At 61.7% G+C, this 230,686-nt stretch carries 201 protein-coding genes, 2 tRNA genes and 10 pseudogenes (1 of these 213 only partly in view); 105 read left to right on the forward strand and 108 right to left on the reverse strand.

Annotated features, from left to right (window positions below; genetic code table 11):
• Window positions 1-308 precede the first annotated feature (308 nt).
• The 3 genes from Mame_RS07870 to Mame_RS07880 form a co-directional block, all read right to left on the reverse strand.
• The gene (locus Mame_RS07870) at window positions 309-1,358 is read right to left on the reverse strand and encodes a substrate-binding domain-containing protein (RefSeq protein WP_018067257.1); all 1,050 of its coding nucleotides are present in this window, start codon (window positions 1,356-1,358) and stop codon (window positions 309-311) included.
• 131 nt (window positions 1,359-1,489) lie between these two features.
• The gene (locus tag Mame_RS07875) at window positions 1,490-2,563 is read right to left on the reverse strand and encodes an ABC transporter permease (protein ID WP_018067256.1); all 1,074 of its coding nucleotides are present in this window, start codon (window positions 2,561-2,563) and stop codon (window positions 1,490-1,492) included.
• A complete protein-coding gene (locus Mame_RS07880; RefSeq protein ID WP_018067255.1) occupies window positions 2,560-4,074 on the reverse strand; it encodes a sugar ABC transporter ATP-binding protein in 1,515 nt (504 codons plus the stop codon). The genes Mame_RS07875 and Mame_RS07880 overlap by 4 nt, the downstream gene beginning before the upstream one ends.
• A gap of 173 nt (window positions 4,075-4,247) precedes the next feature.
• Between Mame_RS07880 and mtnK the strand changes: the two genes are divergently transcribed.
• The 7 genes from mtnK to Mame_RS07915 all read left to right on the forward strand — a co-directional run bounded on the left by mtnK (window position 4,248) and on the right by Mame_RS07915 (window position 12,839).
• On the forward strand, window positions 4,248-5,516 hold the full coding sequence (gene mtnK, locus Mame_RS07885; protein ID WP_018067254.1) for an S-methyl-5-thioribose kinase: 1,269 nt from the start codon (window positions 4,248-4,250) through the stop codon (window positions 5,514-5,516).
• Entirely contained in the window at window positions 5,513-6,607 is a 1,095-nt protein-coding gene (gene mtnA / locus Mame_RS07890) for an S-methyl-5-thioribose-1-phosphate isomerase (RefSeq protein ID WP_018067253.1), read from the forward strand. Before mtnK ends, mtnA begins: the two co-directional genes overlap by 4 nt.
• A gap of 3 nt (window positions 6,608-6,610) precedes the next feature.
• Window positions 6,611-7,546: a transketolase gene (locus Mame_RS07895; RefSeq protein ID WP_018067252.1), complete on the forward strand. Its 936-nt coding sequence runs from the start codon at window positions 6,611-6,613 to the stop codon at window positions 7,544-7,546.
• Window positions 7,547-7,548: 2 nt separating this feature from the next.
• Window positions 7,549-8,550, forward strand: coding sequence for a transketolase family protein (locus Mame_RS07900; RefSeq protein WP_018067251.1), 1,002 nt, complete (start codon window positions 7,549-7,551; stop codon window positions 8,548-8,550).
• Window positions 8,550-9,665, forward strand: coding sequence for a RuBisCO large subunit C-terminal-like domain-containing protein (locus Mame_RS07905; protein ID WP_018067250.1), 1,116 nt, complete (start codon window positions 8,550-8,552; stop codon window positions 9,663-9,665). The genes Mame_RS07900 and Mame_RS07905 overlap by 1 nt, the downstream gene beginning before the upstream one ends.
• 109 nt (window positions 9,666-9,774) lie before the next feature.
• Entirely contained in the window at window positions 9,775-10,722 is a 948-nt protein-coding gene (locus Mame_RS07910) for a sugar-binding transcriptional regulator (protein ID WP_018067249.1), read from the forward strand.
• 62 nt (window positions 10,723-10,784) lie between these two features.
• A complete protein-coding gene (locus Mame_RS07915; protein WP_018067248.1) occupies window positions 10,785-12,839 on the forward strand; it encodes a bifunctional aldolase/short-chain dehydrogenase in 2,055 nt (684 codons plus the stop codon).
• Window positions 12,840-13,409: 570 nt separating this feature from the next.
• Here the strand turns inward: Mame_RS07915 and Mame_RS07920 are convergent.
• Both Mame_RS07920 and Mame_RS07925 read right to left on the reverse strand, forming a co-directional pair.
• A complete protein-coding gene (locus Mame_RS07920; RefSeq protein WP_018067247.1) occupies window positions 13,410-14,567 on the reverse strand; it encodes an iron-containing alcohol dehydrogenase in 1,158 nt (385 codons plus the stop codon).
• A gap of 49 nt (window positions 14,568-14,616) precedes the next feature.
• Window positions 14,617-15,285, reverse strand: coding sequence for a TetR/AcrR family transcriptional regulator (locus tag Mame_RS07925; RefSeq protein ID WP_235726877.1), 669 nt, complete (start codon window positions 15,283-15,285; stop codon window positions 14,617-14,619).
• A 168-nt stretch (window positions 15,286-15,453) separates the two neighbouring features.
• On the opposite strand from Mame_RS07925, the gene Mame_RS07930 reads away from it, so the two are divergent.
• The 4 genes from Mame_RS07930 to Mame_RS07945 all read left to right on the forward strand — a co-directional run bounded on the left by Mame_RS07930 (window position 15,454) and on the right by Mame_RS07945 (window position 18,557).
• Window positions 15,454-15,897, forward strand: a complete 444-nt coding sequence (locus Mame_RS07930) for a MaoC family dehydratase (RefSeq protein ID WP_018067245.1) — start codon at window positions 15,454-15,456, stop codon at window positions 15,895-15,897.
• 62 nt (window positions 15,898-15,959) lie between these two features.
• Complete coding sequence (locus Mame_RS07935) at window positions 15,960-16,877, forward strand: SDR family NAD(P)-dependent oxidoreductase (RefSeq protein ID WP_018067244.1); 918 nt, start codon at window positions 15,960-15,962, stop codon at window positions 16,875-16,877.
• A gap of 4 nt (window positions 16,878-16,881) precedes the next feature.
• Window positions 16,882-17,358: an acyl-CoA thioesterase gene (locus tag Mame_RS07940; protein WP_018067243.1), complete on the forward strand. Its 477-nt coding sequence runs from the start codon at window positions 16,882-16,884 to the stop codon at window positions 17,356-17,358.
• A complete protein-coding gene (locus Mame_RS07945) occupies window positions 17,355-18,557 on the forward strand; it encodes an acetyl-CoA C-acyltransferase (RefSeq protein WP_018067242.1) in 1,203 nt (400 codons plus the stop codon). The genes Mame_RS07940 and Mame_RS07945 overlap by 4 nt, the downstream gene beginning before the upstream one ends.
• 120 nt (window positions 18,558-18,677) lie before the next feature.
• Here the strand turns inward: Mame_RS07945 and Mame_RS07950 are convergent, their stop codons facing one another.
• From Mame_RS07950 to Mame_RS07980, 7 genes are all read right to left on the reverse strand, one after another.
• Entirely contained in the window at window positions 18,678-19,151 is a 474-nt protein-coding gene (locus tag Mame_RS07950; protein WP_018067241.1) for a thioesterase family protein, read from the reverse strand.
• Complete coding sequence (locus Mame_RS07955) at window positions 19,148-20,122, reverse strand: branched-chain amino acid ABC transporter permease (protein ID WP_018067240.1); 975 nt, start codon at window positions 20,120-20,122, stop codon at window positions 19,148-19,150. The genes Mame_RS07950 and Mame_RS07955 overlap by 4 nt, the downstream gene beginning before the upstream one ends.
• Before the next feature lies 1 nt (window position 20,123).
• Window positions 20,124-21,011: a branched-chain amino acid ABC transporter permease gene (locus Mame_RS07960; protein WP_026173901.1), complete on the reverse strand. Its 888-nt coding sequence runs from the start codon at window positions 21,009-21,011 to the stop codon at window positions 20,124-20,126.
• Between the two features lies 1 nt (window position 21,012).
• On the reverse strand, window positions 21,013-21,756 hold the full coding sequence (locus Mame_RS07965; protein WP_018067238.1) for an ABC transporter ATP-binding protein: 744 nt from the start codon (window positions 21,754-21,756) through the stop codon (window positions 21,013-21,015).
• Window positions 21,749-22,543, reverse strand: a complete 795-nt coding sequence (locus Mame_RS07970; protein ID WP_210162293.1) for an ABC transporter ATP-binding protein — start codon at window positions 22,541-22,543, stop codon at window positions 21,749-21,751. Before Mame_RS07970 ends, Mame_RS07965 begins: the two co-directional genes overlap by 8 nt.
• 9 nt (window positions 22,544-22,552) lie before the next feature.
• The gene (locus tag Mame_RS07975) at window positions 22,553-23,758 is read right to left on the reverse strand and encodes an ABC transporter substrate-binding protein (RefSeq protein WP_018067236.1); all 1,206 of its coding nucleotides are present in this window, start codon (window positions 23,756-23,758) and stop codon (window positions 22,553-22,555) included.
• A 72-nt stretch (window positions 23,759-23,830) separates the two neighbouring features.
• Window positions 23,831-24,568, reverse strand: a complete 738-nt coding sequence (locus Mame_RS07980; protein ID WP_033411133.1) for an enoyl-CoA hydratase/isomerase family protein — start codon at window positions 24,566-24,568, stop codon at window positions 23,831-23,833.
• Window positions 24,569-24,715: 147 nt separating this feature from the next.
• Between Mame_RS07980 and Mame_RS07985 the strand changes: the two genes are divergently transcribed.
• Window positions 24,716-26,359 (forward strand): AMP-binding protein, encoded by a 1,644-nt coding sequence (locus tag Mame_RS07985; RefSeq protein WP_018067234.1) that lies wholly within the window; start codon window positions 24,716-24,718, stop codon window positions 26,357-26,359.
• Window positions 26,360-26,579: 220 nt separating this feature from the next.
• On the opposite strand, the pseudogene Mame_RS07990 reads toward Mame_RS07985, so the two are convergent.
• Together Mame_RS07990 and Mame_RS27125 are read right to left on the reverse strand one after the other, a co-directional pair.
• Window positions 26,580-27,296: pseudogene (locus Mame_RS07990) on the reverse strand (autotransporter outer membrane beta-barrel domain-containing protein); the annotation flags it as partial.
• A 66-nt stretch (window positions 27,297-27,362) separates the two neighbouring features.
• Window positions 27,363-28,055, reverse strand: a complete 693-nt coding sequence (locus Mame_RS27125; RefSeq protein ID WP_018067232.1) for a hypothetical protein — start codon at window positions 28,053-28,055, stop codon at window positions 27,363-27,365.
• 11 nt (window positions 28,056-28,066) lie between these two features.
• On the opposite strand from Mame_RS27125, the gene Mame_RS08000 reads away from it, so the two are divergent.
• The 11 genes from Mame_RS08000 (at window position 28,067) to Mame_RS08050 (ending at window position 42,425) form a co-directional block, all read left to right on the forward strand.
• Window positions 28,067-30,106: a sensor histidine kinase gene (locus Mame_RS08000; RefSeq protein WP_018067231.1), complete on the forward strand. Its 2,040-nt coding sequence runs from the start codon at window positions 28,067-28,069 to the stop codon at window positions 30,104-30,106.
• Window positions 30,103-30,753 carry a response regulator transcription factor gene (locus tag Mame_RS08005; RefSeq protein ID WP_018067230.1) on the forward strand — a complete coding sequence of 217 codons (651 nt, stop codon included), beginning with the start codon at window positions 30,103-30,105 and terminating at the stop codon, window positions 30,751-30,753. The genes Mame_RS08000 and Mame_RS08005 overlap by 4 nt, the downstream gene beginning before the upstream one ends.
• 331 nt (window positions 30,754-31,084) lie before the next feature.
• Window positions 31,085-32,098, forward strand: coding sequence for a substrate-binding domain-containing protein (locus Mame_RS08010; RefSeq protein ID WP_026173898.1), 1,014 nt, complete (start codon window positions 31,085-31,087; stop codon window positions 32,096-32,098).
• A gap of 83 nt (window positions 32,099-32,181) precedes the next feature.
• On the forward strand, window positions 32,182-33,702 hold the full coding sequence (locus Mame_RS08015; RefSeq protein WP_018067228.1) for a sugar ABC transporter ATP-binding protein: 1,521 nt from the start codon (window positions 32,182-32,184) through the stop codon (window positions 33,700-33,702).
• 23 nt (window positions 33,703-33,725) lie between these two features.
• Window positions 33,726-34,712 (forward strand): ABC transporter permease, encoded by a 987-nt coding sequence (locus Mame_RS08020; protein ID WP_051085175.1) that lies wholly within the window; start codon window positions 33,726-33,728, stop codon window positions 34,710-34,712.
• 14 nt (window positions 34,713-34,726) lie between these two features.
• Window positions 34,727-35,707 carry a sugar-binding transcriptional regulator gene (locus tag Mame_RS08025; RefSeq protein ID WP_018067226.1) on the forward strand — a complete coding sequence of 327 codons (981 nt, stop codon included), beginning with the start codon at window positions 34,727-34,729 and terminating at the stop codon, window positions 35,705-35,707.
• Complete coding sequence (locus tag Mame_RS08030; RefSeq protein WP_018067225.1) at window positions 35,697-36,692, forward strand: aldo/keto reductase; 996 nt, start codon at window positions 35,697-35,699, stop codon at window positions 36,690-36,692. The genes Mame_RS08025 and Mame_RS08030 overlap by 11 nt, the downstream gene beginning before the upstream one ends.
• Before the next feature lie 58 nt (window positions 36,693-36,750).
• Window positions 36,751-38,496 carry a glycerol-3-phosphate dehydrogenase/oxidase gene (locus tag Mame_RS08035; protein WP_018067224.1) on the forward strand — a complete coding sequence of 582 codons (1,746 nt, stop codon included), beginning with the start codon at window positions 36,751-36,753 and terminating at the stop codon, window positions 38,494-38,496.
• Window positions 38,469-39,311 (forward strand): class I fructose-bisphosphate aldolase, encoded by an 843-nt coding sequence (locus Mame_RS08040; RefSeq protein WP_018067223.1) that lies wholly within the window; start codon window positions 38,469-38,471, stop codon window positions 39,309-39,311. The genes Mame_RS08035 and Mame_RS08040 overlap by 28 nt, the downstream gene beginning before the upstream one ends.
• Window positions 39,304-40,821: an FGGY-family carbohydrate kinase gene (locus Mame_RS08045; protein WP_018067222.1), complete on the forward strand. Its 1,518-nt coding sequence runs from the start codon at window positions 39,304-39,306 to the stop codon at window positions 40,819-40,821. Before Mame_RS08040 ends, Mame_RS08045 begins: the two co-directional genes overlap by 8 nt.
• A complete protein-coding gene (locus Mame_RS08050; protein ID WP_018067221.1) occupies window positions 40,818-42,425 on the forward strand; it encodes a GMC family oxidoreductase in 1,608 nt (535 codons plus the stop codon). Before Mame_RS08045 ends, Mame_RS08050 begins: the two co-directional genes overlap by 4 nt.
• Before the next feature lie 385 nt (window positions 42,426-42,810).
• Here Mame_RS08050 and Mame_RS08055 read toward each other — a convergent pair.
• A pseudogene (locus Mame_RS08055) lies at window positions 42,811-43,271 on the reverse strand (IS6 family transposase); the annotation flags it as partial.
• 225 nt (window positions 43,272-43,496) lie between these two features.
• Between Mame_RS08055 and Mame_RS08060 the strand changes: the two are divergent.
• The 7 genes and pseudogenes from Mame_RS08060 to Mame_RS08090 all read left to right on the forward strand — a co-directional run bounded on the left by Mame_RS08060 (window position 43,497) and on the right by Mame_RS08090 (window position 57,327).
• On the forward strand, window positions 43,497-44,306 hold the full coding sequence (locus Mame_RS08060; protein WP_018067635.1) for a tetratricopeptide repeat protein: 810 nt from the start codon (window positions 43,497-43,499) through the stop codon (window positions 44,304-44,306).
• Entirely contained in the window at window positions 44,273-44,818 is a 546-nt protein-coding gene (locus tag Mame_RS08065; RefSeq protein WP_210162305.1) for an invasion associated locus B family protein, read from the forward strand. The genes Mame_RS08060 and Mame_RS08065 overlap by 34 nt, the downstream gene beginning before the upstream one ends.
• A 56-nt stretch (window positions 44,819-44,874) precedes the next feature.
• Complete coding sequence (locus Mame_RS08070; RefSeq protein ID WP_162141103.1) at window positions 44,875-45,627, forward strand: tetratricopeptide repeat protein; 753 nt, start codon at window positions 44,875-44,877, stop codon at window positions 45,625-45,627.
• Between the two features lie 4 nt (window positions 45,628-45,631).
• A complete protein-coding gene (locus Mame_RS08075) occupies window positions 45,632-47,347 on the forward strand; it encodes a ShlB/FhaC/HecB family hemolysin secretion/activation protein (RefSeq protein WP_018067638.1) in 1,716 nt (571 codons plus the stop codon).
• A gap of 39 nt (window positions 47,348-47,386) precedes the next feature.
• Window positions 47,387-55,915, forward strand: a complete 8,529-nt coding sequence (locus Mame_RS08080) for a two-partner secretion domain-containing protein (RefSeq protein WP_162141104.1) — start codon at window positions 47,387-47,389, stop codon at window positions 55,913-55,915.
• Window position 55,916: 1 nt separating this feature from the next.
• Entirely contained in the window at window positions 55,917-56,387 is a 471-nt protein-coding gene (locus Mame_RS08085; protein ID WP_018067640.1) for a hypothetical protein, read from the forward strand.
• Window positions 56,388-56,518: 131 nt separating this feature from the next.
• Window positions 56,519-57,327 (forward strand): annotated as a pseudogene (locus Mame_RS08090) (IS5 family transposase).
• On the opposite strand, the pseudogene Mame_RS08095 reads toward Mame_RS08090, so the two are convergent.
• The 7 genes and pseudogenes from Mame_RS08095 to Mame_RS08125 all read right to left on the reverse strand — a co-directional run.
• Window positions 57,318-57,437: pseudogene (locus tag Mame_RS08095) on the reverse strand (transposase); the annotation flags it as partial. The pseudogenes Mame_RS08090 and Mame_RS08095 sit on opposite strands and share 10 nt — an antisense overlap.
• A gap of 45 nt (window positions 57,438-57,482) precedes the next feature.
• Window positions 57,483-58,991 (reverse strand): carboxypeptidase M32, encoded by a 1,509-nt coding sequence (locus Mame_RS08100; protein WP_018067642.1) that lies wholly within the window; start codon window positions 58,989-58,991, stop codon window positions 57,483-57,485.
• Window positions 58,988-60,019 carry an ABC transporter ATP-binding protein gene (locus Mame_RS08105; protein WP_018067643.1) on the reverse strand — a complete coding sequence of 344 codons (1,032 nt, stop codon included), beginning with the start codon at window positions 60,017-60,019 and terminating at the stop codon, window positions 58,988-58,990. Before Mame_RS08105 ends, Mame_RS08100 begins: the two co-directional genes overlap by 4 nt.
• A complete protein-coding gene (locus Mame_RS08110) occupies window positions 60,016-60,981 on the reverse strand; it encodes an ABC transporter ATP-binding protein (protein WP_018067644.1) in 966 nt (321 codons plus the stop codon). The genes Mame_RS08105 and Mame_RS08110 overlap by 4 nt, the downstream gene beginning before the upstream one ends.
• A complete protein-coding gene (locus Mame_RS08115; RefSeq protein WP_018067645.1) occupies window positions 60,978-61,883 on the reverse strand; it encodes an ABC transporter permease in 906 nt (301 codons plus the stop codon). The genes Mame_RS08110 and Mame_RS08115 overlap by 4 nt, the downstream gene beginning before the upstream one ends.
• A complete protein-coding gene (locus tag Mame_RS08120) occupies window positions 61,883-62,857 on the reverse strand; it encodes an ABC transporter permease (protein ID WP_018067646.1) in 975 nt (324 codons plus the stop codon). The genes Mame_RS08115 and Mame_RS08120 overlap by 1 nt, the downstream gene beginning before the upstream one ends.
• 173 nt (window positions 62,858-63,030) lie before the next feature.
• Entirely contained in the window at window positions 63,031-64,602 is a 1,572-nt protein-coding gene (locus Mame_RS08125) for an ABC transporter substrate-binding protein (RefSeq protein ID WP_018067647.1), read from the reverse strand.
• A 153-nt stretch (window positions 64,603-64,755) separates the two neighbouring features.
• On the opposite strand from Mame_RS08125, the gene Mame_RS08130 reads away from it, so the two are divergent.
• The 7 genes from Mame_RS08130 to Mame_RS08160 all read left to right on the forward strand — a co-directional run bounded on the left by Mame_RS08130 (window position 64,756) and on the right by Mame_RS08160 (window position 71,068).
• Window positions 64,756-65,781 carry a GntR family transcriptional regulator gene (locus Mame_RS08130; protein WP_018067648.1) on the forward strand — a complete coding sequence of 342 codons (1,026 nt, stop codon included), beginning with the start codon at window positions 64,756-64,758 and terminating at the stop codon, window positions 65,779-65,781.
• Window positions 65,753-66,454: a creatininase family protein gene (locus Mame_RS08135; RefSeq protein WP_018067649.1), complete on the forward strand. Its 702-nt coding sequence runs from the start codon at window positions 65,753-65,755 to the stop codon at window positions 66,452-66,454. Before Mame_RS08130 ends, Mame_RS08135 begins: the two co-directional genes overlap by 29 nt.
• Window positions 66,451-67,470 (forward strand): ketopantoate reductase family protein, encoded by a 1,020-nt coding sequence (locus tag Mame_RS08140; protein ID WP_155122055.1) that lies wholly within the window; start codon window positions 66,451-66,453, stop codon window positions 67,468-67,470. Before Mame_RS08135 ends, Mame_RS08140 begins: the two co-directional genes overlap by 4 nt.
• Window positions 67,461-68,213, forward strand: coding sequence for an SDR family NAD(P)-dependent oxidoreductase (locus Mame_RS08145; protein ID WP_018067651.1), 753 nt, complete (start codon window positions 67,461-67,463; stop codon window positions 68,211-68,213). The genes Mame_RS08140 and Mame_RS08145 overlap by 10 nt, the downstream gene beginning before the upstream one ends.
• Window positions 68,210-69,103, forward strand: a complete 894-nt coding sequence (locus Mame_RS08150; RefSeq protein WP_018067652.1) for a polysaccharide deacetylase family protein — start codon at window positions 68,210-68,212, stop codon at window positions 69,101-69,103. Before Mame_RS08145 ends, Mame_RS08150 begins: the two co-directional genes overlap by 4 nt.
• A gap of 3 nt (window positions 69,104-69,106) precedes the next feature.
• Window positions 69,107-70,030 (forward strand): isoaspartyl peptidase/L-asparaginase family protein, encoded by a 924-nt coding sequence (locus tag Mame_RS08155; protein WP_018067653.1) that lies wholly within the window; start codon window positions 69,107-69,109, stop codon window positions 70,028-70,030.
• Between the two features lie 89 nt (window positions 70,031-70,119).
• Window positions 70,120-71,068, forward strand: a protein-coding gene (locus tag Mame_RS08160; RefSeq protein ID WP_155122056.1) for an IS630 family transposase whose coding sequence is annotated in 2 segments (ribosomal slippage) — window positions 70,120-70,455 and window positions 70,457-71,068 — 948 coding nt in all. Because the reading frame shifts where the segments join, the coding sequence is not laid out codon by codon here.
• Between the two features lie 692 nt (window positions 71,069-71,760).
• Here the strand turns inward: Mame_RS08160 and Mame_RS08170 are convergent.
• Entirely contained in the window at window positions 71,761-72,282 is a 522-nt protein-coding gene (locus tag Mame_RS08170) for a DUF6653 family protein (RefSeq protein ID WP_018067869.1), read from the reverse strand.
• Complete coding sequence (locus tag Mame_RS08175) at window positions 72,279-72,839, reverse strand: phosphatase PAP2 family protein (RefSeq protein WP_018067868.1); 561 nt, start codon at window positions 72,837-72,839, stop codon at window positions 72,279-72,281. Before Mame_RS08175 ends, Mame_RS08170 begins: the two co-directional genes overlap by 4 nt.
• 268 nt (window positions 72,840-73,107) lie before the next feature.
• On the opposite strand from Mame_RS08175, the gene Mame_RS08180 reads away from it, so the two are divergent.
• Complete coding sequence (locus tag Mame_RS08180; protein WP_018067867.1) at window positions 73,108-74,295, forward strand: helix-turn-helix domain-containing protein; 1,188 nt, start codon at window positions 73,108-73,110, stop codon at window positions 74,293-74,295.
• Here the strand turns inward: Mame_RS08180 and Mame_RS27260 are convergent.
• The 5 genes and pseudogenes from Mame_RS27260 to Mame_RS08205 form a co-directional block, all read right to left on the reverse strand.
• Window positions 74,292-75,000: pseudogene (locus Mame_RS27260) on the reverse strand (IS5 family transposase). The gene Mame_RS08180 and the pseudogene Mame_RS27260 overlap by 4 nt on opposite strands.
• Before the next feature lie 15 nt (window positions 75,001-75,015).
• Window positions 75,016-75,420: a type II toxin-antitoxin system VapC family toxin gene (locus Mame_RS08190; RefSeq protein WP_018066224.1), complete on the reverse strand. Its 405-nt coding sequence runs from the start codon at window positions 75,418-75,420 to the stop codon at window positions 75,016-75,018.
• Window positions 75,417-75,671 carry an antitoxin gene (locus Mame_RS08195; protein WP_018066223.1) on the reverse strand — a complete coding sequence of 85 codons (255 nt, stop codon included), beginning with the start codon at window positions 75,669-75,671 and terminating at the stop codon, window positions 75,417-75,419. Before Mame_RS08195 ends, Mame_RS08190 begins: the two co-directional genes overlap by 4 nt.
• A gap of 426 nt (window positions 75,672-76,097) precedes the next feature.
• Entirely contained in the window at window positions 76,098-76,712 is a 615-nt protein-coding gene (locus Mame_RS08200; protein ID WP_018066222.1) for a class I SAM-dependent methyltransferase, read from the reverse strand.
• A gap of 12 nt (window positions 76,713-76,724) precedes the next feature.
• Window positions 76,725-77,642: an NAD(P)/FAD-dependent oxidoreductase gene (locus tag Mame_RS08205; RefSeq protein ID WP_018066221.1), complete on the reverse strand. Its 918-nt coding sequence runs from the start codon at window positions 77,640-77,642 to the stop codon at window positions 76,725-76,727.
• A gap of 134 nt (window positions 77,643-77,776) precedes the next feature.
• Between Mame_RS08205 and Mame_RS08210 the strand changes: the two genes are divergently transcribed.
• Window positions 77,777-78,265, forward strand: coding sequence for an RrF2 family transcriptional regulator (locus tag Mame_RS08210; RefSeq protein WP_018066220.1), 489 nt, complete (start codon window positions 77,777-77,779; stop codon window positions 78,263-78,265).
• 54 nt (window positions 78,266-78,319) lie between these two features.
• Here Mame_RS08210 and Mame_RS08215 read toward each other — a convergent pair whose 3' ends face one another.
• A complete protein-coding gene (locus Mame_RS08215) occupies window positions 78,320-80,212 on the reverse strand; it encodes a PhoX family protein (RefSeq protein ID WP_018066219.1) in 1,893 nt (630 codons plus the stop codon).
• Window positions 80,213-80,624: 412 nt separating this feature from the next.
• Complete coding sequence (locus tag Mame_RS08220; protein ID WP_018066218.1) at window positions 80,625-81,620, reverse strand: hypothetical protein; 996 nt, start codon at window positions 81,618-81,620, stop codon at window positions 80,625-80,627.
• A gap of 404 nt (window positions 81,621-82,024) precedes the next feature.
• Here Mame_RS08220 and Mame_RS08225 point away from each other — a divergent pair, with 404 nt between their 5' ends.
• Window positions 82,025-82,945, forward strand: a complete 921-nt coding sequence (locus Mame_RS08225; RefSeq protein ID WP_026173716.1) for a LysR family transcriptional regulator — start codon at window positions 82,025-82,027, stop codon at window positions 82,943-82,945.
• A 55-nt stretch (window positions 82,946-83,000) separates the two neighbouring features.
• Here Mame_RS08225 and Mame_RS08230 read toward each other — a convergent pair whose 3' ends face one another.
• From Mame_RS08230 to pdxR, 3 genes are all read right to left on the reverse strand, one after another.
• Entirely contained in the window at window positions 83,001-83,570 is a 570-nt protein-coding gene (locus tag Mame_RS08230; protein ID WP_018066216.1) for a YbhB/YbcL family Raf kinase inhibitor-like protein, read from the reverse strand.
• Window positions 83,567-84,061 (reverse strand): cupin domain-containing protein, encoded by a 495-nt coding sequence (locus Mame_RS08235; RefSeq protein ID WP_018066215.1) that lies wholly within the window; start codon window positions 84,059-84,061, stop codon window positions 83,567-83,569. The genes Mame_RS08230 and Mame_RS08235 overlap by 4 nt, the downstream gene beginning before the upstream one ends.
• Before the next feature lie 175 nt (window positions 84,062-84,236).
• Window positions 84,237-85,661: a MocR-like pyridoxine biosynthesis transcription factor PdxR gene (gene pdxR / locus Mame_RS08240; RefSeq protein WP_018066214.1), complete on the reverse strand. Its 1,425-nt coding sequence runs from the start codon at window positions 85,659-85,661 to the stop codon at window positions 84,237-84,239.
• Window positions 85,662-85,749: 88 nt separating this feature from the next.
• On the opposite strand from pdxR, the gene Mame_RS08245 reads away from it, so the two are divergent.
• The 3 genes from Mame_RS08245 to pdxY are packed head-to-tail and all read left to right on the forward strand — an operon-like array spanning window position 85,750 to window position 87,967.
• Window positions 85,750-86,448 carry a glutamine amidotransferase gene (locus tag Mame_RS08245; protein WP_018066213.1) on the forward strand — a complete coding sequence of 233 codons (699 nt, stop codon included), beginning with the start codon at window positions 85,750-85,752 and terminating at the stop codon, window positions 86,446-86,448.
• Complete coding sequence (locus Mame_RS08250) at window positions 86,445-87,125, forward strand: MOSC domain-containing protein (protein WP_026173714.1); 681 nt, start codon at window positions 86,445-86,447, stop codon at window positions 87,123-87,125. The genes Mame_RS08245 and Mame_RS08250 overlap by 4 nt, the downstream gene beginning before the upstream one ends.
• Window positions 87,122-87,967 (forward strand): pyridoxal kinase, encoded by an 846-nt coding sequence (gene pdxY / locus Mame_RS08255; RefSeq protein ID WP_018066211.1) that lies wholly within the window; start codon window positions 87,122-87,124, stop codon window positions 87,965-87,967. Before Mame_RS08250 ends, pdxY begins: the two co-directional genes overlap by 4 nt.
• Window positions 87,968-88,343: 376 nt before the next feature.
• On the opposite strand, the pseudogene Mame_RS27265 reads toward pdxY, so the two are convergent.
• From Mame_RS27265 to Mame_RS08295, 8 genes and pseudogenes are all read right to left on the reverse strand, one after another.
• Window positions 88,344-88,559: pseudogene (locus tag Mame_RS27265) on the reverse strand (transposase); the annotation flags it as partial.
• A 104-nt stretch (window positions 88,560-88,663) separates the two neighbouring features.
• Entirely contained in the window at window positions 88,664-89,542 is an 879-nt protein-coding gene (locus Mame_RS08265) for an SMP-30/gluconolactonase/LRE family protein (protein WP_018066210.1), read from the reverse strand.
• A gap of 17 nt (window positions 89,543-89,559) precedes the next feature.
• Complete coding sequence (gene kce, locus Mame_RS08270; RefSeq protein WP_018066209.1) at window positions 89,560-90,486, reverse strand: 3,5-dioxohexanoate:acetyl-CoA acetone transferase; 927 nt, start codon at window positions 90,484-90,486, stop codon at window positions 89,560-89,562.
• A gap of 4 nt (window positions 90,487-90,490) precedes the next feature.
• Window positions 90,491-91,432, reverse strand: a complete 942-nt coding sequence (locus Mame_RS08275; RefSeq protein ID WP_018066208.1) for a 3-hydroxyacyl-CoA dehydrogenase — start codon at window positions 91,430-91,432, stop codon at window positions 90,491-90,493.
• Window positions 91,432-92,226, reverse strand: a complete 795-nt coding sequence (locus tag Mame_RS08280; protein WP_026173713.1) for an SDR family oxidoreductase — start codon at window positions 92,224-92,226, stop codon at window positions 91,432-91,434. Before Mame_RS08280 ends, Mame_RS08275 begins: the two co-directional genes overlap by 1 nt.
• An 11-nt stretch (window positions 92,227-92,237) precedes the next feature.
• On the reverse strand, window positions 92,238-94,295 hold the full coding sequence (locus Mame_RS08285; protein WP_018066206.1) for an ABC transporter permease: 2,058 nt from the start codon (window positions 94,293-94,295) through the stop codon (window positions 92,238-92,240).
• Window positions 94,292-95,851, reverse strand: coding sequence for a sugar ABC transporter ATP-binding protein (locus Mame_RS08290; protein WP_018066205.1), 1,560 nt, complete (start codon window positions 95,849-95,851; stop codon window positions 94,292-94,294). Before Mame_RS08290 ends, Mame_RS08285 begins: the two co-directional genes overlap by 4 nt.
• Window positions 95,852-95,914: 63 nt before the next feature.
• On the reverse strand, window positions 95,915-97,027 hold the full coding sequence (locus Mame_RS08295) for a sugar ABC transporter substrate-binding protein (protein WP_018066204.1): 1,113 nt from the start codon (window positions 97,025-97,027) through the stop codon (window positions 95,915-95,917).
• 136 nt (window positions 97,028-97,163) lie between these two features.
• On the opposite strand from Mame_RS08295, the gene Mame_RS08300 reads away from it, so the two are divergent.
• Window positions 97,164-97,856 carry a GntR family transcriptional regulator gene (locus Mame_RS08300; protein WP_018066203.1) on the forward strand — a complete coding sequence of 231 codons (693 nt, stop codon included), beginning with the start codon at window positions 97,164-97,166 and terminating at the stop codon, window positions 97,854-97,856.
• A gap of 130 nt (window positions 97,857-97,986) precedes the next feature.
• Here the strand turns inward: Mame_RS08300 and Mame_RS08305 are convergent, their stop codons facing one another.
• A complete protein-coding gene (locus Mame_RS08305) occupies window positions 97,987-98,880 on the reverse strand; it encodes a LysR substrate-binding domain-containing protein (RefSeq protein ID WP_018066202.1) in 894 nt (297 codons plus the stop codon).
• Window positions 98,881-99,014: 134 nt separating this feature from the next.
• Here Mame_RS08305 and Mame_RS08310 point away from each other — a divergent pair, with 134 nt between their 5' ends.
• The 3 genes from Mame_RS08310 (at window position 99,015) to Mame_RS08320 (ending at window position 100,894) form a co-directional block, all read left to right on the forward strand.
• Window positions 99,015-100,091, forward strand: a complete 1,077-nt coding sequence (locus Mame_RS08310; protein ID WP_018066201.1) for an NAD(P)H-dependent flavin oxidoreductase — start codon at window positions 99,015-99,017, stop codon at window positions 100,089-100,091.
• Between the two features lie 177 nt (window positions 100,092-100,268).
• Entirely contained in the window at window positions 100,269-100,496 is a 228-nt protein-coding gene (locus tag Mame_RS08315; protein ID WP_018066200.1) for an AbrB/MazE/SpoVT family DNA-binding domain-containing protein, read from the forward strand.
• Window positions 100,497-100,507: 11 nt separating this feature from the next.
• Window positions 100,508-100,894, forward strand: a complete 387-nt coding sequence (locus Mame_RS08320) for a type II toxin-antitoxin system death-on-curing family toxin (RefSeq protein ID WP_026173711.1) — start codon at window positions 100,508-100,510, stop codon at window positions 100,892-100,894.
• A 90-nt stretch (window positions 100,895-100,984) separates the two neighbouring features.
• Here the strand turns inward: Mame_RS08320 and Mame_RS08325 are convergent, their stop codons facing one another.
• Window positions 100,985-101,968 (reverse strand): tellurite resistance TerB family protein, encoded by a 984-nt coding sequence (locus Mame_RS08325; protein ID WP_210162270.1) that lies wholly within the window; start codon window positions 101,966-101,968, stop codon window positions 100,985-100,987.
• Between Mame_RS08325 and Mame_RS08330 the strand changes: the two genes are divergently transcribed.
• Entirely contained in the window at window positions 101,961-103,394 is a 1,434-nt protein-coding gene (locus Mame_RS08330) for an alkaline phosphatase D family protein (RefSeq protein ID WP_018066197.1), read from the forward strand. The genes Mame_RS08325 and Mame_RS08330 overlap by 8 nt on opposite strands.
• 222 nt (window positions 103,395-103,616) lie before the next feature.
• Here Mame_RS08330 and Mame_RS08335 read toward each other — a convergent pair whose 3' ends face one another.
• The 4 genes from Mame_RS08335 to Mame_RS08350 form a co-directional block, all read right to left on the reverse strand.
• Window positions 103,617-104,597, reverse strand: a complete 981-nt coding sequence (locus tag Mame_RS08335; RefSeq protein ID WP_018066196.1) for a zinc-binding dehydrogenase — start codon at window positions 104,595-104,597, stop codon at window positions 103,617-103,619.
• Window positions 104,594-105,208, reverse strand: coding sequence for a TetR/AcrR family transcriptional regulator (locus tag Mame_RS08340; protein ID WP_033410708.1), 615 nt, complete (start codon window positions 105,206-105,208; stop codon window positions 104,594-104,596). The genes Mame_RS08335 and Mame_RS08340 overlap by 4 nt, the downstream gene beginning before the upstream one ends.
• 294 nt (window positions 105,209-105,502) lie before the next feature.
• Window positions 105,503-107,305 carry a DEAD/DEAH box helicase gene (locus tag Mame_RS08345; RefSeq protein ID WP_018066194.1) on the reverse strand — a complete coding sequence of 601 codons (1,803 nt, stop codon included), beginning with the start codon at window positions 107,303-107,305 and terminating at the stop codon, window positions 105,503-105,505.
• A gap of 106 nt (window positions 107,306-107,411) precedes the next feature.
• Complete coding sequence (locus Mame_RS08350; protein ID WP_018066193.1) at window positions 107,412-108,644, reverse strand: aminotransferase class V-fold PLP-dependent enzyme; 1,233 nt, start codon at window positions 108,642-108,644, stop codon at window positions 107,412-107,414.
• Between the two features lie 60 nt (window positions 108,645-108,704).
• On the opposite strand from Mame_RS08350, the gene Mame_RS08355 reads away from it, so the two are divergent.
• Window positions 108,705-109,499, forward strand: a complete 795-nt coding sequence (locus Mame_RS08355) for an IclR family transcriptional regulator (RefSeq protein WP_018066192.1) — start codon at window positions 108,705-108,707, stop codon at window positions 109,497-109,499.
• Here Mame_RS08355 and Mame_RS08360 read toward each other — a convergent pair.
• From Mame_RS08360 to Mame_RS08420, 11 genes are all read right to left on the reverse strand, one after another.
• Entirely contained in the window at window positions 109,469-109,993 is a 525-nt protein-coding gene (locus tag Mame_RS08360; protein ID WP_235726847.1) for a RidA family protein, read from the reverse strand. The genes Mame_RS08355 and Mame_RS08360 overlap by 31 nt on opposite strands.
• Window positions 109,983-110,945, reverse strand: coding sequence for an ABC transporter ATP-binding protein (locus tag Mame_RS08365; RefSeq protein ID WP_018066190.1), 963 nt, complete (start codon window positions 110,943-110,945; stop codon window positions 109,983-109,985). Before Mame_RS08365 ends, Mame_RS08360 begins: the two co-directional genes overlap by 11 nt.
• Window positions 110,942-111,937 (reverse strand): ABC transporter ATP-binding protein, encoded by a 996-nt coding sequence (locus Mame_RS08370; RefSeq protein ID WP_018066189.1) that lies wholly within the window; start codon window positions 111,935-111,937, stop codon window positions 110,942-110,944. Before Mame_RS08370 ends, Mame_RS08365 begins: the two co-directional genes overlap by 4 nt.
• Complete coding sequence (locus Mame_RS08375) at window positions 111,934-113,049, reverse strand: amidohydrolase family protein (RefSeq protein ID WP_018066188.1); 1,116 nt, start codon at window positions 113,047-113,049, stop codon at window positions 111,934-111,936. Before Mame_RS08375 ends, Mame_RS08370 begins: the two co-directional genes overlap by 4 nt.
• Window positions 113,050-113,943, reverse strand: a complete 894-nt coding sequence (locus Mame_RS08380) for an ABC transporter permease (protein WP_018066187.1) — start codon at window positions 113,941-113,943, stop codon at window positions 113,050-113,052.
• A 2-nt stretch (window positions 113,944-113,945) separates the two neighbouring features.
• Window positions 113,946-114,887 carry an ABC transporter permease gene (locus tag Mame_RS08385; RefSeq protein WP_026173708.1) on the reverse strand — a complete coding sequence of 314 codons (942 nt, stop codon included), beginning with the start codon at window positions 114,885-114,887 and terminating at the stop codon, window positions 113,946-113,948.
• A gap of 134 nt (window positions 114,888-115,021) precedes the next feature.
• Complete coding sequence (locus Mame_RS08390; protein ID WP_033410705.1) at window positions 115,022-116,533, reverse strand: ABC transporter substrate-binding protein; 1,512 nt, start codon at window positions 116,531-116,533, stop codon at window positions 115,022-115,024.
• A 1,093-nt stretch (window positions 116,534-117,626) separates the two neighbouring features.
• Window positions 117,627-117,908: a hypothetical protein gene (locus Mame_RS27270; protein ID WP_235726846.1), complete on the reverse strand. Its 282-nt coding sequence runs from the start codon at window positions 117,906-117,908 to the stop codon at window positions 117,627-117,629.
• 184 nt (window positions 117,909-118,092) lie between these two features.
• Complete coding sequence (locus Mame_RS08410) at window positions 118,093-118,848, reverse strand: ABC transporter ATP-binding protein (protein ID WP_018066182.1); 756 nt, start codon at window positions 118,846-118,848, stop codon at window positions 118,093-118,095.
• Window positions 118,842-119,909: a FecCD family ABC transporter permease gene (locus Mame_RS08415; RefSeq protein WP_018066181.1), complete on the reverse strand. Its 1,068-nt coding sequence runs from the start codon at window positions 119,907-119,909 to the stop codon at window positions 118,842-118,844. The genes Mame_RS08410 and Mame_RS08415 overlap by 7 nt, the downstream gene beginning before the upstream one ends.
• Window positions 119,910-119,918: 9 nt before the next feature.
• Window positions 119,919-121,055: an ABC transporter substrate-binding protein gene (locus Mame_RS08420; protein WP_018066180.1), complete on the reverse strand. Its 1,137-nt coding sequence runs from the start codon at window positions 121,053-121,055 to the stop codon at window positions 119,919-119,921.
• 114 nt (window positions 121,056-121,169) lie between these two features.
• Here Mame_RS08420 and Mame_RS08425 point away from each other — a divergent pair, with 114 nt between their 5' ends.
• Window positions 121,170-121,958 (forward strand): class I SAM-dependent methyltransferase, encoded by a 789-nt coding sequence (locus tag Mame_RS08425; RefSeq protein WP_026173707.1) that lies wholly within the window; start codon window positions 121,170-121,172, stop codon window positions 121,956-121,958.
• 409 nt (window positions 121,959-122,367) lie between these two features.
• On the opposite strand, the gene Mame_RS08430 is transcribed toward Mame_RS08425, so the two are convergent.
• Complete coding sequence (locus Mame_RS08430) at window positions 122,368-123,543, reverse strand: TIGR03032 family protein (RefSeq protein ID WP_018066178.1); 1,176 nt, start codon at window positions 123,541-123,543, stop codon at window positions 122,368-122,370.
• A gap of 150 nt (window positions 123,544-123,693) precedes the next feature.
• Between Mame_RS08430 and Mame_RS08435 the strand changes: the two genes are divergently transcribed.
• The 5 genes and pseudogenes from Mame_RS08435 to Mame_RS08455 all read left to right on the forward strand — a co-directional run bounded on the left by Mame_RS08435 (window position 123,694) and on the right by Mame_RS08455 (window position 134,285).
• Window positions 123,694-130,581, forward strand: coding sequence for an autotransporter outer membrane beta-barrel domain-containing protein (locus Mame_RS08435; protein ID WP_155122057.1), 6,888 nt, complete (start codon window positions 123,694-123,696; stop codon window positions 130,579-130,581).
• A gap of 627 nt (window positions 130,582-131,208) precedes the next feature.
• Window positions 131,209-132,154: pseudogene (locus tag Mame_RS08440) on the forward strand (IS630 family transposase).
• 46 nt (window positions 132,155-132,200) lie between these two features.
• The gene (locus Mame_RS08445) at window positions 132,201-132,416 is read left to right on the forward strand and encodes a hypothetical protein (protein ID WP_018066174.1); all 216 of its coding nucleotides are present in this window, start codon (window positions 132,201-132,203) and stop codon (window positions 132,414-132,416) included.
• Window positions 132,417-132,580: 164 nt separating this feature from the next.
• A complete protein-coding gene (locus tag Mame_RS08450) occupies window positions 132,581-133,054 on the forward strand; it encodes a hypothetical protein (protein WP_018066173.1) in 474 nt (157 codons plus the stop codon).
• Window positions 133,047-134,285 (forward strand): HlyD family secretion protein, encoded by a 1,239-nt coding sequence (locus Mame_RS08455; RefSeq protein WP_018066172.1) that lies wholly within the window; start codon window positions 133,047-133,049, stop codon window positions 134,283-134,285. The genes Mame_RS08450 and Mame_RS08455 overlap by 8 nt, the downstream gene beginning before the upstream one ends.
• A gap of 203 nt (window positions 134,286-134,488) precedes the next feature.
• On the opposite strand, the pseudogene Mame_RS27680 reads toward Mame_RS08455, so the two are convergent.
• The 5 genes and pseudogenes from Mame_RS27680 to Mame_RS27000 all read right to left on the reverse strand — a co-directional run.
• A pseudogene (locus Mame_RS27680) lies at window positions 134,489-134,828 on the reverse strand (DDE-type integrase/transposase/recombinase); the annotation flags it as partial.
• 48 nt (window positions 134,829-134,876) lie between these two features.
• A complete protein-coding gene (locus tag Mame_RS08460) occupies window positions 134,877-135,218 on the reverse strand; it encodes a chaperone modulator CbpM (protein WP_018066171.1) in 342 nt (113 codons plus the stop codon).
• On the reverse strand, window positions 135,215-136,138 hold the full coding sequence (locus tag Mame_RS08465) for a DnaJ C-terminal domain-containing protein (RefSeq protein WP_018066170.1): 924 nt from the start codon (window positions 136,136-136,138) through the stop codon (window positions 135,215-135,217). Before Mame_RS08465 ends, Mame_RS08460 begins: the two co-directional genes overlap by 4 nt.
• A 425-nt stretch (window positions 136,139-136,563) precedes the next feature.
• Window positions 136,564-136,818: a DUF1488 family protein gene (locus Mame_RS08470; RefSeq protein ID WP_026173706.1), complete on the reverse strand. Its 255-nt coding sequence runs from the start codon at window positions 136,816-136,818 to the stop codon at window positions 136,564-136,566.
• Between the two features lie 150 nt (window positions 136,819-136,968).
• A complete protein-coding gene (locus Mame_RS27000) occupies window positions 136,969-137,115 on the reverse strand; it encodes a hypothetical protein (RefSeq protein ID WP_018066168.1) in 147 nt (48 codons plus the stop codon).
• A 558-nt stretch (window positions 137,116-137,673) separates the two neighbouring features.
• On the opposite strand from Mame_RS27000, the gene Mame_RS08475 reads away from it, so the two are divergent.
• From Mame_RS08475 to Mame_RS08490, 4 genes are all read left to right on the forward strand, one after another.
• A complete protein-coding gene (locus tag Mame_RS08475) occupies window positions 137,674-137,883 on the forward strand; it encodes a cold-shock protein (RefSeq protein WP_018066166.1) in 210 nt (69 codons plus the stop codon).
• 180 nt (window positions 137,884-138,063) lie between these two features.
• Window positions 138,064-139,089, forward strand: coding sequence for a fatty acid desaturase (locus tag Mame_RS08480; protein WP_051085143.1), 1,026 nt, complete (start codon window positions 138,064-138,066; stop codon window positions 139,087-139,089).
• A gap of 295 nt (window positions 139,090-139,384) precedes the next feature.
• A complete protein-coding gene (locus Mame_RS08485) occupies window positions 139,385-139,594 on the forward strand; it encodes a cold-shock protein (protein WP_018066164.1) in 210 nt (69 codons plus the stop codon).
• Window positions 139,595-139,730: 136 nt separating this feature from the next.
• Window positions 139,731-139,955 (forward strand): hypothetical protein, encoded by a 225-nt coding sequence (locus Mame_RS08490; protein ID WP_018066163.1) that lies wholly within the window; start codon window positions 139,731-139,733, stop codon window positions 139,953-139,955.
• A gap of 124 nt (window positions 139,956-140,079) precedes the next feature.
• Here Mame_RS08490 and Mame_RS08495 read toward each other — a convergent pair whose 3' ends face one another.
• Entirely contained in the window at window positions 140,080-143,016 is a 2,937-nt protein-coding gene (locus Mame_RS08495; protein ID WP_235726845.1) for an autotransporter outer membrane beta-barrel domain-containing protein, read from the reverse strand.
• 461 nt (window positions 143,017-143,477) lie between these two features.
• Here Mame_RS08495 and Mame_RS08500 point away from each other — a divergent pair.
• The 11 genes and pseudogenes from Mame_RS08500 to Mame_RS08550 form a co-directional block, all read left to right on the forward strand.
• Window positions 143,478-143,687, forward strand: a pseudogene (locus Mame_RS08500) (IS1595 family transposase); the annotation flags it as partial.
• 63 nt (window positions 143,688-143,750) lie between these two features.
• Window positions 143,751-144,149: a hypothetical protein gene (locus Mame_RS08505; RefSeq protein ID WP_018066160.1), complete on the forward strand. Its 399-nt coding sequence runs from the start codon at window positions 143,751-143,753 to the stop codon at window positions 144,147-144,149.
• A gap of 11 nt (window positions 144,150-144,160) precedes the next feature.
• Window positions 144,161-145,108, forward strand: a pseudogene (locus Mame_RS08510) (IS481 family transposase).
• A gap of 180 nt (window positions 145,109-145,288) precedes the next feature.
• Entirely contained in the window at window positions 145,289-146,443 is a 1,155-nt protein-coding gene (locus tag Mame_RS08515; RefSeq protein ID WP_162141092.1) for a glycosyltransferase family 4 protein, read from the forward strand.
• 189 nt (window positions 146,444-146,632) lie between these two features.
• A complete protein-coding gene (locus tag Mame_RS08520; protein ID WP_018066157.1) occupies window positions 146,633-148,006 on the forward strand; it encodes a hypothetical protein in 1,374 nt (457 codons plus the stop codon).
• 18 nt (window positions 148,007-148,024) lie between these two features.
• Window positions 148,025-149,026, forward strand: coding sequence for a sulfotransferase family protein (locus Mame_RS08525; protein ID WP_018066156.1), 1,002 nt, complete (start codon window positions 148,025-148,027; stop codon window positions 149,024-149,026).
• Window positions 149,027-149,104: 78 nt separating this feature from the next.
• The gene (locus Mame_RS08530; protein ID WP_018066155.1) at window positions 149,105-150,193 is read left to right on the forward strand and encodes a DUF1972 domain-containing protein; all 1,089 of its coding nucleotides are present in this window, start codon (window positions 149,105-149,107) and stop codon (window positions 150,191-150,193) included.
• 110 nt (window positions 150,194-150,303) lie between these two features.
• A complete protein-coding gene (locus Mame_RS08535) occupies window positions 150,304-151,113 on the forward strand; it encodes a glycosyltransferase family 2 protein (protein ID WP_018066154.1) in 810 nt (269 codons plus the stop codon).
• A 48-nt stretch (window positions 151,114-151,161) separates the two neighbouring features.
• The gene (locus Mame_RS08540) at window positions 151,162-152,592 is read left to right on the forward strand and encodes a hypothetical protein (protein WP_018066153.1); all 1,431 of its coding nucleotides are present in this window, start codon (window positions 151,162-151,164) and stop codon (window positions 152,590-152,592) included.
• Window positions 152,589-153,776 (forward strand): polysaccharide pyruvyl transferase family protein, encoded by a 1,188-nt coding sequence (locus tag Mame_RS08545; protein ID WP_018066152.1) that lies wholly within the window; start codon window positions 152,589-152,591, stop codon window positions 153,774-153,776. Before Mame_RS08540 ends, Mame_RS08545 begins: the two co-directional genes overlap by 4 nt.
• A complete protein-coding gene (locus Mame_RS08550; protein ID WP_018066151.1) occupies window positions 153,773-154,975 on the forward strand; it encodes a hypothetical protein in 1,203 nt (400 codons plus the stop codon). The genes Mame_RS08545 and Mame_RS08550 overlap by 4 nt, the downstream gene beginning before the upstream one ends.
• A gap of 78 nt (window positions 154,976-155,053) precedes the next feature.
• Here Mame_RS08550 and Mame_RS08555 read toward each other — a convergent pair whose 3' ends face one another.
• From Mame_RS08555 to Mame_RS08570, 4 genes are all read right to left on the reverse strand, one after another.
• Window positions 155,054-156,142 (reverse strand): ABC transporter ATP-binding protein, encoded by a 1,089-nt coding sequence (locus tag Mame_RS08555; RefSeq protein ID WP_018066150.1) that lies wholly within the window; start codon window positions 156,140-156,142, stop codon window positions 155,054-155,056.
• Window positions 156,143-156,153: 11 nt separating this feature from the next.
• Complete coding sequence (locus tag Mame_RS08560) at window positions 156,154-157,257, reverse strand: carbohydrate ABC transporter permease (RefSeq protein ID WP_018066149.1); 1,104 nt, start codon at window positions 157,255-157,257, stop codon at window positions 156,154-156,156.
• Window positions 157,250-158,236 carry a carbohydrate ABC transporter permease gene (locus tag Mame_RS08565; protein WP_018066148.1) on the reverse strand — a complete coding sequence of 329 codons (987 nt, stop codon included), beginning with the start codon at window positions 158,234-158,236 and terminating at the stop codon, window positions 157,250-157,252. Before Mame_RS08565 ends, Mame_RS08560 begins: the two co-directional genes overlap by 8 nt.
• Window positions 158,237-158,329: 93 nt before the next feature.
• The gene (locus Mame_RS08570; RefSeq protein ID WP_018066147.1) at window positions 158,330-159,613 is read right to left on the reverse strand and encodes an ABC transporter substrate-binding protein; all 1,284 of its coding nucleotides are present in this window, start codon (window positions 159,611-159,613) and stop codon (window positions 158,330-158,332) included.
• Between the two features lie 289 nt (window positions 159,614-159,902).
• Between Mame_RS08570 and Mame_RS08575 the strand changes: the two genes are divergently transcribed.
• The 4 genes from Mame_RS08575 (at window position 159,903) to Mame_RS08590 (ending at window position 163,250) form a co-directional block, all read left to right on the forward strand.
• A complete protein-coding gene (locus Mame_RS08575; RefSeq protein WP_018066146.1) occupies window positions 159,903-160,913 on the forward strand; it encodes a Gfo/Idh/MocA family protein in 1,011 nt (336 codons plus the stop codon).
• Between the two features lie 20 nt (window positions 160,914-160,933).
• Complete coding sequence (locus tag Mame_RS08580; RefSeq protein ID WP_018066145.1) at window positions 160,934-162,013, forward strand: Gfo/Idh/MocA family protein; 1,080 nt, start codon at window positions 160,934-160,936, stop codon at window positions 162,011-162,013.
• A gap of 89 nt (window positions 162,014-162,102) precedes the next feature.
• Window positions 162,103-162,834 carry a FadR/GntR family transcriptional regulator gene (locus tag Mame_RS08585; RefSeq protein WP_269466905.1) on the forward strand — a complete coding sequence of 244 codons (732 nt, stop codon included), beginning with the start codon at window positions 162,103-162,105 and terminating at the stop codon, window positions 162,832-162,834.
• 17 nt (window positions 162,835-162,851) lie between these two features.
• Window positions 162,852-163,250 carry a VOC family protein gene (locus tag Mame_RS08590; RefSeq protein ID WP_018066143.1) on the forward strand — a complete coding sequence of 133 codons (399 nt, stop codon included), beginning with the start codon at window positions 162,852-162,854 and terminating at the stop codon, window positions 163,248-163,250.
• Between the two features lie 330 nt (window positions 163,251-163,580).
• Here the strand turns inward: Mame_RS08590 and Mame_RS08595 are convergent, their stop codons facing one another.
• Complete coding sequence (locus Mame_RS08595) at window positions 163,581-165,122, reverse strand: acetolactate synthase large subunit (RefSeq protein ID WP_018066141.1); 1,542 nt, start codon at window positions 165,120-165,122, stop codon at window positions 163,581-163,583.
• 391 nt (window positions 165,123-165,513) lie between these two features.
• The gene (locus Mame_RS08600) at window positions 165,514-166,473 is read right to left on the reverse strand and encodes a LysR family transcriptional regulator (RefSeq protein WP_018066140.1); all 960 of its coding nucleotides are present in this window, start codon (window positions 166,471-166,473) and stop codon (window positions 165,514-165,516) included.
• A gap of 621 nt (window positions 166,474-167,094) precedes the next feature.
• Between Mame_RS08600 and Mame_RS08605 the strand changes: the two genes are divergently transcribed.
• The 5 genes from Mame_RS08605 (at window position 167,095) to Mame_RS08625 (ending at window position 171,790) form a co-directional block, all read left to right on the forward strand.
• Entirely contained in the window at window positions 167,095-168,261 is a 1,167-nt protein-coding gene (locus tag Mame_RS08605; RefSeq protein WP_155122059.1) for a UxaA family hydrolase, read from the forward strand.
• Window positions 168,258-168,557, forward strand: coding sequence for a UxaA family hydrolase (locus Mame_RS08610; protein ID WP_018066138.1), 300 nt, complete (start codon window positions 168,258-168,260; stop codon window positions 168,555-168,557). The genes Mame_RS08605 and Mame_RS08610 overlap by 4 nt, the downstream gene beginning before the upstream one ends.
• 31 nt (window positions 168,558-168,588) lie before the next feature.
• Window positions 168,589-170,094, forward strand: coding sequence for a tripartite tricarboxylate transporter permease (locus Mame_RS08615; protein ID WP_018066137.1), 1,506 nt, complete (start codon window positions 168,589-168,591; stop codon window positions 170,092-170,094).
• Window positions 170,087-170,545, forward strand: coding sequence for a tripartite tricarboxylate transporter TctB family protein (locus Mame_RS08620; protein WP_018066136.1), 459 nt, complete (start codon window positions 170,087-170,089; stop codon window positions 170,543-170,545). Before Mame_RS08615 ends, Mame_RS08620 begins: the two co-directional genes overlap by 8 nt.
• Before the next feature lie 177 nt (window positions 170,546-170,722).
• Entirely contained in the window at window positions 170,723-171,790 is a 1,068-nt protein-coding gene (locus Mame_RS08625) for a type 2 periplasmic-binding domain-containing protein (protein ID WP_018066135.1), read from the forward strand.
• A 251-nt stretch (window positions 171,791-172,041) separates the two neighbouring features.
• Here Mame_RS08625 and Mame_RS08630 read toward each other — a convergent pair.
• Both Mame_RS08630 and Mame_RS08635 read right to left on the reverse strand, forming a co-directional pair.
• A protein-coding gene (locus Mame_RS08630; RefSeq protein ID WP_155122056.1) for an IS630 family transposase occupies window positions 172,042-172,990 on the reverse strand; the annotation gives its coding sequence in 2 pieces (ribosomal slippage) (window positions 172,042-172,653 and window positions 172,655-172,990; 948 coding nt in all).
• Between the two features lie 161 nt (window positions 172,991-173,151).
• Window positions 173,152-173,367, reverse strand: a complete 216-nt coding sequence (locus Mame_RS08635) for a hypothetical protein (protein WP_079920735.1) — start codon at window positions 173,365-173,367, stop codon at window positions 173,152-173,154.
• A 90-nt stretch (window positions 173,368-173,457) separates the two neighbouring features.
• Here Mame_RS08635 and Mame_RS08640 point away from each other — a divergent pair.
• Window positions 173,458-174,647, forward strand: a protein-coding gene (locus tag Mame_RS08640; protein ID WP_155122060.1) for an IS3 family transposase whose coding sequence is annotated in 2 segments (ribosomal slippage) — window positions 173,458-173,707 and window positions 173,707-174,647 — 1,191 coding nt in all. Because the reading frame shifts where the segments join, the coding sequence is not laid out codon by codon here.
• Between the two features lie 26 nt (window positions 174,648-174,673).
• Here the strand turns inward: Mame_RS08640 and Mame_RS08645 are convergent.
• The 3 genes from Mame_RS08645 to Mame_RS08655 form a co-directional block, all read right to left on the reverse strand.
• The gene (locus tag Mame_RS08645) at window positions 174,674-175,978 is read right to left on the reverse strand and encodes a TRAP transporter large permease (protein ID WP_018067517.1); all 1,305 of its coding nucleotides are present in this window, start codon (window positions 175,976-175,978) and stop codon (window positions 174,674-174,676) included.
• 138 nt (window positions 175,979-176,116) lie between these two features.
• Window positions 176,117-176,755 carry a TRAP transporter small permease gene (locus Mame_RS08650; protein ID WP_210162301.1) on the reverse strand — a complete coding sequence of 213 codons (639 nt, stop codon included), beginning with the start codon at window positions 176,753-176,755 and terminating at the stop codon, window positions 176,117-176,119.
• Entirely contained in the window at window positions 176,715-177,707 is a 993-nt protein-coding gene (locus Mame_RS08655) for a TRAP transporter substrate-binding protein (protein WP_018067515.1), read from the reverse strand. Before Mame_RS08655 ends, Mame_RS08650 begins: the two co-directional genes overlap by 41 nt.
• Before the next feature lie 414 nt (window positions 177,708-178,121).
• Between Mame_RS08655 and Mame_RS08660 the strand changes: the two genes are divergently transcribed.
• Complete coding sequence (locus Mame_RS08660; RefSeq protein WP_018067514.1) at window positions 178,122-179,033, forward strand: LysR substrate-binding domain-containing protein; 912 nt, start codon at window positions 178,122-178,124, stop codon at window positions 179,031-179,033.
• Here Mame_RS08660 and Mame_RS08665 read toward each other — a convergent pair.
• Genes Mame_RS08665 through Mame_RS08700 form a run of 8 tightly spaced genes read right to left on the reverse strand, consistent with a single transcriptional unit; the run spans window position 179,030 to window position 185,651 of the window.
• Window positions 179,030-180,238, reverse strand: a complete 1,209-nt coding sequence (locus Mame_RS08665; RefSeq protein WP_018067513.1) for an aspartate transaminase — start codon at window positions 180,236-180,238, stop codon at window positions 179,030-179,032. The genes Mame_RS08660 and Mame_RS08665 overlap by 4 nt on opposite strands.
• A 43-nt stretch (window positions 180,239-180,281) precedes the next feature.
• Window positions 180,282-181,058 carry an SDR family oxidoreductase gene (locus tag Mame_RS08670; RefSeq protein ID WP_018067512.1) on the reverse strand — a complete coding sequence of 259 codons (777 nt, stop codon included), beginning with the start codon at window positions 181,056-181,058 and terminating at the stop codon, window positions 180,282-180,284.
• Window positions 181,059-181,096: 38 nt separating this feature from the next.
• Complete coding sequence (locus Mame_RS08675; RefSeq protein WP_018067511.1) at window positions 181,097-181,858, reverse strand: LamB/YcsF family protein; 762 nt, start codon at window positions 181,856-181,858, stop codon at window positions 181,097-181,099.
• Window positions 181,855-182,253, reverse strand: a complete 399-nt coding sequence (locus Mame_RS08680; protein ID WP_018067510.1) for a hypothetical protein — start codon at window positions 182,251-182,253, stop codon at window positions 181,855-181,857. The genes Mame_RS08675 and Mame_RS08680 overlap by 4 nt, the downstream gene beginning before the upstream one ends.
• Window positions 182,243-183,223, reverse strand: coding sequence for a 5-oxoprolinase subunit C family protein (locus Mame_RS08685; RefSeq protein ID WP_018067509.1), 981 nt, complete (start codon window positions 183,221-183,223; stop codon window positions 182,243-182,245). Before Mame_RS08685 ends, Mame_RS08680 begins: the two co-directional genes overlap by 11 nt.
• On the reverse strand, window positions 183,220-183,873 hold the full coding sequence (gene pxpB, locus Mame_RS08690; protein WP_018067508.1) for a 5-oxoprolinase subunit PxpB: 654 nt from the start codon (window positions 183,871-183,873) through the stop codon (window positions 183,220-183,222). The genes Mame_RS08685 and pxpB overlap by 4 nt, the downstream gene beginning before the upstream one ends.
• Window positions 183,866-185,236, reverse strand: a complete 1,371-nt coding sequence (locus Mame_RS08695) for an acetyl-CoA carboxylase biotin carboxylase subunit (RefSeq protein WP_018067507.1) — start codon at window positions 185,234-185,236, stop codon at window positions 183,866-183,868. Before Mame_RS08695 ends, pxpB begins: the two co-directional genes overlap by 8 nt.
• Window positions 185,229-185,651, reverse strand: coding sequence for an acetyl-CoA carboxylase biotin carboxyl carrier protein (locus Mame_RS08700; RefSeq protein ID WP_018067506.1), 423 nt, complete (start codon window positions 185,649-185,651; stop codon window positions 185,229-185,231). The genes Mame_RS08695 and Mame_RS08700 overlap by 8 nt, the downstream gene beginning before the upstream one ends.
• A gap of 222 nt (window positions 185,652-185,873) precedes the next feature.
• On the opposite strand from Mame_RS08700, the gene Mame_RS08705 reads away from it, so the two are divergent.
• The 6 genes from Mame_RS08705 to Mame_RS26650 are packed head-to-tail and all read left to right on the forward strand — an operon-like array spanning window position 185,874 to window position 190,206.
• Window positions 185,874-186,548, forward strand: a complete 675-nt coding sequence (locus tag Mame_RS08705; RefSeq protein ID WP_018067505.1) for a 4-carboxy-4-hydroxy-2-oxoadipate aldolase/oxaloacetate decarboxylase — start codon at window positions 185,874-185,876, stop codon at window positions 186,546-186,548.
• Window positions 186,549-186,585: 37 nt separating this feature from the next.
• Window positions 186,586-187,350, forward strand: coding sequence for an SDR family oxidoreductase (locus Mame_RS08710; protein WP_018067504.1), 765 nt, complete (start codon window positions 186,586-186,588; stop codon window positions 187,348-187,350).
• A complete protein-coding gene (locus tag Mame_RS08715; protein ID WP_018067503.1) occupies window positions 187,350-187,913 on the forward strand; it encodes a gluconokinase in 564 nt (187 codons plus the stop codon). The genes Mame_RS08710 and Mame_RS08715 overlap by 1 nt, the downstream gene beginning before the upstream one ends.
• 19 nt (window positions 187,914-187,932) lie before the next feature.
• Window positions 187,933-188,967, forward strand: a complete 1,035-nt coding sequence (locus Mame_RS08720; protein ID WP_018067502.1) for an L-idonate 5-dehydrogenase — start codon at window positions 187,933-187,935, stop codon at window positions 188,965-188,967.
• A gap of 57 nt (window positions 188,968-189,024) precedes the next feature.
• Window positions 189,025-189,972 carry a 2-hydroxyacid dehydrogenase gene (locus Mame_RS08725; RefSeq protein ID WP_018067501.1) on the forward strand — a complete coding sequence of 316 codons (948 nt, stop codon included), beginning with the start codon at window positions 189,025-189,027 and terminating at the stop codon, window positions 189,970-189,972.
• 27 nt (window positions 189,973-189,999) lie between these two features.
• Window positions 190,000-190,206, forward strand: a complete 207-nt coding sequence (locus tag Mame_RS26650) for a hypothetical protein (RefSeq protein WP_155122061.1) — start codon at window positions 190,000-190,002, stop codon at window positions 190,204-190,206.
• Between the two features lie 225 nt (window positions 190,207-190,431).
• Here Mame_RS26650 and Mame_RS08730 read toward each other — a convergent pair.
• Window positions 190,432-190,507: transfer RNA gene (locus tag Mame_RS08730), tRNA-Ile, on the reverse strand.
• Window positions 190,508-190,668: 161 nt separating this feature from the next.
• Here Mame_RS08730 and Mame_RS08735 point away from each other — a divergent pair.
• The 4 genes from Mame_RS08735 (at window position 190,669) to Mame_RS08750 (ending at window position 196,821) form a co-directional block, all read left to right on the forward strand.
• Window positions 190,669-191,397: an SIMPL domain-containing protein gene (locus Mame_RS08735; protein ID WP_018067500.1), complete on the forward strand. Its 729-nt coding sequence runs from the start codon at window positions 190,669-190,671 to the stop codon at window positions 191,395-191,397.
• A gap of 481 nt (window positions 191,398-191,878) precedes the next feature.
• Complete coding sequence (locus tag Mame_RS08740; RefSeq protein WP_018067499.1) at window positions 191,879-192,937, forward strand: HlyD family secretion protein; 1,059 nt, start codon at window positions 191,879-191,881, stop codon at window positions 192,935-192,937.
• Window positions 192,934-195,705, forward strand: coding sequence for a ribosome-associated ATPase/putative transporter RbbA (rbbA, locus tag Mame_RS08745; protein WP_018067498.1), 2,772 nt, complete (start codon window positions 192,934-192,936; stop codon window positions 195,703-195,705). The genes Mame_RS08740 and rbbA overlap by 4 nt, the downstream gene beginning before the upstream one ends.
• 3 nt (window positions 195,706-195,708) lie before the next feature.
• Entirely contained in the window at window positions 195,709-196,821 is a 1,113-nt protein-coding gene (locus tag Mame_RS08750; RefSeq protein WP_018067497.1) for an ABC transporter permease, read from the forward strand.
• Between the two features lie 145 nt (window positions 196,822-196,966).
• Here Mame_RS08750 and dnaJ read toward each other — a convergent pair whose 3' ends face one another.
• The 6 genes from dnaJ to Mame_RS08780 all read right to left on the reverse strand — a co-directional run bounded on the left by dnaJ (window position 196,967) and on the right by Mame_RS08780 (window position 203,116).
• Window positions 196,967-198,112: a molecular chaperone DnaJ gene (gene dnaJ, locus Mame_RS08755; protein WP_018067496.1), complete on the reverse strand. Its 1,146-nt coding sequence runs from the start codon at window positions 198,110-198,112 to the stop codon at window positions 196,967-196,969.
• 81 nt (window positions 198,113-198,193) lie between these two features.
• Window positions 198,194-200,122, reverse strand: coding sequence for a molecular chaperone DnaK (dnaK, locus tag Mame_RS08760; RefSeq protein ID WP_018067495.1), 1,929 nt, complete (start codon window positions 200,120-200,122; stop codon window positions 198,194-198,196).
• A gap of 246 nt (window positions 200,123-200,368) precedes the next feature.
• Window positions 200,369-201,481 carry an NAD(P)-dependent oxidoreductase gene (locus Mame_RS08765; RefSeq protein WP_018067494.1) on the reverse strand — a complete coding sequence of 371 codons (1,113 nt, stop codon included), beginning with the start codon at window positions 201,479-201,481 and terminating at the stop codon, window positions 200,369-200,371.
• A gap of 20 nt (window positions 201,482-201,501) precedes the next feature.
• Window positions 201,502-201,717 (reverse strand): hypothetical protein, encoded by a 216-nt coding sequence (locus Mame_RS08770; protein ID WP_018067493.1) that lies wholly within the window; start codon window positions 201,715-201,717, stop codon window positions 201,502-201,504.
• Window positions 201,710-202,402, reverse strand: coding sequence for a GNAT family N-acetyltransferase (locus Mame_RS08775; RefSeq protein WP_018067492.1), 693 nt, complete (start codon window positions 202,400-202,402; stop codon window positions 201,710-201,712). Before Mame_RS08775 ends, Mame_RS08770 begins: the two co-directional genes overlap by 8 nt.
• Window positions 202,403-202,474: 72 nt before the next feature.
• On the reverse strand, window positions 202,475-203,116 hold the full coding sequence (locus Mame_RS08780; RefSeq protein WP_018067491.1) for a 2-dehydro-3-deoxy-phosphogluconate aldolase: 642 nt from the start codon (window positions 203,114-203,116) through the stop codon (window positions 202,475-202,477).
• Between the two features lie 184 nt (window positions 203,117-203,300).
• Between Mame_RS08780 and Mame_RS08785 the strand changes: the two genes are divergently transcribed.
• The 5 genes from Mame_RS08785 to Mame_RS08805 all read left to right on the forward strand — a co-directional run bounded on the left by Mame_RS08785 (window position 203,301) and on the right by Mame_RS08805 (window position 206,853).
• Window positions 203,301-203,777, forward strand: coding sequence for a CYTH domain-containing protein (locus tag Mame_RS08785; RefSeq protein ID WP_018067490.1), 477 nt, complete (start codon window positions 203,301-203,303; stop codon window positions 203,775-203,777).
• Window position 203,778: 1 nt separating this feature from the next.
• Window positions 203,779-204,687 (forward strand): CHAD domain-containing protein, encoded by a 909-nt coding sequence (locus tag Mame_RS08790; protein WP_018067489.1) that lies wholly within the window; start codon window positions 203,779-203,781, stop codon window positions 204,685-204,687.
• Between the two features lie 79 nt (window positions 204,688-204,766).
• Window positions 204,767-205,672 carry an oxygen-dependent tRNA uridine(34) hydroxylase TrhO gene (gene trhO / locus Mame_RS08795; protein WP_018067488.1) on the forward strand — a complete coding sequence of 302 codons (906 nt, stop codon included), beginning with the start codon at window positions 204,767-204,769 and terminating at the stop codon, window positions 205,670-205,672.
• Between the two features lie 56 nt (window positions 205,673-205,728).
• Window positions 205,729-206,178 carry a hypothetical protein gene (locus tag Mame_RS08800; protein WP_155122062.1) on the forward strand — a complete coding sequence of 150 codons (450 nt, stop codon included), beginning with the start codon at window positions 205,729-205,731 and terminating at the stop codon, window positions 206,176-206,178.
• Between the two features lie 27 nt (window positions 206,179-206,205).
• The gene (locus Mame_RS08805; RefSeq protein WP_155122063.1) at window positions 206,206-206,853 is read left to right on the forward strand and encodes a hypothetical protein; all 648 of its coding nucleotides are present in this window, start codon (window positions 206,206-206,208) and stop codon (window positions 206,851-206,853) included.
• A 35-nt stretch (window positions 206,854-206,888) separates the two neighbouring features.
• Here the strand turns inward: Mame_RS08805 and Mame_RS08810 are convergent, their stop codons facing one another.
• Window positions 206,889-208,040 (reverse strand): GNAT family N-acetyltransferase, encoded by a 1,152-nt coding sequence (locus Mame_RS08810; protein WP_018067485.1) that lies wholly within the window; start codon window positions 208,038-208,040, stop codon window positions 206,889-206,891.
• Window positions 208,041-208,277: 237 nt separating this feature from the next.
• On the opposite strand from Mame_RS08810, the gene Mame_RS08815 reads away from it, so the two are divergent.
• The gene (locus Mame_RS08815) at window positions 208,278-208,673 is read left to right on the forward strand and encodes a DUF2794 domain-containing protein (protein ID WP_018067484.1); all 396 of its coding nucleotides are present in this window, start codon (window positions 208,278-208,280) and stop codon (window positions 208,671-208,673) included.
• 477 nt (window positions 208,674-209,150) lie between these two features.
• Window positions 209,151-210,086 carry an IS110 family RNA-guided transposase gene (locus Mame_RS08820; RefSeq protein WP_079920699.1) on the forward strand — a complete coding sequence of 312 codons (936 nt, stop codon included), beginning with the start codon at window positions 209,151-209,153 and terminating at the stop codon, window positions 210,084-210,086.
• Window positions 210,087-210,164: 78 nt separating this feature from the next.
• Here Mame_RS08820 and Mame_RS08825 read toward each other — a convergent pair whose 3' ends face one another.
• The 9 genes from Mame_RS08825 to obgE form a co-directional block, all read right to left on the reverse strand.
• Window positions 210,165-211,544 (reverse strand): S41 family peptidase, encoded by a 1,380-nt coding sequence (locus Mame_RS08825; RefSeq protein WP_018067787.1) that lies wholly within the window; start codon window positions 211,542-211,544, stop codon window positions 210,165-210,167.
• Window positions 211,534-212,895 (reverse strand): murein hydrolase activator EnvC family protein, encoded by a 1,362-nt coding sequence (locus Mame_RS08830; RefSeq protein WP_018067788.1) that lies wholly within the window; start codon window positions 212,893-212,895, stop codon window positions 211,534-211,536. The genes Mame_RS08825 and Mame_RS08830 overlap by 11 nt, the downstream gene beginning before the upstream one ends.
• A 101-nt stretch (window positions 212,896-212,996) precedes the next feature.
• Window positions 212,997-213,479, reverse strand: a complete 483-nt coding sequence (rlmH, locus tag Mame_RS08835) for a 23S rRNA (pseudouridine(1915)-N(3))-methyltransferase RlmH (RefSeq protein ID WP_018067789.1) — start codon at window positions 213,477-213,479, stop codon at window positions 212,997-212,999.
• A gap of 98 nt (window positions 213,480-213,577) precedes the next feature.
• Window positions 213,578-214,000, reverse strand: a complete 423-nt coding sequence (rsfS, locus tag Mame_RS08840) for a ribosome silencing factor (RefSeq protein WP_033411395.1) — start codon at window positions 213,998-214,000, stop codon at window positions 213,578-213,580.
• A 110-nt stretch (window positions 214,001-214,110) separates the two neighbouring features.
• Window positions 214,111-214,968 carry a hypothetical protein gene (locus Mame_RS08845; RefSeq protein ID WP_018067791.1) on the reverse strand — a complete coding sequence of 286 codons (858 nt, stop codon included), beginning with the start codon at window positions 214,966-214,968 and terminating at the stop codon, window positions 214,111-214,113.
• Window positions 214,965-215,552 (reverse strand): nicotinate-nucleotide adenylyltransferase, encoded by a 588-nt coding sequence (locus Mame_RS08850; RefSeq protein ID WP_018067792.1) that lies wholly within the window; start codon window positions 215,550-215,552, stop codon window positions 214,965-214,967. The genes Mame_RS08845 and Mame_RS08850 overlap by 4 nt, the downstream gene beginning before the upstream one ends.
• Window positions 215,553-215,586: 34 nt before the next feature.
• Window positions 215,587-216,861 (reverse strand): glutamate-5-semialdehyde dehydrogenase, encoded by a 1,275-nt coding sequence (locus tag Mame_RS27275; RefSeq protein WP_018067793.1) that lies wholly within the window; start codon window positions 216,859-216,861, stop codon window positions 215,587-215,589.
• A complete protein-coding gene (gene proB, locus Mame_RS08860) occupies window positions 216,854-217,999 on the reverse strand; it encodes a glutamate 5-kinase (protein WP_018067794.1) in 1,146 nt (381 codons plus the stop codon). The genes Mame_RS27275 and proB overlap by 8 nt, the downstream gene beginning before the upstream one ends.
• 1 nt (window position 218,000) lies before the next feature.
• Complete coding sequence (obgE, locus tag Mame_RS08865; RefSeq protein ID WP_018067795.1) at window positions 218,001-219,059, reverse strand: GTPase ObgE; 1,059 nt, start codon at window positions 219,057-219,059, stop codon at window positions 218,001-218,003.
• A 323-nt stretch (window positions 219,060-219,382) separates the two neighbouring features.
• On the opposite strand from obgE, the gene Mame_RS08870 reads away from it, so the two are divergent.
• Window positions 219,383-220,255, forward strand: a complete 873-nt coding sequence (locus Mame_RS08870; protein ID WP_018067796.1) for a HupA family protein — start codon at window positions 219,383-219,385, stop codon at window positions 220,253-220,255.
• A gap of 5 nt (window positions 220,256-220,260) precedes the next feature.
• Window positions 220,261-221,625: a surface lipoprotein assembly modifier gene (locus Mame_RS08875; protein WP_018067797.1), complete on the forward strand. Its 1,365-nt coding sequence runs from the start codon at window positions 220,261-220,263 to the stop codon at window positions 221,623-221,625.
• Between the two features lie 131 nt (window positions 221,626-221,756).
• Here the strand turns inward: Mame_RS08875 and Mame_RS08880 are convergent, their stop codons facing one another.
• The 4 genes from Mame_RS08880 to rplU form a co-directional block, all read right to left on the reverse strand.
• Window positions 221,757-222,311, reverse strand: coding sequence for a GNAT family N-acetyltransferase (locus Mame_RS08880; RefSeq protein ID WP_018067798.1), 555 nt, complete (start codon window positions 222,309-222,311; stop codon window positions 221,757-221,759).
• Window positions 222,308-222,946, reverse strand: coding sequence for a GNAT family N-acetyltransferase (locus Mame_RS08885; protein ID WP_026173995.1), 639 nt, complete (start codon window positions 222,944-222,946; stop codon window positions 222,308-222,310). Before Mame_RS08885 ends, Mame_RS08880 begins: the two co-directional genes overlap by 4 nt.
• Before the next feature lie 144 nt (window positions 222,947-223,090).
• Window positions 223,091-223,363, reverse strand: a complete 273-nt coding sequence (rpmA, locus tag Mame_RS08890) for a 50S ribosomal protein L27 (RefSeq protein WP_018067800.1) — start codon at window positions 223,361-223,363, stop codon at window positions 223,091-223,093.
• Between the two features lie 39 nt (window positions 223,364-223,402).
• Window positions 223,403-223,717 carry a 50S ribosomal protein L21 gene (gene rplU, locus Mame_RS08895; protein WP_018067801.1) on the reverse strand — a complete coding sequence of 105 codons (315 nt, stop codon included), beginning with the start codon at window positions 223,715-223,717 and terminating at the stop codon, window positions 223,403-223,405.
• A 457-nt stretch (window positions 223,718-224,174) separates the two neighbouring features.
• Here rplU and Mame_RS08900 point away from each other — a divergent pair.
• From Mame_RS08900 to Mame_RS08915, 4 genes are all read left to right on the forward strand, one after another.
• A tRNA-Ser gene (locus Mame_RS08900) sits at window positions 224,175-224,264 on the forward strand.
• Between the two features lie 144 nt (window positions 224,265-224,408).
• On the forward strand, window positions 224,409-225,179 hold the full coding sequence (locus tag Mame_RS08905; RefSeq protein WP_155122065.1) for a HipA family kinase: 771 nt from the start codon (window positions 224,409-224,411) through the stop codon (window positions 225,177-225,179).
• Complete coding sequence (locus Mame_RS08910; protein ID WP_018067810.1) at window positions 225,176-226,009, forward strand: DUF3037 domain-containing protein; 834 nt, start codon at window positions 225,176-225,178, stop codon at window positions 226,007-226,009. Before Mame_RS08905 ends, Mame_RS08910 begins: the two co-directional genes overlap by 4 nt.
• Window positions 226,010-226,152: 143 nt before the next feature.
• Complete coding sequence (locus Mame_RS08915; RefSeq protein WP_018067809.1) at window positions 226,153-227,145, forward strand: site-specific integrase; 993 nt, start codon at window positions 226,153-226,155, stop codon at window positions 227,143-227,145.
• A 1,604-nt stretch (window positions 227,146-228,749) separates the two neighbouring features.
• On the opposite strand, the gene Mame_RS08920 is transcribed toward Mame_RS08915, so the two are convergent.
• Window positions 228,750-229,325, reverse strand: coding sequence for a recombinase family protein (locus Mame_RS08920; protein WP_018067808.1), 576 nt, complete (start codon window positions 229,323-229,325; stop codon window positions 228,750-228,752).
• A gap of 121 nt (window positions 229,326-229,446) precedes the next feature.
• On the opposite strand from Mame_RS08920, the gene Mame_RS08925 reads away from it, so the two are divergent.
• Window positions 229,447-229,914 (forward strand): hypothetical protein, encoded by a 468-nt coding sequence (locus Mame_RS08925; RefSeq protein WP_018067807.1) that lies wholly within the window; start codon window positions 229,447-229,449, stop codon window positions 229,912-229,914.
• Between the two features lie 188 nt (window positions 229,915-230,102).
• Here the strand turns inward: Mame_RS08925 and Mame_RS08930 are convergent, their stop codons facing one another.
• Window positions 230,103-230,686, reverse strand: partial view of a DEAD/DEAH box helicase family protein gene (locus Mame_RS08930; protein ID WP_018067806.1) — the 3' portion only. The gene runs 2,842 nt beyond the window's last position; only the last 584 of its 3,426 coding nucleotides appear in the window; the start codon falls outside the window, past its right edge; the stop codon is at window positions 230,103-230,105.

Raw genomic sequence — 230,686 nt, forward strand, 5'->3', positions numbered from 1 at the left:
AGGCGCTCTGGAAAGCCATCCCCGGCTGCCGGCTCGCCGAAGTGCCGGGCGGCGCGCACAATGTTCAATGGAAAATCCGGAGATTTCAATCCAATCGTTTCGGACTTCCCGGGCAACTGAAACGACGAGTTGCGGCCGATAGCCGGGACTCAGCCTGTTGACAAAGTCCCCTTTTCCGGCAGAGAGCGTGGCAAGGTCGTGATGACCCACGAGGTTTGTCAACAAACAGAGCCCCGGCAGGTCGCCAGGGCTCGCTTCGCAGCGTTCTTCAGGCGGTGGTCGCCTGATACGCTTGGGAGAATGTCGACCTACTGCCGGTCGGGCAGGGGCATCCAGTCGGGCGTGGCGACATCGGCGTGGGCGAAGGCAGGCAGCTTTTCGCTGAGCTCCTGCATGTTCTTGATGTCGTCATCAAGAAGCACCTGCTGGGTGATCAGCGTCGGCGGCACGATAACGTTGTGGCCGGGGTCTTCGCCGGCGAGCATCATTGCCAGCGCGCGGACGGACACTTCGCCGACGACAGCCGGATTGGTGGCCGCGGTGGCGGCCCAGGCGCTGCCGGGTTCGCGCATGGCGGCGATATCGGATGTCGAGACGTCAGCCGAATATATCTTGATCGCATCCGACATGCCGGCTTCGTCGACGGCGATCTTCACGCCCTTGGCGAACTCGTCATAGGGCGCGAACATGACGGTGATGTTCGGGTTTGCCGAGAGAACCGAGCGCGCCTGGTTGGCAACCGAGTTGGCGATCGGATTGTCGAGCGTGCCGAAAGTGGCCACTTCATCGATGCCCGGATACTTCTCCTTGAACTCCTGCCAGACCTCGTCGCGGCGGTCGAGCGGCGCGATGCCGGGGACGTAGACATAGCCGGCCTTGAAGCTGTCGCCATTGTCCTCGATCGCCTGTTCCAGCGCCAGACGGGCGAGATCATGGTCCGACTGTTCGATCTGCGGAATGGCGTCGTTTTCGACGTTTACGTCGAAGGCAACCACATCAATGCCGGCATCGACGGCGCGCTGTGCGGCTTCGCGCATGCTTTCCGTCAGGCCGTGCTGGATGATGATGCCATCAACGCCGAGCGCGATCGCCTGATCCACCATGTCGGCCTGCAGGGCGGCATCCTGGCGGCTGTCGAGCACGCGAAGATTGAGGCCGAGCGCCTTCGACTGGGCTTCGACGCCAGCCAGATAGGACTGGAAGAAGTCGCCGGTCGAAAGATAGCGCACCAGCGCGATGGTGACGTCCTCCGGCTTGTCGAAGGGGGCCGGCATGTCGGCCGCCAGCGCCGGCATCGCGGCGGCGGAAAGCATTGCGCTCGCCGCCATGGTGTTGAACAGTCTGCGTGTGATTTTCATGTTGTCATTCCTCCACGTCTGAGATCCAGTTTTAAGATCGCTTGCGCCTCCTCCCGCAGTGCCCGATACCGGCGCCAGTATCGGTCCTGTCGACGGGCGGTGAACACCGCCCGTTCATGTTCAGTGCCCGGTCAATGCTTGTGCCGGGTCGACAGCGCGAAGGTGAACACCAGCGCGATCACCAGCACCGCGCCCTTGACGAAGTCCTGGGTGTAATAGGGCGCGTTCATCATCGTCAGCCCCTGAAGCAGAATGCCGACAAACAGCGCGCCGATGGCCGTGCCGAAGGCATTGGGCTTGGCAGCGCCGAGCACGGCAAAGCCGATCAGCGCCGCGGCCACCGCATCCAGCAGAAGATTGTTGCCGGAGGCGATATCGCCGCGGCCGAGACGGGCGGCCAGAAGAATGCCGCCGATCGAGGCGAACTCGGCCGAAATCACATAGGCGAGGATCTTGTAGCCGTTGACCGGCGCGCCGGCGAGCGCTGCGGCGCGCTCATTGGAGCCGACGGCATACATCATCCGGCCGAACCGGGTGAATTCCAGAAACAACCAGATCGCGATCGCCAGAACGATCAGCACCACAACCGATACCGGTACGAGATTGGGCAGGATGAAATCGAAGCGGTGGCGGCCGAGCGCCAGAAAGGCGGCGCTGAACGCGCCCTCGGCCTGCGAGCCATCCGGCAGCGTCATGCCGGTCGCAATCGACCGGCCTTCGGTCGGAATGCGCTGGAGGCCGAGAAGCAGGAACATCATGCCGAGCGTCGCCAGGAGATCGGGAACGCGACCGTAGACGATCAGAACGCCGTTGATCAGGCCTATCAACCCGCCAATGACGAGGCAGACGGCAACGGCTTCGAACGCATTGCCGCCCATGACCACCATGACGTATGAAGAGGCCATCAGCGCCGTGGTCGCCACCGAGCCGATCGAAAGGTCGAAGCCGCCGACCACCAGCGTCGCCGTGACGCCGAGCGCCAGAATGCCGGTGATCGACACCGATTGCAGGATGAAGACCGCGCTCTGCGGCGAGCCAAAACCCGGAGCGGCGATCGAAAACACCAGAACCAGCGCCAACAGCAGCGTCAGAAAGCCATAGCGGATTGCCAGCGCGCGGACATTGCCCGACTGGCGGCCGCCAGGCTTTTCGGCCGGATTCGCGGCGGTGAGCTTCTGGGCGAGGGCGTTTTCTTTGTTGGTCATTGGCTCACCATTTCCAGACGCCCGGCGATCTGGGCGAGAAGTGTATCAAGGTCGACATCGAGATTCCGGTGCTCGCCGACAATCGTGTGCTCGGACATCACCAGAATGCGGTCGGCAATCTCGAACGCCTCGTCGAGTTCGGTCAGGAACACCAGCGTGGCACGCCCGCCCGCCGATTGCCTGAGCGTCGATGCGATATCGCGGCGGGCGGCAATATCGACGCCCTGGAACGGTTCATCGAGGATCAGCAGCCGCGCGTCATGGCTCAGCCAGCGTCCGACCATCACCTTTTGCTGGTTGCCGCCGGACAGCGTCTGCATGGCATCGCGTTCCGTGCGGCAGACGACATTGAGCCCGGTGATCTGATCGCGCGCCTGCGCCTTTTCCCGCGACCGGCTCATGATCCCGAAGGAGGACAGGCGCCGCAGAAACGGCAGGCTGATGTTTTCGTAGATGTTGAAATCGGGCACGATCCCGCTGACCGCGCGATCCTTGGCCACCAGGAACACCCCGTTTGCGATGGCCGCGCCCGTGTTTTTCGGCGCGTAGCTCTTGCCCTCCAGCCTCATCTGCCCGCCATGGGGCCGGCGCGCGCCGAACAGCGTTTCCGCAAGCGCGGTCTTGCCGACGCCGACAAGGCCGGTGACCGCGACGATTTCACCCTCCCGCAGCGACAGCGAGAAAGGCTTCTTGCCGGGCGCGATCCGGAGATCCTTTGCCGAGAAAACCTCGGCCCCGCCATCACGGACATCGACATGGCCATGGCCGATGGCGCGGCCGAGCATGGCGTCGACAGCGCCCTTGTAATCGAGTTCCGGACCTTCGAACACGCCGGAGATACGGCCATCGCGCAGCGTAACGATGGTATCGGCCAGCCGGCGGATATCCGACATGCGATGCGAAATATAGAGGATCGCAACGCCATCGGCGCGCAAGCGGTCAAGTAGAGCGAACAGCCGGTCCGCCTCCGCGCTCGAAAGCGACGAGGTCGGCTCGTCGAGAATGAGAACGCGCGGCTTGTGGGCCATGGCGCGGGCAATCGCCACCATCTGGCGGTCGGCCAGCGACAGGTCGGATACCTGGGCCGACAGGTCGAGCGAGAGCCCCATGGCTTCGGCGACGACGCGGGCCTGTTTGCGGATTTTGTAAGGATTGAAGAACACCGAAGCGCCGCGCCCGGTCAGCCGGTCGAGCACAAGATTGGTCGCGACATCGAGATCGGCGGCAACGCCGTCATTGATGTTCTGATGCACGGTGACGACGCCGGCGCGGATGGCTTCCGCCGGGGTAGCGGGGGTGAAAGGCTTGCCGGCAAGCGTGATCGTGCCACTGTCGGGGCGATAGAGCCCGGTGACGGTGCGCACCAGCGTGGATTTACCAGCGCCGTTCGCTCCCATCAGCACGGTCACTTCTCCGGAGCGCAAGCGCAGATCGACGCCATCCAGCACCTGGATCGGCCCGAACGCCTTGCGCAGCCCGTCTATGCGGAACACTGCGGTCATGAAAATCATTTCCTCCCGCTACCATCCTAGAGATCAAAATCATCAAATGTCAACAGCAATGACATTTGACAGAAAATAAAAATAGCAATTGTCATTGCTGTTGACAAATGACAGAGCGCGGCGCTACCGTGTTGAAAAGCCCCGCGAGCGCATATCGTCGGGGCGCATTTGGGAGGATGTCTATGGCGCTGGAACAGGCCTTTGCGGCCCTTGAGCCTGAAACCCTGCCGTCACGGCTGGGAACGCTCGAAATCCTGACGGAAAAGCTGGGTCCGCCTTCGGGCTGGAAGGTTCGGGAGGTCGGCGACGGCAATCTGAACCTCGTCTTCATCGTCGAGGGCGGCGGCAAAAGCATGATCGTCAAGCAGGCGCTGCCCTATGTGCGGCTTGTGGGCGAAGGCTGGCCGCTGCCGCTGACCCGATCGTTCTTCGAATACAACGCCCTCATCCGCCAGGCCGACCGCGCGCCGGGAAGCGTGCCGGAAGTCTTCTATTTCGATGAGCGTCAGGCGATCATCGTTCAGGAATTCCTGAGCCCGCATATCATCCTGAGACGAGCGCTGATCGAAGGGCAGGTACTGCCACGGCTTGCCGAAGATCTCGGCCTGTTCATGGCGCGCACGCTTTTCCGCGGCTCCGACCTTTCGTTGGAGGCGGCGGCGCGCAAGAAGGACATGGCGCTGTTTGCCGGCAATGACGCGCTGTGCGACATCACCGAGGCACTGGTCTTCACCGACCCCTATTACGATGCCGAGATGAACAGCCATACGACGCCCGAACTCGACGGCATCGTGGCAAGGCTCAGGGCCGACCGCGACCTGAAGGTGACGGCGCAGGAAATGAAGCAGGCCTTCGTCACCCGCGCCGAGACCATGCTGCATGGCGACCTCCATACCGGCTCGATCATGGTCACCGAGGACGAGACGCGGGTGATCGACCCCGAATTCGCCTATTACGGCCCGATGGCCTTCGATGTCGGCATGCTGCTCGCCAACTACTGGATGAGCTTCTTCTCGCAGCGCGGCCATGAACAGAACGGCGCGCGTGGGAATGTGCGCCGCCACCTGCTGAATACAATCACGGGCACATGGACCGCTTTCCGCGACGAGTTTTCGCGGCTGTGGCGCGAGGAGCGCACCGGCATTCTGTTCCAGCGCGCGCTTTATGAGGATCAGGGTGATACGCTCGGCGCGGAACAGGCGCTGGAACGGTTCCTGCATGCGCTGTTCGAGGACATGCTGGGCTTTGCCGGGCTGGAAATCCATCGCCGTATTCTGGGCCTCGCCCATAATGCCGATTTCGAGACCATTGCGGATAGGGCTCAAAAGGCGCGTTGCGAAACCGCCGCGCTGGAATTCGGCCGCCATATCGCCGTCAACCGCCGCCATATCAGCAGCCTTGACGCACTGGAAAGACTGGCCAGCCGGCTGGAAGAGGAGAGCGCCCCATGAAGGTTGGCGATAAACACTACCGCACGATCTGGCCGCATCAGGATGGCCTTTCCGTAGAGATCATCGACCAGCGCTGGCTGCCGCATGATTTCCGTGTCGTCACCCTGTCCACGGTCGACGAGATCGCCACCGCGATCGCCGACATGTGGGTGCGCGGCGCGCCGCTGATCGGCGTGACGGCGGCCTATGGCATCGCCATCGCCATGGCGGATGATCCCACTGACGCTCATCTCAATGCGACCTGCAACAAGCTGCACGCAACGCGGCCGACGGCCATCAATCTCAAATGGGCGCTCGATGAAATGCGGCACACGCTCTCGATCGTCGCGACCGACAAGCGTGCGGAGGCGGCCTACCGCCGCGCCGCCGAAATCGCCGATGAGGATGTGGAGCTGAACCGCGCGATCGGCCGCCACGGGCTGGAGATCATCAAGGAAATCGCGGCGAAGAAGAAGCCGGGCGAACCGGTCAATATCCTCACCCATTGCAATGCCGGCTGGCTTGCCACCGTCGATTACGGCACGGCGACCGCGCCGATCTACCTGGCAATGGAGGCCGGCATTCCGGTCCACGTCTTCGTCGATGAAACCCGCCCGCGCAATCAGGGCGCGCAGCTGACCGCCTGGGAAATGGACGGCCATGGCGTGCCGCATGACCTGATCGTGGACAATGCCGGCGGCCATCTTATGCAGCATGGCGAGATCGACATGGTGATTGTGGGCACCGACCGGACCACCGCATCCGGTGATGTCTGCAACAAGATCGGCACATATCTCAAGGCGCTGGCGGCCAAGGATAACGGCGTGCCGTTCTATGTCGCGCTGCCATCGCCCACCATCGACTGGACAGTCCGTGACGGCGTCGCGGAAATCCCGATCGAGGAGCGCAACGGCGACGAGGTGAGCTTTGTGCAGGGTGAGAACTCCGCGGGCGAGATCATCTCGGTGCGCATTTCGCCAAAGGGCACGCCGGCCCGCAACCCGGCCTTCGACGTCACCCCCGCCCGCCTTGTCACCGGCCTGATCACCGAACGCGGCATCGCCGAAGCATCCGCCCCAGGCCTTGCCCGCCTCTTTGAAAAAGAAAACTAGACCATGTCCCTGACCAACGAAAAATCCACCGAGGATATCGCGCATGGTATCCGCAAGCGGGTGTTCCTGCACACGATGCGCAACAATGGCGGCTATCTGAGCCAGGCCTGTTCTGCCGCCGAAAGCCTCGCCTTTCTTTATAACGAGGCGCTTCATCTGGGCGCGCCGACGCTGCCGCCGGTTCCCAAACCCTTTGCCGGCGTGCCGTCGGCCCACAACCCGGATGCGTTTACCGGCGCAGGCTATCACGGCCCGTTCGCGCCGGACTATGACCGCTTCTTCGTCTCGCCCGCCCATTATGCGCTGGTGATCTATTCGGCGCTGATCGAGGTCGGCCGCATGGATGAGAACGCGCTCGACCATTTCAACAAGGATGGCGGCTCGGTGGAAATGATCGGGGCCGAGCACAGCCCCGGCATGGAAGTCACCACCGGTTCGCTGGCGCAGGGGCTTTCCATGGCCTCCGGGGTCGCCTTCGCCCGCAAGCGCGCCGGCGACAAGGGCAAGGTCTGGGTCTATATGTCCGACGGCGAGTTCCAGGAGGGCCAGACCTGGGAATGCCTGTCGGCCATGCGCCACCACGAAATTGACAACATCCGGGTGATCGTCGACGTCAACCGTCAGCAATGCGACGGCGCCATGTCCTCGGTTCAGGAGCTTTACGACCTGCCGGAACGGATTGCCGCCTTCGGCGCGACCTGCCGCTCGATCGACGGGCATGACCTCGACGCCATGCGCAAGGCCGCCGACAGCGCCGAGCCCGGCAAGCCGCTGGTGATCCTTGCCAATACTTCACCGTTTCAGGGCATGGACTTCCTGAAGAAACGCTTCCCGCGCCTGCATTACGTTCGCTTCAAGAGCGAAGCCGAACGCAAGGAGATGCGCGACGCGCTGGCGAAAGAGCTCGGCGTCGACATGCACGAAATCGAAGAGGCCTGATCATGGTGGACATCGTCAACAGACCCTACGCCACGGCGTTTGAAACCTTCGCCACCGCGCGGCCCGAGGTGATGTGCCTTTCGGCCGACCTCACCTCGTCCTGCGAGGTCGATGGTTTTCGCGACCGCCATCCCGACCAGTTCCTGTCCATGGGCATGGCCGAGCAGAACATGCTGTCCTTCGCCGGCGGGCTGGCGATGCAGGGCTACCGGCCCTTCATCCACACCTTCGCGGTGTTTCTCTATCGCCGTCCTTATGACCAGCTCATCAACTCGATCGCCTATTCCAACCGCAAGGTGCGGATGATGGGCTTTCTGCCCGGCATTACCACGCCTGGCGGCATCACCCATCAGGCAATCGAGGATATCGCGGTGATGCGCGCCATCCCCAACATGACGGTGCTGGAAACCGGTGACGCGACCGAAGTGGAAACCGTGCTCGAGGTCGCCGACAGCATTGACGGGCCGGTCTATGTGCGCGTGCTGCGCGGCCAGGTGCCGCGGCTGTTTGCGACCCCGTTTGCGTTCAACGAACTCCGTACGCTCAGCAAGGGCGACGATGTGCTCGTGCTAACATCCGGCGTTTGCACGGAAGAGGCGCTGCGCGCCACGGCAGCGCTTTCGGCAAAGGGCGTTGGCGTCCATCACCTCCATGCCTCAACGCTGAAGCCCTTCGACCGCGACACCTTCATCGAGGCCGCACGCGGCAAGAAGGGCGTGGTCACGCTCGAAAATCATATCATCACCGGTGGCCTCGGCACGATCGCGGCAGAGATCATCGCGGAGGAAGGGCTTGGCGTGAAGCTTCGCCGCCTCGGGCTCAACGACACCTTCGCCCATGGCGCATCCAAACCCTATCTGATGAAGAAATACGGTCTCGACGCCGGCGCTCTGGTCGCCGCGATCGAAGATGTGCTCGGCCAGAAGCTCGATATCAGCGATGATGCCTTGCAGGCGGTGCGCCTCGACGCGGTCCATTCGGCCGAAAAGGCGGAGGCGCTCTGATGGCGAACCGGTTTTCGGCGGGCTATCTGATTTCTGATGCTGACTACGAGACCGCGAAACAGCGCGCGCTCAACATCACGGTCGAGCAGACCGTCGAGATCCCGCGCGATATCGTGCCCGCCGGCTATGTCGAGGATGAAATCCTCGGCCGGCTGGAGGCGCTGGAGGCGGCGGACGGTGGCTACATCGCCGAGATATCCTACAGTCTCGACGATGTCGGCGGCGACTTCCTGCAGCTTCTGAATGTGCTGTTCGGCAATTCCTCAATCCTCTCGAAGACCCGGCTTGTCTGGATGAAGCCCTGCGACGGGCTTGAAGCGATCACCCCCGGCCCACGTTTCGGCCGTGCGGGGTTCTACGACCTGGCGGGCGTTTCCAGCGGACCGCTGTTGATGTCGGCGATCAAGCCTGTCGGTCTTTCGACGGCCGAGCTTGCGCGGCTCGCGGGCGATTTCGCGCGCGGCGGCATGGATTTCGTCAAGGACGATCACGGTCTCGTGGACCAGAAGACCGCGCCGTTTTCGGAACGGCTCGCGGCCTGCGTCGATGCAATCGGCGAGGCCAATGCGAAAACCGGATTCCGGACCCGTTTCATTCCCAACATCACGGCTGAAGGCGGCAGGACCATCGAGCGCGCCTATGAGGCGAAGGAAAAGGGCGCCGGCGGCGTCATGCTGGCGCCTGCGCTTGCCGGTTACGACATTGCGCGGCAACTGGCGGCCGATGCCGATTTCGGCCTGCCGGTGATCTCGCACCCGGCCTTTTCCGGGGCCAATGTTGTAGGCGGCGATTGCGGTTTCTCACATCGTTTCTATTTCGGAACGCTGCAGCGCCTGATGGGCGTGGACGCCACCGTTTATCCCAATTTCGGCGGCCGTTTCGGCTTTTCGCGGGACGAGTGCCTGTCGATCGTCGATGGCTGTTCCGAAGCGTTTTCAAATATCAAGCCGATTCTGCCCGCACCCGGCGGCGGCATGACCTTCGAACGCGTTCCGGAAATGAAAGCCGCCTATGGCAAGGACGTCGTCTATCTGATCGGGGGGGCGCTGATCCGTGAGCGCGCAACGCTGGCCGATGCCTGCAAACGGCTTGCCGAAGCGGTCAGGGCGACATAATCCGGAGGGCGACAGCACAGTCTTGCCCCGCTTGCGACGTGGTGACGAAACGGGCAAATTGACTTATTTCACCGGACATAAACAATGTCTAAGCAGCGACGGGACCCCAATGCTGATCCGACCGAGCGACCGCATTCTCCACAAAGCCGCCTGGCTATACTACACCCATGGCCTGCGCCAGGACGAGGTGGCGAAACAGCTCGACATATCGCGGGCCTCGGTCGCCATGTATCTGCGTCGCGCCCGCGAAATGGGCATCGTCACCATCTCCACCTCCACCGAACTGTTTACCGATGACGTTCTGGCGCGGGAGATGGAAGACGCATTGGGGCTGGACGCGGTCTGGATCGTGCCCGAGGACCGCCAGGCGCTCGACCCCGAGACCGAAATGCCGGTTGTGGCCGCGGCGGTATTCCAGGGGTTGATCGGCAAGGGCGACAAGGTGGGCGTTGCCTGGGGGCGGACGGTCTATCACATCGCCGATGCCATGCCGTTCGCCGATCTGCAGGGCGTCACCGTGATCCAGCTCTGCGGCAATCTCGGCGCGCCCTATAATTACCGTCCGGACCAGTGCACCACCGAAATCGCCCGGCGGCTGAACGCGGAGGGCATCAACTTCTACGCGCCGCTGGTGTTGAGCACCGAGGCGCTGTGCGCCCAGTTGCGCGATGAGGAGATCATTCACCAGCAGATGGCGATGATCGGCGAATGCGATCTGGTGCTCTATTCCGTCGGCGGCATTGCGCCCGACAGCCATCTGGTGAAATGCGGCGCGCTGTCGGCGGAAGCGATCGAGGCGCTTGGCGAACAGGGCGCGGCCGGCGTGATTGCCGGACAGGTGATCGACCGCGACGGCGCGATCATGGATTGCGAGCATAATCGCCGCTGCATATCCGCCGATCTCGACACGGTGCGCCAGATTCCCAAGCGGCTGATGGTGGTGCAGGAGGCCGAAAAATTCGAGGCGCTGAAGGCGGCGCTCAGGGGCGGCTTCGTGTCCCACCTCGTGGTGACACGGTCCATGGGCGAACAGCTTATGGATGCCTGGAAAGCCTGAGCACCGTCACCGGATACATATTTGTAAAGACCGGGGTCAAGCGGCCCCAGGGAGGATGACCGATGGAAAATCTCTGGAACGACGCCGCGGCGAAGGCGGCAGTTGAACGCTATAGCGCAAACGGCGTCAATGAGGACCTCGCGCTTTGCACCTACACGACCCGGCTTCTGGGCGGCGAACCGCGCCTGGTGCTCCATGGCGGCGGCAACACCTCGGTCAAGACGGAAGCGCGCGACCTCGTCGGCGAACGTTTCGACGTGCTTTGCGTCAAGGGCAGCGGGTGGGACATGGCGACCATCGAGCCGGCCGGGCTTCCGGCGGTCAAGCTCAACCCGCTGCTGAAGGCGCGGGCCTTCGACAAGCTTTCGGACGAGGACATGGTGACCCTCCAGCGCGCCAATCTGATCGATCCGGCTTCGCCCAATCCTTCCGTGGAAACCCTGCTCCACGCCTTCCTGCCGCAGAAATTCGTCAATCACACGCATTCCACAGCGGTGCTGGCAATCGTCGATCAGGCCGAAAGCCGGCGTCTGGCCGATGCCGCGTTTGGCGACCGGTTCGCCTTCGTGCCCTACATCATGCCCGGCTTTGCGCTCGCCAAGGCGTCGGCCGAGGCGTTCGAGGCAAAGCCGGACGCCGATGCCTTGATTCTCGACAAGCACGGCATCTTCACCTTCGCCGAGACGGCGAAAGAGGCCTATGACCTGATGATCGACTATGTCTCGCGCGCGGAAGACTATGTCCGGCGCGAGGGCAGACCGGCGTTTCATTCGGTCAGCTTGCCGGAGGGGCTTGCCGGGCCGGACATGATTGCGCCGATCCTGCGCGGGGCGGTGGCGATCAGACAGAAGGGCAAGCGTTTCGGGCGGGTGGTCAATGACTTCCGCACCTCGCCCGCGATCATGGACTTCGTCAACGCCGCCGAACTCGCCGATATGGCCGAACGCGGCGTCTCCACGCCGGACCTGTCGATCCGGATCAAGACCGGGCCGATGGTGCTGCCTGCCCCGCTTGCCGATGACCTCGAGGGCTTCAAAGCAGCGACGACTGCGGCGGTGGAGCGCTATGCCGAGGCCTATACCCGCTATTTCAACGAAAACAACGACCGCGACGATGTCGACCGGACCGTGCTCGACGCCATGCCGCGCCTCACCCTGGTGCCGGGTGTCGGTCTCTTCGGGCACGGGCGCAGCGCCAAGGAGGCGAAGATCGCCGCCGATCTCGGTGAGATGTGGATCGAGGCGGCGCGCGACGCGGAAATGGTGGGCCGGTTCGCGCCGGTCAGCCGCCCGGAGCTTTTCGAGCTGGAATACTGGTCGCTGGAGCAGGCCAAGCTGGCCGGCAACAAGTCGAAGCCGCTCTCCGGCCAAGTGGCGCTCGTCACCGGCGGTGGCGGCGCGATCGGCGCGGCCGTTGCCCGGAAATTTGCAGCCGAGGGCGCGCATCTCGTCGTCGCCGATCTCGATGGCGCACGGGCCAAAGAGGTGGCGCGCGAGGCCGGTAATGGCGCGATCGGCGTGGCGATGGATGTGACCGATCCTGTGTCGGTCAAGGCTGGCTTTGCGGCGGCGGTGTCACGTTTCGGCGGCGTCGATCTCGTTGTCTCTAATGCCGGCGCTGCCTTCCAGGGGCCGATCGCGACACTCGATGACGTAGTGCTGCGCAGGAGTTTCGAACTGAATTTCTTCGCCCACCAGAGCGTGGCCCAGGAGGCTGTCAGGATCATGAAGGCCCAGGGCACCGGCGGCGCGCTGTTGTTCAACGCCAGCAAGCAGGCGGTCAATCCTGGCGCCGATTTCGGCGCTTACGGGCTGGCCAAGGCCGCCACCCTGTTTCTCTCGCGCCAGTATGCGCTGGAACACGGCAAGGACGGCATCCGCTCCAACGCCGTCAATGCCGACCGCATCCGTTCCGGCCTGCTGGACGACGCCATGATTGAAAGCCGCGCCGCCGCGCGCGGCCTTTCCGTTGAGGATTATATGGGCGGCAACCTGCTGCACCGCGAAGTCACGGCCGAGGATGTGGCCCGCGCCTTCTTCGATCTCGCCTGCGCGGAAAGCACGACGGCCAACGTCACCACCGTGGACGGCGGCAATATCGCGGCCGCCTTGCGTTAGGTGCTTAGTCCGGGCATTTGTTCGACCGGATCAATGATGAAACGATCCGGTTCGTTTGTCCCTCGTTTGCTTTGAAGGCCCGGTTTGACAACCAGTTCTGACGGATGAACTGCCGGAGTGGTGTTGTCGCATTAACTTTGTCATGCAAGGAAAGGCCCGTGCACTGAGATTCTCAGGCGATGCAAGCCGCCTTTTTCTGGCATCGCCCGCTTCGAGGCGATGGCAGCGAATTGTTCGTGCGGCACGGCGGGTGGAACTGAAAATCAGTTGCGGGTAGCCGAAGGCATGGAAACGAACCGTTGCAGCGCTAGAGAATCCATGAGCGTCGAACCCTATGACCTTGCCGAGAACTCTATGCAGATTCCGCCCGATATTGAGGACCCGACGACGGCGGACTGATGAATGTATCGCAGTCTTGATAATGTATCGAGAAGGCTACGCTTCCCAGTTTCATCAAGAACGCAGTCGATGCCTTTGTTCCACTCATTCAACCAAGTCAGTCTCGCGCAAATCATTGAAAACATGCAATGTGCGGGTCCCGGTTTCAAACATAAATCGACAGATGCCGCTTCAGAAAGCCGCGCGGTAGATTGACAGCGCATCTTCCTCGCAGACCGGGCGCGGGTTGTTGACCAGAAGCCGGGTCTGGTTCATCGCGTCGGTGGCCAGTTTCGGAAGCATGTCCTCGGGAATATTCATCGCTCTGAGGTTGGGTTGCAGGCCGCAGGCGCGCGACAGTTCCGCAAGCTTCTCGCAGAAGGCCGCGGCCCGTTCCTGTCCTTCCAAAGCCGACAGTTCCGGGAAAACGAAAGGCGCGAGCTCGGCATAGGGGGCAGGGGAGGTGACAATATTGAACCGCAGGACATGCGGCAGAACCAGCGCGTTCGAGAGGCCGTGCGGGATATGAAAATGCCCGCCGAGCGGATAGGCGAGCGCATGGACCGCGGCGACCGGCGAGTTGGCGAAGGCCTGTCCGGCCAGCATCGAGCCCAGCAGCATGTCGGAGCGCGCCGCCGGGTCCGCGCCGTCTTCGACCGCCTTGAGAAGAGACCGGCCCATCAATGTCAGTGCCTGCGTCGCCAGCATGCGCGACAACGGGTTGTTATTGGGGCTCGCCGATGCGTAGGCCTCGATCGCATGAACCATGGCGTCGATGCCCGTCGCCGCGGTTATGTGCGGGGGCAGGCCATAGGTCAGGGCGGGGTCGAGCAGGGCGATATCGGGCAGAAGCACCGGCGAGACCACGCCCATCTTCTCGTTGGCGCCGGTGGTGACGATCGATATCGGCGTGACTTCCGAGCCGGTCCCGGCGGTCGTCGGTACGAGAATGAGCGGCAGGCGCGGGCCGCGCGCCTTGTCCACGCCGTAGACATCCGCCAGCGTTTCCTTGGCCGGAACCAGAAGCGCGACCAGCTTGGCGACATCCAGCGACGACCCGCCGCCAAGGCCGACAATCCCTTGCGCGTCAGCCGATCGCGCCGCGTCGACGGCTGAAAGCACCACATGCTCGGGCGGGTCGGCCTGGACATCGCCGAACAGTTCCACGGCGATGCCGCCGTCGCGCAGCAGACCCACCGCCCGGTCGACGATCCCCGTCGCCATCATGCCCGGATCGGTGACGAGCATGATACGGTCGCCGATCTGCGCGTGAACCAGGGCCGCCAGTTCGTTCAGCATATCGACCCCGAACCGGATCGATTTGGCGGTATTGAATGCAAATCTGTTCATGGTTTCCTCGAAAGTCGGTTTTCGCGCCAGCCGGTGAGGCGCGCCGGTTTCATCCGGCGATCCCGCCGATCTGCAGTTCGGTGATACGGCGCGCCATCGCGCGCTGCTGCTCGGGGCTTTCGCCGGAGCGGGGGCGGTACCAGATCGCCATCCAGTTGACCGCGCCGAGCATGCCCTTGACGGCCAACGACACATCGGCGCCTTGCCGGATGCTGCCGTCGGCCTGGCCCTGGCGGAAAGCCTCCACGAAAAGCAGTTCGAACTTGTGCCTGATATCCATCAGTTCATCGAGGCTGATGCGCTGTTCGGGGGTGGTCGCGCCTAGGCGGTGCATGTGTACGCCCTGCACGACGACCGCCTCGTAGGCGATGTTCTGCATCATGGTCAGGGCGTGCGCCTCGAGCATGCGCACAAGCTTCTCGCGACCGGTTCCGCCGGCCGACATCGCTTCATTCACCGCGTCCATCAGCCGTCTCATGCCTTCGCGGTGGACCTCGAAGAACAGATCGGTCTTGGAGCGGAAGTAATGGTAGATGCGACCCTTGGTCGCGCCGAGGCGGCGGGCGACATCGTCGATGCTGGTCCCCTGAAACCCCATTTCGGTGAAGCAGAGCGCGGCGCAATCCAGGATTTCGACCACGCTCTCGACGAGAGCGCCCGATTCTTCCTGACCTCGGGTCTTCAGCGCCCATTCGCGGTGCATGTCGTTTTTCGCCACCGGTTCCCCCTGCGGTCAATTCCCAATCTGCGTCCTTCCAGCAATAAAGCCGATATCGAACGCTCACAACAAACTTGATGTCGCGTTTGCGGTCTGGACAGTTCCGGATTCGCATACTACGGAGTATGTTGCAACAAGAAAGTCGCCGATATGCGAGGAGGTCCCAAGTTGAACGAAGCGCACGCCCCCCACCTTTCCGAATGGGTAACCGTCGACCAGCCGATGGTCGACCGATTCGCCGACGCGATTGACGACCATCAGTTCATTCATGTCGACCCGGAACGGGCGAAGACGGAGACCAGCTATGGCGGCACGATCGTGCACGGCTTCTACCTGCTTTCGATGCTGACCGCCTTTACCCGCAGCGCTCTGCCGCCGGCAAAGGCGGGCGCGGTCGAAATCAACTACGGCTTCGACAAGCTGCGCTTTCTCAGCCCTGTGCCGGTCGGCGCGCGCGTGCGCGGCAGTTTCACTCTGGAGAACGAGACCCCCAAGGCAGGTGGCGTTCTGCGCAGTTACGATGCGCGCGTCGAAATCGAAGGAGCGGAGCGCCCGGCCCTGGCAGCCAACTGGCTGGTCCTGACGGTGGGCGGGGACCAAGAGACGGATTGACCGCGCAACGCGGGCGCAAGCAACACCGGAATTATCAAGACAACCGATTTGGAGGAGATGACATGACGGTTTCATTCAAGGATCAGGTGGCGATCGTCACCGGCGCGGGGGGCGGCCTGGGCCGCTCGCACGCTCTCACCCTTGCCAGCCACGGCGCGGCCGTCGTGGTGAACGATTTCGGCGGCGCGCGCGACGGCAGCGGCGGCACGACGGAGGCCAGCGAAGCTGTGGTGCGGGAAATCACAGCGGCGGGCGGGCGGGCCATCGCCAATGCCGGCAACGTCGCCTCCGAGTCCGATATGGCGGAGATGGTCGAGCAGGCGCTTTCGGCCTTCGGTCGGGTCGACGTGCTGATCAACAATGCCGGCATCCTGCGCGACAAGTCGTTCGCGAAGATGGAAATCGAGGATTTTCGGCGCGTGGTCGAGGTACATCTGATGGGCACGACGATCGCGACCAAGGCCGTCTGGGCGCAGATGCGCGAACAGAAATACGGCCGCATTCTCGTCACCTCCTCGACCTCCGGCAGCTATGGCAATTTCGGCCAGTCCAACTACGGCGCCGCCAAGATGGGCGTGCTCGGGCTGATGAATGTGCTCCATCTCGAGGGAGCGAAATACGGCATTCACGTCAACGCCATCGTGCCTACGGCCGCCACGCGCATGACCGGCGACATGATGGACCCGGCAATGCTGGAGTTGCTCGCGCCCGATCTGGTGTCGCCCGCCGCGGTCTGGCTGGTGAGCTGTGACGCGCCCTCGCGCACCGCACTGCTTGCAGGCGCGGGCACCGTCGCCCGCCTTGCGCTGGTCGAAAGCCAGGGCGTCTGCTTCGCAGGCCAGGAATTCACGCCCGAAACCGTCGGCGACCGTTTCGAAGAGATCGCCAGTCTCGACGGGCAGATCGAGGTGATGGCCGGTCTCGATCACGTCGAGCGGATCATCGCCAATGCCCGCGCGGCATTGGCGAAGAAGGATTGAGGCGATGAGCGAACGTCTCGCGCCGCTTCCGCGCAGCGCCTATGCCTGGCACTATGATACGGCGCCGCAATGGAACGATTGCGACATCTATGGCCATGTGAACAACGTGGCCTACCTGTCCTATTTCGATACGGCGATGAATATGGCGCTCATCGAGCACGGCGCGCTCGATCTCTCCGCCGATGCCGAGGGTCCGATCGGGCTGGTGGTGCAGAACGGCACGCAGTACTTCCGGGAGATTACCTTCCCCGCGAAGCTCAGCATCGGCGCTCGCGTCGAGGCCATCGGGCGAACCAGCCTGACCTGGGGCTTTGGCCTTTTTGACCGGGCGGGCGGCGCATGTGCCGCTCGCGGGCGCGTCGTCCACGTTTATGTGGACCGCGTCACCCGACGCCCGATCCCGCTCACGCCTGAATTGCTTGCCTGCGCAGAGGCGTTGCTGCGCGATCCTGCCACCGACAACAAGGAGACCCCGTCATGAGGGAAGCCGTCATCGTTTCGACCGCCCGCACGCCGATCGGCAAGGCCTATCGCGGCGCGTTCAACGCCACCACCGCGCCCCGGCTGATCGGCCATGCCATCGAGCATGCCGTCAGCCGCGCCGGCGTCGACCCCGCGGAGATCGAGGATGTGGTCGTCGGCGCCGCCCTGCAGCAGGGCACCACCCATATGAACATCGCGCGCACGGGCCTTTTGCGCGCCGGCCTTCCGGTAACCGTTCCGGGACAGAGCGTCGACCGGCAATGCGCGTCCGGCCTGATGGCGATTGCGATCGCGGCCAAAGAGATCATATCGGATGGGATGGCGGTAACGATCGGCGGCGGCGTCGAGCAGATTTCGCTGGTGCAGACGCCCGAGATGAACACCCGTCACTGGCACGACCCCTGGCTCGGCGAGCGGCTGCCGGCAACCTATATGGCGATGATGGAAACCGCCGAAATCGTCGCGCGCCGCAATGGCGTAAGCCGCGAAGCCCAGGATGCCTATGCGTTGCAGTCGCAACAGCGCAGCGCCGCCGCCCAGGCAGCCGGCAGGTTCGATGATGAGATCGTGCCGCTCAGCACCGTCATGCAGGTCACCGACCGCGAAACCGGCGAAACCACGATGCGCGAGGTGACGCTTGAACGCGACGAGGGCAACCGGCCTTCCACGACGCTGGACGGTCTCTCAGGCCTTGCCCCGGTATTCAAGGATGGCCAGCAGGTGTCTGAAGGCGCGTTCGTGACAGCGGGCAACGCCTCGCAATTGTCCGACGGCGCCTCGGCCGCTGTCCTGATGGAGTGCGGCGAGGCGGAACGCCGGGGGCTGGCTCCGCTCGGCCTTTATCGCGGCATCGCCGTCACCGGTGTTTCGCCGGAAGAGATGGGGATCGGCCCGATATCCGCGGTCACGAAGCTTCTTGCCACCCACGATCTGAGCGTTGACGACATCGGTCTTTGGGAGCTCAACGAGGCCTTCGCCGCCCAGGTCATCCCCGCGCGCGACCGGCTCGGCATCCCGGATGAACTTATGAACGTCAATGGCGGCGCGATCTCGATCGGTCATCCTTACGGCATGTCGGGCGCGCGCATGGTCGGCCACGCCCTGATCGAGGGCAAGCGCCGCGGCGCGCGCTATGTGGTGGTCACCATGTGTGTTGGCGGTGGCATGGGTGCGGCCGGGCTTTTCGAGGTTCTTTGAGCCGGACCGCCAAATCGCAAGAAGACGGCCATCGGGTGCGGTGGCCGTCTTCTTGTTTTTAAACAGGTCGAAAGGCCTGCTCGAACCGCTGAGAAACGCCGGGCAAGCGAGGGCGAAGCCTCAACCGAGACCGGTGCGCCGGTTGAGCCAATCCGGGTAGGGGATATCCCGCTGCGCCATTTCCATCTCCTGGAGATGCGCGGCCGCGACCGGGGGAAAAGGGGCGGCCTTCGGCTTGCCGGACTTACGGGCGACATGGAGTAGCACCTGCTCGCACCAGGCCAGCCGCTCTCCGCTCTCGTCCAGCATCTCCTGATAGAGGTGCATCCGCTTGGCATCGACCGCCAGAACCCGCGTGGCGACCGTGAAGGCATCGCCCTCATGGCATTCGCGCTGATAACCGATCCGCATCTCCAGCGTATAGAGCGTGGCTTGGTTTTCGGCGCGATAGGCCTCGCCAAGGCCGATCTCCTCCATCAGCGCTGTGACGGAACGGGAAAAGGCGATGCCATAGGCGAAATCCCCCATGTGGCCGTTATAGTCGACCCAGTCCGGAAGCACGCGGAAAGCGCTCTGGAATAGTGCGTCGTTCATGATTTCCTCCTAGCAGCGAAACGGTGGTGCAGTTCGCCCACGATCCCGCGGCGGAACAGCAGGACGCAGACGATGAAGGTCGCGCCAAGCGCCGTGGTCACGGGGAAGCCGGTGGTGGCGAAGTAGTTCTGCAGGGTGACGACCAGCCCCGCACCGACGATCGGCCCGGCAATGCTGCCGATCCCGCCGAGAAGCGTCATCAGGATCACCTCGCCGGACATGTGCCAGTTCACATCCGTCAGTGTAGCGAACTGGAACAGGATCGCCTTGAGCCCGCCGGCCAGTCCGGCAAAGCCGGCCGACATGACGAAGGCGCCGAGCTTGTAACGCTGCACCGAGTAGCCGAGAGAGATCGCCCTTTGTTCGTTCTCGCGGATGGCCTGCAGGACCATACCATAGGGCGAATGCACGATCCGCCAGATCGCGAAGATGCTGGCGACGAAGACAATGGCGATGACGTAGTAGAGCACATTGCTGTCGGCGAGATCGATAACCCCGAAAAGACGCCCGCGCGAGAAACCCTGAATGCCGTCTTCGCCATGGGTGAAGGGCGCCTGCAGGCAGAAGAAGTAAAACATCTGCGCCAGCGCCAGCGTGACCATCGCAAAATAGATGCCTTGCCGGCGCACCGCCAAAAGCCCCATGATCAGGCCGAGCACAAGTGCTGCGGCGACCCCTGCGAGAATGGCAAATTCGGGGTTCACCTCCCAGACCTTCAGCGCATGCGCCGTGACATAGGCGGAACCGCCGAAGAAAGCCGCATGGCCAAAGGACAGGAGGCCGCCATAGCCAAGCAGCAGGTTGAAGGCCGATGCGAACAGCGCGAAGCACATCAGCTTCATCAGCAATACCGGATAGACCCAGAGCGGCAGCAGCATCAGCAGGGCAATGAGCGCCAGCACGACGAGCTGTTGCCGCCGGTGCGGGCGGGTGGTCTCGGCCACCGTCTCGAATTCTTCGGCTTCGATCATCTCAGTTTTCCTTTCCGAAGAGACCTGCAGGACGCAACAGCAGCACGATCGCCATGATGACGAAGATCACGATATTCGCCGCTTCGGGGTAGAACACCTTGGTCAGACCCTCGACGACGCCCAGCAGATAGCCCGTGGCGATCGCGCCAAGAATCGAGCCCATGCCGCCGACCACGACCACCGCGAAGATGATGATGATCATGTTGGAGCCCATCGTCGGGCTGACCTGGAAGATCGGAGCGGCAAGCACGCCTGCAACGCCCGCAAGCGCGCAGCCAAAGGCGTAGGTCAGGGTCAACAGCAGCGGCACGTTGACGCCGAAAGCCTGCACGAGTGTGGCATCTTCGGTCGCAGCGCGCAGATAGGAACCGATCTTGGTCTTTTCGACCAGCGCCCAGGTGCCGAAGCAGATCAGCAGCGAGGCGACCACGACCCAGCCGCGATAGATCGGCACGGTCACGAAATCGGTACGAATGACGCCCCGCATTTCGGCCGGGGACGCGAAGGGTTTGCCGGATGCGCCGTAGAAATGCTGGAACGCGCCTTCCAGAAGCAGCGCGAGGCCAAAGGTGAAGAGCAGGCCGTAGAGGTGATCGAGATCGTAGAGACGGCGGAGCATGGTGCGCTCGATCAGCGCCCCGACGAGGCCGACGAGGACGGGGGCCAGCAGCAGCGACGGCCAGTAGCCGAGACCCAGATAGTGGCCAAGCATCCAGGCGGCGAAGGCCCCGAGCATGTAGAAGGCGCCGTGAGCGAAGTTTACCACGCGCAGCAGCCCGAATATCACCGCCAGCCCGAGCGACAGCAGCGCGTAGAACGAACCGTTGATCAGGCCGATCATCACCTGCCCGGTGAGCACCACAAGCGGCACGCCAAAAATCATTGTCATGTCAAACTCCCAGTGCCTTGTTGAGCGTCTCGCGCCTGCCGGGCAGCTCGGCGACTGCAAAGCTGTCGATCATCTCGCCTTGATCCATGACGTAGAAATGATCCGCGATCCTGGCGGCGAAACGGAAATTCTGTTCGACCAGAAGGACGCTCAGCCCGTGGGCCTTGAGCGCCTTCAGCATCTCGCCGATCCGGTTCACGATCACCGGGGCCAGCCCTTCGGTCGGCTCGTCAAGCAGGATCAGGCTGACGCCGGTGCGCAAGATGCGGGCGATCGCCAGCATCTGCTGTTCGCCGCCCGAGAGCTTGGTGCCCGGGCTGTGACGGCGCTCCAGCAGGTTTGGAAACAGCGTGTAGATTTCGTCGAGCGACATTTCCTTGCCGTTGCGGGCCACGATCGGCGGCAGCATCAGGTTCTCTTCCACGCTGAGCGAGGCGAAGATGCCGCGTTCCTCGGGCACGAAGCCGATGCCGGCATGGGCGACCCGGTGCAGCGGCAGGCGCAGGATCGACCGTTGATCGAATTCGACCGTGCCGGTCCGCTTTCGCACGATACCCATCAGGCTGCGCAATGTGGTGGTCTTGCCGACGCCGTTGCGACCCAGCAGGGTCACGGTCTCGCCGGGGTAGACGTCGAGATCGACGCCATAAAGCGCCTGGCTCTCTCCGTACCAGGCTTCCAGCCCGCGCACCTTCAGTTGCTGCGGGCCGCGGGCCTCGCGGGTCTTCGCGGAAGCGTCAGTCATCGTCCTCGGTCCCCATATAGGCTTCGCGCACGCGCGGATCGGCGCTGACCGCGTCATAGTTTCCTTGCGTGAGGATTTCGCCACGCTGCAGCACGGTGATGTCGTCGCCGATATCGGCAACAACCTTGATATTGTGTTCGACCATCAGGACGGCGCAGTCGCGGGCGACATCGGCAATCAGCCGGGCCATCGTCTCGACATCCTCCTGACCCATGCCTGCAAGCGGCTCGTCGAGAAGCAGCACTTTAGGGTCGAGCGCCAGCGTGGTGGCGATCTCCAGAGCGCGTTTGCGCCCGTAAGAGAGGTCCGCCGCCCGGTGATCGGCCATATCGGCGAGGCCGACGCGTCCGAGCAGTTCCATCGCGCGGGGCCTGAGCCGCGACAGGCTGGCAAGCGACCGCCAGAACTGCACGGCAAGCCCGTTTTGCCTTTGCAGCGCCACACAGACATTGTCCACCAGCGACATGTCGCCGAAGGTGGCGGAGATCTGGAACGACCGGGCGACGCCAAGCCGCGCCACCTGCGCCGGCGCCATGCGGGTGATGTCCGTTTCGCCGACCATGATCGTCCCCGCGCTCGGCTGCAGGAACTTGGTCAGGAGGTTGAACACCGTGCTCTTGCCGGCGCCGTTCGGACCGATCAGCGCGTGGATCCGGCCGTGACGGATGTCGATATCGACATTCGTCACGGCCTGGAAGTTCCCGAAACTCTTGCTGAGACCCCGTGCCGACAATGCGGCACGGGCGCTCTCCGGCGCGGGGCGCGCCGAAATGGTAGCCATCGTCATGATGTCGCCTTACCCGTCGATGAGCGGGCAATCGCTCTGGTCAAGCGGCCGGAAAGCCTCGTCGCCCGGAATGGTGCGCAGGACCTTGTAGTAATCCCACGGACCCTCGGATTCCTCGGGTGTCTTGACCTTTACGAGGTACATGTCATGGACGACGCGGCCATCCTTGCGCAGGGAGGCATTGTGGTTGAAGAAGTCGTCGATATCCATGCCGCGCATGGTTTCCATGACCTCGGAGCCGCTCTTTGCCTGGCCCGATGCCTCGGCCGCCTTGAGGTAGTTCATCACCGACGAGTAGACACCTGCATGCACCATGGTCGGCATCTTGCCGTCCATCCTTTCGCCGAACCGTTCGGACCAGGCGCGGGTTTCGTCGTTCATGTCCCAGTAGAACGCGGTTGTCAGCGTCAGGTTCTGCGCGATGTCAAGGCCGACGCCATGGACATCGGTCAGGAACAGCAGCATGCCGGCGATATCCTGTCCGCCGGCGGTGATGCCGAACTCTTCCGCCTGTTTCAGCGCGGTCATGGTGTCGCCGGAGGAGTTGGCAAGCGCAATCACATCCGCGCCGGAGGCCTGGGCCTGCAGCAGGTAGGACGAGAAATCGGAGGTTTCGCGCGGATGCATGACCTGCCCGACAACCGTGCCGCCGGCAGCTTTGACGGCCGCGGCCGTATCGGCCTCAAGCGCATGGCCGAAGGTGTAATCGACAGTCAGGAAGAACCATGTCTTGTCGCCCTGCAGCGTCATCGCGCGGCCGGTTCCGTTGGCCAGCGCATAGGTGTCCCAGGTCCACTGGGCGGTCGACGGCGAGCAGGAAGCGCCGGTGAGCGCCGAGGAGCCCGCGGTCGAGATCAGCAGCGCCGTATCGCTCTGGCGGGTGATTTCCTGCACGGCGAGGGCCACCGAGGACGTCGGCACGTCGGCGATCGCGATCACGTTCTGCTCGTCGATCCAGCGGCGCGCCAGGGTCGAGCCGACATCCGGCTTGTTCTGGTGGTCACCGACGATGACTTCCACGTCTTCGCCCAGAAGCTTGCCGCCGAAGTCCTCGACAGCCATCTCTGCCGCGACTTGCGAGCCCTTGCCGGAAAGGTCGTAATTCATCCCCGACATGTCGGTCAGAACGCCGATCCGATAGGGCTCGGCCTGCGCTCCCGCCGCCAGCGCGACGGAGAAGGCCGACGTCAGAATGGCCTTTGTTATTACAGTCATAAATATTCTCCTCCCAATTGGCACCACTCGGGTGCATGAAAAAGCCGGGCGAACCCACGCGCCGGCCGGTGATCAGGCCCCGCCGCCGCCTTCGGCAAGCAGCTTGGCCAGCAGAAACTGGTCGCCCTCGACGCCTTCCGCCCAATTTTGGCGGGCATGGGCATCGATGGCGGATTTGGTCATGCGCAGCGACATCGGCGGTATTTCCGCGATCGCGTTCGCCCATTCCCTTGCCGCGTCCAGCGCCGCGCCGGCGGCAACCGCGCGGTCGGCGAGGCCGAGCGTCAGCGCCTCGTCGGCGCCGATCGTTTCATCGCAGCACAGAATTCTCTTGGCACGGCCCGCGCCCACGCGCTCGGTCAGAAGCGGCAGCCCGCCCCAGCCGAGCGTCATGCCGAGACGCACTTCCGGGAAGCGCAGATAGGCATCCTCGGCCATGACGCGGAAATCGGCGCAGAGCGCGAGGATCGCGCCGCCGCCGATGGCCGGCCCCTCGATCGCGGCGATGACGATCTGCGGCAGCCGCCGCCAGGCCGTGCTCATGCGCACGCCCGCATTCATCGACAGGTGGCGGGCGACGGCCGGGCCCTGCGGGTCCCACAACCGCGGGTCCTTCAGGTCCACGCCGGCGGCGAAGATTTTCGGCGTGCCGGCCAGGACGATCACCGAAACATCGGGATTGAGCGACAGCTCCCTTGCCGCCGTCTCCAGTGCGTCGATCATCGCCTGATCCAGCGCATTCGCCTTTCCGCCACGATCGAATCGCACGGTTGCAATCGCGCCTTCCACCTCAACCTTTACACTCGACATGGCGGTCATTTCCCTCGTCATTTCACCGTCGCCAAGCGACATACTACTAAGTATGTTGCACAATGAGGCACAACAATGCAATATGAAATATGAGAGGACGGAAGCCGACGCGCGTCCCGAATTTGAGTTTTTCCTGAGGAGGACAAGATGGCCCTTAAGCCACCGGGCAAGGCCCCCGAAACCGCTGCGACGGCCGATCCGGCTTTGGACAGAAAGCGCTCCGTGCTGCGCTATATCCTTGATGCGTATGCGCAAACCCAGCCAGAGGCGCCGTTCGTCCAGTTCTTGCCGGGTCCGACATGGACCTATGGCGAACTGCATCGCAGAGTGCGGCTCAGGGCGAGCGCGCTGGCGCAGGCCGGCGTCAAGCGGGGCGATCACGTGCTTTGTCTGATGGGCAACAGCCCCGACCTTTTATGCAGCTGGTTCGCGATCAACTATCTCGGCGCGGTCTATGTGCCGATCAACACCGGCGCGCGCGGTCACATGCTCGAACATATCCTCAACGATGCCGATGCGCCCGTCCTGATCGCGCAGGCCGCTCTGATCGAGCGGCTGGCGGAGGTAAACCCCGGCAAGGTTAAGACCGTGCTGGTGGTCGAGGGCGAAGCAGCCGCGATCGAGGGTTACGACATCCGGGCGCTGGTCGACCCGCAAGTCGAGGACGCGGAAGCGCTGAACCTTTCGCAACCGATCGAGCCCTGGGACCTGCATGCGATCATGTATACCTCAGGCACGACCGGCAACGCCAAGGGGGTGATGAGCACCTACGCCCAGCACTACACGATGGGGCCGGACGCCTTCGACTGCGTCGAGGCCGATGACCGCTGTATGATCTGCGGACCGATCTTTCACTGCGGTTCGACGCTTTATGTGAACGCGATGCTGGCGCGCGGCCTCTCGATCGGCATGATGCGCGAGTTCAAGACCGACACATTCTGGCAGGCCGTTCGCGAGACCGGGTCAACCTATTGCCTCCTTCTCGGCGTCATGGCCGCTTTCCTGCTCAAGGCACCGGTCAGGCCGGATGATCGCGATCATCCGCTGCGCCGCGCCTTCATTACGCCGTTCGGTGAGGATGGCCCGCTGTTTGCGGAGCGGTTCGGCATCGAGGCCTGGACCATCTACAACATGACGGAGATCGCGAGCCCCCTGCATGCGGGCCCCGGCATCAAAACCAAGGGCATCGCCGGCAGGCCGCGCCCCTGGTGCGAACTTCGGATCGTCGATGAAAACGACATGCCGCTGGGTGACGGCGCGGTGGGCGAGCTGGTCATCCGGTCGCACCGCCCCTGGGCGCTGATGGCCGGCTACTACAACAATCCCGCGGCAACCGTGGAGGCCATGCGCAATGGCTGGTTCCACACCGGCGACAGCTTCCGCAGGGATGAGGACGGCACCTATTACTTCGTTGACCGGCTCAAGGACGTCATCCGCCGGCGCGGCGAGAACATCTCGTCCTTCGCGCTGGAGAGCGAAGTGCTGAACCTGCCGGAGATCCGCGAATGCGCCGCCGTGGCCGTACCGTCCGAGTTCACCGAGGATGATGTGCTGATCGTGGTATCGCCCGCCAGCGGTCACGGCATCGATCCGGCTTCCGTCATCGAGCGGCTTGCCGGGACGCTGCCGCGCTTCATGGTGCCGCGCTACCTGCGCGTTCTCGATGATCTGCCGAAGACGGCATCGGGCAAGGTGCAAAAGCACCTGCTGCGCAAGGACGGCGTAACCGCCGACACCTGGGATCGCGAGGGCGCAGGAGCTTCTCGCGCGGTAAGACTGCCCGTGGAATGATGGCGCTTTGGCTTGGCGCCCCATCAAGACCTGATGCTGACCGGCCATTGTCAATGAGCAGAGGGACGGCAGCATATTTCGTGCTTTGCCGTCCAGCAAGCGGCGCCAACGGACCGATCCAACGAAAGGGCGGGCGCGCTACCCTGTATCACGCGCCCGCCCTCCGGGAGGATCTCCTTGTCAGGCGGCGACCCTGGCCGCCGGCGTCATATTGCTATCGTCAGAAGGTGACGCGCCAGTTGGCGGCGAGCCACGCATTCGACGATTCCCCGAGCGTGGTGACATTGCCCATCACCGACAGCGTCGAACCCGAAATGGCGACCTCGAAGCCGGCGCCGGCGCGCAGCCAGTCCTGCTGGTAGGACGGGCCCGCGAAATTGAAGCCGCTGAGGCCGATCACCTGCCCGGTCACGTTCGAGCCGTGGCTCTGAAAGCGGTGGACGCCTTCAAGCGTGCCGATCAGGTTGAATTTCTCATTGATCGGAACAGTGGTGTCGAAGCCGTAACGCAGCTCGGTGGTATCGTTGCAGAGCTTGTCGAAGGCGGCCGGGAAGGCGCCGCCGGTTTCGGTATAGCCGTTGAGGCAGGTATTGGCGAAGGCGACTTCGCCATAGGGCGAGATGTAGGGCAGGGCGTTTTCCCACTCCAGACGTCCCCTGATGCCATAGCCTTCGGTACCGGTATTGCCGACGGAACTGTCGATGACACCGCCATTGATGACGTAATTACGTGTGATGTCGGCCTCGCCCCACAGGCCCACGCCGGTGACGACGCCCCAGAGGCCGCTGACCTCGTCGCCGGCCAATAGCCCCATGGCCTCGAGTTTCACATAGCCTGCGTTGACATCGGTGCTGCCGCCAAACATCGTGTTCTGGTTGAGGCCGGTATAGCCGACAATTCCGTTGATCTGCACAGGGCCGAAATTATGGCCGAAGCCGAACTCGCCGAGCCCGAGCGTGCCATCGCGGTTGTCGTGATCGTCTCTGCCCCAGTCGCCGCTTGCCTAGGTGATCGACTTGCCGGCGGGCGCGCGCCGGTCGAGCGGGCGGGAACCGGCGCCGTTGACGATGATGCCGAGACTGTTGAGCGCTGCCGTTGCGACCGTGGCCGTGGTGCCAATGCTTGTCGCGAGCGAGGTTACGGTGATCAGACCGACGCCGCCGGCGCCACCGCCAGCTGTACTGCCGCCACCTGTGCCACCGCTGCCTGCGCTGCCGCCACCGCCCGTATTGCCGCCCGTCCCGCCGCCACCGGTGTTGCCACCCGTGCCGCCGCCGGTGTTGCCACCCGTGCCGCCGCCGGTGTTGCCGCCACCCGTGCCGCCCGTGCCGCCACCGCCGTTTGTCGGGCCGGTTCCTTCTCCGCGCGCGATGTAGACTTCGTCGTCTTTCGTCACGCCAACCACAACCGAGCCGTCTTCATTGGTTGCGTCGGCTGTCTCGGTGATCGCATTCTGGGGCATATCGGCGCCGCTTGCCGTGAGCCAGTCTTCGACAGTCAGCATGCCGCCGTCTTCCGTCCAGCGGAAACCGTTGTTGGAGGAGTAGAGCGTTCCGACTGCGACAGCCCCATTTCCGGAAAAGCCAAGGGCCGCCGACAAAGCGGATTCCGCGCCATCGAGGCCTCCCAGGGACTCGATCTCGCCATCGACCCAGCGCACGGCCTGACGAGCGTATCCCTTTTGCGATTCGCCCACGATGGCTCGGTGTGACCTTCTCCGCCGAAGACTGGTCCGCGATTGTCCGCATTGAGTCCGTGGCATCCGACGGGCCTGCCCGCATGCTGCCGCAGGGCGCGGCAGTGGCCACAATCGGCGACATGATGCCCGAGCCGGGCGACCTGATCGAGGAACCGGACGTGGCCGAGAGCTACAAGGCGCTTTCCCGCTTCTTCGAACGGCAGGCGCTATTGAGCCGGGTTATCGGCCGCGAGCTTGTCGCCATCACCACGGCGGAACCCGAGGCCTCGCAGGTTCTGGTGAAGCCTGCCGCGCATCGCCCGATCACGAGCCTGCCCGGGGTCTTCTGGGTTCAACTCCTCACCGGGCTGGCCACGCTTGTCATCGGCGCCTGGGTCTGGAGCCTGCGTCGTCACGATGCGGCCGCGTGGCTGCTGGCAGTGGCTGGTCTGTCCATCCCCGTCGCAGCTTTTCCCGCTGCCATCTATTCCTCGCGCGAACTGGCGTTGCCGGGCGCTCTTTTCCACGTTCTGACCGCCATCAACCATTTCGGAACCTTGCTCTTCGGCGTTGCCATGCTGGCGCTATTCCTGATCTATCCGCGCCGGCTGGTTTCAAACCGCGCTCTCTGGCTGTTACCGATCGTTTTCGGGGGCGTGTGGATACTCGACACCTTGCAGGTCGTTTTTCGCGGTCCGGTGGAGGCCATGCATGTGTCGATTGTCATCCTGATGGCCGCCATCATGATGAGTGCCGTCGTGCAGTATTTCTTCGGTCGCCGCGATCCTGCCGCACGCGCCGCGATCCGCTGGTTTGCCCTGTCTGTGGTGCTTTGCGCCGGCACGTTCGTTTCGGTCATTATCCTGCCAAATCTGTTCGGCGTGCGTCCCTCCATCTCGCAGGGTTATGCCTTTGTGCTTTTCGGCCTTCTGTTCGTCGGCGTCGCCGTTGGTGTGGCGCGCCATCGGCTGTTCGAGCTGGAAGGCTGGGCTTTTTCGATTCTCTCCTATTTCGGCGCGTTTGTTTTGCTGCTGCTGCTTGACGCCGCCCTGATCGTGTTCATGGCGATGGACCGGCCCGGCGCGTTTGCCGTGTCGCTGCTGGTAGTGGCGTTGGTCTATCTGCCGTTTCGCAACTGGATGGCAAGGCGGCTGATGCCGCGCGGCGAGCTTGATCGCGAGACGCTTTTCGGCCGCATCGTCGACGTGGCCCTGGCAAAGGATACGGTACAGGAAGAGCGCTGGCGACAGATCCTGAGTGAAACGTTCCAGCCGCTGCATCTGTCGGATGGCATTGCCGGGGGCGCCAATGAACCAGCTATTGAAGAGGATGGCCTGGCGCTTGCCATTCCCCGCATTGCCGGTCTCGCGCCGGTGAGACTGTCCTATGCCTATCGCGGGCGGCGTCTGTTCAGCCCGCGTGACCGGCGCTTCGCCGCCGATATCTGCGCCATGCTGGCGCATGCGATTGCCAGCCGTGATGCCCGTGAGAAGGGCGCCACGGATGAGCGCATGCGGATTGCCCGGGACATGCATGACAATATGGGCGCGCAGCTTCTGTCGGCGCTTCGCAGCGAGACCAGTGAGCGCAAGAATACGCTGATCCGCGAAACGATCTCGGACCTGCGCGACATCGTCAACAATGCCGCGCGCGGCGGCAAGACGCTGGAAGAGGTTCTGGCCGATCTCCGGATCGAGGCGCTGGAGCGGCTGGCGGCGGCCGATATCGCGCTCGACTGGCGCGACAGCAACAAGGACGGCGACACGATGCTGGCGCCGAACATCGCCTATGCGCTGCGTTCCATTCTTCGCGAGATCGTCAGCAATGCCATCCGCCATTCCGGGGCAAGCCGCATAAGGCTGCGGTTTTCGACCGAGAACGGCATCGCCCTGCTCGACGTGAGTGACAATGGCAATGGTCTTGCTCCGGGCTACGAGACCAATGGCAACGGTCTTGCCAATCTCGAGGCGCGTGTCACCGCCCTCAATGGTGCGCTGGTCATCGGCGACGCCAAACCCGGCCTGATCGTGCGCGCCCGTTTTCCCCTCTCTGAAAGCAAGACGACATGACCCGGATACTGATTGTCGAGGATCTGGCCGAGGCCAGGACATGGCTCAGCGGCATTGCGAAAGCGGCCTTTGCGGCGCCGCATGAGATCGAAGCGGTGGCGACCATGAAGGCGGGCCTGACCGCTGCGGCGGCGAATGATTATGACGTGGCGCTGATCGATCTCAGCCTGCCGGACGGCACGGGCATCGAGGTTTTGCGTGCCCTGCGCGCCCGAAGCGCCGATACGCTCTGCGTCATCACCACCGCCATGGGGGATGACGCCCACATCGTGGCCGCGCTTTCAGCCGGGGCCAATGGCTATCTCCTGAAGGAACAGCCATCGGAACTGATCATACGGCAGCTCAGCCAACTCGCCGAGGGGATTCCGGCTCTGTCGCCGGCGATCGCGCGGCGCATCATGGAGCATTTCCAGTTGACCGGACCAGCTGGCGCGCCGGAGGGCAGCCTGACCGAACGTGAACGGGAAGTCCTCGCGCTTATCAGCCGCGGCATGCGCAATGTCGATGTTTCCGAACAGCTCGGCCTCTCCGGCAATACCGTGGCGACCCACATCAAGTCGATCTATCGCAAGCTCGGCATTTCCTCGCGCGCCGAGGCTTCCTGGTATGCTGCCATGTTGGGCCTGTCGCCGGGCAAGGCGGAATAGGCGCCTCTGTTGCAAAAATCGCTTCTGACTGACGATGCCCCGGGGAGCTGCTGCCCGGGCTTTACGCCGCGTTGATACAAGCAGACGTGCAGACCGTTGGCTCTTTCGCAGGCGTTTTATATGGCCCAATGCACGCTTCGACACCTAAAGATCAGTGCGGCCTTGCAATATATTTCACTCTATAAGAAAAATATCAAAGTTTGTTGACAGCATAACCGTCGGCCGCATAACGTCCCGATGCGCAATAAATTGCGTTATGTGAGATTAATTTCGTGCGGTACCTTTCGCGTACCGATGATCTTGGATCATGGTCTTCTGGGAGGAGGAAATGATGAAACTTACTTTGGGCGGCGCGGTGACATCTCTGGCGCTTGCAGCATTCGTCTCCGGCACAGCGCCGGCTCTAGCCGATACAATCAAATGCGAGCCGGGTGAAACCTATGTCATGAATGTCATGGTTTCGGCACACCCTTACTGGGTGCCGGTCTATGAGGGCTTCAAGCAGGCGGCTGACGCATTCGGCTGTGAAACCGTCTTCTCCGGAACGCCGGATTACGACATCACCAAGCAGATCGCCTCGTTCGAGCAGGACCTGGTCAAGCAGCCGGCAGGTGTTCTGTTGCATCCGATGCAGGCCGATCCCTTTATCGGGCCGATCAACCAGGCCGTCGACAGCGGGATTGCGGTGGTGACATTTGCCGCCGACTCGCCGAACTCCAAGCGAACGTCCTACATCACCTCCGACAATCTGGCCGAAGCCAAGTTCGCGGCGGAGGAGATCGTCAGCCAGATCGGCGAAACCGGCGAATATGCGGTTCTGGAAAATCCGGGCCAATCCAACCACGATCTTCGCGTCACGGCGCTAATCTCCTACATGGAAGACAACTATCCGGACATGAAGCTGGTTGGCCGGCAGACGACCAATCAGGACAGCAATGCCGCCTACCGGGCAACGGCGTCCATTCTCCAGGCCAACCCCAATCTCGGCGCGATGTGGATCCCGGAAGCGGGTTCGGCCGAAGGTGCGGTCGCAGCGGTTAGCGAAGCCGGCGCCGACGTGCTGATCATGCATGCCGATATCACGCCGGCGACGCTTGAGCAGATCAAGGCCGGCAATATTCACATGGCGCTCAGCCCGAACCAGGGCATGCAGGGCTTTCTCGGCTTCCTGGCGACGTTCTTCGCCGTGCACAGTGACGTGTTCGATCCGTTCAACGACTACAAGGTCTCGGGCTACAACCCGTTCCAGATTCCCTTTGCCGACAACGGCTTCGCCGTCATCACCAAGGAGAACGCCGAAAGCTTCGACCTCAACGCATATATGGAAGGTCGCGACACGAACTGAGCCCTCTAACCGGGCTATCGTGAGCGGTGGCGCTGGCCGCCACCGCCCACAGCAATTTCAATCCGAGATGAAGGGCGCTCGCCATGACCGACGACGTGATCCTGAAAATTGCCAATGTGAGCAAATCCTTCGGCGCGATCCAGGCATTGAAGGGCGTGGATTTCGAGCTGCGCAGGGGCGAAATCCATGCGCTTGCCGGCGAGAACGGCGCGGGCAAGTCGACCCTGATGAACGTGATCGACGGCATCCTGCAGCCTGACAGCGGCGAGATCATCCTCGGCGGCGAGGCGGTTCGGATATCGTCTCCGGCGGTGGCCCAGGAGCTTGGCATTGGTCTGGTGCATCAGGAGATCGCATTGTGCCCCGACGTCTCGGTCGCGGAAAACATTTTCATGGCCGCCACCAATGTGAGCCGGTCGTTTCTGGTGGACTACAATGCCCTGCGCAAGAAGGCGAAGATTGTTCTCGCGGAACTTGCCGACATCGATCCCGCCACCCTGGTGCGCGATCTGTCGATCTCCAGCCAGCAACTGGTCGAGATTGCCAAGGCTCTGACGCTGGATTGCCGGGTGCTGATCCTGGACGAGCCGACCGCGGCGCTGACGGAAACCGAGGCGCAGATACTGTTTGCGATCATGCGGCGTCTCGCCGATCGCGGGATATCGATCATCTATATCTCGCACCGCATGGCTGAGATCTTCGACAATTGTGATCGTGTTTCCGTGTTTCGCGACGGCCAGTATATCGTCACCTACAATGTCGCCGATATCGAGGCGGGCGATGTGGTCAACGCCATGGTCGGACGGGTGATCGACAAGCTCTATCCGGAAAAACAGTCTGCCGCGGAGCGATCCGAAGACATTATCCTCAAGGTCGACGGGCTGAACGAGGCCCGGCGCTTCCACGATATATCCTTCGAACTGAAGAAGGGTGAAATCCTCGGTTTCGCCGGGCTGATCGGCTCCGGGCGCAGCGAGATCGTGAAGGGTATTTGCCGTCTCGAAGGGGACGTAACCGGCGAAGTATGGCTGAACGGCCAGAAGCTCGCGCTCGCCGAATATGCAGACAGCATTGCCGCCGGCATGGTCTATCTGAGCGAGGACCGCAAGGGCGACGGCGTGTTTCTCGAGATGTCGATCGCGGAGAATGTTTCGGCGCTGGACCTCGACCAGGTCTCCGGTGTCGGCGGGCTGATCAGCGGCGGAAAGGAGCGGGAACTGGCCGAGCGGCTCGGCCGCACGCTCAACCTCAAATATGGCCGTCTCGGCGATCCGGTTTCGTCGCTATCGGGCGGTAACCAGCAGAAGGTGGCGCTCGCCAAGATGCTGTCGGTCAATCCGAAGCTGATCTTTCTCGACGAGCCGACACGCGGCGTCGATGTCGGCGCCAAGTCCGAAATTCACCGCATCCTACGCGATCTGGCGCGGGCCGGCGTCGGCATCGTGGCGATCTCGTCCGAACTGCCGGAGCTGATCGGCATCTCGGACCGTATCCTTGTGGTGCGCGAGGGCCGTATCAGCGGCGAGGTCACGGGTGAAGCGATGACCGAGGAAAACATAATGCATCTGGCATCCGTGCTTGATCGTCAAGAACAGACTGCCTGAGGGAGGGGAAGGTGGACACTGCTATGGAAATGTCAGCGCCAAAGCCGGGACGCGGCGGCACAAGCCCGCTGAAGAGATTATTCAGAATGCGCGAGACCGGTCTGATCGCGATCATTCTCATTTTGTTTATCGTGATGTCCTTTGCCTCGCCCTATTTCCTGACCTGGGTGAATATGCGGGCGATGGCGATGGCCTTTGCCGTGGAGGGGATCGTGGTGGTGGGCATGACCATCCTGCTGATCTCGGGCGGCATCGATCTTTCCGTGGGCTCGGTAACGGCGCTGGCCATGGTGATCGGCGGCTGGCTTTATCTCCATGGGGTCGATCCCTGGGTCGCATCGGCGATATCGATCGCGGCCTGCGCCGGCATCGGCGCCTTCATGGGCTTTTTCGTCACGCGGGTCGGCCTGCATCACTTCATCGTGTCGCTGGCGGTAATGGTGATCGCGCGCGGCATATGCCTGCTGGCGACCGGCGGGCGTCCGCTCGGGCTCTATACCCTGCCGCCGGAGTTCAAGTTCATCGGCCAGGGCACGATCGGACCGGTGCCGCTGGTGATCGTCATCTTTCTGGTCGTCGTCGTCGCATTCGACTTCGCGCTGCGCCGGACCACGCTGTTCCGCAAGGTGTTCTATACCGGCAGCAACGAGAAGGCGGCCGCCTATTCCGGCATTCGCACCAAGCGGGTGATCTTCTCCACGACCACGCTGTGCTCGGCGCTTTGCGGCGTTGCCGGCGTCATCTACATGGCGCGCTTCGGCTCGGCCCAACCGACCTTCGGCATCGGGATGGAGCTCAACGTGATTGCCGCCGCCGTCATTGGCGGGGCAAGTCTGAGCGGTGGCTCGGGCACGATTTTCGGCGCGATCCTCGGCACGGTCCTGCTGTCCGTCGTTTCCAGTTCGCTGGCGCTGCTGGACGTATCGGTCTACTGGCAGGATATCATTCGCGGCTCGATCCTGCTCTCTGCTGTTTCGATCGATCATTACCTCCACAAAGTGCGCGGATAGAAGGGGCCTGGGATATGCTCGACCACAATCTCGATTTTGAAACTGCCCGTCAGATGCACACCGTTCTGGTGCTGCATTTCCTGGAGGGGATGAAGCAGTCGGAGATCGCGCAGCGGCTCAACCTGTCGCATTCCAAGGTCAACCGGCTGATCGCCCAGGGCCGCAGGCTCGGCATGGTCCGGATCGATATCGAGACGCCCTATCAGCGGCTGATGGAGCTTGAAGCCGCACTGGTGCAGGCGACCTCTCTCAGCTCGGCAGTCATCACGCCAACCGTGTCGGCGAATGCTGAAACCAACCTCCAGCAGGTCGGCAAGGCCGCGGCCAGCGTGATCCTCGAAAATGTCCGCGACGGCGACGTCATTGCCATTACCGGCGGCAAGGCCGTAAGCGCGACGGTCGACAACCTGGTCGCCGACCGCAGTTTCGATGTCACCGTGGTGCCGCTGACGGGCGGCGTACAGGGCAAGTTCTATACCGACGTCAACAATCTGGCCTCGAGGCTTGCCGAACGGCTCGGGGGCAGGGCGCTGATGGTGCATGCGCCGCTTTTCGCCGAAAGCCGGGCCCAATGCGAAATGCTCAAGGAAATGTCTTCCGTGCGCGAGGTGTTCGATCTGGCGCGCGCGGCCAATCTTGCGCTCACGGGCATCGGCTCAATCGAGCCGAGCGGATCGAGCTATTACGACCTCAACCCGGTTCCGGAAGAAGATCGGAAGATGATGGTCGGGCTCGGCGTCTCCGCCGAGTTCATGGCTCACCTGATCCTGGAGGGCGGAAGCCTCGCGAATTACGAACTGAATTCGCGGCTGGTCGCGGTCGCGCCTTCGGAGATATCAGGTTGCCGGACGGTGATCGGCGTCGCCTCCGGCCCGCACAAGGTGCGCCCGATCCAGACGGTTCTGAACGGAAAATACCTGGATTCGCTGATCCTGGATGAGGGGACCGTGAACGCGGTCCTTACAGAAATGGAAAGGTCTAAAAATGTCGCATGAAATGGTAAAGCGCCCGATCGGACACTCCGGCATCGAGGCCTCCGTGGTCGGTCTGGGCACCTGGGCAATCGGCGGCTGGATGTGGGGCGGCACGGACGAGGCGCGCTCGATCGAGGCCATTCACGCCGCTCTCGATGAGGGCATCACGCTGGTCGATACCGCGCCCGCCTATGGCCAGGGCCTGGCCGAAGAGATCGTCGGCAAGGCGCTTGCCGGACGGCGCGACAAGGTGGTGCTGGCGACCAAATGCGGTCTGATCTGGCATATGCAAAAGGGCAATCACTTCTTTGATTACGAGGGGCAACCCGTCCATCGCTATCTCGGCAAGGATTCGATCGTCTACGAAATCGAGCAGAGCCTGAAGCGTCTCAAGACGGATTATATCGACCACTACATCACCCACTGGCAGGATCCCACAACGCCCGTCGATGAGACGATGGAGGCGCTGGAGCAGCTGAAACGGCAAGGCAAGATCCGCTCGATCGGCGCCAGCAATACCTCGGCGGAGGATGTCGCAGCCTATCTGGCGGCGGGCGAACTCGACGCGATCCAGGAAGAATACAGCATGGTCAAACGGGATATCGAGACCACGCTGCTTCCGGTCTGCGTAGAAAACGGCGTTTCGGTGCTGAGCTACTCCTCGCTGGCGCTCGGCCTTCTGAGCGGAAAGATCGGCCCCGAGCGAACGTTCAGCGGCGATGATCAGCGCAAGGACAATCCCCGTTTCTCGCTCGAAAACCGGCGGAAGGTCGCCGCCCTGATGGGCGAGATCGCACCGATCGCCAGCGCTCACGACGCTAGTCTGGCGCAGGTGGTGATTGCATGGACGCTGGCCCAGCCGGGCATCACCTTTTCGCTGTGTGGCGCGAGAAATGCCCAACAGGCGCGCGAGAACGCCGCGGCGGGCCGGCTCAGGCTTTCCGAGGAGGAAAAGAAAACGATCAGCAGTGCCGTCGCGACCCATCTGAGCGACCTGGACGGTTAACCGACCGCAATATTGGAATTTGAGAACGCCGGAGCCCGCTCCGGCGAACGGAGCCCCTATGTCTGCGCAAAGAGCGAAAAGCTTCGAGAAACTGGCCGCAAACGGCGTCTTCGACGTCGTCGTGATCGGCGGCGGCATCAATGGTCTTGGGGTTTTCCGCGACCTGTCGCTGCAGGGGCTTCGCGTTTTGCTGGTGGAGCGCAACGATTTTTGCTCCGGCTGCAGCGCCGCTCCGTCGCGCATGATCCATGGCGGCCTTCGCTATCTGGAAAACGGCGAGTTCGACCTAGTGCGTGAATCCCTGGCCGAGCGCGACGCCCTGCTTGCCAATGCGCCGCATATGGTCCGGCCGTTGCCGACCACCATACCGATCACCTCCTATCTATCCGGCCTGTTCAATTCGGCGGCGACCCTGTTCGGCGGATCGGGCAAGCCATCGAGCCGGGGCGCGCTGCCGATCAAACTCGGCCTGACCCTCTATGACACGATCACGCGCGGGCGTAGCAGGCTGCCGAAACACACATTCCGTGGCGCCGCGGAGACCCGTCGGAAGTGGCCGGAACTCACCAACAGGCTGCGGTGCTCGGCCACCTATTACGACGCCTGGATATCCTATCCCGAACGGCTGGGTGTGGAGCTGGTGCTGGATACGGAAAGCGCCGCGCCGGCTTCGATCGCGCTCAATTACGCCGAGATCAGCCCTGAGGGCGAGGGCTACATGGTGACGGACAGGGAGAGCGGCAACAGCTACGTTCTATCCGCCCGCGTCATCGTCAACGCCTCCGGCGCCTGGCTTGACGAGGTGAACGCGCAGATCGCGCCGCGCGGGGAAGGGGGCGGGCCGCTGGTCTCCGGCACCAAGGGGTCGCACCTGATCATCGACAATGACCGGCTGCTTTCAGCGCTCAACGGTCACATGATCTACTTCGAGAACACGGACGGCCGCGTCTGCATTGTCTTTCCCTATCTGGGCAAGGTGCTTGCCGGCTCGACGGATATCAGGGTGCAGCATGCCGGCCGCACCCGCTGCGAGGATGAGGAGTTGGACTACATACTCGGCTCTCTGAAACTGGTGTTTCCCGAAATCGCCATTCACCGGAGCGAAGTGGTCTTCAGCTATAGCGGCATCCGTCCGCTGCCGGTCAGCGACCACGATTTCACGGGGCGGATCTCGCGCGACCACAAGGTGCATCGCATGGACGGACCGGTGCCGCAATTCTGCATGGTCGGCGGCAAATGGACATCGTTCAGGGCGTTTTCGGAGCAGACCGCCAATGCCGTGCTGACGGAACTCGGGCGTGAGCGGATCACGAGGACCGAGGCGCTGCCGATCGGCGGCGGGCGCGATTACCCGGAAAGACCCGAATTGCTGGTCGGCGAGCTGATGGATAGTTTCGGCATCAGCCAGGCGCGCGCGACGCATATGGCAGATGCTTACGGAACGCGAGCGCGCGCGCTGCTGACGGCCCTGGCGACCCGTACGGATGACACGCCGATCGCGGGGCTGGAGCTCACGGCGGCGGAAATCGCCTTGATCACCGCCGAAGAGCATGTCGAGCACCTGTCCGATATCATCCTGCGCCGGACGTCGCTCGCCATCACCGGCAGGATTGATCACGGCCAGATCGAGGCGATTGCGGCCGTCATGGCGCACGAGCTTGGCTGGGATGACGCCCGCAGGGCGCGCGAATGCCAGGCGGTTATCGAAGAGTTGCGGGACTATCACGGGGTTCCGCCGGAAATTCTGAAACAGAGAGCAGAGACAAGGAGCCCGCAATGCGCGCAAGCACGAAAGCCCGCATGAATCGATTGTTTACCAATGGCGGATGCCTGGATGTCGCCATCGACCACGGGGTCTGCAACGAGCCGAGCTTCCTGGTCGGCCTTGAGGACATGGCCGGCGTTGTCGACAGCCTGATCAAGGCGAAGCCCGACGCCATCCAGATGGCCTACGGCCCGGCTGACCTTTTGCAGGGCCGTCCGGAAAAGGACAAGCCGGCGCTGGTGATGCGCATCGATATGGGCAATCCCTATAATGACCAGCGCCATCGGGTGATGTGGTCGATGCTGCAGAATGCCGATGAGCCGATCATCGGCGCGCTCGAGATGGATGCCGCCTGCGTGGTGGTCAACCTGTTCATGCTGCCCGACGAGCCCGAGCTTTTCCGCCAATGCGTGGAGAACATCTCACGCGTGCGCGCGGCCTGCCACAAATACGGCATGCCGCTGATGATCGAGCCTCTGGTGATGCTGCCCAATGACGTGCGAGGCGGCTATCAGGTCGATGGCGACGCCGAAAAGATCGTGACGTTGGTGCGGCTGGCCAGCGAAATGGGCGCCGACATCATCAAGGCGGACCCGACCGAAAATCCGGAGGATTTTCATCGCGTGGTCGAGGCGGCGCGCGTGCCGGTGCTGGTGCGCGGCGGCGGTAAGGAGGATCTGAAGGCGGTGCTGGCCAAATCCGCAGCCTTGATAGCGCAGGGCGCAAAAGGCATGGTCTATGGCCGCAACATCTATCAGCATGACAATCCGAAGGCAGTGGTGGCGGCCCTGATGGCGATCATCCATGACGGCGCCGGCGGCGATGAAGCGTGGGACATCTATAATCGTGGCTGATCAGGCAAGATATCTGCTGGGGCTGGATGCCGGCAACACCGTGATCAAGGCGGTGCTGTTCGATTTCGAGGGGCGACAGATCGCCGCCCACGCCATCGATGGCGCAACCGAGACGCCCGCGCCCGGCATGGTCGAACGTTCCATCACCGAGCTTTGGGACAATGCCCGGGTCGCGATCAGGGGCTGCCTTGAGGCCGGTGGCTGTCCGCCATCCGCAATCGCCGCCATCGGCATGGCAGGGCACGGAAACGGGCTCTATCTGCTGGACAGGGACGATGAAGCACTGATCGGCATACAGTCGCTCGACACCAGGGCGGCGGCCCTTGCCGGGGAACTGGATGCGGACAAAGGCGATGCGTTGCACGCCATCTGCCTTCAGCGGCCATGGCCATCGCAAACCCCGACGCTTCTTGCATGGCTCAAGGCCAACCGTCCGGACCTTTATGCGCGGGCGGGGACGCTGCTTTTCGCCAAGGACGTCATTGGCTGGCATCTGACGGGGAAAAAAGCCAGCGAGATTTCGGATATGTCGGGCGCCGGTCTGCTTCGTTTGCCTGAGGCCGCCTATGACAGCGATCTGCTTGCGCTCTACGGTCTCGACGATGCCGAACGGCTGTTGCCGGCGCTTGTCGAGCCGACCAGCATTGTCGGGAATGTAACCGGAGCGGCGGCGGAGGCGACGGGACTTGCCGAGGGCACGCCGGTGGTCGCCGGCTATTTCGATGTGGTGGCCTCCGCGCTCGGCTCGGGCGCGGTCGGCAGCGGCGCGGCCTCGATTATCGTTGGAAGCTGGTCGATCAACCAGGTCTTTTCCGATGTGCCTGTGCGCGACGATCGTGTCTTCATGGTCTCGGCCTATGACCGCAACCGGTTTGCCAACATGGAAAACAGCGCCACATCGGCGGCCAATCTTGAATGGTATGTCAGGACTTTCGTGGAGCGCGGCGGCCATCACGACGATCCCTTCGGTTTCGTCAATGACGCCGTCGGCAGCGTGACGCCGGGGCGGGAAGACCCGATGTTTCACCCCTTTCTCTATGGCGGGCGTCTTGGCGCGCATCAGCGCGGCGGCTTTTTCGGGCTGGCCGGCTGGCATGGGGAAGGGCATCTGCTGCGCGCGCTCTACGAGGGTGTGATGTTCGAGCATCGCCGCCACATCGAAGTGCTGGCAGAGGCCGGGGTCACCTTCGACAGGGCGGCGCTTGCAGGCGGCGGCGCGCGGTCCCCGCACTGGCCGGCGATGTTCGCCGATGGGCTTGGCGTCCCGGTCACCGTGGCGCAAGCGCGCGAAACCGGAGCGCTGGGCGCTGTGATCGCCGCATCCGTCGGCGTCGGCATCCATCCCGATGAGGCGGCGGCCGTCGCCAGCATGACCCGGCCGGCCCGCACCTTCGCGCCCGATCCGCACATGCGCGCCCATTATGACAGGCGCTATGAAATATGGCGCCGGGCAATCCGGGCGATGGATCCGGTCTGGCGTGATCTGGCGGCTTCGGAGACCGATGGATGAAACTGGACGGCAGCTATGACTATATCATCGTCGGGGCGGGGACGGCGGGCTGCGTTCTCGCCAACCGGCTGACCGAGGACCCGGCCTGCCGCGTGCTGCTGCTGGAGGCCGGCGGCTCGGATAATTACCACTGGGTCCATATACCCGTCGGCTATCTCTATTGCATCGGCAACCCGCGCACCGACTGGATGATGAAGACCGCCACCGAACCGGGTCTCAACGGGCGCAGCCTGGTTTATCCGCGCGGCAAGGTGCTGGGCGGCTGCACCTCGGTCAACGGCATGATCTACATGCGCGGCCAGTCCACCGATTACGAACACTGGCGTCAGCTCGGCAATGTCGGCTGGGCATGGGATGATGTTCTGCCCTATTTCCTGAAATCCGAGGATCACCATGCGGGCGCAAGCGCGATGCATGGCAGCGGCGGCGAATGGAAAGTCGCCCGGCAGCGTGGGCGCTGGGAAATTCTGAAAGCCTTTCAGGAGGGCGCAAAGGAGTTCGGCATCATGCCGCGCCCCGATTTCAACGATGGCAGCAATGAGGGCAGCGGGTTCTTCGAGGTGAACCAGAAGAACGGCATGCGCTGGAACACGGTCAAGGGCTTCCTCCGGCCCGCCCTGAAACGGCCAAACCTGCGCCTTGTCACCCACGCCGAGACCGAACGCCTGATCATCGAGGGCCGACGGGTGGCGGGCCTCCGGTTTCATCACAAGGGCGCGACCTTCACGGCCCGTGCAAACGCTGAAGTCCTGCTTTCAGCCGGTGCGATCAACTCGCCAAAAATCCTCGAACTCTCCGGCGTTGGCGACCCGGAACGGCTCTCTGCCGTCGGACTAGACACCTGTTTCGCAAGCCGGGGCGTGGGTGAAAACCTGCAGGACCATCTGCAGATCCGCACGGTCTACAAGGTGAAGAACGCGAAGACCCTCAACACCATGGTCCACTCACTTTACGGCAAGGCGGCAATAGCGCTCGAATACGGCCTGACGCGATCGGGACCCATGTCGATGGCGCCGAGCCAGTTCGGCATGTTTACGAAATCCGATCCGTCGCTGGAAATGCCCGACCTCGAATATCACGTCCAGCCGCTTTCGACCGAACGGCTGGGGGAGCCGCTTCACGCTTTCCCCGCCATCACGGTTTCGGTCTGCAATCTCAGGCCCGAAAGCGTTGGAGCCAGCCACATAACGACTGCTGACGCCACGATACAGCCCGAAATACGGCTCAACTATCTCTCGGCGGCAAAGGACAGGGACATTGCTGTCGCCTCCATCAGGCAGGCCCGCAAGATCATGACGGCGAAGGCGCTGAAGCCTTACGCGCCAGAGGAAATCCTCCCCGGGCCGGCGGTCGAGGGCGATGACGCCCTGCTGTCGGCGGCCGGCAACATCGCAACCACGATCTTCCATCCGGTCGGAACCTGCCGCATGGGCGTTGACGCCGAGGCCGTTGTCGATCCGCAACTGCGTTTCAGGGGGCTTGATGGTCTGCGGATCATCGATGCCTCGATCATGCCCAAAATCGTGTCCGGCAATACGGCCTCGCCCGTCGTGATGATCGCCGAAAAGGCCGCAGACCTGATCAGGACCGGCTCTCGTTCTTGAATGTGAGCCGGAAGCGGCGCCTCTTGGTGCCCTGACCTTCTACGGGCCCGTTTTTGTCATCCCAAACCGGTCAAGCCCGTATTCATGTATCCGAATTGTGCGGGATCAATATCAAAATGTTGGGGTCGAAGGTTCATATCCCTTCAAGACTCTTTTATTGAACGCGCTGGCCATCGAGCTTTAGCGCCTTCTTGAAGCGCGAACCAATCGCTTTGTCTGGACGCACTTGCCGTCGCCCGCCGCGCGCGAACAAGGCCCGAAGCTCCTGCCGCGGGCTCGCTTCATGGCGTCGAATACAGGGACTGTTGGTGTTTGGGTAGGGATGATTTTACATCAGGTCCCCACCGAGCTCTTCAGCGCGCGAGCAGGACCCTGGTCTGGGCGATCCGCGCATGATTTCTCGCTTTGCCGCGCCGTAGGGTCGCAGCTTGTCCGTGATCATCACCCGCGGCGATCGGCCATGGTCCTTCAAGAGCTTTCGCATCAGGCGCTTGGCGGCCAGGGCATTTCGTCGGCTTTGAACAAGAACATCCAAGACGAAACCGTCCTGATCAACGGCGCGCCACAGCCAGTGCGTCTTGCCACGCATTGAAACAACGGCTTCATCCAGATGGCACTTGTCCCCAAGCTGACCGGACGATTTACGACGGATTGCGTTGGCAAAGGTGCGGCCGAATTTCTCCGCCCACAGCCGGACGGTTTGGTGAGAGACAATGATCCCGCGAGCAGCCAGCAAGCCCACGACCAGTCGCAGGCTCAGAGGAAACCGGAAATAGAGCCACACGGCGTGGGCAACGACTTCAGGGGGAAGCGATGGCGACGATATCGCGGATCACGGTCTGTCATGGCCTGTCATTCGCACATCAAGTGCCACATTCCGTTGACTTGACCATGCCATCTCGGGAGTTGCTTCACTGGTCGCAGGATGGTACAACCTTGGATTTGTGAACGCTCGATGAACGGGATGCCTAAATCGCGATAAAAAGTTTGTGTTTCTCGTATAAATTGAGGTTTACGACCGGCGATTAGATTGTGTAGAAGCATCATTACATCCTTTGAGAGTGGTTATTGATGATGCTGATGCGTTACCTTTTTGTGGTGAGTCTGGTCTGCGGGATAGCGGAAATAGCTCATGCAGACACCGATGGCGGAATAAAGAAGCTTGAGGCCGGTGATATCCGAGGCGCTGTCGATGCCTTTGAAAGCGCATATGAAACCGGAGATCCGGATGGTGCGTTCTATATCGGTCGTCTTTTTGAGATGGGCCTTGGTACGGATCAGGATATGCGCCGGGCCGCCGCCCTTTATGCCGTCGCATCCGAAAAGGGAAGCCTTAAGGCACAGAACAGGCTCGGCCTCATGTATCTCAATGGGACCTTTGTTCTGCAGGATTATGCCCGCGCGGCAGAATTGATTTGCCAGGCCGCCGAGGGCGGATACCCGAATGGGTTGTTCAATTGCGGGTTGCTTTATGCAGAGGGTAAGGGCGTCGATCAGGACCCGGTCAAGGCCGCGGGCTATTGGCAGGAAGCGGCCGCAGACGGTCATGTGGCAGCGATCAACTATCTGGCGATGGCCTACCGCGATGGCGAGGGCGTGGCTGCCGATCCGGAAGAAGCGTTCCGGCAGTTTTCGATAACGGCCGCGGCGGGCAATCCGCTCGGCCTGCTAGAGGTCGCGCGGGCCTATGAAGCCGGCGTCGGCGTCGAACCGGATATCGCCATGGCTTATGCTTACGCCAATCTGGCCGCTGTTCGCGGCCTCGATGAAGCGCGGCTCCTGCGCGATAGGCTGGAGACGCGCATGGACCCGCAGTCTCTCGAAACAGCGCAGGCCTTTTCCCGCACATGGAAGGCTGTTCCCATCGGTTCAGCGGGATAAGCACGATGCAGCGTTTTTTCCTGGCGACAGGCGCGGCGTGCCTGTCGCTACTCCCCAGAGTTGTTTTTTCGCAAGAGGGTAAGCCTCCTCAGGTTGAATTCTTTGGTGATTGGGAGCTGATTTGCGCCGCAGCGGACGATCATACGTGCCAGATGGCGCAGAGCGCGGCTGCGGGCGAGGGGGATCCGGTTTTCCTGCTGAGCATTGCGCCGGCGAAAGACAGGGCGACCGACTATGCGGTGGCTAGCGCGCCGCTGGGCGTCTATCTGGCGAACGGCATCGAAATCCGCATCGACGGCGGGCATCCCTTCAAGGTTCTTTATGAGGTCTGCGACCGGGAGAGCTGCCATGCGGGTTTCCGGCTTTCAGGCGCTGTCCTCTCGGCCTTCCGCAAGGGGCTCGACGCCGGTTTCCGGGTCTGGACGGCAAAGGACCGGGCGGTCGATTTCGACATGTCTCTCCGAGGCTTTTCCGCGGCTTATGCCGAATATCGCGCGAAGGTGACCGGATGAGCCGGCTTGTTGTCCTTGTTTTTGGGGTCCTCGCCCTCATCGGGGCGCCATTGGCCATGGCCGATGGGCTGGATGATGGACGCCGGGCCTTTGCCGCGGGCGATCATTCCGCTGCGCGCGGATATTTTGCGGAAGCTTTCGAGGACGGCAATGCCGAAGCCGGCTTCCTTCTGGCACGCATGCTGGAAGGCGCACTGGGCGGCGCGGCGGATGAAAAGGCCGCGCTTGCGCTTTACCGAAAGACTGCCGAGGCGTCGTTTGCGCCCGCGCTCAATCGCATGGGGCTGGTCTACTGGCGCGGCGAAGCCGGTGTTGCGCGCGACCCGCAAGCGGCGGCTGTGTTCTTTGAACATGCGGCTGTGCAGGGCGACGCCAATGCGGCGTTCAATCTGGGCAAGCTCTATCTGGACGGCGATGGCGTTGAAAAAGACCGCACCCGCGCGGCAACCCTGTTTCGCGTTGCTGCGGAGGGCGATCACGTGCTTGCGCTCAACACGCTTGGCGGCATGGCGCGTGACCATGGTCAACGCCAGCAGGAGCGGCGCTATTTCGAGCGATCGGCAGCGCTTGGCAATGCGGTCGGTCTTTTCGAGATGGCAAGGATCACGCTGCGCGACGCGACGCAGGAAACGCATGATAGCGTGCGCATCGATGCCCATGTCTATCTGAACCTTGCCGGCGCGCGCGGTCATCCCGGTGCGGGCGAGGCGTTGCAGGCGCTGACGGCGACGATGGATGCCGACGATATCGCGCGGGCGCAGGAAAAGGCCCGCAACTTCCGCGGCACGCGCGAAAGTCAGGGGGGCTGAGGCGATGCGGCAAAGGGGGACCCTTTTTCTTTCCGCCGTTCTGGCCGGCATCGCCGGTACAGACATTCCGGCATCCGCCCAGTCGTTTCCCGGGACCGATGGCGCGGCGCGGGCCATCGAGCGGGAAAACCGTGCCTTCGGCGAGTCCCAGGACGAACGGCGCATGCGGCAATCGGACCGCGCGCCGGCAAGCGGGCAACCGGAGACCACGCCGGCACAGGCATCGCCCGCGCCCGGAGGCCCCTGCTTCCGGATCAGAAGCATCATCCTGCAGGGTTTCGAAGCCTTCTCCGAAAAACCCGAAGGCTATGACAGGCTGGTGGGGACCTGCGCCACCGCCGCCGATATCGCCGGCAGCCTGAATACGATAAACGAATACTACCGCGCCGAGGGCTACATCACCACCAGAGCCTATGTGCCCGAGCAGGACGTCGCCGACGGGTCGCTGGAAATCACCATCGTGCCGGGCCGGCTGGAAGGTTATGTCTATGCCGATGGCCGTCAGGCCGACAACCGGATCCGAGCGGCCTTTCCGGGCAGTCGCGGCGATCTGCTGTCGCTGCGCGAACTCGAACAGGGTCTCGACAATATCAACGGCCCGCGTTCGGCAAGGGCGACGTTCGAACTGATCCCCGGCGAGGAGGCCGGCGGTTCCTTCGTTCAGGTCAAGCTCAAGGAGACCAAGCCCTGGTATCTCGAATTCGGCATCAACAATGACGGCTATGATTCCACCGGCGAAGCCGAAGTCGGCATCAGTTTCGGTTATGACAATCTGTTCGGCCTGAACGACCAGCTCAATATCGAAGCCAGTTCGACGCTTCTGGAAGACCGGTCGCAGAAATACGCGGATTCTTTTGCGGTGAGCTGGTCCGTGCCCTATCGCAACTGGCTGTTTTCGATCGACGGCGGCGCCAGCCCCTATTTCTTCGTGGTCCCCGGGATCAACGAATCCTATCCGCTGGAAGGCGAGTCCTACTATGTCTCGGCCGATGCCGAGCGGCTCCTGGCGCGCGGCCAGAGCTTTCGCCTTTACGGTTATGGCGGATTGAAGCTTACGCGCACGCGCACCTTTATCGACAGCTACGAAATCGAAACCCAGCGGCGGCATCTGACCATCGGCTCGCTCGGCCTGCGCGGCGATGTCCGCTATGCCGAGGACCGGATGGACTGGGAGCTCGGCATGGTCTTCGGCGTCGACGCGCTCGACGCCTATGTCTTCGACAAGAGCATTGTCGATCCGAATTTCGCGCTGATCGAGGGCGAATTCAATTACCGGCATGAATTCGGCGACAGCGGGGTTGCCTATATCGGCCAACTGGTCGGCCAGTACTCCAGCGACGTGCTGCCGGGCATCGAGCAGTTCTCGATCGGAAGCTGGTCGACGGTGCGCGGTTTCCACGACGACAGCATGTATGGCGATAGCGGCTTTTACCTGCGCAACACGGTGGAATGGAACGCCTATGAGAACGACAGCTTCTCCGTCGCGCTCAATGCCGGGCTCGATGCGGGCTATGTCGCGCCCTCGACCCTGCGCCAGTGGTCGCAAAACTATCTGGTTGGCGCCAGCCTGGGCGCCGACTTCGCCTTTGGCGATCATGTCACGGCAAGGCTCGCCGTAGGCCAGGCGCTCAGCCGGCCGGACACGAATCCCCCCAATGCCGAACCCGCCTTCGAGGCGGCAAGAACCGTGTTCTACGCGGACATGAACGTGAGATTCTGACCTGAAAGGCCGGTCTTCCGGCGCCGAGGAATGTTTGTGATGACCAAATTTCTTGCAAAAGCCCTCTCCTGGATATTGGCCGGCGTTCTTACGCTGCAGCCGGTTCTCCTTTATGCGCAGGACATTCAGGTCATCGGCCCTGACAACGGACCGCGGCCGCATCTCGACCGGGCCTATAACGGCACCCCTGTTTTGAATATCGGCACGCCGAACGGCGCCGGCGTCTCCCACGACACCTATACCCGCTTTTCGGCCGACGACCTGATCCTCAACAACTCGGCGACCAATGTCGACACGCTGCTTGGCGGCTGGATCGAGGGCAATCCGAACCTCAGGCCCGGTCGGGAAGCCGGACTTTGGATCGGCGAGGTCATTGGCGGATCGCGCACCGAACTGAACGGCATCCTGGAAGTCGGCGGCCGGAAAATGGATGTCATTCTCGCCAATGAATATGGCGTGACATGCGACGGCTGCGGCTTCATCAACACCGACCGGGCCACGCTGACCACCGGCAAGCCGATCTTTTCCGGCAATGGCGGGCTTGAAGGCTTCGATGTCCGCAAGGGCAGCGTGCTGATCGGAGCCGGTGGCCTCAATCCCGAAGACCGGCTTTCGCTCTCGGATACGGCGCGCGTCGACGTGATTTCCCGCGCCGCCGAAATCTACGGCAAGATGCGCGCCGACAGCCTGAATGTGATCGCCGGCGCCAACCGGGTCGATTACGACTGGTCATACGATCCTGAAACCGGCGAGATTCACGGCGTCACGGAGCAGGCGGGCGAGGGCGCCGCTCCGGCGCTGGCCGTCGATGTGGCCGCACTCGGCGGCATGTATGCCAATGCGATCAGCATGGTCGCGACCGAAAACGGCGTCGGCGTGCGTTTGAACGGCAAGCTGGCATCGGCCGGCAATATCGGGCTGCGGTCCGACGGCCGGCTGACGCTGGGCGCGCCGCAAGGCGGGCATGTCCCGGAAATCAAGGCGAAGAAGAAGATCCAGATCCGCAATCGCGGGCCTGTTCTTCTGGAAGGCGCGATTACATCCGAGGACGGCAATCTGATCGATATCAGAACCTCCGAAGGGGCGCTGATCTTCAACGGCGAGGCGTCGGGCGGCGCGGTGGTTCTGGAAAGCGCCGGCCTTGCCAGCATCGCCGCGGCCATCGATGCGCGCAACAGCCTGGAGATTCGCTCTCTCAATGACGGCGTTTCGGTGGCCGAAAAGGCCGTGTTGTCGGGTTCGAACGTTTCCGTGTCGGCCGCCCAGTCCGCGGAGATCAATGGCCGGATCAGCGCGACGGGCGATTTGCGGGTGGCCGCGCGTGGCGCAAGCACGGGTGTCCGGTCGGAACTCGTCGCCGAAAACATCTCCATAGGCGTTGCGGAAAGTCTCGTCCTCAATGGCAAGGCGCAGGCCGCTGACACGCTCAATCTTGCCGCCGGGCAGAAGATGTCCATGGGACCGCAATCGCTGCTGTCGGCGCGGTCACTGGCGATCGCCAGCGATACGCTTGCGCTTCAAGGCGCGCTGAAAGCCGTCCAGGATATCGGCATCGATGCCCGTCTGCTCGAGGCGACGGAGACGAGCCGGTTCGAAGCCGCAGCGCTGAATGTGACGGCTCGGGACATTGGCCTGATAAACGGCCTGGCCGATATCGGCGGTCCGGTGACCATTGTCGCCGGCCAGTTCACCTTTGGCGACGACGCGGAGATCTTTGCCCAAAGTCTCGATGTCGACAGCGTCGGCGCCGCCAAGCTTGGCGGCCGGTTCGGCATAAATGGTCCGATGACGGTCGATGCCGCAACCATCGCGGGGACCGACGCGCTGCGGCTTTCCGCCGGGTCGTTGGCGCTTGCTGCCAATGACATCGCGCTTGCAGGCGACCTGTCAGCCGACGGGCTGATGGCGATCGCCGTGGCAAGCGGCTATCTCGAAACGACGGGGTCGCTAACCGCCGGCACGCTCGATATTGCCGCCGCCGGCGACATGCGCCACAGCGGTCAGATCGACGCCGGCACGGTTACGGTCACAGCGCGCGAATATGCCGGCGCAGCGGGCTCGGAAGTCTTCGGCAACGACATCACCCTCCAGGCAGGCCGCATCGCCAATCAGGGTGTCGTCAAGGCTGAAGAGACGCTTGCCCTATCCGCCCTCTATGGGGCGCTGGTAAATGACGGCAGCCTGATCGGCGGCGATGTCTCGCTCGCCGCGGCAACCGATCTCGTCAACCGCGCGGAGATCGCCGCGGCAGGTGAAGGCGTGCTGACGGCGGGGCGGGCGTTCTTCACGGCGAACGGCTCGACCCTTTCCGGCGGCGACCTCTCCATCGATGCGGTGACGGTCGACACGCGCGGCGCGATCTCCGGTTCCGGCGCGGTCACGGTGACCGCAGGCGCGGGCGGCCTTGCCAATAGCGGCGCGTTGATCGCGGATGCGCTCTCGCTCTCCTCGACGGGCGCAATCGGTAATTCCGGTTCGATCACCGGCCGCGACACGGCGACCCTGACGGCGGGATCGGATCTGGACAACCTGAGCGGAGGGGCGGTCTACGGCGCGCAAATCGATCTTTCCGCCGAAAAGTTCGTCAATGCCGGTGTCGTTTCGGCCGATGACCTGCTGGCCGTTTCGGCGGGACCTGCCGGGCTGGTCAATGACATGACCCTGAAGGGCGGACGGGTCGAGATCGACGTTTCCGGGGGTATGGACAATAACGGCGTCGTCATGGCGCTGGACGAACTGGCGCTTGATGCCGCCGGAAATTTCGCCAATCGCGGCGTGTTGATTTCCGATGCCGACATCTCCGCGACGATCGGCGGCGGTTTCGTCAACAGTGGCAAGGTCGACGCCTTGCAGACGGTTGACATGCAGGTCGGCGGGCAATTCTCGACGGGGGCTGGCTCTCAGTTTTTTGCCGACGAGATTGATGTCGCGGCCGCCAATATAGCCAATGCCGGCGTCCTCAAGGCTTCTTCCGGCCTGACCGCGGCAGCGCTTTCCGGCGCGCTGGAAAATGACGGCAGCCTGGTCGGCGGCGATGTCGCGCTGACAGCCGCGACCGACGTCATCAACCGCGCCGAAATCGCCGCGTCTGCAACGGGGACGCTCAAAGCGGGACAAAGCCTGATCAATGCGACCGGCGCACTGATTTCCGGTACGAATTTCGACCTCTCTGGCGTCTTGGTTGAGAACCGGGGCGCGCTGGCAGCCTCCGGCAATGTCGGCATCACCGCCGGCGCCGGCGGTTTCGTCAACCACGCCACGCTGATCGGCGACAGGGTCGACATCACGTCCGCCGCCGGCATCGACAATCGTGGCACGCTGACCGGCCATTCCTACGCCGGGCTTGCCGCCGCCACCGATTTCGACAACCGCGCCGGCGCGGCGATCTATGGAAACGAGATCGCGATCGGCGGCCGGAAGACCGTCAATAATGGCATCATTGCTGCCGGTGACAGGCTGACCGCGTCTGCCAGAGACGGCGGGCTGGTCAATTACGCGACGCTCAAGGGGCAAAATCTTCGGCTGGAATCGACGAGCGATATCGGCAATGCGGGCACCGTTTCGGCTGGCCGGCAACTTGTGGCGGATGCCGCCGGCACGATCACCAATGTCGCGGCGCTGATTTCGGGCGGCGATCTGGCGCTTTACGCCGACAATATCCTCAACAACAGCGGCGTCATCTGGGCCAATGGCGATGTCACGCTCGCCGGTGACGAAGGGCTGGGCTTCGCCAGTCTCGTCAGCAACCAGACGGGCCGTATCGAGGCGTTCCAGGGCGATCTGACCATCCGGGCCGATGCGGTGGTCAACCAGGGCATTGCGCCCACCATCGCTGCAAGTCAGATCATCCGCTGGCTGGAACAGGGCGAGGCCGAGCCCACCAATCCGGTGGAGCAGATCACCAAGCTGATCGACGAGGCCTATCTCGATGGCAATGGCAACATCCTGCCCTCCTATGCCGGCGCCTATGCGGCCTTGTGGGAGGATGTGATCAATGGCGGCGGCACGCTGTCGGCTGCTGCCAGAACCATCGTCAAACCCTCGGTGACGACGCCAAGCGGAACGGCGCTGCAATCCGGTTTCGCCACCCTTTGGGAAAACATGTATTCGCGGGCCAATGCCGATGGCACGCCCGACCCGGCCGCGCTCGTCAAATCCATGGTCGATCCGGCGATCTTCGCCGCCGACGGCACGGTTCTGCCCGAACATGCCCGCGCCTATGCCGATCTCTGGCTCACGCTCGCCTCCGGCGGCACCAGCGTGAGCGACAGCGTCAAGGCCATTCTCAACCCGGAAAACGCGCTGACTGTCGAAAGCCAGACGACGGATCCGGCGACGGGCGAACTGGTCACCGTCTATTCCAACGCCCTGCTTGCGGATACGACCGACGTCTGGACGGCGATGAACGCCGGCGACGGCGCCAGCTACGACATTCTGAAAATCCTCTATCAGGACCGGTTCAACGATGACGGCACGCTCGCCGAATTCGTCGCCGGCGGCTCAATCGATATCCAGGCGAAAGACGTCTCCAACGTCTATGCCAACATGTCGGCGGGACAGAATATCGCGATTTCCGCCGACCAGGTCACCAACAAGGCGCTGGGCGCCACCCAGCTTCTCGTCGAGGTGCACAAGAAGCCCGACTGCTTCACTTGCCACGAAGGCGAGGTCGATTACTACGACACCTTCGGCGGCCGCATCGAGGCGGTCGGCAATGTCGCGATCAACGGCAATCTCGACAATATCACGATGACCACGTCGGAACTGTCGCTTCAGGACGTCATCGACGAGATGAACGCCTATCTTGCCGAGAAGCGCGCCGCCGGCGACCCGCTGATGAATGGCATTCCGGATGTCTCGGAAAAAAATCTCGAACTCCACGACAAGCGCAACGACGATTACACCGCTCCGGTTGAAGGGAATGGCGACGATATCCGCAAGGTGGAAGGCCGCGACACCGGCTCCGAAACCACGGTCGACACCGGTGCAGGCACGCCGGACGTGGATCCGCTCGACCCTGACAACTACCAGTCGGGCGCCGATCGTGACGGCGTCGATACCGGCACGGGCACGCCGGTTGTCATCCCAGTCGATCCGGGCAAATATGCCTCAAGCGCCAACACCGTCGATCGCGGCGGGCCGTCGGGTTCCGGCGGCGGGACGGGGACGCTTGCGCCATCCATTCCTGGCCTGACGCCGACCAAATCGGTCAATGAACTGCTCGCCCAGGGCATCAATACGCTGGCCGAAACCAATCCGGAATTCACCGAATTCTCCAACTTCATCACATCCAACTACATGATGGATGTCGATCGGCTGCAATACCGCGACGAGCTGATCAACCATAACAGGGAGCCCAGCGCGGAAGCCGCGCGCGCCAATGGCGGACCCTATGGCAATCCCGACCTCGATTATCTCGACCGTCCCGTCTCCGTTCCCGCGCCGGACGGCTCCGGCATGCGCACGGTCTATCCCGGCGCGTGGCAGAACTCGCTTTCCGGGGAGGGCGCGCTGATCGCCGGTGAAAACGTCACCGTTTCGGGCGGCACGATCAACACCGAAGGCCGCATTGCCGCGCGCGACAGCGTGGCGCTGACGGCCCGGACCATCAACGCCACCGGCGGCGCGATCACGGCCGAGACCGGCGAAGCCGCGCTGACGGCGCTTGGCGATATCACGCTCGACGGCACGAAGATCGACGCCAACACGCTCTCCGTGGTCGCCGGCCGCGATTTCACCGGCACGGCGGTCGATATCGATGTCGCCGACGCCGCCAGCATCTTCGCCGGCGGCAATGTGAAGATCGGCGCCAGGGAAACCGAATACCACTTCGACCGCGGCGGCGCCGGCACGCTCGACGCCGTCCAGCAGGAAACCTCGGTTCTGACGGCGGGCGGGGATCTCTCGATCATCACCTCCGGCGATCTCGAACTGGCCGGTCTTGAAGGCGTTGTCGGCGGCGATACCAACCTGTCGGCCGGCGGCGACCTGCTGTTGACCAGCGTTGCCGAAACCGCGGAAATCCATTCCGGTTCGGGCAAGAACGGCAAGGATATCACCTCCTACCGCTCGCATGTCACAAGTCTCGAAACCGGCGGCGATTTCACCGCCAATGCCGGCGGCTCGGCGCTTCTGGAAGGCACGCAGATCGATGCCGGCGGCAATGCGCAGCTGGCGGCCGGCGGCGATGTGGTTCTGGCCGCCGCCCAGGACATCTACACCTATGAGGAGCGCAAGTCGAAGAAGGGCTTCTTCTCCTCCAAAAGCTCGTCCTACACAAAGGAACAGGTCACTAACGAGGGCGTGTCGATCGCCGCCGGCGGCAATCTCGACATCATCGCCGAAAAGGGCAATCTGACGGCGGCGGGCGCGTCGCTGCAAACGGCTGACGGCGATATCAACCTCACGGCGAAAGAGGGCGATATCTATGCCGGCGCCTATGAGGATATCTTCCGCGAGGAGAGCAAGAAGAGCAAAAGCATGTTCTTCGGCCTCATCTCGTCGTCCAGCCAGTCATCCTCGATAGACCGTCGCAATACCGGCACCAGCGCGCTTTCCGATCTCGACCTTTCGCTGGTCTCCGGCGGCGATACCGCGCTTGTGGGTGCTGCCCTTGAAGCGGGCGGGGCGATCAATATCACCACCGGCGGGGATTTCTCCGTTCAGGCGGCGATAGACAGCCAGCGCCGCGACTTCTTCTCCACCAATACCGGCCTCGTTCTGATGACGACGGTGCAGGAGAACAGCTATGTCGAAACGGCTGTTCTGTCGCGGCTTCTGGCCGGGCAGGGCCTGAACCTCGATATCGGCGGCAATGCATACCTGACGCTTTACGATCAGGCCGGCGTCGATGCGCCATTGCCGCAAGACCTCTACCCGGAAGAGCTTCTGGCGCTCGAAGGCCTGCAGCTCTTGAGCCAGGACCTCGCCAACGAATATTTCTACGACGAGACGGTCGCCCTTTCACCGGCCTTCAAGGCGCTGGTGAGTATTGCAATTGCAGCGGTTGCGCCGCAGTTCATTGCGGGGTTGGGCGGTGTCACCGGCGTTACCGCGACGGCAGGTGCCGCTGCGGGCACCACGGTGACAACCACGACAACGGCCTTTGGCGCCACGGTGGTCACGACGTCCGCCACGGGTGCGGTGCTTTCCACCAGCTACAGCCTGACGGCGATTGGAAGCGCGGCAAGCGCCTTTGCCTCGTCCGTCATCGTCGAATCCGTCGATGGCGCGATTTCGGGCGAATACGACCTCGGCGAAATCCTGAAAGGCGCCACCTTCTCCGCCGCCAGTGCCGGGCTGACGTCGGGGATCGATTTCGGCTTCCCCAAAGATCACCCGTTCCACGATGCGCTTTTTGGCATCGGCAGCGGTCAGTTCACCATGGCGGGTCTGCTGGAGACAGGGCTTGATGGTGTCATCAGGTCCGGCCTGTCATCGGCCGTCTACGGCACGGATTTCGGCGATGGCGTGCTGGCCTCGGTGGTGTCCTATGTCGCCAATGGCGTTTCCGGCGCGCTGATCGAGGAAACGGCCGATGTCTTCGGACACGGGGCCTTCAGCATCGAAAAGCTGGTTGCCAAGGCGACGATCATCTGCCTTGCGGCAGAGGCGGGCGGCGCGTCCTGCGCCTCCGGGGCGATTGGTTCGCTGGTCACCGAACTGGTGATTGCAAGCGGATCGAACCTCGGCGCCGACGATATCCAGACCTACCGGCAGCGCTTGCAGGTCATCGGTGCGATTGCGGGCTACTTCACCTCCGGCGGCGAGGCCGACAATGTCTATGCCACCGCGTTTGCCGCGCTGAATGACTATGACAATAATTACTATCTCGGCATGGCCTATGCGGCGCAGGGAATATCCGAGGATGCGCGAGCAAAATGCCTTGCTGCAGGCGGCAGTGCTTCACAATGCGATGCGCTGGCGCGGCAGGTCTTCGAGGACTTCATCCTTGGCCTCAGCCCGGACCCTGCCGTTGTCGTGGATGTCATTCTGGATTTCACGCCCGTTATTGGCGATGTGAAAGGCGTCTATGAATGCATCGCCGATCCTTCGGTTGTGAGCTGCGGCGGCGCAGCCGTTGGGGTGGTTCCTCTGGCGGGCGATGCGGTGAAGATCGTCCTCAAACAGGGCGACAAAGCTGTTGCGGTTATCAAAAGAGCCGATGGCACACTTGAAAAGGCCACCGTTTCCGCTGATGATCTGGCAAAGGTTGAAGCCACTAATACAGCGACGATAGGAGGGAAGTCCTGTGTCTACAGCTGTGTTGTTGATGGAACGACCCGGTATGTGGGGATCACAGATGATGTCGCCCGGCGCGGTGCGGAGCATTTAGCCCAGAAGGGCATAAGAATTCAGGGTATTCGTGGCCTTCAGAATCTTTCTCGCTCTGACGCCCGAGCGGTTGAGCAGACTTTGATCAATTACTACGGCTTAGGCAAGAATGGCGGGACGTTGCTCAATAAGATCAATTCAATTTCCGCAACCCGAAATCCGACGGCATATGAACAAGCGCTTATCCAAGGAAAGCAAATCCTAGATAGTGTTGAGTATAAGTGGACTAACTAAAATGGCGAAGAAGGCTAACGTTCGGGTTGGAGATGTCTTTCAAATTCTGACTTCGGAAGGAATTTGTTATGGATTGGTAACCCATAAGCACCAAAAATGGGGATGGGTTGTGGCAATTTTCCGGGAGTTTTTTCCAAAGGCACCAAAGGATTTTGTAGCAGTTGTCGAGAAGGAACCGCAATTTATTACAATGTTTCTAATCAACCATGCTGTCCAGCAAGGGTTGTTTTCGGTGGTGGCCAACGTTGAGGTTCCAGAACACCTAGCCCAGTTTCCCACTTTCCGAGGAACAAATAATCTTAAAGGCGACGACACCATGTGGTTTTTTTGGGATGGTGAGAAGGAATGGAAGGTTCACCGGCCGCTAACGGACTACGAAAAGCGGTACCCAGAAGGACCATCCTTGCCAAGCGCTCCCCTTTTGATTGATATGATAGAGAAAGACTACCGTGTCGAGCGAGACTATATTTGACCTGAATCGGTTTTTTAGACATTCGGATGATCGTTCTTAGTGTCTGTCCAAGAATGGCGATGCCGTCGCGGGGTTGAGTGAAGGGCGGCAATCAGATTCTCTGTATTTTGCGACAAATACGGAGAAATCGAATGGCCTGGACACCCTTCACTCGTCGTCACCATGACAGAAGCCGCCTGCGCTACGCAAGTGACCTGACGGATCGGGATTGGAGCATGATCGCGCCTTTTATGCCATCGCAGCCGTCGCGCGGCCGCAGGCGCGTGACTTCGCTTCGCGCCGTGATAGACGCCATTTTCTATTTGCTGCAATCGGGTTGCCAATGGGCTTTGCTGCCGCACGACTTTCCGCCGAAGAGCACAGTCCATCACTATTTCAAACGGTTCTGCCGGGACGGGACATGGCGACGTATTCATGACGCGCTCTATTGCCGGACGCGGCGATTGGAGGGGCGCGAGGAACAGCCATCATTGACGGCCAGCCGGTGAAGACTGGCCCGGATGCCCGCCACGATGTCGGCTATGATGCGGGCAAAAAGGTCAAGGGCCGCAAGCGGCACATTCTGGTCGACACGCTGGGCATGCTTCTCGAGGCCGAGATTCACTCGGCAGGCATTCAGGATCGCGACGGAGCAGCGCTCGTGTTCAACAAAATCGCCAATCGTTTTCCCTTCATCGAAAAAATCTGCGGTGATGGCGGCGATCAAGGCCAAAGGGGCGAAGAGGCAAGCCCGAGACCGGTGGCGATCGTCAAGCGCAATCAAGCAGGCTTTCAGGTTCTGCCGAAGCGCTGGATTGTCAAACGAACGTTGGCGTGGCTCGGGATAAACCGCCGTTTGGCAAGGGACTTCGAGCGGTTCTCAGCAACAAACCTCGCCTTCATTCAGACCGCTATGATCAAGCTCATGAAAAGGCGGCTCGCTCGATATCCGCTATATTGAACAGACTCTGAAATCCCGTGCTTGCGGCAGAGATCGGCTGCCTTCGCGCCAGCCTCCTGCTCCTGCAGCACACCGATAATCTGCTCTTCCGTAAATCTCTGCTTCTTCATTCATCCGTCCTCAATGGGCCGGACTCTAATCCATTCTGGATGAAATTACCCGTGGCAGGTCAAGCCGAACTTCCCGCGTAGGTAAGCAATATAGGGTTCGCAATCATTGGCATCGGCGCCTATCGCGGCCAACAATTCGTGGCGATCCTTCGAGCGGCCGTGGCGCCAGACCGCTTCTGCAAGCGCCTCGCGCAGCGGTTTCAGATCGCCGGCATCGGCAGCGCCACGCAGGTCCGGATGGATGGTGTCGAATCGGGCCATGAGTTGCGCGGCGGTGATGTTGCCGATCGTGTAGGTCGGGAACGATCCGATGTAACCGCTCGACCAGTGGATGTCCTGAAGACATCCAAGTCCGTCATTCGGCACATCGATGCCCAGATCGTCGCGCATCGCCGCGTTCCACGCTTGCGGCACGTCATCGACGGCGAGAGACCCGTCCATCAGCGCCATCTCGATGCGCACCCGCAACATGATGTGCAGGTCATAGGTCAGTTCGTCAGCCTCGACGCGGATCAGACCGGGCTCGACCCGGTTGATCGCCGCCACGAATTCCTGTTCGCTGACATCGGAAAGCTGTTCGGGGAAATGGTCCCTGAGTTTGCCGAAATGATGCGACCAGAAGGCGGGCGAGCGGCCAATGTGGTTTTCGAACAGGCGCGACTGGCTCTCATGCATGCCGAAACTGCTGCCGCCGACGGCATAAAGGCCAATGAGATCGGTGGTATGGGCAGTCCGGGTCAGCGCCTTGTCGACGCCCTGCTCATAGAGCGCATGGCCGGTTTCGTGCATGGTGCCGAAGACCGACATCGGAAGGTAGTTCCGGTCCCAGCGGGACGTGATGCGCACATCCTGCCTCGTGAAGGAAATCTCGAAGGGGTGAACCGCGGTGTCGAGCCGGCTTCGCTCCATGTCGAGGCCGAGCAGCGCGGCCAGCTCCGCGCAGAGCGCCTTTTGCGCCTCGACCGGATAATCGCGATAGAGAAAATCGCTGCGCGGGGCCGGCCGGGACAGCGCCTTGTCCAGAATCGGCTTGATGCCGGCGCGCAGCGTCTCGAACAGCGCGGAAAGCGAGGCCGCCGTTTCGCCCGGCTCGTAGATCTGCACCATCGGGTCATAGGGATGGCCGTCATGGCCGATTGCCTCCGCCATCTTGCGCGCGAGCGCCACCACCTCTTCAAGGTAGGGCCGGAAGGTGGCAAAATCGCCCTCGGCCCGTGCCTTGGCCCAGGCCTGACCGGCAATAACGGAAGTTTCCGCCTGCTGGCGAAGCAGCGTTTCCGGGATCTTCAAATGCCATGCGCGGGCGTGAAGCACGGCCTCTGCCGCAGCCCTTGCCGTGTCATCGCGGGCTGAAAGGCGCGCTTCCTCGGCGGCGTCGGCCATGGCGGGATCGACAAGCATGTCGCGGGCAAGGCCCTGCAGCGTCGCGATCTGGTGGCCGCGCGAAAGCGCTCCGCCTGCGGGCATCACCACGCGGGCATCCCAGCGCAGCACGTTGACGGTGCACAAAATATCGTTGAGACGAGCGACCCGTTCGGAAAAAGACATGCTCATGCGGCGTGGCTCCCGGTTTTAATGCCCGTGCCGCCATCGTTGAGATGGCAGGCAACCGTTGTCGCCATTCCCGTGACCGGTTTCAGCAGCGGCAGCTCGACCTTGCAGCGCGGTCCCGCCATTGGGCAGCGCGGATGAAAGGCGCATCCTTTCGGCGGATCGAGCGGCGAGGGAATTTCGCCCTTGATCGGCTGGAATGCCGCGCGCCCGGTTCCAAGCGTCGGTACAGAGGCGAACAGCGCCTTGGTATAGGGATGCTGCGGCTTCTCGTAGAGTTCACGCGCCGAGGCGAGTTCGACGATCCGGCCGAGATACATGATCGCCACCCGGTCGCAGACATGGCGCACCACCGAGAGGTCATGGCTGATGAAAACGGCTGTCAGATCAAGCTTGCGACGCAATTCCATGAACAGGTTGAGCACCTGCGCCTGGATCGACACATCGAGCGAGGCGACCGCTTCATCCAGCACCAGCAGGTCGGGCTCCATTGCCAGCGCCCGGGCAATGGCGATGCGCTGGCGCTGTCCGCCGGAGAACTGATGCGGCAACCGGTCGGCATAGGCGCCTTCGAGGCCCACCTGCTGCAACAGATCGCGCACACGCTTGCGCACGTCTCCGGCGCTGGCAAGCTTGTGAACGCGCGGCCCTTCGGCAATGGTTTCGCCGACCTTCATGCGCGGATTGAGGCTTGCGAAGGGATCCTGATGGATCATCTGCACGCGGGTGGTGAGCTTTTCGACATTGTTGCCCCGCGCGTGTGCAACCGGTGCGCCGTCCAGCAGGACGCGCCCGTCGCTTGGCGTATAGATGCCGGAGATGATGCGCCCGAGGGTGGACTTGCCGCAGCCGGATTCACCCACGAGGCCAAGCACTTCGCCGGCGGCAACCGAAAGCGTCACATCGGAAAGGGCATGCACGGTGGAACCCGAGCTCTTTCCCGACAGCCGGTCGATGCCGCGCATCACAAGGCCCGGCTTGCGGGAGAAGCGCTTGTGAACGCCTTCGACGGTGAGAAGCGGCTCTTTCATGGGGCCTCCATCGGGTGGTGGCAGGAAACGGTATGATCGCCTTCGCCGACGGTCGGCGGCTCGCTGGCGCAGATATCGCTCGCGCGCGGACAGCGCGGCCTGAACGGACAGCCGGAGGGCAGGTTGGAAAGCTGTGGCGTCGATCCCGGGATCTGCGGCAACGGCGTGCCGGGTTCATGCAGGCTTGGAACCGAACCGATCAGGCCGACGGTGTAGGGGTGATGCGGCTTGGCGATCACATCCTCCGCCGGGCCACGTTCGACGATCCGCCCGGCATACATGACGCAGATATCATCGGCGAGACTGGAGATGACGGCAAGGTCGTGGGTCACCCAGACGATCGCCGTCCCGGTCTCGTCGGCAAGGCGGCGGACTTCGGCGAGGATCTGGCCCTGGATCGAGACATCGAGCGCCGTCGTCGGCTCATCGGCGATGATGACCGAGGGGCGATGCAGCAACGCGATCGCAATCGCCACGCGCTGGCGCATGCCGCCGGAAAGCTGATGCGGATAGGCCTTCAGCCGCTCCGCGGGCGCCGGTATGCCGACGATCTCCAGTGTTTGCCGTGCCTTTTCCCAGGCCGCCCGTTTCGACATCTTCTCGTGTACCCGCACAGCCATCGCCATCTGGTCGCCGACGCGCAGAACAGGGTTCAAAGTCATCATCGGGTCCTGGAACACCATGGCCACCCGGGCGCCGCGCAGACGACGCATGGCATCGGGCGAAAGTGCACGCAGATCCTGGCCATCGACCAGCACCTCGCCAGCCGTCACCTTGCCCGGTTCGTCGATGAGGCCGAGAATGGAAAAGCCGGTGACGCTCTTGCCGGAGCCGCTTTCGCCGACCAGACCCATGATCCGGCCACGCTCGACGGAAAACCTCACGTCGTTGACGGCGGTGACCATGCCGCTGCGGGTTTCGAACCGGGTTGTCAGCCCGCGTACATCCAATGCCTTGTTCATCGGTTCTGCCTCGGATCGAGCACGGTGCGGACCTGATCGCCGACCAGATTGATCGCCACCACGGTCACCATCAGGAAGATGCCGGGATAGATGGAAAGCCAGTAGCGGTCGGTATGGATATATTTGAAGCCATTGGCGATTAGCGAGCCGAGCGAGGGTTCGGTGAGCGGCAATCCAACCCCGAGGAAGGACAGCGTCGCCTCAAGCGCAATCGCGCTTGCCACCTGCACCGTCGCCACCACGATCAGCGGCGGCAGCACGTTCGGCAGAAGATGGCGAAACAGCACCCGGACCGTTGGCAGCGGCGTCGAGCGGGCGGCTTCGATATAGTCCTTGCCGCGTTCTACAGTCGCTGCGCCATGGGTGGTGCGGGCGAAATAGGCATATTGCGCGACCACCAGCGCCAGAATGATCTGGCCGATGCCCTGGCCGAGCACGGCGACCAGAACCAGCGCCAGGAGGATCGCCGGCATCGACAGCTGCAGGTCGACAATGCGCATGATCAGCGCTTCGAGCCGTCCGCCGAAATAGGCCGCGGCAAGGCCGAGACAGATGCCGATGACGAGCGCCAGAACGCCGGCGGAAAGCCCGATCACGAAACTGGTGCGCAGGCCGTAGAAGATCGCCGAGAGCATGTCGCGGCCGGCATTGTCGGTGCCGAGAATGTGGACATAACCGCCCGAACCGACCGTGCCGGGTTTCAGGAAGGCATCGAGCCAGTCGAGATTGGCCAGATCGTAAGGGTCCTGCGGCGAGACCAGCGGGGCGCCAAAGGAGACGAACAGGAGGCCGAAGATCAGGACGAGCGAGGCGACGGCGACCGGCGAGCGGGCGAAATCGGCGCAGAAATTGCGAAAGCGCGCCGGACGGGCTTCAACGGGAGCGGAAACGGTATCGGCCATCACTTGCCTCCCTTCAGCCGCACACGCGGGTCGAGTCGGGCATAGACGATGTCGACGATCAGATTGATCAGCACGAACAGGATCACCACCAGCACGAGGTAGGTGACCATGACGGGGCGGTCGAGCTGGAGGATGGAATCGATGATCAGCTTGCCGACGCCGGGCCAGTTGAACACGGATTCGGTGACGACGGCGAAGGCGAGTGTCGAGCCGACCTCAAGGCCGAAGACGGTGACGATCGGAATCGAGATGTTGCGCATCACATGGCTGAACACGATCTGGCGGTCGGGCAGGCCCTGGGCGCGGGCGAACTTGACATAATCGGCCTGCATCGCCTCCACCATGCCGGCGCGGGTGAGGCGGATCAGGAGACCCATCATGAATAGCGACAGGTTGAAGGCGGGCATGATCACGTGGCGCCAGCCATCCGCAGTCGCAAGCGATGTGTGGATGCCGAAGATCTCGCCGAGATCGCCACGGCCGCCGGAGGGCAGCCAGCCGAGATTGACGGCGAATGCCATGATTAAAAGCATGCCGATCCAGAAGGTCGGAACCGAAAAGCCGAGCACGGACAGCGCCATGATGGCGCGGGCGGCAAGGCTCTTCGGGCGATAGCCGGCGTAAAGCCCGGCGGGAATACCGATCGCGGTTGCGAGAAATACGGCGACGGCCACCAGCTCCACGGTTGCCGGAAGGCGGGAAAAGACGAGGCTGGTCACGGAGATATTGTAGACCATCGACTTGCCGAGATCGCCATGGGCGACATTGCCGAGAAAAGTCAGATATTGCTGCCAGAGCGGCTGGTCGAGACCATATTGCTCGATGAGCTGCTGCCGGATCGCCTGGGTGGCGCCCGGATCGATCAGCACATCGATCGGGTTTCCGATGGCGTAGACGCCGAGAAACACGATCAGCGACATCGCGAAAACCACGACGATGGCCTGCAGCAACCGTCTGATCAGGAATGCGAGCATGAAAGCCTCGTGAGCTGTTGGAGGCGGAGAGACGTGAATCGTCTGCTGCCACCGTCCTCACTATGCGGGAACGGGCAGGCCGGAAAAAGCCGTCCCTGCTGAAAGCCCGCGACCGTCCATAAAAGGAGGTGCCGCAACAGCGGTTGCCAACGCTGTTGCGGCCTCGTCACGCCTTATTCGGCAGGCGTGATTTCATAGGCGCGGGTTTCCTGGTCGACGCGTGGCGTGATGTTGAGCTTGCCGGCATCGGCGGCCCAGACGGTCTGCAGGATGACGGTCGGGATCAAGGCGCGATCCTCCATGGCGATGACGGAGGCTTCCTCGTAGAGCTTCTTGCGCTGGTCCGCATCGAGCGTCTGCGTGCCTTCGTCGAACACCTTGTCGAATTCCGGGTTGGAATAGCCGGTGCGGTTGAAGTTGCCGAAGCCCTTGTCGGCATCCTTGGTGTGGGTCAGGGCGCCGTATGTATAGGCCGCTTCGCCGGTCAGCGTGCCCCAGGCCGACATCGTCATCGTGTATTCCTCACGCGCAGCCGCCGGGAAGAACACCGTGCCGTTCAGCGCCTGGGCGTTGACCTTCAGGCCAAGCCGGGCCCACATCTGCGCCAGCGCCTCGCAGACCACGGCATCGCCGGGAACGCGGTTGTTGGTGCAGGTGAAATCGATCTCGAAGCCATCGGGATAGCCGGCTTCCGCGAGCAGCGCCTTGGCCTGCTCAAGATCGTATTCACGGGGGCCGAGTTCCTCGGAGTAGCCGAAGAAACCTTCGGGCATGAGCTGGTTGGCGGGCTTGCCGAGGCCTTCAAGCACGACATTGACGAGAACGTCGCGGTTGATGGCGAGATCGAGCGCCTTGCGCACGCGCAGGTCCTGCAGCGGATTGCCGTCGACCGGCTTGCCGTTGACGGTGATCGGCTGTGGCTCCTCATCCTTCACGCTTGGCGCGATATTGAGGATGTAGATCGAGTCCGAGACGAAGGTTTCGAGATCGCTGTCGTTCTTGAACGCCAGATAGTCGGAGGCCGGAACATAGTTGATGAGATCGACCTCGCCGGAGCGAAGCGCTGCAACGCGGGCTGCGTCATCTGGAATTTCGCGACGGATGACCTTGTCCCAGGCAGCCTCGCCGTTCCAGTAATCATCGAAACGCTCGAGCACGAGATCGCCCTTCGGCTGCCACGAGACGAATTTGTAGGGGCCGGTTCCAATCGCCGCCTCGCCGGAGTTGAATTCCTCGTTGCGGGCTTCCATGCCGGTTTCGGAGGGCACGACGAACAGGCGGGTGAAGTCGTTCGGCAGCGCCGGCGCCTTGCCCTTGGTGTGAACGCGCAGCGTGTAGTCGTCGATGACTTCGACGCTGTCGACATATTTGGTGTAGAGCGTCATCGGCATCGGGCCGGTCACTTCGGGAATGCGCTCGATCGAGAATTTCACGTCTTCGGCGGTCAGGTCGGAGCCATCATGGAATTTCACGCCTTCGCGGATCTTGAAATCCCAGGTGGTTTCGTCGACCGGCTCCCAGCTGACGGCAAGTCCGGGCTTCAGCTGCAGCTTGTCATCGACATCGACGAGCGTGTCGTAGATATGGCGGAGCGCTTCGGCCTGGCTGCCAAGCGTCGACCAGTGCGGATCGATAGAATCCGGACCGGCGCGCAGGCCGATGATCAGATCGTCTGCATAGACGGCCGGCGCGGCGGCCATCAGGGCCAGCGCCGTCACGGCGGATCTCAGGAATGATTTCGTCATTTTTGTTCCCCTTTGTTTCATCTGATTGATACACTAAGTCAGCAAATTTGATACGGTCAAGCCTAATTTGGTACGCATTGGCGATTTAAAATTCCGCTTGAAACATGATTTGGCGGGCTTGGCAGGCTTGGTGTTTTTCTCCATGATAACACTATGACAGACATACAGACGCAATTTGACCAGGCCATGGATCGCATTGTCGAAGCGATCGACAGAAGCTCTTCGGTCTCGGTTTCCGTGCAGCTTCGCGGCGCGCTCGAGTTCGGGATAGCGTCCGGCGACCTGCCGTCGGGAGGACGGTTGCCTTCGGTGCGGTCGCTTGCATCGCGGCTCGGGATTTCGCCGGTCACCGTCAGCACGGTCTATGCCGCCCTGCAGGATATCGGGCATCTTGAAGGGCGCGTCGGGTCCGGCACCTTCGTGAAAAGCATATCGCTTGCCGCCAATGCCGCAAAGCTGCGCGAACTCGACATGCGCATTGCCGATCTGGTCGACTTTGCCCGGGATTGCGGCCTATCCCCGGCGGAACTTGCCACCCGTGTCTCGATGACGTCGAACCGGACCCTGGGCAATCTCCGCCTTCTCGTGCTCGGCAATTTCCCGGAGGCCACCGAAGCCTATGCCCGGGCCCTGAGGCCTTACATTGCCCATGGCGACACGCTCTCGATTGCGACCATGGATACGCTTGCCGCGCTCGATCCCGAAACGATCGATCTGGTGATCTCGCCGCGCAGCCTGTTGAAGCCCGCCCGCGAAATCCTGGCCGACACGCCGATCACCGGTGTGACCCTCATTCCCGATGAGGCGACGCGCGTGGCGCTGGCCGCGCTTCCGACCGATGCCGACGTCGTCGGCTATTCCTATTTCGACACCTTCGTCACCATTATGAAGGCGGGCATTCGCCGTTTCGGCCCGCACATCACCGAGCTCAGGATGGTGGTGCGCGGCGACGCCGATGCGGGCGAGGTGATCGCCAGCGCCGATGTGCTGGTTTACGCGACGGGCGCGGAATACCTGCTTGAGACGCTGCGGCCGGAGCAGCGCGCCTTCGAATACCGTCACACGCCCGATATCCATTCCGTGCGGAAGGAACTGCTTCCCACGATCGAGGCCTACAGAACAAAAATCCTGAAAACACGGAGGGGCAACGTTGAAAATTTCCGAAAGCAACTGGTTTGAGATCGAGGACTACCTGAAATCGGACGACCGCTGCGTGCTGCCTCTTGGCAGCACCGAGCAGCATGCCTGGCTCAGCCTGTCGGTCGATTCGATCCTGTCCGAAAAGGTTGCCGCCGACGCCGCCGCGCCGCTGGGCGTGCCGGTGTTTCCGGCGGTCGCCTATGGGCTGACGCCCTATTTCATGAGCTTTCCGGGTTCGGTGTCGCTGAAGCTGTCCACCTATGCGGCGCTGGTTTCCGACATTCTGGACAGCTTTTATGCGACCGGTTTCCGCCGGATCCTGATCGTCAACGGTCACGGCGGCAACACGCCGGTGCTGCCGGTGACGATGGAGTGGATGGAGCGGCACGAGGGCGCGCGCTGCCGTTTTCACGATTGGTGGCGGGCGCCGAAAACCATGGCGACCGTGCGCGAGATTGATCCCGTGGCGAGCCATGCGAGCTGGATGGAGAACTTCCCCTGGACGCGGCTTCCCGGTCGTACCATGCCCGACGTCCAGAAGCCCTATGTCGATTTCGACCGGCTGCGCGACCGCAACTCCAAGGGTGTGCGCGAACTGATCGGCGACGGCAATTACGGCGGGCTCTATCAGCGGCCGGATGAGGATATGGAACGCGTCTGGACCGTTGCCGTCGAGGAAACCCGCGCTCTGATCGACGGCGAATGGGCATGAGCCATTCGCCGATACTGATCTGGGGCGCCGGCGCCATCGGCGGCGTTCTCGGTGCCTATTTCGCCCGCGCCGGTCACACGGTGCATATGGTCGACATCGTGGCGGACCATGTCGAAGCCATGCGCAAGACGGGCCTGCGCATCGAAGGGCCGGTCGAGGAATTCACCACCGTCCTGCCGGCAAGCACGCCCGACGAGCTTGAGGGCCGCTACGAGCGGGTGTTCTTGGCCGTCAAGGCGCACCATACCGAGGATGCGCTTGAAATGCTCGTTCCGCATCTGGCCCCCGGCGGTTACGTCGTCTCCGCCCAGAACGGGCTGAACGAGAAGGTGATCGCGGCCAGGATCGGCGCTGAAAATACCGTCGGTTGCTTCGTCAATTTCGGCGCGGACTGGCTGGAGCCGGGCCGCATCCTTTATGGCAATCGCGCGGCGGTCGCCGTTGGCGAGCTCGACGGGCGGGTGAGCCAGCGCGTGCGCGATGTTCACGCCCTGCTTTCGATCGTCGAGCCCGATGCGGTCGCGACCGACAATATCTGGGGCTATCTCTGGGGCAAGATGGGCTACGGAGCGCTGCTATTCTGCACCGCGCTGACGCCGGATTCGATGTCGGATGCCATGGCCCGGCCGGAACATCGCGTTGTCTATGAGGCGCTCGGCCATGAGGTGATGGCGCTAGCCAGCGCCGAGGGCGTCAAACCGCTCGGCTTCAACGGCTTCGATCCCGACGCCTTTCTGCGTTCCGATCCGGACGGCATGAGGGTGGCGCTTGAAACCATGGTGGCCCATAACCGCAAGACCGCCAAGACCCATTCCGGTATCTGGCGCGATCTTGCCGTGCGCAAACGGCGCACCGAGGTGGATGCGCAGATCGGCACCATGATCCCGCTTGCCGCCGCCCATGGCCTTGAGGTGCCGGTGCTGGCGAAGCTGGTCGAACTGATCCATGCGATCGAGGATGGCGAGAAACCGCAATCCGCCGCTCGGGTCGACGAGATGGTGTCGCTTTGCGGATAGATCTTTCCGGAAAAGTCTTCGCCGTCACCGGTGCGGCCCAGGGCATCGGCGCGGCGACCGCGCTGAGGCTTGCGCGCTCCGGCGCCGCCGTTGCCGCGATCGATATCGATGGTGACGGAATGGACCGTCTGGCCGGAGATGGCATCAGCCTGCATCAGGCTGATCTCGGCTCCCGCACGGGCGCGCATCACGCGGTCGAGGCCGTCCTTGCCCGCCATGGCCGGATAGACGGCCTCGTGACCGCGGCGGGCGGTGTTCGCGGGCAGGCGGGACGACCGCTGGAGGAGATCGGCGAGGATGATTGGCGCGTGATCTTCCAGGCCAATGTCGATGCCGCGATGTGGTCGGCGCAGGCCGCGGCGCCTGGCATGAAGCAACGGGGCCACGGGCGGATCATCACGATTTCATCCGGCGCGGGTTTGCGTCCGAGCCTGACCGGCATTCAGGCCTATGCCAGCGCCAAGCATGCCCTTGTCGGACTCACCAAACAATTGGCGCTCGAACTCGGCCCCTTCGGCATCACCGTCAATTCCGTGGCGCCGGGCTTCATCCTGTCCAACCCTTCGACGGAGCGTCAGTGGGCGGCCTTCGGTCCGGAGCGCCAGAAGGCGGTGATTAACGGCATTCACATGCGCCGGCTGGGCGCGGCCGAGGATATCGCCAACACCGTGACGTTTCTCGCTTCCGCCGAAGCCGGCTGGATCAGCGGACAGATCATTTCGGTCGATGGAGGCCATGCATGAGCGAACCTTTCGAATGGGACGAGACGACCTGGCGGGGCCGGGTCAATCAGGTCCGCGCTGGCCGCAACCTGCTGCCCGCAAGCTGGCCGGGCGGCGCGCGCTGCGCCGTGGCGCTGAGCTTTGACAGCGATCACGAGACCAATGAGCTGCGCGATGGCGGGCTTTCGCCGGCGCGGCTGAGCTGGGGCGAATTCGGCGCCCGGCGCGGCATCCCGCGCATCCGCAAGGTGCTCGACCGGTTTGGCGCAAAGGCGAGCTTCTTCGTCCCCGCCGTCTCCGCTCTTCTGCATCCGGAGGAGCAGAAATCGCTGGCCGGCGACGGCCACGAGATCGCCCTTCACGGCTGGATCCACGAGCGCAACACCGATGTGCCGCCGGAAAAGGAGCGCGAATTGATGCTGCGCGCCGCCGATACGCTGGAGGCGATCACGGGCATTCGCCCCGTCGGCATGCGCACGCCCTCCTGGGACTATTCCGGGGTGACGCTGAAGATCGCGCGCGAACTCGGCCTTCTCTATGACAGCTCGCTGTTTGCCGATGACGACCCCTATGAAATCCTCGACAATGGCGAGGCGACGGGCATTGTCGAACTGCCGGTCGAGTGGATCCGCGACGATGCGGTCTATTTCATGATGAACCGCTTCGGCGCGCAGCGCCCCTATACGCCGCCCACCGATGTGCTCGACATCTTCCGGCGCGAATTCGATGGCGCCCATGAAGAGCGCGGGCTGTTTCTCTTGACCATGCATCCGCATATCACCGGCTATCGCTCACGCATCTTCATTCTCGAGACGCTGCTGGAGCATATCGCCGAAAAGGGCGATTGCTGGATTGCGACCCACGCCGAGATCGCTCGGTATTGCGCCGAACAGGCCGGGCTGAAAGGATAAGAAATGCGATATTCCCTGGCCGTGCACGGTGGTGCCGGAACGATCCTCAAATCGAACATGACGCCTGAGAAGGAAGCCGCCTATCACGCAGGTCTTCGCCGCGCGCTGGACGCCGGCGAAACGGTGTTGCGTGACGGCGGCTCCGCGCTTGATGCCGTGACAGCTTCAGTCTGCGCGCTGGAAGACGAGCCTCTCTTCAATGCCGGCCGCGGCGCGGTGTTCACCGATCAGGGCGAGCAGGAAATGGATGCCGCCGTCATGGATGGCAGGGATCGCCGGGCGGGGACCGTTGCCAGCATTTTCGGACCGAAAAACCCTGTTCTCGCCGCACGCGCCGTCATGGAGCACACCGTCCATGTGACCATGACCGGCCCGAATGCGCTTGCGGTCGCCCGCAAGGCCGGTCTCGAATTCGCCGGCAAGGACTATTTCTTTACCCAGGCGCGCTGGGATGCGTTGCAGGAAACGCTGCGGCTCAAGAAGGCCGGCGAGGATGATGGCGATCCGTCCCGACGTCATGGCACGGTCGGCGCCGTGGCGCGCGACCAGGACGGCAATCTGGCGGCAGCGACCTCAACCGGCGGCTGGACCGGCAAAGCCGCCGGCCGGATCGGCGATACGCCGGTGATCGGCGCCGGCACCTTTGCCGACAACGCGACCTGCGCCGTTTCCGGTACTGGCCATGGCGAAATCTTCATGCGCTGGACGGCAGCATCCGAGATCGCCGCCCGCATGCGTCATGCCGGCGAAAGCCTCGAACAGGCGGCTCGCCACGTGGTGATGGTCGACCTCAAGGAAAATGACGGCTCCGGCGGCGTGATTGCCATCGACCGCGACGGTAACATCACGCTGCCCTTCAACTCCGAAGGCATGTATCGCGGTTTCGTGCGCTCAGGCGAACAGCCGCAGACGGCAATCTACCGCTAGAGCGGTTCTGTGTTTGACGGAATCAAAGGGATTCCCCTTTTGCTGGTTTTGTGATTCAAGATGCTGGCTGGGCAGGAGGCCAGCATCTGATGACGGCACCTCTTTCCAATGATCTTCGTAAGCGTGTGGTTCTTGCCATTGAGGCTGGCGAGAGCTGCCGCTCGGTCGCTTCCCGCTTTGGGGTTTCCGTGTCTGCTGCAGTGAAGTGGTCGCAGCGCTACCGGGCGACAGGTTCGGTCGCGCCCGGCAAGATGGGTGGCCATCGCAAGCGCATACTGGAACCGCACCGGGCCTTCATCATCGAGCGCATCAACCAGACCTCGCATCTGACGCTGCACGGGCTGAAGGATGAACTGGCTGCGCGTGGCGTAAAGGTCTCGCACGATACGGTCTGGAAGTTCCTGCGGCGCGAGGGTCTCAGCTTCAAAAAAAACACTGTTCGCCCTTGAGCAGGCGCGCGCCGACATCGCCAGACGGCGTCAACGCTGGCAGACTTTGCAGGCCGGCCTCGACCCCAGCAGGCTGGTGTTCATCGATGAAACCTGGATCAAGACCAATATGGCCCCGCTTCGGGGATGGGGCAAACGCGGCAAACGCCTTCGCGGCTTTGCGCCGCATGGGCATTGGCGAACCCTGACCTTTCTCGGCGCGCTGCGCTGCGACCGGCTGACGGCCCCTTGCGTCTTCGACGGGCCGATCAACGGCCAGTGCTTCCAAGCCTATGTCGAGCAGATCCTCGTGCCCACTCTCAAGCCCGGTGATATCGTCGTCATGGACAATCTCGGCAGCCACAAGTCAGCCGCGATCCGCAAGGCGATCAAAGCGGCAGGCGCAAGGCTATGGTTCCTGCCGCCCTATTCGCCCGATCTCAATCCGATCGAACAGGCGTTCGCCAAGATCAAACACTGGATGCGTATGGGGCAGAAGCGAACCGTCGAGGAAACATGGCGGGCCATCGGCCGCCTCGTCACCACCATCAAACCGCAAGAGTGCGCAAGTTACCTTGCAAATGCTGGATACGCTTCCATTAAAAACTGAAACGCTCTAGAATCGCAAACCCCCGCCGAAATTGCCTTATTCGGTCAGTTCCATCATGGGCTAGAGCGCCGATCTGACCGGATCAGATCGGCGCTCTATCTATTTGTTTTAGATTCATAATATTGTCGATCTTCGCTTCGCTTCGCTTCGCTTCGCTTCGCTTCGCTTCGCTCCGGTCGGATTATGCTCTGAGGGAAATTGTTGGGAAACTTGTCGCGGACATTATCATCGTTCAGACACAGACGTTTCCCCGCAACCTGGTTTTCAATAAGGTGGAGCAAACGGATGCCCTCGAGAATTAAGACGCTTGAACAGAGCGACCTGACTATCCGGCTTTAGCGACGCGACCAACGCATGGCAATTCTCTCAGAGGATCAACCGAAACCGGCCTTCAGGCTTCGGCCCATTCGTGTCATCTCACCCAGGCTCAGTTCTTGTTCGGGTATTAGAATTTTACGCAGATGAGTATCATAACGACGGGATCGCCGGTTCATATCCTTTCAAGGCCCTTACGGTTGCTCCCTTGCTCGACACAAACGAACATGTCGGCGCCCACCTGATTGAGTGATCGACGGACTTTCTTTTGGTCCCTTGTAGCAACCAAGGAAAAGAAGAAGAGCTCGGTCGCCGCACTATCCCCGCAGCCGCTCGGCCTGCTCATGGAACGGTACTTTCCACTTCACTGTCCATGTTCACGCAGCCGTGCCCCCAGACGACCACGCAGCATATTGGGCGTTTTGCTTCTCCATATCGCTGTAGAGCCAGGCCATGCGGTCGAGGAACCAGAGCTTCAGCAGCATGGTCAGCGCCATGCCGGACAGCGTCGCCCACGGATCGAGCCAGACCAGACCGGCAATGAAGACGAGACCGGAGAGGGCCGAAAGGGCGTTCAGCACGTTGCCGGCGCGCACGTGATGGGCGGGAATGGGCACGCTTTTGCGCCTGAGCCAGACCCGTTCGCCGAAAATCCCGCGCGTCATCCAGTTGTCCTTGCGGGCGGGCGGCGAAAAAAGCCGCGGGTTCAGCCAGACCCAGGCAAGGGCTGCAAGCGCCGGCAGGATGGCCCAGGGGCCTATCAGCACCCGGCTCCAGGCGGCAAGCGCGAGGGCGGGCAGGACGGTCAGCCGGCTCCAGCCGCTCCACGGATTGGCGTGGCGCTGCCAGGTGCTGTCGTCCATCCCCATCAGCTTTTCCGCATATTCTGCAAATCTCATCGGCTGATGTTCTCCGTGTTTGTGCCTGCGGCCATCCTGTCGGTCTTTCGTTTGCGCGCCAGTCGCCGGATCCGGCCGGTGGCTTTCCTGAAGCCGCGCTCGAACAGCAGCGCCCAGAGCGCCCCGGCCAGAACCTGCCACAGAGTATGCGAATCCGATTCGATGCGCGAGCCGCCGACAAAGAATGCCGCCAGGATGACGACGGTTTTCACCGCCGGCGACTTTTCGATACAGGCATTGACAAGGCTGCTCGCCCCGAAGCTGGCCGCCGCCATGTGGCCGGAGGGAAAACCGTGAAGGCTGCCCGAGGGGCGGATGTTGATCCGGGCGTCGCCAAGCCCCCATTTCGTGAGGTGAACCGTGCTGAGCATCGCCAGAAACCGCACCGCATAGTCTCCGCCGCCGCCGGTGGCGATCCGGCAGCCGAACGCGGCGACCGGCAGCGCGATCTGCAGGTTGTCGCCGTAGCTTTCGACCGTTCTTTGAGAGAGGCACAGCGCCAGCGCCAGCACGGCGACGATGAGGATATTTCTGTGGTGGAGGAGCGTTTGCTTCAAATGTCCAAGTCCGTGATCGCTTCAATCACGGGTGCGCTACGGCGAAGACGCCGTTGCGTCGTCCTGACCGGCAGGCGAGGACATCGGACAGGCTTGAAATCGCCTTTCTCGCCGGGCGTTTTCCCGAAAAGGCCGGAATTTGCGGTTACCGGAAGGGCGCTCTAACCCGTTGAATCTACGCATCGTGCTTCCCGAAAATCGATTCCGATTTGCGGGCCGATGCTGTAGAAAGTTCCCTCAACGCCCGACAGAAACGCCGACACCGCCCTTGATCGACCAGTTCAAAACCATTGCCGACACGGCCCTGCCGGTGGTCGCTTTCTATTCGGCGGTGCTGGCCTTCGGGCAGACCCGGTTTCACGCCAGCGCCCGGCTGCTCGGTGGCCTGTTCCTGCTGGTCTTCATCATTTCGCCGCTGCCCTTGCGCTTTGACGAGACCACGCTTGCCGGGCATCTCTATTCCTCGTTGGTGTGGGGGCTGTTCGCCCCGGCCAGCACATTGCTGGCGCCGCTCTTTTATTTCTACGTGCTGGCGCTGACTGAGGAAGGGCCGTTTCCAAGGCCATCGCGCAGGCATTTCATTCTGCCTGCGATTGCCGTCGCCGCCGGCCTCGCCATGGCCCTGCTGCCGGTTGCCACACGCAACGGCCTGTTTGCCGCCGCGGAAACCGGAGCGCCGCTGCCGCCAGCCCTTTCCGCTCTTGTCGTCATCTGGCGATTGCTCGGCCCGGCGACGTTCGCCCTGTGGCTGGTCTATGTCGTGCTGATGTACCGGCGACTGACCGCCTATCGCAAGCGGCTCTGCGATCTCTATGCCAGCACCGAGCGGCTGGAACTGTACTGGATCAACTGGCTGATGGGCATGGTGGCCGTTTACGCCCTGCTCAACCTCGTCGATGCCGCCGTGTTCGATCCGCTCGGCTGGGCCGTCGTGCCGGTGATTGTCGACCGTCTTTGGTCTCTGCTGATCGTGATGGTTCTGGGCTTTTGGGGTCTGCGCCAGCGACCGGGGCTGCTGCCGCCGGATGCGGCCCCGGCGGAGGCCGTCGAAAACGGCAAATATGAAAAAAGCGCGCTGTCGCCCGAGATGCAGCGACGGATCGCGGACAAGCTCGTTGCCGCCATGGCGGATGAACGGCTTTACCGGGACGCCAGTCTTTCGCTCTGGTCGCTGTCACAGCATATCGGCGTCGCGCCCAATTATATCTCGCAGACGCTGAGCGAAACGCTCGACCAGTCCTTCTACGCCTTCGTCAACGGCCACCGCATCGGCGAGGCAAAGGACCTGCTGGTTTCGCAGGCACGCTCGGTTCTCGAGATCGCCTATGATGTCGGCTTCAACTCCAAATCCGCCTTCTACACCGCGTTCCGGCGCGAAACGGGCAAAACCCCGGCGGCCTTCCGCAAGGCGCAACAGGCGGACTGTGGCATAGACCCGGACAACACCACGGGCTAGGCCGTAGACTCGTAACGCTTTAGCCATATTCGCACAGAGAAGAGCTTGATTGCTGCAAGATAGTTGTCGGCTCGCTTGTCGTAACGCGTTGCAATTCCACGCGCTTCTTTGATGCGGTTGAAGAACCGCTCGACGAGGTTTCGATAGCGATAGAGGAACGGACTGAAAGCGCAGGTCCTTTTCCGGTTTCGTTTCGCCGGGATGTTGGCGAGTGCCTTCGCCTGGTTTGCCGTGACGCGGATGGCGTCGGTGTCATAGCCACGGCCAAAAGCGTCGCCCCGGCATGAAGTCTGGCGAGCAGGTCTTCGGCGTAGCGACAGTCAGCATGCTGCCCTTCCGAGAGGCGAAGATCAATCGGCAGCCCGTCGGCATCAAAGAGAGCGTGGATCTTCGTTGTCAGGCCACCTCTGGAACGTCCCATGCTTCGATTGGCGCCCCCTTTTTACCGGTGGCGCCATGCTGATGCACGCGAACACACAACGAATCGATCATCTGAATATCGCCGACGAAGGCGGAAGAAATCGCTTTGAGAAGGCGATCCCAGACACCAGCCCGCCGCCAGCGGACAAAGCGATTATAACAGGTGGTGTGAGGACCATAGCGTTCCGGAACATCAGCCCACGGGCTGCCGGTGTGAAAGCGCCAGAGTATGCCGAGGCAAAGCCGAGGGGCAACATCAGGGACCCGGAAGCAAGGGTCTGGTATTTTTCGGGATCGGGTTCAGTTTAGCCAGTTTTCAACCTGGAGGCCGGGCACCCGCAGGAATTCGCGCGTATTGGCTGTCACCAGCATGGCATCGACAGCCAAGGCATGGGCCGCAATCAGCAGTTCATTTGGACCGATCGGCGTGCCGGCAGCTTCGAGCTCTGCTCTGATGCGGCCGTAACGGGCATGTGCCGGGGCATCCAATGCGAGTATTTGCATGCCGCCAAGAATGGCCTCGATCTGGGTCGTCAGCCTGGCAGATCCCTTGTGTTCACAACCATAGCTTAGTTCAGCCGCGGTGATGATGCTGACGCAGATCGTATCCTGTCCGACATCAACGATATGGCCGACGACGGCGCCGGCCGGATTACGCGCGAGATCCGACACGATATTCGTGTCGAGCATGTAAAGACGGCTCAAAGGTCGATTTCCCTTGCTGGCAGCAAGGTCTCATCGACATCGGGGAACTGGTCATCCGGGCCGAGCGGTTTCAGCCGCGCCAGAATGTCCAGAAGCTTGTTTTTGGGGGCGGGCTCGATTACCAGTCGGTTTCCCTCACGATGAATCATCACACGGTCGCCCGGCAGTTCGAAATCGGCCGGGATACGGACCGCCTGACTTTTGTTGTTGCGAAACAGTTTGGCTTCACGTGCTTCAGATGCCTGGGGCATGAAAACCTCCTGTTAAAATAATGCATATACAGATGTATATACTAGCTCGCATATGAGATTTCAATCTTAATGCGAAGCGTAGCCCGGCTTTCTATCCCCCAGACTGGCACGGGAAACTGCAAGGGGTTCTCTCTGCCCTCCTTGATCAGAACGACCGTCTCCCTGGGCGGGCAGCCGGGAAGGTGGCACGCCAGTTCGTTTGCCGAAACGACAGTGGTTTCCTCCAGCTCCAGAAGCCCGCGTGCCCAGCTCTTGATCCTCCGTGCCGCCTCGATGACACCCGGCTTCTTGGAAAGCGAGCGGGTTTACGAGTGCATTGCTCAAGCGGATTTCCCCTTGTTCTTCCGCGATCGAGCGCAACGAGTACCGAGAATAGCTCGCGAATGGGTTCCCTGCGAGGTCAATGAAGGGGTGATTTAGAGGTTCTTACGCCAGCCGTTTCAGGAAGAGGATATTGTCAGCCACCGTGGCGCTCTGTCCCTCCGGCCCGGAGGCGATGCGGGCTATGGGGCAGAGACAGCGATGTGCCCATGCCTCCGGGTCGAGCTGCATCGAGGCGAGCGTATCTTCGGCGGTGGGAAAGCGGGTGTTTTCAGGCGACCATGACCAGGGCGCCCGCGAGGCATGCTCGACGATCAGAAGATGACCGCCCGGGGCCACTGCCGCGGCGGCCCGGGCCAGCACTTCGCCACGCGGCCAGTCCTGCGGCGAATGCAGGAAGCTGGCGGTAACCAGATCAAAGCGCCCCTCCAGAAAGGACAGGGCAAGATCGCGCGCCTCGAATCTGATGCGGTCCGCAACGCCGGCGGCTTCAGCGTTTCGGGCAGCGATGCCGAGCGCCACGGAAGAGACGTCGATTGCCGTAACGTCCCAACCCTGCCGGGCCAGCCAGACGGCATCGTCGCCCCTGGCGCAACCAAGTTCCAGCGCCGTGCCGGGGCGAAGCGGCCCCGCGAACTGGGACAGGGCCAAACCGGGCTTGCCCGACGAGGTCTGCGGACCCTTGGCATATATATCGTTCCAGATGGTTTCGGTCTGCATCTTTGGTCTCCTTCAGGCCGTTTCGGCGAGATCGGGATCGAAGATCAGCGAGCGATGGGCAGCGCCTCCGGCCATGACCCCGGCCGCTGCCGCCAGCGTTGCGTTCGGCATCGGACTGGCCAGATCGCCGGCGGCAAAGACGCCGGCAACCGTCGTCGCCTGCATCTGGTCGACGGCAACATAGGGCCCGGTCGGCCCCTCCCGCATTTCGCAGCCCAGCTGCGCCGCGATATCGCTGGAAGGCGCGGTAACAGGCGCGAGAAACAGACCCGCGAGCGCGACCATGCGGCCGTCTTCAAGCCGCACCGCTTCAAGCGTCGAACCGGACCCGATCAGCTCCGCCACGGGCGTGTCCTCGATCCGCACGGCGCGGCTCTTCAGCGCTTGCATCTGATCCGGCGAGAGCTGCAGCAAGCCTTGCATAAACAGTGTCGTCGGCCCCCAGTCGGGCAGCAGCATCGCCTGATGCAGGGCCATCTCATTGCGCGCCAGCACGCCGACGGGCTGCCGGTCGAGTTCATAGCCATGGCAATAGGGGCAATGCAGCACGCTCGCGCCCCAGCGCTCGGCAAGGCCGGGCAGATCCGGCAGGCTGTCGCGCACGCCATAGGCAAGGACGATCCGCCGCGCGGTCACGTTGCTGCCGTCGGCCAGAGAAACACGGAAACCATTGCCTTCACGCCTTGCTGAAACGGCTGCTTCATCGTGAAAGCGAATGGTCGGATAGGCGCTCAGCTCTTCGCGCAACCGTGTCGTGATATCGGCCGGGCTTCGCCCGTCCTGTCCCGGAAACCCGTGTGATGCTTCAGCAAAGCGGTTTCTGGGTATGCCGGTATCCAGCACCAGCACCGCCTTTCGCGCCCGCGCCAGCTGCATGGCCGCCGACAGTCCGGCAAAGCTGCCGCCGATAATGAGGACATCATGATCCATAGCCTGATCCTGTGTTTATGATTTAATGTATTTTTATGAGTTACATGAAATCACAGATGGAGGCAAGACATGAAACTTTCATTGTTGCGTGATCGCTGCTAGACAGAGTTCAGCTGGAAACAAGGAGCCATGTCATGCCGCGCGATCTTCGCCTGTCCCGTATGCTGCATGTGCTGATCCATCTCGACCGGCATGTCGAGCGCGCGACGTCGGATCAGATCGCCGGGATGATTTCGACCAACCCTGTCGTGGTGCGGCGGATGATGGCCGGCCTCAGGGACAAGGCGATCCTGATCTCGGAAAAGGGCCACGGCGGCGGCTGGGAACTGGCCCGCCCCTTGAGCGCGATATCGCTGCTTGATGTCTACGAAGCGATCGGCAGCCCACCGCTCTTCAACATCGGCCCCGGCGCGGAACCCGCCGACTGTCTGGTGGAAAAGGCCGTCGACGCCCGGCTCGACCTTGCGATGAAGGAGGCCGAACGCAAATTGCTGCAGCAATTCTCGGAGATCTCGGTGGAAGACCTGGCGCAGGATTTCGAGCAGCGCTTCGCCGCGCTTCAGGTCGAGGCGGGCGAAGACCGCGCCAATGCAGCCTCGAAGCACTTCGGCACCGATGGATAATCAGCGGCATGGCGTCCTGAACGCCATGCCGCATCGATATCTGCTGTCGGGTCGTCAGCCAACGAGGCCGTTGTCGTCGCGCTTGATCGCCATGATCGACGAGCGCGGCAGGCCTTCTTCCGCCGGCCAGGAGCCGCCCGGATGCTGGACGCCGACGAACATGGTGCGCCGGTCGGCGGACCAGCACAGGCCGGTGATTTCGCCGCCGCGCGGGCCTGTCAGGAAGCGGACGATCTCGCCCGTTGCCGGATCGCCTGCGAGCTGCTGGTTGTTGCCCATGCCGGCAAAATCGCCCTCATTGCTGTCCTCGCCGTCGGTCTGGATCCAGACGAGACCGCTCGAATCGAAGGCCATGCCGTCGGGCGAGTTGAACAGGTTGCCGCTGTTGATGTTGGACGAACCGGCATAGGCGTCCGAATGGACCTCCAGATTGCCGGCCATGACGAACAGGTCCCAGCGGAACGTGTCGGAGGCGTGGTCGTCGCCATCGGGGTACCAGCGCACGATCTGGCCGTATTCATTGGCCTCGCGCGGGTTGGGCCCGCCGACCGGGGTGGCGTCGCCGCCGGCATTGGCCTTGACGCCGCGGTTCTTGTTGTTGGTGAGACAGCAATAGGCCTCGACGGCGTAGGGATTGACGGCGACCCATTCGGGGCGGTCCATCGTCGTGGCGCCGACCTTTGACCCGGCCATGCGGGCGAAGATCAGGATGTCGGCTTCGTCCATACCGGTGGTTTCCGGCGTCAGCGCCAGCCATTCGCCGGTCTGGTCGTCGTTGAATTTGGCGACATAAAGCGTGCCGTCATCGAGCAGACCATCGGTATCGCCGCCGGCGACATAGGGATTGGTCGAGACGAAGCGGTACAGGAACTCGCCGCGCTCGTCATCGCCGAGATAGACCACGACGCGGCCATCCGGGGCGAGCGTCACTTCGGCGTTTTCATGCTTGAAACGGCCGAGCCCGGTGCGCTTGACCGGCGTGCTGTCGGGATCGGTCGGATCGATCTCGACCACCCAGCCGAAGCGGTGCGGCTCGTTGGGGTTTTTCGACGTATCGAAGCGCGGATCGAACTTTTCGTAGCCGTACTGGCTTTCGGCGGCCATGCCATAGCGCTTGTAGCCGGCGGCGACCTCATCGCTGTAGCTCGTCTCTTCGGTGGCGCCGAAATAGCCGTTGAAGTTTTCCTCACAGGTCAGATAGGTGCCCCACGGCGTCTTGCCGGCGCCGCAATTGCCCATGGTGCCGAGCACGGCGCGGCCATCCGGGTCCGCTTCGGTCTGCAGCAGGGGGTGGCCGGCGGCCGGACCCGAAATCGCCATCGGCGCATTGTGGTGCAGGCGGCGGTTGAAGGGGCTGGAACGCACCACGGACCAGCCGTCAGCACCTTCCTTGATTTCCACAACGGTCACGCCCTGCAGGTTCTGCAGCTTCAGCACATCGGCCGCACTCTGCGGCACGCCGTCTTCGGTATGCGGCAGGTTGATGTCGCTGTTCACATATTCGTTGTTGACCGCGAGAATCTGGTGACCCCCGATCTCGAAGGTTTCCATGCCATCGGTGTTTTCACCGAAGACCTTGTCGGATTCCTCAACGGAGCCGCCGGTCTCGTGGTTGAATTCGGCCACGCCGTCATAAAGCGGATCGCCCCAGCTCACCAGGACCCTGGCATTGTAGTTCTCCGGCACATGGAAGGCGTAATCGGTCTGGGCCGCGATCGGCGTGAACGGGAAGCGCGATTGCGGCGTTGCCGCTTCAGCCGTGCCGCTCGGCATCAGCCCCGCGCTCATGGCAACGGCGCCCGAGCCGAAAGCGACGACGCCGCCGAGAAATCCGCGCCGCGAGATCGCGCGTTCGACAACGCGGTCGAAATCGTTTTCTTCGGGCCGGGGAAAGTTGAGTTCGTCCCACGCGTCGGCGGGCATCTTGATTGGCGGTACCTTGGTCATGGTTGTCCCTCGTGATTTAATACCATTACGAGGGGACCGTATCTGGCTTTCTTGACGGTGGAATGAATGTCCCGTCGATGACAGCCTCAAAAAGGCAACCGCCATTCCCACAGGAATCGCCGCGGTTCAACTGATGGCGGCAAAGCTCCCGACATCGCGCGCGCATCACCCGAAGGAGGCCGAAAGCGCCGCCCCGATGGCGCGATACCTCACCTGACTCGAATAGGAAGCGGGGTCATGCCGATGGCCGATTGGCGATCCCATGTCGCCGGATTTCCGGCTTTGCTGCGCGCCGACCGAGCCTAGGCAACCCTGTTGCGTAAACCTGCCCGAAAAAGGCCTATCAGGCCGCCTCTCATCCCCCGCCTGCCAAAGGCGAACAGAAACGGCCCGCTGCCCTGCTCTGGGAATTTCAGGGATCGTTGCAGATCGGCAGCGGCTTTGGAACCGCAGGCGGGTGCGCCGCATCATAGCGGGCGATGACCGGTTCGAGGCTTTCCCTCGGCCAGAACTTCGGCGTACCGATTTCATTCAGGCACATATCGTTCCAGTAAAGGCCGTTTTGCGACGCCGACCCTCCTGCCGCGACCATGCGGGCAACGGCATCGATGTCACGCGATTCGGGATAGATGTAGACGGTCGTGCGATTGCCGGAAACCATCGGCATGAGCTGGCGGGCATCGGCCAGAGGCCAGGTCGTGCAGCCATTGCTTCGGCCGCCGGTGTAGTCGATGAGCGTCCCGACCGGGACATAGCCGCCCTTGTCGGCATAAGGGCTCGATGGATCCTTGCGGCGGCACGTGGCCCTGAGCAGCATGCCGGCATGTCCGCCAATCTCGCGTTTCCGGGCGTTCGCCGTCTCCCCCTCGCCATCAAACTGAACAAATGATCGCGTAAAAGGCGTGTAATTCCGGGCCGACGAGCGGTAATAACCCTTGAATGACGTGATGATTTCGCTGGTAAGGTACCCGCCGCCGGTGGTCAGACTCGACTCCAGTGCATTGCCGAAATTCTTGGCACAGCGCCGTTCGTTCTTGAAATCCGCAACGCCCGGCAGCGTCCGGCCACCGCCGTGGCCCGCCGGCATCGCCGCAAAGGAGCGGCTTGCCTCGCAGATCATGTAAAACCGCTTTCCCGGTTTACCGCTGGGCAGATTGTTGGGTCGCGTCGGATCCATGGCGAAGTAACAGGGATTTCTGACCGCGCCGGCATCACGTTTCTCCATGTAGAGGGCACGGGCGCGCAACAGAACCGGAGGCGCGATCTGGCCTTCCTTCATACCGACATGCGGCTTGAGCCATTCAGGGATTGTGTCCGTTTGCGCCGCGGCAAGAGCAGGCCACGGGAACGTGAAGACCAGCAGGATGACAAGGCCCGCCGCGCGCAGAATATTCACATGCCGCCTCATTGTCTTCTCATCTCATTATCCCCTGGAATGACCCGCTCCATCCGCCCCATACCGAAGTCAATCATGTAACAACTCTACCTCCGCCTACGCGAACCCCGCAATAGCCGGGTGCCGATGACGTGACGAGAATAGGTTGGTTTCCGGCAGCATCGTTGTGTAGGGCGCCTGCTCAAAGAGACTGGAACAAATCTCTCGCCCGATGCTCTAACTGCCAGTCTCCTGCAAACGGTGACCGGCCGAGTGGAATGGCTGTCACGTTACGCTTTTGCATTTTGCACAAAGGGTAACATCAAATACTATCGGCAATCGCGAGAAATGTTTTGCTCCGAAGAAGAACGATATGGAGGACGCTTTGAAATACGGCGGAATCTGGCAGTGACGAGAAATACGAGAGCGAGCGCGCCATGACCGAAACACTGCGATTATCCGTGCCACTGAACGCCCTGCGCGCTTTCGAAGTAGCCGCGCGCCACATGTCGATCAAAGATGCGGCCGAGGAAATCGGCGTGACGCCCTCCGCCGTCAGTCATCAACTCAGGATCCTCGAGGATCTGCTCGGGGTGGAACTGATGCGCCGCGTCGGGCCGCGCCTGGAGCTGACGGAGACCGGACGGCAACTGTCTCCGGATCTCACCATCGGCTTCACGCGGATCATCCAGGCCGTCGGGGCGGTGAAGCAGGAGCGCAAGCTCGGTCCCTTGCGCCTTTCCATGCTGCCGACATTCGCGGTCCATTGGCTGTCGCCGCGGATGGCGTCCTATCCATTTGCGCGATCCGGTTTCGAACTCTTGATCTCTACGACCCAAACGGCCGTCGATCTCGGCGCCGGCGTCGCGGATGCCTCGGTGCGCCATGGTTCCGGGCAATGGGCTGGGGTTCTCTCCGAGCGCCTGTTCGATGAAAACGTCACGCTGCTGGGCCGCCCCGCCGACTGGCAAACGCATGACGAAATCGATATTCGCAAGGCCATCTCGCGGACCAACCTGTTTCTGTCCCAGCACCGGCGCAAGGACTTCGAGCGGTGGAACGAGACGCTGCCGGGCGGCCCGGCCCGACCTGCGGCAATCACAATCGTCGACTCTTCGGGCCTCGGCCTCAAGGCCGCGATTGACGGCGCGGGAATAACCTTCGCGGGCATCGAAATTGCCGCCTGCGACATAGCCGCCGAGAGGCTCTGCCCGATCATGCCGCACCAGGTTCCGGTGAACGCCGGCTATTATCTCTGCTATCCGCCGGCCCTTGAGCGCGACCGCCGCATCAGGAATGTCAGGACCTGGATGCTGGCGGAGGCCGCGAAGACAGCTCAGCCCTTGCCCAGCCCCTGACCGAACCGGACGAGCGCGGCGGAGCGGCCTTCCTTGCGGCGTCTTAGCAGTGCTTTCAGCGCCCGAAATACCCCGTGATACTTGCCTTATCGAGCAAATGGCTATTGATCATGAAGCTTGCCATCGCGCCCGAGGACAGGCTGTCCAGCGGCAGGTTGTCGACGTCGAGCGCGTAGACGGTGATGACGTAGCGATGCGGTTCAGCGCCGACCGGCGGGCAGGGGCCGCCATAACCGGCCATGCCGAAATCCGTCCTCGTGGCGATCGCCGTTCCCGGCCGCGCCCCTTCGGCCAGACCGGTCGCATCGGCGGGAATGTTGACCAGCACCCAGTGCCACCAGCCGCTTCCGGTCGGCGCGTCGGGATCGAACATGGTCACGGCAAAGCTCTTCGTCGCCTCCGGCGCGTCCCTCCAGTCGAGGGCGGGCGAGACGTTCTGGCCAAGGCATCCCAGTCCGCGCAATGCATGACGGTCCGGAATCCTGCCGCCATCATCAAAGGATGGACTGGTCAGCTCCATCGCAAGCGCTGATGTGGGCAGCAGGGCAGCGAAGGCGAGAAGCGTCAGCGCCCGGCAAGCAGGGTTGGAGGCAAGCGCATGTCCCTTGTTTGGTCGCAGCTTCATTCTTCCCCCTCCCAGTAGCCGATTGCGGCATTTTTCCTCACGGTCAGTTCCAGGCGTCGGGCCGCTTTCTCACCACCCGGTGCGGAGCCAGCAAAAACCGCCACCTTGCCGCTATCGGGATATTCCAGGACGTCGGGCTCATTCATCGTGCTGATCGCCAGATAGCAAAGCGGTTCGGAGCCTCCCGCCCGCAATTGATGCGCTGTTTCAACGCCGCCGGCGGGGCAAACGACGACATCACCAGCGCTCACCCCATGTTCTTCCTCGCCATATCGCAACACACCGGTCCCCGCCAGAATGACAAAGAGCTCGTCATTTGCGTGGTGGCAATGAAAGGGCCAGGCCTTCTTGCCCGGAGAAATCTCGACATAGCGAGCGCCGAGATGTTTCGCGCCGAGCGGGCCCGCCACAGCCGCCAGCCGGGCTTCATAGGCCTCGCCATGGGATTGTGTCTGGAGCGCCAGCGCCCGAAGGGTTACGAGTGGAAGCATTGCTATGGCCTGACTGGTTTCGATCTTTCAGCGAAAAGGCCAGCAAACGTAGACGAGCACAAATGAGCGCTTCTCATGCCATGTGGAGGGATGCTCATTCGACATGCCTGATCATCGCCGGGCTGTGACAGCGCGTTGTCGATCCCTCCTCACCGAGGCATGCCTGGCTCGCGTTTCAGGCTGGGGAACCGGGCAGGCTTCGGGCGAGGATTTCCACTGCGCGGGCGATCTGAGCCTCGTCCAGCGCCGCATAGCCGAGCCGAAAGGCTTGCGGGGCTGGGCGCTCCAGCGCGAAACGGGTTCCGGGCAGAAGCGCAAGTCCGGCCGCGCCGGCGCGCTCCGTCCAGGTTTCGGCTGAAACGTCCGCGCACCGCAGCCACAGGGCCAACCCGCCAGCGGGGCTGTCGAAGGCGACCCGCTCGCCAAGATGCGCAGACAGCGCCGTTGCCAGGACATCGCGACGGGCGCGATAAATGCGGCGCGCCTTGCGCGCGTGACGACCGAGATCGCCGTCGCGGATCAGATCCGCCAGCGCGGCCTCGAGCGGCGCATCGCCCTGCCGGTCGATCGCCGCGCGCGCGGTCGCCATGCGGCAAAGCAGAGGCTCCGAGGCCACCGCATAGCCGAGACGAATGCCGGGCGAGAGCAGTTTGGAGAGCGACCCCACATAGATCAGAGGCAGGCCCGCGGGAGCACGGGCCGCAAGCGGCAGGACCGGACGTCCCTCGAACCGGTATTCGTGGTCGTAGTCGTCCTCGATCAGCGTGATGCCGTGACGCTCGACCAGATCCAGTAGCTGTAGCCGCCGCGCCGCGCCCATGGTCACCGTCGTCGGATACTGATGATGGGGCGTGACATAGACGGCAGCGATGCGCGGATCGTTTTCAATTGCCGCCTCGAGGGCCGCGACCGACAGCCCGCCCGCATCGACAGGAATGCCGCGCACGGAAGCGCCCGAAGCCCTGAAGGCCTCCCAGGCCAACGGATAGCCGGGATCTTCCACGGCAATCGCTTGACCGGGCTTCACCACCGCCCTTGCCGCCAGAAACAGCGCCATCTGGCTGCCGCGCGTGATCAGCAACCGCGCCGGATCGGCCACCACGCCGCGATCCAGGGCGAGGTAGGAGGAAAGCGCGTGACGCAGAACCGAGGTGCCGCGGGCATCGCCATAATCCGCGCCGGTGCGAAAGGCCGGCGACAGCAAGGCGCGGCGGAAGGCGCGCGCCAATGCCTTGTCCGGCACGAGATTGGGATCGGGCGCGCCATCGCTGAAGGCAAGCGCCGGACGAACGGCCGAAGGTTGCGGGGGAACGGATACCGAAACCGGCTCCGCCATGCTGTCGGGAAGGTCCTCGGCGACAAATGTTCCCCGCGCTGGCTCGGCATGCAGCCAGCCCTGCGTCGTGAGTTCCTGATAGGCGGCATCGACCGTATTGCGGTGAACGCCGATCTCGCGCGCCAGTGCCCGCGTACCCGGCAGGCGCGCGCCCGGCTTCAGGCGGCCGCGCACGATATCGCGGATAATCGCCCCGGCGATCGCCAGGAACAGCGGCCCGGGCGCGTCTTTTCCGATATCCAGGGCAAGCGGCTTGGGCGCCATCACAACCGGCCTATTCAAATTTCGATAACTGGCTCTTTTATATAGGCCGATTTTTCGGGAGAGAAATGAAAAAACGCAAGAGGCCCGCATGTCGAAGTCAGCCCTGATCCTGCGCCATCTCGCCTTCGAGGACCTTGGCAGCTTCGGCCCGGTGATCGAGGAAGACGGCTACCGGCTCATCCATGCCGAAGCTGGCATCGATGCCTTGCCGGATCCGCTCAACCCCGATCTCGTGGTGGTGCTCGGCGGTCCGATCGGGGTGAATGATGGCGATGCCTATCCCACCATGACGGCGGAGCGCGATTGGCTGGTCCCGCGCCTTGCCGCCCGTCGCCCGACACTCGGCATCTGCCTTGGCGCGCAGCTCATGGCGGCGGCGCTCGGTGCAAGGGTTGCCGCGATGCCGCGCAAGGAAATCGGCTTTTCCACCCTGTCGCTGACGGAGCCCGGCATCCACAGCCCGCTCCGCCATCTCAGCGATGTGCCCGTTATTCACTGGCACGGCGAAGCCTTCGACATCCCGGATGGTGCGGATAATCTCGCCAGCACGGCGGCCTGCGCGACCCAGGCCTTCGCCATGGGACCAACCATTCTGGGGCTGCAATTCCATCCCGAGGCCGGCGAACTGCCCGCCTTCGAGCGCTGGCTCATCGGCCACAGCGTGGAACTTGCCGGGGCTGACGTCGACCCGACCGGCCTGCGCCGCGAGGCCGAAACCCATGGCCCGTCTCTGAAGCGCGCCGGCCAATCCATGCTGCGGGCATGGCTGCGGGGCTTGCCGGCATGAGCGCGGTTACCCTCCTGACCGGCCGCGCCACGTCGTTGCCGGGAAGCGAAGCGCTGAGCGGCATTTTCAAGACACCGGCGGACAGGCCGCTTCGTCTCGGCCCCGAGGGGATCGAAGGCGACGAACAGGCCGACCGTCGGGTCCATGGCGGCGTCGAAAAGGCGGTGCATCATTATCCGCTGGATCATTACCCGCTCTGGCGCGAAGAGCTCGGCCACCTGCCGGCGCTGGGCGCACCCGGCGGGTTCGGCGAGAATATCTCGGCATCCGGCCTGACCGAGAATACCGTCGCCGTCGGCGACATCTTCCGGCTGGGCACGGCGCTGGTGCAGGTCTCCCAGGGGCGGCAGCCCTGCTGGAAGCTCAATCATCGTTTTGAGGTGCCCGACATGGCCCGCCGCGTGCAACAGACCGGCCGCACCGGCTGGTATTACCGTGTGCTGGAACAGGGCGTCGTCGCGACGGGGGACCGGCTCGCGCTCGTCGACCGCGTTGCGCCGGAATGGACCTTGCACCGGCTCTGGCGCGCGCTCTATGTTGACCGGCTGAACCTCGACGAGCTCAAGGGCATGGCAGCGCTCGACGTACTGGCTGAAGGCTGGCGGAAATACGCGGTCCGGAGGCTTTCAAGCGGCCGGGTGGAAGACTGGCGCAACAGACTGGACGGCACAGTATGAACCCACCGCCTTTCGTGATTTCGATCCAGAGCCAGGTTGTCTTCGGTCATGTCGGCAATTCCGCGGCCCTGTTTCCGATGCAGGCGGCGGGGCTGGAAGTGGCGGCGATCCCGACCGTGATCTTTTCAAACACGCCCGACTATCCGACGCTGCGCGGTCGGGCGCTGCCGCCGGAATTCTTCTCCGACCTGCTGCAGGGCGCGCGCGAACGCGGCCTGCCGGAGCGGGCGGATTTCATCCTGACCGGCTATATCGGCTCGCTCGACGTGGCGCTGATGGTCGCCGATTTCGTGGCCGAGGCCAAGGCCGTCAATCCGCGCCTCATCTATGTCTGCGACCCGGTGATGGGCGATGCCGGCCCCGGCCTCTATGTGCCCGAAGCCATTGCCGACGTCATGCGCGACCGCCTGCTGCCGATGGCCGACATCGCAACGCCGAACCCGTTCGAACTGAGCTGGCTGACCGGTCGGGAAATCGCGACAAAGACAGACCTTGAGCAAGCCAGGGCCTTTCTCCGTATTGCGCCCGGCGCCCATCTGATCGCGACGGGCTGTTTACTGGAAGATACGCCCGCCGACCACATCGAAAGCGTCATTCTCGGCGCTGACGGCGCAAGCCGACACCCAGTGGAACACCTGCCGGTGGCGCTGCCGGGAACGGGCGATCTGTTCGCCGGGCTGATCGTCGCTGGGCTCGCGCGCGGATTGCCGCTGCCCCAAAGCGTGGAGGCCGGGCAGCGCCTCACGTCGCGCGCGCTGGCCCACGCCCGCGGCCTCGGCGCCGGGGAAGTGGTGCTCAGCGAACCGGGATTCCGAAGCGAACTTCTGAAACTCGGTCTTTGAATGGGGATGTCTTCATCCGAACCGAGAAGGTTTCAATGTTCGATGCGCTGAATATCGAACAGAGGAGTCCTTGAAGGTGGATGCTCATGCTCGGATCGTGTCCCGCGGCTTGCCGTCGCCGAGAAGGTGGTTGCCGGTGTTTTCCGGTAGGGCCGGGTTGACGAAGACCAGGCTGATGGGAAGGCCACCGATTGCGGCGAGATAATGAAGCTGCGCTTGGCTGTTGAGGAGAGCGCCGTCAAGTCGTGTTCGAGGTGACCGGCGAGATCGAAGACGAGGAAAAACCCGCCTTTGTCGCCGAGTGGTTGGTCGTTGCGATGGCTGGTTAGCTCCGGCGCCCGCTCTCGGAACGTCAGGCTTCGGCTTTTGCCTATGGGGACGTTGTTGCCTTTGGTCCGGTTTTGAGGTCCTCGACCGTTGCCCGCTTACGCCACTTGAGAACTGTTTTCGGATTGATCCCGTAGGTCCGGCTCAATTCCGCGGCCGAAGCTTGCGATCGCTGTATTGCAGCTCGGACTGCGTGCGTGGTCGTGGCGCTGCCGTGACGTATCTGCCCATAGTGCTTCCTTCCATTCCATGGAAAACATCGCACCGTCAAACTCTGGGATCAAACACCTAGCGCAGGATTTTGAACTGCTCTTGTTCTGGACCCATCTGGAGAGCGCCATATGCTGCATTGCGCTTTGGCGCCGCCCGTCAACCGCCGAAGCGTGGTTCGGGAAGTCCCTTTATCCCCAGCCCCGTGATTGCGAACAGACTTCCGCGCAGAACGCCGTCGCCGGGAAAGCGCGGCAGCGGGGGCTTGGCCATCGAGGTGACATAGAGCACATCGAGGTTCGGCCCGCCGAACTGTACACTGGTTACCTTCTTCACCGGCATTGCGATCTCGCGGTCGAGCGTGCCGTCCGGAGCGTAGCGGCAGAGCCGTCCGTCGTAGACCAGCGCCAGCCAGTAATAGCCCTCGGCGTCGACGGTTGCCCCATCCGCCGCGCCGCCGGTCGCGGTGTCGACCTTCGCAAAGGTCCGCCGGTTCGAAACGGCGCCGGTCTCGATATCGTAGTCATAGGCCCAGACCTCGCCGGTCCAGGTGTCGGTGAAATAGAAGGTTCTGTCGTCCGGCGAGAAACACGGTCCGTTCGAGCAGATGATGCCGTCATCGACCTTGGTGACGCTCAGATCCGGATCGACACGGTAGAGCGCGCCTTTCGGGCCCTCTTCCATCATGTCCATGGAGCCGGCGAAGAACCGTCCCCTACGGTCGCATTTGCCGTCATTAAGACGGGTGGTATCCATTCCCGGCTCGGGGTCGTGCAACAACTGGCAGTCGCCGCTTTCGAAATCCAGCAGATGGAAGCCCTTGTCCAGCGACACGATGGCGCCGGAGCCGTCCTTGCGCAACGCCATGGATCCGATCTTGCCCGGCACGTCCCAGGCGCGCAACTCGGTGCCTTCGGCGGTGCAACGGAATACCCGTCCGTCCATCGAGTCGATGAAATAGAGCCGCTGGCTCTCCAGGTCCCAGACCGGGCCTTCGCCCAGCGTGGTCTTCACGTCCAGCAGAATGTCGATCTTCATAACCGTCTTCCTCCCTGTCAGAAATTCACCGCGTCGCCGCCCTTGAGCGCGAGCATCGCGCGGGCCTCGTCGGGCGTGGCGATCTCGAGCCCCAACCCCTCGACGAGGGCGCGCGCCTTGACGACCTGCTGGGCGTTGCTCTCCGCGAGCTTGCCGCGCGCAATCCAGATGCTGTCCTCAAGCCCGACGCGGATATTGCCGCCCATGCTGATCGCCTGCGCGGCGATGCGGAACTGGTCCTTGCCCGCGCCCAGCACCGACCAGCGGAAATCGCTGCCGAACAGCCGGTCGGCGGTCCGTTTCATGTGCATCACGTCCTCCGGGTGGGTGCCGATGCCGCCCAGAAGCCCGAACACCGACTGCACGAAGAATGGCGGCTTCACCAGCCCGCGATCGGCGAAATGGGCGAGGTTGTAGAGATGCGAGATGTCGTAGCATTCAAACTCGAAGCGGGTGCCGTTGCCATAGCAGGTCTCCAGCACATATTCGATATCCTTGAACGAGTTGCGGAACACCAGGTCGCGCGAGCCTTCCAGATGCTCGCGCTCCCATTCGTGCTTGAACTCCTTGTATTTCGCCAAAAGCGGAAAGAAGCCGAAATTCATCGACCCCATGTTGAGCGAGGCGACCTCGGGCGACCACCGTGCGGCCGGTTTGGTGCGCTCGTCCACGGTCATGTAGGGCGAACCGCCGGTGGTGATATTCACGACCGCGTTGGTCGACTGCTTGATGCGGCCGAGAAAGGGCGTGAAGGCTTCCGGCGACTGATCGGGCTTGCCGGTCTTCGGATCGCGCGCATGCAGGTGCAGGATCGCGGCCCCCGCCTCGGCAGCCCCGATGGCGGCCTCGGCAATCTCGTCGGGGGTGATCGGCAGGTATTGCGACATGGTCGGGGTGTGGATGGCGCCGGTCACGGCGCAGGTAATGATCACTTTGTCAGGCATGGTCTCAGTCTCCGATTTCGTCTGCGGCGCGCCGTTTGTGGGCGGCAAGTGCCATGAGCCGCCGGTCACGCCAGGCTTGCCGGTCGGCGATGTTTTCTGCTGGGAGCGCGGCGCGGCGCTCTGCCTCGATGCGGTCCAGCACCGCCCCGCGCCAGTCGGCGGGACGCTGCTCGGAAAGGCCGTCATAAATGCCGGCATAGCGTTCGACATATTGCCGCACGCCCTTAGGGGCGTTGAGGTCGATCGTCTCGAACGGGCCGATGAACGACCAGCGCAGGGCAAGTCCCTCGCTGAGGCCGATGTCGATGTCCTCCGCGCTGGCATAGCCGTCGGCAACCAGCCGGAAGGCCTCATGCAACAGCGCACCCTGCATCCGGTTCATGACGAAGCCATCGATCTCCTTTTGCATGACGATGGGGCGCATCCCGGCGTCGCGCAGCATGGTCGCCGTGCGCTCGACCAGCGCCGGATCGGTCCATGGCGCGGGCACCAGCTCCGCCGCCGGGACAAGATAGGCGGGATTGATCGGGTGGTTGACCATGACCCGGTGACGCCCCGCAAGCCCCTCGGAGATCGCCGAGGGCAGCAGGGCGGATGACGACGAGGCGAGTACGGTTTCCGGCCCCGCGATCGCGTCAAGCAGCGCGAAGATGGCGCGCTTCACGCCGATTTCCTCGAATGTGCTCTCCTGCACGTGTTCCGCTCCGTCCAGCGCTTCTTCGAGCGTGGCGGCGGGGCGGATGCGCGCAAGCGCGTCCTCGGGATCACAATCGATAAGACCAAGCCGGCCCAGCTCAGGCAACATCTTTGCGGCAAAGGCGCGGGCGGCATGGGGCGCTTCGGCGTTCTCGTCCCAGAGCCGCACCTCGTGGCCGGCGCGGGCGAAGACGATGGACCAGGCGCGGCCGATCAGGCCGGCGCCGATGCAGGCGACGGGGGCGGGCATCACAGCGTCTCCACATTGCCGTCGACGGGGAAGCTCTGCCCCGACAGGTTGCGTCCGGTATCGGCGATCAGGAAGGCGGCCATATCGGCGACATCCTCCGGCGGGGTCATGCGCCGCAGCGAGACGTTGGACAGGTAGCGCTCGGTCATCGCCTCGTGGCTGACGCCGGTCTGCTCGGCGCGGGCGGCGATCACCTTTTCGATGCGCGGCCCGGCGACGATGCCGGGCAGGATGGCATTGGCCCGGATATTGTCGGGACCCAGCTCCTTGGCAAGGCTCTGGGTGAAGCCCACGACGCCCCACTTGGCCGAGGCGTAGGGCGTGCGAAAGGCGTAGCCGAACCTGCCTGCGGAGGAGGACATATTGACGATGGCCCCACCGCCCGCCGCGCGCAGCATCGGCACGGCATAATGGGTGCAGAGGAACTGCCCGGTCAGGCAGATATCGATGCAGCGTCGCCAGTCGGCGGTTGATATCGTATCGACGCCGCCGGTCGGGCCGGCGATCCCGGCATTGTTGACCAGCGCATCGAGCCCGCTCATGCCGGTCTCGATGGCCTTGAAGAATGCCGCGACCTCGGCCTCGGCCGAGACGTCGGCCAGCATCGCGACCTCGGCGCCAAGTTCGGCGGCGGCAGCCTCCAGCGCTGCTGGATCCACGTCACAGATCGCCAGCCGGGCGCCCTGGCGGGCGAGCTCGCGGGCGATGCAGAGGCCGATTCCGCCTGCGCCTGCGCTGATCGCGATGCGTTTTCCGGAAAGGCCGGGCAAAATCATGCGGGGGGTGTCGTTCATGGCAATCTCCTTCATTCGCGCAGGGCGATAACGGCCATCAGGATGACGAGACCGAAGAATACGGATCGGAAGGCAAAGGGCAGTGCGGTGCCCGCAAGCAGCGTCTGCATCGCTGTGAGCAGCAGCGCGCCGCCCAGCATGCCGGCGTAATGCCCGCGTCCTCCGGTGATCAGCGCGCCGCCGACCACCACGACGGCGATCGAGGGCAGCAGATAGTCGTCGCCCATGCCCAGGCTCGCCTGTCCGGAAAAGCCTGCAAGCAATATGCCCACCAGCGCGGCGCAAAGCGCCGACAGTATGTAGACCGAGACGATCACCCGCCCGCTTCGCACGCCCGACAGACGCGCGGCGAGCGCACTATTGCCGACGGCATAAACGTGGCGACCGAAGACGGTACGTCCCAGAAGCATGATCGCCAGCGCAGCGAAGGCGATCATGAACAGGATAACCGGGGTCACGCCAAGGACCTTCCCGGTCATCAGCCAGCGCAGCGCGGGCGGGGCAAAGCCCGCCGGCGTGCCGCCGGACCAGATCAGCGCCGCGCCCTGCAGGATGCCGTTCATCGCCAGCGTGACCACGATCGGCGAAAGCCCCAGCGCCACCACGCCGAGCCCGTTCGCCAGCCCGATCAGCGCCGCCACCGCGAACACCACCGGCAGTGCGACCAGAAGACCTGCGTCCTGGCCGCCGACCAACCCCGTCATCAGCACACCCGACAGCGCGATGCACCATGGCAGCGACAGATCGAGACCACCGGTCAGGATCACCGCGCCCTGTCCCAGCGCCAGGATGGCGAGGAAGCTGGACAGAACCAGGAGTGCGTCCCAGTAGCGCCAACCTGTGAACACGCCTCCGAGCATCAGTTGCGTCGCGATCAGCACCAGCGCGAGGCATATCCAGGCTGGAAGCGCATGGCGCAGCGTCGCGCCATACCGTTGCATGAAGGTGAGTTTCGGCGCGGTTGCGGAAGGTTGCGTGAAAGCAAGTCTGTGGTCCGCCGTAGCACGCTGCGATACCAGCCAGCCCTTGCGGCGGGCGGCGAGCGCGTCCTTCAGCTCGCCAAGGCGGTGCGAAAGGGGGCTGTCCTTGCTCAGCGAGCCCGCCAGCACAGCAACCAGCAACACAGCGCTTTCGGCAATGGTCGCGTAATAGGCAGAAACGTTGAGCGACAGCAGCAGGTTAACAACGATCATCAGGATATAGGCTCCGAGGATCGTGCCGGGAATACCGCCCTTGCCACCACCGAGCCGGGTACCGCCAATAACAACGGCGGCAAAGGTTGGCAGCAGCAGCGCGTTGCCGACCAGCGGGTCGCCGCTGCCCGTCTGGGCGCTGACGAACACTCCGGCCAGACCGTAGAGCCCGCCTGCAAGTATGTATGTGAAGAACGTGACGGTGCGGGTTCTGAGCCCCGTCGCCCGCGCCGCCTCGGGATCGCTGCCCACAGCAAACAGCGCCACGCCGAATGCCGTGCGCTTGAGCCAGAGCCACGCCAGGATCAGAACGCCAAGCAGGGTCAGCGGCGCAGGCAACAGGCCGGGCAGGGTGTCGCCGAGATAGACCGCTGCCATCGACGGCGCGACGAAACCGCCGGGTGTCGCCATGATCAGCAGGGTCAGCCCCTGGACGATGAACATGACTGCCAGCGTCACCACGATCGGCTGAAGGCGCATGAAGGCGACGAAAAACCCGTTCACCGCACCGACGCCCATGCCGACGGTGATGCCAATCGCGGTCCAGAGCGGAACGGAAGCCTCCATGTTCACCGGGTCCATCGCGGTTGCCAGTACCGCGTTGACCAGCGACACCACGGCGCCCGCCGAAAGGTCGAACCCGCCGGAAAGGATCACCAGCGTCTGCCCGGCAGCGGCGATGGCGGTCGTGGCGCCGCCGCTGGCGAGAAAGGAAATATCGAAATAGCTCAGAGGGTACGGGCTGAGAAAGCTGTTCAGCAGCATCAGGCCGGCAAACACAAGGGCGGCAACAATGACGGCCTGGCTGCGTTTCAGGCTGCGCAGGGCTGTCAGGCCGCCGGCACGCGATGTGGAGGCAAGAGTCTGGTCGGTCATGCCGGTATCTCCTGCCGGTCGCGGGGCGTTGAAATGTGGAGTGGATCGCTGCCCCCGAGCGTCGCTTCCAGGATGGCGTTCTCGGTCAGGCTGTCGCCTTCAAGCCAGCGGCTCACGCGGCCCTCGTAGAGCACACCGACCCTGTCGCACAGATGCACCAGTTCGGGGATTTCGGTTGAATGCAGCAGGACGGAGCCGCCCGCATCGGTATAGGCACGCAACAGCGCGTAGAGTTGTTCCTTGGTGCCAACATCGATGCCGCGCGTGGGATCGAAGAGCAGCAGGATGCGGCTTTGCGCCACCAGCCATTTCGCCAGCACGATCTTCTGCTGGTTGCCGCCCGAAAATGCGCCGGCAGACAGATAATGCGCACGTCCGTCGACCTCGACGGCGGCAAAGGCGCCTGCGGCGGCGCGCGCCTCGGCGGCATCATCCAGCAGCGGGCCGCGACGGAAACGGTCCACAACCGGCAGGCTGGCGTTCTGCCGCCCGGAAAGCTTGAGAAACAGTCCCTGCGTCTTGCGTTCCTCGGGCACAAGGCCAATGGCGACGGATGGATGCAGCGCATCGGCGGGCGAGCGCAGGTGCAGGGGAGCGCCATCCAGTTCGATATGGCCTGCATGCAGGTGTTCCTGCCCGAACAGCGCCGAGAACAGCGCTTCCTGCCCCATGCCCTGAAGGCCGGCAATGCCCAGGATCTCGCCCCGGTGCAACGCGATGTCGGCGTCCTTGAGCTTCGGCCCGGCCGAAAGGGCGCGCGTGGCCAGCGCCGGCGTTTCGCCATTCCTGTCGCGCGGGGGGCGCGGTGGCGGAAAAGCGCTTTCGACCGAACGCCCGATGATCATTTCGACCACCTCGCTATCGGTGACCTCGTCGACCTTCGCCGAATGCACCGAGCGGCCATTGCGCAGGATGGTGAGCGTGTCGCAAAAAGCCCGAACCTCGGGCAGGCGGTGCGAGATGAACAGCACCGTGATCTCCTGCGCCGCGGCATCTGCAATGATGCGCCCGAGCCAGTCGACGTCGCTGCCCGACAGGGCCGAGGTCGGTTCGTCCAGCAACAGGATCCGCGGCTTGCGATAGAGCGTGCGGGCGATCTCGATTTTCTGGCGCACAGCGAGGGTCAGTTCGCTGGCATGCGCATCAAGGTCAACGGCGAGATCCAGCGCTTCGAAATGGGCGGATACGGCGCGGCGGGTGCGGCCGCGGTTCAGCGTGCCGAGCGGCGTCCAGGGCGCGCGCGGCAAAAGCATGTTGTCGAGCACCGTCAGGTCGGGCACCAGGGTCAGTTCCTGAAAGGCGGTCTGCACGCCCGCCGCATGGGCGTCGCGCGGCGAGCGCAACGCGACCTCCCGCCCGTCGATGCGGATGCTGCCGGCGTCCGGCCGCACGAGGCCCGACAGCAGCTTCATCGTGGTCGACTTTCCTGCGCCGTTTTCGCCCAGCAACGCATGAACGCGGCCTTTGGCAACGGAAAATTCGACTTGGTCATTGGCCACGGTTGGCCCGTAGGCCTTGGTCAGGCCGGAGACCGCGACAGCGGGTGCGGATGACATGGCGTCCTCGAGAATGCTGTGAAGGGGTCCGGCGGCAACCTGCCGCCGGATCGGGGCGCGGGATCACCGCTCGGGCTGGCCCACAAGCGCGGCATTCAACCCGAGCTGCGGCAGCTCTTCCGAGAAGATCGAGGCGAACCAGCCCGGGTTTGAAACCAGACTTGGCTGGAAGGCGTTGCAGCCGGCCTTCTGTTCTTCCCAGCTACCGGTTTCGCACAATTCGACCGTGTCGTTGGTGACCAGCGGCAGCGGCAGGGTGGTGTGCTGCGTGATATCGGTCCCGTCGAGCTTGTCGACCGCCAGCTTAAGCGCCAGCGCGCCGGAATAGGGCGGCGAGGCATAGGAAATCCGCGCCGCGCCCATAGGTGCATAAGGCGTTGCGGCGCCGTCAACTTCGGCGTTGGCCGGCAGCATCTGGATGCGCCCGCCGTTCGAGCCCTCGCCCGCGCAAGGCAGAAGGTCTTCGGGCGCCTGGCCCGCCTCGAGCTGCATGGCGTTGGCGGTGTAGCAGCCAACCTGCATCCACAGCCCGTCGATATCGGACCAGTCGCGGGTCGCCATCAGCTTGTTGAGCTCGGTCCGCGCCACCGCCTGGCTCCACATGCCCACGGCCTCGCCGACGATATTGATGCCTGCGTGTTCAGCGAAGACTTCCTTGGCTGCCGAGGTGCGGGCGGTGTCGACCGATGTTCCGGGAACACCGGTTACCATCACCACGTCGCCTTCGCCGCCCATCTCGTCGACCAGCCACTCGGCGGTCTTGCGACCCGCTTCGGCCTGATCGATGGTGACGTTATAGGCGCAGGGCTCGGTGATCTCGGCATCGTAGGCGATGATCGTCACACCGCGCGAGCAGGCGCTGCGCACCACGCTGTTCAACGCCGTGGGCGAGATCGGGTAGACCACGATTGCATCGGCGCCGGCTTGCACCATGGCATTGATCTGCTGGATCTGGCGCTGGGCATTGGGGCCGGCAACCTGCACCTCAAGGTCGACGCGGTCCTTGTAATCCTCGGATGCGGCCAGCGCCTTGATCATGTTCGAGGCTTCGGCCTGCCAGTCATTGCCGATGTAGCTCATCGACAGAAATATCTTATAGGGCTCGGCGTCCTGCGCCTGCACTGCCCCCGCAAGACCGATGGCGCAGGCTGCGCCGGCTAATAAACGTCCAATCATGGCTTCCTCCCTTGGTAGGCGACTCTCCAAGTCGCCCCACAGGAGTTAAGATTAAATATCTTTGATCAAAAGTCAAAACCTCTTTCTCTTTGACGGGAAATTTCGTAGCTTTGCATGTGGAACAAGAGGATTCACCATGCTCGAAAACGTGACGCCGTTGAAAAAGGAGACGCTTCAGGCGCTGGTGCACCAGCGCCTGTGCGACCTGATCCTCCAGGGCGAGATCGCTCCGGGAGAATCGGTCACCGTGGCGAGCATCGCCAAGGCGCTGAATGTCAGTCCGATGCCGGTGCGCGAGGCGATTTCCCGGCTAATGGCGCTCGGAGCGCTGACGGTCGTGTCCGGTCGGTCGATCGGCGTGCCGCTGCTCGGCGTGCGACAGCTTGAGGACCTGCGTAAAGTCCGCTCCGAGATCGAGGCCTCGGCCGTCACCTGGGCTGTCGCGAACCGGACGCCGGCGTTCGAGGCGAAACTCGAGGCCTTGCTGGAACGCATGGAAGATGCTGAAGCCAAGGGGCAGGTGCGCGACTTCATCCACCGCAATTACGAATTCCACTTCGCGATCTACACGCAGGCGGGCTCCGCGCTCATGCTTGAGATCATTGGCACGCTCTGGCTCCGGATCAATCCGCAGTTCCACCTGCTGCAACGCCATGGTCACTACAAGGCGTCGAACCGCCAACATCGCGCTCTGTATGAGCGAATCTGCTCGGGCGATGCCGGGGGCGCGGTCTCCGCCCTGCGGGAGGACATTGACAGCGCGTATGAAGTGCTCCTCAAAACGCTGCAAGAAAGCGGGCCCCGATCTGATCACACTCTGGCGCAGTAGGTCCGGGCACATGTAGCTTGGCCCGAAAGCGGCCAAGAAGAGGCTTGCGCAAAGGCGATCGGCGCGCCGCTTGAGAATACTGAAAAGCAGGTCGACCGGTTTCCGGAACGTATCGGGGACGACCGGTCTCTCACGCGCTCGCTGAAAGTTCGATGTTCGATGCAGCCAGGAGACGTTTGCGCCATTCGAGGAATGCTGGCGTGGCGAACCCCGGCCGGCAGGCCAGATGGGTGTCGACGGCCATCAGTTCATGCTCTTCCACGGAGCCGAGATGGGACAGCGTGTCGGCGACGCTTTTCGGCATGACGCTGACGCAGGCCCCCGCCGCAGTGCAGGCGAACATGGCGTGGTAGGAGCCGACCTCCTGGATCTTCAGGCGCGAGCGGGCGGGCGCTCCGCCCATCAGCCATTCCTCCGCCAGCATGCGGTAGGTGCAGCCGGGCGCGAAGGCTGCCAGCGCCATCGGCTCCACGTCCGCTGGCGCGCGAACCGGGCGGTGCCCCTTTGGCACGAGCAGGACGAGTTCCTCGCGAAAGAGGGGGATTGTTTCCAGCGCGTCGAGTGCGCTCCAGCCATCGTCCGCCGCAATGGCGATGAGGGCGCAGTCGATACGGTGGGCCTGAACCGCATCGACAAGCTGGCGTGTCGGCGCCGTCGAGAGCTCGATCGTCACGTCCGGCCAGTCGCGGTTGAAGGCGGCAAGCAATGCGGGCAGGCGGCTTGCGACGGTGCTTTCCATCGAGCCTATGCGCAGCGTTCCGCCGGGGTCTTCGGGATTGATCTGCTGGCGCGCCTCTTCGGCGAGATTGAGGATGCGTTCGGCATAGTCGAGATAGGTTTTACCCTCGCTGGTCAGCACCATGCGTCTCGTTTCGCGAGCAAACAGCGCCACGCCGACCTCCGCCTCCAACTGCTGGATCCGGGTGGTGACGTTCGATGGCACGCGACCCAGGAGCTCGGCGGCCCGGGTGATGCTCTCCTCTCTGGCGACGGCCCTGAAGACGGCGAGTGTGGCGAGGTCCATCGAAATTCTCCATTGCAGAAGCAATGGAAATATATATTCTTTAAATGGGAATTAAGGTCAAGGCCCGTTCTCTTTTAGGGAATTTGTGCCGACCCGATCGATATGTGTGCGGAACGGTGAAAGGAGATGGCGAAATGCTTGAAGGGCTCGGAATGACGCTGCCAATCATTCAGGCGCCGATGGCTGGCGTCTCGACCCCGGCGCTGGCGGCGGCGGTCTCAAACGCCGGCGGGCTCGGCTCGATCGGCATTGGCGCAAGCGATGTCGCCGGCGCCCGCGCGATGGTCGACGAAACCTTCACCCAAACGGACCGGCCCTTCAACGTCAACGTCTTCGTGCATGGCCCTGCCGTGCAGGACCCTGAACGGGAGGCGGCATGGCTGGCGGCACTCAGACCGTCCTTCGCCGAATTCGGCGCCGCGCCGCCGTTCGATCTGCGCGTTATCTACAAGAGCTTTTCCGATGATCCGGAGATGCTGTCTCTTCTGGTCGAGAAAAGGCCGGCAGTCGTCAGCTTTCATTTTGGCCTGCCGCCTGCTGAAACGATTGCTGCCCTGAAGGACACCGGCATCCGACTTTTCGCGACGGCGACGAGCCTTGCCGAGGCCGAAGCCGTCGAGGCCGCCGGGCTCGATGCCGTCATCGCACAGGGGATCGAGGCCGGCGGGCATCGTGGCGTGTTCGATCCGCTGGCCGCCGATGATGGTCTGGGCACATTTGCGCTGACGCGGCTTCTGGCAAGGAAGACCGGCATTCCCGTCATTGCGGCGGGCGGGATCATGGATGGCGCGGGCATTGCGGCTGCCTGCGATCTCGGCGCGATCGCCGCACAGCTCGGCACAGCCTTCATCGCCTGCCCAGAGTCTGCCGCCGATGATGCCTATCGCGCGGCGTTGAAGTGGCAGGGCGCCTTCCACACGCGGCTGACGACCGCGATTTCCGGCCGGCCGGCGCGCGCACTTGCCAACCGGTTCACGGAGCTGGCGGAAACATCGCTTCGCGGAACCACACCGCCCGACTATCCCATTGCCTACGACGCCGGAAAGGCCCTTCACGCCGCCGCCAAAGCCCGCGGCGAGGCCGGTTACGGTGCGCAATGGGCGGGGCAAGGTGCGCCGCTCGCGCGTGCCATGCCCGCGGCAGAGCTTATGGCAACACTCGCGCGTGAAATGCGGTTCGGTGAAATGTCGTGTATCGACGGTCGCTGTTAAAAATTACGGTGCTGTCTTGCCTTCGTTTTCCCTCTGGTTCCGCTCAAGGGAGCGGCGTTGCGTGATGTCGTGATCCCGCGTCGCACGCTGCGTCGCATTTCGCCGTGGAGACTCCTGCCATTGATCGATGAGGCGTCATTGTCTATATAATAGCGATTATATAGAGAGGCAGAAGCTATGCACAGCGTGAAGATTACAACGGTTGGCGCATCGTCCGGCGTCATCCTCACCAAGGAAATAATGGCCCATCTGAAGGTCAAGAAGGGCGATACCCTCTATCTGACGGAAACAGCGGATGGCGGCTATCGCCTTACGCCCTATAATCCGGAGTTCGTCCGCCAGATGGAACTCGCCGATGAAATCATGCATGACGACCGCGAGGTATTGCGCGCGCTCGCCAAATGACGGGTGTCGCAATGAAGAACTGGCGATGGGTGGAACCGGCTGTCATATATGCGGTTCACGACAGGCAATTGTCGGAACATGGCGGCTCCGAGGGCATCCGAAACGCTGACGGGATAGAAAGAGCCTTGGCCTGCCCGCGGAATCTGGCCGCATCTGGCGCCCCGGACGCGTCAGACCTTGCCGCAGCCTATGCCTTCGGTCTCGCCAAGAACCACGGTTTCATGGATGGCAACAAACGCACGGCCTGGATCGCGGCGCGTCTTTTCCTTGCCGATAACGGATACCGGCTTCGCTTCCAGCCTGTCGATGCAATTCAGTTGATGGAAGGCGTGGCTGGCGGCGTGATTGGGGAAGACGAACTCGCACGCTGGTTCAGGGATCGGCTGGTCGAAGCTTGACGGGAAATCAGGCTATCGCCGGACTTTGGGCGAAGCAATTTGCTTCGCCCAAGGGCGTTTTCAGGTTGAATGCAGAGGAGTTCGACGGCGCTATCTGGTCTCGAGGTTCTGCGCGACCTGGGCGTCGAGATGATTGGCAAGAGCAATCGGGAGCCGCAAGGACTGCGACAGTTTTTGCAGGAAGGCTTTTTCGTCCGGATGATCGGGATCAATCGCGACCCGCGCGGCAAGGTACAGTTCTGCCGCCTGTTCCTGGTCCGCGGCCAGGGCCGCAATCTGGTCGGGTGACAATGGGTTTTGCATGGCATCGAAGATGAACGCCTTGTCGTCGGCGTCGAGATCAGAGCCGTTGGCCGCCTCGAATATCTGCTTTTGTTCGTCGGCTCCGATATGACCATCGGCATTCGCGGCGGCAATCATCGAGCGGATGAGCGCCAGGGCGAAAGGCTTGTTGTCAGCTCCGAGCGAGGGCGCAAAGCGCGAACCCTCCTGCGGCACGTCCGTGGCGGTCGCGACCGGCGCCTGGTCGGCCTGCTGTCCAGCCTGCCAGTTCTGGTATGCCCGATGCGCCAGGGCGCCAAGCACGGCCGCACCGCCATAACCAAGCGCTCCTCCGGCCATCTTGCGTATCTTCTTGTTGCCAAGCATCACGCCCAACAGCCCGCCGGCCGCGAGGCCACCGAGCGCGCCGCCCGGCACGCCGATACCGCCGCCTTTTTGCGACTGCTGCGTGCCGCGACCGCCCAGAGCGCCGCTGATCAACCCGCCAATGCCATTGCCGCCCTGAGCTTGCTGCGTTCCTTGCGCGCCATGATACCCGCTTCCCAGCTTTGCAGCGGCGTCGGGGCCAAGAAACTGTTCGAGTAGTTTTTGCGGGTTCATGAAAAGCTCCTGTTTCTCAGAGTGGAGGTAAGTGCTAGCAAGTGTCTTCGCAAGATGCGAAGCTGCCGGGCCGGGCTGGCGTGGAATTCGCGGTTTCGCAGCACTGTCTTCGGCATGCCCGAAAGCGGCCTTGAATTCATGTTCCAGGATTTCGACTTCGTATCCGCAACAATATCGCGTGGAAATGGCCATTCACATTGCAGCCCCTATCGGTCCCGTTCTGTACCTTGATGATATCGAGAACGGCCACATGTGCCTTTCGGCCCTGTTCATCACGTCGAAAGACGGCGAGCCGTCGCCGATCAGGCTTGCGACGGGGGATGTGCACGCCGTCAGCCTCGCGCATTTCGAAAATGCCACTGTCTGGCGCGCGCGGTTTTCGCTGCCCGCCGACCGGTCGTCGGAATACGACTGGAACGGCGAAACCTACCGGGTCGCCGGCGACCTGACCGGTGATTTTCGCTTGGCCTATGTCTCCTGCAACGGAGAAGAAGTGGGCGACATGGCGCGCGAAGGTTCAGAGCGCAACGCCATGTGGAGCCGCCTGCGCGAAGCGCACCGGCGCCAGCCCTTCGCCCTCATGCTTCATGGCGGCGATCAGGTCTATGCCGACGAAGTCACCGAAGGCCATGCGTTGAGCGCGGACTGGCCCGATACGCTGCCGCGCGACCCCTCGCGCGCCGCGCTTGCCGATCTCGGCCACTATCTGCGCGAACGCTTTTTTGCGCGGTATGCCGCGCTCTATGACGCGCCGGAGCTGGCGTGGTTGGCCGCCCGCGTGCCCTCGCTGATGCAATGGGACGATCACGACATCTGCGATGGCTGGGGATCGTTACGTCGCTCCCGCACCTATTCTCCCGTCGGCCAGACCTTGTTTGCGGCCGCAAGGGAAAGCTTTCTGCTGTTTCAGCAAGCGGCCACGGAAGATGATTTTCCGGCGCGCTTTGCGGATCGGTCGGGCGCGCATATGGGGTGGAGCATTCACATGCCCGGCCTGCGCATCATCGCGCCAGATCTGCGATCGGAGCGTACGCGGCGCGATATCATGGGGCCGGGTGGCTGGGCAATGATGGAGGCGGAAGCGGTGCGGGACCTGCCGGGGCAGACGATCCTTATGTCCAGTGTCCCGCTGCTGGGGCCGCGTTTGTCCTTGCTCGAGGCCGGCATGATGGCCGTCCCGCGCATGCAGAAGTATGAAGACGACCTGCGCGACCAGTGGCAAAGCCGCGCGCATCGCGAGGAATGGCGGCGCATGCTGCTGCTGGTTCGCGATATGGCGCTGAAGGATCAGCACAATGTGGCCGCCATCTCGGGGGAAATCCACCTTGCCACCCGGGCGGTCATGGATATCGGCAACGGCCTGCATCTGCATCAGCTGGTGGCATCGGGGATCGCGCATCGTGCCCCGCCGAAAGCATGGGCGCGCGCTCTGGGCGCGTTGTCCTGGCTTGGCGAGAACCCGCTTCCCGACCATCCGATCCGCGTAGCATGCCTGCCCGGGCAGCGCGCACGCTATGTGGCCGAGCGCAACTATCTCGTCCTCGAGCGACAAGACAGCACCTGGCGCGCGTGGTGGGAGCTGGAAGTATCCGGAGCGACGCCGGCGCTCCAACTCTGAACAGCACCCATCGGGATCGCGGATCTGTGGGAGGGCAAGGTCACGCAATTCGGACCGACCGCCGAGGTTTACCGCCATCCCGCAGGCTTGGCTTCGCGTCGATACTCTATCTATTTGTTTTTACGCGCGTCCAGACGGAAGCCCGGCATCCATTTTTCCTGGAAGCGCTCGCGCTTTTTTTGGCCCGCCCCCGGATTTGCACCGAAGGCGTTGTCTCTTTGCTCACGGCTTCAGCATCACCTTGCCGGCCCGGCCGGGCGTCAGGCTTGCTTCCATCGCCTCCTTCACCTGGTCGAGCGCGAAGATGCCGCCGACATTAAGCGTCAGGACACCTTTTGCCGCGAGCGTGACCAGTTCGGTGATCAGGCGGATACGATTGTCGGGATCCATCTCGGCGCTGACGCGTGCTCCCCAGAAGCCCTTGACCGTGATCTGCTTCATGATCAGGGCGCCCGATGACAATGGCATCGGCGCGCCTGTGGCGGTTCCGAAAACCACCAGTTCGCCGTCGGATGCGAGGAGATCGACCAGATCTGCGGCGATATCGCCGCCGACGGAATCGATCGCTGAAATGGCGCGGCCTTCGCCTATGACCCTCTGCGCCTCGTCCTTCCAGTCATCGGTCGAAGTGGACACGACATTCTTCATGCCTTCGGCGCGAAGTTCCGCTGCGGCCTCGTCGCGCCGCACGAGGTTCAGAAGATGAATGCCGCGGGCCTCGGCCAGAATGGCCATGACCCGGCCGACAGCTCCATTGGCAGCCGTCTGGATGATCCAGTCGCCTTTCCCGGCCTTCAGCATGTCGAGCATCGAAATGGCGGAGAACGGCATGGCGATCAGCTGCGCGCCCATCTCGTCGGAAATCTGCTCGGGCAGCGGCAGCACGCCGGCAGCGGGCGCGATGAAGTGTTCTGCCCAGGTTCCGTGGACGCCTGCGATGGCGACACGCTTTCCGACAAGCGCCTTGTCGACGCCTTCGCCGACAGCGTCAACGAAACCTGCGGCTTCCGATCCGCCGATTGCGCCGGGCAGGGGCGGCTTGTAGCCGTAGTTGCCTCGAATCGTCCATAGATCGTGATTGTGGATCGGCGACAGCAGGGTGGCGACCCGCACCTCGCCTGCACCCGGTTCCGGCAGGGCAACCTCACGGGTTTCTATAACGTCTTTCGGTTCGCCAAAAACGTCGTGAACTGCAGCTTTCATTGGTTTTCTCCTTTGTGCGCGTCAGCGATCAGACGCGCCTGGGTATTGATTAGTGCCCGCTCCAGCGGGCGTTGATCAGCGGCGAGCTTTGAAAGGATCGCAGCACCCAGCCATTCGGCGTAGAGCGTTTCAGCCACTGCATCCGGATCGTCCTGCGGCAAAAGGGATCCGTCATGGGCGCCCTCCCACAGCAGGTCTGCCAGCATCGCAATCAGGACCTTTACGCCATTGTCGAGCACTTTGCGCATGCTCTCCGAGAGGTCGGCAACCTCGGCGCCGAGCTTGACCACGAGACAGGTGCTGACCAACCCCGCCTGACGTTCCTGGTCCAACCAGGCCGCGCAGAAGGTCATCAGCTTTTCCGCTGCCGTTCCATCCATCTTCATCAGGGCATCGAGGCGCGTCCGGTATTCCGCGACATAGTCCTGCAGCAGTGCCTCTCCGAAAGCCTCCTTTGACGGGAAGTAGTGGTAAAACGAACCCTTGGGGACGCCGGAGGCGTTGAGGATCAGGGACAGCCCGACAGCATTGAAGCCTCCCTTCGTCACCAACTGACGGCCTGTGGTGAGGATCTTCTGCCGGGTCTGATCAGACTTGCTTTGCTTTGTCATGAACCGCATATAGGAAATAATAGACCGGTCGTCTAGTAACTACGGACAAATATACGCCCTCGGCTTCTCGCATGTGGTCGGTTTCCAGGAGTTCAAAGTTGAGCGATATCATGACAACCGGGTCGCCGGTTCGTATCCCATCAAGACCTCACGCTGCCCTTCACCATGGACCATGTCCCTCAGGCTTAGCCGGCCTTTTCAAGGCAGCGTCACGCCTCCAAGCCGGACGTTGGGTCGGTCGCGCGTGGTTCGCGAACGCGGCCATGAAGGCGGGGCTGGGCCGAAACGCTCCGATCAGGCAGGGCGCTTCGGTTTGCGGCTCTTGTGTTTCGCGGTTTTGCCGCGGTCGGCCGACGGGGCCGGATGTTTGCGGGGCGGCTTGCCGTCCTGCTTGAATTTCTGTTTCACCTGTCTCGGCTTTTCGCGCATCTCGCCGGCCGGCGCAATCATGATCCCTCTTTCGAGACTGCCTGGCTGCCTGATCTGTTTCGCATAACCGGCGGCCTTGTCGGCGGAGATTTCGAAACGGGTTTCGGTGTCGTCGATTTTTATCTTGCCGACATCGCGCTTGGTCACGCCGCCTGCGTTGCAGATCATCGGCAGCAGGAATTTCGGATCGGCGCGCTGCTTGCGCCCGAGCGAGATGGTGAACCATACGCCGTCCTGCAGGTCCGGGCCGCGCGGTTCTCGAACCGACGCTTGTTTGTCTGCGGACCGGCGGTCGCGACCCGGCGTCTTGCTGTCGAGCGTTTCCACGGGCAGCGGCACGAGCTCCTCGGGAACGGGGTTTGCGGCCAGTTGCTGGCGCAGATATGCGGCCGCGATGCGCTCGGGCCCCACCCGGTCCAGCAATTCGGCCACGAATTCCACTTCCTCTCCGTTGGGCGGCGCGGCAGAGGCGGCCGCATCGATGATCCGTCGGCGGTAGCGCGCCTCGATATCGGCGATGCCGGGCGCCGCACGGGTGGTTGCCGTCAGCTTCGCCAATGCAAGCACGCGCCGAACCGCGCCCCGTCTGTTTTCCGGAACGATCAGCACGCAGATGCCCTTTCGGCCGGCGCGGCCGGTCCGGCCGGAGCGATGCAGCAGCGTCTCCGGATTGCTCGGCACGTCGGCATGGACCACGAGGTCGAGGTTCGGAAGGTCGATGCCGCGCGCCGCGACATCGGTCGCAACGCAAACACGCGCGCGCCCGTCGCGCATCGATTGCAGCGCATTCGACCGTTCCGATTGCGCCATCTCACCCGAAAGCGAAACCACCGCGAAGCCGCGATTTGCCAGCCGCGCCGTCAGATGGCGGACCGCTTCGCGTGTGTGGCAGAACACCAGCGCGCTTGCGCTGTCGGTATCGAGCAACGTGTTGATAATGGCGTGTTCGCGCTCGTCGCGCCGCACCAGCATCACCTGGTATTCGATGTCGGCATGCTGCGCGGTGGACGCCGTCGTCTCGATGCGCACCGCGTTTTTCTGGACGGTCCTGGCCAGTTCGGCGATGCCGCGCCGCACGGTCGCCGAAAACAAGAGTGTGCGGCGCTCCTCAGGCGCGGCGCCGAGGATGAATTCCAGGTCGTCGCGGAAACCGAGATCCAGCATCTCGTCGGCTTCGTCGAGCACCACGGCGCGAATGGCGCCGAGGTCCAGCGCGCCCCGCATGATGTGATCACGCAGCCGTCCGGGCGTGCCGACGACGATATGGGCGCCACGGTCGAGCGCGCGGCGTTCATTGCGCATGTCCATGCCGCCCACGCAGGTGGCAATCCTGACCTCAGCCGCCGCATAGAGCCATTCGAGCTCCTTTTGGACCTGAATGGCAAGTTCGCGCGTCGGCGCGATGACCAGACCGAGCGGCGCGGCGGCGGCATCGAACCGCGCGCCGTTTCCAAGCAGCGTCAACGCGATGGCGATGCCGAAGGCGACCGTCTTTCCCGAACCCGTCTGCGCCGAGACCAGGAGATCGGCGTCACCGTGATCTTCATTCGTCATCGCCATTTGAACCGGCGTCAGCGCGCTGTAGCCTTTCGCCGCGATGGCGGAGGCAAGGGCCGGATGGATCGCGGCAAACGGGGATTTGGCGTTGGTATCGGTATTCGGGGTCATGGGCACCACCTTTGTGAGCCGCCGAATAACATCATGTGTGCGCTCTGGATAGCAATAGTTTGCCGAATTCCGCGCCCCTTGGAGCGCTCGCTGATGAAGACATGCTTCAGCCGTTGCCAAGCCAGCGCAGATAGCCATCCGTGCCGCCGTTGCGGGCGGAGGCGAGCGCTTCTTCCGGGTCGATCCCCTCCCACGCGCCGCGCGAGATTTCATCCCTGAGCGCTTCGGCGACGAGTTCGGCGTGGCCCGGCAGAAGATTGCAGGGATCGAGCTGGAAGTATCCGAGCTCGGCCTCGTGGCCGCGCACGATGATGGCCGGATCGCGTCTGCCGAGGGCGGCCGTTATCACGGGAGCGCCCGCGCCGGCCTTGTCCGGATCGACGTCGACCTGCAGCCGTTCCAGCGGATTGCCGGTCGGGTCGGGGACGCGATAGGCGGAAATGCCGGGGAGATCGCTGAGCGCCTCGCGCCAGAGTTCGAGCGCCGCTGTCTCCCGCGCGCGGATCGCCGCGTGGTCGCGCTTCATCCAGGCCCGCATGGCGGCGATCGCGCCCATGATGCTTTCCTTGCCGATCTTCATGCCGCGGCCAATGCCGATATTCTGCAGATAGCAGGCCCGCACAAGATCGCGCCGGCCGGCGATGATGCCCGAGGTCGGGCCGCCGAGGAACTTGTGGCCGGAATAAATGACCAGGTCCGCGCCCTTCTCGAGAAAGCCACGCAGATCATATTCCGAGGCCGCATCGACGATCACCGGCACGCCCTTTTCATGGGCAAGCCGCGCGAAGCGTTCGAACGGGATCTGGCCGTAATGCACCACGTGATGCGACACCACGTAAAGCGCGGCCGCGGTGTTCTCGTCGAGAACCGCGGAAAGCTGAAAGTCCTTGCACAGCGTCGCCGTGCCGGCGATACGGACATTCGCGCCGGCAAGCGCGACCCCGGTCGTGATCGAGGACCCGTATTCGCACAGATGTCCCATCTGCACCGCGACCCCCGACTTCGGGCCGGGGTTGAGAGGCAGCGCCTCGACCCGCGCCGGGTCGAGGCCGGTCATGCAGGCCGCCACCGCAAGCGATATGCCGGCCCCCGCCGAAGCCGTCAGACAGCCCGCCTCGGCGCCGGTCAGTTCCGTAATCGTCCTGCTGGCGAGCGCCTGCAATTCATGCATGTCGACGAAACGCTCGGTGGCGGCGGCCGTCTCGCGCGAGACCTCCGGGGCGGGCGCAACCGAGGCGCCGAGCCCCGTCATCGTGCCGGCGACGTTGACGACGCGCCGGAAGCCGTTTTCGTCGTGCCAGCGCCAATCCGGCGTTTTGGAGGGTTGGTCATTGCCCATTGAAAAATACTCCATAATTATGAAATAAGATGACGTCAATCAAGGAAGGTCGGAACTGGAATGCAAGACACCAGCAAAGCGCCGCGCTCGCGCACCAGCGGTATCGACAGGACGCTGCAGATCATGGATATCCTGCTCGACTACAGGCGTCCCATGACCGCCTACGAACTTGCCAAGAGCGCCGCCGCGCCGGTTTCCACGATCTACCGACTGATCGATGAACTGGTCGAACGCGGCATGTTGAGCCGGACGTCCGAGAGCCTTGTCTGGTTCGGACCGCGGCTGATGCATTACGGCCTTGCCTACCGCTCGCGCATGAACATGTATGTCGAGGCCGAGAAGGAAATGCTCGCGCTCAGCCGGCGAACCGGCGAGATGGTTCAGGTCTGCGCCCGCGACGGCGGCATGATGGTCGTCATCGGCATGGCCGAGGGCGAGGGCCACTTTCGCGTGACCTCCGATGTCGGCACCCGCGTTCCGCTGAACTGGACCGCCTCGGGCCTGCTTCTGCTCGGCCACCTCGGTCCCGCCGAACGCACCGCCGCCTTCGCCGAAAGCGCCCGTCCCTCCAACACCGGGCTTGCCGAAACCGATCCGGAAGCTCTTTCCGAGCGCAGCCGCAAGGACTTTCTCGAAGGGCTTTCGGTGCAGTCGGGCAGTTCCGAGGAGGGCGTGGTCTGCATCGCCGCCCCCATCCGCGACGCTGACGGCGCCTGCCAGCTCACCATGTCCGTGGTCATGCCGCGCCACCGGCTCGAGGAGAAGTTCGACAGCATTTCCGTGCAGGTGCGCGAGGCCGCAAAACTTGTCGAGCGCGCTGTGGGTCATAGGACGTCCGCCATTGTTCCGGCTTGAAGGCCGTCCGCATCGATTTCGAAGATTGCCTCGATCTCGACCGTGATCTGGTTGGGCAGCGAGCCCACGCCAAACGCGGAGCGCGAGTGAATACCGGCCTGTCCGAAGATGGGGGCGAGCAGATCCGAGGCGCCGTCGATGACATAGGGGTGGCGCGAAAACTCCGGCGTCGCGTTGACGAGGCCAAGCAGCTTCACCACGCCTCTCACCCGGTCGAGCGAGCCGTCGCAAAACGCGCGCAGGGCGGTCAGGATGTTGATCGCGACGAGTTCGGCATGTTCGCGCGCCTCTTCCGCCGAAACGGTATCGCCGACCTTTCCGGTCATGAGCGTGCCATCGGCGAGCACGGGCCCCTGACCGGATACGAACAGCAGGTTGCCGGACCGGCGCACGTTGCAGAACGAGCCGACCGGCCGGGGCGGATCCGCCGGGAGCGCGAGGCCGGATCGGACGAGCCTCGCCTCGGGCGATTCCCGCAAATTATCAATTTTCACCAATTGCCTCTATTCTCTTGCAGTGACTGTAATGACCCGCGGAAACCGCCACGGGCGAGGGAATGCCGGCGGCACAGATCTCGCGGGCGTGCGCGCATCGGGTCCGAAAGACGCATCCGGATGGCGGCGACATCGGACTGGGGATATCGCCCTTGAGAACCTCCCGGTTGCGCGCAGCGCCAGGCCGCGGCATCGGAATTGCCGAGTTCAGCGCCAGCGTGTAGGGGTGGCGCGGACGTTCGTGGATATCGGCGGCGGGACCGATTTCCATCAGCCGGCCCAGATACATGACCGCGACCTGATCGCAGAGATAGTCGACCACCGACAGGTCGTGGGCGATGAACAGCATGGTCAGGTTGCGCCGTTCGCGCAGATCGAGCAGCAGATTGAGCACCTGCGCCTGGATCGACACATCGAGGGCGGAGACGCTCTCGTCGGCGACGATGAATTCCGGCTCCAGCGCGAGCGCGCGGGCAATGCCGATGCGCTGACGCTGGCCGCCCGAGAATTCGTGCGGATAGCGCCGCATGTGGTCGGCGCTGAGACCGACCTCCTCCAGAAGCGAAGCCACTTTATCGCGGCGGGTGCGCCGCGAGCCGATGCCATGTGCGACGAGACCTTCGGCAATGATCGCCTCGACCGAAAGCCTGGGGTTGAGGGAAGAAACCGGGTCCTGAAACACCATCTGCATGCGCCGCCGCATGGCCCTCAGATCGCCGGCCTTCAGGCTGTTGAGGTCGCAGCCGTCGAAAACCGTGCTGCCCGATGTCGGCTCGATCAGCCTGAGCAGGCTGCGTCCGAGCGTGGACTTCCCCGAACCGCTTTCTCCGACCAGCCCCGTTATCGACCCCTTCGGGATATCGAAGCTGACGTCGTTGACGGCATAGACCGGGTCGCTCGCGGGGCCGAACGTCTTGGTCATGTTGCGAATGCTGATAAAGGGTTCAGTCATGGCGCCTCAACACCTTCAAGGATGCAGGCGGCGAGATGGTCGGGCGCCTTGCGCGTCAGCGCCACCGGCTCGCGACAGCGCGGCTCGGCATAGCCGCAGCGCGGCGCGAATGCGCATCCCGGCGGCAGGCTGGCAAGCGGCGGAACGGAACCCGGAATCGGCACCAGCCGCTCGCCGCGGCGGCGCCACGGCCCCGGTATCGAGGAGAGAAGCCCTTTTGTGTAAGGATGCCGGGTGTCGTTGAAGAGTGCGTCAACGCCGGCCTGCTCGACCACCCCGCCGGCATACATGACCGCGACATCGTCCGCCATCTCGGCCACCACGCCCATGTCATGGGTGATGAACAGGATCGACATGCCGAAATCCTTCTGCAACTGCCGCATCAGGTCGAGGATCTGCGCCTGGATCGTGACATCGAGCGCGGTCGTCGGCTCATCGGCGATCAGCAGCGAAGGCTTGCAGATCATCGCCATGGCGATCATCACGCGCTGGCGCATGCCGCCCGAGAGTTCGTGGGGGTAGCTGTCCATCCGCCGCGCGGCTTCGGGGATCTCGACCAGTTCCAGCATTTCGATCGTGCGCCTGCGCCGCGTCGCCGCGTCCATGGTCTCGTGCAGGAGCAGCATCTCGCCGATCTGGTCTCCGATCGTGAACAGCGGGTTGAGCGACGACATCGGCTCCTGGAAAATCATCGACATCTGGACGCCGCGCAGCCGGCGCTGCTCCGCTTCGCCAAGCTCCGTCAGTTCGAGCACGCGGCCGTCGCGGTGGCGATAGGCAAGCGTGCCCGCCGCGATCCTGCCGTTCGGCGGCAGCAGGCCCATCAGCGCCAGCGAGGTCACCGATTTACCGGAGCCGCTCTCGCCCACCAGCGCAAGCGTCCGGCCGCGGCCGATGCTGAAGCTGACGTCGCGCAGCGCCGTCACCTCGCGCCCCTGGCCGCGAAAGCGGACGTTCAGTCCCCGGACATCCAGAATGGCGTCCTCGTTCATGAGGCCCTCCGCGCGGCCGGCTGAACGTCGTTGCCGATCACCGTCATGCGCGGCTCGAACAGCCGTTCCAGCGTCATGCTGTTGCCCTGGCTGTCGAGGACCGGCAGCGAGGCCTCGGCGAAATCGAAAACCGTGAAATCGGCGCGCGTGCCCGCGGCAAGGCCGCCGCGCCCGCTGAGGCCGAGCACGCCGCGCGGTCCGGCGCAGACCGCCTCGATACAGTCCTCGAACGACAATCCGACGCCGTAGAGCTTGGACATGGTGGTCGCGAGATCGCGCACCGGGTCCTCGAGGCTGTGAAGGTGAAGGTCCGTCGAGATCGAGAACGGCTTCAGGCCATCGGCCATCGAGGCGCGCGCCGTCTCGAAATTGAACGAGGCCGAGCCGTGGCCGATATCCATCAATATGCCCCGTGACGCCATGTCCTGAGCCATCTTGAACAGCGCATCGGTATCGCGGATCGAGCCGGCGGCCTTGCCGTTGAAGCAATGGGTCACGATATCGCCCGGCGTCAGAAGTTCGAACACCTCGTCAATCAGCGGCGGCGGTTCGCCCACATGCACCATCAGCGGCAGCTTGGTCATTTCGGCGACGCGCTTGGCGATCTTGGCGGGCGTGATCCCCCAGGAGCCGACGATCACACCCGAGGCGCGAACCTTGATGCCGCTGATGACGTCGCGATTGGCCTCGACCACGGCCAGCGTCTTGTCGATGTCGATCGAGCGCCAGTCGATCAGTTCCGGCACCCGGTTGCAGGCGACGAGGCCGATCGAGCCGATGTTGAGAAACGCCCGGACGGTTTCGGACTGGCGGTCGATCACGTATTCGCGCAAACCGTGAAAGCTCGCCTCGCCGGCCGAGCCGGCATCGGCCATGGCGGTGACGCCGGTCGGCCTGCCTGCCTGCGAGGCCCGCACCGAAATGTCCGTGCCGCCATGCCAGACATGGACATGCAGGTCGCACCAACCGGGCGACAGAAAAGCGCCGTTGCAATCGATGATCCGGGCGTCCGGCGCGGCGTTCTCCGCGACCAGGCCGTCATCGCCGATGTGGATTTGATCGGGCGCGTCATCGAACCCGATAATGCGGAAATTGACGAGAGTGAGAGACATTCAGGCTTCCTTGGCAAGATGCGGGTCGAGAGCGTCACGCAGCGCGTCGCCGACGATCTGGAGCGTCAGTACGGACAGCGATATGGCAACGCCCGGAAACAGGATGAGATAGATGGCCGTGTCGAGATACTGGCGGCCTTCATTGACCATGATGCCCCAGGTCGGGGTCTCGGGGTCGACGCCGATGCCGAGGAAGGAGAGGCCGGCCTCGGCCAGCATCGCATAGGCGAAGATGAAGGTGGCCTGCACCAGGATCGGCGAAACGATGTTGCGCAGCGCATGCGTGATCATGATGCGCCAGGTCCGCGTTCCCAGCGCCCGGGCGGCCTCGACATAAGGCATTTCGCGGATGACCATGGTCGAGGCGCGGACGATGCGGGCGACGCGCGGCGCATAGACGATCGAGAGCGCGATCACGACATTGGTCAAGGTGCCGCCGAAGATCGCCACTAGCGACAACGCCAACAGTATGTCGGGAAACGCCATCATCGCGTCGATCATCCGCGAAAACGGCCAGTCGAGCCGGCTGAAGAAGCCTGCCGTCAGGCCGATCGCCACGCCGAGCAGCGACGAAAGGATCGCCACCGAAAGCCCGATGCTGAGCGAGGAGCGCCCGGCATAGAGAAGGCGTGACAGCACATCGCGCCCGAACGCATCCGTGCCGAACCAGTGGGCAGCACTCGGCCCCTGCAGGCGCATGCGCACCGACATCGCATCGGGATTGGCGGGCGCCACCAGCGACGCGAACAGACAGAGAATCGCGATCGCCAGGAACACGACCAGCGAGACCTGAACCGAGCGCCGCGCAAGCAGGACACGGAAGAAACCGGGTTCGCCCGTGCCTTCCGGTTCGGCCGTTTCCGGCGTGCCGGAGGAAAGTGTCGTATCGGCCATGGTCAGTACCGCACCCGCTTGTCGATGACCAGATAGAGAAGGTCGGTCAGAAGATTGATGAAGACGTAGAGGATCGCCACCACGATGAGCGTGCCCTGGATCACGGGATAATCCCGCCGCAGCACCGCATTCACCACGAGGCTGCCAAGCCCCGGCAGATTGAACACCCGCTCCGTGACCACGGCACCCGCCACCAGCAGCGCGAAGGTGAGCCCGACGACGGTGATGATCGGAATGCCGGCGTTCTTGAGCGCGTGACGCAGCACCACGCGGCGCTCGCTCATGCCTTTGGCGCGGGCGGTGCGCACATAGTCTTCGCTGAGAATGTCCAGCATCGAAGCGCGGGTGAAACGCAGGATCAGCGCCGAGTTCACGATGCCGAGCGTGATCGAGGGCAGCACAAGATGCCACATCCGATCAAGGAAACCGGCATCGGGTCCGCCATAGCCGGAGGCGGGAAACCAGCCGAGCTCGGTGGCGAGATAGCGCTGAAAGATCAGGCCGGTCAGGAAGCTCGGAACCGATGCGGCGAGCATGGCGGTCGTCACCGCCGACTGATCCAGCGTCGAGCCGCGCCGGTAGGCGGCGTAGATGCCGATCGGCGTGGCGATGACGAGGGCGAAGATCAGCGAGAACAGCGACAGGAACACGGTCGGCTCGGCCCGCGCCGCCAGCACCGAGGTCACGGAATTGTCGAAGAACAGCGAGCGGCCGAGATCGCCCTGTGCGGCATTGGCGACGAAGGTGAGGTATTGCACGAAGATGGGCTGATCGAGGCCGAGGCTGGCGCGCAGATCCATGACGTCCTGAGGCGTCGCGTCCGGCCCCAGCATCAGGGCCGCCGGATCTCCCGGTGCGAGCCGCACAAGCACGAAGGCGATCGTCAGCACGAGGAAGGTCACGACCACCATGCCCATAAAGCGCCTGATGAGGTAATGTGTCATTCAGTTCGGTTCCCTGGCATGTCGAACGAAGCATACCGGCCCTGGACGATATCCGCATTCAACGTCCCGTGGCGATGTCGGCCTTTTAACGAGCCGCCGGCGCAACGCTCATGACGCCGCGCCGGCAAGTCTCGTTATTCGGACGTCGAGGCGTTCCAGAACTTCGGCCAAGGCGAGGCGCTGACGCCTTCGAGCGCTCTCGATTTGCCTTGCAGCGAATTGAAGTTGCCGACCTTGATGAAGCCGACATCCTCGTAAAGTTCGGTCTGGAGTTCCTTGAACGCGGCCTTGCGGGCTTCCGGATCTGTCTCGGTATTGAACCGGGCAAAGATCTCGTTCTTGACCGGCTCATCCCAGCCTTCCAGCGCCTGGGCCGAGAAGCTGGAGATCAGGGCCGGTTCGGGCAGGAACGGGGAGTGGGTGATGTAGATATCCCAGAGATCGGGGTTGTTGCGGCGCTCGGCGAGCGTGGCCCAGTCCACGACATCCATCTGCACCTTGAAGCCGGCAGCCTCGAGCGCGGCCTTTGCGACCAGGGCCATCTGGTAGTGGAACTCGTACTGGCGTGAGGTCAGGATGCGCAGCGGCGTGCCGTCATAGCCGGCCTTCTCCAGGTGTTCGGCGGCTGCTTCGATATCGTTCTGGTTATAGAGTTCGACGCCGCCGTCATTGTTCCAGACCCAGCCTTCCGGGTACATCGCGCCGTCGACCTGATAGAATTTCTCGTCGCCGAAGGCGGCATACAGCATGTCGTCGAAAGGCAGGGCGGCCTGCACGGCCTTGCGGATCTCGATATCGGTCATCATGCCCTTGTTGCGGTTCATCGCGAACACCGGCCAACCGAATGGCTCCAGCAGCAGCGGCTCGGCGGCGTCGCTCGATTCCAGCCTGTCATAGGATTCCGTCGACAGGCTGTCGGCGAAGTCGAACTGGCCGGAAAGCAGACCCTCGACCCTCGTATTCGGATCGGCGACGGGAACGAAGCGGATTTCGTCGGGAACCTGCTTGCGTTCGGCCGCGCCCGTCGGCTGGCTATAGCCATCGAAGCGGACGAGCTGGATGTATTGGTCCGGCACATAGTCGGCGATCTCGTAGGGACCGGTCCCGACGACGTTATCGATATGGTCGGCGAGGATTTCCTCGGGATAGACCACAGCCGCCGAGTTGGAGAAGGCGAGAAGCGAAAGAAGCGGCGCGTAGGGCTGGTTGAGCTTGATGGTCACCTCATAGTCGCCGGTCGCCTCGACGCTGTCGACATAGGCGGCGACACTCTTGCCGCGCGAGGCCACTTTGAGCCAACGCTCCAGCGAGCCGACAACGTCAGCCGAATCCATCGTGGAACCGTCGTGGAAGGTGACACCTTCGCGGATCGGGATGACATAGGTCAGCCCGTCATCGCTGACATCGGGCATGGCCGCGGCAAGCAACGGAACCGTCGCCCAATTGTCGTCGAAGGTGAACAGGGTCTCGACGAAGTGCTGGGTCACGATGCTGACCACGTCCTTGGTGGAGACCATGGGGTCGAACGTATCGGGTTCGCCGATCATGGCGACGTCGATTTCGGTTTGCGCCTGGGCATGGCCGGACACGGCCATCGCGAGCGCCAGCGCCGAAGCGCATGACAATTGAGAGATAAGACGATTCATGATTACTGCTCCATTATTATGTAATATAGTCCCATTTAAGAGAATATAAATTGCTCTATATGCTGTCAACGGATTTGTTTCCGGGTCCTCGACTGGCCAATCCTCGCCCCGCCACGCCTCATTGCATCATGCTTTGAGCCGGTTATGACCGCCAAATCCTCGAGATCCACGATCATGCGATCGCGAAAAATGCTCGAGATTCTGGTCGGAGAAGCCGTGCCACTCCACCTCGACAGGCAAGCGGCAGCACATCTTTCCGAAGCGCCGGGAAATTTGCACCGGCCGAAACAGGTGTCCGCCGCATCATGGCCACGCGGGACGAAAATCATCTTATTGCAATTCGCAAAGGTAGTGACTTGACCAGCACGCTTGCGCCCGCTCCGCGCGGCTGAAGTCTTGAGACGACGGCCTATGATGCGGAAACCAAAGAAGTCGATGCCGGGGCCGTTTGTCCACATCCCTTCAAGACCTTTTGGGTAAGGCATTGGTCCGCCACCGGCTCACGAGAGTGCTCCAGGACAGGTGCAGCGGCCGTCCTGGAAACGAGGCCGTTCATTCCCCGTGTGCGGCCACCTCTGCTTCCACGGCCGTGGTATCCTTGAATCGGAGATCGCCGATCAGGCGGGCAGAGACGATATGACTTCGATCGTCAATGATCGGCGGCTGATGAGGTGCAGCTTTTGGTTGTGTCGAAGTTGGCTGCCTCGCCTTCGGAGCCGATAGTTGCAATGTAAGAGAAATGCGACGTCGGGGGACGGGGATGGTTGTTGGGGCGCCGTTGAGGTTTGCGCCGGAAAGGCGTGAGGCGAGGTGCGCGGGTCTCCGGTTCTCGCTGCTCGGGCCGGGCGCGGATATCCGGCCTGCGGTGGCGCTGGCGGAGGCGGCGCATGTGGAATGCCGGTTTTCCTGTATTCCCTTCAGTCCCGCAAAGTTGGAAGCTATCATTGCGCGCATTGTCGCGCGGCCGGCGCAATCGGCCTATATTCTGGCAATGCGGGGCAGCGATGTCGTGGGAATGCTGTGGTGCACCGTCGGCGAGTATCACATCGGCAGCGACGTACTTTTGACCACCATCCACAATGTCGCAAAGCCCCTACGCGCCATGCTCGCCGTCGGCCATAGGATAATTTAAATCGATGAAAATAGTATTTTCATCCATTTTCGAGTCAATAAAAGAAGAGTCTATACTAATATCGTCACTTATTTTTTTGTTTATGTTGTATATGTTATTGAAAATAATTAATTTTCTAGTCTCAGCTTCAAACAAGATGTGAGACGTTGATCTGTCTCGACCGTTTGGGGCAAGGACATTCCACACGCCAGCCCCGCGACGATCAGCCCGGCGTTCGACGTTGCGGCGATCGCGTTCGATCATCTCGCGCTCGGCAAGCCGGAAGAGGTATCCGACATGATCCACGCCTTAGGTGGCGCATATGCCGGAGAGAGAAATGTCGCCAGCGACTGCCGCAATGATGCCGACAGGTGCGCGCAGCTCTTCCAGGTGAACGTCGCCGACCCGCTCCTTGGCCTTGCAGGCCCGTCAGCCCGGTTCTTGCGTCTCAGGCAATCGACGTTCCATCGACAATCACATGGTCATGGTCCATGGAACATTTCTCGATGCGGGCTTCGATCCGGTAGACGGCGCGCAGCATGTCGACGGTGACGACGTCGCGCGGCGTTCCGCAGGCCCGCATGCGACCATTCTCAATCACGATGACCTTGTCGGCAAAGCGCAGAGCCTGATTGAGGTCATGGATCGCGATCAGGACGATCATGCCTCGCGTCTGCGCCTGCCTGCGCATGAAATCCAGCACCTCGACCTGCCGATGGAGATCAAGCGCGCTTGTCGGTTCGTCCATCAGCATGATGTCCGGCTCGCGCGACAGCGCCTGCGCGATCGACACGAGTTGCCGCTGTCCACCCGAAAGCGCGCCGAGATCGCGGAAGGCGATCGACACGATGTTGAGCGCCCGCATGATCTCGTCGATCAGCCTTGTGTCCTCGTCGCTCACCGACCAGGACTTGCCCTGCTTGCGGGCAAGGAGGATCGATTCGTAGACCGTCAGCACGGCATTCGCCGATGTGTCCTGCGGCATGTAGCTGATGGCATTCTTTGCTCTGGAGCCCTCGACGCGCACTTCGCCCGGGCCCTTCAGAATGCCGGTGATGCGTTTGAACAGGGTCGATTTCCCGGCCGCGTTCGGCCCGATGACCGCAACCAGTTCGCCAGCCCTCATCGGCGGCGTTGTTACATCTTCAACGAAGAGCTTTCGGCCGTGATAGGCGCCGACCGATTGAAGCTGCAGGGCTACCATGAGCGGCTCCTGTTGGAGATGATGAGCGAGAAGAAGAAGGGAACGCCGACCAGGGCGGTGATGATCCCGATCGGAAAGACCACGCCCGGAACGATCGATTTCGAGACGATCGAGGTGACCGAAAGCAGCAATGCGCCCGACAGGATCGATCCGGGCAGGAAGAACCGCTGATCCTCGCCGAGAATCATGCGGGCGATGTGCGGACCGACCAGCCCGACAAAGCCGATCGTGCCGACGAAGCTGACGGGTATGGCCGCCAGCAGCGAGATGATCAGCATGGTTTCAAGCCGGATGCGACGGACATTGATCCCGAAGCTTGCGGCCTTGTCCTCGCCGAGCCTGATTGCGGTCAGCGCCCAGGCGTTGCGGGCGAAAAGCGGCACGGCGAGCACCAGAACCGCAAGCGTCACCCAGATCTTCGGCCATGTCGCCTTGGTCAGGCTGCCCATGGTCCAGAACACGACGGCGGAAAGCGCCTGCTCGGAGGCGAGATATTGCAGGAATGCCAGAAGCGCATTGAACGAAAACACGAGAGCGATGCCGAGCAGCACCACGGTCTGCACCGTCACGCCGCGCAGTTGCGAGACGAAGTGGATGAAGAGCGTTGCGGCCAGCGCCACGATGAAGGCGTTGACGGGCACAAGCATGCCGGCGGCGACGGGGACGAGCGAAATACTGGTGACGATGCCAAGCGCCGCGCCAAAGCTTGCGGCGGCGGAAATGCCCAGCGTGAACGGGCTCGCCAGCGGATTGGCGAGGATGGTCTGCATCTGCGCCCCCGCCAGCGAAAGGGCGGCGCCCACCACAATCGCCATGACGGCGACGGGCATGCGGATATCCCAGACCACGGTGCGAACCTGCACGGAGACGGATGACGGGCTGAAGATCGCTGTGAGCACCTCGCCAAGCCCGTAACGCGCCGGCCCCCAGGCGAGGTCGATCGCGAAGGACAGAAACAGAAGCGCCGAAAGTCCGAAGAGGATCAGCAGCTTGCGGCGTGCAAGGGCGCGATACCGCGCGCCCCCGGCTTCAGCCTCGATCATGTCTATCGAAGCGTCCATGATTTTGGCCTACTGCGCCGGCTTGATGTCAGCCCAGTAGCCCGGCTGGTAATCGATCGGCAGGAATTTCTCGTGGAACTCCGCAAATGTCGCGTCCGGGTCGAGATCGGCAAAAAGCTCGGGGTGGAACCATTTGGCAAGCTGCTGGACGGCAACGAACTGGTATGGGCTGGTATAAAACTGATGCCAGATCGCATGAACGTCGTCGTTCGCCACCGCCTTGGACCCGGTAAAGGCCGGATGCTCCATCAGCGTCTGCAACACCGCGCTGTTCTCCTCCGCGGCGGACGCGGAGCCCGGGCCGACATTGACGAAGCCGCTGGCATCCTCCGTATTGGACCAGTTGGCGCCGGTGATGACGATCACATCGGGATTGGACGCCAGAACCTGTTCGGCATTGATGGACCCGGTATAGCCCGGCAGGAAATCAGAGCCGATATTGTGGCCGCCGGCCCAGTCCACCATGAGACCGAAATTGTCCGGGCCGAAGGTTCCGCAGCACTCCACCAGACCGGCGGCGCGGTACATGAAGACGTCAGGCTCCTCCGGTTGCGCCGCTTCCAGTGTGTCCGTGATCCGGGCCATCTGCGCGTTCCAGTAATCGGCGACGGCCTCGGCGCGCTCCTCATGACCAAAGAGCTTGCCGAGCACTTCGAGGCTCGGTTCGGTATTCTTCAGAATATGCTCGCGGAAATCGATATAGACGATCTTCGTGCCGGTTTCCGCCAGTGTCGCCTCAAGCCCGATTTCATCCGCGGCTTCCTTGTCGCCGATCGGCAGAAGCAGCACGTCGGCATCAAGATCGACAACGGTCTCGATCGAAAGCGTGCCATTGGAAAGACGACCCAGGAAGGGTATGTCGGCAGCCTCGGGAAATTTCGCGACATAGGCGGAATAGCCGCCCTTGTCGTTCATATACATGTCATTGCGCCATCCGACGACCTTCGCGAAGGGGTTTTCCTTCTCGATCGGCGCCAGCCCGTAGATCATCCGGCCCTCGCCGAGGATCACGCGCTCGACCGGTGCATCGAAGCTCACCGCACGGCCCGCCACGTCCTCGACCGTGAAGGACTGGGCAGAGACAGAAAGCGGCAACAGGGACGCGGCGGCGACCGTTGAGCCTGCAAACAATTTCACCAAATTCATTCTGGAAAACTCCCTCATCGCAACGAATGAATTGAGGCATATAAAACATGACTTGTTGAATCAAGTTTTATGTTTTAGAGCTTTTCCAAACAGTTGGAGTTTCGCGAGCGCCTGATGAACGAGTTGAAGAGCAATTATTCCATCCGCGATGAAATCCGCGACTACTGGTCGGAAAGAGCCGGAACCTTCGATCAGAGCGTCGGCCACGAGATTTTTTCGGATGCCGAAAGACGAGGCTGGCAGCGACTTATTCGAAAGCATCTCGGCGAAGGCCAGGGACGCCGCGCCCTGGACCTTGCCTGCGGAACGGCGGTGATCTCGCATCTGTTGCATGAGCTCGGCTTCTCGGTCACCGGCCTGGACTGGTCCGATACCATGCTGGCTTTGGCACGCGCCAAGGCGGAAACCCGCAAGGCCGATATACGGTTCATCACGGGAGACGCGGAAAACACGCTGGAGCAACCTGGAACCTATGACGTGATCACAAACCGGCATCTGGTCTGGACGCTGGTCGATCCGCCGGCAGCGTTTCGCGAATGGTTCTCGCTGCTCAAGCCCGGCGGAAAGGTTCTGATCGTCGACGGGAATATGGGCAAGGTTACCTGGGTGAAGGGCCTGCAGGCGTTCTGGGCCCGCATGACCGGCAAGGAGGACTCGGGGCCGATTAGCACAGATATGGCAGAGCGGCTCCGTGATATCAGGACGCGGGTCTATTTCTCCGGCCAAATGCCGGCCAGCGCGGTGGCCGGATTGCTGGAGGAAGCAGGCTTCGAAAACATCGTCATCGACCGCAAACTTACCGATATCCACTGGGCACAGGCCCGCAAGATGCCTTTCATGCGCGGTCTCGACCGAATGTTCCAGGAACGCTTCGCCATCTGCGCCGAGAAGCCAAACCGATAGGAACGAGCCGCTGCCGGCTCTGGCCGCGCTGATCGGAAAAAGAGGCAGAGAGCTGCGGCCAACGCGCTCGTCAAAAGAATTCCCGCGGCAAACGGTCGGAGCGCAGCGACCTTGTTGCATGCACTCGACTCGAACCCGTTGGGGCCAGCGAAACGAGAACGATGTGACGCCCAAGTCAAATTCCCTTCAAGACCTTTGTTGGCGTCCATTCACGAGGGCTACCCCGCGCCAATAGCAAGGCGAAGGTTCGAACGGTAGTTTGCTACCCGTTCCAGAGACACAAATCGAAGACCCTGTAGCTTGCACGCTGTCCTCAGGATGCTTTTGGAGGGCAATCTCCAGCAACCGGAGGTTTTGGCCGATTAGAGAGGCCGCTAAAAAATCACCCAGACAGCTTCGGTTATCCATCTCACTGCCACCCGCGCTCGCTGAGCGGCCGGTCGGGTTCTTCTATGGTGATGAAGCTGGCGAGTTCAGGACCGAAGGTCGGCAGTGCCATCGGGCATTTCACGCCAGGCAGAACCCGGACGTCGAACAGTTCCTTGATCCCGCCTTCGAGCCGCAGCCATTCCACGATATCGCCATTGGCGGTGTTTACGATCTGGAGCCCGCACCATGCTTCGGCCTTTTTGCTATCGAGTTCGTCCTGAAGGTTGAGGCCCGCAAAGACGCCCTCGCGACGCGGAAGCGAGAGGCCGACAAAGGCATGACCGTCATGGAAGGACAGTCCGCGCAGAAAACCCGGGCAGAAGGCCACGCGTTCGCGCGTCCCGGCTTGCAGGTCTAGGCGCGTCAGATAGCCGTTGCCGGAATCGAGGAACCACAGCGCGCCATTGTGGAGCCGCGGCGAGTGCGGCATGGAGAGCCCTTCCGCGACGACCTCGTCGGTCTGGACATCGACGACAACGCCGCCATCGCGACGATGGTCGCGCCAGCCATCGACAATATCGGTGGTCGAGACCGAGGTGACAAAGCGTGGCACGCCGTTTTCCATCGCAAGACCGTTCAGGTGGCAGCGATCTTCCGGCGCCAGCCGAGAAATATAGGGCGGCCGCCAGACCGGCTTGAACGAATGCGCCACGCTGTCGGTCGCCAGGCACGAATATTTCGTGTTGACGAAGATCAGACGCCCTGCAGCGTCGATGCCGAGTTCGTGCACGTCTAGATCCGACACGGTCTGACCGCGGCGCGGCACGTAGAGTTTGTCAAAATGACCGTTGGCCCGTTCGTGCGGCGCAAGCACATTCTCGAACCGCCAGATCTGTGCAAGTCCGGAAAGAAGCAGGCGCTGGCTATCGCCGATGAGCCCCATGGCACGGTCGAAATTGCGCTGGTGGAGGGACATCGAGCCGTTCGGCAGGGTGCCGACCAGGAAAAGCTGTCCCGTCTGGTAGGATGTGAAGGCGAGCGAGCAGTTGTGCATGGCGAGCCACTGCGGAAAGCCTCGGGAACAGGTAACGCTCGTCTCAAGCGGTTCGGAGGGGACGACTGGCGCGTCGGCGCGCGTCGGCTGTCCCGGATTGGCCTCTGCGCCCTCGCTGATATTGCTTGCGGAAGGATCGGCTTCGTTGGCATCTGCGGTCATTGAGCTGTCTCGGCGCACTTTGTTTTCTTTATCGGTTTTTCTGCCGCACTCCGGCTTTTCGCAGCAATAGACAGCAGAAGCGCAGACCAGACAAGAACCACACGCATAAGGGATTCTGTTTTCGGAAATGCAATCAAGTCGCGGATATTTTTGACAAAAGTTCAAAAAAAGTCTGGCGGATCGAAGCCTGGAAGCTGGATTCCTGGCGCAACTTCAGACATCGCTAATGGGGGTGAAAGATATCGGGCAGGCAGGCCGGAGAGGGGATTAGCGGTGGCAAACATGGCGGGCAGAAAAGAGACCGGGTCGGTTTCCCGTGATATCCACCAGGCGCGGACACTGAAGCGGAAGCGCGCAAAGTGGATTGCCTCGTCCTTGCTGTTTCAGTCAACGGCGCTTGCCGGCACGTTGGCGGGTGTGCCGATGCCGTTTTATGCGGGCCTCACCTATTCGCGCGCCTATGCCCAATCGTCCTGTGATCCAGCGTCGACAAACAATTACATTAACGATCGAAGCACCATCAGCACGACGACCTTTAACTGCACGATCTCATCATCTTCGAAAGTGACGACGCCGCAATATGCTTACGGCGGCTCCCTGACCTTTTATCAGGCGCAGTACACCTACTATAACAAGCAAGGCTATTCTCGTCCCCCGAAGTATGCGCAGCCCGGTTTGAACATTACGGTGAACAACAACGCGACGCTGAATGTTTCCGAAGAAGGGGCATCCCACGGGCTGATTTCATTTCCGAAAAGCCTATATTCGACGAACTTTTACCATAAGAAGCAGTCTGATGCGTTGCGGGTTGTTTCAGTGGGAAGCGGCTCCTTCAGCTCGGAGGTAGAGCCCAAATACTACCAGAAGTATTTTGGCGGAGACGGAGGCACCGTCATTATACAAAATGGCGGAGATATTGAATATGCCGCAAGTCATGGCATCTATGCGGTTAGCGCCGGCGGTACGGCATATGGAACCTTTGGAGGTAATGCCGGAACCGTGGCAGTCACCTCGACGGCCGACATTACCGCACAAGGCTTTGGTGTCGTCGCCATCAGTCGCGGCGGGGCTACTTGGGCACTGACCGGCGGTTCGGGGAATAGCGCGACCGTCACGATCACTGGCGATGTCAGCACCATCGCTTCCCTGGACTCGGGCGGCGGCGTTTTTGTCGCGTCATATGGCGGCAATAGCCCGAACAATATTTCGTGGGGCGACGCAGAAGGCGGCACAGGCGGGCAGGCGGGTACCGCCACCTTGAACCTCGGTTCGAGTGGCAGTGCGTTCTCGGGCACGATTTCCACAGTTGCGGCCGGGGAGGTCGGCGACGACTGGACGTTTACCAAGCGCAGCACCGGCGCGGCGCTTTCAGCCGTCAGCTACGGGGGGCAGGGGCCGGTAAACACCAATGGTTCGGGCGGCGGGTACAATGGTGGCGACGGTGGCAAGGTATATGTGAATGTCTATGGTGCCTCAGCCACAAGTATCAGCACCTCCGGCGACGAGTCCGCCGGAATTTTCGCTGCCAGCTACGGCGGTTCCAGTCTGGACTATTACAACGCTTCCAAGCAGGGAGGCGCGGCAGATTCGGTGTCTGTCAGCCTCCAGGGTGGCGGACGCATCTCGACTGTGGGGAGCAACTCAAGCGGTATTATAGCGACCTCATTGGGTGGGCTTGGCCAGATTGCATCCCAGGCTTCGAGCGCAAACGGCATAGGCGGCTCCGGTGGTAATATTTCGGTCACCACTGATTTTTCGATCACGACCAAAGGCGACCGTTCGCAGGGCATTGCCGCTATCTCGTCAGGTGCAGGCGGTGGCGTGTACGTCTGGGATGGCAATGGTGGCTTCCAGTGGGGCGATAGCAATATCGCGTCCAATTCCAGCGGAGCGGTAACGGTCACAAACACCGGCGAGATCGATGTTCATGGTATCGATTCTCACGGTATTGTTGCCCAGTCGATCGGCGGCGGTGGCGGGATGCTGCAATCAACCGCCACTTTGGCCACAATCAGCTATGGCTCGGGCTATGCGATTTCGAGCTCGCAAAGCCAGCAGACTGTCGGCGGGCAGAGCGCGGCATCCCATTCTAGTGCTGTGACGGTTACCAACCGTGGCGATATTTGGACCCATGGCGGCTATGCTACGTCCACTACATCAGCGAGCAGTTCCGACAGTACCGAACTTGGCGGGGGCATTGCGATCCTTGCCCAGTCGATCGGCGGCGGTGGCGGCGCCAATGGCGGAAAGGGGGCTATTGGAAATATTGGAGGCGCTGGTTCGAACACTGGCGGAGGCAGTAACGGCAGTACAGTCTCCGTCTATAATTCCGGTAATCTGACGACGGTAGGCTCTGAAGCGCACGGCATCGTTGCCCAGTCGATTGGCGGCGGCGGCGGGCAGGGCCGCAACAAAAAAGGGCTTTTCGGTGCTGTCGGCGGTTCTGGTGGCCCTGGCGGCGATGGCGGATATGCTGTTGTCAACCACGAGGACAGCAGCAACATCACCGTCAGCGGCGACTATGCGGCCGGCATCATCGTGCAATCGGTTGGCGGCGGTGGCGGCGTTGGCGGTCAGGCGACAGCCTGGGGCATCGGGATTAGCAGTGCGACCGGCGGGGCCGGCGGCAATGGCGGCAATGGCGGAACGGCAAAGGTCGTCCAGTTCGGCAATGCAGGGACCATCGCGACGGCTGGCTATCACGGCACGGCGCTGCTCGTGCAGTCGATCGGCGGTGGCGGCGGCGTTGGCGGCAATGCCAAATCCACCAGCGCCAGCGCTGGTCTCGGCATTTCCATTGCCCATGGCGGTGGCGGCGGTAGCGGCGGAAGCGGCGGCAGCGCGCTCGCCTATACCAACGGCAAGGTGGTGACGACCGGAACCGATGCGGCAGCGCTGGTGGTGCAATCGATCGGCGGCGGCGGTGGCAATGGCGGACTGGCGACCGCCAAGGCGCTCACCGAAGGCGTTCCCTTCGATGAGGTCGGCAATACCGTGTCTCTCAGCATCTCGGTCGCCCATGGCGGATCGGGCGGCAATGGCGGCAATGGCGGCTCAGCCAGTGCGATTGTCCATGATGGGTCGGCCATCTCGACTTCCGGTGATGGAGCGGTGGGTGTTCTTGTGCAGTCGATCGGCGGCGGCGGCGGCAGTGGCGGCGATTCCACTGCAACTGCCGCAAGCAAGGCTCTGCCCAAGATTCTTAGCGACGAAAAAGACGATAACAAGCCCGTCGGCAAGGCCTTTAATATTGACATTGATGTCCCGCTGGGCGGCGCAGGCGGTAATGGCGGCTACGGCGGCCATGCCTACGGGCACATTGTTGGCTCAGTCTCCACATCTGGCGCGCTCGCCGATGGCATGCTGGTCCAGTCTATCGGCGGCGGCGGCGGTGCTGCTGGCGCAGGCAAGGGCACCGCGACGGCTGTTAACGGTTCGGTGTCAGGCACACTCACCATCGCTGTCGGCGGCACGAACGGCGGCGGCGGCAACGGCGGAGGAAAAAACGCTCAAGATCCTCTCCTGGTACAGGCCGGGCTCGCCGACGGCGCCTCGGTCATGACGACCGGGCTCGGCTCACGCGGGGTCGTCGCCCAGTCGATCGGCGGAGGCGGTGGCTCCGGAGGCGGCGGGACCGGCGATGACAGTGCATCCTGGGCGCTGACCATTGGTCTTGGCAGCACGGGCGGCAGCGGCGGCAATGGCGGCAATGTCTATGCGTGGAATGCCGGCACCATCACGACCGCCGGCGACGATGCGACCGGGATTGTGGCCCAGTCCATCGCCGGCGGCGGCGGAACGGCGGGCCTCGGCACCTCCTCGCTCACCCATACCAAGGCCAAGCAGAATGCAAACAGCGACGACGCTGATACGAGCGACGACACGAGTGACTCCGATAGCAGCAAGACCACGACGACCAATTATCTAAGCGTGGGAACCGGCGCGGGCGGCGGCGGGGGCACCGCCGGCTTCGTGTCCGTCGGCATCAGCGAGAAGGGCGGCGCCGTCAAATCGGGCAGGATAGTCACCACCGGCGACATCTCCCACGGCATTCTCGCCCAGTCGATCGGCGGCGGCGGCGGCGCGGGCGCGACCTCCAACTCCTCATCATCCTCCAAGCCGGATGTGAAAATGTCCCTTGGCATGGCCGGCGGTAAGGGCGGCAGCGCCGAGGATGTGCTTGTCTACGCGAGCGACATCTCGACCTCGGGCTTTGCTTCCAGCGCTGTCGTAGCGCAGTCCCTTGGCGGCGGAGGCGGTGTTGGAACGTCGTCGGGCTTTGCTGTTTCCAGTGTCGACCTGCGGCTGGGCTCGACCCCAAATCAGAACAGCGGCGGGGGAACGGGGGCAGAGGTCAACGTCCATGTTCTCGACGGCGCAACCCTCAAGACGGCCGGCGACAGTGCGCACGGCGTCATCGCCCAGTCTGTCGGCGGGGGCGGGGGACTCGGCATCACCGCGCTTGGCACGGCAACCACCGCCAACGATGATACTGTGTCGGGTGTCATTTCCGTTACCCTCGGGACGGATACCAGTGTGGATGACTCTGCATCGACCCAATTCGGCAATAGCGTGACGGTTGATCACAAGGGCACGATCACGACGGATGGGACGCGCGCATTGGGCATCGTCGCGCAGTCTATCGGCGGCAGCGGCGGCTTCCTGTCGGCCTCGACCCAGAGCATCGCTTCGGTGAACTGGGTGGAAGACCAAACGCCCGCTCCGGGCAATAATGTATCGGCGACACTGACCGGCGGAACCATTGTCACCTCCGGTGACGGCGCGGTCGGTATTCTCGCCCAGTCGATCAGCGGCGGCGGCGGCGCCGTGGGCGATTTTGCCGCCCCCCTGAAACTCCTCTCTGGCAATTCTTCCAGCAATTACGGTGGCGGCTCCGCCCAAAGCTCCGGATATGCGTCGGTGTCGCTGGATGCCGCATCCTCCATCAAGACAACCGGTGCGAATGCCCATGGCATCCTCGCCCAGTCGCTCGCCGGCAGCGGCGGCGTTTTCATGAACAATGGCAGCCTCTACGCCGGCTCGCGTGGGCTGAATGGCGGGGCGCAGAATAACGGCCACGTCACGGTCACGGTGGATGGCAGCGTGTCTTCGGCCCAGGGCTGGGGCGTGTTTGCGCAGACCCAGGACGGGACCGTCAATGTCACCGTCGGCTCCGGCGGTTCGATTGCCGGCACTGGCGCTTCCGGCGTTTCCGCAGGCGCGGTTTACGGCGTCGTCACGGCCAGCGGCAACGCTGTTCTCGACAACGCGGGCACAGTGTCGGGCAATGTCGTCTCGTCGCGCGGCGGCAACGTCACCGCGCCAAACCCGGCGGACGGGACGGTTACCCTTGGCGCCGCGCCCGGCCTCAGACTTTTCCTGAACCAGGGCACCGGCACCTTCGTCACCGGCGCGATCGCCGATGTCGACGGGATCGTCAACGCCGGAACAATGGATATCGGCGGCGAGTGGAACACGATCGAGACCACGGTCACCGGTGATCTCGTCGGTGTCGGCACAGCCGATGCGGGTAGCCCCTATGATGTCGCGGACCTCGGCCTTTCGAGCGGGTTCTCGCCGTTCAGCTATTATCACCGCAGCGAAAAGCTGGACTGGCGGACATCGACCGCCAGCAAGGGTGGTCTGCTGGCCGGCCTGGACGTCGACATGGAAAGCGGGCTCGAAGATAAGCTGGTGATCCAAGGCGACTTTGCAGGTCGCTGGGGCGTCGATGTCAACGGCAATGCGCTTTTGCCGAATACGCGTACGGAATTCCTGAAGGTCGCAGGCACTGACAGTTCGGAACTATCGATCCTGCCGTCGCTGGTTTTTGACTTCACCGATGTCACGACCTCGTCGGCCGGCTGGACCGGGTTCTCGGTCGCAAGCGCCCATTTCGCCGATAACGGCGTTTCGCTTGGCCGCAATGGCAGCCAGGCCTCGTCCGCAATGCAGCAGGTCTGGAACAGGATCGAGGATGGCTCGGCAACGGAGGTGAAGTTCGGTGCCGACGAGATCTCGCTCGGTCAGGTCTTTGGCGCTTTCCACCAGTCGTCGCCGGCAACCTTCTCCGACATGTTGCTGGAAACGGTTTCGCAAACGGCAGCCGCGCCGCTTTCGTCGTCGCCTTCGGCTGCGATCAGCGCCGCCAACAGCGTGCTGTCCTGCCCGGCCTTCGAGGCATCGGGCGTGATGATGGATGAAGGCTCGTGCGTGTGGAGCCGTGCCCTGGGCGGCGGCGCGACCCAGGATAGCCAGGGCGACGCCGCCGGTTACACCCAATCCACCGGCGGGCTGCAGATCGGCGGCCAGAAGGAGCTCAGCGACGGTTGGTTCCTGGGCTCCGGATTGACCTATGAGAGCAGCTGGTTCCGCAACGACAGTGGATCGCAAAAGCTGGATCAGGATTCCTTCGTCGGCACCGTCGCGTTGAAGAAGGAAGTCGGTCCGTGGCTATTCGGCCTTGTCGGCGGCGGCGGCTACAATTGGGGCGAGTCCAAGCGTTATATCAACCTCGACACGCTTTCGGCGACTGCAACCGGCAATCCGGATTCGGCGATGATCTTCGGCCGTTTCCGGGCGTCCTACGAAATCGCGCTCGGCGATGAGTATTACATCCGCCCCCGGGTCGATCTCGATGTCATCAATATGCAGCAGTATGGCTATAGCGAAAGCGGCGCGGGCGCTCTCAATCTGATGGTCGACGGCAATTCCGACACGGCCTTCGGCATAACGCCGGGGATCGAGTTCGGCGCCCGGATACCCTTCCTCGAAGACTGGCCGGCCAGGTTTTACGGCGATCTCGGCGTGTCCTTCATCTCGGCGGACGAATGGGAGACGACATCTCGCTTTGCCGGACTGTCATCGATGGACAGCTTCTCGACCTTCACCCCGATCGCGGACACAGTGGGACATGTGACGCTCGGCCTCGACCTTGCCAAACGGCAGGGCATGGAGCTGAAACTGCAATATGACGGCTCCTTCGCCGAGGACTATCGCTCCCACACGGGATCGCTCCGCCTCGGCTACAGGTTCTGAGACTTTCTGTGCGCAGGGCGGGACGGCAGGGTGGTGCGGACGGAATGTTGCACGGCGTGCCAATCGGTGTGGCTTGGGCAATTGGAAAGCGAACGCTGTTGACCGCAAAGGCGGCTGGGCGAGTTGGATGAGCTGGGGATGCGCGGATAGCCGCTCCACCGGCGGCCAGCCGTTGACATCCTCTGCGTTGCGCTACACGGCTTCGGATATGGTCCCGAAAGCCAAACTTGGGCTTGAGTATTGGGATCTCCTGGGCAGCCAAGCCTCATAGCGAAAGGGTCGCAGGTCCTGACCCCTCCAAGACCTGATGCTGGGAAAGTGTAGGTTCCTGGGGGGCACCTTGTCATTTACTTCAAAAGTAAGGATGCAAAGCTTTACAACCGCTGAAAAGCCGCTGACGAAACGTTGCAATGCGCCTGGTTAGCGGAACCGTCCCATAGGAAAAGACGATGTCGCGCTGCAGCAACATCCCTTTGGCGAGACGCAGGCTCAGCCGACATCGGCAATACAGCCTGATTCAATGGGCGATCATGAACTTAGAGCGGTTCCCTGACTGATTGAATCTTTGGGGTTTTGCAAATCAGGCGCGGTCTGATTCAAGCTATCTGCCGATAGAGGTCGGCGGATATGTCGAAAGCCCTTTCTGTCGATCTTCGCGTTCGGGTGCTTGCTGCGGTTTCCGCTGGCGCGACCCATCGGGAAGCTGTCGAACGTTTTGGCGTGAGTGCCGTAAGCGTCAGCCGCTGGCGAAATCTGCAACTGCGCCAGGGTAACGTCCTGCCTGACCCGCTCGATGGAAATCGAAACTCTCGTAAAACCGAAACGCATGGAGCAACGATCATGACGTGGTTCGCCGAGCATCGTGACGGGACCTTCTTCGAGCTCCGCGACGCGCTTTTTGCTCAAGGCATCACGATCAGCAAATCGGCTTTGAATCGGTTTCTCGTCCGGCACGGACATACGCGCAAAAAAAGACTGGCCACGCGGTAGAGCAGAACCGTCCCGACATCCTGGAACAGCGTCAGCAGTGGTTCGATGAACAGCTGGACCTCGATCCAGCTCAACTCGTCTTCATCGACGAGACGTTGACCGCCACCAACATGGCGCGCATCCATGGACGATGCGCAAGGGGCGAGCGGCTGCGAATGGGCTTTCCTCACGGCCACCGCAAAACCACGACGCTGGTCGCGGGCCTGCGCTGCACAGGAATGGTTGCGCCGCTCGTGATCGACGGACCGACCAACGGGGAATGGTTCGAGGCCTATGTCTCTCAGTTTCTCGTCCCCACCTTGAAGCCTGGCGATGTCGTCATTCTCGACGATCTTTCCAGCCACAAGAGACCCGCTGCGCGAGCAATGATCGAGGCTGCCGGTGCGCGCATGCTGTTCCTGCGGCCCTACAGTCCAGACTTCAATCCCAAGAAAAGACATTCTCAAAACTGAAAGCGCTCCTGAGCAAGGTGGCAGAACGCACCGTGACTGGCCTTTGGGACAGGATCGGAAAACTGATCGACATCATCGAGCCCCAAGAGGCCCGAAACTTCTTCACATCCTGCGGATACGATCCAATGTGAAAGGGAAACGCTCTATACGATACGTCTGAGGAGAGTTTCGGACCGTTTGAGCGAGATCGCGGACAGCGGACGGGCGCTGCGCGAACAGGACCCGGACCTGCGGCTAAGGGCGCTGACGCTTGTGGTCGCCATGATCCTCGGCGCGGTTGCGGCGATCTGCACGGGCAGCACGATCCTGAACCTGCTGGCCGGCGCGCGGAATTTCGGGCGACATTGCCCACTTCGGGCTTTCGCTGCGGTTTTGAGTATCTCCTGCATATGATCCCGATGCCCGGGAAATCACATGCTTTCTTGACAAAACGCATTTGGCGGCTGGCTTGGCCGAAGCAGTTCGATTAGGGTAAACGAGGGCGCGAATCCTGGGGGACGCGCGGTCGCCTTCGCAAGGCATGGTCCGTGGGATCAAGGGATACAGTGAGGTGGGGAATGGAAACGCAAGCACCTGAGCAGGTTGGCCACCTGCCGTTCTATATTACAGGGCCGGGCCAGACCGATGTTCTCATGGTCGGGATCATCATTCTGGCGCTTGTCGGGGTTGTGCTGATCGGTGTGTTCTATCTCTATCTGCATGCTCTGCCTGAACGGATGGCCCACAGCAGCAACGCCTTTCAACTGCAGCTGGTCGGCGTGCTCGCGCTCTTGTCGCTATTCACCCACAATAACATATTCTGGATTGCCGCCCTCCTGATCGTGGCGGTGCGCATTCCCGATTTTCTCACGCCTGTCAATTCGATAGCGCATTCGCTGCACAGAATCGCCCAGAGCAATGACCTGCGCGAGGCGGACGTTCCGCAAAGCGAGGAGAAGGATCAGCCCGAAGACCTGACGACCGAGGATGTCGCCCCCACAGTGGAAACGCCCGACGAGCCGCCGAAGAAGGAGGAGGACGGTCATGCTTGAGCTGCTGTTCTGCTCTCTCTTTACAATTCTGCCCGATTTTCTCTACCGTCGCTACAAGCAGGGCAAGCGCCTCGGCCGCGAGATCAATCTCTTCACCGTCTGGTACGAATTGCGCTGGGGCATTACCGGCTGCACCGTGCTGACGATACTGCTGATCACAACGGTTTTCTTCTACCATCCGACGTCGACAACCGTATCCTCCTACTTCCGCACGGTCTCGATTCTGCCGGACACACCCGGCAGGGTGACCGAAGTCTATGTGAAAACCGGGGATACGGTGCAGGCTGGAGACGTGATCTTCACCCTGGACGACCGGCAGCAGCAGGCAGCGGTAAGCGCTGCGCGTGAGAAGGTTGCCGAGGTCGAAGCGCAGCAGGCCGTTGCCGAGCAGGAACTTGAGGCGGCGAGAGCCACGGTCGAACAGGCGCGCAGCGCGCTTGATCACGCCCAGATCGAGCTGGATCGCAATCTGGGCCTCCAGCAGAGAAATGCGGATGCCGTGGCCCAAAGGGTCATCGATGCCTTGCAGAGCAGCGTTTCCGAAAAACAGAGCGCGCTGGATGTCGCCCTTGCAAATCAGCGCGCGGTCGAGGCGCGCATCGAAACCCTGCTTCCCACCCAGAAGGCAGGCGCGGAGGCCGCGTTGCAGGAGGCGGAAGTCGCGCTCGACCAGCGCAGCGTCAGGGCGGGTATTGCCGGCAATATCCAGCAGTTTCAACTGCGTCCCGGCGACGTCGTCAATCCGTTCGTGCGGCCCGCGGGCATCCTCGTGCCCCAGGATCAGGAAGAGGGTGTCTTTGTCGCCGGGTTCGGTCAATTGACGGCACAGGTCATCCATCCCGGCATGATTGGCGAGCTGGCATGCGCCACCGATCCGTTCAAGATCATTCCGGTCGTTGTCGATGCCGTGCAGGACGTCATCGCGGCCGGTCAGTTCAGGCCGTCGGATTCGCTGATGGATGTCAATGATCGCAGCGGCAATCCAGGCACGGTCATCGTGCGGCTCAGTCCGCTTTATGAAGGGCAGGCCGCATCGATCCCGCCGGGCAGCGCCTGCATCGCCAATGTCTACACGAGCAATTACGACAAGTACAAGGACCCGAACATCGGCTTCGGTCACAGCCTGCTCTTGCACATGATCGACACCGTCGGCATTCTGCATGCGGCGCTGCTGCGCCTGGAGGTCGTCATGCTGCCCGTCAACCAGCTGGTTTTCTCCGGCGGCCACTGAGCGGGCGACGGGTGTCATCGAGAGAGGGTTGCAAAGATGGAGCTGTCGCTTCGTGGTAGCGCCTTCCCGTAGAGATGGGCGGTCTACCGAAGGCTCAGATTGCGCATGCTTGGAGGCGGCGAGTTGCCGCCGCATCAAAGCGGGCTACATCATTGCCAGCAGTGCCAGCCCCGCTTTGCCTTTGGCAAGCCCGGCGCGGTTCAGAGCTTATCGGTGCTGATCCGTTTGGAACAAAACCATAGCGCTTTATGAACGCCCCCGGCAGGCGCTTGGCCGCCTCTTGTCGCGGCGCTTCTGCAATATTTCTTCAAGAACGGTGCCGTGCTGATCGACTGCGCGCCAGAGCCCGAACCTCTCTCCAGCGCATATCAAAACAACCTCGTCGGGATGCCCAAACATCGCCCGGGCGCCTGTCCTTGCCGCACGTTGCGGGCGATCCGGGTTCGAGCCTCGCGATCCAGCGGCGACCGTCTTATATCGCAGGTCGATCCCACGCTCGCGCAACATTTCCTCAACGTCACGCAGGCTCACATTGAACCGCAGGAGGCAACTGCAAGCCGGCTTATGCGACAAAGCCCCCGCGACAACACCCTATGACTTCTCGTCAATCCCATCGCCCAGATCGATTGCAGCAAGAATTGCGGCCTGCACGGCCTTGTCCTGCGCCGCCACGGCGGCCGTCAGTTTCAGCAGGCGCTGGCGGGTCTGGTGGAGCTGATCGACCAGAGACAGCACGACCGGCACAGTTTCCGCGTCGATCTCCAGTTCATAATGCAGGGTGCAGATCAGGCGGATGCGTGCGCATTCCATCTCCGAAAAGAACAGAGTTCCGGCGTCCTCCTGTGGCGAGATCAGCGCCTCGCTGATCCAGGCGTCGAGATCGCTTCGCTGAAGGGTCTCTATCTGCTCGACAATTTCGTCAACGCGCATCATTTCAACATCTCCTTGCGCGGTTCGTCCCGAGACTTCGGCTGCCAGGTCTCCAGAAACGCGGCCAATTCCGGTTCATCGCCAGCGGGCAAGACGACCTTCAGAGTGACCATCTGGTGCCCGCGCTTGCCGGTCTTGCGGTCGAGAACTCCCTTGTCGCGCAGTCGCAACGTCTGGCCGGTATTCGCACCTCGCGGAATCGTTACGGCGACCGATCCGCTGATCGTCGGCACGGTGATCCGCGCCCCCAATACGGCTTCTTTCAGCGTGACAGGTACCTCCACATGGATATTGTTGTCCTTGCGGCGGAAAAACGCGTGCGGCTCGACATGCAGTTCGATAAAGGCGTCACCGGCCGGCCCGCCGCCGAAGCCGGGCATGCCCTGGCCTTTCAGCCGCAGCATCTGCCGGTCGTCGGCGCCCTCGGGGATGGTCACGTTCAATGTCTTGCCCTCGGGCAATGTGCTGGTGCGAACGGCGCCGTTGGCCGCGTCCATGAAGCTGACCGGCAGCACGTAACTCACATCCTGCCCCCGCGCCCGAAATGAGCCCTGTGACTGTCTCGTTCCGGCCCCGGCGCCGAAAGCGCGGGCCAGAAAATCCTCCAGATCCTCATTACCGGCAAAGCCATCCTGCGCCGCGTGGGAGGGGTGGCCCGGTCCGTCGGCGAAATCACGGTAATACCGCTGTTGGGGTTTCTCCGCTCCACTGGCGTCGATCTCGCCCGCGTCGAACCGCCGACGCTTCTCCTTGTCCTTGAGCAGGTCGTTTGCCGCCGAGATGGCCTTGAACCTCTCCTCGGCCGTCTTGTCATCCGGATGCAGATCAGGATGATATTTGCGCGCAAGCTTCTTGAACGCGTCCTTGATCTCCTTGTCGGTCGCGGTGCGCGCAACGCCGAGGGTTTCATAGGGGTCGGTCATGCTTTGATCCCATCTCATGCGCGTTCTGATCGGCCTTCGATATATCGGTGGCCGAAATGTCCCGCTGGGCTCGCCTGAATTCGGTATTGCGAAACCTATACAGCATGGCGGCGAGGCGCAATGGAAACGATAATTCCATGCGTTTCGCCTGAGCAACCGAGGGCTACACCGCGTTACCACTTTGGATGGACCTGTCGCAAAGATTTCAGCGGCCACAATCATCCACCGGGCAGGATGGAGAAGCCCATCGTCAACCGACGCTTTGATCGTCGACGCCACGGTGTTGGATGACGGGTAGAGGGTAGGTTGCGCTATTCTGCTAGAGCGGCTAGCGGTCCGTTGGGGTTGCTCGATCCCTCGGTGGCGCAGTGTCGGATTGCTTATGCGCCCGGACGCGAAATTCCGGCGGCGGAGCGGCTGACGGGTCAGGCGAAGTCGGCCGCCGAGAGGACATAGACCGCCTTGCGGCCCTTCAGGTAAATCTTGCGAGCCTTGTCGTAGATCGTCTCGCGCGCCGCGTCGAATGCAGCGAGATAGCTCGCCTCGCCTTCGGCCGGATTGCTCAGCGCATCGGCCCTGACGAAGAACATGACCTCGAACATGCCGTCATGCCCGGTGAAGCGGACGCGCCTGCCGTTTTCGTCGTAACTGCGGCTTTGATTGGGAAAAGCAAGTGCCATGGCCGAATACATCCTTGAGAAGGTGGCGCGAAATGCCATCGTTTGAAAACAGGCGAGCAGACCGGACCCCGTCGTCAGCAAAAGAAGCCTGGCAGACGATCGTTCGGGACGGGGCTGCGGCCGCCTGGAGCGCGTTTCGATCTGACTGGGTCAGCCTTTCGGCTTGCCACGCGTCACATTGCTGTTGCCGGCGTTTCTGACCAGCGAACCGGCAAACGGCACGTCGACAACCGCCGCGGCCTTTTCCTTCTTGGGCTTTCTGATTTCGCGATTGCTTCGCTTTTGACCCTTGGCCATCTGGTAACTCCGCTTGTCCGGCGCGCTTTGTTGCGGTGGCGCCTGTTGCTTGCCGCTCGTAGATCCGGGCATTGCGCACGGCGAGAAATTCTTCCGAGGCTTCGCCGGGATTTCAGTCCCTGAGGTCGTTAAGCCAAATGCGCTGGCGCATGCGCCGCTGGCCCGGCAAAGACGCTCCCGGTTACGCGCATGAGCGGGCATCGCTTCACAATCCGGGCGAAATCCTGCAGCGCATTTTTCAAGGCGATTTTTAAAGAGGTCGGCTTTAGCGAGCCGTAAAACCGTATATATCTATGATCGAGATTAAATTACAGGGCATAATCGTAATATTTTCATAATAATTAAGTTTTTTATTTTCGATTTTTCTTCGATAAAACTAAAATCTCGCCTTGATTTAAACAAGAAATAAGCCCATATGGATTTCATCGATCTTGTTTGACGAACTTTGTTTTGCGCCTCGCGCTCTGGTGATTTTCCCATCAACATCGACTTTATCGTCCGGTTGCGGCCATCATGGCCCGTCGGGCATTCTCTCTGATTGATTGAAAGGAAATCGTCATGAGCACTGGTACAGTGAAGTTTTTCAACAGCACCAAGGGTTTTGGCTTCATTGAGGTCGAGGGCGGCGGATCGGATGTATTCGTCCATATTTCCGCCGTCGAACGCTCCGGAATGAGCGCCATTGCCGAAGGCCAGAAGCTGTCCTTCGATGTCGTGACCGATGACAGGTCCGGCAAAAGCGCCGCGGAAAACCTGCGCGCTGCATAAAGTTTGTCTCTGTTCCGTGACCACGGATGTACTGGCACGGAATGTCGAGACGGATGGATCGGCCGGGCAATGCGCTCGGCCTTTCTTGCTTTGAGCGACCGTATGCAGGTCGCGGCGGCGAACCTTTCGAGACAGATTTCGCGCGTCCCGGTCAAGCTTGGACCGGCGCCAGGAGAAGCCATGGATCGCAATACCGTAAAGGCCGAAATCGAACGGAACCATCGTTCATGGATCGCAGCGCTTGCGCCTTACCGGCAGGCCAGTCCGCTCCGCAGCACGATCGAGATCGCGGTCACGGCGTTGCCCTTCGTCTGCCTGTGGGGACTGCTGGCACTGGCTGTCCTCAACGGCCACTGGTGGGCGCTGCTGCTGACGGTTCCCGCGGCCGGTTTCCTTGTTCGCCTGTTTGTCCTGCAGCATGATTGCGGGCATGGCGCACTCTTCGCCCGCCGCCGCGCCAACGACTGGACTGGTCGCGTCATCGGCGTTTTCACCCTGACGCCTTACGATTACTGGCGCCGGACCCACGCGGTTCATCACGCCACGACCGGCAATCTCGACAAGCGCGGCATCGGCGATGTCGATACGCTGACGGTCAGGGAATATCATGCCCGGTCGTTCTGGGGGCGGCTGCGCTATCGTCTTTATCGCCATCCGGTCGTTATGTTCGGGTTCGGTCCCGCCTGGCTGTTCATCTGCCAGTACCGGTTGCCGCTCGGCCTGATGCGGGCTGGTCTGGAGCCATGGACGTCGACCATCGTCACCACCGTCGGGGCCGCCATTCCCGTTGCCCTGCTGATGTGGCTCATGGGGCCGCTTGCGTTTCTGACGGTACAGCTGCCGATCACGCTGATGGCCGCGACGGCCGGGGTTTGGCTGTTTTATATCCAGCACCAGTTCGAGGAAACCCACTGGTCTGAGGCCCGCAACTGGGATTTCCAGAATGCGGCGCTCAATGGCAGCTCGCATTACGACCTTCCGCGTCCGTTGCGCTGGATCACAGGCAATATCGGTATCCACCACGTCCATCACCTTGCGGCGAAAGTGCCGTTCTATCGCCTGCCGGAAGTGCTGCGCGATTACCCGGAACTGCGCGACACGGGCCGGATCACGCTCATGGAGAGCCTGCGTTGTGTCAGGTTCGTGCTGTGGGATGAAAGGACGGGTCGACTGGTTTCATTCCGGCAGGCGCGCTTGAGCGCGTGATGCCAAGGCCTGTTCAAGCGGTATGCGCCTCCTCCAGTCCCAGCCCTGTTTTCTCCGCCGCAAAGAGGGGCAACCGGAGTCACAACCAGATGCCGAAGAAATCGAAGGCGGAAAACTAAAAGTTGACAACCGGATGAAAAGACCCCATATATCGATGGTCGATATTTGCTTGTTAAGCTTTAGTTATTGTGCGTTTGACACCGCTACTTGAACGAACCTTTTCTTCCAAAAATCGCTATCACCATCCGCAGCGCTTTCGGCGTTGTGGTCTCCTATTGCTATGAAAGGGTTCATCATGACCACTGGCACAGTTAAATGGTTCAATTCGACCAAGGGCTTCGGCTTTATTCAGCCTGACAATGGCGGCGCCGATGCATTTGTTCACATCTCCGCCGTAGAACGCTCCGGAATGCGCGAACTCGTGGAAGGCCAGAAGATCGGCTACGACCTCGAGCGCGACAGCAAGTCGGGCAAGATGTCGGCCTGCAACCTGCAGGCTGCCTGAAATATCCCGGTATCCATTCTCCAGTGACCACGGATGTACTGGCACTGTCGAGAGCACGATACCAACAAGGTCAGGCTTACCGCCTGGCCTTTTTTTGTTGCCGCGCTACCGTGCGGCGTCCAATTCGGAAAAGATCATGTCACAGACACACAGCAAATCTCGCCAGAAGGCCGAGATCGCCTTTGCCAATGCCCAATCGCAATTCTTCGCGCGCAATGCGGTCGTCGAGGAGCTGGATTTCCTCGCTCTTGCCCGCGAGGAAAAGACCCGGCGGCTTCGTGAAGCCCGCCTTGCAAAAGAACTTGAACACCGGAAGTCGGCGACCGCCGCTCTCATCGCCAAACGGGCCAGGATGGCATGACGTGTTCAACACGACGTGCAGATAGTGTTTTGGAGAGGGCCGGAAACAGCGCCTGATCGCTCAAAGACGATCAGGCGCTTGAGAACAAATTGGGCTTAAGGGCCCGGAGAGATGGCATCCGAATTCAGAATCGCCAGCTCAGCGTGCCCCGCACGTCATTCTGCCGCGTTTCGCTGGCGAACTGGCCAACATAGGAAATACCAGCCGTCATCGAGCTGCCGATCTGAAGGTCGAGGCCGATGTCGAGCAGCGCCGAATTTTCGGACAGAGGGACGCCGCTTGCGGTAAACGCCGAGCCGCCGAGTGCGGCAAAGCTCAAGCTCGCCCCAGGGTTCAGATCGCCAAACGCATATTGCCATGCAAGTGCCGCGCGGGGCGTGAGCACGCTGCCTCCCTGCATCGCAAAGTCTTTCGCGATCCGGATGCCAAGGGTGGCGTAGCCGACATCGGAGCTTTGGCTCTCGCCTGTCAGCCCGGCCGCCGCGCTGCTTTCGGTGAAGCCGTCGGTGTTGAGATGCGCCCAGGCAAGACCCGCGAACGGTTCAATCGCCATTTCCTGGAATTCCATGCCATAGCCGATCTCGCCGAAGACCTGGGTGAGCCCGGCGTTGAACTGACCATCCGCGTTGGTCGCAAGCGCCGGAAGCGCTATGCCGCGGGAGGTGTTCACGTCGCTGAAGGTATAGCTTACGCCGCCGCGCACGTTCACGCCGTCCAGATTTGTTCCCGCATAGGCGGCGATGATCCCGCTATTGGCGTCTGCCGAGCTGTTCACGCCGTCGACCGTGCTGCTGGAATGAGAGTAGCCGAGAGCCACGCCGGCATAGCTGTTGAGGTCGAGCCTGGCATCGATGCCGGTCATGATCCCGCCAAGCGATGTGTCGAGGCTCGCGGCATTGCCGTCACTATCGAAGCTGCCCCAGCTGCCGTAACCCGTTCCCCACACGGAAAACCCTGAACTGCCGCTGTCATAAAAGCCGGGGGCGCTCGCGGATGTGTCAGCGGCGTAACCGGTCACCAGACTGCCGGTGTCGGCCTGTCCGCCGCCGAGCGCTGTCAGCGGCCCCGCCGTATTTCCATAGTTGAGCTGTCGCAGCCGATCCAGAACCGCCTCACGCGTAAAACGGCCATCATTGAGCAGAACCGAACGCTGGCTGGCATAGATTTCGCCGGAGAGGCTACCGAGCGCCGGCGCCAGCTGGGAGCCGGACAGGCTGTAGATGCTGTTGAGCGCATCCGCCGTGGCGTTTCCGCCAGTCGCCAGGAGGCCGCTGTTGAAGGCCGCATCCACGGCGCCGCCGACGGCGGACTGGTTGGCCGTCAGGCCGGTCTGCGAAGCCATCTGCGAGGTCAGATCCAGCGTGACGACGTTATCGGCGTAATCGAGCGCCGTTGCCACGTAACCCGGCAGGCCGGGCGTGGTCAGGGTGGTGAAGGTGCCGGTGATCTCGTCGGTGGCGGCGAACAGGTCGTAGCTCGTGGCCAGCGTCGCGGTCTGGAACGGAACCTCGAGCGTGCCGGCAAGCCGGGCGGTGCCTGTCAGGCCGAACCTGTCATGGCCGGTTTCGCCGACGCGCAGCGACAGCGTGCCGGCCTCGGTCTGTGAATAGATGCCGCTGAGGAGATGGGTGATCGGGACCCCGGTGCCGCTGACGCCGATCCAGCCGCTGTTCTCGAACCGCTTTGCCGGTCCCGCCGTCGCGGCGATGCGGCCGTCGATGACGCCGGCGTTGACGATAACAGTGCCAAAGCTGTCGGGGCCGGTGCGCAGGGCATCCGCGACGGCCGGCGCGCTCAGCGTGCCGTAGTTCAGGAACGTGCCATAAACGCCGTGCAGCTCGACCGCCGCGCCGGCGATGCCGGAGGCGGCAATCGTGCCGTTATTGGTGAGCACGCCATATGTCTCGCCGCGCATGCCGATGCCGCCATTGCCGGTCATGCTGATGGTGCCGTCATTGATGATGTCATCGCCCTTGCGGCCCGAAAGGGCGGCATCGCCGTCGACGCCGGAGGTCAGCGCGCCGGCGTTGCGGATCGGATTGTAGATCCCCGCAACCGTGGCGACATAGCCGTTGGGCGCGGTGTCCCCGGGCATCAGATAGATGCCGACCACGGTATCGCCATAGGCCGAGTTGGAAGAGACCACGTCGGCGCCGGGGATGTCGAGTTCGTACCAGCTCGGGATGCCGAGGGCATTGACGTGCAGCACGCCGGCATGCAGCGAGCCATCCGGCATGACCCAGTTTGCCACCATGTTGTACTCGCCGGAGCGGCCCGCGCTGGTAATGCCTTCCAGATGCGTGACGATCGCGCCGGGATGATCGTAGGTCGACCAGGTGTCGGTGACGGTGTTGTAGAGATAGCCATGCTCGAACCCGATGCCGCCGCCGAGGCCGACCTCGGCGTAGCCGCCGGCGATCATGTCGCCATAGACGCCATAGGCGGTGGTGCTGACGGCGCCGGGCTTGTTGTTGGTGACATAGGTGCCGGTGCTGATCGTGTAGATCATGGCGTTGCCGGTCGCCAGCAGGGTGTCGTAATTGCCCACCACGGTATCGCCGAACGTGCTGTGCGCGATCGTGTAGAGCGTCGGGTTGTCGGATGTGCCGGGATAGACCAGTTCGGTGAGCTGGGCTCCCGGCGCGGCGGCCGCGTCATAGAGATAGCTGAGGTCGTAGGGCGATGAGGCCTCGGTGATGTAACTGCCCACGGTGCGCAACACGCCGCCCTGATTGCCAAAGCTCGGCCCATAGGGCGAGGAGCCGATCGCGCCCGGATAGTTGACGCCATTTGCGGTCGCCACCGGCATCGCCGACCATGTGCCGGAGCGGGTATCGTAAAGAAGACCGCCCGTGGCCGTGGTGCCGGGCACCACGTAATTGCCGACGATGGTATTGCCGCGAATGCCGGTGAGGAATGTCCCGCTCGACCCGAAATTCAGCGTTGTATACGGCGTCGGTGTCTGCGCATGGGCATGAAGGGCAACGCCGAAGGCCGCCACAAAGCCGAGCGGAAAAGCACTGGACGACAGCAAAACAGTGCGTGATTTGCTTTTATTCACAAAAATTCCTGACGCGATGGAGGGATAAAACATAATCTTGGAAAGAAGATATACAGAAAATTCTTGTATTAACAATTCCAATATTAGCGAATTAAATGAAGGGTGCGTTCGTTCTTTTTCGACTACAAGGAAGCGGCAGTCCGATCGGCCATCGGGGTTTCGGGGCAAAGAGCGGGGCGTCCATTTCCGGCATGGCGGCTGAGCGTGGGAAAGCAGAACTTCCCAAAACTTTGCTGTCGCATTACACTTCAATTGAGACTCTTGCGGCCCGATTCTCAATTGACCGCGTTTTTTTCGACGGCCCAGGCCGGAGGCGTGCCAAGGTTCGTTCGCTTGTGAGTTTTCATCCACGATGGACGCTGGGGTCGATCTCGCGATGATCGACACCGATCTGCCAAGCCAGAAAACGGAGAACGCCCAACGGCAGGATATCAATCTGAAGACGTTATGGCTGTGCTTCGATGATCCGAACCGTCGACGACATGACGAAGGCGGTCTCGGACGAAGCACGTTGCCGGCGTCCGCTGGCAGCGATGGTTTGGCCGAAAGGCGTGAACGGCCCGGCGTGTGGTTATAAACGCGCCATCGCAATCGCCGGACGTGACATGGCAAAGCACCGAGCGCGTCCTGGTCTTTATCCGCGCTTCAATGGCGAATGCCGCTTCCAGTTTGTCCCGGATCAGCGCCCTTGAGGCAGATTTGGTTTTAATTGAGGTGAGAGGATTTCCGGCTGCTTGATACGGTGGCGGCGGGCGTCATCGCGACCAATATACGCGAGCGCGATCCCCGGGCCGAAAAACCGCACCCGGATTATCGACCGGTTTCTCGATCACCTTGAGGAAATCGGAGCGATCGAATGCAATCCCGTCGCCGCGCTGCGCGATGCTTGTAATAGCAAGCAGTGCATGCCGGTGTGGCGAGCACTGACCTCCAGCGATCTGGACAGCGCTCTTGCCGGGCTATACCAGCCCAGGCCGTTCGGCAGCGTGCTCGGCAAAATGATGGCCGATCACGTTACGCTGATGCGCAACCGGGGGTACAAATACACGCATCAAACGGCGCGGTTCTCGGGTTCGACCGCTTCCTTCTATTTGATCCCTGGGTTTGATGATGCAATTTTCTCATATGAATGAAGAGAAGCACTATGGGCCGGATTCTACACGGCAGCGCCACGACGATTCAGGCAGTCCGTCGGCAATACAGAATAGTCAAGTGAGCCTGAGAACACTTTCGAAGCAGCATGGGATCAATCAAAAGACTGTAGCTAAATGGAAGAAGCGAATTTCCGTTTCTGATCTGCCGACCGGTCTCAAAGAGCCGAAGTCAACGGTCTTGTGGCTTGAGGAAGAGGCAGTGATCGTTGCCTTCCGCAAGCAACTCTGCTGCCGCTCGATGATTGCCTTTATGCGCTGCAGCCCACCATTCCACACCTCACGCGCTCAGCCTGCATCGCTGCCTGCAACGGCATGGCATTTCCAGACTGCCAGAGATAAAGGGTGACAAGCCGGTCAAGAAGAAATTAAAAACCTATCCCATCGGCTATTTTCACATTGATATTGCTGAAGTTCACACCGCCGAAGGCAAACGCTACCTCTTCGTCGCCATCGACAGGACGTCCAAGTTTAACTATGCCGAATTGTACGGGAAGGCAGGTAAGATGGCGGCCGCCCAGTTCCTGCGCAATCTGGTCAAAGCAGTTCTCTATGCCATCCACACTGTGCTGACAGACAATGGTATTCAGTTTACCAATCGTACCCGCGACATTCACGATTTCAGCCACATCTTTACGCGAACCTGCGAAGCAAACGGCATCCAGCATCGCTTGACCAAGGTAAAACATCCCCGGACAAACGACTAGGTTGAGCGGATGAACCGCACCATCAAAGAGGCAACGGACAAGCGCTTTCGCTATGATGATCATGCCCAGTTAGAGGCCCATCTCCAGGACTTTATCAACGCCCACAATTTCGGGCGACGATTGAAAACGCTGCGCGGGCTAACGCCATACGAATACATTTGCAAAATCTGGACTTCTGAACCCCAACGGTTCAAACTCAATCCGATCCACCAAATGCCGGGACCGAACACCTAAACGTTCACAATACATGACACTGGAAACCATCGTCACAATGAGCGATGATCCGTTCATCGGCTTGCCGGCGGCAAGCTGGCATTGCCGCTGCAGTTCCCTTTTTGAATGGATTGATAAAGCTAGAAAATGCACATTTTACAAATTAACAACAATCATAGAATAACTGGCGGATCTGACCGTTTGTATATCAATACCGGAGAATTACTTGAATCCGCCGGACATGATGTGAGTTATTTTTCGGCGAAGAGCGACAAAGATCTAGATTGCAAGGATTCGGAATATTTCTGCGACGCTATTGATACAAAGAACGCTGGAATTTCCGATGTAAAGCGATTTCTCTTCAATGAAGATGCTCGCAATATGCTGGATTCAATGATGGGTAAAAGGAAACGAGTAGATATAGCTCACCTGCATATATATTATGGAAGACTTACCTCATCCATCCTGAAGCCGCTAAAGACGCGGAAAATACCAGTGGTTCAAAGCCTGCACGAGTATAAGTTGATCTGTCCCGTCTACACGCTGGAGAGAAATGGCAATATCTGTGAGGCGTGCGTCACTGGGACCTCAGCGAACTGTGTTCGGTACCGTTGTCGAGACAACTCGCTTCACAAAAGCGCTCTGCTTTGGCTTGAACATAACTTGTCTCGCCTACATGGCAGCAATCGGTTGATTGATCGCTTCATCTGCGTCAGCGATTTCCAGCGTGAGATGTTCGTACGTGCTGGAATTTCCGAACACAAGCTCATCACCCTGCATAACTTCGTGGACGCCAAATCGGTGCAACCGAAAATAGACAAGCCTAGACAAGACTACTTGCTGTATTTCGGTCGCATCGAGAAGCTCAAGGGAGTGCCGACGCTACTGGAGGCCGTGGCTGGAACCGATATCAAGCTCAAGATAGCGGGGGTCGGCGCATGGAGTGCAGAGCTTCGTGAAAGGGTTCGACGCATGCCAAATGTCGAGTATCTTGAGTTCGTATCCGGCGAACCTCTTAAGCAGCTTGTTGCGCAAGCGCGGGCCGTGGTGGTTCCGTCCGAATGGTACGAGACCTTCGGGCTGACGGCGCTTGAGGCAAAAGCCGTCGGTACGCCTGTGATTGCCTCGCGCATTGGCGGACTGACCGAAGTCATCAGAGAAGGCGAAGACGGCTTTCTGTTCGAGCCCGGCGATGTTGAATCATTGAGGACGGCATTGAAGACTCTGGAGAAGGCCGATATCGCAGCGATGACTAACGCTGCTAGACAAGACGTTGCATCGCGGTTTTCGCCCGAGACTTATTTAGCTCGCTTGTTGGATATTTACGCGACGACAATCAACGAGACCCATACGTAGCGGCGAGTCGGGCGCTGGGGACGAACGACCATGAGGTAGCGCCGTCTCAACTTCTTCCGATCAGATTGGAGCGGTCGCGTCAGACATTTTAAAAATTCATGGAATTGGACTATATGTTTCCATCAGCTGCTATTTTCTGCGCCTCCCAGGTGAAAGCGATGGCGGACAGCAGTCAGAGTAGCGGAAAAAATGTACATAATCTATATTTTTGCTTTTCTTATTACGACGCAAGAGACTGTTTTTTCGTTGATAGGCTTGTCTGGAGGAACTTTGTTTTTGGCGAGGTCCCTCGTTGACCTGTCGTCGATTCTCCTATTGGGCATGGCTGTCGCCGCCGCGATAATCCAGTCACGCCCGTTCATGCTGAGCGGTCTTCGCTACGAGCGCCCTTATATGCTCTTTTTCTGTTATGCGATTGCTATCAGCATATTTTCAACGCAGGCAAATCTAGCTACCAGCGGAAGCGAAATCTTTGTCCTGAATCGCTTCGTATTCCTCGCCATGGCGTTGCCATATGTTGTCAACAGCGAGCGGAAAGTCCATAAACTTACGCGGTTCCTGTTTGCCCTCATCATTCTTCAGGCAGCAATCGGCATGCTGCAATTGATAGGCGGGCAGACTGTGATAGATTTGTTCAGGCCAAACGACTACAGCAACGTCCTTACGGGCGATAGCCGTTCATTCACCTCGAACCGAGGGCTCAGCCGAAACATGCTTATCGGCAGTATGGGCGATTTCATTTCTTTCGGCTATATGATGCTGCTCGGTATGATTTTCGCTATAGCCCGGCTGAAACGCGGAACTGGGACCTTTGCCTTGCTCCTACTGTTTCTGACCCTGATATTCTTCAGTGGTTCGCGTACCATTTTCCTGGCTGCTTTGGTGCTTCTGGCGCTCTATGTTTTCTCCAGAGCCCGGTTGATCTGGCGCGTCGCAATGGTGCTGATCACCCTGGTAGTCGTTCCGATCGGCTTCGCAATTTTGACGCAATTGGCTGCCGCCGTGAGGTTTGAGTACACCAATTTCCTAAGCCTCTTCAGCACTCAGATGATCAGTGCCCTCATGAATCAGCGCCTAGGGCATCTGTTCCTATATCTCCCGACATTGCTTGGGGACCCAATGGTGCTGATCGGGTTCTCACCGGACAGAAGCCTGATTGAGCGCTACATTTTTGAAAATTACAGTCAGCAACTGCCGTACACCTATTTGGCGACCTTCTACTACACGCTGGAAGATTTTTATCCTATTGCGCTGCTCAGCTATTATGGTTTGATAGGTACGGCGCTATTCTATCTGGCGCAGTACCGCATATTTGCGGGGGCCAAAAGCGACAGGACGAGCGATAGTCCCGTGTTGGCGCAGGCGGCAACAATCGTTTTTTGGGCAATTATCGGAATAAACATTCTCAGTCTGGGCAATCAGAGCTTCGAGAATCGGGGACTTTCGTTTATGTTCTGGACAAGCGTCGGTCTGTATGCCAGCGCAATTAGATGTTCGCATTTCAAAAATGAATTGAAAACAACAGAGGCTCGCTCGCCGAGCCAACGATTTAAAACTATTTGAGAACAGGACTGCATACCGATGATATTTATCGTTGGAAATAGTCGTAGCGGCACCACGCTGCTGGGGCGCATGCTCGATAATCATTCGAACGTCCGTACCTTCGAAGAGCTGCATTTTTTTGAACAGATGGTGGATTCGAAGACTATCCGCGAACGTCCGAACTGGCCTCTAGATAAGAGACGCCAAGTCATCGAGAGGCTTTTGACCTCTGCCGACGATAATGTTTTCGCCAAGGTGAAGCCGGGCCACTTCACCGCTGAAGCAGAGGAAATACTAAACGAGACCCGGGCGCCCGATATTGTTTCGGCATATGCGACCATGCTTGATCGGATTACCCGAAGGTCAGGTAAGACTGTGCCCTGCGAACAAACTCCGCGATACCTTTACGTCGCGGAGGAAATATTGGAGGCTTTCCCCGACGCGGTAATGGTATGCATGGTGCGCGACCCCCGCGCGGTGCTCGCTTCTCAGAAGAACAAATGGCGACGTTATCGCATCGCCAGAGACCGTATGCCGTTGTTCTGGGCCTTGCGCGCATGGGTGAATTATCACCCCAAGACTATGGCGCTGATGTGGGCATCTGCCAGCCGGAGAGCTCGACAACTACAGAAGCATCCCCGCGCGATCGTCATCCAATATGAAAAACTTCTTTCCGATCCACGCAGCCAGCTAAAGGCGATCTGCGAGTTGGCGGGGATCGAGTTCGAGGAGGAGATGATCCAGGTGGCCCTGATCGGCTCGTCAACCGCTGTGGATAAACCTGATCAACTCGGCGTCGACGCTTCACGCGTCGACGCTTGGCGGAATGGCAGCCTTACTCCGTCGGAACTGGCGATCTGCGAAGCCACGACAGCGAAAGAAATGGCCTATTGGGGCTATACACCGGTCGCTCGGCCAATGACCGCACCCGTGCGCGTCTTCCACACGGTTGGCTTCATGGTCAAGTCAGGCACAGCCCTGCTTTTGAACGTCCGCCGCTTCAAAAACCTGCGCGAAACGATCAAGCGTCGGCTGGCATAGAAAGAAACGAGCTATGGCTGCTGACATTTGTCGTCGCCTTGCGGCGCAGATTTTCCGGGAAGGCGAAAGGCCGGCCTCATGAGCGGACATCGCATTGCTATCATTGGCACTGTTGGGGTGCCGGCATGCTATGGCGGCTTCGAGACGCTGGTCGATAACCTGCTGGAATACAATGAGCTTTCTTCGCTTCCCCACACTCTAACTGTTTACTGCAGCAAGTTGGCCTACGAACGTCGTCTCGACACCTACAGGGGCGCCAGGCTGGTCTATATTCCATTGAAGGCGAATGGCGCGCAGAGCATTCCATATGATGTCTGGTCACTTCTATCGGCGATAAGGGGCGGCGCCGATACATTGCTTCTCCTGGGCGTTTCAGGCGCAATTGCTTTGCCCCTCATTCGCTTTTTCACTCGCACGCGTATCGTGACCAATATAGACGGTCTTGAATGGCGCCGCGAGAAATGGGGTCGTTTCCAGCGGTGGTTTCTCAAGCTCAGCGAGGCATTGGCGGTGCGCCACTCGCACGTCGTCATATCGGACAATGGAGCGATTTCGGAGTATGTGGAACGCGAATATGGCAAGACGCCCAGCACGATTGCCTATGGCGGCGATCATGCTATCAGACCTGATCCAATACCCTTGAACGAAGTTGAGTTGCCTCTCCGTTATGCCTTCAATGTTTGCCGGATTGAGCCGGAAAATAACGTCCACATGATGCTGGAGGCCTTTGAACATCGAAATGATATCCCTTTGGTCTGCGTTGGTAACTGGGATCGGAGCGCTTACGGGCAGGAGCTAAAGCGGCGATACGCCGACGCATCGGGCATCCGCATTCTGGATCCGGTTTACGATGTGGGAAAGCTACGAACCTTGCGGGAGAATGCCAGCTTTTACATCCATGGCCATTCTGCCGGCGGCACCAATCCATCGCTCATTGAGGCCATGCAGTTTGGGGTGCCGGTGTTCGCCTTCGATTGTGCCTTTAATCGCCATAGTACGGAAGATAAGGCCCTTTTCTTCAAGTCAGCGGCGGATTTGGTGGAGCTTCTGGAGGGAACCGATGCCGAAACAATGAAACAGGTCGGGGCGGAGATGCGCCGGATTTCGGAAGCAAGATATACTTGGAGCGTTGTTGCGAAGAGCTATTTCGATTGCCTGGATTGGTGATAAATCAAAATTATATATATAAAAAATAATTATAATATACAAAAATAGAATATTTCCGAATTTAATATGGTGGATTGCGCCAGACGAAAGCCACACTGAAAGAGACCATAATGGAAGCCGTTTCAGTTATTGTTGCAACTTACAATGACGAGTTTTATATTGCGGAATGCTTGGAAAGTGTCGTTGCAGCCGGCGCCGCAGAGATCATTGTGATCAATGACGCCTCGACCGATGGCACACAGGTTGTTCTGGAAAGGCTCGACATTCCGCAGATGCGTGTCATCACCTTGCCGGAAAATGCGGGGCCATCGGCGGCGCGCAACATTGGACTTGCCGCCGCCACTCACCGCTACTGTGCAGTCATCGACGCGGATGATATCATCCCGCCGCAACGCCTGCAGGTCATGACCGAAATTGCACGGCAGGTTGACGCCTGTGTCGTTGTCGATGAACTCATGGCCTTCAACAGCCAGACGCGTGAAATCATGTGGAGCAAACTATCCCGTATTCCACTCACTGGGCCCTCGCATGAGTTGCGGACCGAGGATATGATCAGGCATGATCTCGGTTTTCTAAAGCCGATGTTGGATTTGGAAAAACTTCGCAGGATTGGAGTGACCTATCCCGAGAATATTCGTCGCGGCGAAGACTTCATTTTTCTACTTGAGATTCTGCAGCGCGGCGAGAAAATTTTCGCAACCAGCAAAACGCATTATCTGTTGCGTCGCCGGATCCAGCAGCGGCTGACGTCAAATCGGCCCCGTCTCTATGCTGAATTACTTGGGAACGAAATCCGTTTTCACGCGCGTCACTCCTGGAATCTCCCACAGCATCTGCAGTTTTTACGCCGACATGTTCGCAACGCTCTAGCGCTCGGGAAGAATAGCGTAACGTCCTTTTTTAAGGCGCGCTTCGGTTAGTTTGTAGATTTGATGAAATACTTAATATAGTCAATTGGTTGGGGAAAAATGAAGACACTTGTTTATGGTTTTGACGGAATGAGCCTTGCCATTCTGAATGCGATATCGCCGGAATTCTCGGGGTATCTCGCCACACTGAAGGTTCATGATATTACCGACGACACGCTCGGCCGCGGATGGACCAAGATTAATAGCGGCCAGCCACCGCAAATCACCAATGCCTATTTTCAGATGCCCGTGGCTGACGGTTCTTACAAGATCGACAAAAATTACAACCTGACGACACCAGGAGCCGAGTCCGATGGTCGGTTTGAGTATCTGTGGGACGTTGCCGAAAGGCTGGGAGTGAGATCGGTATTTGTCAACATGCCTACAACCTCGCCCGCGCCCTCCAAGGGCGCGGCCTTCGTTTCTGGTATCGGAGGCGGCCGCTATCCGCAGGACGGGCTCGATACTGACCTCTACTATCCCGGCGATATCGGCCCCCTGATCAATTCCGAATACCGATTGGATATCCGCCTCAACAAAAAATACCCCAGTCTTGAAGGGTTTTGCGCCGAGCTCAATGCCATTCACGAGGCTCAATCTGCCTTTCTGATTAAGCTGTGCGAAACCAAGGATGCGGATTTCGGTTTCTACGTGAACAAGCTCACTGTTGAGATACTGAATCTCGCCCTGTTCGACGTGCTGACTCCCGAACAATCGGATCCGAAGGTACGTGCTGCGCTGGAAGCGCATTTCCGCTCTGTTTTCGCCGACTTCAAGGCGATGGTCGAGCGGCTGGCGCCCGAGCGGATCATCATGGTCTCGGACCATGGCACCGCGCCCTACAAGTATGATTTCAACGTCGACCTCATTCTTGAGCGCCTCGGTTTCCTCAGCTTCGTGCAGGACGGCTCCCGGAAAAAAATTCGAACCCTGATCGCAAGACACATGCCCAAGGCTATGAAATCCCGGGTCAAGGCCAGCCTGAACTTGCAGAACAAGCGCCATCCCCTGCGCACGCCAACATCGGATTCGCTCGCCTTCGGCACAGTGTTCGACACCGGCAATTTCTGTGGCATTTATCTCAATGACGACCGTTTCGGCGGCAAGGTGCGTCGTAGCGACACGGAAACGGTGAACAGAATCTGCGCGGCGCTGAACGAGACTCCGGAGTTCCGCGTGCTGGACCTTGTCGCCGAACCCTATGAGCCGCGGTCAATAGCTTCGCCTTATGCCGCGGGCTCGCCTGACATCCGCATCCGCAAACCGGATGAGGTTTTCTGCCAGGCCCAGGGGCGACCACGCACGATCCTTGGCATTTCACCGACCTACGGCCCGATCACGCCGGATATCAGCGGCTACACCTATCCTAACAGCGGCGTCAAATCATCCAAGGCGTTGCTGGCATCCAATTTCGAAGCGACGGTTAAACCGTCTTCGCTTTGCGACGCATATACGATGATTGTCCAGGCTATGGAGGCAGGTCTCGAATGAAAATTTTTTTTGCTGGACAGCAAACGCTCGCCAACCGCGGGTGCGAGGCGCTGGTTGTCTCCACGCTTGAAATGCTGACTGAAGCCCGCCCCGACACCACCTTCATCATACCCTCCACCGACATCGCGCGTGACAGCGCAGCGATGTCAAAATACGGGTTCAACAACTACACTTTCGTACCTGCTCCGGAAATCACCCCTGCCATCCGCGTCTGGAACAGGCTGATGCGCTACTTTCCGGCTCTGGCTTCGGTATGGGTTCCGGAGAAAATGCACTGGGATGCGGAAACACTTGAGCAATTGCTTAGCAGTGACCGGGTCCTGCACATCGGTGGCGATACCTATTCCTACGACTATTCCTACGCCGGGTTGATATCCAATACGGCACAGATCGAGCGAATCGCCCGTATGGGAAAACACCAGGAGATCTGGTGTGCAACTGTCGGTCCCTTCGATTCATGTCCGCAACTGGAACGCCGCGTACTTGACAAGTTTCGCAAGTTGAACCGGATTACGGTGCGAGAAATCGAATCCAGAGACTATTTGGTGTCAAACGGCGTGCCGGCCGTGCTTGTGGCCGATCCGGCTTTCAACCTCAAGCCTCAGGCCAACGATCTTTACGTCCCAAAGCCCGGGCAAAAGCGGATCGTTGTCAATATAAGTCCCTATATATACCGCAAGACGACAGCCGAAGCTGTTGAGCCGGCTCTGCAGACCTTCGTGAAGAAACGCATAGGCGAAGGCTACCGGATCGTGTTGGTGAGTCATGTGAACACGGCGACAAGTTCTGATACCGCGGTGATCCGGAACGTCTTTCAAGATATTCTGGACAACGAAAATGTGGACTTCGTGCCGGAGGAGCTTACGGCGGCGCAGTTCAAAGGGGTGGTTGCGGGGGCGGATTTTGTCGTTGCCTCGCGGACTCATGTCACCATAGCAGGCTTTTCCAGCGCGACCCCGGTTCTATCGATTGCCTATTCCGCCAAGGCGCCTCGGTTGAACCGTTTCCTGTTCGGCCACGAAGCCTTTCTCATCAATGCATGGGACATCACAACGGATGATCTGGAAAAAACCTTCCAGCAGGTGGCCGGCGCCCAAGACGAAATCCGTGCGACCCTCAGCGAAAAAGGCGCCGCCTTGCGGGCGACCTTCCGCAGCCTCTGCGAAAGCGTTTTCAAAGAATGAAAATCTATATTCTGAAGTCGCTGGCGGCGCTGTTAAACTTCCTTCTCATCTCGTTCGTGGTGCGGGAGTTGCCTAACGACTTGGCGGGGGACTATATCCTGATCCTCGGTTACATCGTCCTCGGAGCTCTGATTGTCGGCCTGGGGATCGACACAGGAGTCGAACGTTATGCTCGTCGTCTTCTGGTGGCCTGGTCGCGGTTGCAGTTGATGCTCGCGATCCTCGCAATCTCGGTGGTGAGGACCGGACTTCTCTTCGCTTTCGTTGCGCTCGCCAATTTTGTGCATCCAGGCCTGTTAAATGTGGAGGGCTATGCTTTCGCGCTGGCCTTTTTTACGTTCTGGTTCACCACGTTATCGTCGGTGCTGAACGGCGTTCTGCTTTACATGGCCTCTGCGATCTCAAATCTGATCCGAGCGGCATTGCGCTTCCTCATCTTCGTTCTGCCGATGAGCGCGCTCTCGCTGGATGCTATGCTGACAGTGGAGCTCTTCTCAGCAGGCTGCGCCGCGCTCTACAGTGTCGTGGTCTTCATGCAACGCCCCATCGAAATTTCCAGTACCGTCCCCGCAAGCCGCACGGTCTTCCGATTCCTGGGCTGGAACTACCTGTCGCGGCTGTTCCTCAACCTCGTTTCATTGAACACGGTAAAGATCCTGGTTTTGCGTAGCAACCATCCCAACGCTGTTCTTTTTGCCTACGCGATCCAGCTAACCGAGTCGGCCGAGAAATTCCTGCCCAGCGTGGTGCTAGCCGGTCAATACCGCCCCGCCTTGTCCAAAGCTTTCGATGAAGGGGCGTTCGATCACCTCAGGCGGCGCCTGCGCAATCTGGGCCTCAAGAGCCTAGCCTCCTCTTCACTCATGTCGCTTTTGCAACTTGCCGCCCTCCCGCTGGCCTTCATTCTGTTGCAGGATGAGAATCCCGCCGGTTTCTGGCCGCTGATCGCGCTTTGCGCCGCCTGGCTGTTCGTGGCCAACTTCAAGTTTAGCCTGAACATCGTATCGAACGTGATCGAGGCCAATCATATTCAGCTCTTTGCATCCTTCGCCATTGCGGTCATCTTTTTTGGGGGTGTATGGGCGAACACAATTACAAAGCCGTTTTCCCTGATGCTCTGGATGCTTCTTTGCAATTTGTGTTACCCCTTTATCTGGGCGGCAATGGCGCGAAACATACTATTTTCCAATGGGAAATGATGCCGTCTTTGACGACGACCGGCTTGAAGCGCGCGAACCGTCAAGTTTGAACCTCCTTCGCTTTTCCGCGCGGCTTGCCTATTCCAGATCGATCCGCTGGCCGGTTTCGTCGAAGAGATGCCAGTGGCTTTCTCTCGGGCGAACATCGACGACGTCGCCGCGCGAAAGCGCGCTCTGTCCCGGCTCATGGATCAGAACCGGTGTTCCATCCGGCAGCGTGCAATGCAGATAGGTGTTGGCGCCGTGCTGCTCGGAGACTGAGACGGTGACGGGCCATGTCAGCGCGTGCTCTTCGGCCGTCACGAGGTGTTCGGGCCGGATGCCGAGCGTTACCTTCTGTCCGGCCGCATGCCCGGCGGCATGGTCCGCGAGTTTAAGCGGCGGCAGGTGCTCCGCATTGAAAACCAGCGCGCCGTCGACCGCCTCGCCGAGCGTGCCTTCGACGAAATTCATTCTGGGCGAACCGATAAAGCCGGCGACAAAGGTGTTGCGCGGCGTGTTGTAGAGTTCCAGCGGCGCGCCGACCTGCTCGATCACACCGCGTCTCAATACCACGATCTTGTCGGCCATGGTCATCGCCTCGATCTGGTCGTGGGTCACGTAGATCATGGTGTTGCCGAGCCGTTCATGCAGTTTGGTGATCTCGAGGCGCATGTGGACGCGCAATTCGGCGTCGAGATTGGAAAGCGGTTCGTCGAACAGGAATATCTTCGGATCGCGGGTGATCGCACGGCCGATCGCCACGCGCTGGCGCTGGCCACCAGAAAGCTGCTTGGGCCGGCGGTCGAGCAGCGCATCAATCTGCAGCATTTCGGCGGCGATCGCGACGCGGCGGTTGATCTCATCCTTCGGCATACGGATGTTTTCCAGCCCGAAGCTCAGATTTTCCCGCACCGTCATGTGGGGATAGAGCGCATAGGACTGGAACACCATTGCAACGCCGCGATCGGCCGCCGCGACATGCGCGACGCTTTCGCCGTCAATCCGGATGTCGCCGCCGGTGACATCCTCCAGCCCGGCGATCATGCGCAGCAAGGTGGATTTGCCGCAGCCGGACGGCCCGACGAAGACAACGAATTCGCCGTCATCGATCGTCAGGTTGACATCGGGGATGACTTCGACGAAGCCGAAACATTTATTGAGGTTTTGGAGGGTCAGTTTTGCCATGGTTGTCGAGCCTACTTGATGCCGGTGGAGGCGATGCCGCTGGTGATGTAGCGCTGCAGGAAGATAAAGGCGAAGGCGAGCGGCAGGGCGGTCAGCGTCGTCATCGCCAGAAGCAGGTCGTAGCGGATCTCGAATTCCGTCTGGAACGAGGCGAGGGCCAGCTGCAGGGTGAAGGATTCCCGGTTGTTGAGCACGATCAGCGGAAGCAGGAAATCATTCCAGCGCGACAGGATCGAGAAGATCGCGACCACCGCCAGCGCCGGCGAGGACAGCGGCAGGACGATGCGCCAGAAAATTCGCCATTCGCTGGCATGGTCCATGCGCGCCGCCTCCAGCAGTTCGTCGGGAATGGTGAGCATATACTGGCGCAGCAGAAACACGCCGGTGGGCGTTGCGACGGTCGGCAGGATCACGCCCCAGAGACTGCCGACGAGGCCGAGTTGGGCAACGATCAGATAGACGGGCACCAGAACCACGGTGGCCGGGATCATCAGCGTCGCCAGTATGGCCGTCAGCGCGGCCGTCGAGCCGCGAAACCGGTATTTCGACAGCGCGAACGCCGCCATCGAATTCATCACCAGCGTGATCGCCGTGGCAACCACCGTGATGAACAGCGAATTGTAGACATAGCGCCAGATGTCTGCGCCCGCCGTGGTCAGAAGATTGACATAGTTGTTGATCGTGAAACGGATTTTGCGCACCGGTTCGGCATTGGCGACCTTGACGACGATCCGTCCCGCGCCCGGATTGGCGGGATCGATCATCTGGGCGTTGAGCCCGACGCGGCGAATCTGGGCGAGTCGGATGGTCTCGCCGTCCTCGGTCCTGACGTCGTAGAGCGGCAGTGGTTCATCGAAACCTTCGACAGAGACCGTTTCCGTCGTAACCGGCAGCAGGGTCGGGGGGAAATCCTGCAGATTGGCGGGCGTCTTGAACGAGGAGATCACCAGCCACAGCACGGGCGCGAACATGATGACCAGGCCGAGCAGGAGGTAGCCATAGGTGACGTAATCGGTCCAGTCGGCTTTTCTGCCGCCGCGTTTGCCGAAGATCAGGCCGAGAAGGCTGGGCGTCGGCGGGTTTCGGGCGATGCGGATGTCGTCGAGGTCAGTCATTCCGGGCGCTCCTGGAAAGCTTCAGCTGCAGGGCCGTGAACACCAGCAGCACGAGGCCGAGCAGCAGCGAGGCGGCGGCGGCAAGGCCGAAATTGCGTGGCTGGGCGGCAAAGCCGACCTCGTAGATATACTGGACCATCAGCATGGTGGCCGAGCCGGGCCCGCCGCCGGTCAGGACATAGAGTTCGTCGAATGTCTGCACCGAGCGGATCACGCACAGGACGAAGACCACAAGAAGCACGGGCAGCAGAAGCGGCAGGGTGATGCGCCGGAACACCCGCCAGTGGCTGGCCGAATCCATCTTGGCGGCCTCATAGACATCGCGCGGGATGGCCTGAAGGCCGGCGAGAAGAATGATGGTGTAAAACCCCATATGCGCCCAGATCGTGACCGCAACGGCCCAGGCAAAGGCCGTGTCGGAATGGACCAGCCAATTAATGCCGCTGAGGCCGACAGCCTCCAGGAGGCCGTTGAGCGCGCCGTTTCGTTGCAGGATCCACTGCCAGGTGAGCGCGACGACCACCGGCGAAAGCATGACGGGGAAGAAGAAAACGCCTCTGAAGAAGCCGCGTCCCCTGATCTCGCGGTTGAGGCAGATGGCGGTCAGCAGCGAGATGCCGATCATCAACACCACCTGTGTCGGCACGAAAACGAGGCTGTTGCCGAGTGCGCGCCAGAACAGATCGCGCGAGCAGGTCGATGGCTGGAGATAGTTCCGGCAGTCGAGCAGCGTCTCGTAATTGGCCATCCCGATGAACGGCCGATCGGTGGGATAGAGCCTGTCGCTGCCGGTGACGGAATAAAAGATATTGATGAAAACCGGAAGGAGCGCAAACAGCAGCACCGCCGTCAGATTGGGGATCAGGAAAATCCAGGGCATCCGCTTGATGCCGATTGTCTTTTGGACGCCGGTCATCACCGGTTCGACCAGGCGCGCCGGCAAGGTCGCCACATTGGCCAGAACCCGCCCGGGGTGCATGCGTGTTGTCATCCGTTCCTCCCACCGGCTTCGATGGGAGCGCCCCTTCATCGGGCGCCCCCATGTCAGCGGCCGTCTTCTGGCGGGCTCGCTTTACTGGTTGCCCTGGGCGGCATCGATCGCCAGATTGACATCCGCCTCGATCCGCGCGAGCGCCTCGTCGACCGTCAATTCGTCATTGAGCACCTGGCTGATGCGTGTCGTGAGCGAGTTCATCATCGCGCGCTGGTAGCGCCAGCCCTGGAAACGGAAGGCGGCGTCGGCCATCTTCGGCACCTGGGCGCTGAAGGTCGCGAGCGCTTCCTGGGTGCGCTCCGAAGCGCCCGGATATTCGACGCCGGCATCGCCAACCGAGCGGGAAGCCGGGATCTCGACCGAGGCGGCGATCACCTCGGTGAGGTTTTCGGGCTGCGACAGATAGTTGATGAAGGCGCCCATGGCTTCCGGGTGTTCGGTGTGTTTGAACGCCACCAGCGCGCCGCCGCCCGGCATCACCGTGCAGGAGGACGGGCCGCAAGGCGCGGGTGCGACCTCCCAGTCGAACAGGTCGCCGACTTCGGCATCCATCTTGCCGAGATTCCAGGAGCCGCCGAAATAAAAGACGACATTGGCATTGAGGAAATCGGCAAACAATTCGCGATGGGTCGCCCCGCCGACCGCGCCCCAGAGGTCCATGGGCATCACGCCGGTCTCATGCCAGTTCTTGAATTTCTCGATGGCGTTGCGAAGGCCGTCATCAACGACCGGTCGGCCCTGATCGTCGACCAGCTCGGCGCCCTGGCTGATGGCGAAGCTGGCGAAGCGGTGGCCGGATCTGTCCATTTCCATCGGAAAGTCGGTATCGGTGGCTTCGGCCACCTTCTGTGTCGCCGCCGCCCAATCATCCCAGGTCGCGCCTTCCTCCGGCAGCGGCACGCCGGCCTGCTCGAACAGGGTCTTGTTGACATAGGCGCCATTGATTGTCAGCGAGGTCGGCATGCCGAAAATCGCATTGCCATCGGGGTCGCTGCCACGCAGCCAGGACAGGGTCTGACCGTAATCTTTCTCGAACTGTGCCGCATCGACATATTCGGTGAGATCAAGGTAGAAACGGCTCAAGCCCCCGAGATCGGTAATGATCGCGCCGTCCGGCCCTTCGCCGGATTCGAGCTGGACCGGCAGGCTCTCCACGATCGTCTGATAGCTCACGGATTCCAGTTTGACCGGCAGATCGGGGTGCTCTTCATTGTAGCGATCGGCCACGGGCTGCATGGTGATGCAGCCAAAGCCGGTGTCGTCGCAAAGGATCGTGGCTGCGCCATTCTGTGCGGAAGCGGCAACGGCGCATGCAAAAAAAGCGCCGGCGGCCGCCGGGTAAGCGAAAGCGGAAAGTTTCATTTTGCTCCTCCCATTGGACGATGCCAGCCCTCCGCTAGACATCTTGTCCCGTCGAAAACGTTGGTCCGACCAGGAAACTATTTATTGGCCTGACCAAAATGTCAACACCGCAATTTTTTCGGCGATTATCCCCCAAAAACAGCGAAAATTCGTCTAATTCACGCAAAAATCACGCTTGACAGATGTGCGGTATTTCTATCTGGTCTGTCCAAAGTTGGGTTCTGGTGAGTGAGGCAGCCGGACTCGACCGTGCCGCGAGGCTTGTCGACACCATGGAGGATTGGGGTAGATGTTGAGGTTTGGCGTCGTGGGCATCGACCACGGACATATTTTCGATCACGTCAACGGATTGCTGGCCGCAGGGGCGGAATTCGCAGGATATTGCGACAAAACCTCGGTTCCCGGGCTCCTTGACGCCTTCCGGCGAGCCTATCCCGATGTGCCTGTCATCGACCGGCAGGCGCTTCTTGACGATGACAGTATCGATGTCATCTGCATCGCGGCGATCCCCGCGGACCGTGCCGGTCTGGCGATCCGCGCGATGGAAGCGGGCAAGGATGTCATCGTGGATAAGCCTGGTATGACCACGCGGGCGCAACTTGCTGCGATACGCGAGACGGTCGAGAAAACCGGGCGGATATTTTCGATCTGCTTTTCGGAGAGGCTGTGTGTTCCCTCCGCGGTGAGGGCCGGAAAACTGGTGAAGGCGGGGGCGATCGGCAAGGTGGTGCAGACCATCGGCATGGGGCCGCACCGCATGTCGGCGGACCAGCGGCCGGACTGGTTCTTCAAGCTCGATCGGTTCGGCGGCATCATCGTTGACATCGCCTCGCACCAGATCGACCAGTTTCTGTTCTACACCGGCTCCGAGACGGCCGATATCGCCGCCGCCAGCATCGGCAATTTCGCCACCGGCGACTATCCCGCATTTCAGGATTTCGGCGAGGTTCTGCTGCGCAGCGATCGCGCCGCCGGCTATATCCGCGTCGACTGGTTCACCCCGGACGGCCTGCCGACATGGGGCGACGGGCGGCTGACAATCCTTGGAACGGAGGGCTATATCGAGCTGCGAAAATATGTCGATATCGGCGGCCGCGAAGGCAAGGATCACCTCTTTCTCGTCGACCAGACCCACACCGAATACATCGATTGCTCCGGGGACAAGCTCGATTACTTCGACCAGTTCGTCGTCGATGTGCGCGAGCGGACGGAAACCGCCATGAGCCAGGCCCATGTCTTCGAGGTCTGCCGGCTGTCGCTCGAGGCCCAGGAAAAAGCCCACAACATCACTGCGCGCTGAGCGGAGCGGGAGGAAAAGACATGACCAGGAAGTTTCGCGTCGCCGTGATCGGCGCCGGTATCGCCGCCCGTCACATGGTGGGCTACAAGTGGAATGCCGAGCGTTTCGAGGTGAAGGTGATCTGCTCGCTTGACGAGGATCGTGGCCGGGCTCTTTGCGAGGAATTCGGCGTGCACGAATACACGCAGGATACCGAATCTCTATTCGCCCGCGACGATATCGACATCATCGATGTCTGCACACCGCCGCACAACCATTTTGAACTGTCGCGCAAGGCGCTGGAATCGGGCAAGCACGTCATTTGCGAAAAGCCGCTGTTCGGCTCGCTCGCCGATGTCGACGCCATGGAAAAAATCGCCGCCGCATCCGACAGAAAGATCATGCCGATCTTTCAATACCGCTATGGCACCGGCCTGCAGAAGCTGAAACACCTGATCGCCAAGGGCCTGACCGGCCGACCGTTCATGACCACGATCGAGACCCACTGGTGGCGGCCGCCGCCCTATTTCGCTGTCGAATGGCGGGGCAAATGGGCAACGGAACTGGGCGGCGGCCTTCTCGGCCACGCCATTCACGCCCACGACATGCTCAACTATGTCCATGGTCCCTGTGCCGAGATTTTCGCCTACGGTGCAACCCTGGTCAACAGGATCGAGGTCGAAGACACCATGGCGCTGGCCGTGAAAATGAAAAACGGATCGCTGGCGAGCCTGTCGATGACGCTCGGCTCTCGCGAGGAAATTTCACGACTGCGTTTCTGTTTCGAGAACCTCACCGTCGAGAGTATCCATGAGCCCTACACGATGGGGCGTGACCCCTGGCGGTTCGTCGCCGGCGATGAAGCGCACCAGGCGCGCGTCGATACCGCTCTCGCCGAGGTCGCGGTTACGGAGGATGGGTATACCCGCCAGTTCGAACTGTTTCATGAAGCGCTTGTCGAGGATCGCGATCCGCCGGTCACGCTTGAAGACGCCAGGAATTCGCTGGCATTGGTCACCGCTGCGTATTATTCAGATCGTACCGGCAAGCCCACAGGGTTACCGATTACCGAGGACCATCCGCTTTATCGGTCATGGCTACCGGAGGCGGGGAAGGAGTAGCAGGGCGCGTGCGCAGTTCCAACACACCCAACCCGAACACCGATGGATCGACTGCGGCCGCTCAAGGCATGAAGGGGGAGGGGCGAAAGGTGCGCCTGCTCGCGGCCAAGCGGCTCTACCAGGTCGTGGCGCGGCGGATCGCCCGCATGATTGAAGACAACCAGGGTAAGCAAGACTGGCACCTGCCATCCGAACGCGAACTTGCCGAGCAGCTGGAGGTGAGCCGTACGGTGGTGCGTGAGGCGGTAATCGCGCTGGAGATGCGTGGCATCGTCGAGGTGCGGGGCCGGGCTGGCATCGTCGTGCTGCCGGCCCATGTCAACCCGCTCAGCTTCGACGCCATCAATACCGATATCGGTCCGGGACCGTTCGAATTGCTGGAAGCCCGGTTGGCGCTTGAATCGAGTGCGGCCGCGCTCGCCGCCGAGCGGGCCACACGCTACGACATCATGGAGCTGGAGGAATGCATCGAGCGGATGCAGCTGGAAACCGACGAGGTTTTCCTGAATGAAAAGGGAGACCGGGAGTTTCATCTGACGATCGCGAACATGACCGGCAACGCCATCATTCTCTCGATGATCCAGGCCTTGTGGGACCAGCGCGACGCCTCGCGCATGTGGCAGCGGGTTCACCGGCACATCCATGCCCCGAAGGTGCGCGCGCTTTGGATCGGCGACCACTACGCGATCGTTGCCGCGTTGAAAATGCGCAATGGGGAAGCCGCGCGCCATGCGATGATACGCCATATCAACAATGTCACGGATGAACTGCTGCGCGCGGACGAACTGGGCCGGTTTTCTTCCGATGGCGCGGACGAATGAGGAGGTGGAGATCATAAATGCTTAAGGGTTTCGAACATGTTGGCATGACTGTCAGCAATATTGACAAAAGCCTGAACTTCTATGTCGACCTGCTTGGCCTGAAGCTGGTCGTGCGCCGAAAGGGACAGGACGAGCACGGTTTCGAATTCTGCTTCCTCGATGCCGGCAATGCGATGCTGGAGATGACGGGGCCGGCGACCGGCGCGCTTCTGGCCGAAGACGTGGCGGCCGGGCGCGCGGGTCTGCGCCATCTCACCTTCTGCTTCGATGATGTCGAGGCGCTCTACCGCAAACTGGAAGAGGCCGGGGTCGAACTGGTCGAGGCCCCGCGCAAAGCCTATAACAGCGATATCATGACCAAGGTCGCCTTCTGCCGCGATCCTGACGGAATCCTGATCGAGCTCGGCGAGCGCTAATACCAAGGACCGATGATTAGGACCCATATGATGCGCGCTGCAATGGCCATCCGAGTAGGAAAATACCGCAGAGCGATGCTTGTGCATCGCGCGAGGATTTTGACGCCCTCGGGGGCCATTCCAGCCGCACCCTTTCAGGGCCGGGCGCTTTTGAAAGCCTGCGTCGTTGAAAGTCCTCGCCGTAGCTATGGCTACGACTGCGGCTTTCGCCTAGCCGGTTTTCAAAAGCGCTCCGGTCATATGGGTTCTAATCATCGGTCCTTGGTATAAGTCCCTCGCGAGGCGGACCACAGGTTTCGCCTCGTCAGGTTTTGCCTGTGGTGCCGTTGGTCAGATGATCAGGTCGATCAGGAACGGGCCGGCCTGATTGAAGCTTTGGCGCATCAAATCCGCGCATTGCTCCAGCGTCGTCGCGCGGGCGGCCTCGACCCCCATGCCGTTGGCCATTTTCACCCAATCCAGATCTGGCCTGGAGAGGTCCAGCATGCCCATTGCGGTCGGCCCGGGTTCGGCGCCGACATTCGCGTATTCCCCGATGAGGATATTGTATCTGCGATTGTTGAGCAGGATCGTGGTGCATGGCAGTTGTTCGCGCGCCTGCGTCCACAATGATTGCAGCGAATACATTGCCGATCCATCCGCCTGCAGGCTGATCACCCGCCGCTCGCCCCTGGATGCCACCGCGGCGCCGGTCGCAACCGGAAGGCCATCGCCAATCGCCCCTCCGCCGAGATTGAGCCAGTCATGCGCGGGGGCGGCATAGGTGAAATGCTCAAGATATCCGCCAAACGAGATGCTCTCGTTCGATATGATGGCGCCCTCCGGCATCAGGGCGGCCAGGGTTTGCGCCAGCCCCTCCGGCGTCGGCGCGCCCGTGCCGGCGTCGGGCAGGGGGCCGGGGTCCGGAATGGCGGTTTCCGGCGCGCCGATCTCGTCCACAAGCGCCTGAAGCGCTGCTTCGGAATCCTGATCCGGTCGGGACAGGACATGAAACTGGGAATCCGGCCGATACAACGCCGACGGCCGGTTGGGATAGGCAAAGAAGCCAACCGGCGGTTCAGCGTTCACCAGAATGATATGCTCGTATTTGTCGAGCGCCGCCACCGCGGCATCGACGACATACGGAACGCGGGGCAGGGGAATGCGCCCGCGCCCGCGTTGCAAATGTCCGTTGGTGTAGCTGCCCATAAGGTCGGCGCCGGTCGCCTCGGCCACACGCCAGGCAAGGTGCTGCGAAGGCGCAAGCGTCGCCTGATCGGCAATCAGGATCAGGACGTTCTTTTGGGAATGCAGGATGCGGGCTGCCGTCGTGACCGCATGCGGGTCAACCGGCGGTGGCGGCGGCACGGAAAGCGGTTCCGCAACCACGCCGCCCGTGTTCCATGATGAATCCGCGGGAAGGATCAGCGTCGCGATCTGGCCGGAGAGCGCGCTTGCCGCCTGCACGGCGGCGGCGGCATCGCGCCCGACATCCCCCGCATTCGAGCAGGTGCGGACCCAATGCGAAACGGTGCGCGCCATGCCCTCGGTATCGGCGGTCAGGGGAGCATCCAGCGGCCGGTGATAGGTCGCCTGGTCGCCGACAATGTTGACGATGCCGGCGCGCGCGCGGCGCGCATTGTGCAGATTGGCCATTCCATTGGCCAGACCCGGGCCGCAATGAAGCAGGGTACAGGCCGGCTTGCCGGCGATCCGGTAATAGCCGTCCGCCATGCCCGTCACGACATTTTCCTGAAGACCGAGGACGCAATGCATGCCTGGAATACGATCCAATGCGCCAACGAAATGCATTTCGCTGGTTCCCGGATTGGCAAAACAGGTATCGACGCCCGACTTCAAAAGCGTGCGAACGAGACTCTCAGCTCCATTCATCTCATTTTGCAAGGACAACGAATTTCCTCCTATCCGTTGGAATGAAACCAGTTACTGATATAAAATCAGAAGCATAATGGCGGTCTCTTTGCTAGCAGCGACCTGTCAGCGCGCCAACGCCATCTCACATTCGCCAGGCGGTTGCCGGTGCACCGTATCGTCGGGTAGGCGATACGTAAAGGTGCGCATTTCCTCTCAAGTGATAAGCATTGAATATCATAATCGGTTCCTTTTTTCGGAGATAGCGGCATACGACTGCGGCGCGGAAAAGGCGCAACGCGGAACCTGTTTCCCACGAGCTGGCGGCCCCGACGGTTATTCGATATCGATTGGCGGCTGCCGGTTCGACGGAAGAGCGCCTGCTCCAGCGGCGTGGTCACCTCTGTCGGCGTCAGGCCGAGGGGTCTTTTCCGTCGCGGGCAAATGACGCTTTGAGGTGCTTGTATAGCTGGTTAAGCGGCTCAAAACTGCGGTTTTGGGTGAGCGTGACGAACTGGATATTGCTGGCCTCGATGTTGAGATCGCAGGCCGACAAACGCTTCACAAGACCGTCGGACCCGGCGCGCGCGATCGTCGTGTCGGGAATACACGCCAGCAGTTGGGTCCGCGCAATGAGTTGAACCAGTGCGAAGGGATCCGAAGAGACTTCCACCACTGGGCTCGGCGTCCGAAGGTCGATGTTGCGGAAGGCGTTTTCCAGCAGGTTGCGATGATAGGAGCCGTCCGGTTGCAACGCCCACTGCCATTCAAGCAATTCTTCGGCGAAGAGAGGCTCTCGACTCAACAAGGGGTGTTCCCGACTGCAGATAATCGTCAGCGGCGTCCGGCCAAGCGACTCGTAGCTGAGATCGATTGCGCTGCGGCTCGGCATCCTGTCCCAGTTCACAATGCCCAGATAGCAGTCAATCTCGCCGTCCGTCAGGGCCTGAACCATCAGTCTCTCTCGCGCCGAGCTGATCTTGTAGCGAACCGTTGCGCCTTCGGCGAACATGTTTGCGAAGGCCGTTGGGAAGGCTTCATCATGCAAAAGTACGAGGTTCGTTCCAATCCGCAAGGTCGGAATCTCGCCGATCTGAAGTTCCTCGGCCAGATGATCGATGGTGGCCAGCGCCTGACGACAGCGCTGCAGGGCGAGCTGACCGGCAGCGGTCAGGCTCACGCCGCGTGCCGAACGGTTGATGAGCGAAGCGGAAAAGGCGTTCTCGAGGTCGCGAACCAACTGTGACAGGGCGGGCTGACTGGTGTTCAGCACCTCCGCGATCGCCCGCAGCGAGTCATGGCTTTCCACCATTTCCAGAAGCTTCAGGTGGCGAAGGCGAAGGCGCTCAATGTTGAGCTGACGTCTGTCCATAACAAAACCATATCACTTGAGCGGAATATACGTCTATTCACTTTCACTCCATCATGTCAATCTTTAGGCCTTCACAGTTTGTCGCCGGGGAGGGCGGCATAGAGGAGGGAGGGCAGACACAGAGCAAGTTGGCAGGAGGCCACCGACGGCCTTCGCAGCGGGTGTTGTGGAACCGGCAGGAAGAAACAGAAGACCGGTGACCGGTATTGCCGGTTAGATGCGGGTGTCCGTTTTCGCGCTGGTCGTAGCCGCCGAGGTTTCTGGCCACCGTATTGCCGATGCTGTCGCGCAGAATTGACCCCGGCGTTTTCTCGTTTGCCTTCGCCCTTTGTCTCAACCTGCCTGAACGAGCCTCTCCAAAGGGAATGCGGCAGCGTATCGGGAGAGCTTTCCGGCGGAAACATTGCGAACAAATGAGAGGGGTAAGGGGGATTTTGCGCAACCAAAACGGGAAATGAGGCGTCGTTCATACACCACCTGGCGGCAGAACCTGCCGGGGCGCAGACAAGCGCGAGGACGGATCGAGAATGTCGTTGCTTTTTCGGGAGGTCCGGCCGGTGGGCCATCGGCCGAAGCAGGAATGGGAATGAACATTTTTCGGAGTGAGGATCGTTGATTGTGATGACTGACAATTTCCAATTTGACGCCTATCGGAGACCGGATGGTTCGATCGGGCTGAGAAATGACCTGCTGATCCTTTCGATATCGGGGCTGGCAGCACCCATTGCACAGCGGATCGGCAGCATTTTGAAACAGGCCAAGGTTATTACGACCGCCTATACGGGCGGCATCATAGCCGAGGACGCCAGCTTGAGGTTGCGCATGCTGGAAGGATTCGCACTGCATCCAAATGTCGGCGCAGTGCTTGTGGTCAGCTGCAATTTTCCGGAAGGCCAGCGGTTTCGCGACAGGATTGCCGCGTCGGGAAGGCCGGTTGAAATGCTGGTCCTCGATGACTTCGGTCATGACAGCCTGCGCTTGACCGATGCCGCCGTCAGATCCGGCGCCCGCCTTCTCCAGCAATTGTCGGCCGCGCGCCGCAGTCGGGCCGATCTGTCGGAACTGTGCATAGGCGTTGAGTGTGGACGGTCCGACACGACATCGGGGATTGCGTCAAATCCCCTCGTTGGTCATGTCGCCGATGCTATCGCCGATGCCGGCGGCAGGGTCATCGCCGGTGAGACGATGGAATGGTTCGGTGCCGAGCACCTCTTGGAAAAGCGTGCGAAAACGCCGGAAATCATGCAGGCGCTGCGCGATGCGATCAACCGGCGGATAGACCGCGCCGAGGCGGCCGGAATTGACCTGATCGGCACGAATCCGGGGCCGGTCAACATAGCGATGGGCCTTTCAACCCTTGAGGAAAAATCGCTCGGCGCCGTCAGGAAATCGGGTTCGGCGCCGATACAGGGCCTGCTGCAGCAGGGCGAGGCGCCCAAGGAGGCCGGCGTATGGCTGATGGACCAGCCCTATTACAGCCCGGAATCCCTCTCCGGCTTCGTCGCGGCGGGCGCCCACATGATCCTGTTCACCACCGGTCCGGGAAACAATTTCGTCAGCCTGCTGGCGCCGACCATCAAACTGTCGGCCAATGCCGACACCTGCGCCAACCTGATCGAGCAGATCGATTTCGACGCCAGCGCCATTCTCACGGGCGTGCTCGGTTTCGCCGAGGCGACCCAAATGCTGCTGGCGCGCATGGTCGATGTCGCTTCGGGAACGCTCACCTACGGGGAGATCCTGTCCGAGGGGGCCGAGACCATCAGCAGATGCGGAGAGTCGCTATGACGGAAGACGCAACGCAATATTCGGGCTTGATGCTCCACAGTGATGACCACGTGGCTCTGGCGCTCATGCCGCTTGAGCCGGGAGACACGGCGCTGATCACGTCGCCGGATGGAGAGCGCCGCGTGGAGATCAGGGAGGTCATACCACGCTATCACAAGTTCACAGTCGAACCGCTTGCCGACAAGACGCTTGTGATCAAGGGAGGAGAGGTGATCGGCATCACCACGGCAAATGTGCCTGCGGGGAGCCATCTGCACATCAGCAACCTGAAAAGTACGCGCTATGGCGTGAATTGAATTTCGTCACCGCGTGGGAGGAGAAGCGGTAATGGAGGATATTTTCGGGGCCCTGTTTCTCGGCCTCAGTACGATATTCACGATAAAGGTCCTGAGCTGGACCTTCGTGGGTATCATAGCGGGCATGTTTTTCGGCCTTATTCCGGGGCTTTCCGGCCTGACCGGCATGGGACTGCTGCTGCCGTTTGCAATTGGACAACCGCCCGAGGTGGCGTTCTCGTTCCTGCTCGGCATGTATGCCGTCACCACCCAGACGGATGCCATTCCGGCGGTCCTGCTTGGAATTCCCGGCACATCGGCGGCGCAGGCGACTTATCTCGACGGCTATCCGATGGCCAAGCGCGGCGAGGCCGGCCGCGCATTGTCGGCCTCCTACTTCGCTTCGATTGTCGGCACGATCGTGTTTTCAGCAATTTTCCTGGTGCTGCTGCCGGTCATCCGCCCGATCATCAATTCCTTCGGATCTCCGGAATTCTTCATGCTGGCGATGATGGGCCTTGTGATGGCGGCATCGCTCGTCGGCCCCAATCTGCCGCGCGGCCTCATGGTCGCCTCGGTGGGCCTGCTGATCTCGTGTATCGGTATTGCCGGTTCCACGGGCGATCACCGCTATACGCTCGGCACCTATTACCTTGAGGACGGGCTGCCGATCGTACCGGTGGCGCTCGGCCTGTTCGCGGTGCCTGAGGTGATGGAACTGATGATCCGCCGCTCGCCGATCGCCCATTCCTTCTCCGCAGTCGGGGGAGCCGCCGCTGGGCTGAGGGACACGATACGGCATGGCTGGCTGGTTGTGCGATGCTCGATCATCGGCGGCGTCTGCGGCGTCATCCCTGGGCTTGGCGGATCAGCGGCCGAGTGGCTCGGTTATTCCCATGCGGTGCAGACCGCGCGCGACAAGTCGCAGTTCGGCAAGGGCGACATTCGCGGGGTGCTGTCGGCGGAAGCGGCGACGACGGCCCAGAAGCCGGGCGCAATCATCCCGACCGTCGCGCTCGGCATTCCCGGCAACGCCTCGATGGCGGTGATGCTGGGGGTGTTTCTCATCGTCGGCCTGCGGCCGGGCAGCGCGATGCTCAACGAGCAGCTCCCGCTGACCTTCCAGATGCTGTGGACGGTGACCCTCGCCAATATCGTGGTTGCGATCATCTGCCTCGTTCTGCAGCGCTATATCGTGAAGCTCTGCCAGGTGCGGGCGTCGATCATCGCGCCGCTGATCATCGCCTTCATGGCGATCGGGGCGACGTTTGCGAGCAACTCCTTCGGCGATCTCGTGGCCTTTGCCGTGTTCGGCGCTCTCGGGCTTTTCATGAAGGCCTATGACTGGCCGCGCGTGCCGTTGCTGATCGGCATGGTGCTTGGCGAGATTGCCGAGCCGAATTTCTTCATTTCCGTTCAGGTCTATGGCGCGTCATGGCTCTGGCAGCGGCCGATCGTTCTCGCCACCCTCGTCGTGATGCTGGTCTTCCTGCTGACGATGCTGGTTCGCAGGGCGCGGGGACGCGCTGAAATCCGGGGAGGCGGCGCCGATGCGTGAACCGCAAGAGTATAGCAGGCTTCGAGACGTCTCATGGTGGTTCGGCATTGCGCTGTCGGTGCTTGCCGCGGTGGCGCTGGTCAGTGCGCTGAACTGGGAGACGATGGCCGCAAGCTTCCCGATCTTCAACTGCGTGATCATGCTTGCTTGCGGCATAGCGCATACGCTTCTGCCCCAATCCGCCGGCTCTTCTCCGATGATGGAGGGGGAAAAGCTGCCGCTCGGGCTCACATTGCGCTACGCGGCCTGGATCGGCGCGTTCTTCGCCGGGGCCATCGTCTTTGGCTTTCCAGTTGCCACACCTGTGTTTGTGCTCAGCTACATGCTGGCGCATGGCGAGCGATGGACGACGGCGTTGATCGCGTCCGCAGGGACGCTTGTCTTTCTGCTGGTTGTTGTGGATCGCGTGCTTCGCCTTCCGCTCGCCGAGCCATGGTTCCTCTTCACCTAGCGGAAAGAGGCGTGCGACCGGTGCGACGAACTGGAAGGAGAACCTGCTCACCTCGCATCGGACCAAAACCGAAATGCTCGGGAAAGCGGGGCAGGGAGGTAAGCCCCGCTTTCCCAAGGCGACCGTGTGCACCGGTTGCTGATTGACCAGTCTCGTGCACCCAAGGAGGAGGAAAAAATGAAGCTGAAACTGATTATAGCTGTATCAGGCGCCCTTGCCATATTGTCCATGGCGGGGCCTGTGGGGGCCGCGGATGTGGACTTTTCCGGCAAGACCGTGCGCATTATCCAGAACTACGGGGCCGGCGGTTCCACGGATCTTTTCGCCCGCACGATTGCGCCGTTCATCCAGAAATACCTGCCGGGGCAACCGACTGTCGTCGTCGAACCAAAACCGGGTGCGGCCGGTATTCAGGCCGGCATCTACATGCACAATTCTTCGTCTCCCGACGGAATGGAAATCTGCCTGTGCAACTCGATGCCGGTCAGGTGGGTGACCGTCAACGACTTCGACTTCGATCTGCGCGATTTTGCAATCGCCGGAAGCCAGCCGGTCAACACCGTTGTTCTCATCCGCGATGACCTGAATGTGTCGAAACCGACCGATCTCGCCCACACGCCGAAGCCGCTTTTGTTCAGCGCAACCTCTCCGGCCAGCGAGAACGCCAGCCGCTTCGCCGTATTCGCCAATATCTTCGGCGCCAAGGTCAACATCATCGGGGGCTACCAGCTCGCCGGCAATATGGTTCAGTCGATCACACAGGGAGAGACGAACGTCACGAGCCTCAACAGCGATTACTACGCCGTCCAGAGCACGGCGATCGCCGAAGCGGGAACTGTCGGGGCTTTCGGCCAGGTCGGCATTCCGAATGGAGACCGGTTCGACCCGGAATCCGCGATCGATGCGCCGACCTTCGACACGATGGTGCGCGAATATGCGCCCGAGGTGCTCGGCACGCCGAAATACAAGCTCTTCTCGGCTTTCAATCAGGCGGCCGCCGCGCAGATGATTTATGTTCTCGCGCCCGGAACGCCGCAAGAATATGTAACCGCCTGGCAGGACGCCATCGCCAAGGCCGTGGCCGATCCCGAATACGCGAAGGCCGTCGAAACCATGCAGACCGGCCTGCGTCCGTTCACCGGCGAGGCCGGTACGCGGAAAATGCTCGACGCCCTCTATGACGGCTTCAAGTCGCCCGATGTTGTCGAGGTTCTCAAGGAGATTGCGCCGGTCTATTTCAAATAGACCGGACACTTGCCGGACGTGTCGCGGGATGCGTCCGGCAGGGCGCCCTTGTGTCGTCCTTTGCGCAAGTGTGGCTTATCGCTCGGCTGCCTGCGTTTCGATGTTCGACACAGTTGCGGGCTGCTTGTGTCATTGTTGAAGGACCCCGAAACCCGGGTCGTAGGCCAGATCGGTTGCGGCCCCACAAGGGGCAGGCTTCCTTGAGTGATCAGTCCTGTGGATCGGCCACCGCCTGCATCGCCTAGAGCGTTTCAGTTTTTAATGGAAGCGTATCCAGCATTTGCAAGGTAACTTGCGCACTCTTGCGGTTTGATGGTGGTGACGAGGCGGCCGATGGCCCGCCATGTTTCCTCGACGGTTCGCTTCTGCCCCATACGCATCCAGTGTTTGATCTTGGCGAACGCCTGTTCGATCGGATTGAGATCGGGCGAATAGGGCGGCAGGAACCATAGCCTTGCGCCTGCCGCTTTGATCGCCTTGCGGATCGCGGCTGACTTGTGGCTGCCGAGATTGTCCATGACGACGATATCACCGGGCTTGAGAGTGGGCACGAGGATCTGCTCGACATAGGCTTGGAAGCACTGGCCGTTGATCGGCCCGTCGAAGACGCAAGGGGCCGTCAGCCGGTCGCAGCGCAGCGCGCCGAGAAAGGTCAGGGTTCGCCAATGCCCATGCGGCGCAAAGCCGCGAAGGCGTTTGCCGCGTTTGCCCCATCCCCGAAGCGGGGCCATATTGGTCTTGATCCAGGTTTCATCGATGAACACCAGCCTGCTGGGGTCGAGGCCGGCCTGCAAAGTCTGCCAGCGTTGACGCCGTCTGGCGATGTCGGCGCGCGCCTGCTCAAGGGCGAACAGTGTTTTTTTTGAAGCTGAGACCCTCGCGCCGCAGGAACTTCCAGACCGTATCGTGCGAGACCTTTACGCCACGCGCAGCCAGTTCATCCTTCAGCCCGTGCAGCGTCAGATGCGAGGTCTGGTTGATGCGCTCGATGATGAAGGCCCGGTGCGGTTCCAGTATGCGCTTGCGATGGCCACCCATCTTGCCGGGCGCGACCGAACCTGTCGCCCGGTAGCGCTGCGACCACTTCACTGCAGCAGACACGGAAACCCCAAAGCGGGAAGCGACCGAGCGGCAGCTCTCGCCAGCCTCAATGGCAAGAACCACACGCTTACGAAGATCATTGGAAAGAGGTGCCGTCATCAGATGCTGGCCTCCTGCCCAGCCAGCATCTTGAATCACAAAACCAGCAAAAGGGGAATCCCTTTGATTCCGTCAAACACAGAACCGCTCTAGCGCGGGGCCGCGCCCGTCCACGTCTTGAAGGCGCGGGAGTGCATCGCGCTGTCGGCATAGCCGAGCACCTAGGCGACATCGGAAACGCCGGCGGCCAGCTCGGCGCGGTGTTCGCGCATCAGTTGGCGAACCGACAGGCTTTCCGCGCCGAGCTGACGTTGCAGGCTGTGCACCGAAATGCCGAGGTCCTCGACCAGGAAACGCGTGGTGACGGATCGCCGGCCGTATGTGAAGCCCGCGGCGGCAATGGCCGGTCTCTGACATTCTACAAGCGCCGACGCCATTCATCCCTTGGCCGTCCGTAGTCGGACTGACGTGCCACTGAGAATTTCCTCCAGAATGGATTAGAGTCCGGCCTATTAAGGGATGGACGAATGAAGAAGCAGAGATTTACGGAAGAGCAGATTATCGGTCTGCTGAAGGAGCAGGAGGCTGGCGCGAAGGCGGCCGATCTCTGCCGCAAGCACGGGATTTCAGAAGCGACGTTTTATAACTGGAAAGCCAAATTTGGCGGCATGGAAGTGTCCGAGGCCAAGCGGTTGAAGGCGCTTGAAGACGAGAATGCCAAGCTGAAGAAGCTGCTCGCCGAGCAGATGATGGACACAGCCGCGCTTCGTGAGCTTCTAGCAAAAAAATGGTAGGGCCCGTCGCCAAGCGTGCAGCCGTTGCGCATCTGAAGGCCTCCATGGGTCTTTCGGAACGGCGGGCCTGCCAAATCATTTCCGCCGACCGCAAGACGGTTCGGTATCGGTCTTGCCGACCGCCGGAGGTCGAACTGCGAACGAAGCTGCGCGATCTGGCGAATGAGCGGCGGCGTTTCGGATACCGACGGCTGCTCATTTTGCTTCGGCGTGATGGAGAGCCATCCGGCGTCAATCGCATCTACCGACTGTATCGGGAGGAAGGTCTTTCCGTGCGCAAGCGCAAAGCCAGGAGGCGTGCTGTCGGAACGCGTGCGCCGATCCTCGTCGAAGCAAAGGCAAATGCCCGCTGGTCGCTGGATTTCGTTCACGATCAGTTCGCCTGCGGCAGACGCTTCCGCGTGCTCAACATCGTCGATGACGTGACGCGCGAATGCCTGGCAGCAATTCCTGATACTTCGATCTCTGGTCGCCGTGTCGCACGAGAATTGACAACGCTGATTGAGCGGCGCGGCAAGCCCGGCATGATTGTCTCAGACAACGGCACGGAATTCACCTCGAATGCCATCCTCGCCTGGTCCAAGGATCACAATGTCGAGTGGCACTACATCGCACCGGGAAAGCCGATGCAAAACGGTTATCTCGAGAGTTTCAATGGTCGGATGCGCGACGAACTGCTCAATGAGAGCCTGTTCTTCGGCCTCGACCATGCCCGAAGCGTCATTGCTGAATGGGTAGATGATTTCAACCATTTCCGACCGCACTCATCGCTCGGATACCAGACCCCGGCAGGCTATGCCGAAACCATCACCGCAACCGGCTCCAACGCTACGCAAAATGAAAGCTTCGCGTTTCCACCGGTTGCTCACACCGCGCCATTTGGCGTATCAAAAACCGCCCAGGTTCTAATCGCAGCCCGATGAAAACTCAGTGGCAGGTCAGTTTTGCGCTAGCCGTAAAGCATGTCCGGCAGGAATGTGACGATCTGAGGGAACAGGGCCAGCAGCAGCACGAACATGATCATGATCACCAGGAAGGGGAAGGTCACCTTGGCGATATAGGCCGTGCTGCGGCCGGTGATGTTCTGGATCACCGCGAAATTGAAGGCCACCGGCGGCGTGATCTGGGCCATTTCGACGACCAGGACCATGAAGATGCCGAACCAGAGCTTGTCGAAGCCGGCCGCTTCCACCAGCGGCAGGACCACTGGCAGCGTTGTCGCGATCATTGCGAAGCCTTCAAGCGCCGTGCCGAGGATCAGATAGAGCGCGATCAGCGCCACGATTAGCAGGATCGGTGATAGGTTCATCTCGGTCACGAAGTTGGCGACGGCGGACGGTATGCCGAGCGTGGAGGTGATATTGCCGAGCACCGAGGCGCCGAGAATGATGATGCCCATGACCGAACATGTCTGCACCGCGCCAAGCACGATGTCGCGCATCACCCGCAGCGAAAGTGCCTTCTGGAAGAGGGCAACGAGGAAGGCGCCGACGACGCCGAGCGCCGCGGCTTCCGAGGGCGTCGCGAGACCGCCATACATCGAGCCCAGCACGCAGACGATCAGGAACATGGCGGGCGCGAGATCGCGCAGCGCCGCAACGCGCTGACGGAAGGGAATGTGGCGCAGCGCGCGCTCGCTTTCGGGAACAAGGTCCTTCTTGATGCTGCTGCGGATCATGATATAGGCGCCGAAGGTCGAGGCCAGCAGCAGGCCCGGAATGAAGCCGGCGGTAAACAATCTCAGAACGGATTCATTGGCGAGAACGCCATACATGATCATCACCGTCGAGGGAGGGATCAGGAAGCCAAGCGTGCCCGCGCCTGCGAGGCTGCCGATGGCAAGTTCCGGCGAATAGCCGCGGTTCAGGAGTTCCTTCAGCGTCATTCGCCCGACGACCTGCGTTGTTGCCGCCGACGAGCCGGAAATTGCCGCAAAGATCGAACAGCCGACGATATTGACATGTAGCAGGCGGCCCGGCAGCAGGCCCGCCCATGGCGCAAGTCCCGAAAACAGCGCCTGCGAAAGCTTGGTGCGAAACAGAAACTCGCCCATCAGGATAAACAGCGGCAGGGCCACCAGATCGGGCGTCGTCAGAATGTTGAAGATGTACTGCGGAAACAGCCGGTCGATCGGAATGTGGGTGAAGAAGGCGGCGAGGCCGATCGCGGTCGTCAGCAACGCAATGCCGATCCATGCGCCTGCGACGAGAGTTCCGAACAAAAGCCCGAAAAGGCTTGCGACGACCGTTCCCATAAGTTCACCTTTGATTAAAGCTGCGGTCTCTGCCGCACCGGCGCCGTTCCGGTGAAAAAATCACCTCAAATGCGCTTTTCATTGTTTTGGACGTGTCCGGCGGAAAGGCGACATCCGCTCCTGCCGGATATGCCTCTGTCACTCGATGGCGCTGGCCGCGCCCAATTGGGGGTCGTTGACCACATTGCCGCTAACAGCGGTGATAAGCCGGGCGATCATCTGGAAGGCCAGGATCGCGGCGCCAAGCGTCAGCACGGCCTGGGGGAGCCACAGCGGCGTGAAACTCTCCTGCGAGACATCGCCATAGCCATAGTTGCGCAGCGTGAACTTGAAGAGCCATATCGCCAGGGTAACGGTGACGGCGGAACCGAGCGCGGCGGAAACAATCTCGAGAACCCGGACGAGCCCGGCCCGACCTGAAGAAAGAATGAGTTCAACGCGCAATTGCAGTCCGGCCCGCAGTGTCATGCCGGAGCCCAGCAGAAAGGCCGCGCCCATCAGGTAGGCGCTATACTCCCAGCCAATGCCCGTTCCCGAAGGGACAAAGCTCAGATATCTGCTGAAGAAGGCGAGCAGAATATCCGTCAGCACCAGCAGAGTCAGGCTTGCGATGCAGAGCCCGGCAAGCCATGCGCCGAGGAGTGAAACCAGATCTGCGGTCCTTTGCAGGACCGCAGCAGGTCCACGAAATCCACCGAGGGGGCGGGTGTTTTCGCGAGACGGGGTATCACTCATTTCAGTCTTGCGCGCTTTTCGTTGCGAGGAACTCGTCCGCATAGGGCTTGGCGTCCGGAACCCGTTCGAAGAAGTCGGACTGAACGGACTTGGCCTTGTCGGCGATCTCTGCCTTCAGCTCATCGGAAAGCGGAACCAGGACCATGCCATTGTCTTCCATGATCTTCAGGCTCTTTTCGTCGGATTCGCGCGAGACGTCCCAGAACTTAGGCTCCAGTTCGGCGGCGACTTCAAGGATGGCGGCCTGATCTTCTTCGGAAAGATCGTTCCAGACATCCATGTTGATGGTCACGGCGTTGGAGCCCCAGGTGTGGTTGGTCGGGTAGATGTACTCCAGGAATTCCCAGAAGCGGCCATCCACGCCGGAGGTGGCGGAAGTGGCAACGCCATCGACGCGGCCGGAAGCCAGTGCGGGCAGAAGCTCGCCCCACGGCATGACGACGCCGTCCATGCCGATGCTGCTGATGATGTCGACGGTGTTCTTGTCGGCGCCGCGCACCGGAATGCCATCGAAATCGTCTATGTTTTCGATCTTCTCCTTCAGATAGACATACTGTGCCGGCGACGGCACCATGTAAATCAGCTTCTGGTTATACTGCTCGAACAGCTTCTCGAATTCGGGACGCAGATAGGTGTGGTATTCCTTCAGCTCATCCATCGAGGTGACCAGGAAAGGCACGCCCTCGGCGCCGAACATGGGATTGGAGCCGACCTGTTGGCTGATGTTGATGTCGGCCATGTCGACAAGACCATCGCGGACTGCGGCAAGCTGGTCGGGGCCCTTGAAGCCGAGCGAACCGGCGGCGTTCACGGTGATGGTCACCTCGCCATCGGTGGCCTTTTCGACGGCATCGGCAAAGGTCCGGGCATTGTCGACCATGAAGTTGCCTTCCGGAAGAACGTCGGAGAAGCGGAGATTGGTTTCCGCGGCGGCGATGCTCGCAGAGGCGATCAGCGCGGCGGTAGCGATGCCGGTTGTTTTAAGCAGTTTCATACGTCTGTTCCCTACTTCGTTGCGATCAACCGGCGGCGCAAAGGCATTTCACATACGCGCCGGAAGACCTGAACCCATTTTTTGTACGCAGTTCCGCAGGTTAGAGATGTTGTCCGTGCAGGAAAAACACTGGTTCGCTCTGATGTGATCGTGAAAACCTATGTTTACGTCTGCTTGCGCGCCCAGCTTCGCAGCGCTTAAAATACGATCGACGCCCGGTCCGCCATGCTCGATCGTGCAGCTTGTAGTGGGGCGTTGCACAGGAGGCTACAACAAATCGGCGTTTTCATGTATATCCGCCGCAAAAAACCGTCGTATGTCGTGCCCGTCTCGGTGTCAGTCGTCGCGATACTGCGTCTCAAAGCCAGATAAAACCGCGTATGGCACAAAAGCGCGATTGCAGGGACGAGCGTCATGGATATCCGCAAGCTGAAGTCTTTCGTCAAGATCATCGATATCGGCAGCATCACCCGTGCGTCAGCGATGCTGCATATCGCCCAGCCTGCGCTCAGTCAGCAGATCGCAGCCCTTGAGGCCCATTACGGCCGGCAATTGTTGATCCGCTCCAAACGCGGCGTCGTTCCGACAGAGGCGGGCAAGGTGCTCTATCGCCATGCGCAGCGCATCCTGCGCCAGATCGACGAGGCCGAACTCGATATCGCCAGCGCATCCGAGGAAATCACAGGCGTCGTGCGGGTCGGCCTTGCGCCGCTCGGTCTCGGCGCGCTTCTGGCGGCGCAATTGATCAAGAAGATCCGTGCCGAATATCCGGGCATCGTGCTCTACGTCAACGAGAATGTCGGCGGCGGAACCATGAGCGAGTTGCTGATGACCGGCAAGATGGACGTGGCTCTGATCTTCTATCCCGGTCCCATTCCGAGCCTCGGCTTCGAACGCATACTGACCGAGGAACTGCATTTCGTGACGGTATCGGAGGAATTCGAAGACGGCGCGGATGTTGGCTTCGCCGATGTGGCGCAGCGCGACCTCATCCTGCCAAGCCGGGTCCATACCCTGCGGCAGGTCATCGAGACCAATCTCGGCCGTATGAGCCTTGCCCCGCGCATTATCGCCGAGACGGAGTCGATCTCCGTGCTTTCAAACGCACTTGGCGAAGGGCTCGGAGACACGATCCTACCGCTGTCTGCCTGCAAGGCCGTGCAGCGCCGGCTGCCCGAGGCGAGAAGCTTCCGTATCCGCAATCCCAACATGCGCATCAACATGTCGGTCTGCTGGTCGGCGCAGTTGCCGTTGAGCGAGGCGACGACGGTGGTTCAGGAGAACCTCGTCGCGCTCGCCCGCCAGCATGGCGAACAGCAGGATTAGCTGAGTTTCGCGACCGCATCCGCGATTTTAGCGCAGGCGGCTTCGATGATTTCCATCGACGTCGCAGTCGAGATACGGAAATAAGGCTCAAGCCCGTAGGCGCCGCCATGCACCGAAGCGACGCCTGCCTCTTCCAGGAGATAAAGGCTGAAATCGAGATCGGTCTCGATGGTCTTGCCGGCTGGAGTCTTCTTGCCGATGACGCCGGCGCAGTTCGGATAAAGATAGAAGGCGCCGTCCGGCAACAGGCAGGAAAGTCCGGGGATTGCATTGATCAGCTCATGCGCGCGATCACGGCGCGCACGGTAGACCGTGACGGTTTCCTCGACGCTGTCCTGCGGACCGGTCAGTGCGGCAGCGGCGGCGGCCTGGCTGATGGAGGAGGGGCAGGAAGACATCTGTGACTGCAGCTTGTTGATCGCGTCGATCAGGAATTTCGGCCCGACCGCATAGCCGATCCGCCAGCCTGTCATGGCATATGACTTGGAAACGCCGTTGACGACCAGCGCCTGATCGGCAAGCTCCGGCATCCCGCTCACAATGCTCTGTGCCGGAAAGTCTGCAAACCAGATGCGGTCATAGATTTCGTCGCACATCACCAGCACATCTCGGTGTCGCTTGATGACCTCGCCGAGCGCGCGCAGTTCTTCGGCGGTGTAGGCCGCGCCCGTCGGGTTCGACGGCGAATTCAGGATCACCCAACGAGTGCGCGGGGTGATCGCGGCCTCGAGCGCCTCGGGCGTTAGCTTGAACCGGGAGCTCTCGTCGCAATGGACGATCACCGGCGTGCCGCCATTCGCAACCACCATGTCCGGGTAGGAGACCCAGTAGGGCGCAGGCACGATGACTTCCGTGCCGGCTTCGACCGTCGCCATCATTGCAACGAACAGGATCTGCTTCGCGCCGCCGCCAACACAGATGCGATCAAGATCGCAGTCGATGTCGAGCCTGGTCTTGAAGTCATGCTGGATGGCCTTGCGCAGCGCGATCGTGCCGTTGACCGGCGTATATTTGGTGTCGCCTTCCGCGATTGCCTTGACGCCGGCCGTCTTGATCGCGTGCGGGGTGTCGAAATCCGGTTCGCCCACCGTAAGGTTCAGGATCTCGCGACCTTCGGCCTTGAGGTCGCGCACCTTCTGGGCGGCGGCGGTGCTTGGAGAAACGCGGATCGATGTCACGCGGGTGGCAAGTTTTTCTGCCGACATGAGGTACTCCTCGGTTTGCTATTCTGGCTGAGGCGACGGCGTCCTATTTGTTGCCGGTGAGAATGACGTCGCCGCCGACGCGCTTGCCCGTCCTCAGGCCGCCCGGCACCTGCAGGGTCGGCAGCAGTTCGATCAGGCCGATATTGACGTATTGCGGCGTCTCAATCGCGTATTCGACGGCGTCGGCGATGTCGGAGACCTGCGGCATCTCGAAGCCTTCGAAATACTTCTCGCGGGCTTCCTCGGGGCTGATCTTTTCGACGCGGGCGAAAATATCGGTCTCGACCCGGCCGGGACTGATTTCGGTGACCCGCACGCGCCGTCCGAAGGCATCGACGCGCAGTTGCCGGGAAACAGTGTGCATTGCGGCCTTGGTGGCGTGATAGGCGATGTGACCGCCGAATTCGTAATGGCCGGCCATCGAGGTGATATTGAAGATATGCCCGCGGTCGCGCTCCATCATCTTCGGCAGCAGCAGGCGGGCGAGATGCAGGCCGGCGCGCAGGTTGACGTCGATCTGCTCGTCGATGTCGAAGGCATCCGACTGGAGAATGCTACCCGGCCGCGAGACGCCTGCGCAATTGACCAGCACGTCAATATCGAGTCCGGAGACCACTTTCGTCACCGCCTCGGTGTCTGAAACGTCGAGCACATGCGTGACGATGTTGCCGTTGGTCGCGGCAAGTTCCTCAAGGCTCTTTGCGTTGCGCGCAACGGCGTGGACTTTCAGCCCCTTCTCGGCCAGCCTTTTGGCGATAGCGCGGCCCATGCCGGTAGAAGCGCCCGTGACGAGAGCGGTTTTGTAATCAGAAGCGGGCATCGGTATTCCTTGTGTTCAATATGTCTCAGAATTCGGCATCATCGGCGCGTCATCGGTGCGACCACGCCGCCGGCAGACAGGATTTTCGCCCGCAGCAGGGTTGCCAGTTCGAGCGCGCCGGGCGTATCGGAATGAATGAGGATTGACTGCACCTGCATGTCGATTTCCTCGCCTGTGACGCAGGTGATCTTCTGCTCGCCCAGCACCTGGAAGACACGGGCGAGAACCGCATCCACATCCTTGATGACAGCGCCCTTCTGGTTGCGTGGTGCAAGCTGGCCGTTCGGCAGATAGCCGCGATCGGCGAGAAACAGCCGGACGACCTTGCGTCCGCGCTCCAGCGCCGCCTTTTCCAGCGCGCTTCCGGGCAGAACCAGAAAGGCGATCTCGGGATCGAAGTCACCCGTTGCATCTGCAAGCGCCTCGGCGATCGCCGTATCGGCGCTAGCCAGATTGCCAAGCGCGCCATGGGGATTGAGGTGGGTGATCCGGTGGCCGGCGCGGCGGGCAAAGGCATCAAGCGCGCCAAGCTGGTAGAGGACATGGGCCCGCAATTCGCCTAGCGGCATATCCATCTTGCGGCGACCGAAACCCATCCTGTCGGGGAAAGCCACATGGGCGCCGAGATCGACGCCCTTTTCCTTGGCGAGACGGACGGTGCGGTCCATGATCACCGGATCGCCGGCATGATAGCCGCAGGCAACATTGGCGGAGGTGATCTGGTCCATCAGCGCTGCATCATCAGCGATTTCGTAAGGGCCGAAACCTTCGCCCAGATCCGCGTTGATATCGATCTTCATGGCTGAGCCTCCAGTTCGAACAGAATGTCGCAATAGCCCACCACCGTTCCGGACGCTGGGATGTCGGAGGCGATGACGCCCGATGCTGGCGCTTCGATCGGCGCGCGCACGCAGCCGTCGGCAACGTAGCCGATGATCTGGCCCGCGCGGACGCTCGAACCGAACGAGACTGCGGAAAGCCCGTCATCATCGCCGCACGGCTGAAACAAGCCAAGCGCGAGGCTTCGGACGGAAACACGCGTGGTTGGAGCGGGACCAGTGACCAGCGACGCTTGATGTTCTGCCTCGGGCAGGACGAGTTCCAGAAAGCCATCGACGCCATCGATCCGGAGTTCCCGGATACCGGTCTGACGCATGCCTTCGCTCAGGGTTTCGAGTTCGGTTTCAGAAAACATCGCGGCTCCAGCTTTGAAACAGTCTTCGGCCTGTCGCGACTTGCTGCCGGGTTTCTTCGAGGTAGGCTGCGAAGGCCTCTTCGGCCTCTCTCATTCCGGCAAGGGTCAGCGGTTCGAACCGGATCAGATCACCAAGTCTTGCCTGTGCCACTCGCCAGAGATCGGCGTCGATGACGCAGCCGATCTTGGGGTAGCCGCCCATGGTCGCGGCATCGGCGAGCTGAATGATCGGCTGGCCGGAGGCCGGCACCTGGATGATGCCGGGCGCGATGCCGTGAGAGCGCAACTCACCTTCCGTCCACCGTTCCAGTATCGGACCCTCAAGGCGATAGCCCTGGCGGTTGCTCTGCGGGGTGACCTTGTAGGCCTTGCCATAAAACCCTTCCAGCGCGGTTTCCGTGAATTGCCCGGTTTCCGCCGAGGGGATCACGCGGAGGCGAATTTCGGCTTCGCCATCCTGTCGCAGCGGTGGAAGGTTGACGCTGATGCGGCTCAGCCTGCCCGGCGCAGAGCGGCCCTGCAGGCGATCGCCGGGCTTGAGAACCCGGCCTTCGAAGCCGCCGAAGCCTTCGCGCAACTGGGTGCTGCGCGAGCCCAGCATTTCCGGCACGTCGATGCCGCCGGGAAGCGCGAGATAGACCCGCGCGCCATCGCGCATCGCGCCGAATTCGAGAACCTGCCCGGCAAGCGCCGTCCCGGCAAAGCAGCGGGGCAGTGCGAGGCCGTCGAGCCTGGCGTCGCAGGCAGCGCCGGCAATCGCAAAGCCGGTATCCTCGATGAATTCGAACCGCCCTGGCGTCAGTGGAATTTCGAACGTGGCGTCAGTATCGGCATTGCCGAGAAGCCAGTTGGCGATGCGGTGAGAAAGCGGGTCCATCACGCCCGCCGATCCCAGGCCCTCGGTCCAATGACCGTGTCGACCGAGATCCTGAACGGTGGCAAGGGCCGGGAGTGCAACAACTTCGATCATGCGATCACCTCCACCGGCCTGAACCGGATCTGGTCGCCCGGTACGAGAAGGGCGGCAGGCTCGCGCATCGGGTCGAAGAACACGGTGTCGGCCGTGCCGATCGTGTTCCAGCCGCTCGGCCCGGCCGAGGCCGATACCCCTGTCTGCAGACCGGCGACGGACAGCGAGCCGCCCGGCAGGTTTTGAAGCGGCACCTTGCGCCGCGGCGTTTGAAGGCGCGGATCGAGCCCGCCGAGATAGCAATAGCCCGCATGGCTGCCGACGGCGAACACCGTGTAGCTGGGCGCTGCATGACGGCGCACCAGTTCGTCGATGCCAAGGCCGGTCATCTCGGCAACCTCATGAATATGCGGGCCGCCCGCGCCGCCATAGGTGATGTCGATGTCGAGCACCTTGCCTGTGAGCGTCTTGGTGCGTCCGCTTTGCCACAGCGCATCGAGGCGCATTTCGAGGATGTCGAGGTCGGGCGGCACGTCCTTCAGCCGCAGCGCCAGATTGGTCATGCCCGGTACAGCCTCGGCCACGCATTTCCATGTCGAGACCTCCTCGGCCATCGCCCAGATGCGCTGCTGATGGGGGAGATCAAACGGGCAATCGACCTGATAGATCAGGGCGCGGCTGCCAATCGGAAACAGGCCCTGTTCAGGCATGATCGCCTGCCTTGCCCTTCAAGAGGCGCTCGAGATGGTGGATTGAAACGCCGCCGGCGGCAAAGCCGGGTTCGGCGATCAGATCGCGGTGAAGGGAGAGGTTGGTGCTGATCCCCTCGACCCGCATTTCGGCGACCGCCGCACGGGCGCGCGCAAGCGCTTCGGTCCGGTCCGCGCCATGTGCGATCACCTTGGCGATCATGGAATCGTAATGCGCTGAAACCGCGCCGCCGGAATTCATATGCGTGTCGACCCGGACGCCGGGACCGCCCGGCAGATGCAGCGCGGTAACCCGTCCCGGACTTGGCGCGAAGGTTTCGGGGTCTTCGGCATTGATGCGACACTCGATCGCGTGGCCGGCAGAGACGATATCGTCCTGCACGAAGGGCAAAGGCTTGCCGCAGGCCATCTCGATCTGCAGCGCGACGATATCGAGACCCGTCACCATTTCGGTGACCGGGTGTTCCACCTGAATGCGGGTGTTCATCTCGATGAAATAGAACTGGCCGTCCTCATAGAGAAACTCGAACGTGCCGGCGCCGACATAGCCGATATCGACGCAGGATCGGGCGCAGCGCGCACCAATTTCGGCCACAAGCGCGCGGTCGATCCCGGGTGCCGGGGCTTCTTCGATCAGCTTCTGGTGGCGGCGCTGCATCGAACAGTCGCGATCGCCGAGCCAGACCGCATGGCCATGGGCATCCGCCATGATCTGGATTTCGACATGGCGCGGGCGCTCAAGGAATTTTTCCAGATAAATTTCCGCATTGCCGAAGAAGCGTTCCGCCTCCTGTCGGGTCAGCATGGCAGCCTCGGCAAGCTCTTCCGCCCGCCGCACGACCCGCATGCCGCGCCCGCCACCGCCGCCGGCAGCCTTCAAGATCACCGGGAAGCCGGTTTCTTCGGCGATCGGCCGCATACCGGCTGGATCTGCCGGAAGCGCGCCTTTTGAACCTGGAACGCATGGAACGCCAGCGGCCAGCATGGCGGCCTTAGCCTCGACCTTGTCGCCCATGCGGCGCATGACGTCGGCGCTTGGACCCACCAGCGTCATGCCGGCGCTTTCAACCGCCTCGGCGAATTCCGGCTTTTCCGAAAGAAAGCCGTAGCCGGGATGGATGAGGTCCGCCTTGAGCAGGCGGGCCGCACTGATGATGGCGGCTATATTGAGGTAGCTCTTTGACGCCGCCGCCGGGCCAATGCAGATCGCATCATCGGCAGCCGCGAGATAGGACGCATCACGATCGGCTTCGGAAAAGCCGCAGGCCACCCGCAGTCCCAGCCTTCTGCCGGCCCGGATGATTCTGAGCGCAATCTCGCCGCGATTGGCGACGAACAGCGTTTTCTGTCTGGTCTCAGTCATCTGCGAGCTTCATCAACATCTGGGCGGCATCGACTTGGTCGCCGTCTTCTATAAGGATTTTCGCTATTACCCCGTCTTGTTCGGCAGCGATCGCCGTCATGATCTTCATCGCCTCGATCAGACAGACCGTCTGGCCTTTCGAAACCCGGTCACCGACCGTCACGAAGGGACGCGCGCCCGGCTTGTCGGCGAGGTAGCAGACACCGCCGAGCGGTGCGGAAATGCCTCTGAAAGCGGGCGTTTCATCCGCGATAGCGGGCGTCGGCGCAGGCGGCGGGGACTTACGCGCGGATGGCGAAACAGCGCCGCTGACCATCGATACCTTGTTGCCGTCTTCCTCATAGGAGAAGGCTGCAAGGCCGTTCTTTCGGACCCAGGTCATACGGGCGATCAGGTTTTCCGTCGTGATCGGCATCCAGTTTTCGCGTCCTGATTTGCTTTTGGAACCAGCGTTTCGTCAAAAACTAGCATCGCAAGCCTGCAATGACGTCAGAGCGCTTTGGCATGACGTGGGGCTGCGACATAGGCATTGCCGATTACATCAGATGCACACGGTCTTATCGCCCGGCCCTGGCGCTGCCTATGCTTGCCTGCAACAGGCGGGACATGCCCGTCATCACGATAAAAGGGTGAGGAAATGCCGCACATCAAGACCAAAATCGAACGCGCCAAGCCGGAAGACGTGGCAGCGCTTGCCAAATTCGGCAGCGCGACGATCCACGAGGCGCAGGGACGTCTCGGCGCGCTCAGCTCGCGCATCAAGCCTATCGATCGCAACATGTCGCTCTGCGGTCCGGCGTTCACGGTCGAAAGCTCGCCCCGCGACAACATCATGCTGCAGCTTGCGATTCATTATGCGCTGCCGGGCGATGTGATTGTTGTCTCCGCCGGTGAATACGAGGAAGCCGGCAGTTTCGGCGATGTCCTAGGCAATGCCTGCCTTGCAAAGGGGATTGCCGGTGTCGTTACCGATACGGGCGTGCGCGATACACTTCAGCTTATCGAACTCGGCCTGCCGGTATTCTCGCTCAGCGTCTGCATCAAGGGCACGGTCAAGGAAACGCTTGGCCGCGTCAATGCCGACATCATCGTCGGCGGTGAAGTGATCCGCCCCGGCGACGTCATCTGCGGCGATGCCGATGGCCTTGTCATGGTCAGGAAGGAAGACGCAGCCGAGGTGGCGAAGAAATCCCAGGCCCGCGAAGATGCCGAAGCCGGGTTCATTCAGGCTTACAAGGATGGCCGCACCATCATCGATGTCTGCAATCTGGAAGCCGTGCTGAAGACCAAGGGTCTGACCACCGACCTTTAAGCCTACACTTCAACTCTTGCACGCAGGGAGATTTCGGATGTCGGACATGTTCAGACTGGATGGCAAGATCGCGCTGGTGACAGGCTCGAGCCAGGGGATCGGCAATGCGCTGGCGCAAGGGCTCGCGGACCAGGGCGCCATTCCGGTGATCAACGGTCGCGATGCAGCTAGGACCGAAGCCGCGGTCGAGGCTTTCCGCAAGCAGGGGATCAAGGCCTGGCCTGCGATCTTCGACGTGACGGATCGGGCTTCCGTGGAAGCCGGGATCGCAAAGATCGAGGACGAGATCGGACCGATCGAAATCCTCATCAACAATGCCGGCATTCAGTACCGCACGCCGCTTGAGGATTTTCCCGCCGAGCAGTGGCAGCGTCTTTTCGATACCAATGTGTCGGGGACATTCTACACCGGTCAGGCGGTGGCCCGGCACATGATCGGTCGCGGTCGCGGCAAGATCATCAATATCTGCTCGGTGCAGAGCGAACTCGCCCGGCCCGGCATTGCGCCCTATACCGCTACCAAGGGCGCGGTGCGCAACCTGACGCGCGGCATGTGCACCGACTGGGCGAAATACGGCCTGCAGATCAATGCGATCGCGCCGGGCTATTTCGAAACGCCGCTCAATCAGGCGCTCGTCGATGATCCTGCATTTACCGCCTGGCTTGAAAAGCGCACGCCCGCCGGAAGGTGGGGCAATGTCGAGGAACTGATCGGCGCCGCCGTGTTTCTCGCTTCATCGGCGTCGTCCTTCGTCAACGGCCACACGCTTGCCGTGGATGGCGGCATCACCGTGAGTGTCTGATGGCGGTTCAGGTCGTGGTCATGGGAGTCAGTGGTTGCGGGAAATCGACGCTGGGCCGCCGCCTTGCGCAGGCTTTTCAAACGCGGTTTGTGGAAGGCGACGACCTCCACAGTGTCGACAACGTTGACAGGATGCGCGCCGGCATCCCGCTTCAGGATGAAGATCGCTGGCCGTGGCTGGAGCGCATCGGCGAAGAGCTGGCGTGCGCTGGCAAGCAGGATAGCGGGGTTGTGGTCGCCTGCTCAGCGCTGAAGAAATCCTACCGCGATCTGTTGCGCCGCACGGCGGGGCCGGGGCTCCGCTTCATCCATCTGCGCGGAGAGCGCGCTGCGCTGAAAGCCCGTATGGAGGCCCGGCAAGACCATTACATGCCCGCGACCCTGCTGGACAGCCAGCTCGCGACGCTCGAGCCGACCGATGGCGAGGACGATGTGCTTGCGCTTGATTTCGCCAGTCCTGCCGACCGGTTGCAGGCAAAGGCTGCCGCGTTTCTACGCCAGTCGGCCAATTCCATCATCACCAATGCTTCGCTTCCCGTTCCGGCAGGCTCGGCACGACAATAATTTCCAGCAGGAGCACTTTATGAAAGCCGCCATCATTCATGCCGCAAAGGATTTGCGGATCGAGGAAATTGCCTCGCAACAGGTCGCAGCCGGGCAGGTCGAGGTCCAGATCGGCGTCGGCGGCATCTGTGGGTCCGATCTGCATTATTACAATCACGGCGGTTTCGGCGATGTCCGTTTGCGCGAACCGATGATCCTCGGCCATGAGGTCGCCGGTACGGTGACCGCGCTTGGCGAGGGCGTGAGCGGGTTTGCCATCGGCGACCGTGTTGCGGTGTCGCCGTCGCGGCCGTGCGGTGACTGTGCCTACTGCCAGAAGGGCCTTCAGAACCACTGCGTGAACATGCGCTTTTACGGCAGCGCCATGCCGATGCCGCACATCCAGGGCGCATTCCGGGAGCGTCTGATCGCCGAAGCCTGGCAGTGCCACAAAGTCGCCGCTGGCGTTTCGCTTGGCGAGGCGGCGATGGCGGAGCCTCTGGCCGTGACGCTACATGCCGTCAACCGCGCCGGTTCGCTTTTGGGCAAGCGAGTGCTGATTTCCGGCTGCGGTCCGATCGGCGCGCTCTGCATCGTCGCGGCGCGGGCGCATGGCGCCCGTGAGATCGTCGTGACCGACGTCATGGCAGGAGCCCTCGCATTCGGCGAAGCTGTCGGGGCCGACCGCACCATCAATGTCGCCGACAATGTGGAAGCGCTTGAAGCCTACGGCGCAGGCAAGGGCTATTTCGATGTGATGTTCGAGGCATCCGGCAATGCGCGGGCGCTTGCAAGCGGCCTCAAGGCGCTTGCGCCGCGCGGCATCCTCGTCCAGCTCGGCCTTGGCGGCGATGTCGCCCTGCCGCAGAACCTCGTTGTTTCAAAGGAAATCGAAATTCGCGGCTCGTTCCGGTTTCATGAAGAATACGGACTTGCTGTCGATCTGCTCAACAAGGGCCTTGTCGACGTCAAACCGCTCATCAGCGCCACCTATCCGCTGGCCGATGCCGTCGAGGCATTCGAAAAGGCCGGCAATCGCGCAGAGTCGATGAAGGTACAGTTGAAATTCGAATAGCCGCGGTCGGATCGCGGCTCTGGCGCCGCACAACGATAAAATCAGAGGAAATTCTCGATGTCGAAACCGGATGTACTGCAGCTCGGTCCCTATCCCGAATGGGACATGGAGCGTCTGGACGGCCTTTTCACCATGCACCCCCTGTTTGCGGTTGACGACAAGGCGGCATATCTCGCCGAACACGGCGGGAAGATCCGCGCTATCGCAACCCGCGGGGAGCTTGGCGCCACCCGGGCCCTGATCGAGGCTTTGCCGGCACTTGAAATCATCAGCGTCTACGGCGTTGGCTTCGATGCCGTCGATCTGGATGCGGCGCGCGAGCGCGGGATCCGCGTCACCAATACACCCGATGTGCTGACCGGCGACGTCGCCGATTTTGGCATCGCGATGATGCTCTGCCTGTCGCGCGGCATGATCGGCGCGGAAAAATGGGCGCGTTCCGGCGACTGGGCCGCGCATGGCACATATCCGGCCCAGCGCAGGGTATTCGGCAAGCGAGCAGGGGTGCTGGGTCTCGGCCGCATCGGCTTCGAGGTTGCCCGCCGGCTTTCAGGCTTTGATATGGAGATCGCCTACAGCGATATCGGTCCGAAGGACTATGCGCGCGACTGGCAGTTCGTCGAGAACCCGGAAGAACTTGCCGCCCGCTCGGATTTCCTGTTCGTGACCCTTGCCGCCTCAAAGGCCACGCGCCACACCGTTGGCCGCAGAGTTTTCGAAGCGCTCGGGCCGGAGGGCATGCTGATCAACATATCGCGGGCCTCGAATATCGATGAAGAGGCTCTTCTTTCGGCGCTTGAGAGCGGCAAGCTCGGCGCGGCAGCACTCGACGTGTTCGAAAACGAGCCGGATTTCGATGCGCGGTTTCGCGCATGCAGAAATGTCCTGCTTCAACCCCACCTTGCTTCCGGCACGGTTGAAACTCGAAAGGCCATGGGCAAGCTGATGATCGATAATCTGGAAGCGCATTTCGCCGGCGTCGCCCTGCCGACGCCGGTAATATGAAACCTCGCGGGTGATCAGGATAAGTCCGTGCAGCGCATTCCCGAGCTTCGCACAGGCAGCTATTTCTCGAGCTTCCTCGTGCAGCATAGCCCCGACTTGTGGCTGTTTGGGCATACTCACCGACACCTGAGCGGAAAAGTCGGAAGAACGCCTATCATGAACGTTTCTTTCGGGTATCCGGAAAACGTCAGTGTTGGTGCGGAAGCGGATGTGTTGCTGCCGGGGGCTGATTGATACAGAGAAAGCCGGCCTTTTGGCGCTGGAAGCTTAGTACCGGCTGGGCGGCGCTGCGCGGCATCTATTTTTCAATTCATGGGTAAGGGGCGAAAGCAGCAGGCCCCCGATTGGGTAGGCCGCGATGGCTCCAAGGCATCGCCGTCGGTCGCATATCGAAAAACCGACTTTTGTCGCAAAGTCGGCGTTTCAGTGTCGGACGACAACAACAGTTATTGATTTAAATGGTGGGCCTGGAGGGACTCGAACCCCCAACCAAGCGGTTATGAGCCGCCGGCTCTAACCATTGAGCTACAGGCCCCCTGTCTTTGGCCGAAAGAGACCTGGACGGGCCGCGCTGGCAATGGCTCCTTGCGCGGACCCTCCGACTACTCCAAATTCATGGGCATCGCAAGTTCCCGCCGCATTGGCTTCACAATTGCCGGCCAAGAGGAGGGGATGCCATTTTAAGGAGGGATATCCATGGCCACATTACCCGTTCGTCTCGCCGCCGCGGGCCTGCTTTTCGCGCTCCCGCTTGCCGGCACGGCAGCCCTTGCGGATGGCGCTGCGCCGCCGGCCGTCATCAATGTCTCCGCCGATGGCGATGCCACGCTGGTGCCGGACATGGCCACCGTCTCGCTGTCCGTTGTCAGCCAGGCCGATGACACGGCGACCGCGCTTTCGGACAATTCGGCCGCCATGCAGAAGGTCATCGACGCGCTGAAGCAGAACGGCATCGCCGACAAGGACGTCCAGACCAGCAATTTCTCGGTGAGCCCGCGCTATCAGCAGGTCAAGGCCGATGATGGAACAATGACCAGCGAGATCGTCGGCTATGAGGTGCAGAACGGCCTCAACGTTAGGGTGCGCGATCTCTCGAAGCTCTCCGCCGTGCTCGATCAGGCGGTCAAGCTCGGGGTCAATTCAGGCGGCGGGATTTCGTTTTCCAACAGCGATCCCTCTGCGGCGGAAGACGAGGCCCGGCGCGAGGCCGTGGCCAACGCGCTCGCCAAGGCCGAAACGCTGGCCGAGGCCGCCGGCGTTACGCTCGGCAAGGTTATGTCGATCTCCGAACAGAGTTCGATGCCGCAGCCGATGATGATGCGCGCCGACGTGATGATGGCGAAAGCCGAAGGCGCCCCGCCGATCGCGGCCGGTGAAAACACCTACAACATCACCGTCAACATGACGCTGGCGATCGAGCAGTAAAGCCGGCTTCGGCCCGGTCCGGCGCGTTCTCGCCGGATCCGGGCATGCCGGCGCTTCCGGCGTAGCGTGTCAAAGAAGCCGTCTCTCCTGCCTTGCCGCTCGGGCGGTCGTCCGTCGGCCCCGTTCTATCTGCCACTCGCTGCTGACGGCGCGCTATTTTTCCGCGGCGATCTGATGTCTGTTTCAGGCGGCCTTGCTAGCTCTCGTACGGTCGCGGATATCTGCCAGTATTTTTGTCTTCCGGCTCGCCGCAACGGGTGGAGCGAGACCGGACGCGGGCTTGACCGCGCCAAAATTTTCGCTGGATCGCATAACATTCATACGCGTGCCGTGGTATTTGTAAGCCAGCGTCGGAAAGCGCGAGATCTGAAGGCGATATGCCGCATTGTCATGGTCTTTCCCGCCGCTAGGGTGGAAAGCGTGATTGCGTGTGGCAGTTTGTGGACCACGCCGGAATGGGGATTTCAGAGTGCGGACAGGGTTGGGTAAATGGGTCGCGATCATCGTCCTCGTTGCCGTTGCGGCGGGCGGCTACGCCGCTTGGCGCAATCTCAACGGCGATACGCTTCCTGAGGGAATTGCCAGCGGCAACGGCCGTATCGAGGCGACGGAGATCGATATCTCCGCCAAGTCCGCCGGACGGATCAGCGAGATTTTCGTCAATGAGGGCGATCTCATCCAGGCCGGCGAGAAACTGGTGCAGATGGACACCAGGCAGCTCGAGGCGCAAAAACGCGAGGCCGAGGCCAATCTGCGCAGCGCCCGCACCGGCGTGGACGCGGCCAATGCCACGATAGAACAGGCGAAGGCCGAAAAACGGGCCGCCGAAGCCATCGTCGAACAGCGCAAGGCCCAGCTCAGTTCCGCCGAAGCCACTTTCGCGCGTTTTCAGAGACTGGTGCAGACCAATGTGTCCTCGAGACAGGCGCTCGAGGATGCCGAGGCGGCGGCGTTGCAGGCCAAGGCCGCCATGGCCGCCGGCGAGGCTTCGTCCGCCGCCGCAAGCGCGGCCGTCAGCACCGCCGAAGTTCAGCTTGCGAAGGCGGAGGCGGCAATCGATGCGGCTCAGGCCAGCATAGACTATATCCAGTCGATCATCGATGACAGCACCCTGACCGCGCCGCGTCCCGGCCGCGTGCAGTATCTCGTCGCCCAGCCGGGCGAGATCGTTGCCGCCGGCGGTCGCATTCTCAACATCGTCGATCTGACCGACGTCTATATGAATTTCTTCTTGCCGACCGAACAGGCGGGCCGGACGGCAATCGGCGCCGAGACCCGGCTGGTGCTCGACGCCGCGCCGCAATTCACCATACCGGCCAGCATTTCCTACGTTTCCGATGTCGCCCAGTTCACGCCGAAGACCGTCGAGACCGAAGAGGAGCGCCAGAAGCTGATGTTCCGGGTCAAGGCCCGGATCGACCCGGACCTGTTGCGCGAGCATATCGACCTCGTCAAGACCGGCCTGCCCGGCGTCGCCTATGTGCGCTATGATCCCGATGCCGTCTGGCCCGATGCGCTTGAAGGAAATCTGGCCCGATGAACGCCGCCGGTGAGCAGGACGGCGCCGTCCCGGTCGCCAGCCTTGAAGGTGTCAGCCTGCTTTATCGAAAGACGGCGGCGCTGAAGGATATCTCGCTTGCTATTCCCGCCGGTTGCATGGCAGGCCTGATCGGCCCGGACGGCGTCGGCAAGTCGAGCCTGCTGTCGCTGATTGCCGGCGCGCGCAAGGTGCAGACCGGCACGGTGAGGGTGCTTGGCGGCGATATATCCGATGACGGGCACCGCCGCGCCGTCTGCCCGCGCATCGCCTACATGCCGCAGGGGCTTGGCCGCAATCTCTACGCCACGCTTTCCGTCTACGAGAACATCGATTTCTTCGGCCGGCTGTTCGGCCACGCCCACAGCGAACGCCGCCGGCGCATCGAGTCTTTGCTGAAGAGCACGGGACTGCTGCCTTTTGCGGACAGACCGGCCGGCAAGCTCTCGGGCGGCATGAAGCAGAAGCTCGGGCTTTGCTGCGCGCTCATCCACGACCCCGACCTTCTGGTTCTCGACGAGCCCACGACCGGCGTCGACCCCTTGTCCCGGCGGCAGTTCTGGAGCCTGATCGACAATATCCGCGCCTCGCGCCCCGGCATGAGTGTCATCGTCGCGACCGCCTATATGGAAGAGGCCGCGCGCTTTGACTGGCTTGCGGCGATGAATGACGGCAGCGTTCTTGCCACGGGAAGCCCGGCCGAACTTCTGCATGCGACCGCCACCGACAATCTCGATGAGGCTTTCGTGGCGCTTTTGCCGAAAGCGGCTCGCGGCGATCGCGCGCCGGTGGAAATTACCGCGCGCGAGGGCGACGATGCCGGTGACTATGCCATCGAGGCCGAGCATCTGAGCAAGCGTTTCGGCGATTTCACCGCCGTCGACGATGTCAGCTTCCGCATTCGCCGGGGCGAGATTTTCGGCTTTCTCGGTTCGAATGGCTGCGGCAAGACCACCACCATGAAAATGCTGACCGGGCTTCTTGATGCCAGCGACGGCACGGCGAAGCTGTTCGGCCAGCCGGTCGATCCCGGCAATATCGATGTGCGCCGGCGGGTCGGCTATATGTCGCAGTCCTTTTCGCTCTACACCGAGCTCACCGTGCGGCAGAACCTTTATTTGCATGCCCGGCTTTACAGGTTGCCGGAGCAGACGATCGGCCCGCGCGTTGCCGAAATGATCGCGCGGTTCGATCTCGCCGATGTCGCCGATGGCCTGCCGGACGCGCTGCCGCTCGGCATCCGTCAGCGCCTGTCGCTGGCGGTCGCGATGATCCATGGCCCGGACATCCTGATCCTGGACGAGCCGACATCCGGCGTCGATCCGGTAGCGCGGGACGACTTCTGGCGCATGCTGATCGCGCTTTCGCGCGTCGAGAACGTCACGATCTTCGTCTCCACCCATTTCATGAACGAGGCGGCGCGCTGCGATCGGATCTCGCTGATGCATGCCGGCAAGGTGCTGGCGAGCGACAGCCCGGCCGCCATCATCGCGGCAAGCGGAAAGGCAACGCTCGAGGAGGCCTTCATCAGCCATCTGGAGGCGGTGACGGATAGCGCCGACGAGACGGAAGGTCTGGTGGTCACCGAAAATGCCGAAACGGATGACGCCGATGACAGAGGCGCCGAAAGGGCGCTGAAGCGTCATCTCGATTTTCGCCGGATGATGGCTTACTCCTGGCGTGAGATGCTGGAATTGCGCCGCGATCCGATCCGCGCGACCATGGCGATCATCGGCAGCGTCATTCTGCTGCTGGTGATCGGCTACGGCATCAATCTCGACATCGAAAACCTGAGCTATGCCACGCTCGACCGCGATCAGACCGTGACAAGCCGGGATCTGACGCTCGATATTTCCGGATCGCGTTATTTCGACGAGAAGGCCCCGCTTGTCGATTATGCCGACATGGACAGGCGCATGCGCGATGGGGAAATCAGTTTCGCCATCGAAATTCCGCCGAATTTCGCCGCCGATCTGGCGCGCGGCCGCGATGTCGAGATCGGCGTCTGGCTGGACGGCTCGATGCCGCAGCGCGCATCCTCGGCCAGAGGCTATATTCAGGGCGTCTATGCCACATGGCTTACCCGCAAGATCGAGGAAGTCTACGGGGAAGGCGCGGCTGATCCGGCCTATTCGGTCGCAGCGCGCTATCGCTACAACCCTGATATTCGCAGCCTCGTCGCCATGGCGCCGGCGGTCATTCCGCTGCTCTTGATGCTCATTCCGGCCATTCTCACGACGCTCTCGGTGGTGCGGGAAAAGGAACTGGGCTCGATCGTCAATTTCTATGTCACGCCGACGACGAGGCTCGAATTCCTGGTTGGCAAACAGGTGCCCTATGTCGTGCTTGCCATGTTCAATTTCGCCCTGCTGCTGGTGACTTCCCTGATCGTGTTTCAGGTGCCTTTTACCGGCAGTCTGCTTGCCTTTTCGCTGGCGGCCCTGCTTTTCGTCATCATTTCCACCGGCATGGGCCTTCTGGTGTCGACCTTTACCAGCAGCCAGATCGCGGCCCTTTTCGCCACCGCTCTTCTGACCCTCATTCCGGCGGTCCAGTATTCCGGCCTTATCGATCCGGTCAGTGCGCTTGAGGGCTTCGGCGCCGTGATCGGCAATGTCTATCCGGCCACCTATTTCGTGACGATATCGCGCGGCGCCTTCACCAAGGCGCTCGGCTTCGCCGATCTTCAGGCCGCCTTCGTGCCGCTTCTCATCGCCATTCCGGTTCTGACGATTGCCAGCACGCTGCTGCTCGGCAAGCAGGCGAGGTAGGCCATGCGGTTTTCCAATATCCTCCAGCTCGGCATCAAGGAATTGCGCGGACTTGGCCGCGACACGCTGATGCTCGTTCTGATCGTCTATGCCTTTTCGCTTTCCATCTACATGGAATCCTCCGCCATGCCGGAAACGCTCAACCGCGCGGCCATCGCGGTTGTCGACGAGGATCGCTCGGCGCTGTCGCAGCGCATTATCGATGCCTTCTATCCACCCTATTTCATCGAGCCGGAACTCATTGACACCGCCGAGATGGATGCCAGGCTGGATAGCGGAACATCGACCTTCGTGCTCGATATACCGACGAATTTCGAACGGGACGTGCTGGCCGGGCGGAAGCCTGAACTGCAGCTCAACATCGACGCCACGCGCATGACGCAGGCCTTCACCGGCAATAACGACATCCAGCAGATTATCGACAATACCGTCAGCGAATATCTGAACCATTCTCCGGGCGGCAGCAAAATTCCGGTCTCTCTCGATATCCGCGCCCGCTACAATCCGCAGCTCAGCCAGATGTGGTTCGGCTCGATCATCAACATCATCACCAACATCACAATGCTGTCGATGATCCTGTCCGGCGCGGCGCTGATCCGCGAGCGCGAGCATGGCACGATCGAGCACCTTCTGGTCATGCCGGTCACCGCGCTTGAAATCGTCCTCAGCAAGATCTGGTCGATCGGCCTCGTCGTCCTCGTCGCGTCGGCGCTTTCCCTCGTGATCGTGGTCGAAGGCATTCTCGGCGTGCCGGTCAACGGTTCCATGCCGCTGTTTATTGCCGGCAGCGCGCTGATGCTGTTTGCGATGTGCTCGCTCGGCATTTTCCTGGCAACCGTGGCGGGCTCGATGCCGCAGTTCGGCCTGTTGCTGATGCTGGTGCTGATGCCGTTGCAGATCTTGTCCGGCGGAATGACGCCGCGTGAAAGCATGCCGCAATTCATTCAGGACATCATGCTGCTGGCGCCCAATACCCATTATGTGACGCTGTCGCAGGCCATCCTGTTCCGCGGCGCGGGGTTTGATGTGGTCTGGCCGCAATTCGTCTGGCTGGCGGCGCTCGGACTGGCGCTCTTCGCCATCGCGCTGCGCCGTTTCCGCGGTTTCCTGCAATAACAGCAGTATCCGTTGGCCGTGATTGCAATGCCCTCGCTTGAAATGGCGACGGGGAGGGACGCCATCGATCGCAAATCGGAGAAAGCTTCCGATGCGGTGGAAAAGGTCTTCCGCCGCATCGCTGTCTTTTACGTCAGAAAGGGGCTCACTCGGTCCCGAAAAAGTCCTTCATCTTCGAGAAGAATCCGTTCGATTCCGGGTTGTTCTCCTTGGAGGAAAGCTCATCGAATTCCTGCAGCAGCTCGCGCTGGCGCTTGGTGAGCTTCTGCGGTGTCTCGACGCGGACCTGGATGTAGAGGTCGCCGCGATGCGATGAGCGCAGAACCGGCATGCCCTTGCCCTTCAGGCGGAACTGCTTGCCGGCCTGGGTGCCTTCGGGAACCGCGACGCGCGATTTCGCGCCGTCAAGCGTGGTCACCTCGAACTTGCCGCCGAGTGCGGCCTGCGTCATCGAGATCGGCACGGAGCAGTGCAGGTCCGCACCGTCGCGCTGGAAGAACTGGTGCGGCTTGACCGACAGGAAGATGTAGAGATCGCCCGAGGGTCCGCCGCGCAAGCCGGCCTCGCCTTCGCCCTGAAGGCGGATGCGGGTGCCGTCCTCGATGCCGGCCGGAATGTTCACCGAAAGCGAACGCTCCTCGACCTTGCGGCCTTCGCCGTGGCATTTGGGGCAGGGGTCTGCGATGATCTCGCCGCGACCGTGGCAGGTCGGGCAGGTGCGCTCGACCGAGAAGAAGCCCTGGGCGGCGCGCACGCGCCCGGCGCCGTGACAGGTGCCGCAGGTGGTTGGCGACGAGCCGGGCTTCGCGCCCGAGCCGGAGCATTCGTCGCACACGACCGAACTCGGCACCCGGATCTGCGCCGTCTTGCCGTGGAAGGCCTCGTCGAGGCTGATTTCCATATTGTAGCGCAGATCGGCGCCGCGCTCGCGGCCGTTCGGTTGGCGGCGACCCCTGGCCCCGCCCATCATTTCGCCAAAAATATCCTCGAAGATGTCCGAGAAACCGCCGGCGCCGCCAAAGCCCTGCGCGCCGCCGCCGAAGCCGCCAGCGCCCGGTCCGCCGTTTTCGAAGGCGGCATGGCCGAAGCGATCATAGGCGGCCCGCTTCTGCGGGTCCTTCAGGGTCTCGTAGGCTTCGTTGATTTCCTTGAATTTCTTCTCGGCGTCAGCGTTGTCCGGATTACGGTCGGGGTGATACTTCATCGCAAGCTTGCGGAAGGCGCTCTTCAGCTCCTTTTCGTCGGCGGAGCGACCGACGCCGAGTGTCTCGTAAAAATCCGCTTTTGCCATGGAGATGCAATACCTCTTGAAAAAGAGTGACCGGCCGTCCTGGGACGGCCGGAATCATTCAGGTCCTATCCGATCGAAGGATCAGGCCGATTTCTTCTTGTCGTCATCGTCGCTGACGTCTTCGAATTCGGCGTCCACCACATCGTCAGACTTGGCATCGCGCGCCGCATCGGCGGAAGCCTGGGCTTCCTCGTCGGACTGCTGGGCCTCGTAGATCGCCTGACCGAGCTTCATGGAGACTTCCATCAGCGTCTGGGTCTTGGCCTGAATGTCATCGGCATTCGGCTCTTCGGCGGCCACGGCGGTCTTCAGTTCGTCGATCGCGGTCTGGATGGCATTGCGGTCATCCTCGGAGACCTTGTCGCCATGCTCCTTGAGCGACTGCTCGGTGGAGTGGATCAGGCTTTCGGCCTGGTTCCTGGCCTCGACGGACGCACGGCGCTTCTTGTCTTCCTCGGCATGGCTTTCGGCGTCCTTGACCATCTGCTCGATGTCGGCGTCGGACAGACCGCCGGAAGCCTGGATGCGGATCTGGTGCTCCTTGCCGGTGCCCTTGTCCTTGGCCGAAACATTGACGATGCCGTTGGCGTCGATGTCGAAGGTGACTTCGATCTGCGGCACGCCACGCGGCGCCGGCGGAATGCCGACGAGGTCGAACTGGCCGAGCATCTTGTTGTCGGCGGCCATTTCACGCTCGCCCTGGGCGACGCGGATGGTCACGGCGGACTGGTTGTCCTCGGCCGTCGAGAAGGTCTGGCTCTTCTTCGTCGGGATCGTGGTGTTGCGGTCGATCAGACGGGTGAAGACGCCACCGAGCGTTTCGATGCCGAGCGACAGCGGGGTCACGTCGAGCAGAAGAACGTCCTTGACGTCGCCCTGCAGAACGCCGCCCTGGATCGCCGCGCCGAGCGCCACGACTTCATCCGGGTTCACGCCCTTGTGCGGGTCCTTGCCGAACAGCTGCTTGACGGTTTCCTGCACCTTCGGCATGCGGCTCATGCCGCCGACGAGAACGACTTCATCGATCTCGCTCGCCGAAACGCCGGCATCCTTGAGCGCGGCCTTGCAGGGGCCGACCGTGCGCTTGACGAGGTCATCGACCAGGCTTTCGAACTTGGCGCGGGTCAGCTTCAGCGTCAGGTGCTTCGGACCGGTCGCGTCGGCCGTGATGAACGGCAGGTTGATTTCGGTCTGCGACGAGGACGACAGCTCGATCTTGGCCTTTTCGGCGGCTTCCTTCAGGCGCTGCAGGGCAAGCTTGTCGGAGCGCAGATCGATGCCGTTTTCCTTCTTGAATTCGTCGGCGAGGTATTCGACGAGACGCATGTCGAAGTCTTCACCGCCGAGGAAGGTGTCGCCATTGGTCGACTTCACTTCGAAGACGCCGTCGCCGATTTCGAGGATCGACACGTCGAAGGTACCGCCGCCAAGGTCGTAGACGGCGATGGTCTTGCCTTCGTTCTTGTCGAGGCCATAGGCGAGCGCGGCAGCCGTCGGCTCGTTGATGATGCGCAGCACTTCAAGGCCGGCGATCTTGCCGGCGTCCTTGGTGGCCTGACGCTGGGCGTCGTTGAAGTAGGCGGGAACCGTGATGACGGCCTGCTCGACCTTTTCGCCGAGATAGGCTTCCGCGGTTTCCTTCATCTTCTGAAGGACCATGGCCGAGACCTGCGAGGGAGAATAGGACTTGCCATTGGCTTTCACCCAAGCGTCGCCATTGTCGCCCTTGACGATTTCGAAGGGAACGAGGCCCTTGTCCTTGGTCACGGTCGGGTCTTCGTAGCGGCGGCCGATCAGGCGCTTCACCGCAAACAGCGTGTTGGTGGGATTGGTGACCGCCTGACGCTTGGCGGGCTGGCCGACAAGGCGCTCGCCATCTTCGGAAAAGGCCACCATCGACGGCGTCGTGCGCGCGCCTTCGGCGTTTTCGATCACCTTCGCATCCTTGCCATCCATGATGGCGATGCAGGAGTTGGTGGTTCCCAGGTCGATACCAATTACTTTAGCCATTTTTATTTCTCTCCTTTTAAGCAGGCCATCCGAACCCTTCAGGCATTCCTTGATGGCCCCTTGAGCATGGTCTTGATTTGATTTCCAGGGCGGCGATAACGCCGTTGTGATCGGTATATAATAAGCGCCAAAACGCTCTGCAAGGCGCTTCGGGCGGCTTAAAACGCCATTTATGACCAAATTTTACGCGTGAGCGCGGATCGCCCAGCCGGTGCGCATGGGCCGGAAATATCGATTCCGTGACGCTCATGCGGCGGCCGGGCAGGCGCGTTCCCAGACATGGCGCGGCAGCAGGTGCACCCCGCTTGCCGCGAGAGCCCCGTCGCCGACCATATGGCCGATGCCTTCGGCCATCACCGCGAGCGTCATGTCGAAGGCGTTGAGGCTGTCGCCCTCGCCGCCAACGAGGTTGGCCATCGCGCCGTCAACGAACACATGGATGCAGTTTTCTGAAGCGAGGCGATAGGTCGTGACGGAGGGCAGCGCCTTGGTTTTCGGCAGATCTGCGAGCGGCGCCAGTTCGATCTCGTCGATGCGATGGCCGGCATTTAGCAGGAAGCAGCCGTCCTTCAGGCGCTGGATCGCGGAAAACGGCACGACATTATGGCCGCCGGTTCCGGTGACGATCACATCGGCAAGCGGCGCAAGCGCCTCGACCGATCCGGCGATAAAGCCGTCATAACGCGCCTGCAGCAGCCGCGCCGGGTCTATTTCGGCAACCATCACCTGTCCGCCGAAGGCGCGCGCGCTTGCGGCAAGTCCCTGGCCGACGGAGCCGTAGCCGACCACCAGCACGGTTTTTTCATGCAGGCTCAACAGCGTGCGGGTGAAGAAGGCGTTCCAGGTTGTGAGCCCCACCATATGGCGGTTGTGCAGCCCTTCCTTCACCGGCAGATCGTCCCAGTTGAAGATCGGCCATGGCGGCAGCGCGCCCTGGAGCCGGTTTATGCCGGAACCCGTGGCCTCCAGCCCGGCCTTGATCGGCGGCATTGCCATCCCTTCGCTGAGCAGCATATGGGTGAAATCCGCGCCCATTTCGCTGAGGTGAGTCGGGCCCCAGTCGAGCCCGGCCCGGATCGCCGCGCGCCAGTCCTCCTCCGGCATGTTCCTGTAGGCATCGACCCGCGCGCCGGCGGCGCGCATCGCGTCGACCACCTCGTTGCGCACGGTTGCCGGATTGCAGGTGTTCACGAACAGCGCCGCCCCGCGGCTTGCCAGCCCTTCCACCAGCGGCAGCATCTTCATGTCGAGATGCATGCTCATCGCCAGCCGGACGCCGGTCATATCCGGCAGGGTTTCGACCGCGCGTGCGGTGCGCGGCATATGGGCCTTTGCCCATGTCGGCGTGATTTCTGTCATATGGATCGTTTCTTTCAGCGCTATCGTCCGTGGCGCTTCTGATAGCGGCCGCGCAGCCAGAATACCAGAAAAACCGCCAGGACGAAGGCGATGCCGACGGCGACCGCGAGCCAGACCGAGTATTGCGCCAGATAATTGACCGCGTCGGGCAGGAAATAGCCGCCGATGAGCATGCCGAGGAAGATCAGCGCGGCGGCGATGATTGCCGAGCGATTGCCGGTGGGTTGATCAGCCATGCGCGCCAGCCTCCCTGATTTCGGCAAGCGTGCGGATCTGCCTGCCGTCGGCGGTGAAATTTTCCGGCGCCAGAAACGCCTCGAACGCGGCCTTGCGCGCCGGCCATTCGCTGTCGATCATCGCATACCATGCGGTGTCGCGGTTCCGGCCCTTGGCGACCATGTGGTTGCGGAACACGCCCTCATAGGTAAAGCCGAGCCGGCGCGCGCTGGCATGGCTCTTTTCGTTTTCGTTGTTGAGCTTCCATTCATAGCGGCGGTAGCCGAGATCGTCGAAGATGTGACGCGCCATCAGGTAATGGACCTCGGTCGCCATGGTCGAGCGCTGCATCGCCGGCCCATGCGCCACCGCGCCGACCTCGATCACGCCGTTCTTCTCGTCGAGCCGCATATAGCTCGCCATGCCAACCAGCCTGCCGGTTTCTTTCGCGCGGAAGACGCGGGTGACATAGCTGCCCGACGCGTTTTCGGCGTCGAGCCAGGCACGGAAATCGGAAGGCTCCGCAAACTGCCCGTTCGGGAAATATTTGAGAAGATCGTTGATTGCGTCCGCCGCTCCGCCGAGCCCTTCCCAGAGTTCAACGGCGTGGCGCTCTCCGTCATAAGGCTCGACAATCACGCTCGCGCCTTCGGCGACAACCGGCTGCGGACGCGCGCGCGGCGAAAACTTCGTCAGATCCTGCATCGCAATACCTTTGCAATCGGAAAGACCCCGACGAAAGGCCGGGGTCGTCAAAAACGTCGATCCAGCGATGGCCTAGGCCTTCAGCGTCGCGCAGGCCTCTTCGGCGAGTTTGCGGATGCCGTCCCAATCGCCGCGGACGACCATGTCCTTCGGGGCCACCCACGAGCCGCCGACGCAGATGACGTTGGGTAGCTTCAGGTAATCGGGCGCATTGGCAAGCGAAATGCCGCCGGTCGGGCAGAACATGACATCGGGGATCGGCGAGGAGAGCGCCTTCAGATAGGGCGCGCCGCCGGCCTGTTCGGCGGGGAAGAACTTCATCACCCGGTAGCCTTCCTCGCGCAGCGACAGCACTTCGCTGGCCGTCGCCGTACCCGGCAGCAGTGGCACGTCGCTGTCGTCCGCCGCATCGAGAATATCGCCGTTGATGCCGGGTGAGACGATGAACTCGGCGCCCGCCTTTTCGGCTGCGGCATAATCGCGCGCCGAGAGGATGGTGCCGGCGCCGATAACTGCCCCTTCGATCTCGTCGGTCATCGCCTTGATGGCGTCGAGCGCGGCGTCGGTGCGCAGCGTGATTTCCAGCGTCTTGAGCCCGCCTTCCACCAGCGCGCGCGCCAGAGGCACGGCGTGTTCGACGGATTCCACGATCATCACCGGAATGACGGGTTGCGCGGTCAGCGCCTTGAGGAGGGTTTCAGTTTTCGCTTCCATTCTCGCACCGCTTTCGTGGTTGATATTGTCCATGGGATACCCCGGCAAAGCCGGCAAGTCGAGCCCCGGAACCGGGTTATTCTTCGCGGCCCATTGCCTGCGGCCGCAGTGATCTTCATAAGGGAATTTCATCACGGCGGCGTGAACGCCAGAGGCAGGGCTGACAGCGTCCGGGAGAACGATCATGGCAAAGGAAATCGAGCGCAAGTTTCTGGTCGATGGCGATGGCTGGAAGGATGGTGCGGAGAAAGGCGTCCGCCTGACCCAGGCCTATCTGATGAGCGGACCGCAGCGTTCTTTGCGGGTGCGCATCTTTGACGGCGGCCGCGCGCGGCTGACGATGAAGTTCGGCGGCGCCGCGCTGAGCCGCGATGAATATGAATATGACATCCCGCTTGCGGATGCGCTGGAACTTGTGGGTCACGCTGTGGGTTCCGTTATCGACAAGACCCGCTACCGCCTTGCGGACGCCCCATATGTCTGGGAAATCGATGTCTATCACGGCGATCTCTCAGGTCTGGTGGTGGCGGAGGTGGAACTGCCCGACGAGGCCGCGACGCCGCGGCTTCACGATTGGCTCGGCCGCGAGGTCACCGGTGACCCGCGCTATCTGAACCAGACGCTGTCGGAAACCGGCCGGCACCCTGAGGAGGCAGACTGACATGGCATTCTCGCTGGATCCCGATCGCCCCTTCGACGCCGCCGTCCGGAAAGTCGCCGTCTCCCAGCTCGAGGACGCGATCCGCGCCCTGAAGAAGCAGCCGAACGGCATCCACGAGGCGGTTCACGACGCCCGCAAGAAGTTCAAGCGGGTGCGCGGCCTCTACCGTCTGGTCCGCCCCGCCGCGAAGGATTTCGCGAAAGCCGAAAATGCCCGCATCCGCGATCTGGCGAATTCCCTGTCGGCCGACCGGGACGCCGCCGCGCTGATCGAGTGCGTCCGCTATCTCCGGCTGAATGCGGCCGAGGGAAAAGTCGACATGGCGCTCGCCCGGCTGGAGGCGGCGCTGATCGTCCGGCGCGATGCCAGGGCGGTGTCCGAGGACGCGCTGCAGAAAAAGGCAAAGGCGGCGATCGGCGTCTGCCGGGAGGCGATCGCGGCGGTCGAGGACCAGGATTTCGGCGGGAAGTCGCCGGAAAAGGCGATCGCGAAGGCCTGGCGCAAGCAGCTTGCCTCCGCCCATGTCGCGGTCATGGCGGTTCGCGCCGAGGCGACGGACGAGCATTTCCACGAGCTGCGCAAGGAGGCGCAGACCTACTGGATGTTCTGTGCGCTCGTCGCCGATATCTGGCCGACCGCGCTCAAGGCCAAGCGCGCCGACGCCAAGGCGCTTGCCGATCTCATCGGCCACGAACATGATCTCAGCGTGATGATCGCGCTGCTTGAGGGCCCGGACGCGCCGGCGCTTTCCGATAAGACCCACCGGATTTGCCGTGAGGAAGCGATCGCGCAAAGGTCGCGGCTGCGCGCCAAGGCGGTGAGGGATGCCCGCAAGGTGTTCGGCGAGGAGGTCGAGAGCGATATCGTCAAGACGCTGTGGCGCGAACGCGTGAAGCGCGGCGAGGGCTGACAATTGCAAAGCCGCTTCAATGGGTGTATTGGCCGCAAACACGCCCTTGCCGATTGAAAACGTAACGCGGAGACAGGCCATGTCCTATCTGGTCGCAGCTCTTTATCATTTTGCCCGCTTCGCCGATTATGCCTCGTTCCGCGCGCCGCTGCAGGCCGTCGCCGACGAGAACGGCGTCAAGGGCACGCTGCTTCTCGCCCATGAAGGCATCAACGGCACGATTGCAGGCTCCCATGAGGGCATCGCCAATGTGCTCGCCTTCATCCGCGCCCGGCCCGAGCTTGCCGGCATGGAGCACAAGGAAAGTCACGCCTCGAAAATGCCCTTCAACCGCATGAAGGTGCGGCTGAAGAAGGAAATCGTCACCATGGGCGTCGACACGATCGATCCCCTGAAGACGGTCGGCACCTATGTCGAGCCGAAGGACTGGAACGACCTGATTTCCGATCCGGACACGATCGTGATCGACACCCGCAATGATTACGAGACGGCGATCGGCATCTTCCGCGGTGCCGTCGACCCGAAGACGAAGACCTTCCGCGAGTTTCCGCGCTGGGTCGCCGAAAACCAGGGCCTCCACAACAAGCCGAAGATCGCGATGTACTGCACCGGCGGCATCCGCTGCGAAAAGGCAACCGCCTTCATGAAGGAGCAGGGCTTTGACGAGGTCTATCACCTCAAGGGCGGCATTCTGAAATATCTCGAGGACGTGCCGGAAGAGGAAAGCCTCTGGGACGGCGCCTGCTTCGTTTTCGACGAGCGCGTTTCCGTCACCCACGGCCTGAAGGAAGGCGAGCACGAACTCTGCCACGCCTGCCGCCACCCGGTGACGCCCGAGGACAAGCTTTCCGCCGACTACGAGGAAGGCGTTTCCTGCCCGCATTGCGCCGACAGCTATTCGGAGACCGACCGCGCCCGCTTCCGCGAACGTCAGCACCAGATCACACTGGCGAAAGCCCGCGGCGAGCGCCATCTCGGCGCGTAGGGCGCCGCGAACTTGAACCGGATGGCTTATCGGATAACTTCGGAATGGGGAACCAGATGACGAGCAAAGCAGGCTTTTTCGGTTACTGGCTTCCGGTTGATGACGAGGAAAGCGCGCGGGACGCCGTGAAAATGTCCGGGCTACCCGTTCTCGTCATGGGGCTGAACTTCGTGATTTTGTCGCTGTTTCCCTCTCCATACCAGGCGACCTCTGATTACAGCTCCGTGATCTCTGGCGTTGTGGCGCTCGTTTTGATCTTTGTCGCGTTCAGAATTCGTGGCGGACATGCAGGCTTGGTGCCGGGCACGACAAGCCTGTTTTGCGTATTCATCGTTCTGAACGCCGTCCTGCCATATATAGGCTACTTTCTGGCCGGCGGCCGCGATTTGGACCTTTTTCGTCTCACGATTAGTCTGATCATTCCCGCCATCTGTGCCGCTTTGGCACTCAACGGCTGGCGGGGCTGGCGGTGGTTGCGAAAAAACAACCTCCCGACGCCATACTAGGCTCCGCGGAAGCGGGAGGCGTCGGTCATGGCGTTTTACCCGTCCTTAATCATGGATCGGTTAGGTAAAGCGTCTACAACAGATAAGACGGTCGGCATCATGCGTTTTCTGGCAAAATCCCTGGCAGTTTCGGCAGCAGTGCTGCTTTCGGCCTGTTCGACATTCTCGTTCCTGCCGGGCTCGTCCGAGCCGATCCCCACGCCGATCGCCGCCAATCCGGCATCGCTCCGGATCGCGGTTCTGGCGCCCGAGGAATTCCGGCTGCCCAAGGGCGAGGTCGAACTGACCGTCTATCAGCGCGGCGCGGGCGGCGATATCAGCCAGGATTATACGCTGGTGAATGCCGATTCCGAGAAGGTCGATGCCGCCGTGGCCGAATTCCGCAAGCCGGGGCAGGTGGTGACGCTGCTGAGATTGGCGCCCGCCGACGCGTTGCGCCTGCGCGACCAGCAGGAGCAGATGGCGGCCGCGCGCGGCGCCGGCAGCGCCAAGCCGGGCTTCGAGGTTGACCTCGATTCCACCTGCTGGAACGGCGCCATGGTGGCGCCCGTCGTGCCGCTCGATGTGCTGATCAGGGCGGATTCAGACGGGGAATTCCATCCGCTGCTGTCCGATATCGATATTTTCGCGCTGATGAACCGGCCGGAAGACTCGCGCCTGAAGAAGTGCTCCTGAGGCTTCGATTTCTCTCTTGAGGATGATTTGAACGCTCAGTCCCGGTGTTCGCGGGCAAGGGCGTCGATGGCGCGTTCCATGCCGGGGCGGATCGCCACCATCAGCGTGGCATAGCCTTCCTCGACCGGCCAGAACCGCTCGGCCAGATATGGGCCGACGCCCGGGGCCGCGCGAGTGACCGCGATATTGGCATCGCGGGTGTTCCATTCCGTCAGTCGCATGATCAACTGCTCGTCAACAGCTTCCTGTTCCATGTCGGGCCGCACGAAGACCTGCCAGATCCATGCTTCGCCGGCCGTGACCGGCTGGACCGCCGCGGCAATCATCTCGCCGGCGAGATAAAGCGCGTGGATGCGAAGCTGGTCGTTGCGGCCAAGCTTCTTGGCCGTGGGCAGCAGTGCTACAAACCGGGACCGGTCTTCCGCGACCGTCGTGGTGAGTGCTGAAAGCTCGTCCAGCATCAGCGCGGTTTCGGATGGATTGCGGGCGATGTGATAGCCGACCTTCCCACGCCTATTCAGCGCTTCCCACTTTGCGAGGTTGGCCTGCCACGCCTCGCGCTCGCCGGGCGTGAGCGCTGCACCTGCGGGATTGATCGGGCCTGACAGCGCGCGCCTGCGGCGGGCATGGGTGACCCGGAAGGCAAGGCCGCGGGCGGCGGCCACCGCGCGGGCGAAGCGCATGAACGCGCCATCGGCCAGGAGATGCGGAAACACGGCAATGCCCGGCAGGTTGACGAGCGAACCGGCAAGCGCCTCGAAAAGCTGATCGAGTGTTGCCATCGGCCGGTGGCGCGAGATCAGCGGCGCGTGATAGCCGATATCGCCGATCGCATGGGCAAGCAGATGCGAGCCGTTGCCGCGCACCGAAAAGGTCATCAGCGCTGTGAGATTGTCATCGCCGTCGCCATCCTCCATCAGCGCGACCCTCAGCAGCGAATGGCGCTCGCCGAGCGCCGGCAGTAGGAAGGCGGGGGTCTGGAAGATGTTGCGCTCGATCGCGGTCTCCGCCAGCCGGTCCATTGCCGGCTCCATATGGTCGGGGGCCTGCGAATAGAGCGAGAACTCGCCGCCGCTTCTGACCTCGAGGCGGATATCGGGAACCGCCTTGCCGGGCTGGACGACGGAAAGCTTGGATTTGAGGCGGGCCGGCGGGCGCTGGCCCAGGTCCTTGCGTATGATGCTCATGGCCGCGCCCCTTTCGGCCGGGGGCCGAAGCGCGATGCGCGCGGCATGTCCGGCAGGACGGGCAGCTCTGGGGGGCCTGAACGCATGGGATACTGAACTCTTACAAACGCACTTAACAAGGGATAACCGGTTTCGGTTAACAAAGCGTTGGCCACGGCTGCGCGAAACCGGCCTTGCAATTTTGGCCGATACGGGCAGACTGTCTTGTAAGTGTCATGTTTGCGAAGCGGAGACGCCATGGCTGACAAGCCGGAAACGCAACGCGGCCGGGCTGCCGCCAACGCCAATGTGGTGGAGCTCAGCCAATATCGCGCCGGCCAGAAGGCCGAGCCCCTGCCGGTCACCTTCCACCGGCGCGAACTGGACGCGATCCTCTGGATCTACGGCCGCATGGTGGGCGAGGGCGAGTGGCGCGACTATGCGCTGGATCACCTGAAGGACAGGGCGGTGTTCTCGGTGTTCAAGCGCGCCGGCGAGATGCCGCTCTACCGGATCGAGAAAAACCCCAAACTCGCCGCCCGGCAGGGCGCCTTCTCGGTCACCAATACGGCCGGCATGGTGCTCAAGCGCGGCCACGACCTGAAACAGGTGCTGAAGGTCTTCGACCGGAACCTGAAGCTGGTCGAAAAATAGACCTGATGCCGCCGCCCTTCGCTGGGCGTGGCCGGAGATGACATCCGCAAAAGGAATGGTCTTCCAAAAAAGAGCCGGATTGTGCTCTGGCCTTCAGGCTGCTGATAAAGCACAAAGCCTTGACCATCATATGTCATCGGCCCTTCGTTCTTGTGTCATGCTCGGACTTGATCCGAGCATCCAGGCATCTTAAGTCTCTGAATTTGCAAAGATTTATAACGATCCCTTGCCGGGAGGCCTGGATCCTCGGGTCAAGCCCGAGGATTGTTTGTCGGATCTGCGCTATTGTTGTGATGCAGCTGCGGGCCGTTGGCTTGCCCGCAGCTGCTGCAACAGCCGACCGTCCGAGTATTGGGTGGAATACCCGCTGTCATCAAGGTCACTGTTGCACCGAGCAACCGCTTGAAGAGTTGATTGGGCCGCTGATTGCCACGCCCGCAAACAATCCCAAGCATGCCTTGAAAGGATAGCATCGCCATGGTCGTTTTGCATCACCCTCCGCACATCTGTCTTGGTTGCGACGTTGCAAAGGACACGATCGCCGTTTCCTGCGGCGGTCCGGCCACCGTCATCGCCAATCGCAGCAGGGATATTCGTCGCTTCCTGCGAAACTGCGAGGCAGATCTGGTCATCTGCGAACCCACCGGCGGGTATGAAACCGTCCTGATCGAAGAGTGCCTGCGGCGCGGCCTTGCCGTTCACCGGGCCGATACGCGCAGGCTCAAGGCCTTCATTCGTTCGCGTGGACGGGTCGGCAAGAGCGATGCGATCGATGCCCGGGAAATGGTCGCCTATGGCATGGAACGCTGGGCAAGCCTGTCCCTGTGGCAGGCTGAAAACCCTGAAGAGGCAAGGCTCAAGGCCCTTGTGCGCCGCCGCGCCGATCTGGTCGCCATCAGGGTCGCCGAGCAAAACCGCGCCATGGCGCCGGGCGGACGTGAACTTGCCGTCACCTTCAAGGCCATGCTCGCTGCCATCAATCGCCAGATCGCGCTGCTCGACAAGGAAATCCGCATGCTCATGCGCAGCGAAGCCTTTGCAGCCAGGGCCAGCATCGCAATGGCGATGACCGGCATCGCGGAGACAACCGCCGCCGCCCTGATCGCCACAATGCCCGAACTCGGGACGCTGGATCGAAAAAAGGCGGCGGCGCTGGCCGGCCTGGCGCCGCACCCAAACGAGAGCGGCAACAAGATCGGTTACCGGAGAATGCGCGGCGGCAGACCCGTCATGCGCACCATCCTGTTCATGCCGGCCATGCAGGCCGCCCGCGGAAGGGGCGAGTTCGCCGCCTTCTACAAGCGCCTTGTCGAAGCCGGCAAAAAGCCAATCGTCGCGATCGCAGCAGTCATGCGAAAAATCGTCGTGACCCTCAATGCAAGGTTCACAGAGAAAGTCATCCAACAGAGTTGATGACCTGGAATGTGGGGGGACGTTTGTCAGCACTCTGGGGCCGGGAGCGTGCCCCGGCCTCCTGTTCGCGTCAACGCCTCAGTGGGCGTCTTCCATTTCCTTTTCGGGCTCAGGCGTCTTGGCGGCCTGCAGCTCCTGGACGGCCTTCTCCGGATCGGCGGGGAAGGCGTCGTCGGTGACCTTGCCTTCCAAGAGGTCGATCGCATATTTCAACTGCACGTCGTCCTCGGTCTCGCGCGGCACATAGGCAACCGAGCCGGAGCCCTCTTCGGTTTCCGCGTCACCTTGGATATGGCCGCGCAGCGCCGATTCGCCTTCCGGACGGATCAGTCCCTCGAGGTCTTCCGGCAGCACCTGCTCGACAACGATATCGGGGCTGATGCCGGTGCCCTGGATCGAGGTGCCCGACGGCGTGTAATAGAGCGCCGTCGTCAGCCGCAGCGAGCCTTCGGAACCCAGCGGTACGATGGTCTGGACCGAGCCCTTGCCGAATGTACGGGTGCCGACCAGCGTCGCCCGCTTCAGGTCTTGCAGCGCGCCGGCGACGATCTCGGATGCCGAGGCGGAGCCGCCATTGACGAGCACCACCAGCGGCTTGCCATCGGTGAGATCGCCGGGACCGGCATCGAAGCGGCGGGTCTCGCTGGAATTGCGGCCGCGGGTGGAGACGACTTCGCCTTCGTCGAGGAAGGTGTCGGCCACGGCGACGGCCTGGTTCAGGAAGCCGCCCGGGTTGAGGCGGAGGTCGAGAATATAGCCCTTGAGCTGGTCTTCCGGCACTTCCTTCTTGATCTCGTCAATCGCCTCGACCAGGCTTTCGTCCAGCTTCTCGTTCATGAAGGTGGTGAGGCGAATATAGCCGATATTGTCGTTTTCGACGCGCCATTTGACGGACTGCACCGGAATGATGCCGCGCACGATCGTCATCTCGATCGGCTTGGCAACGCCGTCGCGCAGAATGGTGATGTCGATCGGTTCGCCGACCTCGCCGCGCATGCGGTCGACCGCATCGTTGAGCGAAAGGCCGCGTACGCTTTCGCCGTCGATCTCGACGATCTTGTCGCCGGCCAGCACGCCTGCATTGGAAGCGGGCGTATCGTCGATGGGTGCGACGACCTTGACGACATCATCCTCCATCGTCACCTCGATGCCGAGCCCGCCGAATTCGCCCTTCGACTGGTCGCGCATCTCTTCGGATTCTTCCGCCGTCATATAGCTCGAATGCGGGTCGAGCCCGCTCAGCATGCCGTTGATCGCATCCTGTATCATCTGCTGTTCGTCGGGCGGCGAGACATACTGGCTGCGCACCCGCTCGAACACGTCGCCGAACAGCGACATTTCGCGGTAGGTCGAATCGTCGCCGGCCGCGCGCGCCGGTATATCGGCCGAAACCAGAATGCCGGTCGCCGCTGCGCCAAGTGCGGCGCCTGCCAGCAGAAGCGTTGCCCTACGTATCATTGCGTGCCTTTCCATCAATATTGTCCACCCACCAGGGTTGAGAATCGACCGGCTTCCCATTGTGTCGGAACTCAATGTAGAGCGTCGGCCTGTCCGTTTCCAGCGCCATTGTCGCGGCGCTCGCGATCCGTCTCGTGCCCATCTCGGCCAGCGGCTCGCCGGAGAATATGAAATCGCCCTGGCGAACCTTGAGGTCATCCATGCCGGTCATGACGATATGGTAGCCGTCGCCGACATTGAGGATGACCATCTCTCCGTAACTTCTGAAACGCCCGGCGTAAACCACCGTCGCGTCGGCGGGGGCGCTGACGAGCGCGCCGGGCCGCGCGGCAATGGTGATTCCGGTCGCCCTGTGCCCCGTTCCGTCCGGATCGCCGTATCGGCGCAGGATTTCGCCCGAAACAGGCAGGATCAGACGGCCCTTGAGGTCAGAGAATGGATATGCAGGCGTAATGCGGTTTTTATCGGGCGTTGACGAAAGCGCGCGCTGACGCGCCTCGATCTGCTGCGCCTCGGTCATCTGCCGGCGTTTCTCGGCCTCCTGACGCGCCAGAAGGGCGGCGTTGCGCGCGGAGGTGATGTCGGTTTCGAGGCTTTCGATCAGGCCGTTAAGATCGGTCGCGCGCGCGGCCAGCAGTTCGGCCTGGCGGCGCTCGGCTTCGAGCTGCTCCGCGCTGGTTTCCCGCGACTTCTCGTTTTCGGCGATCAGCAGGTCCATGCGCCGGCTTTCCTCGGCAAGGCTGTCGAGATCGCCGGCAAGCCCGTCACGGGCCTGCTGCTGTTCGGCCTTGACCGCCCGCAGCGATGTCAGGTCGGCAAGCACGGTTTCCATTCTGGCCCGCATCTCCGGCACCACGCCGTTCAGCAGGATCGCGCTTCTGACGGAATCGAGCGCATCGCCGGGGGCGACCAGAAGGGCCGGCGGCGGATCGCGGCCCATGCGCTGAAGTGCTGCCAGCACATCGGCCAGCACGTCGCGCTCGGCATTGAGCGAGGTCTTCAGCCGGTCTTCCTCATCGGAGAGTTCGCCAAGCCGGGTTTCGGCGGCGGCGATCTGTTCCTCCAGCCCGCGCCGGCGCTCGGCCGAGGCCACGAGCGCCTCCTTCAGGCTTGCCGTATCGCCGGAAAGCGCATCGATCTCGGCCTCAAGCGAGGCGATCTTTTCCTTGGAAAGCGCGATCGAGTTTTCGATCTGGTCGAGCTCGACTGCCTTTTCGGAGCGTTCGTTTGAAAGCTTGTCGACGAGCTCGGTCGATCCGGCCGTCGGCTCCTGCGTGAAGGCGATCGCGGGCAAGGCCCAGGCGGCAATGCCGCAGGCGAGGAGGATCCGCGATGATCTGGTTGCCGCCATGTCCGTTTCCGCGCGAGGAAAGGGGGATTTAGATCGCGCAGAGATTAACGAATTAACAACGACAGAAGAACACACAAAATTTTGATGATTCTCACCAGGGCTCAGGCGCGGTGATAGGGATGGCCCGATAGAAGGGTCACGGCGCGGTAGAGCTGTTCGGCCAGCAATATGCGCACGATCTGGTGCGGCCATGTCATCGCGCCGAAATTGATCGTCAGATCGGCGCGTTCGGCAAGCGCCGGATCGAGCCCGTCGGCGCCGCCGATCGCGAACATCATCTCGCGCTTGCCGGCGTCGCGATATTTTTCGATCTGACCGGCAAAACCGACGCTATCGAAGGACTTGCCGGTTTCATCAAGCAGCACCAGCACGGTTTCGGGCGAGATCGCGGCCTCAAGTGCTGCCGCCTCCTCGCGCTTGCGGGTGGCGGCGTTGCCGGCGCGGCTTTCATTGACCTCGATGACTTTGGAAAAATCGAGCCCCTGCGCCTTGCCGGTCTTCTTCAACCGGTCAAGATAGCGGGCGACGAGCTCTTTCTCCGGGCCGGATTTCAGGCGGCCGACCGCGAAAATGCCGATCTGCATATGCTTTTCTTTCGGCCCGCAACAGCCGCGTCGCGCAGTGCGTCCTGCACCGCGCGGTCCGTTCGGGCAGTTCACGCCGGCCAGCAGCAGAGTGGCTGCTAGTGCAGGCGTGCCTCGTTCATTTCAGGCGCCGACCACATCTTCTCGATATTGTAGAATTCGCGGACTTCCGGCCGGAACACATGGACGATCACGTCGCCGGTGTCGATCAGCACCCAGTCTCCGGACTCCTGGCCCTCGACCTTGGGCGTGCCCGCGCCCGACTGTTTGATATCCTTGACCAAGTGGTCGCAAATCGCCATCACATGACGGTTCGAGCGCCCGGAAACAACCACCATATGGTCGCCGAGAGCCGATTTTCCGCGAATGTCGATGGTGACGATATCTTCTGCCTTTGAATCCTCAAGGCTGGCGAGGACGGTGGCAAGAGCCTCATCGGCGGCATAGGCGTCGCTTCTGCTGCTCTGCGGCGCGGTATCCGCGCCCTTCGCGTGCAATGTTGTCAGGGTTCTTCCTTTCATCCGGACCAAGCACGAATGCGACTCGTCACTCCGGCGGGCCGCTGGCTATAAAGGTGATGCCAAAGGCAGCCCGTTGCAAGGGTTTTCCTGCGCAAAATTGAGAGGCGACGTCAGGGAAGGATCCGGAAGGCAACCGCCGCGGCATCATCGCTGACCTTGTAGCGCGGGAATTTCTCGCCTTCCGGATCATCGGTCCGCTCGATCCGGCGCAGGTGCTCAAGAAGCGGCGGGAGCCCGTCGCGAAAGGCCGCGTCGATCAGGCCGGCGGGCGAAAACGCGTCGTAATTGTCGCAAAGGGCGGCAAAGCCATCCGAGCACAGCAGGCCGCGCACCGGGGCTTTCAGGCCGCAGTCTTCCCTGACGATACGCTCCGCCGCCGCCGGTACGAGGCCAAGCGTGAAGACATGTCCGTCCGGCGTGTTCTGGCGGGCGCGGCCGGCGCGCAGCATTGCCATGGTCTCGGCATCGCCGGCGATATCGGCGGCGCCTTTGAAGCCGCCAATGCGTTCAAGATGGGCGCGGGCGGCGGCGATCTCCTTCTCGCGATTGCCCTTCAGCGCCGTGGTTTCGAACACATGGCCGGCCGCGTCCTCAAGAAACAGCCGGCAATCGCCGAGTCCATAGGTGACGAGGCAGTCGCCCTCAATCCGCAGCATCTGGAAGGCGGCGGCGGGCCACATATGGCGCGGAAGGTCATCCGAGCCGGCGGCGGCGTGATAGAGATCGCGCGCCAAGGCGTTGATCGCGGCGACGGTCTCGGCAACGGGCCGGTCTCCTGCGTCGGCAAACATTCGCGCCGCATGGGCGGCGAGCCAGGTGGCGTCGCCCTCGGCCATCACCTCCCGCTCGGCGATGCCGGTCGCGCCGTCGATGACGAATACCGAATGCGCGTTCCAGCCATAGCGGTCGTCGCTCGCCCCGCCAAGCTTGCCTGGATCGGTGATATCGCCGACGATCTCGAGCTTCATCTCTTGCTTTCCTGTCTGAGCGCGGTCGAGGAGATGGCGGAGCGCGGGCCGTGGATGAAGGTCCAGGCCGGCGGCTTCATCCGCGGCAGCGCGCGCGCCGCGCGTTCGGGAACCCGGGCCTTGTCGAGCGCGCGCGCCGCCTTGGAGGAAAGATAGGTGAGCGTTGCGCCCGGCCTGTCGATGACGGCGATCGGCACGGTCGCCGCGATCCGCCGCCATTCCTGCCAGCGGTGAAAATCGCCGAGATTGTCGGCGCCCATGATCCAGACGAAGTGCACCGCCGGGTTGCGGCGGATGATGTGGCGGATAGTGCGGGCGGTATAGGCCGTGCCGAGCGTCTTTTCGATCGCCGTCACCCGGATGCGCGGATCGCCGGCCATGGTGTCCGAATGCGCCAGCCGCTCGGCAAGCGGGGCAAGACCATTGCCGCTTTTCAACGGATTGCCGGGCGTGACCAGCCACCAGAGCTGGTCGAGCCCGAGCCGCTGGAGCGCAAGCTTCGCCACCAGCAAATGGCCCTCATGCGGCGGATTGAACGAGCCGCCGAACAGGCCGACCGTCATGCCGGGCTGAAGATGCGGCATGACGAGGTGGCGGCGCGCGATCTCCGTCAAGCCGTCAGGCCCGCGTCTGGCCGCTGCCGCGCACCAGATATTTGAACGAGGTGAGCTGCTCGACGCCGACCGGCCCGCGCGCGTGCATTTTGCCGGTGGCAATGCCGATCTCGGCCCCCATGCCGAACTCGCCGCCATCGGCGAACTGGGTCGAGGCATTGTGCAGCAGGATTGCGGAATCGATCTCGTTGAAGAAGCGGGCGACGACCTCCGGATCCTCGGCGATCACCGCCTCGGTGTGGTGCGAGGAATATTTTCCTATGTGTTCGATCGCGCCGGAAATGCCGTCGACCAGCTTCACCGCGATGATCGCGTCGAGATATTCCGTGGTCCAGTCGTCTTCGCTGGCCTCATCGCGGCCCCTTGCATAGTCGATCATGTCGTGGTCGACGCGCACCAGGCAGCCTTTGGCTTCCAGCGCCTCGATCAGCGGGGTCGCAAACTTATCGGCAGCCGCGCGGTCGATCAGCAGCGTTTCGGCGGCCCCGCAAATGCCGGTGCGGCGCATCTTGGCGTTGACGACGATCTCGCACGCCATGCCGAGATCGGCGGATTTGTCGACATAGATATGGCAGAGCCCTTCCAGATGGGCGAAGACCGGCACCCGTGCCTCCGACTGCACGCGCGCGACAAGGCTCTTGCCCCCGCGCGGCACGATCACGTCGATATTGCCGGAAAGGCCGGCGAGCATTTCGCCGACGGCGGCGCGATCGGTGGTCGGCACGATCTGGATCGCGTCTTCCGGCAGGCCGGCCTTTTTCAGGCCGGCGGCAAGCGCGTCATGGATCGCGCCCGAGGATTGCGCGGAATCCGAACCGCCGCGCAGGATCACGGCGTTTCCGGCCTTCAGGCACAGCGCGCCGGCATCCGCCGTCACATTCGGGCGGCTTTCGTAGATCACGCCGATAACGCCAAGCGGCGTGCGCACCCGCTCGATCTTCAGCCCGTTGGGACGATCCCATGCGGCGATGACGTCGCCGACCGGGTCATCGAGCGCGGCGATTGCGCGGATGCCGTCGGCCATCGCCTTGACCCGCTCCGCGTTCAGTTCCAGCCGGTCGATGAACGAGCCGGCCACACCGTTTTCCTTCGCGCGGGCGACATCCACGGCATTGGCGGAGAGAATGCCGGCACTGTTTTCCTCGATCGCATCGGCCATGGCGAGAAGCGCCGCGTTCTTGGTTTCCGTTGGCGCGATCGCCAGCGCGCCTGCTGCCTTGCGGGCGCGGCGGCCGAGCTCGGCCATCGTGGTCTTTACATCCTGAACCTGATCAAGCATGGGCCGATCCTTCCCGTTTTACGGCCGACATCACGAGGTCGTCGCGATGCACCATCGCGGCGCGGGCGGGATAGCCCAGGATCGCCTCGATGCCGGCACTCTTCTCACCTGCGATCATCCGGGCCTCGTCGCTGTCATAGCCGGAAAGCCCGCGGGCGATCTCGCCGCCCTTCGCGTTGACGATGGCGACAGTGTCGCCGCGCGAGAAATGTCCGTCAACCGCGGTGACGCCGGCGGCGAGCAGGCTGTTGCCGCGCTTCAGCGCCGCGACCGCGCCGTCATCGATATGGATCGTGCCGGCGGGCAGAAGCTGGCCGGCGATCCAGGTCTTGCGCGCGCTGACCGGCGCGCGCGAGGCATGGAAGATCGAATGGCGCGCGCCATCCGCGATCGCCTTCAGCGGATGATCGATCTTGCCGGACGCGATGATCATGGCGCAGCCGGAGGCGGTGGCGATCTTGCCGGCCTCGACCTTGGTGCGCATGCCGCCGCGCGACAGTTCGGAGGCAGCGCCGCCGGCCATCGCCTCGATTTCCGGCGTGATGGCTTCGATTTCGGCGAGGAAGCGGGCGTCGGGATCGAGATGGGGCGGGGCGGTGTAGAGCCCGTCAATGTCGGACAGCAGCACCAGCAGGTCGGCGCCGATCATGGTGGCGACGCGGGCGGCCAGCCGGTCATTGTCGCCATAGCGGATCTCGGTGGTGGCGATCGTGTCGTTTTCGTTGATGATCGGCACGGCCCCGAGTTTCAGCAATTGCCGCAGCGTGGCGCGGGCGTTGAGATATTGCCGCCGCTCCTCGGTGTTCTGCAGCGTCAGCAGGATCTGCCCGGCGATGATGCCATGCGCCTTCAGGCTTTCGGTCCAGGCGCCGGCAAGGCCGATCTGGCCGATGGCGGCGGCGGCTTGGGCCTCTTCCAGCTTGAGTGCGCCGGCGGGCGTGCCGAGCACGGTGCGCCCGAGCGCGATCGCGCCCGAGGAGACGACCAGGACTTCGACGCCGGCCGCCCTGAGGCCTGCGATATCGGCGGAGAGATTTTCGAGCCAGCCGCGCTTCAGGCCCGCTCTGCGGTCCACCAGCAGCGCCGAGCCGATCTTGATGACGATGCGGCGATAATGGGCAAGCGAACGCCCGCTCATGTTACGGCTCCCACTTGTCGTGGCGACCCCTGTCCTCGACGGGATCGGGGGCCGTGATGCCGAGGCGGGCCTCCTCGGCGCGGATGATGGCGGCAAGTTCGCGCTGCACCTCGGTCATGCCGATCTGGGCAACCGCGGAAATCGCGTGGACCGGCCCGCCGCTCGCCTTTTCCAGCGCGGCCTTCTTTTCCTTCAGCGTTTCGGGGTCGAGAATGTCGACCTGGGACAGCGCCACGATCTCCTGCTTCTCGCCGAGGGCTGCATCATAGGCCGCAAGTTCCTTGCGCACCGTGGTATAGGCGGCGGCGACGTCTTCCTCGAGGCTGGAGACCAGATGCAGCAGCACGCGGGTGCGCTCGACATGGCCGAGGAACCTGTCGCCAATGCCGACGCCCTCATGCGCGCCCTCGATCAGGCCGGGAATATCGGCGAGAATGAATTCGCGCCCGTCAATGCTGGCAACGCCGAGATTGGGGTGCAACGTGGTGAAGGGGTAATTGGCGATCTTCGGCCGCGCCCTTGTGACGGTCGCCAGAAAGGTCGACTTGCCGGCGTTCGGCAGGCCCACGAGCCCGGCATCGGCGATCAGCTTCAGCCGGAGCCAGATCGTCTTTTCCTCGCCCTCAAGCCCGGGATTGGCCCAGCGCGGGGCCTGGTTGGTCGCGGATTTGAAATGGGCGTTGCCGAAGCCGCCATTGCCGCCGGCGGCCAAGCGAAAGCGCTCGCCTTCGTGCGTCAGGTCGCAGATCAGCGTTTCCTTGTCTTCCTCGAACACCTGGGTGCCGACCGGCACTTTCAATGTCACGCTCTCGCCCTTGGCGCCGGTGCGGTTGCGGCCCATGCCGTGGCCGCCGGTGGCGCCCTTGAAATGCTGCTGGAAGCGGAAATCGATCAGCGTGTTGAGGCCGTTGACGGCCTCGATCCAGACATCGCCGCCGCGACCGCCATCGCCGCCGTCCGGCCCGCCGAACTCGATGAACTTCTCGCGGTGAAACGACACCGAGCCCGCCCCGCCATCGCCGGAGCGGATATAGACCTTTGCCTCATCGAGAAATTTCATCGTTCCGTCGCTTCAGTTCATGTGTTCGCCGCATCGATATAGGCCGATGGGGCGAAGGTCAAAGATTATCGTGAAAAAGCTGCCACCACTTCCGGCAAAGCAGCCGGAGGAAGCGAGCCGGAAATTCTTGTGTTTGATCGCCGTTGCCTGTGCGTATTGCTGGAACCTCTCGACAACGGCTTGTCTCTTTGCACATGAAAACTCGGAAGGAGGCCTGTTCACCCCCCATTTGGGGGGCGCGCCTATCGCCCCGTCTCTCTAGCCTTCCAGCTCAGTGCCTCATTCGAGGCGCGAATTGAAAGCGGATAATGGAGTTAGGGGTAATGAACAAGATTTTTCTGGCTGCTCTGGCAGGCACCGCAATGATCGCGATGGCTGGATGCAGCAGCACGTCCGGAAACAGTTCTCCGGGGAACCCGGGCACTGGCGGCGGCGGCTCGCAGGGGGGAGAACCCAGCGGTGGTGACGGCAACTACACAGTCGGCGGAACCACCGTTCAACTCAGGAACGGATCCGTCACCTCGGTTGCCGATACGACAGGTGACTACACCGAAGATGACAATGGTAATCTTTCCGTCAGCTTCACGTCCGGGCCCTATGCCGGCCAGAGCGTGTCCTTCAGCGAGGGCAGTGACACAGCCGATCTGGACGGCCAGACGGCGACACTGGAAGCGTTCCTTGGTTCCGACAATGACAACAGCACATCGGGCGCGCTCTACATCACCGTTGACGGCGAGAATGATGAGGGGAACGGCAACTTCCTCGCTCTTTACAGCGGCGATACCGTATCCGATCTGCCGCAGGAAGGCACCGGCACTTACCGGGGCGACTATTTCGGCAGTGCACAGAACGGTGAGGCCGGCGGCCTGGTTTCGGGCTCCAGCGAAATCGCCGTCGACTTTCAGAGCGGCGCGGTTTCAGGCGATTTCAGCGACCTGACCATCTATGACGGCGACGATGCAATCGGCGCGATGGACGATGTCGGCTTTGCCGGGACGCTTGACAAGAACAGTGCCTCCTATGTTGCCAACAGCGTGACGATCGGGGGCGCAGCGGCCGGCGAAGGTTCCTTGGTCCAGGGTTCGCTTTATGGCGCCGGAGCCGATTCGACTGCTGGCAGCGTGGCCGCCTTCGACAATGCCGACAACCCGACAAAGGCTACCGTCGGCGTGTTTCAGGCGGACCTGGCAGACTGAGGCTGATGACCAACCGCAGACTTGAACCGCGCGCCGGAAAGCCGGCGCGCGGCCTGTGTCTCGAACTGAAGCGCGGACCACGCGCCTTTTTGTTCACGTTTGCCCTTGTGGCCCTCACGATTGGCGCCCCGCAATGGGGCTTCGCAAAAAAGTCCACCGTTACCGGCTTTGACGCGGTGCGTGTGCTGGTTGAATATGGCCAGTATGAAAATGCGATGGCACTGGCGCAAAGCTTCGCGACCGACGAAAAGGGCAAGGCGCTCGCTGCCGCCTTCACGCAGGCCCTCATACTGGAGCAGCAGGGCCGGTTGCCGGAAGCGGCAAGCGCGCTTCGCGCCATCCTTTCGCAGAACCCCGAGGCCCGCAACGTCCGGCGTGAACTTGCCAGCGTTCTCTACGAACAGGGCGAGGGCAACGCATCGCTGCATCACTTCGAACTTCTGGCCGGCAGCGCCAATAGTGCCGATGAGCGCGCGTTCTATGAACGCCTTGCCGCCAAGGCCCGCACGATTCGTCCCTGGTCGCTTGGTGGCTATCTCTCAATCGCCCCCAGCACCAACATTACCGAAGCCCCCGATGCCGACCTCGTCTATATCGGCGGCATTCCCATACTGCCTGCCAAAAAGAAGAGCGGCATCGGCTATGGCTATGGGTTGAACGGATCCTACCGTTTTGACCTTGATGAAATTTCATCGATCACGGTAGGTGGCGGGGTGAACGGCAACTGGTATCGCGACACCAGTTTCAACACGAGCTACTTTGACAGTTTCGTCGACTATCGCCGGGAAATGGGGGACTGGACGGTGACTGGCGGCCTTGTAGGCCAGTATGTGATGAAGGGCGAAGAACCTTATCGCTGGTCGCTCGGACCGGCTTTCTCGCTGCGTCACAATATGGGACGAAAGGGCGTCACAACGCTGCGTGGCATGTGGCGAAAGCTCGATTACCACGACCGCGATGAACTGGACGGCAGCGAAACCGTGCTGGGGATCAGCCATCTCTATGCCATCTCATCGGCAAGCTCGGTGCGTTTCGGGGGCAATATCGGCTATGTCGATGCGGCGAACGACACCAACAGCTATCTCCGCCTTTCCCTGAACGCGCAGTATTTCCGGGAATGGAGTTTCGGCGCGATTTCCGATATCTCGATTTTCGCAGATGATCGCAAATATCAGGACATAACCTATCTGGCCGGCGAAAAACGCTCAGATCAGCGTATCCAGGCCTCGCTCGGCATCACGCTGCGCAATCTGGCGATCAAGGGTTTCGCCCCACGCATCGAATATGCCTACACCCAGAACTTCTCGAATGTCGATGTCTATGATTTTTCGAAGAACACGCTTTCGACTTATCTGACGAAGAGGTTCTGAGGCTTTTCAACCGGCCGGACTACATTTTCGGTTAAATGACGGCATGGAGGCAAGCCTAGCGCGGTATGGGGACGAAAGCGTTGCGCGGTTTTTGAGAAAAGGCCGGGCCGCTTGAACGGCCCGGCCTGACATCAGAACCGGTATGGCGTGAACAGCGCCGGCGTCAGCGCGGTGGTGATCTCCTGGGTCATCCTTCCGCGGCTGACCGACCAGATTTCGCGCTGGCCGGTGATCTTGGAGCCGAGACGCTGCAGCACCTTGAGCGAGGCCGGGTTGTCGGAGAACGCGCCGGAATGGAGCGTCGCGCCGGTGGCTTCGAAAAACCGCTCCGCAAGCCCCGACACCGCTTCGCTCATGAAGCCGCGACCCCAATAGTACCGCCCCAGCCAGTAGCCGAGGTGATAGCCGCCCTGTCGCCGCTCGATCGAGACGAGCCCGATCGCGACGCCGTCGCCCGGCTGGGTGATCGCCACGGGCCAGTTTTCGTCGTAGCCGACATGCTCCAGCCAATCGACCGCGTCTTCCAGCGTATAGGGGAAGGGCACGCGGGCGAGCATGCGGGTGATGCCCGGGTCGGCAAGGAAGGCGGTGATCCGTTCGGCATCCGCCGCGCGGACCGGCCGCAACCTCAGCCGTTGCGTCTCGATGACGGGGCAGGAGCCGAGCATCTCGGCCGCCGCGCTCATCGCTGGCCTCCCCAGCTCTTCAGCGACATCCAGTTGCGCCGGTCGAGACGGTACCATTCGACCGAGACCGAACTGCCGACCGCCAGCGACTGCACCATGCCGGGGCCCTGAAACTGGAAGCCGCACTTGTGCAGCACCCGCCGCGACCGCTCGTTGACGACCCGGCAGCGGGCGTCGACGTGGTCGACCTCGTTGCGGGTGCGGAAGATCATGTCGATCAGCACCTGGACGGCTTCGGTGGTGTAGCCATGGCCCCAATAGGGCTCGCCCAGCCAGTAGCCGATCTCGACGATGTTTTCCTCATACGGGATGTTCTCGATCCCGCAGCAACCGAGGAATGCGCCGTTATCCGCTTTGGTGATGGCATAGACGCAATTGCCGATCGCGCCCTCTTTGGTTCGCTCCACGAAATTGGCGGCATCTGTTGCAGTGTAGGGATGCGGCATGCGCGACACCATGGTCGCGATTTTTTCGTTGTTGGCGAGATGGGCAATGGCGTCAATGTCATCTTCGTGCGGGGCCCGCAAAACGAGCCTTTGCGAAAGAAGAACGGGGCAATCCCGCCTTTGTTGATCGGGCCTCAGCCGCTCTCTGGAAAGCCGGGATTGGCTCTCCCTTTGTAGATCCCTTTGCATTGTCAGGTCCTCTCCTGGTTTGAAACGAAAGAAGGGAAGATGGTGGCGTCCCATCTTCCCTTCTCTTTTCAAAATCCAGGTCCGGTAACCTGAAAATCTAAGCCGGGTCGATGAGACGCCGGCTGTTTTTAAGCGGTTCCGGCTTTATTCCGCTGCTTCTGCGTGTTTCGGGGCCACGGACACATACATGCGGCCATTGGCGCGCGCGCGGAATGTCACGTTGCCTTCAATCTTCGCGAAAATCGTGTGGTCCTTGCCCATGCCGACATTGTCGCCGGGATGCCACTTGGTGCCGCGCTGACGAATGATGATGTTGCCCGGAATGACGTTCTCGCCACCGAACTTCTTCACGCCAAGGCGCTTGGATTCAGAATCGCGACCGTTGCGCGAGGAACCGCCAGCTTTTTTGTGTGCCATTGGAGTTCTCCTTTAAACCTTCGAAATCTGCTCTATCGATCAGCCGGCGACGATGTCGGTGATCTTGACGACCGTGTGATGCTGGCGATGGCCGCGCGAACGCTTGGAGTTCTGGCGACGACGCTTCTTGAAGGCGATGACCTTCCGGGCGCGGGTCTGCTCGACGACTTCCGCCTTGACGAGCGCGCCCTTGACGAAGGGGGCGCCGATCGTGGCATCGGCGCCTTCGCCGACCATCAGCACTTCAGCAAATTCAATCTTCGCGCCGGCATCGCCATCGAGCTTTTCGATGGTGATCACATCCTCGGCGTTCACGCGGTACTGTTTACCGCCGGTCTTGATGACTGCGAACATATTTTGACCTTTCATGTTCTCGCCCGGTTCTGTCACCCTCACGGATGATGACCGTCTTTTTGTCAGTCTGGTTAAAGCAGGGATTTCAAAGAGAAAATCTTTTCAAAACCCGGTCTGCCGGTGTAATGCGGGCAGCCCCGCTGAAATGCGCGCGCCATAAGGACACACGCGTCCGGAAGCGTGCATACGCGAGGCGCGCGCTGAAGTCAATAAACCCGGGCGCAAACGGTGCATTTTCACGCCGGCAAATTTGCCATTCCGTTCATGCATTCCTGCGGATGCGGCGCGCCAGGGTGGCCTCTCTCGCATCCGCGATCAAACGCCGGGCTCTCGGTGCGGATACCTGGCGTCTCACCTTGGCCCGAACATCAAAAAAACCATCGCGTTCGCTCTTGCAAGACAAGCCTTTGCCCGCTAAGAGACACCCCGCGTTCAAACGCAGACCACGGCACTTTATGGAGAGGTGGCAGAGTGGTCGAATGCACCGCACTCGAAATGCGGCATACGGGCAACCGTATCGAGGGTTCGAATCCCTCCCTCTCCGCCAGATTTTTTCTTGAAATTCAGATATTTATTGTCACCTCTGCGCCAGTTCCAACCTGCGCGGCTGCCGGGTCCTGTGTGAGAATGATCGAGGGCCACGCTTGCGGCACTTTCTTACTCTTGGACTTCGGTTAGCGGTGTGTTTTAAATGCTTGCTGATGTGTGGCTTGCGTGGGAACCGATGCCGATCGAAATCGACGAAGTGCTGAGACGTTCTGACCAGGGTAAAACGGAACCCTACATTTGTCGGGGTTCGGACAACAAGATTTACTTTGTTAAGGGAAAGAGTGCTGGATACGATTCGCTTGTGAAAGAGTGGGTCGCTGGTCAGCTTGGGCGGCGGCTCGGATTACCCATACCAAGATTTAGCATCGTCGTGGTGCCAAGAGAACTCTATGAGGCTGGTCGCTCCGGAGCTTTGAGCGGTTTAGGATTTGGATCGTTGTTTGGCTCTGAAAATGTTGAAAATGCGAATGAAATATCTTTTGTCAACGTAGAGAAGGCTCCGGCTGAACTAAAGCGAGATATCGCCGCGTTTGATTGGTGGATAAAAAACGGCGACCGCACGCTGACCGACGCCGGCGGCAATCCGAACATTCTCTGGCTCGAGGCAACTCGCCGGCTCTTTGTTATTGACCATAACTTGGCGTTTGACGAGGAGGTAACGCTTACTTCACAGCTCGAATGCCATATTTTCCGAAAATCCCTAGCTGAGATATGCGATGACGCAGGTTTAAGAGATCATTATAATACGAGGTTTGACAACGCCTTGCTGGATTTGCCCAGGATCCTTGGTGACATACCAGAACGGTGGCATTATGTAGACGACGCCTGCACGGTCGATATTAACTTGTCGCTCGATCGTGTCGACAACCTACTGAAGCGACATCGAGTGCCAGCATTTTGGGAACGAACATGAAAAAGCATGCTGTGAGCTATGCGATAATCCGTTTCCAGCCGCATGTTGAAACGGAAGAATTCGCTAACATCGGTATCGTGCTCGTCGCGCCGCGTATAAGCTATCTTGATTTCAGGCTTGAAACGAGACGTCTCGGTAGACTGACAAGCTTCTTTGATAGCGTTGAGGCAACGACTATTCGTAGTGTCCTGAAGTCCTACAATCTGGAGCTGAAACGGATTAGGGATCTCGCTGGTCACAATGGGAGCGGGCAGAGCCGATTCGAGTTCGAGCTGAGCGACAACGCCGAACATCTGTTTCACGCATTAACAAAGGACCGTGAAGGGGTCATCCGATTCAGCGAAATCCGTTTCGCGATGACCGATAGTCCAAAGGCTAAGCTTGACGAACTGTTCGACTATTATGTTAGGCAGAACTTCGCCGGCTCGGTTTATCGTGAAGGCTTGCTTGAAAAGCACGTCCGTGGGATTTTGAAATTACGCGACATCGGTCGCAATCTCAAGCCGATGGAGTTTACGGACGGGCTTTATTCGGCAAAGTTCCCCTTTGTGGAAATAGTCCAGGACAAGCCGCGCAAGGTCCTAAAGCCTATCTATCTCGGTCAGGACGAGCCGAGCCGTATCTTGGAACACGGCAATAAATGGCTGTTTACCATCAACCGTTTGAAGGAGAAGATGCCACCTGATGTCGTGGTGGCCGTCGAAGGGCCAAAGGACTCAGCGAAGCGTAGGCAGGCTTTCCATGAAGCGGTAGAACAGTTTCGCGTAAACAATATCAAGGTCGTCGATGGGCGAAATGAGAACGAACTGATCGGCGCAATGGAGCGATGATCTGGCTGGGGAATCAAAAGCCCTGCCTCTGACTGGTTGATCTGTCCCCGAAGTTTGAGCTTTTTAATTGGTTCTGGGTTTGCACTTGGCTCCCCACCACCGGCATCCTACGCGTGATCTCAGGAAATCAACCGGAGATCACGATGGCAACGATACGCAAGCTCAGAGGGCGCTGGCAGGCACAGGTGCGCCGTCGCGGGTTGAAGCCGCGCTGCAAGTCCTTCGATAGCAAGTCGGATGCCGAGAAATGGGCGCGTGATCTCGAAGCCCAAGTCGACAGGTTCGGTGCCGCGCCGGATACGCGCCGTCTTGAAGTAACCACGCTCGGCGATCTGCTTGAACGCTATCAGCGTGAAGTGTCGCCGACCAAGCGCGGTGCCGTGCAAGAAATCCAGCGCATTGATGTGCTGCGCCGCCATGACCTCGCCTACCGGACACTCATCGGCTTGTCGCAGCAGGATATCGCCTCATTCCGCGATGAGCGACTTGCGAGCGTCGCGCCATCTACCGTCGTGCGGGAGCTGGCGATCGTCAGCCATGTTATTGAGGTCGCCATCCGAGATTGGGGCTACCCGCTGAGCCGCAACGTGGTGAAGTTGGTGCGTCGTCCGGTGATCCGCAACGAGCGGAGCCGGCGGCTGAAGCGGGATGAAGAGCAGCGACTGCTGGCTGGCTGCGATGCCGGTCAGATCCCATTCTTCAAGACGCTGATCATTGTCGCCATCGAGACCGGGATGCGCCGTGGCGAACTGCTGGGGCTTCAGTGGGACGACATTTCGCATAATCGCCGGGTGATCACGCTGCACATGACCAAGAACGGCTCCGGACGCGAGGTGCCTCTGTCGCAACGCGCCTTCGACGCGCTCATGACCTGGAAGGCGGAATGTCCCGTAGATCAATCTACCGTGTTTCCCACAACGCCCGGTGCATTGGAACAGGCATGGCGTCGGCTTCTGAAGCGTGTCGGTATCGAAGGGTTGCGGTTTCACGATCTCCGCCATGAGGGCGTCAGCCGGTTGTTCGAACGCGGCTTGAACATGATCGAGGTGTCGAGCATCTCCGGTCACAAGGAACTTCGCATGCTGAAGCGCTACACCCATCTGAGCGCCGACGACCTGGTCGGACGTCTGGGGTGAGGTCTCCGGCGCATGCTGATGACCCTGTGGCGGAGCGTCGGTGGGCTCAAGCTTGACATTCTGGACCGGTTCCGAGGCCATATGTAAAACTCCAGCTCCAGAATTGCGGCCAATAGTTGTCCTCCGGGTGTCGCATGTAAACGTGTATGGCTCCATACTGCAATCACAGATAGGTAAGCTTAACAGGAGCTTTACGTTCTCTTGACGAATGCAGGCAAGATCGATGATTTTTCCGCCGATGTAAAACTCGTCATGCGTCTGTTGGTTGTGCCGGACGGCGGACGCCGCGATCGAAGCTGGGGCGGCGATGGCGCTTGGCTTTCCTGGCCTGCTTCGATGGGAATTCAGCCAGCTGCGCTGCTGACCACGTCACGCGGAGCCGCTGGGCGCGTAAGTCGAAAATGTTTTCGCGTTGAGTCCCGTGAGATGCGGCTTCGCTCCGTTCGCCAGTCACCCGCGAGCGTTCTGTGCCAGCCCGGATGCCGTTATCGCCTTCCGTGGGCGGCAGGTTTGGATCGTTGCAGACATCGCGGCCGCCTGAAGTCCTGGCGCGCCGTCCTTCTGCTGTCTCCAGGCCGGTGCCGGGACTCCTCCCTCGGGTGGATTGATCTGCCATGAGCAGCCCTTAGACGGCTCCGGCGGTCTGCGAAGTCCTAGAGATTTTCAAGCGTGCTGATGGGGATGGTTTCAGTCCCGGCAAGAGGCACAGCTTCAATCCTCCCATATTTGGAAATCGACACAGGCGCTCGCTGGCTGGTTCCCCATCGTCATGAGATGCTTCACCGCAGCAATTGCACCGCGCTCGGACGGGACTTACCTGGAAGACCGGGACGGCTAAAGAAGGATTGACTGCATCCCCGACATCATGGGTTTCGTCCAGGCAGTGGACTACCGCACTCGCCTTCGGCTCCCTGCGCGGCCCTTCGGGCCTTGCCGTCTCGCTCCGCGAGCCGTCCGTCTTCTATCTGTATTCAATCATCATGAACAACAATACTGCGGTATCAGGACTTATCCCCCGCCACGAAAACAGCAGATATAAGCCAACCAGAGAGAGGTTGGCAGCTGAGTTCGCGGCGGGGATTTCTGCGTTCAACAGGTGGTGAAGAGTTCTGGCGAGTTAGGCCCACTAGGTGGCTTCCATTTACCTAGCAGCACTCCGATATCCTGCCCTTGCGGGCAAAGCGGTTATGATCCGAAGATCAATCGCCACGCTCGACTTTCCTTCAATCAGAACGTGGCCGGACGTTGTGGGTGACACATTGCGTCCGTCTTTTACGGCATCCTTTTTCACGGTGGCCCGTGCGGCGACAACCTGGCCAGAGCGTCCAGCGGCTAGCCGGGGAGCTGTTGGCCCGATCTTCCGATCGTCTCTGGCTGACTGATGGTGCCGGTCTTAGTCCCGGTGTCACCCTTTCGCTTATTGCCAGTATGCTGCTCTTGGACCTAACAACGTTCCAAGAGGGGCCGCGAAAAGATTGACAGGATAGGAAAATAAACCTATAAGTAATCCATCGTCTTCCCACGGCGATTTTGCATTCCCCGGCGTTTAAACAGCGCCGGGGTTTGCATATCTGTTATAGCAGAGAATCAAGGTAAGTTGAAGCTTACTTTTTGTGGACGGTCGAAGTTTCTTGTCTCAGTAATCGAGAGAGAGTGCGAGGGTGGACCTGGTATTCACCCGCCACCTCGGCGATGGTTCGGTTGGCCGCAACTGCTGCTCGGGCCTCTCTCAGCTGTTCAGTGCTCAGCGCGGGCCTTCTGCCGATGCGGCTTCCTCTGGCGCGGGCGGCGTCCATCCCTGCCTTCGTGCGCTCGCTCACCAGTGACCGCTCGAACTCAGCCATAGAGGCAAGCAGGTGAAAGAGCAGTCGTCCGCCGGACGTGCTGGTATCGATGCTCTCGCTAAGGGATCGAAATTCGACGCCGTGCTCATCCAGTTCGCGCACAAGCCGGATCAGTTCGAACAGCGAGCGCCCGAGGCGATCCAACCGCCACACGGTCAGGCGGTCGCCGGGTCGCAGCTTCTTCAGCAGCTTGGTCAGTCCCGGTCGAGCGAAATCAGCACCGGAAACGCCCTGGTCGGTGAACACCGTCCGGCATCCGGCCGTTGTCAGCGCCGTCTGCTGCAGATCGAGATTCTGCTCTGTCGTGCTGACCCGTGCATATCCGAAATCGCTCATCGCCACCCTCAGGACCTTCTGCGGAAAACTAGTTGTGCGGTGCCGATTTTACCCGGTAAGGGATTGATTTATAGGAACCTTTTTGTGCACTCGAGGGTTATCTGTGAGCCGAGAAAACCGTTTGAAGGAATTCAACAGGTTAGCGGGGCGGCGATTGAAGCGCGACCTTGATCGCAAAACGGTTCCCTTTTGTGCGCTCTCGCTCATCGGAACTGATCTCATGAAATCGCTATTGCCAATCGTCTTCAGCCTTTGCCTGGCAGCGCCGGCCCTCGCCAACGATAAACTCAATAATGACGTTCGGGTTTTGGCCGGCATCGCTGGCGATCTGCGTGTCGTCTCAGAGAACTGCCTCATCATCTATGATCCATTGGTGGGTATGCATGTCGCCGAGGCGCTGATCACGGTGCCGAATATCGACATGGAAGCGGTTCTGGATCTCATCAACAAGGAATATGAGAAGTCGCGACACTACACCGGCTCGGAGTGCTACCCCGATGACGATGAGCGATTGAAGACGCTGAATAATCTCTACAACACGCTCTTGGACGGATTGCAGCAGTCCGTGGCGAGGGGCGATTACGGTTGAGGCGCTTGTTTGCCTGGATATCTATAGGCGCGCACCTGCTTGTTCGCCATTCCGGAATCCGATGAATAGTTCGCGCCAAATCGCTCAGGTGAGTCACAGGCGCGTTTGGCATGGTGGTTGCTGTAATGCAACGCTCAGTGCTGCCGTGCCAGTCAGCGCGCTTCTGTGAGTCAAGGAAACGCTGTTAGCTAAAGGGCGGCGCTTTCATTGAAATCGTTGATGACGTCGATGATCCTTTTCGTCCGTTCCAGATCGAAGACCTCCTGCGGGCCAAGTGGAGAGACATCGGTGAAGGGGCTTTCATAGAGAAGGTCCGGATCCATCACGCCTTTTTCGGTCAGGTGGTCGATAATCATCTCAAGGAATTCGAGCTGCCTCGCTGTCGCCGTCCTGTCATTGAGGAAAACACCGAACGCCTCCATGACCGAGTGACGATCAAGACCGACAAGCGAACGAATGAAGGCCGCGAAGCCATGGGATACCTCGCGCGCCTTCTCAAAATGCTCATTCTCGCCGATGCCGGCGTCCCGCAGCATGTCCTGCAGCACCGCGACATCGCTATCGGTCAGCGGCTTGCCGCGCCTAAGCTTGCCGATCACGATATGGTCGGCATGTTCACGCAGGAAATGCCGCGCCTTCTTCTTGAACCGTGCAAAATCGACTTCGCCGACCTCCGGCAGATCAAGCTCGGTGCCGTCGCCGATCTCATCGATAAAATCGCTGTAGATGATCGGCTTCTTGCCGCGTTCTATATGCTGGACGATATCGCGCA

The organism is Martelella mediterranea DSM 17316 (genome assembly GCF_002043005.1).
Taxonomy (GTDB): Bacteria; Pseudomonadota; Alphaproteobacteria; order Rhizobiales; family Rhizobiaceae; genus Martelella; species Martelella mediterranea.

Bases quoted from the DNA above. Each gene is read 5' to 3' on its own strand.
- Mame_RS07870 (WP_018067257.1), bottom strand. From the start codon at position 1,358: ATGAAAATCACACGCAGACTGTTCAACACCATGGCGGCGAGCGCAATG.
- Mame_RS07875 (WP_018067256.1), bottom strand. From the start codon at position 2,563: ATGACCAACAAAGAAAACGCCCTCGCCCAGAAGCTCACCGCCGCGAAT.
- Mame_RS07880 (WP_018067255.1), bottom strand. From the start codon at position 4,074: ATGATTTTCATGACCGCAGTGTTCCGCATAGACGGGCTGCGCAAGGCG.
- mtnK (WP_018067254.1), top strand. From the start codon at position 4,248: ATGGCGCTGGAACAGGCCTTTGCGGCCCTTGAGCCTGAAACCCTGCCG.
- mtnA (WP_018067253.1), top strand. From the start codon at position 5,513: ATGAAGGTTGGCGATAAACACTACCGCACGATCTGGCCGCATCAGGAT.
- Mame_RS07895 (WP_018067252.1), top strand. From the start codon at position 6,611: ATGTCCCTGACCAACGAAAAATCCACCGAGGATATCGCGCATGGTATC.
- Mame_RS07900 (WP_018067251.1), top strand. From the start codon at position 7,549: ATGGTGGACATCGTCAACAGACCCTACGCCACGGCGTTTGAAACCTTC.
- Mame_RS07905 (WP_018067250.1), top strand. From the start codon at position 8,550: ATGGCGAACCGGTTTTCGGCGGGCTATCTGATTTCTGATGCTGACTAC.
- Mame_RS07910 (WP_018067249.1), top strand. From the start codon at position 9,775: ATGCTGATCCGACCGAGCGACCGCATTCTCCACAAAGCCGCCTGGCTA.
- Mame_RS07915 (WP_018067248.1), top strand. From the start codon at position 10,785: ATGGAAAATCTCTGGAACGACGCCGCGGCGAAGGCGGCAGTTGAACGC.
- Mame_RS07920 (WP_018067247.1), bottom strand. From the start codon at position 14,567: ATGAACAGATTTGCATTCAATACCGCCAAATCGATCCGGTTCGGGGTC.
- Mame_RS07935 (WP_018067244.1), top strand. From the start codon at position 15,960: ATGACGGTTTCATTCAAGGATCAGGTGGCGATCGTCACCGGCGCGGGG.
- Mame_RS07940 (WP_018067243.1), top strand. From the start codon at position 16,882: ATGAGCGAACGTCTCGCGCCGCTTCCGCGCAGCGCCTATGCCTGGCAC.
- Mame_RS07945 (WP_018067242.1), top strand. From the start codon at position 17,355: ATGAGGGAAGCCGTCATCGTTTCGACCGCCCGCACGCCGATCGGCAAG.
- Mame_RS07950 (WP_018067241.1), bottom strand. From the start codon at position 19,151: ATGAACGACGCACTATTCCAGAGCGCTTTCCGCGTGCTTCCGGACTGG.
- Mame_RS07955 (WP_018067240.1), bottom strand. From the start codon at position 20,122: ATGATCGAAGCCGAAGAATTCGAGACGGTGGCCGAGACCACCCGCCCG.
- Mame_RS07960 (WP_026173901.1), bottom strand. From the start codon at position 21,011: ATGACAATGATTTTTGGCGTGCCGCTTGTGGTGCTCACCGGGCAGGTG.
- Mame_RS07965 (WP_018067238.1), bottom strand. From the start codon at position 21,756: ATGACTGACGCTTCCGCGAAGACCCGCGAGGCCCGCGGCCCGCAGCAA.
- Mame_RS07970 (WP_210162293.1), bottom strand. From the start codon at position 22,543: ATGACGATGGCTACCATTTCGGCGCGCCCCGCGCCGGAGAGCGCCCGT.
- Mame_RS07975 (WP_018067236.1), bottom strand. From the start codon at position 23,758: ATGACTGTAATAACAAAGGCCATTCTGACGTCGGCCTTCTCCGTCGCG.
- Mame_RS07980 (WP_033411133.1), bottom strand. From the start codon at position 24,568: ATGTCGAGTGTAAAGGTTGAGGTGGAAGGCGCGATTGCAACCGTGCGA.
- Mame_RS07985 (WP_018067234.1), top strand. From the start codon at position 24,716: ATGGCCCTTAAGCCACCGGGCAAGGCCCCCGAAACCGCTGCGACGGCC.
- Mame_RS08005 (WP_018067230.1), top strand. From the start codon at position 30,103: ATGACCCGGATACTGATTGTCGAGGATCTGGCCGAGGCCAGGACATGG.
- Mame_RS08010 (WP_026173898.1), top strand. From the start codon at position 31,085: ATGAAACTTACTTTGGGCGGCGCGGTGACATCTCTGGCGCTTGCAGCA.
- Mame_RS08015 (WP_018067228.1), top strand. From the start codon at position 32,182: ATGACCGACGACGTGATCCTGAAAATTGCCAATGTGAGCAAATCCTTC.
- Mame_RS08020 (WP_051085175.1), top strand. From the start codon at position 33,726: ATGGAAATGTCAGCGCCAAAGCCGGGACGCGGCGGCACAAGCCCGCTG.
- Mame_RS08025 (WP_018067226.1), top strand. From the start codon at position 34,727: ATGCTCGACCACAATCTCGATTTTGAAACTGCCCGTCAGATGCACACC.
- Mame_RS08030 (WP_018067225.1), top strand. From the start codon at position 35,697: ATGTCGCATGAAATGGTAAAGCGCCCGATCGGACACTCCGGCATCGAG.
- Mame_RS08035 (WP_018067224.1), top strand. From the start codon at position 36,751: ATGTCTGCGCAAAGAGCGAAAAGCTTCGAGAAACTGGCCGCAAACGGC.
- Mame_RS08040 (WP_018067223.1), top strand. From the start codon at position 38,469: ATGCGCGCAAGCACGAAAGCCCGCATGAATCGATTGTTTACCAATGGC.
- Mame_RS08050 (WP_018067221.1), top strand. From the start codon at position 40,818: ATGAAACTGGACGGCAGCTATGACTATATCATCGTCGGGGCGGGGACG.
- Mame_RS08060 (WP_018067635.1), top strand. From the start codon at position 43,497: ATGATGCTGATGCGTTACCTTTTTGTGGTGAGTCTGGTCTGCGGGATA.
- Mame_RS08065 (WP_210162305.1), top strand. From the start codon at position 44,273: ATGGAAGGCTGTTCCCATCGGTTCAGCGGGATAAGCACGATGCAGCGT.
- Mame_RS08070 (WP_162141103.1), top strand. From the start codon at position 44,875: ATGGCCGATGGGCTGGATGATGGACGCCGGGCCTTTGCCGCGGGCGAT.
- Mame_RS08075 (WP_018067638.1), top strand. From the start codon at position 45,632: ATGCGGCAAAGGGGGACCCTTTTTCTTTCCGCCGTTCTGGCCGGCATC.
- Mame_RS08080 (WP_162141104.1), top strand. From the start codon at position 47,387: ATGACCAAATTTCTTGCAAAAGCCCTCTCCTGGATATTGGCCGGCGTT.
- Mame_RS08085 (WP_018067640.1), top strand. From the start codon at position 55,917: ATGGCGAAGAAGGCTAACGTTCGGGTTGGAGATGTCTTTCAAATTCTG.
- Mame_RS08100 (WP_018067642.1), bottom strand. From the start codon at position 58,991: ATGAGCATGTCTTTTTCCGAACGGGTCGCTCGTCTCAACGATATTTTG.
- Mame_RS08105 (WP_018067643.1), bottom strand. From the start codon at position 60,019: ATGAAAGAGCCGCTTCTCACCGTCGAAGGCGTTCACAAGCGCTTCTCC.
- Mame_RS08110 (WP_018067644.1), bottom strand. From the start codon at position 60,981: ATGAACAAGGCATTGGATGTACGCGGGCTGACAACCCGGTTCGAAACC.
- Mame_RS08115 (WP_018067645.1), bottom strand. From the start codon at position 61,883: ATGGCCGATACCGTTTCCGCTCCCGTTGAAGCCCGTCCGGCGCGCTTT.
- Mame_RS08120 (WP_018067646.1), bottom strand. From the start codon at position 62,857: ATGCTCGCATTCCTGATCAGACGGTTGCTGCAGGCCATCGTCGTGGTT.
- Mame_RS08125 (WP_018067647.1), bottom strand. From the start codon at position 64,602: ATGACGAAATCATTCCTGAGATCCGCCGTGACGGCGCTGGCCCTGATG.
- Mame_RS08130 (WP_018067648.1), top strand. From the start codon at position 64,756: ATGACAGACATACAGACGCAATTTGACCAGGCCATGGATCGCATTGTC.
- Mame_RS08140 (WP_155122055.1), top strand. From the start codon at position 66,451: ATGAGCCATTCGCCGATACTGATCTGGGGCGCCGGCGCCATCGGCGGC.
- Mame_RS08150 (WP_018067652.1), top strand. From the start codon at position 68,210: ATGAGCGAACCTTTCGAATGGGACGAGACGACCTGGCGGGGCCGGGTC.
- Mame_RS08155 (WP_018067653.1), top strand. From the start codon at position 69,107: ATGCGATATTCCCTGGCCGTGCACGGTGGTGCCGGAACGATCCTCAAA.
- Mame_RS08170 (WP_018067869.1), bottom strand. From the start codon at position 72,282: ATGAGATTTGCAGAATATGCGGAAAAGCTGATGGGGATGGACGACAGC.
- Mame_RS08195 (WP_018066223.1), bottom strand. From the start codon at position 75,671: ATGCCCCAGGCATCTGAAGCACGTGAAGCCAAACTGTTTCGCAACAAC.
- Mame_RS08200 (WP_018066222.1), bottom strand. From the start codon at position 76,712: ATGCAGACCGAAACCATCTGGAACGATATATATGCCAAGGGTCCGCAG.
- Mame_RS08205 (WP_018066221.1), bottom strand. From the start codon at position 77,642: ATGGATCATGATGTCCTCATTATCGGCGGCAGCTTTGCCGGACTGTCG.
- Mame_RS08210 (WP_018066220.1), top strand. From the start codon at position 77,777: ATGCCGCGCGATCTTCGCCTGTCCCGTATGCTGCATGTGCTGATCCAT.
- Mame_RS08215 (WP_018066219.1), bottom strand. From the start codon at position 80,212: ATGACCAAGGTACCGCCAATCAAGATGCCCGCCGACGCGTGGGACGAA.
- Mame_RS08220 (WP_018066218.1), bottom strand. From the start codon at position 81,620: ATGAGGCGGCATGTGAATATTCTGCGCGCGGCGGGCCTTGTCATCCTG.
- Mame_RS08225 (WP_026173716.1), top strand. From the start codon at position 82,025: ATGACCGAAACACTGCGATTATCCGTGCCACTGAACGCCCTGCGCGCT.
- Mame_RS08230 (WP_018066216.1), bottom strand. From the start codon at position 83,570: ATGAAGCTGCGACCAAACAAGGGACATGCGCTTGCCTCCAACCCTGCT.
- Mame_RS08235 (WP_018066215.1), bottom strand. From the start codon at position 84,061: ATGCTTCCACTCGTAACCCTTCGGGCGCTGGCGCTCCAGACACAATCC.
- pdxR (WP_018066214.1), bottom strand. From the start codon at position 85,661: ATGGCGCCCAAGCCGCTTGCCCTGGATATCGGAAAAGACGCGCCCGGG.
- Mame_RS08245 (WP_018066213.1), top strand. From the start codon at position 85,750: ATGTCGAAGTCAGCCCTGATCCTGCGCCATCTCGCCTTCGAGGACCTT.
- Mame_RS08250 (WP_026173714.1), top strand. From the start codon at position 86,445: ATGAGCGCGGTTACCCTCCTGACCGGCCGCGCCACGTCGTTGCCGGGA.
- pdxY (WP_018066211.1), top strand. From the start codon at position 87,122: ATGAACCCACCGCCTTTCGTGATTTCGATCCAGAGCCAGGTTGTCTTC.
- Mame_RS08265 (WP_018066210.1), bottom strand. From the start codon at position 89,542: ATGAAGATCGACATTCTGCTGGACGTGAAGACCACGCTGGGCGAAGGC.
- kce (WP_018066209.1), bottom strand. From the start codon at position 90,486: ATGCCTGACAAAGTGATCATTACCTGCGCCGTGACCGGCGCCATCCAC.
- Mame_RS08275 (WP_018066208.1), bottom strand. From the start codon at position 91,432: ATGCCCGCCCCCGTCGCCTGCATCGGCGCCGGCCTGATCGGCCGCGCC.
- Mame_RS08280 (WP_026173713.1), bottom strand. From the start codon at position 92,226: ATGAACGACACCCCCCGCATGATTTTGCCCGGCCTTTCCGGAAAACGC.
- Mame_RS08285 (WP_018066206.1), bottom strand. From the start codon at position 94,295: ATGACCGACCAGACTCTTGCCTCCACATCGCGTGCCGGCGGCCTGACA.
- Mame_RS08290 (WP_018066205.1), bottom strand. From the start codon at position 95,851: ATGTCATCCGCACCCGCTGTCGCGGTCTCCGGCCTGACCAAGGCCTAC.
- Mame_RS08295 (WP_018066204.1), bottom strand. From the start codon at position 97,027: ATGATTGGACGTTTATTAGCCGGCGCAGCCTGCGCCATCGGTCTTGCG.
- Mame_RS08300 (WP_018066203.1), top strand. From the start codon at position 97,164: ATGCTCGAAAACGTGACGCCGTTGAAAAAGGAGACGCTTCAGGCGCTG.
- Mame_RS08305 (WP_018066202.1), bottom strand. From the start codon at position 98,880: ATGGACCTCGCCACACTCGCCGTCTTCAGGGCCGTCGCCAGAGAGGAG.
- Mame_RS08310 (WP_018066201.1), top strand. From the start codon at position 99,015: ATGCTTGAAGGGCTCGGAATGACGCTGCCAATCATTCAGGCGCCGATG.
- Mame_RS08315 (WP_018066200.1), top strand. From the start codon at position 100,269: ATGCACAGCGTGAAGATTACAACGGTTGGCGCATCGTCCGGCGTCATC.
- Mame_RS08320 (WP_026173711.1), top strand. From the start codon at position 100,508: ATGAAGAACTGGCGATGGGTGGAACCGGCTGTCATATATGCGGTTCAC.
- Mame_RS08330 (WP_018066197.1), top strand. From the start codon at position 101,961: ATGGCCATTCACATTGCAGCCCCTATCGGTCCCGTTCTGTACCTTGAT.
- Mame_RS08325 (WP_210162270.1), bottom strand. From the start codon at position 101,968: ATGGCCATTTCCACGCGATATTGTTGCGGATACGAAGTCGAAATCCTG.
- Mame_RS08335 (WP_018066196.1), bottom strand. From the start codon at position 104,597: ATGAAAGCTGCAGTTCACGACGTTTTTGGCGAACCGAAAGACGTTATA.
- Mame_RS08340 (WP_033410708.1), bottom strand. From the start codon at position 105,208: ATGACAAAGCAAAGCAAGTCTGATCAGACCCGGCAGAAGATCCTCACC.
- Mame_RS08345 (WP_018066194.1), bottom strand. From the start codon at position 107,305: ATGACCCCGAATACCGATACCAACGCCAAATCCCCGTTTGCCGCGATC.
- Mame_RS08350 (WP_018066193.1), bottom strand. From the start codon at position 108,644: ATGGGCAATGACCAACCCTCCAAAACGCCGGATTGGCGCTGGCACGAC.
- Mame_RS08355 (WP_018066192.1), top strand. From the start codon at position 108,705: ATGCAAGACACCAGCAAAGCGCCGCGCTCGCGCACCAGCGGTATCGAC.
- Mame_RS08365 (WP_018066190.1), bottom strand. From the start codon at position 110,945: ATGACTGAACCCTTTATCAGCATTCGCAACATGACCAAGACGTTCGGC.
- Mame_RS08370 (WP_018066189.1), bottom strand. From the start codon at position 111,937: ATGAACGAGGACGCCATTCTGGATGTCCGGGGACTGAACGTCCGCTTT.
- Mame_RS08375 (WP_018066188.1), bottom strand. From the start codon at position 113,049: ATGTCTCTCACTCTCGTCAATTTCCGCATTATCGGGTTCGATGACGCG.
- Mame_RS08380 (WP_018066187.1), bottom strand. From the start codon at position 113,943: ATGGCCGATACGACACTTTCCTCCGGCACGCCGGAAACGGCCGAACCG.
- Mame_RS08385 (WP_026173708.1), bottom strand. From the start codon at position 114,887: ATGACACATTACCTCATCAGGCGCTTTATGGGCATGGTGGTCGTGACC.
- Mame_RS08390 (WP_033410705.1), bottom strand. From the start codon at position 116,533: ATGAATCGTCTTATCTCTCAATTGTCATGCGCTTCGGCGCTGGCGCTC.
- Mame_RS27270 (WP_235726846.1), bottom strand. From the start codon at position 117,908: ATGATCGAACGCGATCGCCGCAACGTCGAACGCCGGGCTGATCGTCGC.
- Mame_RS08410 (WP_018066182.1), bottom strand. From the start codon at position 118,848: ATGGTAGCCCTGCAGCTTCAATCGGTCGGCGCCTATCACGGCCGAAAG.
- Mame_RS08415 (WP_018066181.1), bottom strand. From the start codon at position 119,909: ATGGACGCTTCGATAGACATGATCGAGGCTGAAGCCGGGGGCGCGCGG.
- Mame_RS08420 (WP_018066180.1), bottom strand. From the start codon at position 121,055: ATGAATTTGGTGAAATTGTTTGCAGGCTCAACGGTCGCCGCCGCGTCC.
- Mame_RS08425 (WP_026173707.1), top strand. From the start codon at position 121,170: ATGAACGAGTTGAAGAGCAATTATTCCATCCGCGATGAAATCCGCGAC.
- Mame_RS08430 (WP_018066178.1), bottom strand. From the start codon at position 123,543: ATGACCGCAGATGCCAACGAAGCCGATCCTTCCGCAAGCAATATCAGC.
- Mame_RS08450 (WP_018066173.1), top strand. From the start codon at position 132,581: ATGGAAACGCAAGCACCTGAGCAGGTTGGCCACCTGCCGTTCTATATT.
- Mame_RS08455 (WP_018066172.1), top strand. From the start codon at position 133,047: ATGCTTGAGCTGCTGTTCTGCTCTCTCTTTACAATTCTGCCCGATTTT.
- Mame_RS08460 (WP_018066171.1), bottom strand. From the start codon at position 135,218: ATGATGCGCGTTGACGAAATTGTCGAGCAGATAGAGACCCTTCAGCGA.
- Mame_RS08465 (WP_018066170.1), bottom strand. From the start codon at position 136,138: ATGACCGACCCCTATGAAACCCTCGGCGTTGCGCGCACCGCGACCGAC.
- Mame_RS08470 (WP_026173706.1), bottom strand. From the start codon at position 136,818: ATGGCACTTGCTTTTCCCAATCAAAGCCGCAGTTACGACGAAAACGGC.
- Mame_RS27000 (WP_018066168.1), bottom strand. From the start codon at position 137,115: ATGGCCAAGGGTCAAAAGCGAAGCAATCGCGAAATCAGAAAGCCCAAG.
- Mame_RS08475 (WP_018066166.1), top strand. From the start codon at position 137,674: ATGAGCACTGGTACAGTGAAGTTTTTCAACAGCACCAAGGGTTTTGGC.
- Mame_RS08480 (WP_051085143.1), top strand. From the start codon at position 138,064: ATGGATCGCAATACCGTAAAGGCCGAAATCGAACGGAACCATCGTTCA.
- Mame_RS08485 (WP_018066164.1), top strand. From the start codon at position 139,385: ATGACCACTGGCACAGTTAAATGGTTCAATTCGACCAAGGGCTTCGGC.
- Mame_RS08490 (WP_018066163.1), top strand. From the start codon at position 139,731: ATGTCACAGACACACAGCAAATCTCGCCAGAAGGCCGAGATCGCCTTT.
- Mame_RS08520 (WP_018066157.1), top strand. From the start codon at position 146,633: ATGTACATAATCTATATTTTTGCTTTTCTTATTACGACGCAAGAGACT.
- Mame_RS08525 (WP_018066156.1), top strand. From the start codon at position 148,025: ATGATATTTATCGTTGGAAATAGTCGTAGCGGCACCACGCTGCTGGGG.
- Mame_RS08530 (WP_018066155.1), top strand. From the start codon at position 149,105: ATGAGCGGACATCGCATTGCTATCATTGGCACTGTTGGGGTGCCGGCA.
- Mame_RS08535 (WP_018066154.1), top strand. From the start codon at position 150,304: ATGGAAGCCGTTTCAGTTATTGTTGCAACTTACAATGACGAGTTTTAT.
- Mame_RS08540 (WP_018066153.1), top strand. From the start codon at position 151,162: ATGAAGACACTTGTTTATGGTTTTGACGGAATGAGCCTTGCCATTCTG.
- Mame_RS08545 (WP_018066152.1), top strand. From the start codon at position 152,589: ATGAAAATTTTTTTTGCTGGACAGCAAACGCTCGCCAACCGCGGGTGC.
- Mame_RS08550 (WP_018066151.1), top strand. From the start codon at position 153,773: ATGAAAATCTATATTCTGAAGTCGCTGGCGGCGCTGTTAAACTTCCTT.
- Mame_RS08555 (WP_018066150.1), bottom strand. From the start codon at position 156,142: ATGGCAAAACTGACCCTCCAAAACCTCAATAAATGTTTCGGCTTCGTC.
- Mame_RS08560 (WP_018066149.1), bottom strand. From the start codon at position 157,257: ATGACTGACCTCGACGACATCCGCATCGCCCGAAACCCGCCGACGCCC.
- Mame_RS08565 (WP_018066148.1), bottom strand. From the start codon at position 158,236: ATGCACCCCGGGCGGGTTCTGGCCAATGTGGCGACCTTGCCGGCGCGC.
- Mame_RS08570 (WP_018066147.1), bottom strand. From the start codon at position 159,613: ATGAAACTTTCCGCTTTCGCTTACCCGGCGGCCGCCGGCGCTTTTTTT.
- Mame_RS08575 (WP_018066146.1), top strand. From the start codon at position 159,903: ATGTTGAGGTTTGGCGTCGTGGGCATCGACCACGGACATATTTTCGAT.
- Mame_RS08580 (WP_018066145.1), top strand. From the start codon at position 160,934: ATGACCAGGAAGTTTCGCGTCGCCGTGATCGGCGCCGGTATCGCCGCC.
- Mame_RS08590 (WP_018066143.1), top strand. From the start codon at position 162,852: ATGCTTAAGGGTTTCGAACATGTTGGCATGACTGTCAGCAATATTGAC.
- Mame_RS08595 (WP_018066141.1), bottom strand. From the start codon at position 165,122: ATGAATGGAGCTGAGAGTCTCGTTCGCACGCTTTTGAAGTCGGGCGTC.
- Mame_RS08600 (WP_018066140.1), bottom strand. From the start codon at position 166,473: ATGGACAGACGTCAGCTCAACATTGAGCGCCTTCGCCTTCGCCACCTG.
- Mame_RS08605 (WP_155122059.1), top strand. From the start codon at position 167,095: ATGACTGACAATTTCCAATTTGACGCCTATCGGAGACCGGATGGTTCG.
- Mame_RS08610 (WP_018066138.1), top strand. From the start codon at position 168,258: ATGACGGAAGACGCAACGCAATATTCGGGCTTGATGCTCCACAGTGAT.
- Mame_RS08615 (WP_018066137.1), top strand. From the start codon at position 168,589: ATGGAGGATATTTTCGGGGCCCTGTTTCTCGGCCTCAGTACGATATTC.
- Mame_RS08620 (WP_018066136.1), top strand. From the start codon at position 170,087: ATGCGTGAACCGCAAGAGTATAGCAGGCTTCGAGACGTCTCATGGTGG.
- Mame_RS08625 (WP_018066135.1), top strand. From the start codon at position 170,723: ATGAAGCTGAAACTGATTATAGCTGTATCAGGCGCCCTTGCCATATTG.
- Mame_RS08635 (WP_079920735.1), bottom strand. From the start codon at position 173,367: ATGGCGTCGGCGCTTGTAGAATGTCAGAGACCGGCCATTGCCGCCGCG.
- Mame_RS08645 (WP_018067517.1), bottom strand. From the start codon at position 175,978: ATGGGAACGGTCGTCGCAAGCCTTTTCGGGCTTTTGTTCGGAACTCTC.
- Mame_RS08650 (WP_210162301.1), bottom strand. From the start codon at position 176,755: ATGCGGACGAGTTCCTCGCAACGAAAAGCGCGCAAGACTGAAATGAGT.
- Mame_RS08655 (WP_018067515.1), bottom strand. From the start codon at position 177,707: ATGAAACTGCTTAAAACAACCGGCATCGCTACCGCCGCGCTGATCGCC.
- Mame_RS08660 (WP_018067514.1), top strand. From the start codon at position 178,122: ATGGATATCCGCAAGCTGAAGTCTTTCGTCAAGATCATCGATATCGGC.
- Mame_RS08665 (WP_018067513.1), bottom strand. From the start codon at position 180,238: ATGTCGGCAGAAAAACTTGCCACCCGCGTGACATCGATCCGCGTTTCT.
- Mame_RS08670 (WP_018067512.1), bottom strand. From the start codon at position 181,058: ATGCCCGCTTCTGATTACAAAACCGCTCTCGTCACGGGCGCTTCTACC.
- Mame_RS08675 (WP_018067511.1), bottom strand. From the start codon at position 181,858: ATGAAGATCGATATCAACGCGGATCTGGGCGAAGGTTTCGGCCCTTAC.
- Mame_RS08680 (WP_018067510.1), bottom strand. From the start codon at position 182,253: ATGTTTTCTGAAACCGAACTCGAAACCCTGAGCGAAGGCATGCGTCAG.
- Mame_RS08685 (WP_018067509.1), bottom strand. From the start codon at position 183,223: ATGATCGAAGTTGTTGCACTCCCGGCCCTTGCCACCGTTCAGGATCTC.
- pxpB (WP_018067508.1), bottom strand. From the start codon at position 183,873: ATGCCTGAACAGGGCCTGTTTCCGATTGGCAGCCGCGCCCTGATCTAT.
- Mame_RS08695 (WP_018067507.1), bottom strand. From the start codon at position 185,236: ATGACTGAGACCAGACAGAAAACGCTGTTCGTCGCCAATCGCGGCGAG.
- Mame_RS08700 (WP_018067506.1), bottom strand. From the start codon at position 185,651: ATGCCGATCACGACGGAAAACCTGATCGCCCGTATGACCTGGGTCCGA.
- Mame_RS08705 (WP_018067505.1), top strand. From the start codon at position 185,874: ATGCCGCACATCAAGACCAAAATCGAACGCGCCAAGCCGGAAGACGTG.
- Mame_RS08710 (WP_018067504.1), top strand. From the start codon at position 186,586: ATGTCGGACATGTTCAGACTGGATGGCAAGATCGCGCTGGTGACAGGC.
- Mame_RS08715 (WP_018067503.1), top strand. From the start codon at position 187,350: ATGGCGGTTCAGGTCGTGGTCATGGGAGTCAGTGGTTGCGGGAAATCG.
- Mame_RS08720 (WP_018067502.1), top strand. From the start codon at position 187,933: ATGAAAGCCGCCATCATTCATGCCGCAAAGGATTTGCGGATCGAGGAA.
- Mame_RS08725 (WP_018067501.1), top strand. From the start codon at position 189,025: ATGTCGAAACCGGATGTACTGCAGCTCGGTCCCTATCCCGAATGGGAC.
- Mame_RS08735 (WP_018067500.1), top strand. From the start codon at position 190,669: ATGGCCACATTACCCGTTCGTCTCGCCGCCGCGGGCCTGCTTTTCGCG.
- rbbA (WP_018067498.1), top strand. From the start codon at position 192,934: ATGAACGCCGCCGGTGAGCAGGACGGCGCCGTCCCGGTCGCCAGCCTT.
- Mame_RS08750 (WP_018067497.1), top strand. From the start codon at position 195,709: ATGCGGTTTTCCAATATCCTCCAGCTCGGCATCAAGGAATTGCGCGGA.
- dnaJ (WP_018067496.1), bottom strand. From the start codon at position 198,112: ATGGCAAAAGCGGATTTTTACGAGACACTCGGCGTCGGTCGCTCCGCC.
- dnaK (WP_018067495.1), bottom strand. From the start codon at position 200,122: ATGGCTAAAGTAATTGGTATCGACCTGGGAACCACCAACTCCTGCATC.
- Mame_RS08765 (WP_018067494.1), bottom strand. From the start codon at position 201,481: ATGACAGAAATCACGCCGACATGGGCAAAGGCCCATATGCCGCGCACC.
- Mame_RS08770 (WP_018067493.1), bottom strand. From the start codon at position 201,717: ATGGCTGATCAACCCACCGGCAATCGCTCGGCAATCATCGCCGCCGCG.
- Mame_RS08775 (WP_018067492.1), bottom strand. From the start codon at position 202,402: ATGCAGGATCTGACGAAGTTTTCGCCGCGCGCGCGTCCGCAGCCGGTT.
- Mame_RS08780 (WP_018067491.1), bottom strand. From the start codon at position 203,116: ATGGAAGCGAAAACTGAAACCCTCCTCAAGGCGCTGACCGCGCAACCC.
- Mame_RS08785 (WP_018067490.1), top strand. From the start codon at position 203,301: ATGGCAAAGGAAATCGAGCGCAAGTTTCTGGTCGATGGCGATGGCTGG.
- Mame_RS08790 (WP_018067489.1), top strand. From the start codon at position 203,779: ATGGCATTCTCGCTGGATCCCGATCGCCCCTTCGACGCCGCCGTCCGG.
- trhO (WP_018067488.1), top strand. From the start codon at position 204,767: ATGTCCTATCTGGTCGCAGCTCTTTATCATTTTGCCCGCTTCGCCGAT.
- Mame_RS08800 (WP_155122062.1), top strand. From the start codon at position 205,729: ATGACGAGCAAAGCAGGCTTTTTCGGTTACTGGCTTCCGGTTGATGAC.
- Mame_RS08805 (WP_155122063.1), top strand. From the start codon at position 206,206: ATGGCGTTTTACCCGTCCTTAATCATGGATCGGTTAGGTAAAGCGTCT.
- Mame_RS08810 (WP_018067485.1), bottom strand. From the start codon at position 208,040: ATGAGCATCATACGCAAGGACCTGGGCCAGCGCCCGCCGGCCCGCCTC.
- Mame_RS08815 (WP_018067484.1), top strand. From the start codon at position 208,278: ATGGCTGACAAGCCGGAAACGCAACGCGGCCGGGCTGCCGCCAACGCC.
- Mame_RS08820 (WP_079920699.1), top strand. From the start codon at position 209,151: ATGGTCGTTTTGCATCACCCTCCGCACATCTGTCTTGGTTGCGACGTT.
- Mame_RS08825 (WP_018067787.1), bottom strand. From the start codon at position 211,544: ATGATACGTAGGGCAACGCTTCTGCTGGCAGGCGCCGCACTTGGCGCA.
- Mame_RS08830 (WP_018067788.1), bottom strand. From the start codon at position 212,895: ATGGCGGCAACCAGATCATCGCGGATCCTCCTCGCCTGCGGCATTGCC.
- rlmH (WP_018067789.1), bottom strand. From the start codon at position 213,479: ATGCAGATCGGCATTTTCGCGGTCGGCCGCCTGAAATCCGGCCCGGAG.
- rsfS (WP_033411395.1), bottom strand. From the start codon at position 214,000: ATGAAAGGAAGAACCCTGACAACATTGCACGCGAAGGGCGCGGATACC.
- Mame_RS08845 (WP_018067791.1), bottom strand. From the start codon at position 214,968: ATGAAGCTCGAGATCGTCGGCGATATCACCGATCCAGGCAAGCTTGGC.
- Mame_RS08850 (WP_018067792.1), bottom strand. From the start codon at position 215,552: ATGCCGCATCTTCAGCCCGGCATGACGGTCGGCCTGTTCGGCGGCTCG.
- Mame_RS27275 (WP_018067793.1), bottom strand. From the start codon at position 216,861: ATGCTTGATCAGGTTCAGGATGTAAAGACCACGATGGCCGAGCTCGGC.
- proB (WP_018067794.1), bottom strand. From the start codon at position 217,999: ATGAGCGGGCGTTCGCTTGCCCATTATCGCCGCATCGTCATCAAGATC.
- obgE (WP_018067795.1), bottom strand. From the start codon at position 219,059: ATGAAATTTCTCGATGAGGCAAAGGTCTATATCCGCTCCGGCGATGGC.
- Mame_RS08870 (WP_018067796.1), top strand. From the start codon at position 219,383: ATGAACAAGATTTTTCTGGCTGCTCTGGCAGGCACCGCAATGATCGCG.
- Mame_RS08875 (WP_018067797.1), top strand. From the start codon at position 220,261: ATGACCAACCGCAGACTTGAACCGCGCGCCGGAAAGCCGGCGCGCGGC.
- Mame_RS08880 (WP_018067798.1), bottom strand. From the start codon at position 222,311: ATGAGCGCGGCGGCCGAGATGCTCGGCTCCTGCCCCGTCATCGAGACG.
- Mame_RS08885 (WP_026173995.1), bottom strand. From the start codon at position 222,946: ATGCAAAGGGATCTACAAAGGGAGAGCCAATCCCGGCTTTCCAGAGAG.
- rpmA (WP_018067800.1), bottom strand. From the start codon at position 223,363: ATGGCACACAAAAAAGCTGGCGGTTCCTCGCGCAACGGTCGCGATTCT.
- rplU (WP_018067801.1), bottom strand. From the start codon at position 223,717: ATGTTCGCAGTCATCAAGACCGGCGGTAAACAGTACCGCGTGAACGCC.
- Mame_RS08905 (WP_155122065.1), top strand. From the start codon at position 224,409: ATGCTTGCTGATGTGTGGCTTGCGTGGGAACCGATGCCGATCGAAATC.
- Mame_RS08910 (WP_018067810.1), top strand. From the start codon at position 225,176: ATGAAAAAGCATGCTGTGAGCTATGCGATAATCCGTTTCCAGCCGCAT.
- Mame_RS08915 (WP_018067809.1), top strand. From the start codon at position 226,153: ATGGCAACGATACGCAAGCTCAGAGGGCGCTGGCAGGCACAGGTGCGC.
- Mame_RS08920 (WP_018067808.1), bottom strand. From the start codon at position 229,325: ATGAGCGATTTCGGATATGCACGGGTCAGCACGACAGAGCAGAATCTC.